Annotated in this window: 187 protein-coding genes, 5 tRNA genes, 9 pseudogenes and 1 riboswitch (2 of these 202 only partly in view); of the genes and pseudogenes, 119 read left to right on the forward strand and 82 right to left on the reverse strand. The window is 45.7% G+C overall.

Going from position 1 to position 230,686, the window contains the following annotated elements:
* Positions 1 to 83, forward strand: the 3' portion of a protein-coding gene (gene tkt, locus ACH19P_RS04685) for a transketolase (protein WP_462157351.1). 1,909 nt of this gene lie to the left of the window's left edge; only the last 83 of its 1,992 coding nucleotides appear in the window; the start codon falls outside the window, past its left edge; it ends in the stop codon at positions 81 to 83.
* Between the two features lie 81 nt (positions 84 to 164).
* Here tkt and ACH19P_RS04690 read toward each other — a convergent pair whose 3' ends face one another.
* From ACH19P_RS04690 to gpmM, 5 genes are all read right to left on the reverse strand, one after another.
* Positions 165 to 926, reverse strand: a complete 762-nt coding sequence (locus ACH19P_RS04690) for a divergent polysaccharide deacetylase family protein (protein ID WP_462157353.1) — start codon at positions 924 to 926, stop codon at positions 165 to 167.
* 64 nt (positions 927 to 990) lie between these two features.
* Positions 991 to 1,464 (reverse strand): S41 family peptidase, encoded by a 474-nt coding sequence (locus ACH19P_RS04695; RefSeq protein ID WP_462157355.1) that lies wholly within the window; start codon positions 1,462 to 1,464, stop codon positions 991 to 993.
* Positions 1,421 to 2,233 (reverse strand): S41 family peptidase, encoded by an 813-nt coding sequence (locus tag ACH19P_RS04700; protein ID WP_462157357.1) that lies wholly within the window; start codon positions 2,231 to 2,233, stop codon positions 1,421 to 1,423. The genes ACH19P_RS04695 and ACH19P_RS04700 overlap by 44 nt, the downstream gene beginning before the upstream one ends.
* A 31-nt stretch (positions 2,234 to 2,264) precedes the next feature.
* Positions 2,265 to 3,422, reverse strand: a complete 1,158-nt coding sequence (locus ACH19P_RS04705) for a murein hydrolase activator EnvC family protein (protein WP_462157358.1) — start codon at positions 3,420 to 3,422, stop codon at positions 2,265 to 2,267.
* 15 nt (positions 3,423 to 3,437) lie between these two features.
* A complete protein-coding gene (gene gpmM, locus ACH19P_RS04710) occupies positions 3,438 to 4,973 on the reverse strand; it encodes a 2,3-bisphosphoglycerate-independent phosphoglycerate mutase (protein WP_462157360.1) in 1,536 nt (511 codons plus the stop codon).
* Between the two features lie 201 nt (positions 4,974 to 5,174).
* On the opposite strand from gpmM, the gene ACH19P_RS04715 reads away from it, so the two are divergent.
* From ACH19P_RS04715 to ACH19P_RS04775, 13 genes and pseudogenes are all read left to right on the forward strand, one after another.
* Positions 5,175 to 5,606, forward strand: coding sequence for a rhodanese-like domain-containing protein (locus tag ACH19P_RS04715; protein WP_462157361.1), 432 nt, complete (start codon positions 5,175 to 5,177; stop codon positions 5,604 to 5,606).
* Positions 5,607 to 5,625: 19 nt separating this feature from the next.
* Positions 5,626 to 5,883, forward strand: coding sequence for a glutaredoxin 3 (gene grxC / locus ACH19P_RS04720; protein WP_347390362.1), 258 nt, complete (start codon positions 5,626 to 5,628; stop codon positions 5,881 to 5,883).
* A 68-nt stretch (positions 5,884 to 5,951) separates the two neighbouring features.
* Positions 5,952 to 6,431 carry a protein-export chaperone SecB gene (gene secB / locus ACH19P_RS04725; RefSeq protein ID WP_462157362.1) on the forward strand — a complete coding sequence of 160 codons (480 nt, stop codon included), beginning with the start codon at positions 5,952 to 5,954 and terminating at the stop codon, positions 6,429 to 6,431.
* Positions 6,432 to 6,434: 3 nt separating this feature from the next.
* Positions 6,435 to 7,445, forward strand: a complete 1,011-nt coding sequence (gene gpsA / locus ACH19P_RS04730) for an NAD(P)H-dependent glycerol-3-phosphate dehydrogenase (RefSeq protein WP_462157363.1) — start codon at positions 6,435 to 6,437, stop codon at positions 7,443 to 7,445.
* Positions 7,446 to 7,557: 112 nt separating this feature from the next.
* On the forward strand, positions 7,558 to 7,815 hold the full coding sequence (locus ACH19P_RS04735) for a hypothetical protein (protein ID WP_347390365.1): 258 nt from the start codon (positions 7,558 to 7,560) through the stop codon (positions 7,813 to 7,815).
* Between the two features lie 40 nt (positions 7,816 to 7,855).
* Positions 7,856 to 8,428 carry a 1,6-anhydro-N-acetylmuramyl-L-alanine amidase AmpD gene (ampD, locus tag ACH19P_RS04740; RefSeq protein WP_462157364.1) on the forward strand — a complete coding sequence of 191 codons (573 nt, stop codon included), beginning with the start codon at positions 7,856 to 7,858 and terminating at the stop codon, positions 8,426 to 8,428.
* Between the two features lie 18 nt (positions 8,429 to 8,446).
* Positions 8,447 to 9,295, forward strand: coding sequence for a beta-lactamase regulator AmpE (gene ampE, locus ACH19P_RS04745; protein ID WP_462157365.1), 849 nt, complete (start codon positions 8,447 to 8,449; stop codon positions 9,293 to 9,295).
* Between the two features lie 201 nt (positions 9,296 to 9,496).
* The gene (gene epd / locus ACH19P_RS04750) at positions 9,497 to 10,525 is read left to right on the forward strand and encodes an erythrose-4-phosphate dehydrogenase (protein WP_462157366.1); all 1,029 of its coding nucleotides are present in this window, start codon (positions 9,497 to 9,499) and stop codon (positions 10,523 to 10,525) included.
* 23 nt (positions 10,526 to 10,548) lie between these two features.
* The gene (locus ACH19P_RS04755) at positions 10,549 to 11,724 is read left to right on the forward strand and encodes a phosphoglycerate kinase (protein ID WP_462157367.1); all 1,176 of its coding nucleotides are present in this window, start codon (positions 10,549 to 10,551) and stop codon (positions 11,722 to 11,724) included.
* Positions 11,725 to 11,867: 143 nt separating this feature from the next.
* Positions 11,868 to 12,932 carry a class II fructose-bisphosphate aldolase gene (gene fba, locus ACH19P_RS04760; RefSeq protein WP_462157368.1) on the forward strand — a complete coding sequence of 355 codons (1,065 nt, stop codon included), beginning with the start codon at positions 11,868 to 11,870 and terminating at the stop codon, positions 12,930 to 12,932.
* Positions 12,933 to 13,628: 696 nt separating this feature from the next.
* Entirely contained in the window at positions 13,629 to 14,318 is a 690-nt protein-coding gene (gene phoB, locus ACH19P_RS04765) for a phosphate regulon transcriptional regulator PhoB (RefSeq protein ID WP_347390371.1), read from the forward strand.
* 92 nt (positions 14,319 to 14,410) lie between these two features.
* Positions 14,411 to 15,742: pseudogene (gene phoR / locus ACH19P_RS04770) on the forward strand (phosphate regulon sensor histidine kinase PhoR).
* Positions 15,743 to 15,830: 88 nt separating this feature from the next.
* Positions 15,831 to 16,799 (forward strand): PstS family phosphate ABC transporter substrate-binding protein, encoded by a 969-nt coding sequence (locus ACH19P_RS04775; protein ID WP_462157369.1) that lies wholly within the window; start codon positions 15,831 to 15,833, stop codon positions 16,797 to 16,799.
* A gap of 68 nt (positions 16,800 to 16,867) precedes the next feature.
* Here the strand turns inward: ACH19P_RS04775 and argE are convergent, their stop codons facing one another.
* On the reverse strand, positions 16,868 to 18,013 hold the full coding sequence (gene argE, locus ACH19P_RS04780) for an acetylornithine deacetylase (protein WP_462157370.1): 1,146 nt from the start codon (positions 18,011 to 18,013) through the stop codon (positions 16,868 to 16,870).
* Positions 18,014 to 18,242: 229 nt separating this feature from the next.
* Here argE and argC point away from each other — a divergent pair, with 229 nt between their 5' ends.
* From argC to ACH19P_RS04815, 7 genes are all read left to right on the forward strand, one after another.
* A complete protein-coding gene (gene argC, locus ACH19P_RS04785; RefSeq protein ID WP_462157371.1) occupies positions 18,243 to 19,250 on the forward strand; it encodes an N-acetyl-gamma-glutamyl-phosphate reductase in 1,008 nt (335 codons plus the stop codon).
* A 7-nt stretch (positions 19,251 to 19,257) separates the two neighbouring features.
* Complete coding sequence (gene argB / locus ACH19P_RS04790; protein ID WP_462157372.1) at positions 19,258 to 20,031, forward strand: acetylglutamate kinase; 774 nt, start codon at positions 19,258 to 19,260, stop codon at positions 20,029 to 20,031.
* A gap of 8 nt (positions 20,032 to 20,039) precedes the next feature.
* Complete coding sequence (locus ACH19P_RS04795; RefSeq protein ID WP_462157373.1) at positions 20,040 to 20,957, forward strand: ornithine carbamoyltransferase; 918 nt, start codon at positions 20,040 to 20,042, stop codon at positions 20,955 to 20,957.
* 9 nt (positions 20,958 to 20,966) lie between these two features.
* Positions 20,967 to 22,166 carry an argininosuccinate synthase gene (locus ACH19P_RS04800; protein ID WP_462157374.1) on the forward strand — a complete coding sequence of 400 codons (1,200 nt, stop codon included), beginning with the start codon at positions 20,967 to 20,969 and terminating at the stop codon, positions 22,164 to 22,166.
* A gap of 14 nt (positions 22,167 to 22,180) precedes the next feature.
* A complete protein-coding gene (gene argH, locus ACH19P_RS04805; protein ID WP_462157375.1) occupies positions 22,181 to 24,046 on the forward strand; it encodes an argininosuccinate lyase in 1,866 nt (621 codons plus the stop codon).
* 152 nt (positions 24,047 to 24,198) lie between these two features.
* On the forward strand, positions 24,199 to 24,435 hold the full coding sequence (locus tag ACH19P_RS04810) for a hypothetical protein (RefSeq protein ID WP_462157376.1): 237 nt from the start codon (positions 24,199 to 24,201) through the stop codon (positions 24,433 to 24,435).
* Positions 24,425 to 24,979 carry a hypothetical protein gene (locus tag ACH19P_RS04815; RefSeq protein ID WP_462157377.1) on the forward strand — a complete coding sequence of 185 codons (555 nt, stop codon included), beginning with the start codon at positions 24,425 to 24,427 and terminating at the stop codon, positions 24,977 to 24,979. The genes ACH19P_RS04810 and ACH19P_RS04815 overlap by 11 nt, the downstream gene beginning before the upstream one ends.
* A gap of 25 nt (positions 24,980 to 25,004) precedes the next feature.
* Here ACH19P_RS04815 and ACH19P_RS04820 read toward each other — a convergent pair whose 3' ends face one another.
* Positions 25,005 to 25,286, reverse strand: a complete 282-nt coding sequence (locus ACH19P_RS04820; protein WP_462157378.1) for a hypothetical protein — start codon at positions 25,284 to 25,286, stop codon at positions 25,005 to 25,007.
* A gap of 831 nt (positions 25,287 to 26,117) precedes the next feature.
* Between ACH19P_RS04820 and ACH19P_RS04825 the strand changes: the two genes are divergently transcribed.
* Both ACH19P_RS04825 and ACH19P_RS04830 read left to right on the forward strand, forming a co-directional pair.
* Positions 26,118 to 26,600, forward strand: a complete 483-nt coding sequence (locus ACH19P_RS04825) for a hypothetical protein (RefSeq protein ID WP_462157379.1) — start codon at positions 26,118 to 26,120, stop codon at positions 26,598 to 26,600.
* A gap of 39 nt (positions 26,601 to 26,639) precedes the next feature.
* On the forward strand, positions 26,640 to 27,143 hold the full coding sequence (locus tag ACH19P_RS04830; RefSeq protein WP_462157380.1) for a hypothetical protein: 504 nt from the start codon (positions 26,640 to 26,642) through the stop codon (positions 27,141 to 27,143).
* Here ACH19P_RS04830 and ACH19P_RS04835 read toward each other — a convergent pair.
* The gene (locus ACH19P_RS04835; protein ID WP_462157381.1) at positions 27,114 to 28,499 is read right to left on the reverse strand and encodes a capsule assembly Wzi family protein; all 1,386 of its coding nucleotides are present in this window, start codon (positions 28,497 to 28,499) and stop codon (positions 27,114 to 27,116) included. The two genes, ACH19P_RS04830 and ACH19P_RS04835, sit on opposite strands and share 30 nt — an antisense overlap.
* Positions 28,499 to 28,978 carry a pantetheine-phosphate adenylyltransferase gene (gene coaD, locus ACH19P_RS04840; protein WP_462157383.1) on the reverse strand — a complete coding sequence of 160 codons (480 nt, stop codon included), beginning with the start codon at positions 28,976 to 28,978 and terminating at the stop codon, positions 28,499 to 28,501. The genes ACH19P_RS04835 and coaD overlap by 1 nt, the downstream gene beginning before the upstream one ends.
* 182 nt (positions 28,979 to 29,160) lie before the next feature.
* On the opposite strand from coaD, the gene ACH19P_RS04845 reads away from it, so the two are divergent.
* Complete coding sequence (locus ACH19P_RS04845) at positions 29,161 to 29,802, forward strand: TetR/AcrR family transcriptional regulator (protein WP_462157384.1); 642 nt, start codon at positions 29,161 to 29,163, stop codon at positions 29,800 to 29,802.
* Between the two features lie 126 nt (positions 29,803 to 29,928).
* A pseudogene (gene thiI / locus ACH19P_RS04850) lies at positions 29,929 to 31,387 on the forward strand (tRNA uracil 4-sulfurtransferase ThiI).
* Here thiI and ACH19P_RS04855 read toward each other — a convergent pair.
* Together ACH19P_RS04855 and ACH19P_RS04860 are read right to left on the reverse strand one after the other, a co-directional pair.
* Entirely contained in the window at positions 31,368 to 32,267 is a 900-nt protein-coding gene (locus tag ACH19P_RS04855; protein WP_462157385.1) for a ketopantoate reductase family protein, read from the reverse strand. The pseudogene thiI and the gene ACH19P_RS04855 sit on opposite strands and share 20 nt — an antisense overlap.
* Entirely contained in the window at positions 32,249 to 32,599 is a 351-nt protein-coding gene (locus tag ACH19P_RS04860) for a VanZ family protein (protein WP_462157386.1), read from the reverse strand. The genes ACH19P_RS04855 and ACH19P_RS04860 overlap by 19 nt, the downstream gene beginning before the upstream one ends.
* A gap of 130 nt (positions 32,600 to 32,729) precedes the next feature.
* Between ACH19P_RS04860 and ACH19P_RS04865 the strand changes: the two genes are divergently transcribed.
* Positions 32,730 to 33,212 carry a YajQ family cyclic di-GMP-binding protein gene (locus ACH19P_RS04865; RefSeq protein ID WP_462157387.1) on the forward strand — a complete coding sequence of 161 codons (483 nt, stop codon included), beginning with the start codon at positions 32,730 to 32,732 and terminating at the stop codon, positions 33,210 to 33,212.
* A gap of 268 nt (positions 33,213 to 33,480) precedes the next feature.
* A riboswitch (cobalamin riboswitch) is annotated at positions 33,481 to 33,624 on the forward strand.
* A gap of 38 nt (positions 33,625 to 33,662) precedes the next feature.
* Complete coding sequence (locus ACH19P_RS04870; protein WP_462157388.1) at positions 33,663 to 35,507, forward strand: TonB-dependent receptor domain-containing protein; 1,845 nt, start codon at positions 33,663 to 33,665, stop codon at positions 35,505 to 35,507.
* 117 nt (positions 35,508 to 35,624) lie between these two features.
* Here ACH19P_RS04870 and msrA read toward each other — a convergent pair whose 3' ends face one another.
* From msrA to ACH19P_RS04885, 3 genes are all read right to left on the reverse strand, one after another.
* On the reverse strand, positions 35,625 to 36,158 hold the full coding sequence (msrA, locus tag ACH19P_RS04875) for a peptide-methionine (S)-S-oxide reductase MsrA (RefSeq protein WP_462157389.1): 534 nt from the start codon (positions 36,156 to 36,158) through the stop codon (positions 35,625 to 35,627).
* A 108-nt stretch (positions 36,159 to 36,266) separates the two neighbouring features.
* On the reverse strand, positions 36,267 to 39,365 hold the full coding sequence (locus tag ACH19P_RS04880) for an efflux RND transporter permease subunit (protein WP_462157391.1): 3,099 nt from the start codon (positions 39,363 to 39,365) through the stop codon (positions 36,267 to 36,269).
* Positions 39,362 to 40,426, reverse strand: a complete 1,065-nt coding sequence (locus ACH19P_RS04885; protein ID WP_462157393.1) for an efflux RND transporter periplasmic adaptor subunit — start codon at positions 40,424 to 40,426, stop codon at positions 39,362 to 39,364. Before ACH19P_RS04885 ends, ACH19P_RS04880 begins: the two co-directional genes overlap by 4 nt.
* A gap of 203 nt (positions 40,427 to 40,629) precedes the next feature.
* Between ACH19P_RS04885 and ACH19P_RS04890 the strand changes: the two genes are divergently transcribed.
* The 5 genes from ACH19P_RS04890 (at position 40,630) to ACH19P_RS04910 (ending at position 44,232) form a co-directional block, all read left to right on the forward strand.
* The gene (locus tag ACH19P_RS04890; RefSeq protein WP_462157394.1) at positions 40,630 to 41,397 is read left to right on the forward strand and encodes a DUF2982 domain-containing protein; all 768 of its coding nucleotides are present in this window, start codon (positions 40,630 to 40,632) and stop codon (positions 41,395 to 41,397) included.
* A gap of 14 nt (positions 41,398 to 41,411) precedes the next feature.
* Positions 41,412 to 41,744 (forward strand): hypothetical protein, encoded by a 333-nt coding sequence (locus ACH19P_RS04895; protein ID WP_462157395.1) that lies wholly within the window; start codon positions 41,412 to 41,414, stop codon positions 41,742 to 41,744.
* 61 nt (positions 41,745 to 41,805) lie between these two features.
* Complete coding sequence (locus ACH19P_RS04900) at positions 41,806 to 43,467, forward strand: Lcl C-terminal domain-containing protein (protein WP_462157396.1); 1,662 nt, start codon at positions 41,806 to 41,808, stop codon at positions 43,465 to 43,467.
* Positions 43,468 to 43,478: 11 nt separating this feature from the next.
* Positions 43,479 to 43,985, forward strand: a complete 507-nt coding sequence (locus ACH19P_RS04905; protein WP_462157397.1) for an Lcl C-terminal domain-containing protein — start codon at positions 43,479 to 43,481, stop codon at positions 43,983 to 43,985.
* Positions 43,986 to 44,070: 85 nt separating this feature from the next.
* Positions 44,071 to 44,232 carry a hypothetical protein gene (locus ACH19P_RS04910; RefSeq protein ID WP_462157398.1) on the forward strand — a complete coding sequence of 54 codons (162 nt, stop codon included), beginning with the start codon at positions 44,071 to 44,073 and terminating at the stop codon, positions 44,230 to 44,232.
* A gap of 6 nt (positions 44,233 to 44,238) precedes the next feature.
* Here the strand turns inward: ACH19P_RS04910 and ACH19P_RS04915 are convergent, their stop codons facing one another.
* Complete coding sequence (locus ACH19P_RS04915; RefSeq protein ID WP_462157399.1) at positions 44,239 to 45,591, reverse strand: hypothetical protein; 1,353 nt, start codon at positions 45,589 to 45,591, stop codon at positions 44,239 to 44,241.
* 176 nt (positions 45,592 to 45,767) lie between these two features.
* Between ACH19P_RS04915 and dinB the strand changes: the two genes are divergently transcribed.
* The 3 genes from dinB to ACH19P_RS04930 all read left to right on the forward strand — a co-directional run bounded on the left by dinB (position 45,768) and on the right by ACH19P_RS04930 (position 50,321).
* A complete protein-coding gene (dinB, locus tag ACH19P_RS04920; RefSeq protein WP_462157400.1) occupies positions 45,768 to 46,820 on the forward strand; it encodes a DNA polymerase IV in 1,053 nt (350 codons plus the stop codon).
* Positions 46,821 to 46,969: 149 nt separating this feature from the next.
* A complete protein-coding gene (locus tag ACH19P_RS04925; protein ID WP_462157402.1) occupies positions 46,970 to 48,664 on the forward strand; it encodes a carbon starvation CstA family protein in 1,695 nt (564 codons plus the stop codon).
* A gap of 115 nt (positions 48,665 to 48,779) precedes the next feature.
* The gene (locus ACH19P_RS04930; RefSeq protein WP_462157404.1) at positions 48,780 to 50,321 is read left to right on the forward strand and encodes a M17 family metallopeptidase; all 1,542 of its coding nucleotides are present in this window, start codon (positions 48,780 to 48,782) and stop codon (positions 50,319 to 50,321) included.
* Positions 50,322 to 50,367: 46 nt separating this feature from the next.
* Here the strand turns inward: ACH19P_RS04930 and ACH19P_RS04935 are convergent, their stop codons facing one another.
* A complete protein-coding gene (locus ACH19P_RS04935; protein ID WP_462157405.1) occupies positions 50,368 to 52,002 on the reverse strand; it encodes a methyl-accepting chemotaxis protein in 1,635 nt (544 codons plus the stop codon).
* Positions 52,003 to 52,131: 129 nt separating this feature from the next.
* Positions 52,132 to 54,363: a S9 family peptidase gene (locus ACH19P_RS04940; RefSeq protein ID WP_462157406.1), complete on the reverse strand. Its 2,232-nt coding sequence runs from the start codon at positions 54,361 to 54,363 to the stop codon at positions 52,132 to 52,134.
* 90 nt (positions 54,364 to 54,453) lie between these two features.
* Between ACH19P_RS04940 and ACH19P_RS04945 the strand changes: the two genes are divergently transcribed.
* Positions 54,454 to 54,846: an HIT domain-containing protein gene (locus ACH19P_RS04945; RefSeq protein WP_462157407.1), complete on the forward strand. Its 393-nt coding sequence runs from the start codon at positions 54,454 to 54,456 to the stop codon at positions 54,844 to 54,846.
* Between the two features lie 44 nt (positions 54,847 to 54,890).
* Here the strand turns inward: ACH19P_RS04945 and ACH19P_RS04950 are convergent, their stop codons facing one another.
* The 8 genes from ACH19P_RS04950 to ACH19P_RS04985 form a co-directional block, all read right to left on the reverse strand.
* On the reverse strand, positions 54,891 to 55,121 hold the full coding sequence (locus ACH19P_RS04950) for a hypothetical protein (protein WP_462157408.1): 231 nt from the start codon (positions 55,119 to 55,121) through the stop codon (positions 54,891 to 54,893).
* Positions 55,122 to 55,147: 26 nt separating this feature from the next.
* Positions 55,148 to 55,999 carry a pantoate--beta-alanine ligase gene (gene panC, locus ACH19P_RS04955; protein WP_462157409.1) on the reverse strand — a complete coding sequence of 284 codons (852 nt, stop codon included), beginning with the start codon at positions 55,997 to 55,999 and terminating at the stop codon, positions 55,148 to 55,150.
* Between the two features lie 13 nt (positions 56,000 to 56,012).
* A complete protein-coding gene (gene panB, locus ACH19P_RS04960) occupies positions 56,013 to 56,807 on the reverse strand; it encodes a 3-methyl-2-oxobutanoate hydroxymethyltransferase (RefSeq protein ID WP_462157410.1) in 795 nt (264 codons plus the stop codon).
* A 9-nt stretch (positions 56,808 to 56,816) separates the two neighbouring features.
* Entirely contained in the window at positions 56,817 to 57,305 is a 489-nt protein-coding gene (folK, locus tag ACH19P_RS04965; protein WP_462157411.1) for a 2-amino-4-hydroxy-6-hydroxymethyldihydropteridine diphosphokinase, read from the reverse strand.
* Between the two features lie 4 nt (positions 57,306 to 57,309).
* Complete coding sequence (gene pcnB, locus ACH19P_RS04970; protein ID WP_462159311.1) at positions 57,310 to 58,692, reverse strand: polynucleotide adenylyltransferase PcnB; 1,383 nt, start codon at positions 58,690 to 58,692, stop codon at positions 57,310 to 57,312.
* Between the two features lie 176 nt (positions 58,693 to 58,868).
* A complete protein-coding gene (gene gluQRS / locus ACH19P_RS04975; protein WP_462157412.1) occupies positions 58,869 to 59,828 on the reverse strand; it encodes a tRNA glutamyl-Q(34) synthetase GluQRS in 960 nt (319 codons plus the stop codon).
* Between the two features lie 6 nt (positions 59,829 to 59,834).
* The gene (gene dksA, locus ACH19P_RS04980) at positions 59,835 to 60,278 is read right to left on the reverse strand and encodes an RNA polymerase-binding protein DksA (RefSeq protein ID WP_347390411.1); all 444 of its coding nucleotides are present in this window, start codon (positions 60,276 to 60,278) and stop codon (positions 59,835 to 59,837) included.
* Between the two features lie 169 nt (positions 60,279 to 60,447).
* Positions 60,448 to 61,476 (reverse strand): AraC family transcriptional regulator, encoded by a 1,029-nt coding sequence (locus tag ACH19P_RS04985; RefSeq protein ID WP_462157413.1) that lies wholly within the window; start codon positions 61,474 to 61,476, stop codon positions 60,448 to 60,450.
* Positions 61,477 to 61,621: 145 nt separating this feature from the next.
* Here ACH19P_RS04985 and ACH19P_RS04990 point away from each other — a divergent pair, with 145 nt between their 5' ends.
* Both ACH19P_RS04990 and speB read left to right on the forward strand, forming a co-directional pair.
* Entirely contained in the window at positions 61,622 to 64,171 is a 2,550-nt protein-coding gene (locus ACH19P_RS04990) for a penicillin acylase family protein (protein WP_462157414.1), read from the forward strand.
* 318 nt (positions 64,172 to 64,489) lie between these two features.
* A complete protein-coding gene (speB, locus tag ACH19P_RS04995) occupies positions 64,490 to 65,446 on the forward strand; it encodes an agmatinase (RefSeq protein WP_462157415.1) in 957 nt (318 codons plus the stop codon).
* A gap of 234 nt (positions 65,447 to 65,680) precedes the next feature.
* Here the strand turns inward: speB and ACH19P_RS05000 are convergent, their stop codons facing one another.
* Both ACH19P_RS05000 and ACH19P_RS05005 read right to left on the reverse strand, forming a co-directional pair.
* Positions 65,681 to 65,836, reverse strand: coding sequence for a hypothetical protein (locus ACH19P_RS05000; protein WP_462157416.1), 156 nt, complete (start codon positions 65,834 to 65,836; stop codon positions 65,681 to 65,683).
* A 137-nt stretch (positions 65,837 to 65,973) separates the two neighbouring features.
* A complete protein-coding gene (locus ACH19P_RS05005) occupies positions 65,974 to 66,903 on the reverse strand; it encodes a LysR family transcriptional regulator (protein ID WP_462157417.1) in 930 nt (309 codons plus the stop codon).
* Positions 66,904 to 67,016: 113 nt separating this feature from the next.
* Between ACH19P_RS05005 and ACH19P_RS05010 the strand changes: the two genes are divergently transcribed.
* From ACH19P_RS05010 to ACH19P_RS05045, 8 genes are all read left to right on the forward strand, one after another.
* Entirely contained in the window at positions 67,017 to 68,489 is a 1,473-nt protein-coding gene (locus tag ACH19P_RS05010; protein ID WP_462157418.1) for an NAD-dependent succinate-semialdehyde dehydrogenase, read from the forward strand.
* Positions 68,490 to 68,531: 42 nt separating this feature from the next.
* Entirely contained in the window at positions 68,532 to 69,812 is a 1,281-nt protein-coding gene (gene gabT, locus ACH19P_RS05015; RefSeq protein ID WP_462157419.1) for a 4-aminobutyrate--2-oxoglutarate transaminase, read from the forward strand.
* A gap of 139 nt (positions 69,813 to 69,951) precedes the next feature.
* Positions 69,952 to 71,298, forward strand: a complete 1,347-nt coding sequence (locus tag ACH19P_RS05020; protein ID WP_462157420.1) for a DUF3422 family protein — start codon at positions 69,952 to 69,954, stop codon at positions 71,296 to 71,298.
* A gap of 161 nt (positions 71,299 to 71,459) precedes the next feature.
* Positions 71,460 to 72,881 (forward strand): aldehyde dehydrogenase family protein, encoded by a 1,422-nt coding sequence (locus tag ACH19P_RS05025; protein ID WP_462157421.1) that lies wholly within the window; start codon positions 71,460 to 71,462, stop codon positions 72,879 to 72,881.
* 10 nt (positions 72,882 to 72,891) lie between these two features.
* Positions 72,892 to 74,286 (forward strand): APC family permease, encoded by a 1,395-nt coding sequence (locus ACH19P_RS05030; RefSeq protein WP_462157422.1) that lies wholly within the window; start codon positions 72,892 to 72,894, stop codon positions 74,284 to 74,286.
* A 101-nt stretch (positions 74,287 to 74,387) separates the two neighbouring features.
* Positions 74,388 to 75,221: a helix-turn-helix transcriptional regulator gene (locus ACH19P_RS05035; protein ID WP_462157423.1), complete on the forward strand. Its 834-nt coding sequence runs from the start codon at positions 74,388 to 74,390 to the stop codon at positions 75,219 to 75,221.
* Between the two features lie 170 nt (positions 75,222 to 75,391).
* Positions 75,392 to 76,789 (forward strand): NAD(P)/FAD-dependent oxidoreductase, encoded by a 1,398-nt coding sequence (locus ACH19P_RS05040; protein ID WP_462157424.1) that lies wholly within the window; start codon positions 75,392 to 75,394, stop codon positions 76,787 to 76,789.
* Positions 76,790 to 76,943: 154 nt separating this feature from the next.
* Entirely contained in the window at positions 76,944 to 77,609 is a 666-nt protein-coding gene (locus ACH19P_RS05045) for a TorF family putative porin (protein ID WP_462157426.1), read from the forward strand.
* 100 nt (positions 77,610 to 77,709) lie between these two features.
* Here the strand turns inward: ACH19P_RS05045 and sfsA are convergent, their stop codons facing one another.
* Positions 77,710 to 78,423, reverse strand: coding sequence for a DNA/RNA nuclease SfsA (gene sfsA / locus ACH19P_RS05050; RefSeq protein WP_462157427.1), 714 nt, complete (start codon positions 78,421 to 78,423; stop codon positions 77,710 to 77,712).
* Positions 78,424 to 78,501: 78 nt separating this feature from the next.
* On the opposite strand from sfsA, the gene pepB reads away from it, so the two are divergent.
* Positions 78,502 to 79,797: an aminopeptidase PepB gene (pepB, locus tag ACH19P_RS05055; RefSeq protein WP_462157428.1), complete on the forward strand. Its 1,296-nt coding sequence runs from the start codon at positions 78,502 to 78,504 to the stop codon at positions 79,795 to 79,797.
* 39 nt (positions 79,798 to 79,836) lie between these two features.
* On the opposite strand, the gene ACH19P_RS05060 is transcribed toward pepB, so the two are convergent.
* Positions 79,837 to 80,073 (reverse strand): hypothetical protein, encoded by a 237-nt coding sequence (locus tag ACH19P_RS05060; RefSeq protein WP_462157429.1) that lies wholly within the window; start codon positions 80,071 to 80,073, stop codon positions 79,837 to 79,839.
* 138 nt (positions 80,074 to 80,211) lie between these two features.
* Here ACH19P_RS05060 and ACH19P_RS05065 point away from each other — a divergent pair, with 138 nt between their 5' ends.
* The 5 genes from ACH19P_RS05065 (at position 80,212) to ACH19P_RS05085 (ending at position 88,437) form a co-directional block, all read left to right on the forward strand.
* Complete coding sequence (locus tag ACH19P_RS05065) at positions 80,212 to 81,648, forward strand: GGDEF domain-containing protein (protein WP_462157430.1); 1,437 nt, start codon at positions 80,212 to 80,214, stop codon at positions 81,646 to 81,648.
* Between the two features lie 65 nt (positions 81,649 to 81,713).
* On the forward strand, positions 81,714 to 82,307 hold the full coding sequence (locus ACH19P_RS05070; protein WP_462157431.1) for a fumarylacetoacetate hydrolase family protein: 594 nt from the start codon (positions 81,714 to 81,716) through the stop codon (positions 82,305 to 82,307).
* Positions 82,308 to 82,376: 69 nt separating this feature from the next.
* Positions 82,377 to 84,521, forward strand: coding sequence for an exonuclease domain-containing protein (locus tag ACH19P_RS05075; RefSeq protein ID WP_462157432.1), 2,145 nt, complete (start codon positions 82,377 to 82,379; stop codon positions 84,519 to 84,521).
* Positions 84,518 to 85,138, forward strand: a complete 621-nt coding sequence (locus ACH19P_RS05080) for a LysE family translocator (protein ID WP_462157434.1) — start codon at positions 84,518 to 84,520, stop codon at positions 85,136 to 85,138. The genes ACH19P_RS05075 and ACH19P_RS05080 overlap by 4 nt, the downstream gene beginning before the upstream one ends.
* 215 nt (positions 85,139 to 85,353) lie before the next feature.
* Positions 85,354 to 88,437 carry an ATP-binding protein gene (locus ACH19P_RS05085; RefSeq protein WP_462157436.1) on the forward strand — a complete coding sequence of 1,028 codons (3,084 nt, stop codon included), beginning with the start codon at positions 85,354 to 85,356 and terminating at the stop codon, positions 88,435 to 88,437.
* Positions 88,438 to 88,475: 38 nt separating this feature from the next.
* Here ACH19P_RS05085 and ACH19P_RS05090 read toward each other — a convergent pair whose 3' ends face one another.
* Entirely contained in the window at positions 88,476 to 89,528 is a 1,053-nt protein-coding gene (locus ACH19P_RS05090) for an aldo/keto reductase (RefSeq protein ID WP_462157437.1), read from the reverse strand.
* 3 nt (positions 89,529 to 89,531) lie between these two features.
* Positions 89,532 to 89,999: an acyl-CoA thioesterase gene (locus tag ACH19P_RS05095; RefSeq protein WP_462157438.1), complete on the reverse strand. Its 468-nt coding sequence runs from the start codon at positions 89,997 to 89,999 to the stop codon at positions 89,532 to 89,534.
* Between the two features lie 220 nt (positions 90,000 to 90,219).
* Here ACH19P_RS05095 and ACH19P_RS05100 point away from each other — a divergent pair, with 220 nt between their 5' ends.
* A complete protein-coding gene (locus ACH19P_RS05100; protein WP_462157439.1) occupies positions 90,220 to 91,713 on the forward strand; it encodes a methyl-accepting chemotaxis protein in 1,494 nt (497 codons plus the stop codon).
* Positions 91,714 to 91,850: 137 nt separating this feature from the next.
* On the opposite strand, the gene ACH19P_RS05105 is transcribed toward ACH19P_RS05100, so the two are convergent.
* The 3 genes from ACH19P_RS05105 to gorA all read right to left on the reverse strand — a co-directional run bounded on the left by ACH19P_RS05105 (position 91,851) and on the right by gorA (position 96,306).
* Positions 91,851 to 93,647, reverse strand: coding sequence for a TPR end-of-group domain-containing protein (locus ACH19P_RS05105; RefSeq protein WP_462157440.1), 1,797 nt, complete (start codon positions 93,645 to 93,647; stop codon positions 91,851 to 91,853).
* Positions 93,648 to 93,736: 89 nt separating this feature from the next.
* Positions 93,737 to 94,717, reverse strand: coding sequence for a helix-turn-helix domain-containing protein (locus ACH19P_RS05110; protein WP_462157441.1), 981 nt, complete (start codon positions 94,715 to 94,717; stop codon positions 93,737 to 93,739).
* 227 nt (positions 94,718 to 94,944) lie between these two features.
* Complete coding sequence (gorA, locus tag ACH19P_RS05115; protein WP_462157442.1) at positions 94,945 to 96,306, reverse strand: glutathione-disulfide reductase; 1,362 nt, start codon at positions 96,304 to 96,306, stop codon at positions 94,945 to 94,947.
* A gap of 136 nt (positions 96,307 to 96,442) precedes the next feature.
* Here gorA and prlC point away from each other — a divergent pair.
* The 5 genes and pseudogenes from prlC to ACH19P_RS05140 all read left to right on the forward strand — a co-directional run bounded on the left by prlC (position 96,443) and on the right by ACH19P_RS05140 (position 103,048).
* Positions 96,443 to 98,483 (forward strand): annotated as a pseudogene (gene prlC / locus ACH19P_RS05120) (oligopeptidase A).
* A 141-nt stretch (positions 98,484 to 98,624) separates the two neighbouring features.
* Entirely contained in the window at positions 98,625 to 99,671 is a 1,047-nt protein-coding gene (locus ACH19P_RS05125; protein ID WP_462157443.1) for a response regulator, read from the forward strand.
* Between the two features lie 62 nt (positions 99,672 to 99,733).
* On the forward strand, positions 99,734 to 100,495 hold the full coding sequence (locus ACH19P_RS05130; RefSeq protein ID WP_462157444.1) for a class I SAM-dependent methyltransferase: 762 nt from the start codon (positions 99,734 to 99,736) through the stop codon (positions 100,493 to 100,495).
* A 105-nt stretch (positions 100,496 to 100,600) separates the two neighbouring features.
* Positions 100,601 to 102,529, forward strand: coding sequence for a methyl-accepting chemotaxis protein (locus ACH19P_RS05135; protein WP_462157445.1), 1,929 nt, complete (start codon positions 100,601 to 100,603; stop codon positions 102,527 to 102,529).
* A gap of 45 nt (positions 102,530 to 102,574) precedes the next feature.
* Entirely contained in the window at positions 102,575 to 103,048 is a 474-nt protein-coding gene (locus tag ACH19P_RS05140; RefSeq protein WP_462157446.1) for a redoxin family protein, read from the forward strand.
* Positions 103,049 to 103,132: 84 nt separating this feature from the next.
* On the opposite strand, the gene ACH19P_RS05145 is transcribed toward ACH19P_RS05140, so the two are convergent.
* The 7 genes from ACH19P_RS05145 to ACH19P_RS05175 form a co-directional block, all read right to left on the reverse strand.
* Positions 103,133 to 105,241 carry a S8 family serine peptidase gene (locus ACH19P_RS05145; protein WP_462157447.1) on the reverse strand — a complete coding sequence of 703 codons (2,109 nt, stop codon included), beginning with the start codon at positions 105,239 to 105,241 and terminating at the stop codon, positions 103,133 to 103,135.
* Between the two features lie 302 nt (positions 105,242 to 105,543).
* Complete coding sequence (locus ACH19P_RS05150; protein WP_462157448.1) at positions 105,544 to 107,871, reverse strand: TonB-dependent receptor; 2,328 nt, start codon at positions 107,869 to 107,871, stop codon at positions 105,544 to 105,546.
* A gap of 22 nt (positions 107,872 to 107,893) precedes the next feature.
* On the reverse strand, positions 107,894 to 108,628 hold the full coding sequence (locus ACH19P_RS05155; RefSeq protein ID WP_462157449.1) for a TSUP family transporter: 735 nt from the start codon (positions 108,626 to 108,628) through the stop codon (positions 107,894 to 107,896).
* Entirely contained in the window at positions 108,625 to 109,428 is an 804-nt protein-coding gene (locus ACH19P_RS05160; RefSeq protein ID WP_462157450.1) for an SDR family NAD(P)-dependent oxidoreductase, read from the reverse strand. The genes ACH19P_RS05155 and ACH19P_RS05160 overlap by 4 nt, the downstream gene beginning before the upstream one ends.
* A complete protein-coding gene (locus tag ACH19P_RS05165) occupies positions 109,425 to 110,360 on the reverse strand; it encodes an SDR family oxidoreductase (protein ID WP_462157451.1) in 936 nt (311 codons plus the stop codon). Before ACH19P_RS05165 ends, ACH19P_RS05160 begins: the two co-directional genes overlap by 4 nt.
* On the reverse strand, positions 110,350 to 111,267 hold the full coding sequence (locus tag ACH19P_RS05170; RefSeq protein WP_462157452.1) for a bile acid:sodium symporter family protein: 918 nt from the start codon (positions 111,265 to 111,267) through the stop codon (positions 110,350 to 110,352). The genes ACH19P_RS05165 and ACH19P_RS05170 overlap by 11 nt, the downstream gene beginning before the upstream one ends.
* Positions 111,268 to 112,563 (reverse strand): flavin-containing monooxygenase, encoded by a 1,296-nt coding sequence (locus ACH19P_RS05175; protein WP_462157453.1) that lies wholly within the window; start codon positions 112,561 to 112,563, stop codon positions 111,268 to 111,270.
* Between the two features lie 150 nt (positions 112,564 to 112,713).
* Here ACH19P_RS05175 and ACH19P_RS05180 point away from each other — a divergent pair, with 150 nt between their 5' ends.
* From ACH19P_RS05180 to ACH19P_RS05190, 3 genes are all read left to right on the forward strand, one after another.
* Positions 112,714 to 113,691, forward strand: coding sequence for an AraC family transcriptional regulator (locus ACH19P_RS05180; RefSeq protein WP_462157454.1), 978 nt, complete (start codon positions 112,714 to 112,716; stop codon positions 113,689 to 113,691).
* 69 nt (positions 113,692 to 113,760) lie between these two features.
* Positions 113,761 to 114,945 (forward strand): BaiN/RdsA family NAD(P)/FAD-dependent oxidoreductase, encoded by a 1,185-nt coding sequence (locus ACH19P_RS05185; RefSeq protein WP_462157455.1) that lies wholly within the window; start codon positions 113,761 to 113,763, stop codon positions 114,943 to 114,945.
* Positions 114,946 to 115,096: 151 nt separating this feature from the next.
* Positions 115,097 to 115,930, forward strand: coding sequence for an OST-HTH/LOTUS domain-containing protein (locus tag ACH19P_RS05190; protein ID WP_462157456.1), 834 nt, complete (start codon positions 115,097 to 115,099; stop codon positions 115,928 to 115,930).
* Between the two features lie 153 nt (positions 115,931 to 116,083).
* Here ACH19P_RS05190 and ACH19P_RS05195 read toward each other — a convergent pair whose 3' ends face one another.
* The 6 genes from ACH19P_RS05195 to ACH19P_RS05220 all read right to left on the reverse strand — a co-directional run bounded on the left by ACH19P_RS05195 (position 116,084) and on the right by ACH19P_RS05220 (position 122,001).
* On the reverse strand, positions 116,084 to 117,118 hold the full coding sequence (locus tag ACH19P_RS05195) for an extracellular solute-binding protein (protein WP_462157457.1): 1,035 nt from the start codon (positions 117,116 to 117,118) through the stop codon (positions 116,084 to 116,086).
* A complete protein-coding gene (potC, locus tag ACH19P_RS05200) occupies positions 117,115 to 117,888 on the reverse strand; it encodes a spermidine/putrescine ABC transporter permease PotC (protein ID WP_462157458.1) in 774 nt (257 codons plus the stop codon). Before potC ends, ACH19P_RS05195 begins: the two co-directional genes overlap by 4 nt.
* A complete protein-coding gene (gene potB, locus ACH19P_RS05205; RefSeq protein ID WP_462157459.1) occupies positions 117,872 to 118,732 on the reverse strand; it encodes a spermidine/putrescine ABC transporter permease PotB in 861 nt (286 codons plus the stop codon). Before potB ends, potC begins: the two co-directional genes overlap by 17 nt.
* Positions 118,732 to 119,838 carry a spermidine/putrescine ABC transporter ATP-binding protein PotA gene (gene potA / locus ACH19P_RS05210; RefSeq protein ID WP_462157460.1) on the reverse strand — a complete coding sequence of 369 codons (1,107 nt, stop codon included), beginning with the start codon at positions 119,836 to 119,838 and terminating at the stop codon, positions 118,732 to 118,734. Before potA ends, potB begins: the two co-directional genes overlap by 1 nt.
* Positions 119,839 to 120,168: 330 nt before the next feature.
* A complete protein-coding gene (locus ACH19P_RS05215) occupies positions 120,169 to 120,978 on the reverse strand; it encodes a hypothetical protein (RefSeq protein WP_462157462.1) in 810 nt (269 codons plus the stop codon).
* A 120-nt stretch (positions 120,979 to 121,098) separates the two neighbouring features.
* The gene (locus ACH19P_RS05220; protein WP_462157463.1) at positions 121,099 to 122,001 is read right to left on the reverse strand and encodes a LysR family transcriptional regulator; all 903 of its coding nucleotides are present in this window, start codon (positions 121,999 to 122,001) and stop codon (positions 121,099 to 121,101) included.
* Positions 122,002 to 122,312: 311 nt separating this feature from the next.
* Between ACH19P_RS05220 and ACH19P_RS05225 the strand changes: the two genes are divergently transcribed.
* Positions 122,313 to 123,329: a GGDEF domain-containing protein gene (locus ACH19P_RS05225; protein WP_462157464.1), complete on the forward strand. Its 1,017-nt coding sequence runs from the start codon at positions 122,313 to 122,315 to the stop codon at positions 123,327 to 123,329.
* A 34-nt stretch (positions 123,330 to 123,363) separates the two neighbouring features.
* On the opposite strand, the gene ACH19P_RS05230 is transcribed toward ACH19P_RS05225, so the two are convergent.
* The 4 genes from ACH19P_RS05230 to ACH19P_RS05245 all read right to left on the reverse strand — a co-directional run bounded on the left by ACH19P_RS05230 (position 123,364) and on the right by ACH19P_RS05245 (position 129,701).
* Positions 123,364 to 125,187, reverse strand: a complete 1,824-nt coding sequence (locus ACH19P_RS05230; protein WP_462157465.1) for a DUF3604 domain-containing protein — start codon at positions 125,185 to 125,187, stop codon at positions 123,364 to 123,366.
* Positions 125,184 to 126,185: a HupE/UreJ family protein gene (locus ACH19P_RS05235; protein ID WP_462157466.1), complete on the reverse strand. Its 1,002-nt coding sequence runs from the start codon at positions 126,183 to 126,185 to the stop codon at positions 125,184 to 125,186. The genes ACH19P_RS05230 and ACH19P_RS05235 overlap by 4 nt, the downstream gene beginning before the upstream one ends.
* On the reverse strand, positions 126,182 to 127,078 hold the full coding sequence (locus ACH19P_RS05240) for a peptidyl-prolyl cis-trans isomerase (RefSeq protein WP_462157467.1): 897 nt from the start codon (positions 127,076 to 127,078) through the stop codon (positions 126,182 to 126,184). The genes ACH19P_RS05235 and ACH19P_RS05240 overlap by 4 nt, the downstream gene beginning before the upstream one ends.
* Before the next feature lie 70 nt (positions 127,079 to 127,148).
* Entirely contained in the window at positions 127,149 to 129,701 is a 2,553-nt protein-coding gene (locus ACH19P_RS05245) for a TonB-dependent receptor (RefSeq protein ID WP_462157468.1), read from the reverse strand.
* Positions 129,702 to 130,121: 420 nt separating this feature from the next.
* Between ACH19P_RS05245 and ACH19P_RS05250 the strand changes: the two genes are divergently transcribed.
* Positions 130,122 to 131,111, forward strand: coding sequence for a substrate-binding domain-containing protein (locus tag ACH19P_RS05250; RefSeq protein WP_462157469.1), 990 nt, complete (start codon positions 130,122 to 130,124; stop codon positions 131,109 to 131,111).
* 13 nt (positions 131,112 to 131,124) lie between these two features.
* On the opposite strand, the gene ACH19P_RS05255 is transcribed toward ACH19P_RS05250, so the two are convergent.
* Genes ACH19P_RS05255 through ACH19P_RS05265 form a run of 3 tightly spaced genes read right to left on the reverse strand, consistent with a single transcriptional unit; the run spans position 131,125 to position 133,759 of the window.
* Positions 131,125 to 132,090, reverse strand: a complete 966-nt coding sequence (locus tag ACH19P_RS05255) for a GGDEF domain-containing protein (protein WP_462157470.1) — start codon at positions 132,088 to 132,090, stop codon at positions 131,125 to 131,127.
* A gap of 27 nt (positions 132,091 to 132,117) precedes the next feature.
* Positions 132,118 to 133,536, reverse strand: a complete 1,419-nt coding sequence (locus tag ACH19P_RS05260; protein WP_462157471.1) for a methyl-accepting chemotaxis protein — start codon at positions 133,534 to 133,536, stop codon at positions 132,118 to 132,120.
* The gene (locus ACH19P_RS05265) at positions 133,526 to 133,759 is read right to left on the reverse strand and encodes a hypothetical protein (RefSeq protein WP_462157472.1); all 234 of its coding nucleotides are present in this window, start codon (positions 133,757 to 133,759) and stop codon (positions 133,526 to 133,528) included. Before ACH19P_RS05265 ends, ACH19P_RS05260 begins: the two co-directional genes overlap by 11 nt.
* 261 nt (positions 133,760 to 134,020) lie before the next feature.
* On the opposite strand from ACH19P_RS05265, the gene ACH19P_RS05270 reads away from it, so the two are divergent.
* From ACH19P_RS05270 to ACH19P_RS05290, 5 genes are all read left to right on the forward strand, one after another.
* Positions 134,021 to 136,897 (forward strand): M14 family metallopeptidase, encoded by a 2,877-nt coding sequence (locus ACH19P_RS05270; protein ID WP_462157473.1) that lies wholly within the window; start codon positions 134,021 to 134,023, stop codon positions 136,895 to 136,897.
* A 128-nt stretch (positions 136,898 to 137,025) separates the two neighbouring features.
* Complete coding sequence (gene murI / locus ACH19P_RS05275; protein ID WP_462157474.1) at positions 137,026 to 137,820, forward strand: glutamate racemase; 795 nt, start codon at positions 137,026 to 137,028, stop codon at positions 137,818 to 137,820.
* Between the two features lie 204 nt (positions 137,821 to 138,024).
* Complete coding sequence (gene pdsO / locus ACH19P_RS05280) at positions 138,025 to 138,741, forward strand: sortase-associated OmpA-like protein PdsO (RefSeq protein ID WP_462157475.1); 717 nt, start codon at positions 138,025 to 138,027, stop codon at positions 138,739 to 138,741.
* Between the two features lie 27 nt (positions 138,742 to 138,768).
* Entirely contained in the window at positions 138,769 to 140,799 is a 2,031-nt protein-coding gene (locus ACH19P_RS05285; protein ID WP_462157476.1) for a marine proteobacterial sortase target protein, read from the forward strand.
* Positions 140,792 to 141,400 (forward strand): class GN sortase, encoded by a 609-nt coding sequence (locus ACH19P_RS05290; RefSeq protein ID WP_462157477.1) that lies wholly within the window; start codon positions 140,792 to 140,794, stop codon positions 141,398 to 141,400. The genes ACH19P_RS05285 and ACH19P_RS05290 overlap by 8 nt, the downstream gene beginning before the upstream one ends.
* Here ACH19P_RS05290 and ACH19P_RS05295 read toward each other — a convergent pair.
* On the reverse strand, positions 141,301 to 142,248 hold the full coding sequence (locus tag ACH19P_RS05295) for a DMT family transporter (protein ID WP_462157478.1): 948 nt from the start codon (positions 142,246 to 142,248) through the stop codon (positions 141,301 to 141,303). The genes ACH19P_RS05290 and ACH19P_RS05295 overlap by 100 nt on opposite strands.
* 122 nt (positions 142,249 to 142,370) lie before the next feature.
* On the opposite strand from ACH19P_RS05295, the pseudogene proB reads away from it, so the two are divergent.
* From proB to ACH19P_RS05320, 5 genes and pseudogenes are all read left to right on the forward strand, one after another.
* Positions 142,371 to 143,484, forward strand: a pseudogene (proB, locus tag ACH19P_RS05300) (glutamate 5-kinase).
* Positions 143,485 to 143,528: 44 nt separating this feature from the next.
* Complete coding sequence (locus ACH19P_RS05305) at positions 143,529 to 144,509, forward strand: GGDEF domain-containing protein (RefSeq protein ID WP_462157479.1); 981 nt, start codon at positions 143,529 to 143,531, stop codon at positions 144,507 to 144,509.
* A gap of 49 nt (positions 144,510 to 144,558) precedes the next feature.
* Positions 144,559 to 144,918 carry a glutaredoxin family protein gene (locus ACH19P_RS05310; RefSeq protein ID WP_462157480.1) on the forward strand — a complete coding sequence of 120 codons (360 nt, stop codon included), beginning with the start codon at positions 144,559 to 144,561 and terminating at the stop codon, positions 144,916 to 144,918.
* 145 nt (positions 144,919 to 145,063) lie between these two features.
* Positions 145,064 to 146,554, forward strand: a complete 1,491-nt coding sequence (gltX, locus tag ACH19P_RS05315; protein ID WP_347393033.1) for a glutamate--tRNA ligase — start codon at positions 145,064 to 145,066, stop codon at positions 146,552 to 146,554.
* A 143-nt stretch (positions 146,555 to 146,697) separates the two neighbouring features.
* Entirely contained in the window at positions 146,698 to 147,399 is a 702-nt protein-coding gene (locus tag ACH19P_RS05320; RefSeq protein ID WP_462157481.1) for a DUF3581 family protein, read from the forward strand.
* 491 nt (positions 147,400 to 147,890) lie between these two features.
* On the opposite strand, the gene ACH19P_RS05325 is transcribed toward ACH19P_RS05320, so the two are convergent.
* Together ACH19P_RS05325 and ACH19P_RS05330 are read right to left on the reverse strand one after the other, a co-directional pair.
* On the reverse strand, positions 147,891 to 148,778 hold the full coding sequence (locus tag ACH19P_RS05325; protein WP_462157482.1) for a DUF3604 domain-containing protein: 888 nt from the start codon (positions 148,776 to 148,778) through the stop codon (positions 147,891 to 147,893).
* Positions 148,708 to 149,214, reverse strand: a pseudogene (locus ACH19P_RS05330) (DUF3604 domain-containing protein); the annotation flags it as partial. The gene ACH19P_RS05325 and the pseudogene ACH19P_RS05330, both read right to left, overlap by 71 nt.
* Before the next feature lie 370 nt (positions 149,215 to 149,584).
* On the opposite strand from ACH19P_RS05330, the gene ACH19P_RS05335 reads away from it, so the two are divergent.
* From ACH19P_RS05335 to ACH19P_RS05375, 9 genes are all read left to right on the forward strand, one after another.
* Complete coding sequence (locus ACH19P_RS05335) at positions 149,585 to 150,052, forward strand: hypothetical protein (protein WP_462157483.1); 468 nt, start codon at positions 149,585 to 149,587, stop codon at positions 150,050 to 150,052.
* Positions 150,042 to 151,088 carry a TIGR03032 family protein gene (locus ACH19P_RS05340; RefSeq protein WP_462157484.1) on the forward strand — a complete coding sequence of 349 codons (1,047 nt, stop codon included), beginning with the start codon at positions 150,042 to 150,044 and terminating at the stop codon, positions 151,086 to 151,088. Before ACH19P_RS05335 ends, ACH19P_RS05340 begins: the two co-directional genes overlap by 11 nt.
* Positions 151,089 to 151,113: 25 nt before the next feature.
* Positions 151,114 to 157,323: a DUF4347 domain-containing protein gene (locus ACH19P_RS05345; RefSeq protein ID WP_462157485.1), complete on the forward strand. Its 6,210-nt coding sequence runs from the start codon at positions 151,114 to 151,116 to the stop codon at positions 157,321 to 157,323.
* 11 nt (positions 157,324 to 157,334) lie between these two features.
* On the forward strand, positions 157,335 to 159,857 hold the full coding sequence (locus ACH19P_RS05350; RefSeq protein ID WP_462157486.1) for an Ig-like domain-containing protein: 2,523 nt from the start codon (positions 157,335 to 157,337) through the stop codon (positions 159,855 to 159,857).
* Positions 159,858 to 160,131: 274 nt separating this feature from the next.
* Positions 160,132 to 160,431 (forward strand): hypothetical protein, encoded by a 300-nt coding sequence (locus tag ACH19P_RS05355; protein WP_462157487.1) that lies wholly within the window; start codon positions 160,132 to 160,134, stop codon positions 160,429 to 160,431.
* A gap of 95 nt (positions 160,432 to 160,526) precedes the next feature.
* Positions 160,527 to 160,736 (forward strand): hypothetical protein, encoded by a 210-nt coding sequence (locus ACH19P_RS05360; RefSeq protein WP_462157488.1) that lies wholly within the window; start codon positions 160,527 to 160,529, stop codon positions 160,734 to 160,736.
* A gap of 494 nt (positions 160,737 to 161,230) precedes the next feature.
* Positions 161,231 to 163,255 carry an AIPR family protein gene (locus ACH19P_RS05365; RefSeq protein ID WP_462157489.1) on the forward strand — a complete coding sequence of 675 codons (2,025 nt, stop codon included), beginning with the start codon at positions 161,231 to 161,233 and terminating at the stop codon, positions 163,253 to 163,255.
* Positions 163,256 to 163,476: 221 nt separating this feature from the next.
* Positions 163,477 to 164,007: a DUF4145 domain-containing protein gene (locus tag ACH19P_RS05370; protein ID WP_462157490.1), complete on the forward strand. Its 531-nt coding sequence runs from the start codon at positions 163,477 to 163,479 to the stop codon at positions 164,005 to 164,007.
* Positions 164,008 to 164,086: 79 nt separating this feature from the next.
* Complete coding sequence (locus tag ACH19P_RS05375; protein WP_462157491.1) at positions 164,087 to 164,755, forward strand: hypothetical protein; 669 nt, start codon at positions 164,087 to 164,089, stop codon at positions 164,753 to 164,755.
* Positions 164,756 to 165,649: 894 nt separating this feature from the next.
* On the opposite strand, the gene ACH19P_RS05380 is transcribed toward ACH19P_RS05375, so the two are convergent.
* Genes ACH19P_RS05380 through waaA form a run of 4 tightly spaced genes read right to left on the reverse strand, consistent with a single transcriptional unit; the run spans position 165,650 to position 168,594 of the window.
* Positions 165,650 to 165,868, reverse strand: coding sequence for a hypothetical protein (locus ACH19P_RS05380; RefSeq protein WP_462157492.1), 219 nt, complete (start codon positions 165,866 to 165,868; stop codon positions 165,650 to 165,652).
* 3 nt (positions 165,869 to 165,871) lie between these two features.
* Entirely contained in the window at positions 165,872 to 166,744 is an 873-nt protein-coding gene (locus tag ACH19P_RS05385; protein ID WP_462157493.1) for an NAD-dependent epimerase/dehydratase family protein, read from the reverse strand.
* Positions 166,745 to 166,771: 27 nt separating this feature from the next.
* Positions 166,772 to 167,320: a DUF1415 domain-containing protein gene (locus ACH19P_RS05390; protein ID WP_462157494.1), complete on the reverse strand. Its 549-nt coding sequence runs from the start codon at positions 167,318 to 167,320 to the stop codon at positions 166,772 to 166,774.
* Positions 167,317 to 168,594 carry a lipid IV(A) 3-deoxy-D-manno-octulosonic acid transferase gene (waaA, locus tag ACH19P_RS05395; RefSeq protein WP_462159312.1) on the reverse strand — a complete coding sequence of 426 codons (1,278 nt, stop codon included), beginning with the start codon at positions 168,592 to 168,594 and terminating at the stop codon, positions 167,317 to 167,319. The genes ACH19P_RS05390 and waaA overlap by 4 nt, the downstream gene beginning before the upstream one ends.
* A 141-nt stretch (positions 168,595 to 168,735) precedes the next feature.
* On the opposite strand from waaA, the gene ACH19P_RS05400 reads away from it, so the two are divergent.
* The gene (locus tag ACH19P_RS05400; RefSeq protein WP_462157496.1) at positions 168,736 to 170,157 is read left to right on the forward strand and encodes a capsule assembly Wzi family protein; all 1,422 of its coding nucleotides are present in this window, start codon (positions 168,736 to 168,738) and stop codon (positions 170,155 to 170,157) included.
* 18 nt (positions 170,158 to 170,175) lie between these two features.
* On the opposite strand, the gene ACH19P_RS05405 is transcribed toward ACH19P_RS05400, so the two are convergent.
* Positions 170,176 to 171,357, reverse strand: coding sequence for a glycosyltransferase family 9 protein (locus ACH19P_RS05405; RefSeq protein WP_462157497.1), 1,182 nt, complete (start codon positions 171,355 to 171,357; stop codon positions 170,176 to 170,178).
* Positions 171,358 to 171,485: 128 nt separating this feature from the next.
* On the opposite strand from ACH19P_RS05405, the gene ACH19P_RS05410 reads away from it, so the two are divergent.
* Both ACH19P_RS05410 and hldE read left to right on the forward strand, forming a co-directional pair.
* Entirely contained in the window at positions 171,486 to 172,070 is a 585-nt protein-coding gene (locus ACH19P_RS05410; RefSeq protein WP_462157498.1) for a D-sedoheptulose-7-phosphate isomerase, read from the forward strand.
* Positions 172,071 to 172,073: 3 nt separating this feature from the next.
* Positions 172,074 to 173,513, forward strand: a complete 1,440-nt coding sequence (hldE, locus tag ACH19P_RS05415) for a bifunctional D-glycero-beta-D-manno-heptose-7-phosphate kinase/D-glycero-beta-D-manno-heptose 1-phosphate adenylyltransferase HldE (protein ID WP_462157499.1) — start codon at positions 172,074 to 172,076, stop codon at positions 173,511 to 173,513.
* Positions 173,514 to 173,529: 16 nt separating this feature from the next.
* Here the strand turns inward: hldE and ACH19P_RS05420 are convergent, their stop codons facing one another.
* A complete protein-coding gene (locus ACH19P_RS05420) occupies positions 173,530 to 174,282 on the reverse strand; it encodes a 3-deoxy-D-manno-octulosonic acid kinase (protein WP_462157501.1) in 753 nt (250 codons plus the stop codon).
* Positions 174,283 to 174,422: 140 nt separating this feature from the next.
* On the opposite strand from ACH19P_RS05420, the gene ACH19P_RS05425 reads away from it, so the two are divergent.
* The 6 genes and pseudogenes from ACH19P_RS05425 (at position 174,423) to glpG (ending at position 179,619) form a co-directional block, all read left to right on the forward strand.
* Positions 174,423 to 175,469, forward strand: coding sequence for a glycosyltransferase family 9 protein (locus tag ACH19P_RS05425; RefSeq protein WP_462157502.1), 1,047 nt, complete (start codon positions 174,423 to 174,425; stop codon positions 175,467 to 175,469).
* A complete protein-coding gene (gene gmhB / locus ACH19P_RS05430) occupies positions 175,466 to 176,017 on the forward strand; it encodes a D-glycero-beta-D-manno-heptose 1,7-bisphosphate 7-phosphatase (RefSeq protein ID WP_462157503.1) in 552 nt (183 codons plus the stop codon). Before ACH19P_RS05425 ends, gmhB begins: the two co-directional genes overlap by 4 nt.
* 163 nt (positions 176,018 to 176,180) lie before the next feature.
* Complete coding sequence (locus tag ACH19P_RS05435) at positions 176,181 to 177,377, forward strand: glycine C-acetyltransferase (RefSeq protein WP_462157504.1); 1,197 nt, start codon at positions 176,181 to 176,183, stop codon at positions 177,375 to 177,377.
* Positions 177,378 to 177,388: 11 nt separating this feature from the next.
* A pseudogene (gene tdh / locus ACH19P_RS05440) lies at positions 177,389 to 178,415 on the forward strand (L-threonine 3-dehydrogenase).
* A gap of 68 nt (positions 178,416 to 178,483) precedes the next feature.
* Positions 178,484 to 178,801 (forward strand): thiosulfate sulfurtransferase GlpE, encoded by a 318-nt coding sequence (glpE, locus tag ACH19P_RS05445; protein WP_462157505.1) that lies wholly within the window; start codon positions 178,484 to 178,486, stop codon positions 178,799 to 178,801.
* Positions 178,798 to 179,619, forward strand: a complete 822-nt coding sequence (gene glpG, locus ACH19P_RS05450) for a rhomboid family intramembrane serine protease GlpG (protein ID WP_462157506.1) — start codon at positions 178,798 to 178,800, stop codon at positions 179,617 to 179,619. The genes glpE and glpG overlap by 4 nt, the downstream gene beginning before the upstream one ends.
* A 34-nt stretch (positions 179,620 to 179,653) precedes the next feature.
* Here the strand turns inward: glpG and ACH19P_RS05455 are convergent, their stop codons facing one another.
* Both ACH19P_RS05455 and ACH19P_RS05460 read right to left on the reverse strand, forming a co-directional pair.
* Positions 179,654 to 181,780, reverse strand: a complete 2,127-nt coding sequence (locus ACH19P_RS05455; protein ID WP_462157507.1) for a TonB-dependent siderophore receptor — start codon at positions 181,778 to 181,780, stop codon at positions 179,654 to 179,656.
* A 160-nt stretch (positions 181,781 to 181,940) separates the two neighbouring features.
* A complete protein-coding gene (locus ACH19P_RS05460) occupies positions 181,941 to 183,098 on the reverse strand; it encodes a DcaP family trimeric outer membrane transporter (protein WP_462157508.1) in 1,158 nt (385 codons plus the stop codon).
* A 263-nt stretch (positions 183,099 to 183,361) separates the two neighbouring features.
* Between ACH19P_RS05460 and acs the strand changes: the two genes are divergently transcribed.
* Positions 183,362 to 185,302 carry an acetate--CoA ligase gene (gene acs, locus ACH19P_RS05465; protein ID WP_462157509.1) on the forward strand — a complete coding sequence of 647 codons (1,941 nt, stop codon included), beginning with the start codon at positions 183,362 to 183,364 and terminating at the stop codon, positions 185,300 to 185,302.
* Between the two features lie 92 nt (positions 185,303 to 185,394).
* Positions 185,395 to 186,051 (forward strand): response regulator transcription factor, encoded by a 657-nt coding sequence (locus tag ACH19P_RS05470; protein WP_462157510.1) that lies wholly within the window; start codon positions 185,395 to 185,397, stop codon positions 186,049 to 186,051.
* Between the two features lie 66 nt (positions 186,052 to 186,117).
* Here ACH19P_RS05470 and purU read toward each other — a convergent pair whose 3' ends face one another.
* Together purU and ACH19P_RS05480 are read right to left on the reverse strand one after the other, a co-directional pair.
* A complete protein-coding gene (gene purU / locus ACH19P_RS05475) occupies positions 186,118 to 186,951 on the reverse strand; it encodes a formyltetrahydrofolate deformylase (RefSeq protein ID WP_462157511.1) in 834 nt (277 codons plus the stop codon).
* Between the two features lie 175 nt (positions 186,952 to 187,126).
* Positions 187,127 to 190,558 carry a PAS domain-containing hybrid sensor histidine kinase/response regulator gene (locus ACH19P_RS05480; RefSeq protein ID WP_462157512.1) on the reverse strand — a complete coding sequence of 1,144 codons (3,432 nt, stop codon included), beginning with the start codon at positions 190,556 to 190,558 and terminating at the stop codon, positions 187,127 to 187,129.
* A 333-nt stretch (positions 190,559 to 190,891) separates the two neighbouring features.
* Here ACH19P_RS05480 and ACH19P_RS05485 point away from each other — a divergent pair, with 333 nt between their 5' ends.
* The 4 genes from ACH19P_RS05485 to ACH19P_RS05500 all read left to right on the forward strand — a co-directional run bounded on the left by ACH19P_RS05485 (position 190,892) and on the right by ACH19P_RS05500 (position 195,559).
* Entirely contained in the window at positions 190,892 to 191,155 is a 264-nt protein-coding gene (locus ACH19P_RS05485) for a DUF4212 domain-containing protein (protein ID WP_347391741.1), read from the forward strand.
* A gap of 11 nt (positions 191,156 to 191,166) precedes the next feature.
* Positions 191,167 to 192,891 (forward strand): sodium:solute symporter family protein, encoded by a 1,725-nt coding sequence (locus ACH19P_RS05490; RefSeq protein WP_462157513.1) that lies wholly within the window; start codon positions 191,167 to 191,169, stop codon positions 192,889 to 192,891.
* Positions 192,892 to 193,061: 170 nt separating this feature from the next.
* Positions 193,062 to 194,912: a DUF294 nucleotidyltransferase-like domain-containing protein gene (locus tag ACH19P_RS05495; protein ID WP_462157514.1), complete on the forward strand. Its 1,851-nt coding sequence runs from the start codon at positions 193,062 to 193,064 to the stop codon at positions 194,910 to 194,912.
* Positions 194,913 to 194,914: 2 nt separating this feature from the next.
* Entirely contained in the window at positions 194,915 to 195,559 is a 645-nt protein-coding gene (locus ACH19P_RS05500; RefSeq protein ID WP_462157515.1) for a 3'-5' exonuclease, read from the forward strand.
* Here the strand turns inward: ACH19P_RS05500 and ACH19P_RS05505 are convergent.
* On the reverse strand, positions 195,546 to 195,941 hold the full coding sequence (locus ACH19P_RS05505) for a rhodanese-like domain-containing protein (protein WP_462157516.1): 396 nt from the start codon (positions 195,939 to 195,941) through the stop codon (positions 195,546 to 195,548). The genes ACH19P_RS05500 and ACH19P_RS05505 overlap by 14 nt on opposite strands.
* Positions 195,942 to 196,199: 258 nt before the next feature.
* Here ACH19P_RS05505 and ACH19P_RS05510 point away from each other — a divergent pair, with 258 nt between their 5' ends.
* The 6 genes and pseudogenes from ACH19P_RS05510 (at position 196,200) to csrA (ending at position 202,316) form a co-directional block, all read left to right on the forward strand.
* Entirely contained in the window at positions 196,200 to 196,820 is a 621-nt protein-coding gene (locus ACH19P_RS05510; protein WP_462157517.1) for a GTP cyclohydrolase II, read from the forward strand.
* Between the two features lie 34 nt (positions 196,821 to 196,854).
* Positions 196,855 to 197,697, forward strand: coding sequence for a BPSS1780 family membrane protein (locus tag ACH19P_RS05515; protein ID WP_462157518.1), 843 nt, complete (start codon positions 196,855 to 196,857; stop codon positions 197,695 to 197,697).
* The gene (locus ACH19P_RS05520; RefSeq protein ID WP_462157519.1) at positions 197,697 to 198,155 is read left to right on the forward strand and encodes a regulatory protein RecX; all 459 of its coding nucleotides are present in this window, start codon (positions 197,697 to 197,699) and stop codon (positions 198,153 to 198,155) included. The genes ACH19P_RS05515 and ACH19P_RS05520 overlap by 1 nt, the downstream gene beginning before the upstream one ends.
* 10 nt (positions 198,156 to 198,165) lie before the next feature.
* Positions 198,166 to 200,765: pseudogene (alaS, locus tag ACH19P_RS05525) on the forward strand (alanine--tRNA ligase).
* Positions 200,766 to 200,814: 49 nt separating this feature from the next.
* The gene (locus tag ACH19P_RS05530; protein ID WP_462157521.1) at positions 200,815 to 202,032 is read left to right on the forward strand and encodes an aspartate kinase; all 1,218 of its coding nucleotides are present in this window, start codon (positions 200,815 to 200,817) and stop codon (positions 202,030 to 202,032) included.
* Positions 202,033 to 202,124: 92 nt separating this feature from the next.
* On the forward strand, positions 202,125 to 202,316 hold the full coding sequence (csrA, locus tag ACH19P_RS05535; RefSeq protein ID WP_347391751.1) for a carbon storage regulator CsrA: 192 nt from the start codon (positions 202,125 to 202,127) through the stop codon (positions 202,314 to 202,316).
* Positions 202,317 to 202,342: 26 nt separating this feature from the next.
* On the opposite strand, the gene ACH19P_RS05540 is transcribed toward csrA, so the two are convergent.
* Complete coding sequence (locus ACH19P_RS05540) at positions 202,343 to 202,822, reverse strand: YcxB family protein (protein WP_462157522.1); 480 nt, start codon at positions 202,820 to 202,822, stop codon at positions 202,343 to 202,345.
* 39 nt (positions 202,823 to 202,861) lie between these two features.
* Here ACH19P_RS05540 and ACH19P_RS05545 point away from each other — a divergent pair, with 39 nt between their 5' ends.
* Positions 202,862 to 203,821 carry a hypothetical protein gene (locus ACH19P_RS05545; RefSeq protein WP_462157523.1) on the forward strand — a complete coding sequence of 320 codons (960 nt, stop codon included), beginning with the start codon at positions 202,862 to 202,864 and terminating at the stop codon, positions 203,819 to 203,821.
* A 51-nt stretch (positions 203,822 to 203,872) separates the two neighbouring features.
* Here the strand turns inward: ACH19P_RS05545 and ACH19P_RS05550 are convergent, their stop codons facing one another.
* Positions 203,873 to 206,839 carry a TonB-dependent receptor domain-containing protein gene (locus ACH19P_RS05550; protein WP_462157524.1) on the reverse strand — a complete coding sequence of 989 codons (2,967 nt, stop codon included), beginning with the start codon at positions 206,837 to 206,839 and terminating at the stop codon, positions 203,873 to 203,875.
* 424 nt (positions 206,840 to 207,263) lie between these two features.
* Between ACH19P_RS05550 and ACH19P_RS05555 the strand changes: the two genes are divergently transcribed.
* From ACH19P_RS05555 to ACH19P_RS05570, 4 genes are all read left to right on the forward strand, one after another.
* On the forward strand, positions 207,264 to 207,497 hold the full coding sequence (locus ACH19P_RS05555) for an OadG family protein (RefSeq protein WP_462157525.1): 234 nt from the start codon (positions 207,264 to 207,266) through the stop codon (positions 207,495 to 207,497).
* A 15-nt stretch (positions 207,498 to 207,512) separates the two neighbouring features.
* Complete coding sequence (gene oadA / locus ACH19P_RS05560) at positions 207,513 to 209,297, forward strand: sodium-extruding oxaloacetate decarboxylase subunit alpha (RefSeq protein ID WP_462157526.1); 1,785 nt, start codon at positions 207,513 to 207,515, stop codon at positions 209,295 to 209,297.
* A gap of 8 nt (positions 209,298 to 209,305) precedes the next feature.
* Entirely contained in the window at positions 209,306 to 210,436 is a 1,131-nt protein-coding gene (locus ACH19P_RS05565; protein ID WP_462157527.1) for a sodium ion-translocating decarboxylase subunit beta, read from the forward strand.
* Between the two features lie 133 nt (positions 210,437 to 210,569).
* On the forward strand, positions 210,570 to 210,749 hold the full coding sequence (locus tag ACH19P_RS05570; RefSeq protein WP_462157528.1) for a hypothetical protein: 180 nt from the start codon (positions 210,570 to 210,572) through the stop codon (positions 210,747 to 210,749).
* Between the two features lie 77 nt (positions 210,750 to 210,826).
* On the opposite strand, the gene ACH19P_RS05575 is transcribed toward ACH19P_RS05570, so the two are convergent.
* Entirely contained in the window at positions 210,827 to 212,143 is a 1,317-nt protein-coding gene (locus ACH19P_RS05575; protein ID WP_462157529.1) for a peptidoglycan DD-metalloendopeptidase family protein, read from the reverse strand.
* A 152-nt stretch (positions 212,144 to 212,295) separates the two neighbouring features.
* Here ACH19P_RS05575 and tyrS point away from each other — a divergent pair.
* Positions 212,296 to 213,498, forward strand: a pseudogene (gene tyrS, locus ACH19P_RS05580) (tyrosine--tRNA ligase).
* A 52-nt stretch (positions 213,499 to 213,550) separates the two neighbouring features.
* Here tyrS and ACH19P_RS05585 read toward each other — a convergent pair.
* The 4 genes from ACH19P_RS05585 to folE2 form a co-directional block, all read right to left on the reverse strand.
* Complete coding sequence (locus ACH19P_RS05585) at positions 213,551 to 214,492, reverse strand: cobalamin biosynthesis protein (protein ID WP_462157530.1); 942 nt, start codon at positions 214,490 to 214,492, stop codon at positions 213,551 to 213,553.
* The gene (gene mtnN / locus ACH19P_RS05590) at positions 214,493 to 215,200 is read right to left on the reverse strand and encodes a 5'-methylthioadenosine/S-adenosylhomocysteine nucleosidase (RefSeq protein WP_462157531.1); all 708 of its coding nucleotides are present in this window, start codon (positions 215,198 to 215,200) and stop codon (positions 214,493 to 214,495) included.
* A 71-nt stretch (positions 215,201 to 215,271) separates the two neighbouring features.
* Entirely contained in the window at positions 215,272 to 215,871 is a 600-nt protein-coding gene (locus ACH19P_RS05595; protein WP_462157532.1) for a DUF2726 domain-containing protein, read from the reverse strand.
* 75 nt (positions 215,872 to 215,946) lie between these two features.
* Positions 215,947 to 216,870, reverse strand: coding sequence for a GTP cyclohydrolase FolE2 (gene folE2, locus ACH19P_RS05600; RefSeq protein WP_462157533.1), 924 nt, complete (start codon positions 216,868 to 216,870; stop codon positions 215,947 to 215,949).
* Positions 216,871 to 217,095: 225 nt separating this feature from the next.
* Between folE2 and ACH19P_RS05605 the strand changes: the two genes are divergently transcribed.
* Together ACH19P_RS05605 and arcB are read left to right on the forward strand one after the other, a co-directional pair.
* Entirely contained in the window at positions 217,096 to 218,889 is a 1,794-nt protein-coding gene (locus ACH19P_RS05605) for a type 1 glutamine amidotransferase family protein (RefSeq protein ID WP_462157534.1), read from the forward strand.
* A gap of 42 nt (positions 218,890 to 218,931) precedes the next feature.
* Positions 218,932 to 221,264 (forward strand): annotated as a pseudogene (gene arcB / locus ACH19P_RS05610) (aerobic respiration two-component sensor histidine kinase ArcB).
* Here the strand turns inward: arcB and arcA are convergent.
* The 3 genes from arcA to ACH19P_RS05625 form a co-directional block, all read right to left on the reverse strand.
* A complete protein-coding gene (arcA, locus tag ACH19P_RS05615; RefSeq protein ID WP_462157535.1) occupies positions 221,261 to 221,983 on the reverse strand; it encodes a two-component system response regulator ArcA in 723 nt (240 codons plus the stop codon). The pseudogene arcB and the gene arcA overlap by 4 nt on opposite strands.
* Before the next feature lie 105 nt (positions 221,984 to 222,088).
* A complete protein-coding gene (locus ACH19P_RS05620) occupies positions 222,089 to 222,604 on the reverse strand; it encodes a YfiR family protein (RefSeq protein ID WP_462157537.1) in 516 nt (171 codons plus the stop codon).
* Between the two features lie 2 nt (positions 222,605 to 222,606).
* The gene (locus tag ACH19P_RS05625) at positions 222,607 to 224,226 is read right to left on the reverse strand and encodes a sensor histidine kinase (protein ID WP_462157538.1); all 1,620 of its coding nucleotides are present in this window, start codon (positions 224,224 to 224,226) and stop codon (positions 222,607 to 222,609) included.
* Between the two features lie 95 nt (positions 224,227 to 224,321).
* On the opposite strand from ACH19P_RS05625, the gene ACH19P_RS05630 reads away from it, so the two are divergent.
* Entirely contained in the window at positions 224,322 to 224,717 is a 396-nt protein-coding gene (locus tag ACH19P_RS05630; RefSeq protein WP_462157539.1) for a DUF3293 domain-containing protein, read from the forward strand.
* 39 nt (positions 224,718 to 224,756) lie between these two features.
* Here ACH19P_RS05630 and ACH19P_RS05635 read toward each other — a convergent pair whose 3' ends face one another.
* Both ACH19P_RS05635 and trmB read right to left on the reverse strand, forming a co-directional pair.
* Positions 224,757 to 225,803: a methyltransferase gene (locus ACH19P_RS05635; protein WP_462157540.1), complete on the reverse strand. Its 1,047-nt coding sequence runs from the start codon at positions 225,801 to 225,803 to the stop codon at positions 224,757 to 224,759.
* 1 nt (position 225,804) lies between these two features.
* Positions 225,805 to 226,530, reverse strand: a complete 726-nt coding sequence (gene trmB, locus ACH19P_RS05640; RefSeq protein WP_462157541.1) for a tRNA (guanosine(46)-N7)-methyltransferase TrmB — start codon at positions 226,528 to 226,530, stop codon at positions 225,805 to 225,807.
* A 133-nt stretch (positions 226,531 to 226,663) separates the two neighbouring features.
* Between trmB and mutY the strand changes: the two genes are divergently transcribed.
* From mutY to ACH19P_RS05675, 7 genes are all read left to right on the forward strand, one after another.
* On the forward strand, positions 226,664 to 227,737 hold the full coding sequence (gene mutY / locus ACH19P_RS05645) for an A/G-specific adenine glycosylase (protein ID WP_462157543.1): 1,074 nt from the start codon (positions 226,664 to 226,666) through the stop codon (positions 227,735 to 227,737).
* Positions 227,738 to 227,794: 57 nt separating this feature from the next.
* Positions 227,795 to 228,067, forward strand: coding sequence for an oxidative damage protection protein (locus ACH19P_RS05650; protein ID WP_462157544.1), 273 nt, complete (start codon positions 227,795 to 227,797; stop codon positions 228,065 to 228,067).
* Positions 228,068 to 228,184: 117 nt separating this feature from the next.
* Positions 228,185 to 228,260 (forward strand) — tRNA-Phe (locus ACH19P_RS05655).
* 61 nt (positions 228,261 to 228,321) lie between these two features.
* Positions 228,322 to 228,397, forward strand: a tRNA-Thr gene (locus tag ACH19P_RS05660).
* 7 nt (positions 228,398 to 228,404) lie between these two features.
* Positions 228,405 to 228,480, forward strand: a tRNA-Phe gene (locus tag ACH19P_RS05665).
* 36 nt (positions 228,481 to 228,516) lie between these two features.
* Positions 228,517 to 228,592 (forward strand) — tRNA-Phe (locus tag ACH19P_RS05670).
* Between the two features lie 61 nt (positions 228,593 to 228,653).
* Positions 228,654 to 228,729, forward strand: a tRNA-Thr gene (locus tag ACH19P_RS05675).
* A gap of 147 nt (positions 228,730 to 228,876) precedes the next feature.
* Here ACH19P_RS05675 and ACH19P_RS05680 read toward each other — a convergent pair.
* Together ACH19P_RS05680 and ACH19P_RS05685 are read right to left on the reverse strand one after the other, a co-directional pair.
* A complete protein-coding gene (locus ACH19P_RS05680) occupies positions 228,877 to 230,229 on the reverse strand; it encodes a M28 family metallopeptidase (protein WP_462157545.1) in 1,353 nt (450 codons plus the stop codon).
* 184 nt (positions 230,230 to 230,413) lie between these two features.
* A protein-coding gene (locus ACH19P_RS05685; RefSeq protein ID WP_462157546.1) for an LrgB family protein crosses the window boundary here: on the reverse strand, positions 230,414 to 230,686 show its 3' portion. It continues 486 nt past the right edge of the window; 273 of the gene's 759 nt are visible here — the last part of the coding sequence; its start codon lies off the right edge, out of view; the stop codon is at positions 230,414 to 230,416.

The raw sequence follows: 230,686 nt of genomic DNA on the forward strand, positions 1-230,686 counted from the left end.
AATCAGCGCCAGCAGACGAGCTATTTAAGATGTTCGGCTTTACTGTTGAAAATGTAGTTGAAGCGGCAAATAGCCAGTTCTAATCTGCATTATTGAGACGATAAAAAAACCCGCTTAAAAGCGGGTTTTTTTATTTGTGGGCACACTCAGCAGGAAATAGGAATCTACTCACCATTTAATGTGGTCGTTTTTGCTTGTGCTAAGCGTAAAGTGCGCGCCTCAACCAACTCTGACAAAGGCACAAGTTGGATGCCTTCTTGTTCAAGTTCAGCAAGTGAGTGTTGTAAAAATTCAAATGTTTCAGGGTAGGGGTGAGCAATTGCAACCGCATAGTCGTATCGCTGGGCAATTCGCTTGAGTTGATCGAAACGAAAGCGCATTTGTTTTTCGGTCGTTATGTTATCGAGAAACACGTGACGAGCGACGTTGTCTACACCATACAAGCTCGCAATGGTCTGCGCTTTAGATTTGGGCGTCGTTTTACTGTCTAGGAAGTATAAATCATGCTCTTTGAGTACTTCCATGGTCCAGCTCATGGGCGCATTTTGTTGTGTTAGCAACGATCCCATGTGGTTATTTACCCCTTTGATATTGGGCAAACTGTCCACAGCGTCTCGCAACATGGTTTGAAAGTCATCCTTTTGCATGTCCATGGTGAGCGCACCAGGCCCAAGAGTTTTGTCGTCCAAAGCCTGCATCGGGGCGTGAAGCATGATTTCTTTATTCTTTGCCTTTGCTTGTGCCGCAAAGCGCTGAGCATAAGGAGTAAATGGGAGAATAGAAAAAGTCAGTTGGCCTTGAATGTTCAAAGCCGACAAGTCGTTACGTTGATAACCAATATCGTCGATGACGATAGCTACCTGTTTTGCATGTGCTGATACACAAGATACCAAAGCACATGCCGCAATCCATTTTATAATGCGCACAGTTTTCGTTGTTCTTCTGTTGATGTTGTTAGTGCTCCAAGGGTGCCGACAAGAAACCGACCCCTCAGATTGATTTTGTTATTATTATTTTTAGTACTGTTCTAATAACTGCTGAGCTTTTGATCAATTGCTTATCCAGCGACGCTGTTAAGTTTTTATCAGCATTTCGTCCCTCAGCTAAATTTATTATAACCTCTTTATTTGATTGAGAAAGTGCTGGTTGTAATATAGGGACGTCAGGTGTGATGCCCGTTCCTTCGATGGATACGCCCGCTGGGGTAAAGTATTTTGCTGTTGTTAATTTCAGCGCGCTTCTACCATCACCTAATGGAATTAGTGACTGCACTGAGCCTTTTCCATAAGAGCGCGTTCCAACCACAGTAGCACGATGATTGTCTTTTAAAGCCCCAGCAACAATTTCTGCCGCCGAGGCAGAACCTTGATTGATTAAAACAACAATCGGGGCTCCTTCCAAAATATCCCCTGGTTGCGCTTCAAAGCGCTGATTCGCTTCGATGAAGCGACCTTGTGTTGACACTATCACGCCGTTTGACAGAAAAAGAATCGGCGATTGCCACAGCGCTGTCGAACGTACCTCCAGGATTGTCTCGTAAATCAAGCAATAAACCTCTGAGAGCCAAGCCGCTTTGTTGCTGCATTTGCGCAATATGGCGGGCTACATCATGGTAGCTATGATTGTTGAAACTGTTGATTCGCAGGTAGCCAATGTGGTTGTCCTGTAATCTACTGGCCACACTCTCTATGTGAATGGGTTGGCGAGTTAAGTGATATATCAAGCGTTGAGAATGCCCAGCCCGCGCAATTGCCAAGGTTACTTCACCGTCTTCTCTAGCGTTAATGAGTGCGGATACTTCATCCAGTGATTTATCTAGTGCTGCTGTGTCATTAATGGCAAGCACAATATCGCCGCTTTGTAAGCCCGCGGCGTATGCCGGAGAGTTAGGTAATGCAGAGACAATCACCACATGGTCTTGACGTTTTTCTACCTCGATACCCAAGCCTTTGTACTCACCATTGGTGACGTCAAACAATCTTTTTAGCTCGTTTTCATCAAGGAACTCGCTGTAGGGGTCAAGTTCGTCGAGCAGGCTGGAAAGTACATGATGATCAAGCTTATTGCGATCGACTTCTTCGACATAAAAATGATTAATGTGAAACAGCACTTCTTCGAGTTGACTGTCCTTGGCCAAGCTTGGAAGTGGCGCAGACGCGCACAAAAAGCACAGTGAAATAGCCAAACACCGTGTTATAAACTGCCTGAAAATGAAAGCTGAAGATGCGAACATTGGCTGCCCCTTAGGCGCAGCCACTATTCAATTATGAGGACTTGCACCATGTAGTTGGGTTAACGGCACGTCCTTTGTGACGTATTTCGAAGTATAGACCAGGATCAACTTGACCGCCGCTCTGACCGACTAATGCAATAGTCTCACCTTGGTACACTTGCTCTCCTACTTCTTTTAACAGTGCTTGAGCATGGCCATACAGACTCATGTAGCCTTCACCATGATCAACTACCATGACCCAGCCGAAGCCTTTAAGCCAGTCTGCAAACACGACTTGACCATCTTGGATACTATTGATGTTGCTCCCTTCACTGGCATCAATGACCACACCTTTCCAGTTAAAGCCTGGGCGTTTGCGTGTACCAAATTTGTGTTTCAGTGCTCCGCGAGTGGGCCAAGATAATTTCCCTTTACTTGATCCTAGGCCGAGCATAGCAATTTGACGACCTTTGCTTTGCTCTAACTCTTCAATCGTTGAAATCAGTGTTTGCTCGTTGTCTTTGAGGTAGTTAATCGAGCTCTGAAGTTGGTTTAATTGATTCTGCAATGCATCAACTTTCGATTTACGTTGTTCTTTCGCGGCTATAAGTTGTGCATGTTGTTGTTCTTCTTGGCTGCGTAGTTGTTCGAGTTGTGCGCGGTTTTGGGCTAAGGCTGCTTGGTTTTTTTCTATCTCTGCAAGCGTCTCTTTAAGCGCATCTAATTGCTTTAGTCGCGCTTTATTTAGGTAGTCGTAATAACTGATGGTACGTTCTAATTTGGCAGTATTTCGTTGGTTGAGAAGCAATTTAGAATAATCATGACCACCGACCATGTAGGCACTTTTTAGCTGTGCAGCAAGCGCTGAATCGAGCGTTTTGCGCGTGTCTTCTAATGTGTCAGCTTCACGTTCAAGTTTTTGGTTTTGTTCGCGATTATTAGCAATCTTGGTGTCGATGGCGCGCAACTCTTTGGCGTTGTCAGCGATGGCCTTTTCGGATTGCTGTAACTCCTTTTGCAATGACCCGAGTGAGCCTTTTTGATTCTTGAGGTTTTGTTGACTCTTTTTTAGCTCTTTTTGTACTTCGGTTAAATCTTGCTTAGTACGATCTTCGTTTGCCACCGTGCCAAGCGGGGTGAACATCAACAAAAGCGCCGCGATAAGCAGCGACGCCTTGCAAGATGCGAATAGGCTATTGAACCTAATCATGGGCCTTAAAATCCGTTATTTAAGGCGCATGATTGGTGAACCAGTCATTTCTGCTGGTTGCTCCATACCCATGAGGTGCAGCATTGTAGGGGCCACATCGCTGAGTGTTTTACCCGCTGCGGGTTCAGCATCGCGACCAACATAAATAAAGGGCACTGGTTCGCTTGTGTGGGCAGTGTGAGCCTGACCAGAGTTTGGATCTTGCATTTGCTCTGCGTTACCGTGGTCAGCTGTAATAAGCGCTTCACCACCAACTTGTTCAAGTGCTTCAACAACGCGACCGATACACGCATCAACAGCTTCACAGGCTTTAACCGCAGCTGCAAATACACCAGAGTGACCAACCATGTCGCCATTAGGGTAGTTACAGATGATCACATCATATTTACCGCTATGAATGGCTTCAACAAGTTTGTCTGTTAACAAGGCTGAGTTCATCTCTGGTTGTAGGTCATAAGTCGCTACATCAGGAGAGGGGATCAACTCGCGACTTTCACCGTCAAACTCTTGCTCGCGACCACCGCTGAAGAAGAACGTTACGTGTGCGTATTTTTCTGTTTCAGAGATACGTAGTTGAGTTTTACCATGTTTTGCTAGCCACTCACCCAGTACATTGTTCAATGGCTCTGGTGGGAAGGCCACAGGTGCTTGGATATCAGCTGCGTATTCAGTCAACATGACAAAGGCTGCGAGATCAGGCGTTTTCTTCTTAGTAAAGCCATTAAAACCAGCATCTACGAAAGTGCGAGTCATTTGACGTGCACGGTCAGCACGAAAGTTCATGAATAACACGGCGTCACCATCATTAATGGTCGCAGGTGTATCACCAATGACTGTCGCTTTTACAAATTCATCATTTTCTTCACGTTCGTAGGCGGCGTGTAATCCACTCACTGCGTCAGGTGCAGTGAATTGTGATTCACCTAACACCATTAGGTCATAGGCACTTTCTACACGGTCCCAACGGTTGTCTCGGTCCATCGCATAATAACGGCCAACAATTGACGCGATACGACCTTTACCTAGGCGCGCAAATGTTGCATCAATTTTTTGTAATGAGGCTTCTGCGCTGCGTGGTGGGGTGTCGCGACCGTCTAAAAATGCGTGGACATAAATCTCTTGTGCGCCGCGCTCGGCAGCCAACTCAATCGCTGCAACAATGTGGTCTTCATGGCTGTGAACACCACCTGGACTCATCAGGCCCATTAAGTGCACGGCTTTGCCGGCAGCTACTGCTTTGTCGATTGCGTCAACCAAAGCGTGGTTTTGGGCGAACGTTCCATCGTCGATGGCTTTAGTAATACGAGTGAAGTCTTGATAAACGACGCGGCCAGCCCCTAGGTTGACGTGGCCGACTTCCGAATTACCCATTTGCCCATCAGGAAGACCGACATCCATGCCTGAGCCTGAAATTAAAGTGTGAGGACGCGCTTGCCACAAGTTGTCTAAAACAGGTGTGTTGGCTGCTAAAATAGCATTACTTTCACTTTCTTCACGGTAACCCCACCCATCGAGAATCATAAGTACGAGTGGTTTTTTCGGCTGAGTCATTGTCGCTCCTGAGATATGTGCACGTCGATTGATACCTAACTCCTTGCAATAACTGTATATCTGTCATCTACAAGTGGTTTAGCTAATATCCTACCGTTTTTTGTTCAACATCGCAGTAGAAAATATTTCATCAATTGGTAACTTCAAGGCAAGTGTGTATACTTGTGCCGCCCTCTAGGTTTGAACAATAAAGTATCACGTATGGAACAATACATTGAATTTATCGGCAATCACCCGATTCTAAGCATTATCTGGCTGGTAATAGTGTTTATGCTTGTCACGGGGTGGTTCAAAAGTAAGTTTTCTGCAATCAAGCAGATTAATCCGCAACAACTCACTTTGTTAGTGAATCGTGAAAACGCGGTCGTTGCAGATATTCGTCCTCAGAAGGACTTCAACACGGGTCGTATTGCGAATTCGGTGCACCTGAGTGTCGAAAAAGCTAAACAAAGTGACTTTGCAGAGCTTGAAAAGCACAAAAGCAATCCCATTATACTGGTATGTGCAACAGGTATGACGGCTTCAGGTATCGCTAATAACCTTGCTAAAGCAGGTTTTGAAAGTGTCTTTATCCTCTCTGGTGGCATTCAATCGTGGCAAAGCGCAGGCTTACCACAAGTTTCTGGCCGCTAACTAGCGTTGAGAGAAATAGATGACTGATGTAGTTTTATATACCAAAGATTACTGTCCTTTTTGTCAGCGTGCAAAAGCGCTGCTAGACAAAAAAGGCGTTGCTTATACCGAGCATGATATTGGCCGTAAGCCGGAGCTACGCGAAGAAATGATCGCAAAAGCGAATGGCGGTTATACGGTGCCGCAAATTTTTATCGGCGAACACCATGTTGGTGGTTGCGATGATATGATGGCATTAGAAGCCAAAGGCGAATTAAATACGCTTTTAGGCGCTTAATAATAATTTCAGTACCGAGCCGCACTTTTTTGCGGCTTATTACTAAAGACAGATTGATAGGAATTACAATGGAAGAGCAAAACCAAGGCGCAGCACAAGAACAACAAGCGCAATTTTCAATTCAACGTATCTACACAAAAGACGTATCTTTTGAAACACCAAATTCTCCTACTATTTTCCAAAAAGAATGGAAGCCTGAGGTTAAATTAGACATCGATACGCGCTCAAATAAGCTTGAGAACGGCATCTTCGAAGTTGTTCTTGCATTGACTGTTACTGCAAGTATTGGTGAAGAAACAGCGTTCCTATGTGAAATCCAGCAAGCGGGTATCTTCGCAATCGGTGAATTGGAAGAGCTACAAACTGCTCATATGCTTGGTGCATTCTGCCCGAACGTACTATTCCCTTACGCTCGTGAAGCAGTATCTAACCTAGTTAACCGTGGTACATTCCCACAGTTGAATCTTGCACCAGTAAACTTTGACGCGCTATTCGCTCAATACATGCAGCAACGTGTTGCTGAGCAAGCGCAACAAGCTGACGCATAAATTATGAGTGCTGCAGCACAATCAGCTGTAACTGTTTTAGGGGCGGGGTCGTATGGCACCGCCCTTGCTATTTGCTTTGCACGCAATGGTCATCAAGTAACCCTGTGGGGACGCGATGCTGCGCACGTAGAAAAGCTGGCAAATGAGCGTAAAAACGAACAGTACCTCGGCGATATTCCATTTCCAGAAACCTTAGAACTTCAGAGCGATTTAGAACTGGCAGTAAAAAGCAGTGATATCGTGCTCGTGGTGGTGCCAAGTCACGCCTTTTCGGGTCTGCTAAAAACGATTCAACCTATGTTGCTTGATGGCGCTAAAGTCGCGTGGGCAACCAAAGGCTTAGAGCCAGATACGGGTCGTTTGTTGCAAGACGTGGCAAAGCAAGAGTTGGGTGATGACGTCGAATTAGCAGTGTTGTCTGGCCCTACGTTTGCAAAAGAAATGGCGGCAGGTTTACCAACAGCGATTTCAGTATCGGCAACTAGTGATGAGCTGTGTGAGCGGTTATCGAGCTTGTTGCACTGCGGGCGTTCGTTCCGTGTGTATCGCAACAATGACTTTATCGGCATCCAGCTTGGCGGCGCAGTGAAAAATGTCATTGCTATCGGCGCGGGTATCGCAGATGGCTTTGGTTTTGGCGCGAATGCCAGAACAGCGCTTATCACTCGTGGGTTAGCAGAGTTATGTCGTCTTGGTTGTGCATTAGGGGCTAAATCAGAAACCTTTATGGGGATGGCTGGCTTGGGCGATCTGATTCTTACCTGTACCGACAACCAATCGCGCAATCGCCGTTTTGGTTTAGCGCTAGGGCAGGGTCTAGACGTAGACTCAGCACAGCAACAAATCGGACAGGTGGTTGAAGGTTATCGCAACACCAAAGAAGTGTATATGTTAGCGAAGCGTACTGGTATTGAAATGCCTATCACTGAGCAGATATACCAAGTGCTGTACGAAAACAAAGACGTGAAGCAAGCTGCCATGGCCTTATTAGGGCGAGAGCAAAAAGCTGAATAATGTACCTTTAATGGTACAAGTTATTGATAAGGCACTGCATTTTGAATGCGGTGCTTTTTTTTTACCCCGTATACGCTATATTTATTGGATATGTTTTGCAGGGTAAGCAACCATGGCACACGCGAGAAAGATAGATAACGAGCGCCGTAGCGGACAAAGGACATTCCGTGAGCATTACGCTAATTTAACAGGCGAGCAAATAGATAAAGTCTACACGCTCACCAAGATGGGGTTTGAATTAGATTTTGTGCGCTCAGACTCAGACGAAAATCACGTTGCAATTCTACGTCGCGACGAAGAGTTGGTGAGTGTAAATCGTTACGGTGAATGTAATTTTTCCCCCGAGGTTGCCTTGCGCACTGACTCCTAGCGCTTTACCATGGCAGGCAATATGTTGATGGTAAGATGCTATGGATATTTCACACAACGGTCTTTGTACAGACGCTTCCCAGCTTCCATGTACTCACTTCGATGAACGCCCGCAACAAGAAGTTTCCTTGTTAGTTATCCATTGTATTTCTTTACCTGAAGGGCACTTTGGCACCCCCTACATCGATGACTTATTTTGCGGCCGTTTGAACTGTGATGCGCATCCCAGTTTTGCATCGCTTGACGGGGTGAGAGTGTCTGCCCATTGCTTGATCGATAGACAAGGCAAAGTTAGGCAATACGTACCATTTGATAAGCGTGCATGGCATGCTGGTGTATCAAACTTTATGGGGCGAGAGCGTTGCAACGATTTCAGCATAGGCATCGAGTTAGAAGGTACCGACAAGTCAGATTACACAGATAAACAATATCGAGCGTTGGCACATCTCACACAAGCGCTGATTAAAAAGTACCCACAGATAAACCAACAACGCATCGTTGGCCACAGCGATATTGCCCCTGGGCGTAAAACCGATCCCGGCGAAGGCTTTGATTGGGGGCGTTTTTTTGACCTTACTTTTACCAAAAATTGCGATAGACTAAAGGGAGTTTAGGCTGGACGTTTATCTACTATGACTCTGATTTCAATCATTTTTGCCTTGATCGCTGAACGCCTTGGGGCTCGTTCTAAACCTTGGCAGATTGCCACTTACGCAACGTGGTACATGAGCAAAAGCCAACACATTCTGTCTCGCCTCAGTACTAGTTCAAAAGAAGTGGGCATCATCATTTGGTTGCTCATTCCAACGCTCATCGTAGCCTTTATCGCCAATCTCAGTGATTTTGTGTTGTGGCAATTATTAGTGAATACCACTGTCGTACTGGTTTGTTTTGGATGTGCGGCCATGAGAGCGCATTACAAGGGCTACCTGAATGCGTTAACTCGTGATGATAATGAAGCTGCCACACTTTATGCCTTACAAATGGGGCAAATCCGCACTGAAGAGGAAGAGCAAGGGGAAACGTTTGCACAGACGCTGGCGTGGGTGAACTTCCGTTTTTACTGCGCGGTGATTTTTTGGTTTGTGATTTTGGGAGCGCCTGGCGCGTTATTTTATTCACTGGCGCGTACCTATTTAGACTTGAGCGCAGACCAAGAGCACCTTATGGCTGGCTGGCATAATGCCTTGCATAAACTGGTGTTTTGGCTTGATTGGCCAGCGGCACGAGTCGCAAGCTTTGGTTATCTAGTGATTGGCAATTTCTCTAAAGGGACGCAAACTTGGTTGCAGCATGTGCTTAACTTCACGGTACCAAATAGGGAAGTGATCACCCAAACGGCGCTTGCGGCGGAGCAGATTGAACTCGAACACTATGGTTGCACCATTGAAGCCCAATGTATGATGCGCTTAGTAAAGCGTAACATTCTGTTCTTCTTAGCACTTATCGCTATTTTGACGCTTTTTGGTGGTCTGTCTTAAGTATAAATAATCGGGAGTTGTTGCCAGCCAATAATTCTTTAAACCGCTTCGTGATTACATTTTAGTGTGTACTAGCACAGCCTATTAACGCTTTTTATTTGTACTTGCCCCTTACACTCAAGGCGCGAGTCGATTACAATAGCGGCCATTATTCTTAGACCTGCGTCTGTTCATCTTTCTTCATGGCGGTAGTCTGTACATATGGCAATTAAGCTAGCAATAAATGGCTTTGGGCGTATTGGGCGTAATATTTTACGTGCTCTATACGAAAGTGATCGCCGTAGTGAATTCAAAATTGTCGCAATTAATGAACTTGCAAAGCCTGAGGGCATTGCACATCTCCTCAAATATGACACGGCACATGGTCGTTTCGCTTTCCCTGTTGAGCTGGGCGAAAAATCACTGATCGTCGATGGCGATGAAATTGCGCTGTACAGCGAAAAAGATGCAGGTGGGCTTCCTTGGCAACATCACGATGTGGATGTTGTGCTCGAATGTACAGGTGTTTATCACTCGCGAGAGCACGCCCAATTACATTTAAATGCAGGCGCCAAAAAAGTTCTTTTTTCCCAACCGGCTGATGCTGATGTTGATGCCACTATTGTATTTGGTATCAACGACCATGAGCTTAGAGCTGAGCACACCATTGTCTCTAATGGCTCGTGTACGACCAACTGTATTGTGCCTGTTATTCAAGTACTTGATGATGCCTTTGGCATTGAATCTGGTGCGATTACGACTATCCATGCGTCAATGCACGATCAACAAGTGATTGATGCCTATCACGACGATCTGCGTCGTACCCGTGCAGCAAGCCAGTCTATTATTCCGGTTGATACTAAGCTTGCGCGTGGTATTGAGCGCATACTGCCAAAATTTCATAGTCGCTTTGAAGCAATCGCAGTGCGCGTGCCGACAATCAATGTGACGGCCATGGACTTGAGTGTGACGGTTAACACCGATGTGTCTCTTGGTGATGTAAATAAGGCGATAGCTAAAGCCGTACATGGGCGTCTTGCGGGTATTTTGGATTACACAGAAGAACCACTCGTGTCAGTAGATTTTAACCATGATGCACATTCTTGTATCATTGATGGAACCCAGACACGAGTTAGTCATAAACGTTTGATAAAACTATTAGTATGGTGTGATAACGAGTGGGGGTTCGCGCATCGAATGCTGGACACCTCTGCAGCGTGGATGCATGCAACTGCATCACCCATTGAATAAAACGTATAACTAAGGAGAAGAGAATGTCGGTCATTAAGATGGCGGATTTGGATTTAGCTGGAAAGCGCGTTTTGATCCGTGAAGACCTAAACGTACCAGTCAAAGATGGCAAAGTTAGCTCAGACGCACGTCTTCGTGCAGCGCTGCCTACCATCGAACTAGCGCTAGAAAAAGGCGCTAAAGTGATGATCATGTCGCACTTAGGTCGTCCAACCGAAGGCCAATATGACGCAGAATTCTCTCTTGCTCCTGTTGTCGATTACCTTAACGAAAAGCTGTCTCAGCAAGTTCGCCTAGCAACTGATTACCTAGACGGTGTTGAAGTTGCAGACAACGAAGTGGTTGTATTTGAAAACGTACGCTTCAACAAAGGCGAAAAAGCCAATGACGAAGCCTTGTCAAAGCAACTAGCCGCGTTGTGTGACGTGTACGTGATGGATGCATTTGGTACGGCGCACCGTGCACAAGCATCTACGCACGGTGTAGGTATGCATGCACCTGTTGCCTGTGCGGGCCCGCTTCTTGCGGCTGAGCTTGATGCACTAGGTAAAGCGCTTGATAACCCTAAACGTCCTTTAGTGGCTATCGTGGGTGGCTCAAAAGTATCGACGAAACTAACGGTATTGGATTCACTATCAAATGTGGTTGACCAACTGGTAACGGGTGGCGGTATTGCCAACACCTTTATCGCAGCAGCGGGCCACTCAGTAGGTAAGTCTCTTTATGAGAAAGACCTTATAGCTGAAGCACAAAAACTCACAGACACAGCACGTGCAAACGGTGGCGATATTCCAGTACCGGTTGATGTTGTTGTGGGTAACGAATTCTCTGAGTCAGCGGTTGCCGAGCTTAAAGATGTGCAAGACGTTACTGATGAAGACATGATCTTTGACATTGGTCCAAGCACAGCAAAACAACTTAGCGACATCATCGCGAAGGCTGGCACAATTGTGTGGAATGGCCCAGTAGGCGTATTCGAATTTGACCAATTCGGTAATGGTACACAAAGTATCGCAAAAGCGATTGCTAATTCGGACGCGTTCTCAATTGCGGGTGGTGGTGATACGCTGGCTGCGATTGATAAATACAATGTGGCTGATAAGATCTCATATATTTCCACTGGTGGTGGTGCCTTCTTAGAATTCTTAGAAGGGAAAAAATTACCAGCGGTTGCTATGCTTGAAGAGCGAGCAAAATAAAGAAATAACGTTTAGGCCGGCCTCTCTCAAATTTGCCGGCCTAATGTTATGAGCCAAAGTGGCTCCTGTTTGACATTATTCAAACATTAAACCCGTTCAAAAACCCGATAGTCTGGTGCTATCAAAAATTGGAGATAAGCGAAATGGCTTTGATCAGTATGCGTCAACTTCTCGACCATGCGGCGGAATTTGGTTACGGCGTACCTGCCTTCAATGTAAATAACCAAGAGCAAATGCGTGCCATCATGGAAGCGGCCGACAAAACAAACAGCCCGGTTATTGTACAAGGCTCAGCTGGTGCTCGTGCATACGCAGGTGCCCCTTTCATTCGCCACATGATTTTGGCAGCAATTGAAGAGTGGCCACACATCCCTGTCGTTATGCACCAAGACCACGGTACTTCACCGGCAGTGTGTCAGCGTTCAATCCAACTAGGCTTCTCATCAGTCATGATGGATGGTTCACTTCTTGATGATGGTAAAACTCCTTCTAGCTATGAATACAATGTGGACGTAACTCGTCGCACAGTAGAAATGGCGCATGCGTGCGGTGTTTCAGTTGAGGGTGAGCTAGGTGTACTTGGTTCACTTGAAACAGGCGAAGCTGGTGAAGAAGATGGTATCGGTGCGGTAGGTAAACTATCTCACGACCAACTACTGACAGATCCAGAAGAAGCGGCAGACTTCGTATCTAAGACTGGTGTAGACGCGCTAGCGATTGCCTGTGGTACGTCACACGGTGCTTACAAGTTTACTCGTCCACCAACGGGCGACATTCTTGCTATCGACCGCATCAAAGAAATCCACAGCCGTATTCCTGACACACACCTTGTAATGCACGGTTCTTCATCTGTACCACAAGAGTGGTTAGCAGTAATTAACGAGTACGGTGGTGAGATCCCTGAAACTTACGGTGTGCCAGTTGAGCAGATCGTTGAAGGTATCAAGCACGGTGTGCGTAAAGTAAACATTGACACAGACTTACGTTTAGCGTCAACAGGCGCTATTCGCCGTCATTTAGCGCATAACCCTGCTAACTTTGACCCACGTAAGTTCTTAGCTGAAGCAACTAAAGCTATGACTGAAATCTGTGTAGCGCGTTATGAAGCGTTTGGCACAGCGGGTCAAGCAGCTAAGATCAAACCAATTTCACTGGATGACATGCACATGCGTTATCTAAGTGGTCAGCTGGATCCTAGAATCAAGTAATCAGCTGATTAAAGCCAAAAAGCCTCGCCTTATGCGGGGCTTTTTTAGATCAGGATTTTACTAATTCATTGCCATATTGATCCAATGTCGTCTGGCTCTAAAGTTGGAGTAATACCAATCCGACTAAATAGCCAATCATTCTAGCGGGCTAAATATCGTGTTCACGGCGTTAAATTTTTTCTATGTAGAATAACTACATAAGAAAAAATTTGCCTTGCGATCACATCATTTATCCAGCGCAAACTCTGATCGCATATTTAAAAGGATTGGTATGTTCACGGAATTGAATTCTATCTATATGAAAAATAGATGATTAGCCGTGCAGATTGGCCGATCTGTAGGGATCAGTATTTTATCAACCTGTGCTATTTGGGATCAAAATTATACTAGCTTGAAGAAGTTTGACTGTGACTTTGTTTAATTAGTAATCAGAAATCATAAAGTTATTGGCGCTGTTTAGATTGAACTTGGTATAAATCTGATCCAAAAGGCGATCAATTAGTAAAATACTGATCTCAACCGGCCTGAATTAGTACAAATCTGATCCATAACTTGCTCCTTAGTAAGAAGTTGATCTGCGCTGATCTACAAGGGGTTTTTGCGTGTTTTAGTTATAGCGTGTACGCTTTCATAAAATTGTCACAAAAAGTCATAATAATGACATCAGTTCAATAAAGCTAATTAGAGATAAACGGAATGTCACGTAAAGTTCTTGTTGTTGATGATGAAGCGCCAATACGCGAGATGCTGGTGTTTGTATTAGAACAAAATGGTTTTCAAGCGATTGAAGCTGAGGATTACGACTCTGCGATAGCTTCTATGGTAGAACCCTACCCAGATATGGTGCTATTAGATTGGATGCTACCAGGTGGTAGCGGTATTCAGATCGCAAAGAAATTTAAACAGAGCGAGCACACTCGCCAGATCCCTATCATCATGTTGACTGCACGTGGCGAAGAAGAAGATAAAGTTCGTGGCTTGGAAGTAGGCGCTGATGATTATGTGACTAAGCCGTTTTCTCCTAAAGAATTAATGGCACGGATCAAAGCGGTGATTCGTCGAGTGGCACCAACGTCATTGGAAGAAGCGATTGAAGTTCACGGTCTTCGTTTAGATCCTATCTCGCACCGCGTGACATCACAGGGCAGTGAATTGGACATGGGTCCAACAGAGTTCCGTTTATTGCATTTCTTCATGACACACCCAGAGCGCGTATACAGCCGTGAACAGTTGCTGGATCATGTTTGGGGAACTAATGTGTATGTGGAAGATAGAACAGTAGACGTACACATTCGACGTCTGCGTAAGGCGATTTCACCAATGGGTCACGACCGTTTAGTACAAACCGTACGCGGCGCAGGTTACCGTTTCTCAAGCAAAGTATAAGCACTGTGAAATCGTGTGTTGGCTAGTTTAGGGTTTACCTCTTTGGTAAACATACTTATTCTAGCTAAGCACGTATGAAATAGAGATATTCTATGTATCGAGTAGTTAATAAACGAACCTTAACTAAGCGTTTGTTTATGTATTTCTTACCGCTAGTGTTAATAGGCGTGCTTGTTGGCGCGCCTTTTTTGCTTTTGTTTCTGGGTGCTTTCACCTTGCTCCTTTGGCACTATCGGCAACTTTATCGCCTCAGCGATTGGCTTATTAACCAACGTAGTTTCAACCCGCCAGAGGGGGAAGGTGCGTGGGAGCAAGTCTTTGAAGGCATTTATCATCTCCAACAGCGTAATAGAAAAAAGCGTAACGAATTGGCAGATCTTATTCGTCGTTTTCGAGAAGGTGCAGAAGCGGTTCCTGATGCTGTTATTGTTTTACAAAAAGACTTTAGTATCGTTTGGTGTAACCAATTAGCACTGCGCTTATTGGGTTTACAGTGGCCAACCGATCATGGTCAACGCATTGATAACTTGATTCGCCATCCAAAATTTAGCCGTTATATGCTCAAAGGCGACTATGACGATGCACTTGAGTTGGATTTAGCACATAACGGTGAGCAAGTGCTTGAGTTTCGTGTCATGCCCTATGCGCAATCTCAAATCATGATGGTGGTGCGCGACATTACGCGTCTAAAACAACTTGAGCAAATGCGCAAAGACTTCGTTGCCAATGTGTCGCACGAACTGCGTACCCCCCTGACTGTGGTAACGGGTTATCTGGAAATGATGGATGCGGATAACATGCCACCTCCGGCAATGTGGGACAAAGCCCATGGTACTATGATCGATTAATGCCAGCGAATGGACAGTTTAGTCAATCAACTCTTGTCCTTATCTCGTATTGAAGGGGCGCGCAAACACGATAATGACAAACCCGTGCATGTACCGAGTATGCTTGAACTTATTCATACAGAAGCGCAGTCCCTTAACGCGGATAAAGGTCATACCCTGAACTTCGAGATAGATCATGGTTTAGACGTGCTAGGTGCCCCTGAAGAATTAAGAAGTGCATTTTCTAATTTGGTATTTAATGCGGTGCATTACACTCCAGAGCATGGCGAAATTACAGTCCGTTGGCAGTTAAAAGATGGCTATGCGCATTTTAGCGTCACCGATAATGGTGATGGTATCGCGCCGGAACATTTGAACCGTTTAACTGAGCGTTTTTATCGTGTTGATAAGGCGCGAAGCAGAAAAACAGGTGGTTCAGGGCTGGGTTTAGCGATTACCAAACACGTACTAACACGCCACGACTCTACCTTACATATCGACAGTAAAGTTGGAGAGGGCAGCTGTTTTTGGTTTGCCTTTGCCCCGAGCTGGATCGTTGCCAATCAACAAGACACGCTTATTTCGTCAAAGTCATAAAAGTGTCATTTTTAAGTAATCTAACTGTCATTTAATCACTGCACAATGGCTGCAGTTGAAACACGGGAAGAACTAATTGGAGAACCCAATGAAATTTAAAAACTTAGTTGCTGCAATGGGCGTTGCTATCAGTGCTCTGACTGCAGGTCAAGCAATGGCTACTGACAAAGCAATCCCTGAGTACGAAAAAACAAGCGGCATCTCAGGCAACTTTTCATCTGTTGGTTCAGATACTTTAGCCAACATGATGACTTTCTGGGCAGAAGAGTACAAACGTATCTACCCTAACGTAAACATTCAGATTCAAGCAGCAGGTTCTTCAACAGCTCCTCCTGCATTGACTGAAGGTACTGCGAACTTCGGTCCAATGAGCCGTAAGATGAAGTCTAAAGAAATCGAAGCTTTCGAAAAACGTTATGGCTACAAGCCAACTGAAATTCGTGTAGCAATCGATGCGCTAGCCGTATTTGTACACAAAGATAACCCAATTGAAGGTCTACGTATCGACCAAGTTGATGCAATCTTCTCATCTACACGTAAGTGTGGCGCATCAGAAGAAGTGAACCGTTGGGGTGAAGTAGGTCTTGAAGGTGATTGGGCTGCGAAAGACATCCAACTTTACGGTCGTAACTCAGTATCTGGTACTTACGGTTACTTCAAAAAGAAAGCACTGTGTAAAGGTGACTTCCGTAATAACGTAAACGAGCAACCTGGTTCAGCATCAGTTGTGCAATCAATCTCTTCTTCAGTGAATGCGATTGGTTACTCAGGTATCGGTTACAAAACATCAGGTGTTCGCACCGTTCCGCTAGCGAAGAAAGGCGACAAGTTTGTTGACGCGACGCTTGAGAATGTAGCAACGGGTAAATACCCATTATCACGTTTCCTATACGTTTACGTTAACAAGCACCCGAACAAACCACTAGCACCAATTGATGCTGAATTCATCAAGATGGTTCTATCACAGACTGGCCAGAAAATTGTTGAAAAAGATGGTTATGTGCCACTTTCTGCAAAAATGGTTGAAGCTGAGCTACAAAAGCTAGGTCTTAACTAATCTTTGAATCTTGTTGATTAGATACGAAAGCCCCTCAAATGAGGGGCTTTTTTTGTGTTAGTTCATGACTACCAACAACTTTTATGAATCATTTCTTTGATGATGTGCTGAGAAGGCACGATTTTCTCGAGTGCTAAAAACTCATCTGGCTGGTGGGCTTGATTAATAGAACCTGGCCCCATTACGATTGTTTCACAGCCCAGTTGGGCAATAAAAGGGGCTTCGGTACAATAGTTTACCGCTACAGCTGATTGCTGTGATACCGACTCTGCAAGTTTTACTAAAGCACTGTCAGTGGTGCCGGCAAATGCTGGAATGGGTTCATGCATATCCCATACTTCAACGCATCCAGGGTAGCGAGCATTAATTTCTTTGGTTGCATCTAATAGCATCGCCTGCAATTGCGCAATGCTGAGCCCTGGCAATGGACGCATATCAAGCTGCAACTCGCAACAGCCACAAATACGATTGGCACTGTCGCCGCCATGGATGTGACCCAAGTTGAGGGTAGGGTATGGAATGGCAAAATGCTCAATTGAATATTTATTCTTAAGTTCCTCTTTTAACACAAGCAACTTTTGAATCACTAAATTCATTACCTCTATGGCGTTAACACCACGGTCTGGATCCGAGCTGTGACCACTTTTTCCAATGATACGGATAGCCGAGGTCATATGTCCTTTGTGCGTAAATACAGGCACCATGTCTGTAGGCTCGCCGATAATGCATCGAGCAGGCTTTAAATCTGGGTATTTTGCGACTTCCTGTGCACCCGCCATCGTGGTTTCTTCATCCGCAGTGGCGAGAATTAATAACGGTTGTTGCTGCTTGGTGCTATCAAGCTCAGAAATAGCGTTAAGTACAAAGGCAAAAAATCCCTTCATATCAATGCTTCCTAAGCCAAAAAGTTTGTTGTCACGCTCAGTCAAAGTGAAGGGATCCATTTGCCAGCGGCCTTCGTCAAACGGCACTGTGTCGGTATGACCTGCTAGCATCAAACCACCTGCGCCTTCACCGCGTTTTGCGAGGAGGTTAAATTTTCCCGGCGCGCTCTCTAATTCAATGACTTGGCAGGTAAATCCGAGTGATTCACACCAACTTGCTAATAGCTCAATTACCCCTTTATTACTCTGGCTTTGGCGTGGGTCGAGCGAACTGATGGAAGGCGAAGCAATGAGCTGCTTATAAAGCTCGAGAAAATCAGGGGTTTGCATATTAATTCCAAATAATTATTCACAACTGTTGCATAACAATATAAATGCCTTTATAGTGAATATCAATTCACTTTTTAAGCATAAATATTGGTTTTTTTGATGGCGTTTCACCTTCTTAGCATATCGCATCGACGATAGTTCGAGTACGCACCGGTCTCCCGGGTGCGTGCTCCCTTTTTTCGTCGGGCTTCCCGCCTGTTATTTATTTCTGAAATTGAGCGTGTTGTAAATGAATATTGTAATAATTGGTGCGAGTGGCTACAGCGGTGCTGAGCTGGCAAAGTTAGTTGCTTCACACCCCTATTTTAATCTTGTTGGTTGTTATGTATCAGAAGGAAGCGTTGATCTAAACAAACCATTAAGCCAGTTATACCCAGAACACAGAGGCATTGTTGATTTACCGCTTACCGGTTTAGACAATTTGGCGATGGACTTCATCATCAAAGAAGCGGATGCCGTGTGCTTGTGTACTGACCACAAAGTGAGTGTAGAACTGGCACCGACTTTTTTAGAGCATGGTCTTAAAGTATTTGATTTATCTGGTGGTTTCCGTCTTTCACAGCCTGAACTGTATGATCAGTATTATGGCTTTACACACCAGCATCCTGAGCTACTTGAGCAAGCGGTATACGGCCTAGCTGAATGGTACGGTGACAAAATTAAAGATGCACAGCTAGTCGCTGTTGCGGGTTGTTACCCTACGGCCAGCCTTAACGCTCTAAAACCTCTCAAAGACGCAGGTATTTTAGCTGATGATAGCCAAATCATTATAAATGCCGTCTCAGGAGTGACTGGCGCAGGTAGAAAAGCAAATATTGGTACGCATTTCTGCGAAGTCTCACTCGCGCCTTATGGGTTATTCAATCACAGACACACACCGGAAATTTCACAATATCTCAGCGCGCCTGTGTTGTTCACTCCTCACCTAGGTAACTTCAAACGCGGTATTTTGGCGACTATTTACGCGCAGGTTAACAGTGATATTGCCATTGACGATGTCAGCAAGGCTTACCAAGTGTTAGCTGATGAGCCTTTGATCCGTTTATTGGGGGCAGGACAAGTGGCATCAATTAAGGGCATCGATGGACAGCCATTTGTAGACATCGGTTGGAACTTGCAAGGTCAGCAACTCATTATCAGCGTAGCGATTGACAACTTATTGAAAGGCGCATCAGGGCAAGCATTGCAGTGCATGAACCTTAATGCAGGATTAGCTATTAACACAGGTTTAATTTGAGGCAGTAATGAATTCAACGAAGAAAACATGGGTCATTAAACTCGGCGGTGCGGTGCTTAATAACCTCGGTGCACTCAATGCGTTGTTTGCTGCTTTAGCGACTAAGCAGGACGCTCACTATGTCGTTGTGCATGGTGGCGGCGCGCTGGTTGACAGATGGTTACAGGATGCTGGATTTGCTACAGCAAAGCATCAAGGTTTGCGTATCAGTCCTGCTGAACAAATGCCGTATATCGTCGGTGCATTGGCTGGATGCGCAAATAAGCAACTACTTGGTTGTGCCTTGAAAAACCAGTTAAAGCCTGTGGGACTAAGCCTATATGAAGCTGGAGTGTTGGCGAAACAGAAGCTAAAAGCGTTAGGGTGCGTGGGTGAATGCTTAGAAGCGACGGATTCAATTGTACCAATGTTACTTGAACAAGGTCGTTTGCCGCTAGTGAGCTCGATTAGTTTTGATGAGCAAGGTCAGTGGTACAACGTTAATGCGGATGAAGCCGCAGCGGCAATTGCAAAAGCATTGGCAGCGGAACTTATTTTTATGACGGATGTTGAAGCCGTTTTGGACCAAAATGGCCAAGCTTTGCATCAGCTTAATGCGCAACAGATTGCGCAATTAATTGAGGAAGGAGTGATTTCGGGCGGGATGGAGGTCAAAGTGAAGACCAGCCTTCTTGCTGCCCAGCACTTACGAAGAGGTGTCTATATCTCCAGTTGGCAAAAGCCAGAAAACTTAATTGCGTTGCTCGATGGTGAGCACGTAGGTACTCAAATTTCGATGTAGACATAATTATGAAACAAGACTTTATTACTGGCCTTGAGCTAGACGAAAAACACATTCTTTCACTGCTTTCTTTAGCGCAAAAGATTAAAGCGCACCCGAGTGATTATTCACAGGCTCTGGCGGGCAAATCAATCGTTACTTTATTCGAAAAGCAGAGCCTTCGTACTCGTTTAACCTTTGATATTGGTATTCATAAGTTAGGCGGACACGCAGTGTATTTAGATCAGCAAAATGGGGCAATGGGCTCACGTGAGTCGGTGAAAGATTTTGCTCTGAACATCAGCGCGTGGGCGGATGCTATCGTAGCCCGTGTAAATCAACACAAAACCTTGCAGGAACTTAGCGAGTTCTCAGCAAAACCTGTGGTGAATTCTCTGTGTGATTTATACCACCCATGTCAGGCACTAGCCGATTTCTTGACGCTACAAGAAGTGCATGGCGATGTGAGCCAGTTAAAGCTCGCTTACTTAGGCGAGGGAAACAACGTTACTCATTCATTGATGCTACTCGCGGCGACCCTTGGTACTGATTTTGTGGCTGTATGCCCCAAAGGCAGTGGCCCTGACGCACAGATAGTTAAACAAGCTGAGCAAATTGCGGCGAGTAAAGGAGCGTCTATCCTTGTCAGTGACCGTGTTGAAGCTGCGGCAGGTGCGAATGCACTTTATGCCGATACTTGGGTATCTATGGGGGATAACACGCCACTTGAACAGGTAAAAGAAAAGTACATGCCATATCAGCTTAATAAACAGCTGGTAGATATGACTGGCGCCCAAACAATTTTACATTGCCAACCCGCACACCGTGAGTTTGAAATTACTTCGGAAGTGATGGATGGCGAGCAATCAAAGATTATTCAGCAGGCAGAAAACCGCATGCACGCGCAAAACGCTTTGCTAGTTACATTATTAAACCCAAATTTTTAAGGACTTGAGATGAGCACTATTAAAAAAGTTGTATTGGCCTACTCGGGTGGACTGGATACATCAGCCATTGTTCCATGGTTAAAGGAAAACTATGGCTGTGAAGTAATCGCGTTCGTGGCTGATGTTGGCCAAGGTGAAGAAGAGCTTGAAGGTGTAGAAGCAAAAGCAATCGCATCGGGTGCTTCTGAATGCCATATCGTTGACCTAAAAGAAGAGATGGTTGCCAACTACATTTACCCAACCCTTAAAACGGGTTCAATTTACGAAGGCACTTACCTACTTGGCACCTCAATGGCGCGTCCAATCATCGCCAAAGCGCAGGTTGAAATTGCGCGCAAAGTGGGCGCAGATGCACTGTCACATGGTTGTACGGGTAAGGGTAACGACCAAGTTCGCTTTGAGTCATGTTTTGCAGCCCTAGCGCCTGATTTAAAAGTGATTGCTCCGTGGCGCGAGTGGGACCTATCAAGTCGTGAGTCTTTACTGGATTACTTAGCGCAGCGTGATATTCCGTGCGCAGCGTCAGCGACTAAAATTTACAGTCGTGATGCGAATGCATGGCATATTTCTCATGAAGGTGGTGAGCTTGAAGATCCATGGTGCCAGCCAAGTGATCAGGTTTGGACTTGGACTAACTCGCCAGAGCAAGCGCCAGACCAACCTGAGTTCGTCACAGTAAGTGTTGAAAAAGGTGAAATTGTTGCCGTAAATGGTGAGCAACTAAGTCCTTATCAGTGTTTGGTTAAGCTCAATGAACTTGCTGCGCCGCATGGTGTGGGTCGCGTTGACATCGTAGAGAACCGTCTTGTTGGTATGAAGTCGCGCGGTTGTTATGAAACACCGGGAGGCACGGTAATGATGGCGGCATTGCAAGCAATTGATGAGCTAGTGCTGGACAAAGCAAGCCGTAAATGGAAAGAGACGCTCGGCGGTGAATTCGCACACCTAGTGTATGACGGTCGTTGGTTTACACCTTTAAAAGAAAGCATTTTGGCTGCGGCAGAAGCGTTCGCGCAGTATGCAACAGGTGAAGTTGTGTTAAAGATGTATAAAGGCCAGGTTGTTGCAGTACAGAAGCAATCTGTAAACAGCCTATATAGTGAAGATTTCGCCACCTTTGGCGAAGACGATGTATATGACCAGTCGCATGCGGAAGGTTTTATCCGTTTATTCTCACTTTCAAGCAGAATCGCGGCACTTAAGAAGTAAGGCAGGAGAAGGGTATGGCACTATGGGGTGGACGGTTCTCAGCAGGACCGGATGAAGCTTTTAAGCAGTTTAACGACTCGCTGCCGTTTGATTATGTAATGGCGGAGCAGGATATTATTGGCTCTGTCGCGTGGGCGGGTGCTTTAAATCGTGTGGGCGTTTTAAATGACAACGAGCACATCGCGTTGGTCAACGCACTGTATGAATTGCTTGATGAAGTGAAAGAAAATCCACAAAGCGTTGCTGTGAGTGGAGATGAAGATATTCATTCATACGTTGAAGCAGCCTTGATTGGCAAAGTCGGTGATCTCGGCAAGAAATTGCATACAGGGCGCAGTCGAAATGACCAAGTGGCGACAGATTTCCGCCTCTGGTGTAAACAGACAGCAAGCACCATCGCTGAAGCGATTACTGCAACCAAAACAGCGCTCATTGCATTGGCTGAACGTGAGTTTGGCACTGTATTACCAGGCTATACCCATCTACAACGCGCACAACCAGTACTTTTTAGTCATTGGTGTATGGCGTATGTTGAAATGTTTGAACGTGATGCCAGTCGTCTAGAAGATGCAGTAAAACGCATGGATCAGTGTCCACTAGGCAGTGGCGCACTGGCGGGCACAGCATACGCTATCGACCGTCAACTTTTGGCTCATGATTTGGGTTTTGCCAATGCCACCCGCAATAGTCTTGATGCCGTATCTGACAGAGATTTTGTTGTTGAACTGCTCAGTACAGCGTCGATTTCAATGCTGCATTTATCGCGCTTTGCTGAAGATTTGATCTTTTATAATTCAGGAGAGGCAGGATTCGTTGAATTGGCCGACAACGTTACGTCAGGCTCTTCGCTGATGCCGCAGAAGAAAAATCCAGACGCGTTAGAGCTTATCCGTGGCAAAACGGGTCGTGTTTTTGGCTCAATGAGTGCGATGATGATGACTTTGAAGTCATTACCATTGGCTTACAACAAAGACATGCAAGAGGATAAAGAAGGGCTTTTTGATGCGCTTCCTACATGGCTTGCGTGTTTACATATGGCCCAATCATGCATCAATGGCATCAAAGTGAATGGTGACAGAACTAAAGAAGCGGCGCAGGGAGGCCATGCCAATGCCACTGAGCTCGCTGATTATTTGGTTGCTAAAGGGATCCCATTCCGTGAAGGGCATCATATCGTAGGTCAATTGGTGCAAATTGCGATTGGCGAAGGTAAAAATCTTGAACAGCTAACGTTGGAACAATTCCAAGCAGTAAGCCCAGTTATAGAATCTGATGTCTATCCGGTGCTAGAACTTGATGCTTGCCTTGCGGCGCGCAAAGCGTTAGGTGGTACATCACCTGAACAAGTTAGCTTAGCGATAAAGCAAGCTAAGCAAAACCATCATATTACTGTGCGCGATGCGAACTTAAATGATGTTGAAGCGATCAGCGAACTTATTCAGTATTGGGCGCGTGAAGGAGAAAATCTACCCAGAGCAAAAAGTGACATGGTGCACTCAATAAACGAGTTCGCGGTCACTGAAGTCGACGGTAAAGTAACAGGCTGCGCGTCGCTTTATATTTACGACACCGGTTTGGCTGAGATCCGATCGTTAGGTGTGGATCCCAGTAGTGGAGTGAAAGGACAAGGGCGCTTTTTAGTGGATCATTTACTTGTGAAAGCCAAAAAATTGGCACTCAAAAGAGTGATCGTTTTAACTCGAGTGCCCGAATTCTTTGCTAAACTTGGATTTGCAGATAGCAGTAAGGCCAGTTTGCCAGAAAAGGTCATGAAAGACTGTGAGCTTTGCTTGCGTAAAGAGAACTGTGATGAGGTAGCGATGGATTATTACCTACAGCATGTTCAGGTTGGTGAAATTCCTTGTAAGCAAATTGCTTAGTATTAAACGTGTCAATGAATATTGGCACGTGATCTGCATTAGTTGTTGTAGTCGCTAAGATTTTTCTTTGATGTGTGACACAAACACTTATTGTGTTAAATTTGACATAAGTGTTAATAGATAGTTAACTTAATTTTTAAAGGAGATTAACAATGCAAGTTAATACCAATACACAAGTTCAAGCGCAAACTTATACAACACTACAACAACAAACGCAGCAACCTACAGCGCAAAGTACTAGCACTCAGACACTACAATCTGATACAGTGACTTTATCTAGTGATGCACTAGCTGCTAGCGAAGCTGAATTACAGCGTGGTGGTGGTGAGGTTTCTGAGCCTAAGAAAAAGAGAACTAGAGAGTTCTGTAGGATGACGGATGTATTTTGAGAAAAGCTTTGCGATATTTATGGGGGCCTTCGTAGTTTGGGGCTTCCTTATGGCGATGTTTTTCAATTTGATGCTTATTGGCTTTAAAGCTAAACGGGATATGAAACTTCTGTTTGTAAGTGTCGTGATGTTTCTGTCATATTTTGCTAGTGATTATTTTTATGATGTATTTGCAGGCCATGAAATATACAAAACTTGGTTTTTGTACGATATGGCCACTTTACTTCTTCTTACTCCCATTTTTTTCGTAACAAAGTCTAGAGTTTCCCCCGGTGTAGTCTATGTGTTTATTGGCCTAACAGTGAATTCATTATTGTTTTTATTAATGCACATTGACAGAGTTGTTGTTGGTAATGAAAATCCTTGGTGGTATTGGAGCTTATACTCAATAGGAGTTAATACAGCTGATTTGCTTATGATAGTTGTATTGATAGTGGATAGGGATGTTCTTGGCTTTATCAGGTTAGGAAATTATCTCAAACGGAACATCGTCAAGTTCATAAAACGAACTGAAGCTCACAATTTCACTATTCTCAATGCATAATACTGCAGTTACCGAAGTGTGCCTCTTATACTTCTATGTAACCCACAAACATGCCCCTAGACTCCTCAGAAATATTTGAATTGTTTTCATATATAGAAGTTACAACGTTAACCTCTGCTTTTATAAGTTGGGGATTAATGATGGCCCTGCTGTTTAATCTAGTAGCATATTCAGAACCAAGCAGGCGACCTAGATCACCTCTTAAATTATGTTTCATTATAAATATTTCGTATCTAGCAACTTCGTTTTTTGATGTGAGCATGCAGCAATATGTAATTTGGGCTGCTGCAGATATTGTTACTGTCATTACATTGTTAGCCTTACAACGCAAGACACTAGTGTACCCTGCTTTATATTACTGTGTAGGAGTGTTGGTTTGTAATGCGGTATTACATCTAACATTATTTTATGACTTAAGTATTCTTGGTAACTACGAACCTTGGTGGCTATGGAATTTTTATCCCATTGCGATTAATGTAAATGACATTATTTTGATTTTTGCATTGATTTTTAATAAGGACTTTATGGGGTTAGGGTACGTAATTCGATTTTTCCGCAGTTGTACTAACTTACAGAGAGTTCGGAGTGTTGATTAATCCTTTCGAGTTGTATGAGCTTTTTTTATCTGGAGAGGTGGGCGCACTTTTGTCTGCCTTTGTAAATTGGGGGCTGTTAATGGCTCTCCTTGTAAACATAGTTAACTATTCAGAGCCCAAAAATCGGCCACAATCAGCATTGTGGGTTTGTTTGGTAGTCTGCCTTTCTTATGCTTCGACATCATTTGTAGGTCGTGAACTGAGTAAGTATCTTATTTGGATGACTGCGGATCTGATCACAATTTCATTATTAGTGATTTTCCAATTAAAGCGCCCAAAAGTAGCTTCATTTTACTATAGCGTTTTGGTGTTATCGGCTAATGCACTACTCCACGTGTCCATATATATAGATGTGGCTTTTTTCAACAATTATGAACCTTGGTGGCTATGGAGCTTTTATTCTATTGGAGTTAACGTCAATGACCTCGTTCTTATAATCGCACTTACTGTAAACAGGGACTTTTTGGGATTGTGCAGGCTAGGTCGATATGTGCGAAGCCAATTTGATGCAACCTTTAAGGCCGCATAGGGACATTTCTTAGATGTTTTTTATTTATGGAAGTTTGGCGGAGTTGCTAGCTGTTTTTGTTAACTGGGGTTTCATGATGGCCTTGTTGTTTAACTTAGTCAGCTACTCGGACGCCAAAGCCCGTAAGCGTTCTCCAGTATTAATTTCTTTAACTATAAGTATCTCTTATCTCAGCACTTCATTCTTAGATATCGGTTATTATGTTTATGCTGTTTACCCAATAGCAGATGTTTTAACCATCTTTATCATTTATTGGATACAGAAAAGGCGTGAGATTACTGCTGCATTGTATTACTGTATTTTTGGTTTGGCGCTCAATGCGATACTGCATAGCGCAATGTATTTAGATATTGTGATTCATGGGAATAGAGAACCGTGGTGGTTATGGAGTGTTTACTCAATCGGCATTAATATCAATGACGTTATGATGATATTAGCACTGATAGTGAACAGGGACTTCTTGGGATTAAGATTGCTAGCCAAACATATAAAGTGAAGGAGCGAGAGAGTTAAGAAATTAGCTAGGAAGTTGTAGATGTTTATTGTTTCAGAAGATCTTAGCAAGCTAATCGAAGCATTCGTTAGTTGGGGCTTTATGATGGCGCTCCTGTTTAATTTAGTTAGTTACTCAGACCCTTCTATGAGAAGCCGTTCTCCTTTATGGATAACGGTTATTATCAATATTTCATACGCATGCACATCACCTATTTCACCCAATTACTTCTTATATCCTAGCTATATACTCGCTGATTTATTGACTATAGCCTGCATATTTTGGGTTCAAAAATATCGTTATAGAACAGCAGCATTTTACTATTGCTGCTTCTTCCTTTGTTGCAATTCATTGTTACATACAGCTATTTTCATCGACTTTGATGTATTAGGAAACACAGACGCTTGGTGGTTGTGGACTCTTTATTCAACAGGCATCAACTTCAATGATGCCATGATGATTATCGTGCTAATTATAAATCGCGATTTTCTGGGGTTGTGCCGCGCTGGTAACTGTTTAAAAACGATATTCCAGCGCGAGGCTTAGCGCGGTATGCGTATCTGAATCAACATTATTGGATTCGCGCCATACATGACCCGTTATTTTGGCTAATGCTCCAAACACACCTTGCTGGTAGCCTAATTCAAGGCGTGAGATATCTGTGTCATTTCGCTCGATTCGCCCAAGCTTCATATGACCTGCATAACCCCCCATGGTGTGATAGCTTGCTCCCCATGTTATCGCTTCGGCATTTGCACCAATCGTTGGCCCTAAGTTTTGCTCACGATGTTGGTAACCTTGTCCAATACTGATGTCACCATAATTACAATTGTAATCAGGCGCAGCATTAAAACACTGGCTTTGTGTGTCGGTGTATTCTAAGTAGCTACTTAGCAGCGATGTGCTCGTGCCATAATGAGTTTGCAAGCCAACTGTGAAGGCTCCATCCTCGGCTACAAGCGCAGATTCAGCATGGCCTGCATATTCGGCGTATACAGAAAGGGGGAACTCACCCAATAAGGTTGAGTATTTAAAGTCAACAGAGCTAAGCGTTTGCTCGTGTGCCACTTCAGTCGTAAAGCTATCAACAGGGTAGTGTAACCAATCAGTATTGGTTTGGCTCACGCCAATCTCTAATCCATTAATGGGGGTTGCGCTAAAGCGCCAACCCCAAAAGTCGCCGTCTTCAATTTTTATGTCGTCAATTTTATTCACTTGGCTTTGTTGCTTTGCCGCAATCGCTGTGAAATTCCATGAGCCGATAAAAGACAACCATTGAGGACCGACATAATTGCTATTGTGGCGAGATAAACGCACACCTTTCATGGCTTGGGCGTTATTTGAAAGCACCAGTGGGTTTTCTTGGCTTGGGCCCCACCAATGGTTAACCATTTCACCACTGACAGACCAATTGCCTAACAATACAGCTAGGTAACTACCGTCATAGTTAACATATTTGCCGTCGAGGCTTTCATCTCGGTAGTTAACGCTTAGTTTCGCGCTTACTACTTTTCCTGTGATTTGCCCGCTCGTTTCAATGCCACTTTTAGCCTGATTTCGGGGTGCAAACCCTTGCCATGTTTGCGGCTCAGAATTGGTGAAAGCACGCACACTTGAGCTCGATTTTTGTTGAGCGAACTTCAGTGCATGTTGCAGATGGTGATAAGCAAATTGCGCTTGTGGTGATAGCTGATTTACTGAAACGCCATGTAAATCCTGCGCAATACCTTGCCACATCAGTGGGTAAGTATTCACAGGTCGTTTTATTACCCCTTGATTAACAAGCATTTCTACCGAGCTGCGTAGCAATGGAGCATCTGTATCTATCCAAGGCGATGCATGTACATGTGCTGATAGGAATAATGTGCTTAAAACAAATGAACTGCGTGCTGCAAATGCCATTATGATAATTTGTCCTTTAATGCTTGTGCCACTTCAGGAGCGACAAACTCTGACACGTTACCGCCATGTAACGCGACTTCCTTTACTAAGGTGGAAGAGATAAATGAATTCTCTTCTGCGGGAGTAAGAAATACACTTTCCAAATCTGGGTTTAGCCTGCGGTTCATGTTGGCAAGCTGGAATTCATACTCAAAATCGGATACCGCACGAATGCCACGAACGAGCACGTTGGCTTTTTGTGTTCTTGCTAAATCTGCAAGCAAACCACTAAATCCTATCACCGTAACATTGTCTAAGTGTGTGACAATTCTTTTTGCCAGCTCAACGCGCTCATCCAAAGTGAAGCAGGGCTTCTTACTTGGATTATGAGCAATCGCCACAATGACTTGATCGAACATTTTCGCTGCACGCTCAATTAGATCAAGGTGCCCATTAGTCAGTGGATCAAAGGTGCCTGGATAAAGTGCGGTTACCTTCATGAGGTTTCTCATTTTTTATACTTTTATGAGCGCATTTTAACAATCTTTCTCTCAGTTGCCAGCCCTAAACAAGAGATCCTAAATACACAGAGGTACACCATTGTGGATGCGCGCAAACATTGTTTATACTGGCTAACAATCTAAGGCGGTAGAACCAGTAAACTAGGCAGTAGAAGTTAAGTATGAGTACCAAGGAACGTATTATTCAGGCGAGCATTGAGTTGTTCAATCTTCATGGTGAACGAGCGATCACAACAAACCATATAGCTGCCCACCTCGGGATAAGCCCAGGCAATCTTTATTATCACTTTAAGAATAAAGAAGACATCCTTAGGCATATTTTTATGTTGTATCGTCAGCACTTAGATACTCAATTTAAGCCATTGCAAGATGATTTGGATGTCCTTCCTCAATTAACTCATTACTTTGACGCCTTGTTTGAACTGATGTGGAACTTCCATTTCTTCTATGACAACATGACAGATATTCTGGCCCGTGATGCCACCTTAAAAGCGGATTACATCGCGTTTCAACAGCGTTTGTTTGAGCAAGTGCGCGACATAGTTATCGCGTTAGACAAAAAAGACATCATTAAAATTGAAGAGCAAGATGCAGCTGAACTGACGCACATGTTAAAGCTCACAGTAAGCTTTTGGACGCCATACATCAAAGCGCGCCGCCAAAGTGGCGAGCTTAAGCGTTCAGACATCTTCCAAGGTCTATTAAAAATTATCACCCTGTTCGCTGCGTTCGCGACTGATAAAGGGCGAGTACAGCTCGTCAAACTCAAAGAAAGTTACGCCCAGCGCCAAGAAAACGATTAAGCAAAGCTCCGACCTATTCGCTATTATTTCCGTAAGCGTGCGGTTTTGATATAATCGCGCGCTTCGAATCTATGGGTCGCATTTTTATTGTGATTAGCGACCAAATTGAGCTGCTGCGAGTAAGTCATGATCAAGTTTATTGTTAAATTACACCCTGAAATTGCGATAAAGAGTAAATCTGTTCGCAAGCGTTTCACCAAAGTGTTGGAAAACAACATCAAGATCATGATGCGTCGCATCGATGAGCACGTTAAAGTGCGCAACAACTGGGATAACCTAACCGTTGAATCGGTCGCTGAAGATACGAACGTGGGCGTGCAAATGGCCGATGCGCTTGGTCGTATTCCTGGTATCGTGCTGTTCAATGAAGTGACGGAAGTTGAATTCACCACCCTTGATGACATTTATCAGCAAGCTCAGCGTCTACTGGCACATGAAATTGCCGGTAAGACTTTCTGTGTACGCTGTAAGCGCCAAGGTGACCATGACTTTACCTCTACAGATGTTGAGCGTTACGTTGGTGGTGGTTTAAATCAACACGTTGAAGGCGCGCGCGTAAAACTAAGCCGCCCTGAAGTCACCGTAAAAATCGAGATTAAAGACCAACGCGCTTATATCGTCACGCATGCACACCGTGGTATGGGTGGCTTCCCATTGCCAACACAAGAAGACGTGCTGTCTCTCATGTCAGGTGGCTTTGACTCGGGTGTGGCGAGCTATCAGATGATCCGCAAAGGCGCGCGCACGCATTTCTTGTTCTTCAATCTTGGTGGCGCTGCCCATGAGAATCGGTGTGAAGCAAGCGAGTCATTACTTGTGGTCACAATACAGCTCAACACACAAAGTAAAATTCATCACTGTAGATTTTGAACCCGTCGTAGCTGAGATCTTAGAGAACATTGAAGATTCCCAGATGGGCGTGGTACTTAAACGTATGATGATGCGTGCGGGTAGTAAAGTGGCTGAGAAGCTGAACATTGCTGCATTGGTAACAGGTGAAAGTATCGGCCAAGTATCAAGTCAAACACTGGCAAACTTGAGCGTGATTGACCGAGTAACAGATACCCTGATCTTACGCCCACTTATTCAATACGATAAGCAAGATATCATTGATATTGCGCGTGCTATTGGCACTTCGGAAATGGCCGAAGCTATGCCTGAATACTGCGGTGTAATTTCGCGCAAGCCAACCGTGAAAGCCAAGTTGAGCGTTATTGAAAAGCAAGAGCAAAACTTCGACTTTGATATTCTCGATACGGTTGTTGAAAACGCGACAGTGATTGATGTGCGTGAAATAGACACGGCCGCAAAAGAAGAAGTGAAAGAAGCTGAGTCGGTGTCTCAGTTGCCTGCAGGCTCAGTGGTTGTCGATATTCGCTCACCTGAGGAAGAAGACGCGAACCCACTTGAGCTCGATGGTGTGGAAGTGATTCATTTACCGTTTTTCCGCTTAGCAACCAAGTTTGGTGATTTACCGCAAGACAAAGAATACTATTTGTATTGTGCTAAGGGCGTGATGAGCCAACTCCAAGCGTTGATCCTACATGAGAATGGCTTTAAGACGGTTAAGGTTTACCGACCTTAATTCGTTGATAATAAAGTTCATTAACTGGCGTTGCTAGCCCGTGCTGGCGCGCCAGAGTCACCACATATCCACACATAGCATCAATTTCCGTTTCCCTGCCTCCTAGCTTGTCTTGCAGCATAGAACAGCGATTCCCTGCGGTATTTGCCATCACTTTATAAGCCTGAGCCAAGGCGTCACTCAAGTGCAACTCAACGCCCTCTTTGCCCCCGACATTGATAGCTTCATTCAGCAATGCAAATACATCACTTGCATAACGGGGTGATGTTAACGCGCCATTGAGCTCGTTATAGTAGGTAGCGATTGGGTTGATAGCTAAATTTATTAGCAGTTTTTGCCAGCGAGCTAGGAAGATGTCATTGCTTTTACTCAACAGAGGAATAGCACATTGCCAATCACACAACAGAGAATCAAGGCGGGTTTTTGCTATGTGATTCACTGCGCCAATAGTACTTGGTCCTTGACTGACATGAATGACATCATCGGTTTTGTTTTTATATGCCGCTTGTTGGGTGAGCATAAAGTACAAGCCTTGTGTCGGGCTCAATAAGTCAGCGAGTTCTGCGACATCAGTCATACCATTGTGGCTGAGTATGATATTGGCGTTAGGGTGTAAATGTTCAAGCACTCTGAACAATGCTGATTTGCACTGATGCGCTTTGGTAAAAAGCCAAAGTTCAGTGATAGGTTCTTTCACAGCACTGGCAACATCAACACGCAAAGGTGTGGTGTGCTGTGCAAAGGTGTAGGAATAGGCTGTTGGATGCGTTGGCTTGGTGACGAGGGTAACACGGTGGCGGGCGCTTAATTGATGGGAGAACACCAAGCCAAGCGCGCCAGGGCCAAGAACATGAACCGGCTTTATGCGTGTTTTTGACATCGTTTTTGCCACAAGTAATGCAACACAAAGTAACTTGCTGCACCGCTTGCATCCGCAATAAAATCTCCCATTGACGCTTGGCGATACGGCAACATATCTTGCATCCACTCAATGGCCGCACCATATGCACACAACAAGATAATTTGCGCCACAAGTGGGATTTTGAACGCCTTGTCCATAATAAAAGCGAGGATGAAAAAGATACCGAAATGGGCCACTTTATCCACATGCGGGAACAGGTTTAAGGCCGCTCCTTTAATTTCTTTCGCAAAGAGCGCAGTACATACGATAAGACTGACTAAAAACAAACCTTGGTAAACCCGACGTGTCACTATCTCTGCCTTATGAAAATGGAAAAAACGCTGGCAGTATAACAAACTAAAAACTGAATTCACTGTGTACTAATGCACAAAATTGCAATTCTCAGGGTATAATCTGAAAAAATATATTTAGGAGAGGCCCATGCCTTCATTTGATATCGTCTCTGAAATTGAAATGAGCGAAGCAAAAAACGCAGTGGAAAATGCCAAACGTGAACTAGAAACGCGTTACGATTTTCGTGGTGTTGATGCAAAAATTGAATTAAATAATGAGCATATCGAACTAACAGCTGAAGCTGAGCAGCAAGTGATGCAGTTATTCGATATCTTTGCGAGTAAAGCGTCTAAGCGCGGTTTAGATGTTAACAGTTTTGAGATTCAAAAAGCCGATCTGCATGGCAAATATGTGACTCGTAAAGTGACTATCAAGCAGGGCATCGATAAAGATGTAGCTAAGAAAGTTGTGAAAGCAATTAAAGACAGTAAAATCAAAGTGCAAGCTGCAATTCAAGGTGAAGAAGTGCGTGTAACGGGCAAAAAGCGTGATGACCTACAAGAGGTGATGCAACTGATCCGTGGTGCCGAGTTGGGTCAGCCTTTCCAGTTCAAGAACTTCCGCGACTAATCTCACCTAGCTTAGTTGTTTAAGTTCTAAGTATTTAGTCGATGGATGTATAGACGTCCATTGACTTTCCCCTCCTTACTGCGCACAATAACGCCGCCTTGTTATGGTGCCTTGTAGTATCAATCGCTTATACCAATTAACTTAAATAGCTAATCATCCTAGCGGGCTAAATATCATGCTCACGGCGTTAAACTTTTTCTAAGTAGAGTAACTACATATGAAAAAATTTGTCTTGTTATCATGTAATTTGTCCTGCGCTATATCTGATCACATATTTAAGAGAACTGGTATTAAGCAAATGAATACTCAGGGATAATCGGGAAGTAGGTGAGAATCCTACGCTGCCCCCGCAACGGTGATTTTGGTGTGTACGCCAATCAGTCCGGAGACCGGCCATAGCATTTTATTAACCATTCTTCCTGTGCGGTGGGCTCAGGCTAAGGAAAATACATGCTAATCAAAACTCCAGTGGCGTTGTCATTAACGGCACTTTTTTCTGCGTCTGTGGCAGCACAGTCACAATCAATCGAACACATCACAGTCACTGCTAACAAATTTGAGCAGTCTATTGAAAATGTTCTCGCCAGTGTTGACGTAATCACGCGTGACGACATCGAGCGCGCGGGCGTTCGCGACTTACCGGCTTTACTGTCTAACTACGCGGGCATTGATATTGTTCGTACGGGCGGTCAAGGGCAAACAACCAGCCTATTTATTCGTGGTGCGGCAAGCCGACACTCTTTAGTCGTCGTTGATGGTGTGCGCATTGGCTCAGCAAGCCTTGGCTACAAATCGCTTGAAACCATCTCGCTAAACAGCATTGAACGCGTTGAAATTATCCGCGGTGCACGCGCTGCTTGGTATGGTTCTGATGCCTTGGCAGGGGTCATCAACATTATTACTCGAACCGGCGATAGTCGCAGTGTGTCTTTGTCCAGCGGCAGTGACAACTATGTGAATGCGCAAGGTGCATATGCGTTCACACAAGGCGATTTTAAAGCTGCATTCAACTTAGGGTTTGAAAAGACTGATGGATACAATGTCACTACAAACCAAGACCCAGACCGTGATGGTTATGAAAATACCAATATTGGCGCGCGTTTAGGGTATGACCTTAATCGCTTTGGGGCAGTTGAGTTTATTGGCCAATACAGTGATGCGGAAGTTGAATATGACGGCGGCAGCAGTGACATCAGTGATTATAAAACCTACCACCTTTCTCTCGGTTGGCAAAAATCACACGGTGCTTTTGCACATACGTTGAAAACAGCCTTGGTCAAAGACGATAACCTCAATAGTTTGCAAAATCCGTATGAAGGCTACATCGCGAATCATTACATCACTGAGCGTGACGAAGTAAGTTACCAACTTAATTATGTGTTCAATAATGCGCTAACGGTTAGCTCAGGTCTTGATTATTACTATGAAGACGTCGGCGATTCAATTAACGCCTATGCTTCTGGGGACCAACCAACATCGGGTTTCACCCAACAAACTCGCAGCAACAAAGGCGTTTATGTAGGGGCCTATTTTGACAATAATGCGATTCAAACCAACCTTGTTGTGCGTAATGACGATCACAGCGCGTTTGGTGGTGAGGCGACGTACAATCTATCTGTGGGTGTGCCACTGGCCGATATCGCAACGTTGCGCGCCAGCTATGGCACTGGGTTTAAAGCGCCGACATTTAATGACGCCAGTTCTATTTGGGGCACTAACCCAAACTTGAAAGCGGAAGAGTCTACAAACGCGGAACTTGGCTTACGCATCGCGACGAGTGTTGCTCAATATGATGTAGCTGTGTATCAAAACAAGTTTGATAACTTAATTGCGTGGGGAATGAATGGCCCTGAAAATGTTGACCAAGCCAGATTCGAAGGGATTGAAGTAAGTGCACAGTTGGAAGATATTTTTGGTCTGCAGCACAGCGCAAACTTTAGCTATGTGGATGCTCAGGATGATACCACAGGCCAAGACTTAGTCTTACGTGCCAAGCGCAGCGTCAACTGGGGAGTAGGTAAGCAATTTGATAAGTGGTTTGTTGGTGCGCAATTGCAATATCGCTCGAGCCGCGAAAGCTATTACCGCACCCATTTACCAAGCTACACCTTGGTGAATCTAAACGCTCAATATCAGCTGGTGGATAATCTACGCTTTGATTTCTCAGTTGAGAATCTTACAGACAAACAATATATGACTAACGTAGCGGGCACGGATTGGTCAACCGGTGCGATTACTTCTGAGTATATTGGCTCAGAGCGTAAAGTGGTTGCTGGTCTAACCTTTACGCTTTAGGGGGCATTAATACCGGCTCATTCGAGTCGGTATGCCATTCGCAAGAGACGCTCTTATGTGGGGGAGCTTATTGCCAGCTTCCCCTTATACGCCCTAGGTATAACTCTGCGCAAAAAGCTAATCTAAATATGGGTCAAATTGTTTTTCAAACTCTGCGAGTTTCGGTGCAATAAGTACGCTGCAATACTGCTGATGCGGGTTTTTATTGTAGTAACCCTGGTGTACTTCCTCTGCGGGGTAAAAGGTTCCAGCTGGTGACAGCTCAGTAACAACAATATCGTAATCAAACTTCTCTTGCTCGTGCTCAATGGCATGTTCGGCCAACAGTTTTTGTTGATCATCATGATAGAATATGACGCTGCGGTATTGCGTACCCACATCATTCCCTTGGCGATTGAGTGTAGTCGAGTCATGCAGTGCAAAAAACATTTTGAGTAACTCTGAGAACTCAATAAGAAGTTCATCATAAGTAATTTTTACCACTTCGGCGTGGCCGGTGTCTCCGCGACAGACTTGTTCATAGGTTGGGTTTTCAATATGGCCACCACAGTACCCTGATTCCACATTTGTCACACCACGAACACGCCTAAAAGCGGCATCAATACACCAAAAGCATCCTGCACCTAAAATGGCCGTTCTCATATCGCTCATTGTTCTAATTACCTGTTTTGAGAGGTTTATATAGAAAGTGTAGCCTGTTCTTTAGAATAATAAAAAAGGCGGGTATCATCCCGCTTTCATTAATCCAGTGACGACACATTACTCTTTGTGCAAGGGGTGTTGCTGCGTCAGTTGCTCTAATTTGTGTTGTAAAAACTCCGGTGATTGCGTCTTTCTTGCAAGCGCATAGTAGGCACTCGGTACAACGAACAGCGTTAGCAAGGTGGCAACCGTTACGCCGGTAAATATAACGACACCAATTACCATGCGACTCTCAGCTCCCGGACCACTCGCCAGTACAAGAGGGACCGAACTCATCACGGTTGTTAGTGAGGTCATGATAATTGGACGCAATCGTTGTTTAGCTGCTTGCACTAAGGCCTCGGTAAACTCCATGCCTTTGTCTCGTAGCTGGTTAGCAAATTCAACGATAAGGATACCGTTTTTGGCGCTGAGGCCTATCAGCATAACGATACCAATTTGGCTGTAGATGTTGAGTGTTAAACCGGTTGCCCACAATCCAAATAATGAACCTGCAATACCTAGTGGCACAGTAAGCATGATCACAAATGGGTGTACAAAGCTTTCAAACTGCGCCGCAAGTACTAAGAATGTAACGGTCAGAGCAAGAATAAATACATATACCATGGCTGACGCACCTTCATAGAAAAGCTGCGACTCACCCTTATAATCAACGGCACCATCGATGTCGTTTTCTTCTGCGGCAACTTGATTCAAGAAGTTAAGTGCCTCTTCTAACGTGTAGCCGTCAGCGAGGTTGGCACTGAGTGTGATTGCGCGCATACGGTTGTAACGATTTAAGCGTGAAGCGGTTGCTTCCTCGCTCACTGTGATCAGGCTATCCAAAGGTACCAGTTCGCCTGAGCGTGAGTTTACATAGATATTCGATACATCACGTGGGCTGGCAAAGTCCTGTTTTTCACCTTTGAGAATGACATCATACTCTTCGCCGCGATCGATAAAGGTAGTCACACGACGCTGGCCCAGCATGGTTTCTAACGTGCGCCCAATGTCAGAAACTGAGACACCTAAATCAGCCGCTTTGTTTTTATCTATGCTGACGAGAAACTGAGGAAATGTTTCTTTATAGTCATGGTCGATACGTACGAGTCCAGGGTTTTGTTCTGCACGTTTGATGATACGGTCGCGCCAATCAGCGAGCTCGTCATAATCATTGCCTTGGAGCACAAATTCAATCGGGCGCGATGAACCACCACCTCCGATACCACGGCGCATAATCGCAAAGGCGCGAACGTCTGTGACTTCTTGCATCTTGCCACTGATTTCACCCATTACAGACCACGTGTCGCGTTTGCGCTCGTCCCAATCAGCCATACCGATGATTGCAACCCCCCCTTGGCCACCCCAACCCGGTACACGAACTAAAACGCGATTAAGTTCACCTGACTCCACGTAGGGTAGTAAGCGGTCCTCAATCTTGGCCATGTTCTGTGCATTGTTCTCATAACTTGCTCCCTCCGGACCATTCATCATCACGAAGAATGTCCCTCGGTCTTCTTTTGGCGTCAGCTCAGACGGAATCTGTTGGAACAACGAATAGCTGGTGAAGCCGGCGAGCACAAGCAAGATAGCGAGCATGCCGGAACGTTGGATGTTGCCACGCAGGGTGCGTTCGTAAGTACCTTCAAGACGAGTGAATTGACGGTCCATCCATTGACTAAAACGACCTTCGCTTTCACTTTGTTTGAGTACCTTTGAGCACAACGCCGGCGAGAGTGTCAGTGCCGTAATGCTTGAGAAGAAAACGGCGGCACTGACTGCCATTGCGAATTCGGTGAACAGTGCACCGATACGACCATCCATGAATACTAGGGGCACGAACACCGCAATCAACACCAGCGTCGTGGCCACAATTGCAAAACCCACTTCACGGGCTCCGCGGTATGCAGCCAGTAGTCTTGGTTCACCTAATTCGATACGGCGGTGGATATTCTCGAGCATCACGATGGCGTCATCCACCACCAAACCAATTGCGAGTACTAATGCAAGCAAGGTGAGGAGGTTGATGGAGTAGCCCATTGCCAGCAGAAACATGAAGCTACCTACTAATGCCACAGGCACGGTGACAGCAGGGATTAATGTCGCACGAACGTTACCCAAGAATAGATAAATAACTAATACAACTAATGCCATGGAAATAGCCAGCGTGCGGTATACCTCGTCAATGGACTCTTTGATGAAAATTGACGAGTCGTAGCTGTCTTCGATGGTTGTACCCGGTGGTAAGTTGCGTTTGATGTTTTCAAGCTCTTTACGAGCATTTTCTACAACAGTCAGAGTATTGGCTTTGGCCTGCTTTACAACGCCTAGGCCAATCATATTGCGGCCATTACCACGGAACAGGCTTTCTTCATCGGCTGCTTCGAGTTGAACATCTGCCACTTCGTTCAAACGTACAAGATAACCACTATCACCTCGCGCGATCACAAGATTGCGAAAGTCTGTCGGAGTAAGGTAGCTGCGTGCAGTACGCACTGAAAAATCGCGGTCTTTCGATTCAATTTCACCTGCTGGCAGTTCTACGTTTTCAGCACGTAGTACCTGTTCTATGTCGCTGGCGGTGATACCGCGTGCTGCCATCGCTTGGCGGTTTAACCAAATTTTCATCGCGTATTGGCGTTGGCCACCGACACGCACGTTTGAGACACCGTCAACCACTGCAAGGCGGTCAACAATATAACGTTGAGCGTAGTCTGATAACTGCAATGAATCCATGGTCGTACTGTTCAACACAAACCAGGCGATAGGGCTTTCATCCGAATCCGATTTTGATACTTCCGGCGGCCTAACTTGGTCTGGAAGGCTATCCAAGGCACGAGATACACGCTCGCGGACGTCATTGGCCGCGGCATCAATATCACGGTCGATATTGAATTCTATGGTGATATTAGAGCGACCATTGCGGCTTGATGAAGTAATACTTTTGATCCCTTCAATGCCGGAGATTCGGTTTTCGATAACCTGTGTAATTTTCGTTTCAATGATTTCTGCCGAAGCCCCAGTATAGTTGGTACTGATACTCACAATCGGACTATCTATATCGGGGTATTCGCGTAATGGCAGCATTGAAAAAGCCACCAAACCGAAGGTTAACAGCAGTAGATTTATTACGATTGCAAATACGGGGCGTTTTACAGAGGTATCGGTTATTTTCACTGTGCATTCTCCACAGTGTTAACCGGTGAACCGGAACGAATTTTAATGATTCCTTCGGTCACGACGTGATCGCCAGCAGCCAAACCTGACTTGATACCGACCCAGCCGTCATAACGTTTGTCCACTTGTACTTCGACTTCCTGTGCAACACCATCCACAATCTTGAATACAAAGTGTTTGTTTTGACGAGGGATAATCGCTTTTTCCGGCACCAATAAAGCTTGATACGTTTTCAGTTCTAATGCCGTGTTGAGCAACATGCCTGGGCGCAATAAGCCGTCATTGTTCTCAAAGCTAGCGCTGATGGGTACGCTGCGCGTTGCCATATCGATACGTGAACTGACATGAGTGACTTTTCCGCTAAAAGTTTGACCCGGATAGGCATCACTGTGCGCTATTACCTTCATGCCTAATTTTAGCTGCGCTAAGTATTTTTCTGGTACGTTAAAGTCTACTTTGATGATGCTCACATCATCCAATGTCGTGATTTCTGTGCTTGTTGATACAAATGCCCCTTTGGACACCATGCGTTTACCTAGCGTACCTGTGAAAGGCGCGGTCACTTTCATTTCAGCTAGCTTGGTCTTTGCTGCTTCCAGCTGCGCTTGCGTCGCTTCGTATTTGGCGCGCTGTTCTTCCAATAGCGACTTTGCTGTAGCTTGTGAGCGAGCAAGTTCAGTTAAACGGTTGAGTTGTCGTTCGACTTCTGACAGATTTGCTTCAAGCTCAGTGACTTCTAAGCGTTCTTCTTTGTCGCGTAATTGCACCAATAATTGTCCAGCTTTTACTTGGTCACCGTCGTCGAAGTAAATATTTTCAATATAGTCGCTTTGCGCGCTCATGATGTAGATAGCTTGATTCGCTCGGCTACTCCCGATGCCTTCAACATTTACCGAACGTTGTTCATTACTCACCGTATGTGCTTGCACGCGCGTTGATTGCATGGCACCACCATTTTGCTGTGACTGTCCTTTGGGTAAATACAGGTAGATACACAAGCCGAGAAAGATGATGATAAAGACAGGGAAGAGCGCTTTGCCTGAATGCCTGCTGTGATTCATTGGAGGTGCCTTTAGTTAAATAAAGCTCAAAAAGGTGTGAGCTTAGTGTACGACTTTGTTGCGCAACACACAGACCACCAGTCCTGTATTTTTGTGCATTAACCGAAAATCCTGCATTTTGTTCTTAAATTGAACCCAATTGTTCAAATTAGTTCGTAATTTAATACACTGACTACATAGTATTGGATCATCTTTAAATTGCCATGACATCAGCAAATGAGCGCCCACCTCAACAACAGCCTAGTTCAGGACCCTTCAAAGGTGCCAAAATTAGAGCGCAAGGAGCCCGATTTGGCACGCAAACGTTACTCATAAGTGGTGTGTGTTTGGTCGTGCTGGTTGCTGTTATCCAGTTTCGGCCTGGGGAAATATGGTTAGCAGAGATTTTTTTATTAAGTGCTGCCTTAGTTGGTATGCTGGTTGGGTACTTAAAACTGCGTGAGCCTTTTTATAGTCTATTTCTCGATAATCATAAACTTAGCTATAATCACAAGTACGGATGGTGGCAACTAAACGCGAAAAACCTTGAGCGGTCAGGTGTGCCTAATATTCATCAATTCGAGCAAACGATTGACCTTAATGTTGTAGGTATTCGGTTGCGAGACGAAGATGAGTTTTTACAGCGCTTATCGCCGAGATTAGCTGGGCGCCTGCTGGTTGAGCAACGTCACTATCTAATGCAAGCAATAAAAGCCTATTGTCACGATGGTAAGGAATGTCCGCCGCAGTGGCTGGTCGAGGATACTGAGTACACCAGTAAAAATGGGTACAAATATACTGGATTATTGGCCATGTTTGCTAATAGAATGAATAACTTAAATTTTTTAACCGGATATGACATCTTGATACCTGCATCGGTGTTGGATCGAGATGTCTGGGAATTTAGCTATTTATTGCACCGTTGGCAGCAAGATCCAGAATTCACGGTGCGTAAACTGAATGAAGAGCTCAATTCCCAAAGTGGTAAGTGAAATAGGAATCTCTCATGAGCGATGAAAGAGCATTTATAAAAAGTGGTCGCAATACCATTATTCATAAAGTGAAAAAGTTAGACTTAGTCATCGTAAATGGAGAAGACGACCCGCGTATTAAAGTTACTCAAAACGGCCTTGAGCCTTTTAAAGAGCCTTTACCGAGAAATCGTCGCGAGGCGCGCGAGCGCTATTTGGAAATGGTCTACGTCGCAAGTCCTGATGTTTTCGCGGAGGAAAGACGTTTATTGTTCATCCAAGCGCTTGATGGTAAAGAATACAAAGTAGATTACTCAAAAGTCGGCACCAAAATGTTTGTGCGCATTCATCAGGATAGTTATTTATAGTGCACTCGCGCTGGCACCTAATTTGCTTTGAAAAAAACACTGTTCTTATTTGGACTAAATAATGACTAACAAAGCAATTTATAGCGTGGCCACAGTCTTGTGCATCGCGTTATGTGGGTGTGGTGGTGGCTCGAGCGAGAGCCCGACAGAAAACGCAAGTGTTAACGCGGGCCAAGATATCAACGCGGTTGAAAAATCTGACATTACCCTCAGCGCCTTAGTTTCGCCGACAGGTGGCACGTTTCGGTGGCAACAGTTAACCGGTCCGGCAATCACAGGTTTACCCTCGACCGAAGCCGAAGTTGCTTTGACCTTGCCCGATATTAAGGCTGATGCGCAAGTGCAGGTAGAAGTGCAGTATCGAGCACCCGACACCACTTTAGTTACCGACACTGTGGTAATCAATATCGCTTCAGACAACCAACTGCCGCAAATCATAATCTCGCAAACCGCCCCAGAACAATTACCCTCGCAATATGGTGACACCATCGTGATCAGTGCCGCTGCAACCAGCGATCCTGATGAAAATGGACACATCGCTAGCTTTACTTGGCAACAAACTGCCGGAGTAAATGTGAATGCCAGCGGCACCAATACCTCAGATATCAGTTTCACCCACCCCTTGCTGGATGAGCACACCACGTTGTCTTGGCACCTAGCTGTCATTGATGATGAAGGGGGCGAGGCAAGCAGTGAATTTTCTCTATCGTTGGCAAAAACAGCGCAAGTGGTCATTGCTAACGCAGGTAATGACCAACAGGTCACCGAGTTTGAAATAGTCACTTTGGATGCTCAGCAAAGCCAAACTGTGAGCGGGCAGTTCTCCTGCTTTTGGGAGCAAATCAGTGGCACCGCGGTGACTTTAGCTAATAGCAATCAATGTACAACCAGTTTTATTGCACCCGATATAGAACGGACACAGGAGTTGACTTTCAATGTAACGGTCACTGACGAGAAAAGTCGCAGTGATACCGACTCGTTGATGATAGTCGTTGATAAAAAGCCTCTAGGTTTACTCAATGACACGGGGATGAGTACCTGTTTCAACAATAGCCAAGCGATTAGTTGTGATAGTGCTGATTTTCAAGGGCAAGACGCGCAACTAGGCCGCGATAGCGTCGCAGATCGCCTTGATAAAGTAGGACGCGGGGACATGGCGTTTGATTTTACCAAGCTTAATGAATTTGCCGATGAACTACCCGATGATGCAACATCCTTCAGCTGTGTGCGTGACAATATCACCGGATTAATCTGGGAAGTTAAACAAGCGAGCACTAATACACTGCCAAATACCTCATTACGTGAGGCACACAATCATTACACATGGGCATTCGATGATGGCTCTGGAGACCTGGTTGGGAGTGTGCGAGGTGCTGCTAATAGTACATGTCCAAGTGATGTCGATTGTTCGGCACAGACCTATGTAAACGAAGTTAATGCCACGAACTATTGCGGTGGCTCTAACTGGCGACTGCCAAACTATATCGAATTACAGAGCATCTTGGATTATCAACGCCATGGTCAATTACAAATGCTCAGCCCTGACTTGTTTATCAATTTGCCAGATTATGCACAGCTGGGACATCTTAACTATTGGACGTCACGCACCAGTGTGGATGGGCAGTCCTTATCTCAGGCGTTCATACTCGATATGCGTTCGGGTAATGATTTGGCTTACCCCAAATCGAACACTGCTTACGTTCGCTTAGTGCGCAATCCATAGGAGAGTTAGCTGTGAAACACTTGATTATCGTTAGCGCATGTTTTTTCAGTAGCTGTGCTTTGGCACAGACCTGTTATTCATTGCCTCAAAGCACTCCATTAGAACGTTTTGAAATTAATCTTGATGGTACGGTCGTGGACACTCAAACAGGATTGATGTGGCAGCGTTGTAGTTATGGGCAAAGTTTCGATGCAGATACACAGTCTTGTACTGGTTCTGCACAACAACTGACATGGCAGCAAGCATTGCAAAGTGCCCAAGATGATAGCTTTGCACAATATGATGATTGGCTCTTACCGAACGCGAAGGAACTTGCGTCGATAGTCGAGCACAACTGCGTTGAACCCAGCGTCAATCTTAGTGTGTTCTTGAGTGCCAGTAATGACAATTATTGGAGTAGTACCTCGGCCATTACGCCAGCCGATCATGCGTGGGTGCAAGAGTTCTATAGTGGCAAAAATAGCCTTCATGACAAGACTACAGATGTGTATGTGCGACTCGTTCGCTATCAGCAATAACTGCTTACATTTTAGTTTCGCCTATTTATTGTCCGACTTGATTGGGTTAGGTACTCTGAAGCATCAGTAGGTAGGGAGATGAACTATGACGGTTCGTAAGTATTTGTGGCTTTGGGCATTGCCACTGGCTCTGATTTGCTACGCCATTGGAGCGGAAAAAGGGCTGATTATATTGTTTGTGTTGGGCGCCGTGCTTGAAGGTGCATTCTGGCTTGGGTTGTTCAGCCGCGCCAAGAAAAAGGGTTAGGTGTGTTCATTTTTCAAGACTCTCGGGTTTGGTTGCTTTCATCAATTCACTGGGGGTGAACCCAGCTAGGTTTGCAGTAATAGCCCGGTGTAGTTCTGGGATCAGCGGATCGAATTTGTTATTGATCACGTGATTTAAACGAAAAGAGCGCAAAGTAAGTACATTAAACTCCTCACGATAGTGTCGACTTTCACCTTTGACAATGGAAATAATGGCATATTCTACGTCCCGTCTTTTTAACAATTGGGGCGCACGATCAAGTTGTTCATTGATAATGATCTTGGCTTGAATATCAAACTGCGCCAATGATTCGAGCGTGCCTCGTGCGGTTAATATCGACGCATTGGTATTACTCAAAACGGATAACTCGCACGGCACGCCTTTGTCGCACAGCAGCACATGTTCACCGGATGCCAAATTAGGCTCTACCACAGTCACATTGCCAAACTGTGCCATATTGGCACCTAACCTCACCACATCAAGATCAGTCAGTCCGGCATTGAGTAAGACCAATCCACGCCGTGCAGGAACGGGCTCTAACTTTACGTCTATTCCAATATCGGCATAGGATTTTTTTATCAACTTAATGAAGGGGTCAATCCCTGGCGTTTGGATATATGTACCGGTGAGGTATTGCGGTTTTTTAAAGCCGTCGAGGTGTGTGCTTGGACCCTGAATTAAATCGTTTAGTTTTACTAAGTTAGCTTGATTGATGTCCGTGTTTTTCAGTGCGAGTACAAGCGGAACATCAGCAAACTGCGTGATCATTCGTAATTGTTTGGATTGCTGCTTTGTTGCAACATGATTGACAACGGCCGGGGTGGCCAAAATCAAATCCACGCTACCTCTGTTTAGCATTGCCACGAGTGCTTGTTCTGTGGGGGCGTACAAAATGGTGCTGTGGTATTCATTTAACACTGATTGGATGCTATCGGGATAAACGTAGCTTGATACTACGCCAATTTTGTATTGCTCGAACAAGTGGACTAAGTTGCGATATTCGATGGTGTTTTTTTGTAAGGTAATAAGTCCAAGTGGAGAAAAACTCAGGGGTTGAGAAGCAATGAAACCAGGTTTTATTTCCGAGGGCCATGCTGGATAGTACCCCATATATTCGCCCATAGCTGCCAAGCTTTGTGCTTGCTCCCATGGCAAGTAATTAACTTCAAGCGCGATGCCTTTTGTTTCGAGTAATGCACGCAGCTGGGCAATGGCTTCGCCGCCATTTTCCATTTTTTCACTGGCGTAAGGTGGCCATTCTAAAGAAGCAATTTTCCAAACCGATGAGCTAGCCCAAGCGGGCATAAAAAGAAGCAGAATGAGCGACAATGCGAAAGCGCGAAGGTGTCCTTTACCCATGAATAACATGCCTATTCAACGATAAAATGCCGACTTGGCCGTAGTGGTTACTCTTGAGTATAACAGCTGAACTCAAACATGCTTTTATATCTTTATACAGTGTTTTGTACAGTATTTGTGGCGAAGTGCTTTTGAATTTGCGATGATATGGCAAATTACTTGGTTTGCTTCGAGCGATGAAAAAATTTATCCATATTGATATGGATTGCTTTTATGCCGCAGTGGAAATGCGAGACAACCCCAAATTAGCCAATGTGCCGTTGGCGATAGGGGGCAATAGCCGCCGAGGCGTGTTATCAACAGCGAATTATGTGGCTCGCCAATATGGTGTGCGCTCTGCTATGTCAAACTACCATGCCAAGCAATTGTGCCCAAACTTAGTGATTGTGCCCGGACGCATGCAGGTTTATAAAGAAGTGTCGCAGCAGATACGAGCTATCTTCCGTCGCTACACCGATCTCATAGAGCCTTTGTCTTTGGATGAAGCTTATTTGGATGTCACAGATGTTGATGCGTGCAAAGGCAGTGCAACTTTAATCGCTCAGCAGATCCGCCAAGAAATTTTTGCTGAAACTGGCCTCACCGCGTCTGCAGGGATAGCACCCGTCAAATTCATTGCCAAAATCGCCAGTGATGAGAATAAACCCAACGGGCAATGCGTAATCACCCCGCAACAGGTTCCAACTTTTTTGGCCGAGCTCGATCTTAAAAAGATCCCCGGTGTGGGCAAGGTGACGATTGAAAAGCTCCATGCACAAGGTCTGTATAAAGGTCAGGATGTCCTCAATAAAGGCATGAGCTGGATGCAGCAGCATTTTAGTAACTTTGGGGCTTCCCTGTATCAAAAGTGCGCAGGCCAAGTCATTGGTGCTGTGCGTACGGAGCGGGTGCGCAAATCACTGAGTGTTGAACATACCTATGAATACAACAAAACCTCGCTGGAGCAGTGTCAGTCTGCATTACCCGCTCTCCTTGACGAACTCACCCATCGCCTTGAAAAACAACAGCTCATGGGCCGTATCAATAAGTTATCAGTGAAGGTCAAATTCGCAGATTTCCATGTTACGACCGCAGACCAAGTGGCGCAAAGTTTAAATATGGACGTGTTTGATGCCTTGTTAGCAAAAGCCTACGAACGTGGAGTTACCAATGAAGTGCGGTTGCTTGGGCTGGGTGTAGGAATAGATAATTCAGAAACAGAAGTATTGCAGTTGAGCATCTTAGACTAAAGCGGTAGTGAATTTTTACACTATGCTGATAAGGTAAATCTGAGTTTTTGCGCTCATGCGCTCGTGCTACAGGGTCTGAAAATAATCAGCCTCTAGGTTGGTGTTTCGGCGCCAAACCATTGTGACAACAAAAACAAAGAGAGAAGACTATGCAATCAGTTGTTATCGTCTTGCTTGGAATCGTCGGCATGCTATTTGGCTGGTTCGTGTATTCTAAGTTCATAGCAGAAAAAATATTTCAAATGGACGACAAGTTCGTTACTCCCGCCCACGAATTGCAAGATGGTGTGGACTACATTCCCACTAACAAGGTCGTTCTATGGGGCCATCACTTTACTTCAGTTGCTGGTGCTGCCCCGATCGTTGGGCCAGCCATAGCCGTGTATTGGGGCTGGGTGCCCGCGGTACTCTGGGTTGTATTCGGAACGATATTCTTTGCGGGTGTGCATGACATGGGCGCCTTGTGGGCCAGTGCCCGACACAAGGGGAAATCAATGGGTGCGCTGTCAGAGAGTGTCATTGGCAAGCGCACGCGCTCACTATTTATGATTGTTGTGTTCCTTGTACTGCTGATGGTGAATGCGGTTTTTGGTGTGGTTATTGCCAATTCATTCGTGTCTCAGCCTAATGCGGTATTCCCAGCGTGGGCAGCCATAGTGGTCGCCTTGATCATCGGTCAGTTATTACATCGTAAAATGCCACTTATCCCACTTTGCGCAATCGGTGTTGGGGTGTTGTATGCCACCATTTATATGGGCAGTTCGATGCCAATCTCATTACCGACCGAGATGTTTGGCCTTTCTGACAAAGCAAATTGGATCATCATTTTGTTCATCTACGCGGCGATAGCCTCATTGCTTCCCGTTTGGATGCTCCTACAACCTCGTGATTTTATCAACGGAATGCAGTTGCTCGTTGGCTTGGTCCTACTCTATGGTGCTGTGTTTATTTCTATGCCGGATATCACGGCCCCGGCGTTTAACACACAAACGGCGGTCGATACGCCGAGCATCATCCCCTTATTATTTGTAACTATTGCTTGTGGTGCCGTGTCGGGATTCCATGGCATCGTGTCTTCAGGTACCAGTTCTAAGCAGTTAGACAAAGAAACCGATGGTCGCTTTGTAGGTTACTTAGGTGCTGTGGGGGAGGGCTGTTTGGCATTGATCACCCTTGTTGCAGTCAGTGGCGTTGCGCTCGCTGTGTCTCCCGAAGAATGGCATGAGATTTACAGTCATTTAGGTGCCGGTAGTGTCGGCGCGTTTATTACTGGCGGTGCCAATCTCATCGAAAACGGTTGGGGTATCTCCACCGAAGTCGCATCCACCTTACTCGCGGTCATGGTGGTGTTGTTTGCCGGTACGACCATGGACTCTGGAGTACGCCTGCAGCGCTACATCATTCAAGAATGGGGTGAAATATACAACATCGGTGCGCTTAAAAATGGCATTCTGGCAACACTTGTTGCTGTCGGCTGCTGCTTATTATTGGCATTTGGGGCGGGCGGCTCGTCGGGCAGCGGTGGTATGATCATTTGGCCGTTGTTTGGTTCTACCAACCAAATTCTTGCCAGCCTCACCTTACTCGTTATTTCTGTGATGCTGATAAAAGCCGGTCGTCCAGCTAAATTCACTTTGATCCCCATGGTGTTTGTACTCACCATGGCATTCTTCGCAGGGGTGATTAAACTGGCAGAATACTATCAACAAGGTAACTGGTTGCTAGTAACATTGGATGCCGTTGTACTCATTGTAAGTGTGTTGGTTATGCTTGAAGCTTGGTCAGTGATTGTTGCCCATAAACAAGGAGGCAACAAAGATGAGCAAGATTCTTCGCAGGCGTAAGCTCTCCTTGCCAGAGTTAATTTACAGGGCTTAGGGGACTCCTTAAGCCTAGCTAGTAAAGGCGCTGTAAATCACCGATAATAAAGGTCCTTTGTATTAGATTAGGACCTTTTTTATGTCTTTCGCCCACGCACTTTCTTGCGCAAATTTAGAGGCCGTCACCACAAGTGGTCAATTTGATGCGTTGATCATTATTGGCAGCAGTATTGATTCTTTGCCTCAGCCTTTCATGGATGTGTTGCAGCAAAGCAGCGCAGTCGACAGTCGTATTGGTCAGCAGTGTGCTTTGGTGGTTTCAGAATCTGCACCTGCACAGCGTCTTATTTATTCGCCAACAGGCCCATTGAATCGTGATTACGATGATGTACGCCGCGTGTTCAGCGCCGCCAAAGCAGCAATTGAGGTAGCTAAGCAAGCAGGTAGTGTGAAACCTGCGCTTTATGTTCATGGTATTAGCGAATTATCGGGTTATGAGTTTGCTTCAGAAGTGGCTTTTCTTGGTGCAAACCAAGCTCTGTGGCAACCATTAGAAGCACGTGAGTTTCACGGCCTAACCATTTCGCCTATTCAAGAAATCGGTGTTGTGGGCGCTGACGACACGCAAATCAAACACATGAATGCTATTGCTGCTGGGCAATATGCCGCGCGTGATTTGTGTGGTACTGAGCCTGAGCGTATGGCACCACCGCGTTTCGCCGATTACTGTGTTGAGCTGTTTGCAGGCAGTACAGTGAAGGTTGATGTGATAAGCGACATCGCAACTATCGATAAAGACTATCCACTTTTAAGCACAGTTGCACGTGCATCTTATGTCGTTGAGCGCCATCACCCGCGTGTTGTAAAACTTGAATATGTACCACAAGGCGATGTTGAGCGTACGCTTATCTTTGTGGGTAAAGGCTTAGTGTATGATACAGGTGGCGCCGACCTTAAAGTAGGTGGCTTCATGGCGGGTATGAGCCGTGACAAAGGGGGAGCAGCGTCCGTGGCTGGTTTCCTCAAAGCGGTAGCTGATGCGCAGCCACAAGGCGTTAAAGTTATCGCCTATCTGGCCGTTGTACGTAACTCAATCGGTTCAGACTGCTTCGTGCCAGATGAAATCATCACCAGCCGTGAAGGTGTGCGTGTACGTATCGGTAACACCGATGCAGAAGGTCGCCTTGCGATGGGTGACTTACTAAGCGAAGCGAAAGATTTAGCGAAGGGCGAAGTAAACCCAGAAATTTTTACGGTAGCAACACTTACAGGCCATGCCGCTCGTGCGGTTGGTCCTTACAGCGCCTATGTTGAAAATGGTCCAGCGCGTGCAGCGAAAGTGTCGCAGCAACTCGTTGACCATGGTGACCTGTGGGCAGACTGCGCAGAAGTGTCACGTTCTCGCCGTGAAGACTATGACTTTGTGAAGCCTCGCACTTTGGCTGATGACTTATTATCGAGCAATAACGCGCCTTCGGCAGTAACTGCGCGTGGCCACCAATTCCCAATGGCATTCTTGGCGATTGTTTCGGGTCTTGATAAGCACGGTTTAGACAGTGAGCAACCATTGCCATATGTGCACATGGATATTGCCGGTAGTGGCGTGGAAGGCGGTGATTGGCAACATGGTAAGCCAACGGCACCAACGGTTGCAGCATTGTTTGCAAAATACTGCCGCTAACGTATTTTAGCGAAGAAAAAAGCCACAGCGCATGCTGTGGCTTTTTTTATACTTTAAAGCGCTTCACGATTGCGTCCAATGCGGTACTTGCCTTCTCGAGATTATCACTGGCTTGTGTGGAAGTATGCATGCTAGCTAGTGACTCGCTGGTGGAACGAGCGAGATCGTTTAAGCGCTGTGACACCTCGCTGGAAGCTTCATTTTGCTGCTCAGTTGCGCGAGCAATGTGGGCATTCATATCGCCAATGCTATCCACAAGTCGACTGATCTCATCCAAAGCTTGGGTGGTCGTTGTGGTGCTCGATACGGTACTTTGCGAGATTGCTTGGCTGTTTTGTACTGCCTGAACAGCTTTGGACGCACCTTGTTGAAGTTGCTCAATCATGGCCTGAATTTCATCGGTGCTTTGCCCGGTGCGACTCGCAAGAGTGCGTACTTCATCAGCGACAACCGCAAACCCACGACCTTGCTCACCAGCGCGTGCTGCCTCTATAGCGGCATTGAGAGCGAGAAGGTTAGTCTGCTCAGAAATACCACGAATGACATCCAGTACACTGCCGATATTGTTACTTTGATTTGCCAATTGCTCTACCACAGTCGCTACTTGTTCGATTTGCATACTCAGGCGTTTAAACGCTTCGATGGTGTCATCAACGGCAGATTTAACTTGCCCTGTATATTCGTTGGCTTGGCTACTGGCATGTTCAGCGTTGCTGGCGTAATCGCTAATGTCCTTAACTTGATGGCTGATCTCTTCCATAGCGGTGGCGACTTGCGCTGAGCTGTCGCTTTGTAACTCGATACTTTGTCGATTTTGCGACACGGTGTTTTGCAGTGATGCTACTTGCTCACTAACCGTTAAAGATTGCTCATTCACTGCACTGATAGAGCTGCGCATCTTCTGCGTATAATTATTGAAGTATCTCGCTAAATCAGCCACCTCATCCTTGCCGTCCTCGTTGAGTGACTGGGTTAAGTCGCCTTCGCCTTGGGCGATATTTTTCATCATTTGTGCAGCGGTACTGATGGGAGTAACTATGCTTTTAGCAATCAGGTAACTGAGTGCAATCAATACAACTGCGATAACTAAAGAGACAAAGATAAGGGTGTTGCGGCTTGATGCATGCTCCGCATTGATGTTGTCCATATAGACACCCGAACCGATAATCCAGCCCCAAGGTTGAAACCCCTTCACGTATGCAATTTTGTCGACGGGATCGTCATGTCCAGGTTTTGGCCATTGGTAGGGTACAAATCCATCACCTTTGCTTTTAACCAAATTTGCCATTTCTACAAACAATTTAACGCCATTGGGGTCTTGCGTGTTGGCTAAAGACTTTCCATCCAATTCAGGCTTGAACGGGTGCATCACCATGGTCGGTGAGTCGTCATTGATCCAAAAATAATTCTCACCGTCATAGCGAAGGGAGCGAATCGTTGACAGGGCACTTTGCTTTGCCTGCTCAGCACTGATTGCACCTTCACGAGATTGTTCATGAAAGTGCTGGGCGATACTGTGTGCAGTTTCAACCAAATTCTGAGTCTTCTCGTATTGCCCCTTTAGTAGTGAGTCATAGCTGTTACTTAAGGATGTGATCATCAGTGCGAGTAAGCCTAATAAGGCCACACAGATCACTATGATGAGTCGTTGGTAAATACTAAATTGACGAAGTTGCTGCATGGCCTCGCTCCTATACTCACAGTGAATAAAGTGTAGTTTAGGGGCGGGGAATTGCGAAAGGTATTGTCGTTAAGTCTATGATAGGTATTAAAAAGGCCAGTTGGACCGGCCTTTTTAAGTGGGGTGTACCTACTTCTTGTCCATCTCAAAATGACGATTGAAGAAGTCGGTAATGGTTTGGTGCAAGTGTGTTTGCACTTTTTTACCACGTAAGCTGTGTTTTGAGCCTGGGTAGGTCATCATTTCAAACGGCAAAGCTTTGTCTTGCAGCTGTTTGAACAGCTTAGTAGCGTGCGTGAATAGCACGTTATCATCCGCCATACCGTGATAAATCATCAATGGGCCTTGTAAGCCATCCACGTATGGGAACACGGCACTTTGCTCATAGCCTTTAGCATTGGTTTGTGGGTGACCAAGGTAGCGCTCAGTGTAGTGCGTGTCATATAAAGCCCAGTCAGTCACTGGCGCACCTGACACACCCGCTTTGAAGTAATCGCCCGCTTTGAACATCGTCATCAGCGCCATGTAGCCACCATAGCTGTGACCATAGATGCCAATGCGTTCTGGGTCTATGTAATCAAGTGTGCGCAGGAATTCAACGCCTTTAATTTGGTCGCGTACCTCTGCTTCACCTAGGTGTTTGTAGATCACGTCTTCAAAGCGCTTGCCGCGGTTGTATGAGCCTCGGTTATCAAGTTGGAATACAACGTAACCTTGTTGCACCATGTATTGGAAATACAAGTTCTTACCACGCCAGCTGTTGGTTACGCGCTGAGCATGAGGGCCACCGTATACATTCACCATCACAGGGTGCTTTGCTTTTTTGTTTAACTTACGCGGTTTAAACAAACGATAATGCATCACTTGGCCATCTTCAGCCTCAATAGTGCCGTATTCTGGCTCAACAAGGTCACTTAAGAAGGGGGTAAGTGGGTGAGCGTCGTTCAGCTCGTTTTGTTCCAACCAAGTGATGAAGTCACCATTGGCTTTACGTAGCGCCACATAAGGAGGGCGATTAACCGATGATGCACTGTCGATAAAGGTTTGTTGATCGTCAGCCATTACTACGCTGTGGTACTCACCGTCTTGCGTGATGCGAGTAATGTCGCCTTGCTCGAACAATGGTGTGCTGTAAAGATGGCTTTCAAGCGGTGTGTCTTTGCGACCAGCAAAGTAAATCACGCCTTTATCTTCATCTACGCCTTTAATTGACTCTACAATCCACTCACCAGAGGTAATTTGGCGAACTAAAGTTCCGTCAGTTTTGTAGAGGTAAAGGTGTTTAAAGCCATCGCGCTCGGAAGCCCAAACGAAATGCTTTTTGTCTTTTAGGAATTTCAGGTCGAAATGCAGATTGATCCACGTGTCACTGGTTTCTTTAAGCGCCACTTTTTGTGATTTTGTTTCGCTGTTGTAAAAACGCAGCTCTAGGTTGTGCTGGGCACGGTCTTGCCATTGATAGGCAAGCGTTTTGCTGTCTTGTAACCAGTCAGCTCGGGCGATATAGATATCTTTGTCTTCACCTAAATCAACCCAATCTACTTTTTGGTCGTTAAGTGTCACGACACCGAGTTCAATCTCTACATTGTCGGTTCCGGTAAATGGGTAGCGTTGATTGAATAACTTTACTTCTTCGGCATAAATTTCATTACGAATGGCTTCTTCAACCGGGCTTTCATCAATACGGGTGAACGCGATTTTGCTTTCATCACCTGACCACCAATAACCCGTCATTCGGCCCATTTCTTCCTGCGCTACGAACTCAGCCATACCGTTTTTGATTACGCCGCCACCGTCTTTGGTGAGTTGGATTTCTTTGCCGCTGTCTAACGCGAGCGCAAATAAGTTTTGCTCACGAATAAACGACACAAAGTTACCTTTTGGCGAGAAACGTGCGTCTGTTTCAAACGCTTCTGTGTCGGTTAGCTTGCGGCTTTTACCAGTTGCGAGTTGGTAGTAGTACAAGTCGCCATTAAGTGGGAACAACAAGGCTTGCCCATCTTTAGACCAGGTGTACTCTAAAATACCGCGACCAAAGATACGTTGGCGCTCTCGGCGCGCTTTTTCTTCATCAGAGAGCGTTTCAGGGCCAGAGAATAGCGCTTGCGAGTCAACTAAAAGGCGGTTGGTATTGTCTTTTAGGTTGTATTCCCACAAGTCGTAGCGGTTGTAGTCTTCTTTTTTACCTTGGAGGTAAGTGACGCGGCTGCCATCGGGAGAAAACTTCAACTTCACCGGCGCAGAACCAGCCAGGCTTGGGTCATCAAAGATACGCTCAAGCGTTAGCTCTTTTGCATTTGCAGCTGTGCACACTAGGCCAGATGCAAGGGCAATTGATAAGTATTTGGTTGTTTTAGACACGGGTAAACCTTATTGTTGTATGCATGTGCCCGATGGTACTCATGGACCAGCGCCAGCGCAACTTTATGCCACCAAACCACAGGAGTAGAGATGTTTACTTTGGCACCGCAATTACAAAATGACTGCATTGAATTGGCTGATTGGCCTTTGTGTAAAGTGTTATTAATGAATGACAGTCAATATCCATGGTTTATCTTAGTTCCGCGCAAAGAGGGACTACAGGAAATTATTGATTTGAGTGAGCAAGAACAAATCGTGTTAACGCAAGAGTCAGCAAAGTTAAGCTGTATGCTTAAGACTATTTTCACGCCAGACAAGTTGAATGTAGCAGCGCTTGGTAACATGGTGCCACAATTACACATTCATCATATTGCCCGCTTTAAAGAAGATGCTGCGTGGCCAAAGCCGGTGTGGGGAGTGTTGCCGAGTAAGCCATACTCGGATGAGCAGATAGCACAGATTATTGAGGCGATGAACTTTTAAGTGGAAAAGTTGCGACGCAGTGAGGAAACTGCGTCGCGCTGACATTAGTTAATGTTCTCGAGCTTTTGTGCTTGCTCTTTACAGCGATTGTAGACTTCTTGACACTGAGCAACGCACACTTGGTTGGTCATGCTTTCGTCCACTGTGCTGTTGTTGCAGCTATTTTCACATTGGAAATTTTGTTGTGCACACTGGTTGAGTTCAGGGCTGTTCACCGAGTTTTGACAACCACCGAGTAGTAGACCGAGTGTTAGTGCTAGCACAGCTTTGTTCATCACATCACCTTGTTTTTATTGGGTTCCTAATTCCAGTCTAACGTCAAATTATCGATAAGTCTCACTTTATCCAAAAATGCCGCCGCTAAAATCACCAGTTGTTGATCGCAAGCGGTAGGTGCTTGCAAGGTGTTGCGCTCAGCTAGGCTAAGATAATCCACTTTCAAGCCTTGTTCTTCAATCAGCGCGATAGCCTGTGTTTCAAGCGTAGCGTAATCACGTTGACCCATTTGAATTTGTTCTTTCATCCAGTTCAGGGTTTTGAACAAGATGGTGGCTTGCTGCTTTTGCTCTTCACTGAGGTAACCATTGCGAGAACTTAACGCAAGACCGTTAACGTCGCGCTGTGTTGGCACACCAATGATTTCAACTGGCATGGCTAAGTCGCGCACCATGGTTTTTATGACTTGTAACTGTTGGAAGTCTTTCTCACCAAAACAGGCAAAATCAGGCTGTACAAGGTTAAACAGTTTTGTGACAACTGTTGCTACACCACGGAAATGGCCGGGGCGAGAACCGCCACAATAACCCATTGACACACCCGGTACATCAACAAAGCTTTGGGCATCAAGCCCATTCGGGTAAATGGTCTCGACTGTCGGAGTGAAAAGATAATCTGCACCACGCTCGCTCAAACCTTGTTGGTCTTGCACGAGAGTACGTGGGTACGCATCTAAATCCTCGTTGGCACCAAATTGCATAGGATTAACGAAAATACTGACGACGACTTTGTCTGCAAGCGTCTTCGCTTTATCAACTAAAGAGAAGTGGCCTTCGTGTAAATTGCCCATGGTCGGCACGAACGCAACGCTCAGGCCTGCTTGACGCCAAGCCTTAATTTGACTTCTTAAAGAACGGATTTCACTCGTTGTTTGCATCTACTAACTTCGCTTAATTGAACTCGTGATCAGGGCCTGGGAATGCGCCTGATTTAACATCTTCACAATACTTCTTCACGGCATCCGGCATATTGCCCGTTTCCAGTAGGAAGTTCTTTGAGAATTTAGGAATGTAGCCCGCAGAAATACCCACTAGGTCATGCATTACTAGGATTTGACCGTCGGTGTCTTTGCCCGCGCCAATGCCAATGGTAGGAATGCTAACAGCGCCTGTAATGGCTTTAGCCAACACGCTTGGAATGCATTCAAGCACTAATAATTGTGCGCCCGCAGCTTCTAATGCTTTGGCGTCTGCAATCATTTTATCAGCTTGCTCTTTGTCTCGACCTTGAATTTTAAAACCACCAAATACGTGCACAGATTGTGGTGTAAGGCCGAGGTGACCACACACAGGCACCCCTTGTTGCGTTAAGGCACGAATACTGTCGTACAGCCATTCGCCGCCTTCAAGTTTGACCATATTGGCGCCTGCGCGCATCAACTTGGCTGCGTTTTCACAGCTTTGCGTGACATTCGCGTAGGTCATAAAAGGCATGTCTGCGATCACAAATAAATCACGGCTACCACCACGCACACACTTAGTGTGATAGGCAATATCGTCGATGGTTACAGCCAAGGTATCATCACCGCCTTGAAGCACCATGCCCAAAGAATCACCCACCAACACGGCATCAACGCCATTGTCTGCGAACAGTTGTGCGAAACTTGCATCGTAAGCCGTTAAAGAAGTGATTTTTTCACCGTTTTGCTTCTTTTTAAGCAAGGTAGAAACTGAGATCTTCGCCATTAGCTTTCCTTATTGGATTTGTTCTAGGCCATTGCGAGGCACGTTCGTTGTCAAAGAACTCACTGAAGTGCCATCCGGCAGGGCAAGTTCTGGAGCAAGTTCGAGTAATGGATAGAGCACAAACTCTCGTTCTTTCATACCATAGTGAGGCACAGTCAAACGCTCATCATCGAGTTGCTTGTCACCGAAAAGAATAATATCGATATCTAACGTGCGCGGGCCCCAACGCTCTTCTTTACGCACGCGGCCAAGCTGTAGCTCAATAGCCTGTGTGGCATCGAGTAGCGCGTGCGGCGGCAACTCACATTCAAGCTCCATCACTGCATTGACGTAATCGGGTTGGTCTTGTGGACCCATAGGTTTACTTGCATACAAAGCAGAGCAGCGGTGAGCACGTGTGCCTACAAGCTGCTCTAGAGCAGTAATTGCTTGTTTTAACTGCGAAATCGGGTTGTTAAGATTTGCACCTAAGCCCAAATATACTTTTTCGAACGCCACGTTGTTATTCGTCCGCTGCTTTGTTGCTGCTGCGACGTTTAGAGCCACCGCTGCGACGACGGCGTGGGCGGTTATTCCCACCTAATGATTTCACCATCATTTTTTGACCGTTCACATCGGCATTAAGGTAAGCGCCCCACCAATCGCATAATTCTTTTAAGTCGTCTTGGCCACTTTCGACCAATAGCAACATAAAGTCATAAGCAGCTTTGAAGCGAGGTTGCTGACTCAAACGATAAGCACGTTGGCCGCCACGTTTATCAAAGCGATGATGGATATGCCAAATATCGCGGGCACCCAAGGTAAATCGTTTCGGCACAGCAACTTGTTGTGCACTTTCACTGAGAATTTGATTCATTGCCGCGCCTAGCGCTTCAAAATGAGGTAACTGCTCGCGCTGCATCAATTCTTCAGTGCGCTTTAGTAGTGGGAACCACAAGAGTGCCGCAAAGATAAATGCAGGTGTTACTTTCTTATCATTGTTGATGCGTACATCGGTATTCACGAACATCTGGGTGATAAAACGTTCTTCAAGACCACCCGGGTTGGCATCAAGGATCTTATCCAAGCTAGGGAACAAATATTTGAATAAGCCATAGTCACGTAACGCTTTGAAGTTTGCCTCTGCTTTGCCGCCTAGGAACAGCTTTAGGCACTCTTCAAACAAGCGTGCAGGTGGAATATTGGCAAGTAAATCAGCAAGTTGACCAATAGGCTTCGCAGTAGCCGGCGAAATACTCATGTCTAACTTAGTTGCAAAGCGAATGGCGCGTAGCATGCGCACGGGGTCTTCGCGGTAGCGAGTCTCAGGGTCGCCAATCAGCTCAACACGGCGCTTTTTAATCGCTTTTACACCATCAGCGTAATCGTAGATACAGAAATCTTTGATTGAATAGTATAGGGCGTTAATGGTGAAGTCACGACGCTGCGCATCTTCGTCAATCGTACCGTAGACATTGTCACGCAGTAGTTGACCATGTTCGGATGCTTGGCTGATATTGCACTTTGCACCTTTTTTCGGCTCGGTACTTTCGTGGTGACCACGCATAGTCGCCACTTCGATGATTTCGCGCCCAAAGACAATGTGCGCCAAACGAAAACGGCGCCCGATTAAACGGCAATTGCGGAATAATTTCTTTACTTGCTCTGGTGTTGCATTGGTTACAACGTCAAAGTCTTTTGGCTGTAGGCCCAGTAATAAATCGCGTACGCAACCACCCACTAAGTACGCCTCATAGCCTCCGTCTTTCAGACGGTAAAGGACTTTTAGCGCATTCGGGCTAAATTGGCCACGCGAAATACCATGCTCACTACGAGGAATAATAACCGGTTCGTGTAAGGTCGTGATATGGCCGTCATCGGCATCACTTTGCTCTTTGGTAGACAACACCTGTCTACACAGCTGAAACAGTTTAGAAATGATAATCGCTCTCCTAGGCTACAGTTATGGCGATTTTGAAAGTGGCTTATGATATACCAGCGTGGCGGAAAAATTAAGCGAAGGGGTATAAAAATAAGCGCTTTGTTGTACAACAAGTCCTACTTTCAGGGTTCGACCAGCGCTTATAATGTTAGCAGTTGAGTTTGTCCGTTGCTGCCTTGGCTGACTTGCACTTCCAATGCTCGCGTCAGCGCCTCACAACGATAGTGCTCAACGCCCCATTTGATGATGTTTTCAACGGGAGCGTGCACAAGCTCATCGTCAGGTTTAAATCCTAAAAAGCGCAGCGCATCGAGTAATGCGGGCTGTGGACTTTTTTGGTCAATGGCAGGGGCATAATTTTGCTTGGATAGTTTAAAACCTGGGCTTGCTACTGCTAATGGCAAATGTAAATAGCGCGGCGCGTCAGAACCGAGTTGCGCGAATAAACCGATTTGACGCGCTGTGGGAATGAGTAAATCTGCGCCACGGACGATATCGGTAATACCTTGATCTATGTCGTCGATAACGACCACAAGCTGATAGGCGAACAAGCCGTCACGACGTTTAATTATGTAATCTTCTTGCGCTTCACTTGGGTTGATGTCGATATGGCCTTGCAACCTATCTTGGTAGTTAAAAACCGCGTGCTGCTGGCGTATGCGCAGGACTAGGTCATCCCCATGCAAGCCCAAATCGCGGCAATGCCCATTGTATACGCCGCCTAGCGCTTTTATTTCTTTGCGCGTACATCGGCACTGATATACAAGACCTTGATTGGCTAACTGTGTGGTGATTTCTTTATAGCGTTCAAGACGTTGGCTTTGCCATATGACGTCGCCATGCCAATGCAAACCGTAGGCTTCAAGAGTGCGTAAAATGTCTGTGTCGGCGCCAGTACGGACGCGAGGTGTGTCTATGTCTTCAATACGGACGAGCCATTGCCCCTGATGGGCGTGGGCGTCGAGATAGCTGCCGAGTGCGGCAACCAGTGAACCAAAATGCAGTGGTCCAGAAGGGGATGGGGCAAAGCGACCAATATATTGTCCGCCATTTGGCGCGCCTTCAGGCTTGCCAATGCTGCCCCAATCCAATCGGGTCATGGTGTATTAACCGCGACCTGATTGCTTCTCTTTGATTTCAGCTAGCGCTTTACAGTCAACACATAGGTCAGCTGTAGGGCGAGCTTCGAGGCGACGAATACCAATTTCGATGCCACAAGACTCACAATAACCAAAATCGTCTTCGTCAATTAACGTTAGCGTCTTTTCAATTTTCTTAATTAGTTTACGTTCGCGGTCACGGGTGCGCAGTTCGAGTGAAAACTCTTCTTCTTGCGCTGCGCGGTCAACCGGATCTGGGAAGTTCGCCGCTTCATCTTGCATGTGCGTCTTGGTGCGATCAACTTCGTTTCTCAGATCGTTACGCCACGTTTCCAGAATTTTGCGAAAGTGAGCACGTTGCTTTTCATTCATGTACTCTTCGCCTGGTTGTTCCTGATACGGCTCTAAACCCGCCTGAGCGATTAAACCTAATTTACGCTGCTCTGGCATAACTATCTCCTAAATCCTTAATACCTAGTCCCCGGAAAATACCGGCGGCTATAAATAGCAAAATACCACCCCCTTAGCAAACACTTTTTCTTTCTCTTATTTCGTGCAGTAGGGCTCAATTTCAAACGCTACAAGGACGCTAGAGGTAGGTTGTGATGTTAATCTGGCTTTATATTGGGTTGATTCCCTCTAATTCAAGACTCCTTTTGTTTAAAAAGTATTGTTTGGGTGAGGCACTAAACCAGCGCTTGAATGCGCGTTGCAATGCGCTTTGTTCTGAAAACCCCAACTTATTAGCCACTTCTATGGCACTGTAATCTGATTCAAAGAGCTGTAATGCCAGTGTTTGTCGGCATTCATCTAGTAGTTGCGAGTAACTCGTTTGTTGCTTGGCTAACTGGCGCTGCATTGTTCTGGGTGAGCAATCACATAGCGTGGCAATATCATTGATGTTTAACACCTCGGGTAAGTGTGCAGTGATATGTAGTTTCACCGCTTCGCAAATAGAGTAACTCGTGTTGAGCTGCTGCTGAGCCTGTTGTAATAGCAATTGCTCCAATACCTTGTCTGGCTGCTTTAAGGTGAGATTGATCACTTCTCGTGGCATCACTAGCGCGTTGCTTGAAGCGCCAAAAGTAACTGGACAACGGAACATATTCTCATACAAGCGCACCTCTTTGCTGTTTTGTGGCGCGCTGCGAGTGAGGTAAATATGCAGTGGCGCAAGTTGCTCTACATCGAGTACATGAGCCTGAGCGAAGCTCAGCCAGCTAGCAAAGAGTTCATCAATAACATAGTAGCAATCATTGTTGCTTGGTCCGAGGTCTATGGTGAGTGTTTTTGCTTGCTGGTGAATGGTAAGACTTTGGGTATGACGTACTAATGAATGAAAGCGCCGGCCGTATTCAACTACGCGGCGAATATCCGCGCTGACACTCGCTAGATGCCCTAACACTCCCCAACGTTCCAAATCTAAATGCGCACCGAACAATAACCCTATATGAGGGCAGTTTAATTGCTGGTGTGCCCAGCGCATTAAGCGGGCGTAATGAGTCAGAGAAAAGCGACTCTCGACACTGTGTAAGTCTTGTTCTTGGCATTGCAGTATGTCTAAGCATGCTTGTCTCGCTAAGCCTTTGCTTTGCAAAAAAAGCACTAAAGAGCGCAGCACTTGATAACTGACGTAAGAAACTTGCATCGTTATTGTAATTATTATTATGCGATGACTTAAAAGTGAGCCATATGGCGCGCAAAGTCAATTTTTGTCGCTCAGCGTCAAGATTTCACTAGCTTGTTCGGGCAAGGTTGATTGTTAACAACACATAATAAGAAAAGGATGCACTATGAGCACACATCTGAAACCTTTGGCCGCCGCCGTGCTTGCAGCACTGCTATTAAGTGCGTGTGGTTCAGACGACAAAGATGAAGTCGTGGTAACGACGCCCGACCCAGTCCAACCAGACCCTGAACCTAAGCCACTCGTGTTATTTGACGAGGACGGCGTACTTGAGGCTGATATTCGTTGGACCACATACGGTGTACCACACATTAAAGCAGACAATATAGAAAGCTTAGCGTTTGGTAGCGGATATGCGTATGCCAAAGACAATGCCTGTGTGATGATGGATCAAGTTGTTAAAGTTCGCGGTCATCGCAGCATGTACTTTGGCCCTGACAAAGTGCTAGGCAGTGGTGACAGCGAACACCTTATTTCTGACTTTGGTTATAAAGCACTGGGAGTGAATGACTACGCTGCTGAACATTATATGGAACTCGACGAACAAAGCCGTGCGCACTACGAAGGATTCGTCGCTGGTTTCAATAAGTATGTCAATGATACCGGCGTAGCCAACTTGGCCCCAGAATGTGCGGGTCAGCCATGGGCAATTACCATTACTAAAGAAGACATGCTGGCGTATGCGATGGCCACCGTGCAACTTGCCAGTTCTGCCAACTTCCTCGATTTAGCTTTCTTCGCTAATCCAGGTGACGGTAACGAATATCTACCTGTGATGACCCAAGCTGGCGCGCAATCCAAAGCGTTCGCCCATGAGCTCAACAGCAAAACCAGTACCCTTAAACTAGAAAAAAAATATGAACACTTGGGGTCGAATGGGTGGGGCCTAGGTAAAGATAAAATGGAAAATGGCATGGGTGGCTTACTCGCGAACCCCCATTTCCCTCATCAAGGTAATTTACGTTTCTGGCAATCGCATCTGACAATCCCTGATTCATTGAATGTGATGGGGGGCAGTTTGCAGGGCATGCCGGGGGTTGTGAACATTGGTTTTAATGAAAACGTAGCGTGGACGCATACCTTTTCTACCGCGCGTCACTTCATTATTTATCAACTGGCGCTCAAAGACGGCGACCGCATGACTTACACCCTTGATGGTGCCGAAATGCCTATCACCAGTAAGAACATCAGTGTGGATGTTGCGGTAGGTCCAGGTCAGGTGATCACGTTAAATAAAGACTACTACTATTCTCACCAAGGTCTGATGATTGAAACACCTGCCGCGTTTGGTCTGGGTTGGAGTGACGGTAATGCCTTCACAATTAAAGATGCGAATGAATTTAATATGGATGTAGTGGGCTTTTGGTCACGCATGAATGCGGCGCATTCACTCGATGATATGAAAGCGGCATTTAAAGAATTCGATGGCGTGTCGTTTAACAACACCATGGCTTCTGATAAAGAGGGCAATGTGTTCTACATCGACGATTCAACGGTACTGCAAGTGGGTGACACAGCTAACCTTGCAATGCGTTTAGAACCGCAATTGGTGGCGTTGCGCGAGCAAACAGGTTTTGATCTCGTGCCTGGTGATACCTCATTGTTTGAATCAAGTGGCGTAGTGCCTTTTGAAGATGCACCACAACTACAACGTACAGACTATGTGCAAAATTCCAATGACAGTTACTGGTTAACTAACCTAGAGCAGCCGCTTATTGGTTATGCGGCGCAATACGGTAATGTGCAGTATCCACAATCATTACGTACGCGTATGGGCTTAAAGCTCTTGCGAGAAGGCGGTGGCGCGGACGGTAAATTCTCATTCGAAGAGCTTGAGCAAGCGCTGATTGGTAATGATATTTATCTGTATGACTTAGTTATTCCAGCACTGGTCGAACAATGCCAAGCACAAGGTACGACACCTGTTTCAGTGGGCGGTCGCGATGTTGATTTGAGCGCAGCCTGTGCACTGCTCGCACAGTTCGATGGCAAGATGAATCTTGATACCAAAGGCGCAGGCCTCATTCGTGAATTTGCGCACTTATTTAACCCAGAAGTCCATCTGTTCGACAACTTCTCTGTCACGGATGCTGCGAACACACCGAATACACTTAAGTTAGATGGCTCAGCGCTGCAAGCCCTAGCTCATGCGGTACTGAATGTGACCGATAATGGTTTTGCTTTGGATGCGACGCTAGGAGAGTTGCAATTTGTTGAGAAAACCCTAGCTGGTGGCATGGGCTCGGGTGAAAAATTGCCATGGGCTGGCCCGATGCATGTTGAAGGTGGTTTTAATGTGTTTCGGTTCGACCGCCGCGCACTGTCAAACTCCACGGTTATCCCTTACAAAATCTTTGACCGACTGCCTGATGCCATCACAGGCCAACCTTTGGCGTCGGGATTAAATGCACAAGGTTATCCGGTTAACTATGGTTCGAGCTGGATGTTTGTGATGAATTTTACCGACAATGGTCCGGTGGCTAAAGGCTTACTGACAATGTCGCAAAGTTCACACTCAGATTCTGAGCACTTCGACGACCAAAGTCGTTATTACTCACAAAATGCGGCGCTGCGCCCGCTGTATTTCAGTGAAGGCGATATTACCAATAACCTGATTGGTGAAATGAGTGTGAGTTACACCAAACCCACTGAGTAATTATTTTTGCGTAGTTCCTACCGAGTAGTTCCTACCGAGTAGTTCCTACCAGAAAGTCATAGAAACCTCAGAGTGGGGCCCAGAGCATGCACTGCGCGCCCCACATTTCCCAACTAAAACGGTTTGCTATTTGGCCGCCGTTTTTTTGTTCTCTCAAGAACGCGTTTCTACTGCCAAGCTATTTATCTTTGTAAGTAGTGTGGGTATTTCCTACTAATACCCCCCAATAGGGGATCTCCGTCGTTGTAAGCTTTGCTAGATTGCTTTATTTAGGCGCAAAAGGCGCTGCAAAAATTCTGTATTCATAAGGCTTACACTATGAAAGATAATAACTTCAATCAGCCGCTGGGCGGCAACCAAATGCCTCGCTTTGGTGGCCCAGGCACCATGTTCCGTTTACCGCAAAGTGAATTATCAGATGAGTTAGATATCGGCATCGTGGGTGTGCCATTGGATATCGGTGCGAGTAACCGCAGTGGAACGCGTTACGGCCCACGTTCAGTAAGAAGTGAGTCTGTGCTGGTTCGCCCTTATGGCATGTATACCAAAGCAGCGCCGTTTGATAGCTTTCAAATTGCGGATATTGGTGATGTAGCCATCAATACCTTTAACCTTCAAGACTCTATTCGCATCATCGAAGCGCATTACGACAACATCATGGCGCACAATATTAAACCGATGACCGTGGGCGGCGACCACACGATCAGTTTGCCAATCTTACGTGCGCTATATAAAAAGCACGGCACCATGGCGTTAGTGCACGTTGATGCCCATGCAGATATCAACGACTCAATGTTTGGTGAACGTGAGTGTCATGGCACCATTTTCAGACGTGCAATTGAAGAAGGTTTGGTAGATCCGAACAAGATGATCCAAATCGGTCAACGTGCAACAGGGTACAGCTCTGAAGATTTCCAATGGGCCATTGACCGTGGTGTGAAGGTTGTTCAAGCAGAAGAATGTTGGTTGAAATCATTAACGCCGTTGATGGAGCAGGTGCGTGAAATCATTGGTGAAGACATGCCAACTTACCTGACGTTCGACATCGATGGCATTGACCCATCATACGCGCCGGGCACGGGAACGCCAGAACCTGCCGGTTTAACAACACCACAAGCGCTTGAGATTATTCGTGGCATGCATGGTACCAACCTAATCGGAGCCGACCTAGTTGAAGTGTCGCCACCTTACGACACATCAGGTAACACAGCATTGCTCGCTGCCAACCTTGTATTTGAAATGTTGTGTAGCTTTCCTGGGTGTATTCGCCGCTAAGAAGGTGAGAGGGGGGGGCCTACTCAGGCCAACTCCTTATTCTAGTTAACCTGAGCTTTGGATAAGGTATTCTCTATCCGAAGCTCAGATTAGTTATAAAAAAGGCCGCCTATCCTGTGATAGGCGGCCTTTTTGGCGCTAAATAAAACTGGTTGGGTTGGTGCAGGGCGATGCATTATCGCCACGCGGATAACACATGTATTCAATTCAAAAAGTGGGTTGCACTAGCAGAAATTAGTTATAACCCAGCACATAACTTTTATTGGTATCACTATCGCTTGGGTGTCTTGGTTGTAACCCCTTTGGCGTTTGTTGATGGTCTTGCTGTTGTTGCTCATCGGTGCAATTTTTAGTGCGAGCACCTTGAACGGGAGCGCTGTTTATATTCATAGTAATAGCCTTGCGTGAGAGTCATACCATTGCTGTTATGCACACACTATTTCATTTCATCGTTGGCTATAGAATCCCCGAATGGGGGGAAGAGGAAACCAGTGCCGAAAATTGAATGCCGCATCCTACCCTTAAGGTTAGTTGTCTAACTCAAATACACTCGAAAAGGTGCTAAGCAATAAATCTATCTTGCTGCGCTCGGTGGGATTTTTCTTATGTACAAGAGAAAGGTTAAACGGGTAGGTACGTGTACTTGGCTGAATGAGGCGCATCTCACCGTCATTAAGTTCTTGCTGGATAAAGCTTTGTGGCAAATAGCCAATGTATTTACCCGATAGAATCATCGCTTTTCGGGTATCAAACTGATACGCCCGCGCGCACAAGTTCAATTGTGAAAGTTGCATGCGCCCAGCACTGTCGATATCAATCCCAGGGTGAATTGCAGGCACTGAAGCTAAGTCGCTTTCACTGATATTGCTGTCGACTATGTCGAAAAATGGATGCTTCCTAGAGCAACACAAAAAGATGGGCTCACTCGAGAGGGGAAGATAATTGAGCCCTTCGATTTGCTGGTAGCCAGGAAAAATGCCCAAATGCGCTTTACCTTTGAGCAACTGTTTTTCAATGCTGGGAATAGACTCGCCATCTAGAGTGATGTGCAAGTTCGGTGAATTGTCCGTCAAACGTTCAATCACCTCAGCGAGTTTCAATCGTTTTTTATCATCAAGCTGATCGGCACATAGAATGACCAGCTCACCACTGAGCTCCTTGCCGAGTGAGCCCACAATTAAAGAAAAATCATTGAGTGAGTCAAACAAGTTAATCACCGCGCGATACACAGCTTGGCCATCTTCGGTTAGCGAAAAACCACCGCGACCACGTAGGCACAGCTTCAACTTCATGCGCGTTTCAAGGTTCGACATATGCACACTAATGGTTGAACGCGTGATCCCCAGTGCATTTTCAGCCGCAGCGAAACCACCGTGCTCAACGACTGAGACAAAGATGCGCAGCAACCGCAAATCATATTCAGTAATGGGTTTAGGAATGATTGAATTAAGTGCCATCGCATCTGCCTAATGTTTTATGATGTTAAAACTTAACGTTTAAAGTTTGTTATTTAACCCAGTTTACTATTGTTATTCAATACCCCTAACGCGATGTTCAATGGAGAACAACAATGCAAGATACAATCGAATTAGGTCTACAAGACAATCAACTGCTGAAAAACTTCTCATATATCAACGGTAGTTGGCACAGCAGTGAGTCACAAGTTGCCATTATTAACCCAGCTAACGGCGAAGAAGTCACAAAAGTAAGTAATGCCGGCATTGCAGAAACTGAGCTAGCTGTTAAAGCGGCTAAATCTGCCCTTAAAGCATGGTCGGCAAAGCCAGCCCATGAGCGTGCCAAGCTAATGCGCAACTGGTTTGATTTGATGATGGCAAACCAAGATGACTTAGGCCGTATTTTGACCCTTGAGCAAGGCAAACCATTGGCGGAAGCCAAGGGTGAAATTGCCTACGGTGCTGCTTTTATTGAATGGTTTGCAGAAGAAGGTAAACGCGTTTATGGCGACACCATTGCCGCGCCTTCGAGCGACAAACGCATTGTTGTGATCAAACAGCCAGTTGGGGTTGTTGCAGCGATTACGCCATGGAATTTCCCCAATGCCATGATTGCCCGTAAAGCGGCAGCCGCCTTGGCAGCTGGCTGTACTTTTGTAGTGCGCCCAGCAACGCAAACACCTTTATCTGCATTGGCTATGGCCGAGCTGGCAGAGCGCGCGGGAATTCCTGCGGGTGTTTTCAACGTGGTTGTGGGTGAAGACGCTCGCGGCATGGGCCAAGTGCTTACGCAACATCCAGATGTCGCTAAGTTCACCTTCACAGGGTCAACACCTGTAGGTAAGGCACTTATTAGCCAGTGCGCAACGACGGTTAAAAAAGTATCGATGGAACTGGGCGGTAACGCACCATTTATCGTTTTTGATGATGCTGATATCGATGCTGCAGTCCAAGGCGCAATCGCATCTAAATACCGCAACGCAGGGCAAACTTGTGTGTGCACCAACCGTATTTTTGTACAACAAGGCGTGTTAGCCGAGTTTACAGACAAATTCGCCGCTGCTGTGTCTCAGCTGAGCATAGGTAATGGCCTCGAAGCAGGCGTCACCATCGGGCCGATGATTTCAACAAAAGCGGTAAGTGATGTGGAGTCCTTAGTGCAGCAGTCATTGGCTCAAGGTGCAAAAGTTGCGCTAGGTGGTCAGCGCGATGCAGCGGGCGAAAACTTCTATCAACCAACGATTCTCACAGGCGTGACTAACGACATGGCCATCGCCCGTAACGAAATCTTTGGCCCGGTATCGCCTATTATCGCCTTCTCCGAAGAAGCGGATGTGATTGCCCAAGCGAATGACACTGAATACGGCCTTGCGGCGTATTTTTACACCCGTGACATTGGTCGTATTTGGCGCGTTGCTGAAGGCCTTGAATACGGCATGGTCGGCATCAACGAAGGGTTGATCTCAAATGCAGCTGCACCCTTTGGTGGCGTGAAGCAATCAGGTAACGGTCGCGAAGGCTCTAAGTACGGCTTAGACGACTATCTAGAAATTAAATACTTGTGCATGGGCGGCTTAGATAAATAACGCCCTAACAAAGCAGTAATCAACGAATTAGGTAGAATTGAAATGACAAACGCAAGTTTACAACAAAGAAAGACGCAAGTTATCGCGCGCGGCCAAGGCAACGTGTACCCAGTGTATGTAGAGCGTGCACAAAACGCGGAATTATGGGATGTAGAAGGCAAGCGTTACATCGACTTCGGTACAGGTATCGCAGTGTGTAACACAGGTCACAGCCACCCAAAAGTGGTTGAGGCGGTAAAAGCACAAATCGATAAGTTCAGCCACACCTGTGTGATGGTTAACCCATACGAAGTTGCGGTTGAGTTGGCTGAAAAGCTCACGCAAATCGCCCCAGGTGAGAGCGAAAAGAAAGCGATTTTTGTATCAACGGGTGCAGAAGCGGTGGAAAACTGCGTAAAGATAGCGCGTGCTTACACAGGTCGTCGCGGTGTAATTGCCTTCAATGGTGGCTTCCACGGTCGTACCAACTTAGCTATGGCGCTCACGGGTAAAATTACACCCTACAAAAACCTATTTGGCCCATTCCCTGGCGATATCTTCCACGCACCGTTCCCAACTGCGTGTCACGATATCACGGTGAAGCAGTCACTTAAGGCGCTAGAGAATCTATTCAAGGTCGATATTGCGCCAAGTGATGTTGCAGCAATTATTGTTGAGCCAGTGCAAGGTGAAGGCGGTTTCTACGCAGCGCCAAAAGAGTTCCTTGAGGCGCTTCGCAAGCTGTGTGATGAGCACGGTATCTTATTGATTGCCGATGAAATTCAAACAGGCTTTGCGCGCACCGGCAAGATGTTCTCAATGGAGCACTCAGGTGTTGAAGCTGACCTAATGACAATGGCAAAAGGCATCGCTGGTGGCTTCCCTATCGCTGCGGTTGTGGGCAAATCAGAAGTTATGGACGCGCCATTACCAGGTGGTTTAGGTGGTACTTACGGCGGTTCACCTGTGGCATGTGCTGCAGCCCTTGCGGTACTTGAAATCATCGAAGAAGAAAACCTGATTCAACGTGCAAACGAAATCGGTGCCGCTTTCAACGAGAGCCTAAGTGCCCTTAAGCGCCAACATCCAAATCTAATTTTGGATGTGCGTAACCAAGGCGCGATGATTGCTATGGAGCTCGTCAAAGAGGGCGACGCTGAGCAGCCAAACACAGAGCTTACACAAGCTATCATTGCCAATGCCGCGAAGCATGGCCTGGTGCTATTGGCATGTGGCTTCTACGGCAACGTCATTCGTTTCTTACCCGCATTGACTGCCAGCGATGAAATCGTTAGCGAAGGACTTACTCAGTTTGCCGTGTTATTTAACGAACTCGCAAACTAAACGGTTTTGCCCAGTCCGCACGCATTTTTAGATCCCCCATCTATTTGATCCTAACGCGGGCTGGGTATTTTTAAACAAGCCTCTGATAGCAAGACGTTGTTCTTGCTATTTTTTTGTCTTGAACACGGGTGAGGGTGCGATGAGCCAGCAAAATACCGCCAGTATTGAATTTAGATACGCCACACAAAAGGAGTATCATTACACGCAGGTGAATAAGCATGCACGTTTTGAATATCACTATGCGGAACTGCATGCTCGGCCATTTTCGCGATCTAAAGTGCCGTTGCGTATTTCACAATTATGCTTCTTACACGATGAACACAGTTGTGCTGCACGCGAATTAACGCATCTGGCGCGCATCTGTGAGCGCTATGGTATTAACCCACCCAAAGCAGGTGCGTCGTGCTTTTATCAGCGCTTAGGGGATTTTGAAATTCGCTATGAGCGTCATACTGAATTCAGCAGTTACAGCTTTATTTTGCATGATGTGGAGGCGCAACCTTTTGCGCACCCGCCAATCGCTTTGGTTCCTGCCGATTGGTTACAGCAGATCTCTGGCCAGGTTATTTCAGCGGTGCATATTGAAGCGCTGGCAGAGGGCGCGATTAATTTGGAGCGTGAAAACCTGCGTCAGTGCTTTGAAGGCCATCGTTTAATTGGTTCGCAGTTGCACCAAGGTGAAGCGTCTGTGTATACGGCACTGCGCCTGCACAGCGACGAGTTTAACCGTATTTTGGTGGTGAATAAGTCGCTGAATGATTGCCAAAGTGGTCGTGTTTTGCGGGCACTTTTGGAAGTGGAAGCCTATCGCAATATGACCTTGCTGGCGTTCCCTTTGGCGCAAGAAGTCAGTGCGAAAGTCAGTGATATGGAGTCGAAACTCGCTGATCTATTGAAAAGTCAGCATGATGTTCGCACCGGTGAACAAGACAAACATTTGCTCTCTCAGTTGTCACATATGGCCGGTGAAGTGGCGAGGCTTATCGCCGATTCGCGCTACCGTTTTGATGCTGCTACTGCTTATTATCAGATGGTGATAAGCCGGTTGAATGAGCTCGAAGAGCAAGAAATTAATGATTTACAAACCTTATGTGCGTTTATTGAGCGGCGTTTATCACCCGCCAATCGCACTGTGATAGCAGCCCAAAGACGTTTGGATGACCTTGCCAGTCGAGTTGACAGAGCAAGCGAGTTTTTGCGCACCCGTGTGGATATGGCTATAGAGGTGCAGAACCAAGCACTGCTAAAATCGATGGAACGACGGGCGCGTTTGCAATTTAATTTGCAGCAAACCGTAGAAGGTTTGTCGGTGGTGGTGATGACCTATTACGTATTGCAGTTAAGCGAATATGTGTTGCAAGCTGCTAACGATTTAGGAACAAGCGTTAATAAAACACTCATTATTGTGCTGTTAATGCCAATTATTTTCACCTTAACTTGGTTGTTAAATAGACGGATAAGGAAAAAGTTTAACCGTATGAAATAAAAAATAAAAAAGCGTTAAACCCATGTCAACGGAGTGCCAAAGATGTATAGGGTATCCCACATAAAGGTGTGGAGATAATACTTCCACCTCCCCCTAAGGGGGTACTTTACTTTGAGTTGCTAACTTAGTCTTAACATTCGACTAAATGGCAGGGTAAGAAAATGTATAGATATAACCAGTTCTACATTGATGGGACGTGGCAAGCGCCAAGCTGTGCCGAAACCATTGATGTGTTGAATCCAGCAAATGGTGAACTGTGCGCACAAACCGCCAGTGCACAGCACGCTGATGTGGACGCCGCTATTAGCGCCGCAAAGAACGCGTTTGTTACTTGGTCTAGGACGACTGCTACGCAGCGCAGCCAATTTATCAATGCGATTGCCGATGAGATGCAAGCACGAATTGATGAGTTGACTGATGCCATCTCTACCACCATGGGGTGCCCGCGACATTTGTCTTTGGATATCCAAGTGCAAGGTTCTATCGATGCATTTCGTCAGTTCGCTGACATGACCTCATACCTTGATGAATCACACACTGAAAACGGCATTATGCAAATTAACGCCCCTGTGGGTGTCTGTGTGCTTATCAATCCGTGGAACTACCCATTATCACAGCTTGTAGGCAAGTTAGGCCCCGCATTGGCAACCGGTTGTACCGTGGTATTAAAGCCTGCCGAGCAAACTCCATTACAAGATTTAATCCTCGCTGACATCGCCGACAAGGTCGGGTTACCTGCGGGGGTAATGAACGTTATTACCGGCGTGGGCCACAACATTGGTGAGCACTTATGTTCACACCCAGATGTGGACATGGTGTCATTCACCGGTTCCACTGGCGCCGGCATCAAAGTGGCGCAAGCAGCGTCGACAACCGTTAAACGTGTGTGCCAAGAGCTCGGTGGTAAATCACCTTATATCATTACAGAAGATGCTGATTTAGAAGCGGCTGTGCGCTACGGCGTTGAAGACGTAATGATTAACTCTGGACAAACCTGCTGTGCGTTAACGCGCATGTTGGTGCCACAGAGCAAATACGATGACGCTGTGGCGATTGCTAAAGCGGTCGCACTGGAAAACGTAGTGGGCGACCCTCGCTCAGATGAAGTGACGATGGGCCCTCTAAGTTCTCATTTGCAGCAACAACGCGTGCGTGAATACATCCAAGCGGGTATTGATGAAGGCGCTACTCTCGTGACGGGCGGATTAGACGTACCAGAGCACCTGCAACAGGGCGCGTACGTGTTGCCTACTATTTTCGCTGATGTGCGCAACGATATGAAGATTGCTCGTGAGGAAATTTTTGGTCCGGTGCTGTGCATGATCCCTTATCAGGATGAGCAGCAGGCTATCAGGATTGCCAACGACACGGTATTTGGTCTTTCTTCTGGTGTGTATGCCAAAGATCATGCATCTGCCATCGCCATCGCGCGTCAAATTCGCGCGGGCCAGTGTTATATCCAAGGTTCTTATTTCAACACGAATGCACCATTTGGTGGCTTTAAACAGTCAGGCAATGGGCGTGAGTGGGGACGTGAAGGGTTACGAGAGTTCGTAGAAGTGCAAACTTTCGTTATTGAGTGAGGAAAAAGGTATGAGTGAACAACAAATAAATATAAAAACACTCGGCATCAGAGATATCTTTCTCTATTGTGTTTCTGCCGTTTTATTACTGGATACATTAGCTGCTGGGGCAGTAATGGGACCGACCGTGATCTTTTGGTGGGTACTATTAACCATTTTGTTCTTGATCCCCTTTGGTGCGATTAGTACAGAGCTGGGCAGTGCGTATCCTGAACAAGGGGGTATCTATGCGTGGGTGAAACGTGCGTACGGGCAGCGCATGGCATCGCGTATTAGTTGGTACTACTGGGCTAACGTTGCCGTGTGGATCCCTGCAATTTTTATACTTTTTGCAGGTGTTTTTTCGCAGCTATTCTTCCCAGATATGTCATTGACCAGCCAGATAGTTCTCGGTGTTGCATTGATTTGGGTGGTGGTCATTGCCAACATCGTGGCATTGAATATTGGTAAGTGGGTACCGAATATTGGCGCCGCTATCAAACTAGCCATCTTTGCTATTCTCATTATTGGCGGTATTACTTACGGCTTAGAAAATGGCATCGCCAATGAGTTTTCTTTGGCGACGATGATCCCAAGCACTGAAAATGGTGGCCTAAGCTTGCAGTACTTACCTGCAGTAGTTTACGGCATGCTGGGTTTTGAGCTTGCCAGTGCCAGTAGCGCAGAGATGAAGAATCCGAAACGCGATTTACCTAAAGCGGTATTCTCATCAATCGCCGTCGTGGTTGTAGCTTACCTGTTGGCAACATCAGCGATTCTTGTGGCTCAACCTGCTGAAAACGTCGACGTCGTGGACGGTCTTATCGATACGCTGTCTACGTTCTTTGGTGGTTCTCCTCTGGGTGATGCTTTCGTGGTGTTCTTGGGTGTGGGTGCTTTATATACCTTCTTCTCAAATGCAGCAACATGGGCGATGGGTGCAAACCGCGCAGCGGCAGAAGCAGCAATTGATAAAGAACTGCCGCAAGCATTTGCAATTGAAACTAAGCATGGTACGCCACTGGGTGCCTCTATCTTGCTAGGTGTTGTCGCATCTGTGTTGCTTACTTTGTATGGTTTCTTGGCGGGTAATAACGAAGATCTATTCTGGTCGCTGTTTGCCTTCAGTGGTGTAATCTTCATGCTGCCTTATGTGGCGATGTGTACAGCGTTTGTAAAAATTCGCTCGCAAGATGCGCATAAAGAACGCGATGAAGAAGTCTTTCGCTTTCCTGGCAAACCGGGTTTCGTAAAAGTATGTGCATACTTGTGCGCAACCATTCTTGCTGTGACCATTACACTGTTCATTTATGTTCCGGGTGAAGGCGTGGCGTGGGAAGTACTCTGGGGTGCACTGGCTACAATCGTGATTGGTGAAATCCTGACTTTTCGCAGCTCAAAAAGTCCAGAACTAGCGCAGGCGTAATTTCTGGATTTATAGCGTGATATAAACAGCGGCTTATTATGGTCGCTGTTTATTATTTTTGTTTTAAATGTTGATTATTTTTTTTGTGGACTTGTCAATATATGAAATACGACAAATTTAGTTTAGCCTTGATTGAGCTTTCTCAAAATGTGGGGCAAGAATGCTTCTACTCCAAGCTCAAGGAGTTCTTTAAGTCTAATTTCGACTTTGACGAATTACTGGTTCTGCAACTTAATAAAATTGCCGACGCAAAACTGTGTTACCGCTATGGCGTGGATGGCATTAAGAATCGTCTGCAAGGTGAAGATGCATGGAAATACCTTACACGTTTGTACGTGCTTGACCCTTATTATCGGGTGTTCGCAGATAAAGAGCGTTTCGGATTTTTCGCTTTGGAAGATATCGCACCGGACGAATTTGCCAATATTTATAACAGTTATTTCAACTTCTTAAAGCTCAGTGATGAGGTTGGTTATCTCTTCCCTATTGATGACGATAACTGCTTACATATTGATTTATCTCGCTTTGGTAATGAGCGCGTGTTTTCTGAAGAAGACAAAGAAATCTTCAGGCAGCTCTACGAGCCACTTAAATTACTGTGCGGTCAACATCTGGAATTAATGGGCAAATGCGCTGACAAAGACGAGCAAAGTCAGTCCAACGTGGAAGATGTGTTGGTGAATTTCGGTAAAGAAATTCTCACTAATAAAGAGTACCAGGTGTGTCAGTTGTTGCTGCAAGGCCACTCCACTAAGGCCATCGGCACCATCATGGAAATTAGCTACGAAACGGTTAAGATGCACAAGAAAAACATCTACGGTAAAACCTTTTTGTCGAGCCAGTCTGAGTTACTCGCTTTATTCATCGATATTTTGCAGCAAGATACCCTAACCCAAGGGGTGGATCACTTAGCAAAATATGTTGAACAACAATAACTAAAAAATTTTATTTTGTTGCTACCTGTTAGGGGGTATCGAAAAAATCTAGTAAAGCTAATTTAGTACCATACTTTAGGTGTGAGTTATAACCCGATGAATGTGTCTTTTATTCTAGGGTTTTATAGCGGTGCTTTATTCACACCAATACTTTATACGGAGTTGGTACTATGCAAGATAAAGCAAAGCTAGCATTAGAAAATACGAAGTTCTTCCCTTTCTGGCTTGATAACCCGGCGCGTCCTCGCCCAGAAAACAAGCTTGAATTTCATATCAAAACTGATCTGCTCATCGTTGGCAGTGGTTTCACCGGGTTATGGACAGCCATTCAAGCAAAGGAACAAAATCCACAACGTGAGGTGGTGGTGATTGAGGCGAACACGGCTGCGATTGGCGCATCGGGACGCCCAGGCGCGATTCTTTCAACCTCGCTTATGCACGGCATGGAAAACTCAAACCGACTATTCGAAAAAGAAATGGATGAGTTAGAGCGCCTTGGCAAAGAGAACATGGATCAATTCCGTGCCACCATCGAAAAATACAACATTGACTGTGATGTAGAGTGGACGGGCGAATTAACAGTTGCTGTGGGTAAGCACGGTATTTCAGACATCAAAACAGAGCACGAGCTGTATGTTAAATTCGGCCATGATGCGCATTTGCTTAGCAAAGAAGAAGTTAATAAAGAAATCAACTCGCCAATGTTTGAAGGCGGGCTTTGGTCTAAAAAGCGCTCTGGGACTATTCACCCAGCAAAATTAGCGTGGGGTTTGAAGCGTGTGGCTAAAGAGTTGGGGGTTATTTTCTATGAAAATACGCCAATGATTAAGAGCACCAGCAAGGGCCAGCGCGTACTCGTGAAAACGCCGCAGGGCAGTGTGTTGGCTAACAAGGTTATTCTTGCAACCAATGCGTTCACTAAGCACAACCGAAAAATCAGTAAAAAGGTTGCGGCTATTCGGGATCGTATCGTGATGACAGAGCCGTTGACTCAAGCGCAGCTTGATGAGCTTGGGTGGCATAACCGCCAAGGTATTTACGATACACGTACGCAATTGAATTACATGCGTCTTACCAAGGACAACCGTGTGTTATTCGGTGGCCGATTAGGTTACTTCTTCGATAACAACACCGACCCTGAGCATGATAAAACACCTGAGCCTTACTTACGTTTGGTTCAGTCTATGTACAAAACCCTGCCAGCACTTCGCGATGTGAAAATTTCCCATGCCTGGAGTGGCCCAATTGCACTGACTACACGCATGGCCGTGCATTATCAGACATATCATGGTGGCAAGATGATTTATGCCGGTGGTTACTCTGGTTTTGGTGTGACGGCGAGCCGCTTCGCAGCACGCGTGGCTCTGGCGATCGTAGACAATGTGGATATTCCTGAACGCCATCTTGATTTTGCCCGAACCACACCAGCTTGGATCCCGCCTGAACCTTTCCGTTGGTTGGGTGCGATGATCACCATGTATGCATTGGATACGTGTGATGAGAAGCGTGGTTGGCGTGTGCCTTGGTTGCGCATGGTCGACAAGATTGGTTTCCCGCTTAAACCGTAAATATCTTAACGGGCGGCACATTTTTGTGGCGCACTGTGCACCCAACTCCTAAAATGCAGTGTAATCGCGATACCCCCCCTGTTTAGGGGTATCCCCCCGAGCGAGGGCACATTATGTTAGTGAGCGATAACAAAGATAATAACAGGGTAAATATATGAAACTAAAAACTCTCGCAGTCGCACTCGTATTAGCAAGTGCAGCACCTATGGTTAATGCGCAAATCAGCGTAACGGGTACATTAACATCAGACTATGTATTCCGTGGTGTAAGTCAAACAGATAGCTCACCAGCAATTCAAGCAAGCGTAGATTACGAGCACGATAACGGCTTCTTCGCGGGTGCATGGGCGTCGAATGTCGATTTTGACGATGACGCTAATGCTGAAATCGATTATTACGTGGGGTACTACGGTGAATTGTCAGACGCACTCGCGTACGACGCATCGTATACTTACTACACCTACTTAGGTTACGGCAGTGACGAAGATTATGATTATGGCGAGCTGATCTTAAATGCTTACTACAATGCCTTTACCTTCACCTATGGTTACGCTAACGATTATGCAAACTTGGGTGATGCGGCGCACTACCTAAGCGCAGCGTATGAGTTTGCATTACCAGAAGATTATGCGCTAACCATCCAATCAGGTTACACCTTCGGCGATGCTTACGATGATTACGAGTACATCGATTACAGCGCGACCCTAGCAAAAACATTCAATGGTTTTGACCTATCAGCAGCCATCATCAATACCGATATCGACGATGCTGACGATAACTCAGATTTTCGCTTTGTGTTAAGTGTGTCTCGTACCTTCTAACGAGCACTTTAGATGAGGCAAAACATTCGCTCTGTGCGCACTCAGAGCGAATGCGCCATCCTCACCATGTTCTCCCTTATTCGGCCATCTCAAATTGCGTTTAAGAGGCGTGAATAAATTCCAGTGCATGGGTGAGGGTGACTCCCTGTTCATTCACTTTGGCTTTATACGCCAAGACTTCCACACCCGCTTGCACGGCTTCGCTAAGTAATTGCGCATATTTGGGGTCAATGTGATCCGCCGCAGCCACATTTTCTATGCCCGTATGCAACACCGCAAACAACAGCACAGCACGATGTCCTAGCGCCTTCATTGCCATGAGTTCCCGCAAGTGTTTTTGCCCGCGCAGGGTTTGTGCATCAGGAAAATACCCTCGCCCGTTTTCTTCTAGCAAGGTCACTGACTTCACTTCGATGTAGCAATTAGCTTTGTTGGAATCTTGGAGCAGTATATCAATGCGGCTGTTTTCGTCGCCGTACTTCACCTCGCTCAACAGCGTGTCATAGCCCGCTAATTCGCTTATCACCCCTTGTTCAATGGCTTCTATGGCGACTTTGTTGGCAAGCGCGGTGTTAACGCAGATAAGATCTCCTGCGGTGTTACTGGAAAGCTCCAATGAGTGTGGGTATTTACGTTTAGCGTTATCACTGGTGGAGTAATAGGCTATGACGCCCGGATCGGCACAGCCCGTCATTTTGCCTGTGTTGGCGCAGTGCACAGTAAATTCATGGCCATCGGGGTGGCGTAAATCCACCAAGAAACGCTTGTAACGTTTGAGTAAGGTGGCACGTTGAAGGGGCGGTGAAAATAACATTAATCGTACTTCGCTTTAGAACTGCATGTCCCTAGTGTAAACTGCTGGTAATTGTAATCACAGTCCAAGAGGACCCACATGAGTCAACAATTTTTAGTACAACTAAGCGAACAAGCCGCACCTGCACATTGGGGTGAAACGGCATCAGTTTCTTTCAATGAGAGTGGTGCAACAGTGCACCTGAGTGAAACAGACACCTTGAAAAATGTGCAAAAGGCCGGCCGTGCCATTGCCAATCAAGGTGTAAAAGCAGTCACACTTGTAGGAGATACGTGGTGCACTGAGAGCCAGTGGGCTTTCTATCAAGGTTTTGTAAGCCCGAAAGTACTAGATGGCGTTGAGTTTGTTGAAAACGCACAAAGCGACATGAAAGAACTGGCGGCATTAAAGCAATCAGCCATTTGGATGCGTCAGATGATCAACGGCACTGCTGAAGACATCTTCCCAGAGAGCCTAGCTGAAAAGGCTGGTGAGTTCATTCAATCACTCGCACCAGAGCACGTTAGCTATCAAATCATTAAAGGTGAAGCACTAAAAGAGCAACAGTGGATTGGTATTTACGAAGTGGGTCGTGGTAGTGAGCGTCCACCGGTACTACTAGAGCTTGATTTCAACCCCACAGGTGATGAGAACGCGCCAGTAGCATCTGCACTAGTAGGTAAGGGAATTACCTTCGATTCAGGCGGCTATTCAATTAAGCCAAGCGAAGGCATGTTAACGATGAAATGTGACATGGGTGGTGCGGCAACCGTAACCGCAGGCCTGGCTCTGGCAATTAACCGTGGCTTAGATAAGCGTGTGAAGATGTACTTGTGCTGTGCAGAAAACCTCATCTCGGGTCATGCTTACAAGCTGGGTGACATTCTTACTTACAAAAACGGCACGACTGTTGAAATCGTTAACACCGATGCGGAAGGTCGCTTAGTGCTTGCAGACGGTTTAATGGCTGCGAGTGAGTCAGGTGCGAAAACAATAATCAATGCAGCAACGTTAACGGGTGCAGCCCTTGTCGCTGTTGGCCAAGAATACAACGCGTTATTCGGTCTTGATAAAGAAATGGTACGTGACGTTGAAAGCTTCGCCAACGATGAATTTGAAGGTGCATGGCCACTGCCACTTGAGAAGTTCCACCAAAATAACTGTCCGTCACCTTATGCTGATACAGCAAACAGTCGCCCACAAAAAGGCGGTGGCTTTGGTGGCGCGTCGAATGCAGCAGGCTTCCTATCTCGCTTTGTACGCGATGAAGGTCAAGGTTGGGTGCACATGGACTTGGCCGCAGCATTCCAAAACACGCCAACGAGCATGTGGTCTGCGGGTGCAACAACGCAAGGTATGCGCACAGTCGCACGTACATTGCAGGAAAAGTCGTAATTAGCGACGCATTGAATGAGGTAGCGCGAAGGTGCTGCCTCATTTAAATTTTGTTTCTTTCCCTTCGTTTTGCATTAATAAAATCGTCAGATAAATTTTGGTCGGTAACGACATAATTAGACCGAGCGCAATACACATAGCCCCAATCATAAAACTGTGCACACCAAAGTAGTTGCGAAAAGAATCCACTACCAACATCGAATGCCCCGCAATGATCAACAATATGCCACAAACGATAACGAGTTTGAGTAGGGTGAGTGTGGAAGGTAATCGCATAATTTCCTCCAAAGAGCTGACTCTAGTATCTAATCACGGTTTTTTTCAATCGCTGTTGATCTAGCTCATTAATGCAACTTTTTTCCGATTTTGAAAACATAGGTTATACTGAGCGAAAATAAGAACAGGAGCCTAACTTTGCGTTTAATTAAACCGGCTCAATTATTATCGCTATCAACAAAAGCGTCACTTCTTGAACAAGTAAGCATCGCAGCACAACTGCTGGTGTATGCTTTGCTGTACGTGGGATTCGCGAAATTTGGTATGGCCTACATGGCGACTCAGCCCACCAATATCACACTTATTTGGCTCAGTGTTGGTGTCGCCATTGTGATGTTTGTACGTTATGGATTATGGGCAGCTCCTTTTGTTTTTAGCGCCAGTTTTGTAGCCAATTACCCGGGTATGGCCCAACAGCAGTACGTGCTGGGTATTGCACACACTGCAATAGCTGCGGGGATCGATGTGTTGGGTCCTTGGGTTATTTCGACACTGATAAATCGCCACCTGAAACATGGCTTGAGATATATCGGTGACCTTATAAACCTCATCCTAAGAGCGTGTTTAATACCTATACTAATCACGGCGATTGCCTTGACCACCAACTTAATTGTGGGTGGTTACATAGGTCTGGATAGCTTTTTAATTTACGTCAACAAGCTCGTGCTTTCGGACATGCTTGGAGCCGTGCTGGTGTATGCGGTTTTTGATGCTTATCGACACAACGAAAATGATACGAAAACAGACCAAGTGAGTGCAGCGTTGGTGGCATTAAGTGCTTCGTTGCTTATGATGGTCGTGGCCAAGTTTTGGTTGGCAGGCGTCATTTTTTTAATCATTCCTGTGTTTATCGTCTTGGCATTCATGTGTGTGAGTCGATATGTGTATGTCGTTTTAACTATCGCTAACGCTGCCTTAATCATTATCTTCAGTAACGACTTCGGACCATTTAGTCAGCCTATAGAGCTGCAGTCGCAAATCATGTTGCAGGCGTTTATTTTCACCTTGAGCTTGTTGACGATTGGCGTATGTGTAGTTAAAGCTCAGCTAACTTATATCAATGATTCTCGCCAGTATTGGCGAGAGTTAGCGCGTTTTGATGACCTCACGGGTCTGTTACAACGAAATGCTTTTATGGAGATTTTAAGTAAGCGCTTACAAACAAGTGAATTTGAAAATGTAAAAAGCTGTATTGTCATTGCCGATTTGGATTTGTTCAAAGGTATCAATGACCAGTTTGGCCATGAGGCGGGTGATGCCGTTTTAGCGGCTGTTGCAGATAGCTTTAGAGGGCAACTCAGAGACCATGACTTAGCCGCTCGTTTTGGTGGTGAAGAGTTTGTGTTACTGCTCAGTGGAGTTGGATTAGATCAGGGCCGAAGAATCGCGGAGCGAATTCGGGTCGCAGTGAGCGCGCTTAATTTTGCTCAATACCCCGAGTTACATGTAACCATCAGTATGGGGGTGGCGGCTGTCGATTATGATCTAAATGAACCTTTTAAAGAGGCATTTAGCCAAGCAGATGGACTTTTATATGACGCCAAACGCGAAGGCCGAAATCGCATTGTCTCATAACCTGCTTGCAGCGAGAGATTGAGCGCAATACACTGATTAAAATGAATTAATTTAAGTCAGATTGAATGTCTTTGTTCCCTAAAAAAATCACCTGTATCGGTCGCAATTATGCCGAGCATATTCAAGAGCTGGGCAATGCTATGCCCGATGAAATGGTGATCTTCAATAAGCCACCTTCATGTATTAGCGATACGCTCTTGTCTTCACATCAAGGAGAAGTTTTGCACTATGAAGGCGAATTGTGTTTTATCGTCCACAAAAATCGTCCCACGGCCGTAGCGTTTGCCTTGGATTTGACCAAAAGGGGCATGCAAAGCAAGTTAAAAGAAAAAGGCTTGCCCTGGGAAAGGGCTAAGAGCTTTGATGGTGCGATTGTTGCCAGTGACTTTGTTGCAATTGAACAGAAGGATATCGGGAGTCTCAGCCTTAAGCTATTGATCGATGGTGAACTCATCCAGCATGGCACGACTACACATATGCTTTACCCTGTGCAGGTGGCTATCGATGAATTGGCGCAGTGGCAACAATTGCAAGACGGTGACTGGTTGTTGTCGGGTACGCCAAAGGGGGTTGGCGAGGTTAAGTCGGGACAAGTGTTTGAAGGTCAGGTTTTGCTAAACGATACTGTGATCGTGTCGGCAAAATGGCAGGCACAATAAAGGTCAATATTTACTGTATAAATAAACAGTGTTAAGCTCATTGTCTGTTTTACCTATCAGTGTGTATGCATGGATAAAAAGGTCCTACCGCCACGCTACTATTTGGCGCATTTCAAAGAATTTATAAGCTACCATCAACAGTATGCTTGGCACCTTTGCGATGATGCCGAGCGTAATTACATTAATCAATTTCTTGGATTGCCTGAGCATGCCCAATGCGTGCTCGTGCGCATGTACAACCGCAAGTCTGATTTCGTTGAACAAAGTAGTTTGAACTATGAAGAAATCAACGACGTGCCTTTGGCCCTAGCTCTGCTCAAACGCAAGCAATGGGTGCGCCATATCCAAGAACATGAATTTGCCGATTGGTTGGTCGCTTTAACCAAGATTGAAATGGTGAATCTGTGTAAAGAATTGGCACTGCCAGGTATTGCTATGTCGGCTAAAAAGCCACTCTGGCTGGCATACTGTAAACAAACGCTGAGCTACGCTCATGTGCGCCATTGCCAGTTGTTTTTGAGCTACCTAGTACACAGCTACAATGACGTATTACAGTACTTACTTTTTCTATTTTTCGGTCAAATTAATGGTTCTATGACGCAATTTTCGTTGCGTGATTTAGGCGTAAGACGCACCTCTAAAAATGATTTAGCGGCCCGATTTAATGCAATAGAACATGCTAAAAGTGCCTACTTTTATGGTCGCTTGCGCCGCAGTGCAAAAGAGTTTGACAAGGGGCATCATTTATTAGCACTTGCACAACGAGGCAAAGATGCAGGCGACGCACAAGGCCCTTTAGCGCTTCGTTACAGCCATGAATTAGACTATGTGCTAGGTAAAAAGTTATTAGCGCTGGGCGATGAATACGTAAACCAAGCGCTCACCTTGTTGGCACGCAGCGAACATCCCAACGCCGTCGAATTACTCGTCCGGCACCGCTTCAAATTGGGCGATAAAGACTGGGTGCGAGCCAAGCTTGAAGCTATCATCGAAGACCCAAGTTGTGAGCAGGTACTGTTTTTTGCAGAGGATTTTTACGCCCTGAAGTTCGCCGGTAAACGAACCAGCGTACTAACTGATTTACTGCGTGACAGCGAGCCGCTATCAATCGATGAAGCCTATACCAACAGCGTTGAGGGTGGCGTGATTGATCTATACAAGCAACGCCAAATTCGCGCGGTGCATTATGAGAACGAGCTATGGCTCAGCTTGTTTGCGTTGTGCTTTTGGGCTGAACTATATGAAAGTACCGAGGGCGGTGTGTGCACTGAGTTCGACGTATTTCCAACCAGCCTCAGAGAGGGGCGATTTTATGCCATATTCCAAACCAATGTGGACGCATTATTTTCGCGGTGTGACACGCCATCAAAACTAATTCACCACCTGACAGCGAATGCGACCCGTCACTACAATGAACCTAATGCATTTATTCGCTGGCACGATGGCTTACTTGAACCATTAATTATGCTGATTGAGCATGCGCCGCTGAAGGCGGTTTATGCTCAGTTAGAGACGATGGCGAAAGATTTTTTTAATGCCAAAGATGGCTATCCAGATCTAATGGTTCTTGAGGGAGAACAACTTCGCTTTGAGGAAATTAAGGCCCCAGGGGATAGCTTGCGACGTAATCAGCTCATTGCGATAAGACAATTACAACGCGCCGGTTTTGAGGTGCGAGTGCAAAGCGTCCAATGGCAAGTAAATCCGGAACAGGCCTACGTGGTGGTCGATATTGAAACCACTGGTGGTCAAAAAAATACGCATCGAGTCACTGAAATAGCGGCGGTGAAAGTTGTGAATGGCAAAGAAGTCGCGCGTTGGCACTCTTTGATTAATCCGCAGCGTCATATTCCGCGCTATATCACTGAACTCACGGGGATTGATAATACGATGGTGGCGCAAGCGCCTGTATTCGAACAGCAAGCTCAGTCTTTGTGGCAATTTTTGCAAGGCGCTATTTTTGTCGCTCATAATGTTAATTTTGACTATGGCTTTTTGCGTGCAGAATTTGCGCGCACTGATCGCACGTTAAGTTTACCCAAGCTATGTACAGTGAGATTGGCTCGCAAGTATTTGCCAGGCCATGAGTCTTACTCGTTAGGGAAGTTGTGCGCAGCCCTAGATATTGACTTGCAAGGCCATCACCGTGCTATGAATGATACGCTTGCCACTGTACACTTATTTGAATTAATTCAACAACAAAGGCAGGCATGATGGAGTTTACAAATTGGCTCGCGCTCGTGGGAATTTGCTTTATGGGAGCCATGTCTCCAGGGCCCAGTGTGGCTGTCGTACTTAAACACAGTTTACATTCGGGCCGCGCAGGAGGGATAACCTGTGCGGTGAGCCACGGCTTTGGTGTCGGTTTATACGCGTTATTAGCCATACTCGGATTGGGTAGCTTACAGCAACAGTTGCCTCTGGTGTTTAATGTATTGATCTACGCTGGAGCGGCCTATTTGTTATATTTGGCCTACGGCAGCTGGCGCAGTAGTGCCTCGAAATTGGATATAGAAGAAGCGGGCAGCAGTCGTCGTGGGGCGATTCTCGATGGCTTCGCCATTGCATTTTTGAACCCTAAGTTGGCTATTTTCTTCGTGGCTCTGTTTTCTCAATTCATTCCTGCGGGTGATATGCCTTTGCAGCAACAAGTGGTCATGGTGGCGACTCCCACAGTGATAGATACCTTGTGGTATGTATTTGTGGCACTCATGTGCAGTCACCGTAAGTTTTATCCTTGGTTGGTCAGTAACCAACTCTTTATTAATAAGTTGCTTGCAGTGGCATTTGTCATTCTTGCGTCGACGGTAATTATCAGACAGCTGACTTGAGTCATATAAATCCGTCGAAATAACGCCATATAAGGCCGTTTGTATGCTTCACTTGACGGCCTTTTTGCTGCTTATTGCCCCTTTGAACCGCGGCTTGTTTTTGTTACTAAAAAGTATCTGTTTCGAGAATAGGCAATTTTCAGCAGATACACTTATAGTTATATATCGGATGGTATTGATGCTGAGACGATGTACTACACCTTTAGGGGCTTTAAGTGACTTGGTTTGAACGTTATGGACTCATTTGTATCGTAATTGTGCTGAGCACCTTGTTTGTCGGCGCGGGTTTTTATAGCTATTCCATTGTTTCGCAAAGCCATGTCCAAGAAATCCACGATGAGTTAGATGAGGCGTTGACCAACCGTTACGGGATGTTACGCACACGCATTGACTATGGTCGCCGAGAAGTTAAATTTCTGGCCAACACACCTCCCAATTCAGGCATTATCAGAGCAATCGATAATCAGGGCTTTGACAGTGTTGATAACACCAGCCTTCAACAGTGGCGTGATCGACTCGCGACTATCTACACCTCTTACCTTCTTGAGCACAATGACATTATTCAAATTCGTTATCTGCTGGTCAACGAGCGCTTTGAAGAACTCGTCCGCGTCGATCGTGTAGCCAACGGTGTTCGTCGTGTACCTGAAGATAAACTGCAAACCAAACGTGGTCGCGATTACATTATCCACACTATGGATTTAGAGCCGCAAAGCACCTATGTTTCGGACATTAATCTTAACCGCGAATTTGGGCGCTTGGCAGAGCCATTGCAGCCAACGTATCGAATTAGCCAGCTACTATTTGACGATAAAGAACTCCCTCGGGCCATTGTGGTGATCAACTATGATGCCGGTGCGCTGCTACATGAGCTGGCAACGGATATGCCGAGTAACACCGGGCTTTATGCGGTAGGTGGTGAAGGCCAATTTATTATTCACCCTGATGCGCGTTGGTTATTCGCAAATGAGTACAGTGCTGCATTTACGCCCGCGCAGCAGCAAGTGGTCAACACAGGTGAGACCTTTTTGGGGTTGCCACTGTATCGCGATAAACTTTCAGCGATGAATGTGTTGCTCAAGACTCAACTTTTAGACATTGGTAACACCGCCCATCCTTCACACATCACGCTAATGAGCTATATGAAGCAGTCTGATGTTCATACATTAATAGAAAAGGAGTGGCATGTATGGCTAGGCGCTTTGATTCTACTGTATTTCATCATGTTGATTGTGCTTGTTACGTATCACCACTTGGCTTCTCGCCAACTCAAAATGTCGCATGAAATATCAGAGTTTAAAGCCATTATTCAAAGTATGGACATGCCCGTATTTGGCTTAGACGGTGACTTGATGGTGCGCAGTTTTAACACGGCTGCGCGACGGTTTTTTAATGTCCCAGACGTAGAGGTCATCGGCCAAAAATATTCGGCGGTGCTGAAAATACCTAACAAAGAAGCAAAGCAAATTGCCAAAAGTGCAAAACAGGCTCAGTACCTCTCCATGGAGATTGAACTAGACGACGCGCAAGGAGATGTGCGTCAGGTGCAGTTTAATGTGGTGCCCGTCAAAGATGAACATCAGGGTAAACGCGGAACGGCGCTTATTCTAAACGACCGCACGCAAGAATGGCAGTTGCGAGAGCAGTTACAAGACATCAATAATTCTCTTGAAAAGAAAGTGTTAGCAAGAACTAAACAATTAGAGCTAGCACGCCAAGAAGCAGAAAAGGCCAATGAGGCGAAGAGCTTATTCGTAGCCAATATGAGCCATGAATTGCGTACACCGATGAATGGTGTCTTTGGTATGCTCAACCTTATTAAAAAGGAGCCGTTAAGCGAGCAGCAACAGCATTATTTACACTTAGCACAAACGAGTGCATCCAACCTGACAAGTCTTATCAACAGTGTGCTCGATATTTCGAAAATTGAAGCGGGTAAAATGGAATTGGAAGTACACCCAGTGAATATAGAAGTCGTATTGAACGAACTGATCCAGTCGAATTCAATAAGGCCTCTCGAAAAAGGTGTGTTTTTACTGCTCGATACCAGCGAGTTGAAGCATAAGTATTTCTCTGGAGATATCACTCGTATTCGTCAAATATTCACTAACTTATTGAGCAACTCGATTAAATTCACGGAATCTGGCTATGTGTGTGTGACCGTTGCGGCCAAGTATGAGCAAGGCATGTGCCGCCTAGATTTTTGTGTTGAAGACTCTGGAGTAGGTATAGAGCCAGGGAAAATTGGTGATTTATTTCAATCTTTCACTCAAGCTGACAACAGCATTACGAGAAAATACGGTGGCACGGGTCTTGGCCTGGCAATAACCAAACAATTAGTCGAATTGATGGGCGGCGAGATCCATGTTGAGAGTAAACCTGCCCACGGGTCGCGTTTTTTTGGCCACATTATGCTGCATTCCCTCGAGCGTGATGAGCCCATTAAGCGTTTACTGCAAGACAATACGGCCGTGATCTTCGATGATTTACCAAAACGCAAAGAAGTCGTCAGTCACGTGCTGCAATCATGGGGCGCCGATGTTAAATCGACAGATTGGGAATCTTTACCTGCACTCATTGAGCGTAATGAACAGCGGGATGGCCCCTTATACGTCTTTGTCGCTATAAATAAAGACATTACTCAAACGCATACTCAGCTCAAGCGCATATTTAAACACACTCATGAAGACGCTTTACGCGTGGTAATGATGACTGGCGTGCAATCAGACAGTGAATTTGTCGACAGTTTTGATAATGTGCAAAGCATTGGCTCACCTATATCTTCTATGCTTATCGCGCACATCTTATTTGATGAGACTGATGAGTACAGCCAAGTCTGTGAATCGGGCACGCCAAGTCGATATGACTTTGAGAGTGTTTCGGGATCGCGCATTTTAATTGTTGATGACAATGCCATTAACCAAGCCGTTGTAAAAGGCGTATTTAAAGACTTACCGTTAGCGCTTAAAACATGTACCGATGGCCAGCAGGCGTTGGACATTTTGGCCAAAGACCGCGATATTGACGTAGTGCTTATGGATTGCCAAATGCCTGTATTAGACGGCTACAGTGCAAGTTCAGCGATACGTCGTGGCGAAGCGTCAGATGTTCATACTTCGGTGCCGATTGTGGCCATGACAGCGAATGCGATGGCAGGAGACAGAGAACGCTGTTTGCAAGCGGGTATGAGTGATTACATTACAAAACCAATTGATGCTGAGCACTTACTCGAAAAAACTTACTATTGGCTCAGCGTAGCGCGGGTGAAAAAGCGTAGTAGTTTGAAGCTGAAGGGGTAGTAAAGGTGAGCGCACAGTCATGGCCCACCTGCGAAAGATTAGAAAGGGACAGGGTACTCTTTAAGCACGGTGTCGATTTGTGCCAACACCTCGTCTTCTAAATGCATTGAAAAGGCATCAATGTTCTCTTCTAACTGCGCCATGTTTGTCGCGCCGATGATGGTGGAAGTGACCCCTTGGATTTGATTACACCATGCCAACGCTAGCTGGGCGGTAGTTATGCCGCGAGCATGCGCGATTTCTTGATATTTAGCTACTGCTTGTTGCGCTAGTTCGGTATCACGAAACAGACCATTTCGTTGCGATATGGTCCAACGGGAACCATCCGGACGAGCGCCACCTAGGTATTTACCACTGAGCATGCCGCCAGCAAGCGGTGACCAAGGTAAGTACGCGATGTCTTCATGGTGACATTGTTCAAGTAAATAAGGCCAATCTTTAGCGTGTACTAAGCTGAATTCGTTCTGGATAGAGACAACAGAAGGCAAGGAGTATTGTTTAGCCAAGTCTAAATACTGACTTATACCCCAAGGCGTTTCATTCGACAGGCCACAATGGCGAATTTTACCTGCGCGAACACAGTGATCTAAGCCCTCTAAAATACCGTGCATTTGCGCGCGTTGCTGACTTTTATCGACGCTTTGAATGTCTATCATGTCAGGCCAATGTTTGGCGAAATGCGGTGACGTCCTGTTTGGCCAATGAAGTTGAAATAAATCGATGTAATCCGTTTGCAGTCGCGCCAAAGAATTGTCGACGGCATCAATCACCGCTTCTTTAGTAATGTCACCGCCATCTCGCACCCAACTTAGGCCGTTGCCGGCAATCTTAGTAGCGATAATAACATCATGGCGTTTTTGACTGTTTCGGCTGAGCCAATCACCGATGATACTTTCGGTTTTACCATAAGTTTCAGGCGTCGGCGGCACAGCGTACATTTCTGCGGTGTCGATAAAATTTACACCTTGCGCGAGCGCATAGTCGAGTTGCGCATCTGCATCAGCTTGGGTGTTTTGCCGACCCCATGTCATGGAGCCTAAGCAGACGCGAGATACTTTTAAGCCGCTGCGGCCCAACTTTGAATATTCCATGATTTACCTCTGTTCGTTGGTATGCAGAAAGTCTAATAAGGTAGCATCCAGAGGCGATTTTTGCATGGTCTTGAAGTTATACATGACAACTTTTGCTTGGCCCTGAGTCACAATTGCTTGTTGAGCATTAGAGAAGACGGTGTAGTGAGTCATAAAGTGAGTATCACCGATATCACTGATACTGACGCCAATAAAAAGCGTATCAGGGAAAGTCACTGGGCGTTTATATTTTGCGAAGTTATCCGCAAGGACTGGGCCGATTTGCTCTTTCTCGAGTCGGTCAAAAAGCCCAGCTTGAGTAAAAAAGTCGATACGGGCAATCTCAAAATACTTGAAGTACATAGTGTTATTTACGTGCTGTAGTGCATCCATATCACCCCAAGCCACCTTGATTTCACAGGCTCTTGGAAATACTTCTAAAAATTCTTTTTCTGTCACTTGAATGTCCTTCGTCGCAATTAACTCGTTCACATTAGCACTGCGGCGTTTGTGAACACAATACACAATCAGTGAAGCGTAAAAATCATTTATTTCACAGCTAGATGCGATGAATTATGGGAACTATGCCATCGTCTGTTGACAAAGTACCTTTTATAGGTATTTTAGGGTGTGTTGTACCTTTTTTGGCATGGAGGCCTGAACCTTTAGGTCACATCAACGCTAAGAATAATTACAACAGGTGATAATAGATATGAAAGTAGGCCCTCACTCAGAGTCTGAAGTCACGTACTCAGAACAGGACACACTTCTTTCAACTACGGATTTAGATAGCCGTATTACGTACTCAAATGACAAGTTTTGTGACGTTGCTGGATTCTCATTGAATGAAATGCTGGGCCAGCCACACAACTTAGTCAGGCATCCGGATATGCCAAAGGAGGCATTTGCAGACCTGTGGCGAACTATTAAAGCCGGTGATTCATGGATGGCCCCGGTAAAGAATCGCTGTAAAAATGGCGACTATTATTGGGTTAACGCTTTCGTGACACCTATTTGTGATGACAACGGCAAAGTATACGAATACCAATCCGTCAGGACTAAGCCAAAAGCTGATGTTGTGGCTAGAGCGAAATTGGAATACAAGAAAATCAAGGAGGGTAAAAAAAGTAAGTGCGATAACAGTGAATATGACACGACCACCTTGATAATGGTGGGGCTTATTGTCTTATCTTTGCTTGCTATCACTCACACTATTGCAACTGACTTTTTTTGGCTCAGCTCAGTGATGTCGATGGTTACTCTGGTACTGAGTTGGGTCTTTTTTCAATGGCGCCAGCGTTACAGGAAAGTGGTTTCCAAGGCCAAGCAAGTATATCCAAATAGTATGATGCTCTATCTTTACAGCGGCCATAAAGACACGCTTGGGTATCTTGATTTGGCGATGGAAATGCAGCAAGCGAAACTGCGTGCTGTTGTTGGTCGAGTAAATGATGTCACTAAACAAGTATATTGTAATGTGCAGCTCACCTCGTTTAATGGTGAGAAAGTTGCACAATTACTGTCACAACAGTCAAATGAAGTGCATCAGATTTCTGATGCTATGGGCGAATTCTCAACAACCATTCGCGAACTAGCAGCATCCATTCATCAAGCTGCGCAAAGTGCCGATAAGTTAGAGCAGCATACTTCCTCAGGTAAACAGTCTCTTGATTGTACGTTAGAAGATATTGAGCGTTTAGATGAGCAGCTGCAATCTGCCGCGACAGAGTTGCAAAGTTTGGTTCAAGGCAATGTATTAATCGGCAGTATTCTTAATGAAATCAATGCTATTGCAGAACAAACCAACTTACTTGCTCTGAACGCAGCGATAGAAGCTGCGCGTGCCGGGGAGCAGGGCCGTGGTTTTGCGGTGGTCGCTGGGGAAGTGCGATTGTTGGCACACAGAACGCAACAATCAACCAAAGAAATCAGCCAGCAGATGGAAGCAATAAACCGTGCTTCTGAGAATGCGCAATCGGCCATGGAGCGCGGCATCGAATTATCAAAACAGACGGTTGAAAATGCCAATTTTAGTGGCCAAAGCCTCAATGTTATTCAAGAGCAAGTGAGTGTTTTGGCTGATTTGAATCGCTGTGTTGCAACAGCAATAGAGCAACAGTCAGTGGTGGCAGAACAAGTTTCTAAAAACGTGGAGTCTGTTCGTGATTCTCGCTTATACCAGTGGCGAACACGGCAAAGAATCTGAAACATTGAACCACAGCTTACTGCATCAAGTTGACCAGCAATCTTCGCTAGTCTCGCAATTCAGCTAAGAACAAGTTGACCCTAACTAAAAAGGCTTAACCATTCTGGTAAGCCTTTTTATTCTTATCCTTTGAGCAATTACTCGTCGATTTTCTTTGGCATTGTAATCGCTAAAATTGCCTCTAATGCGGGGTCTTTACCTGAGAAATATTGATCCGAAGTCAATGACACAGGAATGTCAGGTGATATCCAAATTCGGTGATCTTCAGCGCGACTTTGCTGGTGGAATTGACTGGAAATTAGTCCAGTTTGTTTACTATAAGGTAAGTTAAACCAGCCTGCTTCACCTATCACGTTCGGGCGTGTGCCTGAGGGTTCACCAACAAAGGTGGTCGGTACGACATTCGCGAATTTAACCGCGACGTCATGCCCCGCGGAGTAGGTATTTCGCCCAACCAGCACAAATAACTTGCCGTTGGGTTTAAACACTTTGAAAAACGCTGCGGTTGCAACTAATGGTGGGGTGAGCGAACCATTTCCCCCGCTATTGTGACGCAGATCCAATACCATGTGTTCAATATCGCCCGTTTTAAGCTGGGCCTGCAGCTGCTCAGCAAACTGCGCCAGTGATTGCTCTTTGGCGTTACGCACATCGTTAAATTGCACATATAACAGCATGTTGTTATCTATCACTTCGCTCCAGTAAGGCGTGGTGTTCTTTGAGAGGTAACGTTGCTCTGGGTATTGCGCTAGTTTAGGTAGCTTCGGAAATCCCGAAAACTGCATGGGAAGTGATGCTGGAGAAATTGTCACTATCTCGCCTTGTGGAGACTTGAGAGTGAGCGAGGGCGTTTTATCATTGGTCAGTCCCAAACCGTGTAACACCTCGACGAGACTTAAATAATAAGGCTCCAACCACAGCGTTTGCATGCCATTGTCACTGGCGTTCACTTTTTGCGTCAGTGCCAACGCCTCACTCGCGGGTGTGTCGGCAAAGGCGATTACTTCATAGCCAATGTAGCATTGGTAGTCGGAATTGGCTGCAATGATAAATAGGCCATCATTAAATTGGTAAAATTGAAACGGGAGTTGCTTAAAATTGCCCGATTCTCCCCACGCAGGTATCAATAAATTGTGGCCATTGCCTAACATGGCGATGAGTTCCATAAACTGAAATACGATTTGTTGGTCGCTCAGTTTGGGGATTGATTGCTCAATGTCATGCACTTTTTTACGAAATTGTACCGGCGTAATCTTGTGATACATAGCAACATGCAGGCGCTTTATTTCAGCGACCAAAAAGGCGAGGTCATATCGCCATTTTTCATCTCTGCTTAAGCCGTCCGCAAGGTTATTCCCTGCCAATTTTTTGAATGCAGGTAGATGCGCATAACGCTGAAAGTGGGGATTAACGCCTGACGAAAATAAGCTTCTACCAGCAAGCGTAGGGCGGTCATCCCACCTAGCATCCAGTGCTTTTTTAAGCCATAGCTGCGCATTGGCTTGATCACCTTGTTCTGCAAACGCCTCTGCAATTTTAATCATTAAATCATTAGGGTTACTTGCGCCGTTTGGTATGCCTTTGAGGTTTACGCCCAGTGTAAGCGCTTGCTCTAATGGGGCAATTGCTGCGTGGTAATTGGCCTGTGCAAAGTCACTTAAACCTAGCAGGTACCATGTGTCGCCATCATATTGAAATTCATTAGTCAGGCGCTTGGTTAATGTGTTTACTTCAGACCATTGTTGTTGTTTGGCCAGCTTGATAGCGCGATTCTTTGTTTGAAAATAAGCAACGGGGTCAGCAACGTTGACAAGCCTTGGTATCAGGTTTGTGGCTTGGTTAGATGTTTCTAATACGCGGTTGTTTTCAAAGGCAGGCGTATTCGCGCAGTAACTTGCCAACAACGTCATCGATAAGATAATGAGCTTTTTCATAGATGTTCTCGCAATAGGTTTTGCATCAGGCTATCGCTTTGGGCCTAAAAAACGTCCGAAAGTAAGATTTTGGACGTTTTTTGTTTGTTTTATGCACCGTTTTGAGTGGCTTTTTTCTTATATTGACTTGGGGTTAGCCCAGTTTCTTTTTTAAATACAGCATTGAATGTTGATTTAGAATTAAACCCCGCCTCAAACGCCAGCTCTATTAAACTGAGCTTTGTACCTAGGATATTAGCAGGGCTTTTGTCGAGCTGGGTTTGCACATGATGTACTCGGTGGCGATTAATGTATTCACAAAAGTTAAGCCCTGTAGAAGAGTTAATAGCCGATGAAATTTCTTTACTATTTATACCAAGGTGGTTGGCGAGATCGGTCAAGGTAAGGCGCGGCTGCTGGTATAGCAATTGCGTTGTGACAATGTGCTCAATATTGGAGAATATTTCTATGTTGAGTGCATCATTTGATGATGGTGCGATGGGTGTTTCAGGACTTTGCTCTTGAGTATCGTGGCTTTGATACGTTTTTTTCACGGTGTGAAACAGCAAAAAGCTAAACATGATTAGCAACAAAATTTCGTTCAGTAAGTACCAATGCATTTTTAAATCGATTGGCGTAATGGTTTGTACATTCATGCGTAGCAAATCAAAAACCACGATAACACCAAAAATAAGTAATGCTTTTAGCAACCATTTCATCTTTAACGTTTCTGCATCGGAGCGCTGTTGCATCAAGGAATTGTGGTAGGCGTTGAGATAACGGTATGAACAATAAAAATAGATGAGTTGACTCACTGTCCCGATGAAGATGATGGTTTGGGTGTAACGCGTAAAAAACACAGCACATATTGCAGGCAATGCATGGAGCAATAATGTGTTAATCTTTTGCTCGGTCTGGGTGGTAATGGACAAAGTGTAAAAATACACGAGGGGCCCGTAGAGAAGCGTGAATACAGGTGTGATTAAATAGCCGCTTGGATACAGTCCTTCCAACAAATTAAACCCACACACAACACCTTGAAACACAAACAGCAACACAAGCGAGCGACTGTGCTGTTGACTGTTAATCAATAAAGCGCCAAAAAGCATTTGAAATAGAAAAATAAATTGCACAAGGTGCACTGGGTATAAGGTGATAGACTGCAAAATTGACTAGTCGCTATTGTTTTATTGAAGTTTATCAACTCATTACCCATTTTGTCATTCAGGCATAAAAAAACCTTGCGACAATAGCGCAAGGTCTTTATTCGCTGGATGTCGAGCCGGGCGTCCCACCATGGAGACTCGCCCAAGCTGCTTTATCTCATGGTCACAAATTCTTCAGACCCAGTTGGGTGTATCGCCACAACCGCGTCAAAATCTGCTTTGGTTGCTCCCATCTTCATTGCTACTGCAAAACCTTGAATCATTTCATCTACCGCGAAACCAATGCCGTGCAGGCCAATGATCTTCTCTTCTTCGCCAAGGCAAACAAGCTTCATTGAACATGGTTGACGGTGTTGTGTAACCGCAGTGTACATCGCGGCAAAGCTTGAAGTGTATACCTTAATGTTTTCTTCGCCGTGCTGTGCAATCGCTTCGTGCTCACTGAGGCCAATTGTGCCGATAGGCGGGTGGCTGAATACGACCGTTGGCACTAAGTTGTAATCCATTTTAAGGTCATCAGGCAGGTCTTTATTGAATAAGCGCTCTGATAAAATACGACCTGCTTTTACCGCCACAGGCGTGAGTTCAATGCCGCCTTCGATGATATCGCCCACTGCATACACGCCTTGCGCTGTGGTGTTCTGATATTCATCGACTTTCACGTAACCGCCGTCGGTCAATTCAACGCCCGCAGCGCTGATATTAATTGCATCGGTGGTAGGTGTGCGGCCAATAGCCCAGATGACTTGGTCCACGTTCTGGCTGTGACCACTTTCGAAGTGAATGGTTAGGCTGCCATCGCTTTGTTTAACCACTTCTTTCGGTGAGCTTTCAGTGTGAAGAGTTGGGCCTTCTTTTTTCATCACCTCAACAAGGGTGTCTACTAACATGGAATCGAAGCTGCGCAGAGGCGCATGACGGCGCACAAATAAGTGGGTTTCTGTGCCGAGGCTGTGAAGTACACCGGCAATCTCGACGGCGATGTAACCGGCACCGATTACTGCGACGCGCTTAGGTTGTTCGTTTAACTCAAAAAAGCCATTTGAATCAATGCCATATTCTGCGCCAGGGATATTTGGAATCGTTGGACGACCACCAACCGCAACAAGAATATGATCTGCCGTGTAGTGCTCACCATTGACCTCAACCGTTTTATTATCAACAAACTTGGCAAAGCCATTAATGACGGTCACGCCATTGCTTGCTAGGTACTTGTTGTAACCTTGGTGAATACGACCAATGTAAGCCTCGCGGCTTTCAACTAGTTTTTGCCAACTAAAGTCTTTTAGTTCAACATCAAAGCCATAGTCAGGCGCATAGAGTTTAATTGCTTCGGCAATTTGCGCGCCATGCCACATCACTTTTTTCGGTACGCAGCCCACGTTTACACAGGTGCCACCCAAGTGAGTTGCTTCAATAAGTGCTACATTCGCACCGCGCATCGCTGCACGGTTTGCAGAAGCAATACCGCCACTGCCGCCGCCAATACAAATATAATCAAAGTGTTGAGACATTATTTATTCCTATGAACTTTCACTGTCGTCTTGAAGTTGTCATACCATATCAGAAATGAGGCCTGTGATTTGCACTTGTATTTTCCGTGATTGCCCCAAGAATGTAAGGTAATAAAAAAATTGAAGAGAATGTCTAATGAGTAACCCGCTTATCGCCTTGGAAGGTTTGCCGGTATTTTCAAAAATCCAACCAGAACATGTGCAACCCGCAGTAGAGCACGCGATTAAAGAGTGTAAAGACACCATAGAGCAAGTATTAGCTGCGCAAGACTTTACGTGGGATGGTCTGGTCATGCCGCTTGAAGAAGTGGATGACAAATTGAGCCGTTTGTTTTCACCTGTGTCGCACATGCATTCCGTTGTGAATTCCCAAGCATTGCGCGAGGCGTATGATGCAGTATTACCCTTGTTGAGTGAATACGGTACATTCGTGGGCCAACATCAAGGTCTTTTCGATGCTTACCAAGCGCTCGCCAATAGCGATGAATACGCGCAGTTATCAACAGCGCAGCAAAAGGTCATTGATAATGCATTGCGTGATTTTACCTTGTCAGGCATCGCGCTAAACGACGAAGACAAAAAGCGCTACGGCGAAATAGTCAGCCGCTTAAGTGAGCTGTCGAGCAAATTTGGTAACAATGTGATGGATGCAACCCTTGCGTGGCAAAAACACATCACAGATGAAGCGCAATTAGCGGGTTTACCTGAGTCTGCAAAAGCACTTGGGGCACATACGGCGCAGAGCAAGGACCTTGAAGGTTGGTTATTTACCCTCGATATTCCATCTTACTTACCGATTATGATGCATGCCGATAACCGCGAACTGCGCCAAGAAGCGTATACTGCATTCGTTACGCGAGCGTCGGATCAGGGCCCTAATGCAGGTGAATATGACAACAGCGCCATTATGGATGAAGAGCTAAAACTGCGCCACGAATTAGCGCAGCTACTTGGCTTTAAAAACTACGCTGAAAAGTCGCTGGCGACCAAAATGGCTGACACAACAGAGCAAGTCTTTAGTTTCTTGAACGATTCTTGCTGCCAAGTCAAAAACACAGGCTAAGCAAGAAGTTGAAGAGCTGCGCACCTATGCCCAGCAAATGCATGGTATCGACGCGCTAGAGGCTTGGGATTACGCGTATTACAGCGAAAAACTTAAGCAAGAAAAGTACTCAATTAGTGATGAACAATTGCGTCCTTATTTCCCTGAAGACCGCGTATTGAGTGGCTTGTTCAAAACCGTTGAGAAGCTATTCTCAATTCGTGTGCAAGAGCAAAAAGAATTTGATACTTATCATCCCGATGTGCGCTTCTTTGAGATTTATGACAGTAGCAACACCTTGCGTGGGCGTTTTTATCTAGACCTGTATGCACGTGAACACAAACGCGGCGGTGCGTGGATGGACGACTGCATGGGTCGCAAAGTACGTTTGGGCGGTCAATTGCAAACGCCAGTTGCTTACCTTGTGTGTAACTTCAACCGTCCTGTGGGTGACAAACCAGCCTTGTTCACACACGATGAAGTGGTGACCTTATTCCATGAATTTGGCCATGGTTTGCATCATATGTTAACCCAAGTTGACGCTGGTGCCGTTGCCGGAATCAACGGTGTAGCGTGGGATGCGGTAGAGCTACCAAGCCAATTCCTAGAAAATTGGTGTTACGAGAGTGAAGCATTAGCGTTCATTTCAGGTCACTACGAAACGCATGAGCCATTACCGAAAGAGTTACTGGACAAGTTGTTAGCAGCGAAGAACTACCAAAGCGCGATGCAGATGATCCGCCAGCTTGAATTCTCTTTATTCGACTTCCATATTCATGCGGATTATGACCCAAGTAAAGGCAGCGAAATCCAAGCTATTTTAAATCAAGTACGTGAGCAGGTATCGGTTATTCAAGCGCCCAGCTTTAACCGTTTCCAGCATAGCTTCAGTCATATATTTGCTGGTGGCTACAGCGCGGGTTACTACTCTTATAAGTGGGCGGAAGTGCTCTCAGCGGATGCGTTTTCGAAGTTTGAAGAAGAAGGAATTTTCAACCCACAAACAGGTCGCGAATTCTTGACTCACATCCTAGAGAAAGGCGGTTCAGAGGAACCCGCCGTGTTGTTTGAACGTTTCCGTGGCCGAGCGCCCAATGTGGATGCGCTATTACGCCACAGCGGTATTGCTGCTTAGTAATTCCAATACACGCTCAAGATTATTAAGAAAAAGCGCCTTTTTAGGCGCTTTTTGTCTGTATTAGGTACTGATTTCTCTAGCAAAATCAGTGTCTCATACTATGCTTTTAATAATTCAACTTATGTCTAGGGATGCCAAATGGCGAAACTGGTACTTACCATCGATGATAACAAGGTTATTCACCACCTTGTGGAAGAGGCCCTTAATGGGGTTGCACAAGTCATTCATGCGAAAGATGGTGAGCAGGGTATTCGTCAAGCCTTGAAGCACAACCCCGATATCATTTTACTTGATGTTGAAATGCCGAAAATGGACGGCTACGCGGTGTGCAAAGCGTTAAAGGACGATCCACAAACAAGCCATACCCCTATTTTGTTTTTATCTGGTCGTGGTGATTTAGAAGAGCGGATGCGCGGTTATAATGCCGGTGCTGATGACTACATTATCAAGCCGTTTAACAGTGCAGAGCTCAAGGCTCGCATCGATGTGCTTTATCAGTACAAGCAGCGCTCCAAAGAGTTGGAGCATGAAATCAGTCGAGCCCAAAGCACAGCTGAGTTGGCGATGTCAGACTCAGGTGATATGGGGCGCGTCATGCGCTACGTGAGCCAAACCTATAGCGCCCACGATGTACACACCTTATCTCAGCATTTTTTCGCCTTTTTCGAGCCAATGGAGCTCGATATAGTTGTGGCCTTTTGGCTTGATGAAGGGGAAATGTTTTTTGCCAACCACGGCGCGGAATGCCCGCTCGAGCAAGAATTACTTGAACAACATAGACACTCACAGCGATTTGTGGATTTTGACGATAACACCATAGTGAATTACCCCAAAGTCTCGTTGTTGGTTAAGAACATGCCTTTGGATGACCCTGCATTGTATGGCCGATATAAAGACTTGTTCCCACATTTACTTGAGGCAACGCACGCCAAAGTCCAAGATATGGAAAACAGCAACAGCGCACTGCGCCATGCTGCCTTATTCGGTGAAGCCTTTAATGCCTTTGAGCATCGCTTGGTTGAGAACGATGCGATAAAGCAAAACCCTGATTTGGTGCAATTCATTACGCTACAAAGTGCGCAGTTGCACAAGTTGCGTGGCGATTTGGTTGAAAGCATTGAGCAATTCGCTCGCCCAGAGGGGTGTGAAGATGTGAGCAGTCAAACAGACATAGAGCTGTTTTAACTCATTGCATTTATTCTTTTCTGATATCATAGGCGCTCCTTTGTTTTGCCTCGGAGAAAGTGGTGCAAATCTATTGCCGTATCGAACAAGCGCAAGCCTATTGCGACACCCTTGCTGCGCGCTTTAAGCTCGACCAATGCCAATTGGATGACGAATTTTACCTGCAATATGATGAACATGGCTTGTCACTCGCCAAGCGCGATGAACCTAAACTCAGTCCTATTCGTGTCGATTTCGTAACGGGTGCAACAGCGCATCGTCGTAAATTCGGTGGCGGTAAAGGGCAGGCAATTGCCAAAGCGGTTGGGCTTAACAAAGGCGCATTACCGCATGTACTTGATGCCACGGCGGGTCTTGGGCGAGACGGGTTTGTACTGGCGTCACTCGGTTGCAAGGTAACCTTATTCGAACGCCACCCAGTGGTTGCCGCACTGTTATTTGATGGTTTGGAAAGAGCATATTTAGACGCTGAAATTGGCCCATGGATGAAAGAACGTATGCACCTGCATCATGGTAGTAGCCATGTACTTCTTTCGCAGCTTCCTGATTTTGAAGGCGATATTGAAGTTGTATACCTCGACCCTATGTTCCCACATCGCGATAAATCGGCATTGGTGAAAAAGGAAATGCGGGTATTTCAAACCTTGGTAGGCGATGACGCTGATGCCGACGATTTACTCACCCCTGCACTGGCGATTGCGACTAAACGTGTAGTGGTGAAGCGCCCCGATTACGCCCCATTTTTAAATGACAAAACGCCGAGCACGCAAATCAAAACCAAGAAAAACCGTTTTGATGTGTACGTAAACGCAGCCATGAAATAGTCTTGGTTTTAAAGTGGGTACATCGTACTTTCGTGTGCCTTTTAATACAATTGTCATAAATACTTAATATTCTACGCGCATCTTCATTGATTCATCTGGATGATTATGCGCGTCTCGACCTTCACGCGGTTACTTGCTTTATTATTGTCTTTGGCCAGTGTTTTGTTGGTGATCACTCTATGGTGGGCATACAGCACACTGGTTACCTTAGAAAATCAAACCGCGCATTACGCTAAGCTCAAAGATGACATCATTATTCACTTGTCCGCAGAGATAGAAGATTATCTTGGCTCTGGTGACGCACAATTTTTACTGAATGCGCAGCAGCGTATTGAGACTATCCAACAACACACCCTCAATGAGCTCTCTGAACCATTGCAAAAACAATTGACTCCTATGTTTGCGCAGTTACTTGGGGGGATTCAGGGGGATTATCGTGCGCTTGGTAAACTCTCTGGTAATGATACCGCCTTGCTTGACAACGCGTTGCGCCAGATGGCGGGCTCGGCGACCTCTTTACTGGGCTATGCGCGTAAAGCCGACGACGACAAACGTGAATTAGCGGATAGGTACATCACGCTTGCGGGTGATTACTATCAAGGCGTGCTGACACTGACGCTTGCGACTCAGGCGTTAAATCAACAATACAGCAAAGATAAAGAAGAATCTGTTAATCAAGCACTTACGCAGTTAAATGCACTTGCTGTGCAAATTGAGCAGCTTGATAATTTAGGTGTAATGACTGAATTGGATGAGGATGAATTATTTTTTGGTGCAGAACCAGAAGATTTAGCCGATGAGATCAAGGCAGAGATCCGCACGTGGCCCAAGCGCTTCCCTCGGGATCTCCAAGGCACCATAGAGCAAGGACAAACACGCCAACAAGGTATGGCACAGTTGCGTTCAGAGCTAGCGCAAATAGTTGACGTGGTGATTACTGCTGAGCAGCAACTTTTGGACGAACAAAATGCGGTAAAAGCGCGCGTGCTGATGTCGTTTGGCACTGCAATTGGGGGCTTATTCTTGTTAGCGATCGCGGTGTATGTATTGCAACGCTCACAGGTGTTAAATCCACTGCGACAATTACGAGACGGCTTTGCTGCTTTGATAGAGAGTAATGAGCTTAAACCCATCGCTAGCAAAAACGACAAAACCGAAGTAGGTGAAATTGCTGCGTACTTCAATCAGCTTTTGCAAAGCCAGCAAGAGCAAGACAGTGCTCGCCAGCAAATGCTCAAAGTGATCAATGAATTTATGAGCGACATGAGCGATAACCTGCAAAACATCAGCCAAGGCGCAGAGCAAAGTGCTGCGTTGGCAGGACACAGCCGCACGCTGTTAGTCGAAGTGCAGCAACTGGGCGATGATGTGAACGCCGTGAACACGCAAGTGGCGCAAAACGCCCAGCACACCCTCGGCACCATGCAACAAAGTGTGCGCTACGCTGAAGACATGTTGCAGGCCTCTTCAACGACCGAGCAACGTATTGATGAAGGTATGCAAAGTTTGCAGCAGCTACTTGCAGGCGTCGAGGATGTCTCCAAAGTGCTGGATGTCATCAACACCATTGCTGAGCAAACCAATCTACTGGCGCTCAACGCGGCCATTGAATCTGCCCGTGCTGGCGAGCATGGTCGAGGCTTTGCTGTGGTCGCTGATGAAGTACGTAAGCTGGCGCAACAAACACAACAATCTCTGAGTGATATTCATGCACAGTTGAATGAACTCAGTGGCCATTCACAACGCGTATCAGACAACATCAATGGCTTAGCTGCACAGGCGCAATCGCAAACCGACAACGCACAAGAGCTAAAACGTAATGCTGAGTCAGTGTCTCAAAGTGCGGCGCAAGCAAGTGATGTGGCAGAGCAAGCAACTGATTATGCGGCGCGTCAGCAACAAATGCTTGAGCAGTTTGAATCGTCGATGTTGGATATGCAGGCGCAAATCGAAGGCTCGGATACTAAAGTCAAAGAAATTAATCACTCTTTGCAGCAACAAATGGTGACCATTAGAGAGAGTTTGGGTTTTTAACGTGCTAACCTCTTAGCACATTAGCAAATACTAAAGGACATACTCATGATTGCTCAAGGCCAACAACTTCCAGATGCTACACTGACTCAGTTAACAGAGCAGGGCATGAATACGCTTACCACTGACGAGCTCTTCAGCAATAAAAAAGTGGTGTTGTTCGCAGTACCGGGCGCTTTTACACCAACATGTTCAGCATCGCATCTACCGGGTTTTATCGCGCACGCAGCGCAATTCAAAGAACAAGGTGTGGATGCCATTATCTGTGTATCAGTGAACGATGCCTTTGTGATGAAAGCATGGGGCGACAGCCAAAACGCGGGTGACATTATGATGCTTGGGGACGGCGACGCTAGCTTTACCAAAGCATTGGGCTTGGATAAAGATACTGCTGGTTTTGGTGGTATTCGCTCAAAGCGTTATGCCATGGTAGTAAACAACGGTGTGGTCACTCAATTGTTCGTTGAACAAGACAAGCAATTTGAAGTCTCAAAAGCTGAGCACGTGCTTGCCAACTTGTAAGCTATAACACCAATAACTGACAAAAAAAGGCCGCTCTATGAGCGGCCTTTTGCATTAGTAGGAGTATTAATGTTAGCTAAACTTCTACGGGTTATATTGTGCGTTTAGTGTTACACCTGAGAATGTTTTGTAAGCATTCAGGCTGATGTGCCACGTACCCGCTTGTGGGTTTGTGAAGCTACAGCTTTCAGTGTTGCCGTTTTTATATGGACGACAGTCGTAGCTGCTAGTTGTAGGTTGTGAGCCGAAGCGTACAAATAGATCCGCGTCGCCCGTACCACCTGAAATATCAACATTCAACGTGCTCATGCCAGCAGGCACTTCTAACGTGTAGTGTTTCCACTGACCCGCAGATGCTGAAATGTCAGAAACTGAACCACCGCCACCAGTGCCAGTACCACCACCAGTCGTTGTTAGTTCACCAAGCAGTGACGCATTGCTGTATGCATCATAGCCACGTAACATCACGTAGTAAGTACCTGCCGCAGGACTATCGATACTACATGTTTCATTGTTGCCATTCTTATATGGGCGACAATCATAGCTTGAAGTTGTTGGTGCGCTACCCGCTTTCACGTACATGTCTAGGTCACCACTACCGCCACTGGTCGTGAAAGTAACATTTGACGTGCCAGATGGAACTGTCATGGTGTACGTCGTTTCTGAACCTGTTGCACCGCTAAGACCCGTAACCGCTTGACCAGGAGTTAGCTCGTTACCACCTGTTGGAGGAGGCGTTGTACCACCGCCAGCCAATGCGACTGCCGCAGCTGCATCAACAATACCCGTACCACAACTTGTACATGTTGCAGCGAAGCTCTTTGTTGTTTGCTTCAAGATGTTTTCGATTTCGTCAGGTGTTGCCGTTGGTTTTGCTTGCTTGATAAGCGCTGCTACACCGGCTACGTGTGGTGCGGCCATCGACGTACCTTGTGAGTAGTGGTAGCTATCGCTTGAAGGTGATGATGAACCTGAGTTGTGTGTAGATAAGATACCTTCAGGATCATTTGCGAAGCTCTGTGCACCGCCCGGAGCTGCAACGTCAATGTTCGAACCATAGTTTGAGTAGTATGCACGACCGCCGTTACGACCCACTGATGCTACGTTGATTACGCCGCTACAGTTACCTGGGTTGTAGTTTGCTGAGTTGTCGTTGTCATTACCAGCCGCGATAACAATAGCCGTGCCGTTAGCACGCGCTTGGTTAATCGCGTTTTGCGTTGTTGAGCTACATGAACCACTGCCACCTAAACTCATGTTGATGACGTCAGCTGGGTTTGCATTTGCTGGTACGCCCGATACAGAACCACCCGATGCCCACACGATTGCATCAGCGATATCAGACGTTAAACCACCACATTTACCAAGTACACGAACAGGAACCACTTTCGCGTCGTATGCAACACCTGTTACACCTTCGCCATTGTTTGCTACAGCAGCTACTGTGCCTGCTACGTGCGTACCATGCCAGCTTGAGCTTTGTGCACCGTGAGTATAGCCACACTCGTTTGCTGAGATTGCATCACCTGGGTCACGCGCATCGCTATCACGACCACCACCATCGTTTGCTACGAAGGTGTCAGAGATCATGTCGTAACCTTGAATGATGTTGGCATTGAGGTCAGCGTGTGGACGGTAACCAGTATCCAGTACCGCAACCGTTACACCTGCACCTGTTGCTGAATCCCACGCCGCAGGCGCATTGATACCCGCTGCAGCTTCATAGTAGTGCCACTGATCGCTATAACGTGGATCGTTAGGTGTAGCGAAAGGCTTCAACATTTGGTCGATTTCGATGTATTCAACTTCACCGCTGGCAACCATGTCCTGCATAAATTGTTGTGCTTCTTGTGCAGATAGTTTTTTGTCGGTGCGAATAACGTGGTGGTTTTGCAGTGCCATTTCGCGAACATATTGAGCACGCGCTTGACCGCGATTCTTAAAGCCGTCTACAAAGTTTTTTGCACGTGCTTTGCCGTTACCTGCTGCTGCGTTAACACCAAATTCAGCTGAGTCTTTGTATTTTATGATGAATCGCGTAGAAGCGGACGATTGACCTTCTAGTTTTGCTTCCATTTGCGCAAGACTCGCTTGCTGTGGTGCAGCCACTTCTTGAATTGAGTTAGCGAATACTGCTGATGAACTTAGCGCCATTGGTATCGCGAGCGCTAAAAGCGTTTTTCTTGTTGTCATAGGGACCCCCATTTATTTTTCTATTTTGTACCGAATTGATACAAATTGAGGTCGAATAGTAAATAAATTGTAAATAATGTTAAAAGATTATTTAATTATAATATGGGAACAAAAAGTTATATTCAGCCGTATAAATGGGTAAATTTGGTAACTTAAGCCATTAAGAAGGGCCTGTTTTAAGAATTTATGCTTACTTTTTAGGTAAAGGGGATAGCTTATATTTTTGCAGATTTAATCGCATAGTCCTTTATGGCAAGGTAATGGATAAAAGAAAACGGGCTCAAGGCCCGTTTTGTATTTTGCTAGAAGCGATAGCTTGCTTGTATCGCCAAGCTTCTGCCTGGTTCCACCCAGGTGGCATACATACCAGCAGGTGCGAACGACATATCCGTGCTGTAGGTGGTGGTGTATCTGTCGGTCAGGTTTTTGCCAATTAGGGCCACCGACCAACCATTGTTGTAATCGGCAAGCGCTAGACGCGCATTGAGTTTGCCGTAACCCGCTTGTTCCGTGAATGGATTTAAATCGTAGTTGGTGTAATAACTCGATTTAAATACTGCTTCAAGATTAAAGCTTAGCTCCAATGAATTTGTTAGCTCAGTAAGGTAATCAAGATTCACGCTGCCTGATAATTTCGGTGCGTAGGCACCTGATTTACCCGATAAGTCACAGGTCACGCCATTGCTCTCAAGGTTATCGGGTGCGTACAGGGTGCTATTAAAACACTTGGCGCCACTGAAGTTATCCCAGCTGAAATCAAGGTAAGCGATGTTACCGGATAGCTGCCAGTTGTCGCTCATTAACCAACGACCATCAACTTCCACACCTTGGCTGCTCGACTCGGCGCCATTTTCAACATAGAAACCGGCGACACCATCGAAGGTGGAAGTTTGCAAATCTTCAAACTGCATACTGAACAGTGCAAGGTTTAAGTCGGCGCTGCCATCGAGCAATGTGAGCTTGGTGCCTACTTCGTACGACGTTACTTTTTCAGGCTCAAACTCCCAATCTTTAGCGAGGTTTGCTCGTGCGTCATAACCACCTGATTTAGAACCGGTAGAGACGCTGGCGTATACCATGCCGTTGTCCAGCTTGCGGCTAATATTCAACGATGGATTGAATTCATTTTCACTGCGTGAGCCACTGATATCATGTTGCTCAAGCCCTAAATTGTTTTTCAGAATAGCCAAGTACATCGGTGTCGGCAGCATAGGCGGTAAGCCCATAGCTTGCAGTGTTGGCGGCACACTGATGACGTCCAGCTGGTTCACTGGCGTGCCGGTATTAAGCTCGACCATACTCAGCTGGCGGCGCGCGTCTTTGCCTTCTTTTGAATAACGCAAACCCAATGACGCTTGCCATAAAGGCGAGAACTGATAATCAAATTTGGCAAACGCTGCAAGCGTGTCACTGTCGCTGGTGAAGGCGCGTGGGCCAATGGCATTGAGTGGGTAAATAATGTATTGCTCAGTGAAATCCAGTTCTGAGCTTTGATAATACACACCCGCTATATAATTTAATTTGCCGTCTAAATCTGACGAAATGCGCAGCTCTTGACTGAACTGATTAAACTCTTCTAGGCTGTTAGCGCGGTAAGTCAGTGGCGCTGGACCGTGATCGCCGTCATTGGATTGCAGCATACTGTAATCTTGCCAGCCAGTGATACTGGTAAGCATATGACTGCCCAAATCCCACTCTGCGTTTAGGGTGACATAATCAGCGCTAAATTCACCAAACTCATTCTCACCTAGTGCCGCTAAGCCTTTATTAAGTTTGTCATTAACAACATACTCGCTCACATCGCCAAACACAGGAGGTAAAGGCGCGTTGTAGAGGGTCGGTTCAGCAACGGGTTGGCTTGGTGTGATCCCCACATTGTCTTCTTCATCATGTTGATATTTCAATGAAATGGAGACATCGTCACTCGGCTGCCAGGCTAAGCTAAGGCGTGCAAACATACCATCGCGGCCCACTTCATCGCGCTGGGCAAGGGTATTGTAATAAGGCCCGTCTTGGTCAATAACCTTGATAGCTGCACGACCTTGTAGATTGTCAGTTAACGCTGAGCTCACAGCGCCATCAAACGTATAACCATTATCGAATTCGTAGGCTGCACTGACATAACCACTGAGCTCTTCAGTGGGCGCAGCCGTGGTGATGTTCAGCGCACCCGCGGTGGTGTTTTTACCAAACAAAGTAGATTGCGGACCGCGTAACACTTCGAAACGTTCTAAGTCAACAAAGGCACTGCGCATTTGGTAGGCTCGACCTCGATATACGCCATCAACATACGTGCCCACTGTTTGTTCAAAACCTTGGTTTGGCCCTGAACCCAAACCGCGCATAGTGATGTTGTAGCCTTGACCAGACTGACTAACATTGAAGTTGGCGATACGGGTGGCCAGCTCTTCACTGTCGTTGATATTGTTGTTAACCAGATTATCACCGCTAACAGCTGTCACAGAAATAGGCACTTCTTTGACGCTTTGGCTGCGTTTTTGTGCGGTAACCATGATCACTTCTAGCTCTTTATTTTTAGCGCCATCCGTTGCCGCCATGGCATACGGAGCACTGAGTAATGCTGAGCTAAAGGCTAGGGTGATCGCATTGAGTTTTAGTGTGTTCTTCATTGCACGACATCCTACATTGTTATTATTGGTTTATTACTTGGATGAGTGACGCTGCGAGGAGCATGACACCGACCAGCAACAGCACCCCAAATACCAGCTTGGTAAATTGGTTTGCGTTGATTTTGTTGTGAAGTACATTGCCCAGCCAGGCACCAAAAATGGCGCAAGGAGCAAGGATTATCAGGGTGTTGGCTTGGGCTGTGAGTTTATCAGTAAACAAAAACCACAGCGTCAGCGATAAATTGAGTGTCAACCACACTGCTAGCAATGTGGCACGAAATTGCGCCTTTTCAAGTTGGCTTTTGGCCAGCGAATAAACGAGTAAAGGCCCACCTGAGGCAAATAAACCGTGGGTAACACCGGCACCCAGAATGACGGTTCTGCGCTGGGCATTACCCATGGCAGGGGCATTGAGCGACAGTAATGAGCGCAGCGCAAACCAACAAATTAGTGCGGCAAAGCCGAGCTTTCCCCAAATGGGTGGCAAATAAGGTGTTAGGAACAGCCCACCTAGGGTGCCAACGACCATCAGCGGTAGCACTTGGCGCACAAGGAATGACACTTCAATATGTTTACGATGACGCCAAGTCAAAGGTACGGTAAGCAGCAAGTTTAGTGGCACTAGCCAAGTCATCAATGTGGGGATATCCATCACCAAGGCGCCAATCGACAACGCCAAAACGATGCTACCAAAGCCGGTCATTGCCTCGATTGAAAATGCAAATACAATGGCTAATGCAACAACCACCAGACTCATGCTTCCACCTCCAGCTCAGACGCCAAACGTTTGCGCATAAGGTGTAAAAACACCCGAGGTGATAGGCGATACAGTAGTGCTGAAAAAGCACTGAAGCGGTCGCCAAAGAGGCGCTGTTTATCGGTTTTAATCGCCTTGACGATAGTGTGCGCCATCCATTGTGATGAGCGAATTTTTCCGACAACGGAGCGTTTATGACGGGTTTTACCACCGTCGCCTGCCAACGCATTTTGCTCAATGGGTGTATCTAAAAAGCTTGGATAGACCATTAATACAGAGACGTTCAAATCACGCATCTCTGCTCTAAAAGTTTCAAAGTATTGATGCAACGCTGATTTAGAGGCGCAATATCCGGCACGCCCAAGTACTGGCATCCACCCCGCCATAGAACTGACGTTTACTACTTTACCTGCACTGTGGGTGAGCAAACTAAGTAGGCCCTGTGTTAGGCGAACGGGCGCGAAGTAGTTTATCTGCATGACCCGCTCGATGACTTCAGATGCAGTGATACGCGCCAAAGAGCGGTGGGTAATACCCGCGTTATTAATCAATAAATCAAGACGAGGCGTCATGCTTTTTATGAGCGCAATAGTGCGCATTAAACCAGCGTTGTCGGTTAAGTCGCATTGCACACAATGGGCGTCTTCGAGTTCTTGAACCGCCCGTTGCAGGCCTTGTTCATCCATATCCAATAAAAGCAGTTGATGTGTGGGTGATAAAGCTCTTGCTAAATCCAATCCTAACCCTGAGGCAGCACCTGTAATTAACGCAACAGGGCGCGTTGCCGTTAACCTAATCATCCGCGCAGCTCCTCGTTGTGACTTAGGTAATATTCAAATACTTCGCGCGAACTTTTCTTTGGGGTGTAACCAAATTCGTGTTTCAGTGCGTGGTTATCCAGCACAGGGCGATAGCGTAAAAACTTTAATTGATCGGCGCTGTAGCGTGACAAACCAAGGCGATAGCCAATCCACAGCGCGCTTTGCAACAGCCAAGCTGGCAAGGTGAGCGTTGGTTTGTTCAGCAGTTCAGCAATTTGCGTTACAGTGAGCGCGCCGTCACCAGCGAGGTTATAAATACCACTGCGGTGTTCGAGCACGCCTTTAACCACGATATCAACCACGTCTTCATCCCAAATGAATACAAATGGTGAGTCGCTGCCTTTGATACTCAACACGTTTTTCTTGCGAAACAAATGTGTGATTTGATTAGCCGTTGTAACTCCCAGTACTGTGCCTGGGCGCAATATCAGTTGTTGCAGTTCAGGGTGGCGCTCTCGGTAACCTTGCAGTAGTTCTTCCACCAAGCGCTTATGTCGACTGTAGGCAAATGAATCATTGCCTCGCAGTGGGTGCGTTTCATTTAACCAACTTGGATTATCTTTGTGATAGCCATAGGCAGCGCCGCTACTCGTTACAGTGATGTGGGTGACATCTGATCCCACGCAGGCTTGCAGCAGGTTTTGCGTGCCGCCCACGTCAATGTCGTAGTCGCGCTCATGGTCGTCAGAGGCTTGCATCACACTGGCTAGGTGAACCACGTGGGTGATCCGGTGCTCGCGAATGAAGTTTGCTAGTTTTGGATCACGAATATCCATGTGCTGGTAGTGATAATGCGCCCCACCTTGCGTGCGAATATCAATGCCAAAGACATTATGCTCTGGTGCGAGCCGTTCAGTTAAACGCTGCCCCAAATAACCTTCGCTGCCAGTGATTAAAATATTAAGACTCATACACTGATGCTCCACGTTGGCATTGCGGCTGTTGCGCCTGAGCTTTATCTTTGAGGTGCCAAGTCAGGCACAATCCCAAGCCTGAGATCAAATGCCAAATTCCCCATGCCGCGGCAATCACGGCCATACCGGTTAAATCACTAAAGAAGGTAAAGATGATGCCAAGGCCGAGGCCTGAATTTTGCAGCCCAACTTCCAGAGTAATGGCTCTTACATCAGCTTTTGGTAATTGCATTAAGCGGGCAGATAACCAGCCTATTGTGAGAGCAAGCGCATTGTGTGCCACAACAGCCAAGATAAAGATGCTGGCGCCGAGCTTGAATTGCTCCCAGTTTTTAGTCAGTGCGATGGCCACAAATGCGAATAAGGTGACGAGCGACACAATGCGGAAAAAGGGTTCAACCTTGCGAGCTATCTCAGGGAATGTGCGCCCCGCAAGTAACCCTAAAATCAGGGGTAAACCCAATACCAACGCGACGATGGCAAAAATGCTGCTGCTGGGTACTTGAATGACTTGCAGCAGTTCGCGTGTAGTTGGGTTTAACGAACTATAAAGCATAAAGTTAAAGGGAGTGAGGAAGGCGGCCATTAAGCTGGCGACCCCCGTCATACTCACCGACATTGCGGTATTGCCGCGGGCCAAATAGGTGACAATATTGGAAAAACTGCCGCCGGGGCAACAGCTCACCAAAATGAGGCCTAATGCCACATCCGCAGGGAGCTCAACGAGGATGGTGAGCGCACACGTAAGTGCGGGCAGCAAAATAAACTGTGCGCCAAGCCCTACCAACGGACCTTTTGGGCGACGCACCACCGATTTGAAATCCTCGGCCTTGAGGCTCAGCGCAATGCCGAACATCATCAACGCAAGAATTGTATTAAGCACGAATAAACTAGCGTCAGACATTTAGGCTCCCGGTGCGAGTTCACGCATCTCGCCCTTAATGGCTGCTAAATAATCGGCCTTATGAACGTAATACGCCATACGTTCTAACTCCAAGTAATTAATGCCACCGTCAATACGCACTCCCGCTTTGGCTTTTACCTTATTGTGGAATTTTGCCGCCGCTTTGGGGTTGTCAATTTGCATACGGATCACCTTTGCGACTAACGCAGCTTGGTCATCACGGCCCTGCCAGCCAAGGCCCGCCGCTTCAACCATGCCCATCACAAATAAATTTTCATGTAATGGGTTGAATACATTGAGATAAAGCTGCGGTGCGCCGTTGTGCCAATTTAAATGCTCGTTGGCAATAAACGGGTAGTGCAACTTGTAGCCCGTGGCTTCCAAAATCAAGTCATACTCACCTGATTGGCCGTTGTTGAACTCTACACAATCTCCGTCAAGGCGTGTCACACTGGGGCGCACGGTAATATCACCGTGGCCAATGTGGTGTAAGAACATAGAATTTACAACGGGGTGAGATTCATACATTTTGTAATCGGGATCTGGCAAGCCATAGGCGCTCGGTTTTCCCGATATCAATCTAACCAAGGTGCCATCAACAATCTGCTTGAGCTTGTTCGGCAGGCGTACTTTACCACCTAAGGTATCGGTTGGGCGACCAGCGACAAATTTCGGTAAGAAGTAATACCCACGACGTACCACCATGTCCACTGACTTCGCCCGATGCACAGCATCCACGGCAATATCACAGCCACTGTTACCACAGCCAATAATCAACACGCGTTTGTCAGCAAAAATGTCAGCACTGCGGTAGTCACAACTGTGTATGTGCTCACCGTTAAATTCGCCTTTAAATTGCGGGCGGTTAGGGTGATGCAGCGTACCGTTGGCGAGCAGTACACCGCTGGCCAGTAACTCATGACGTTCACCCTCTTGGTTATAAACAACTAACCACTGGCCACCTTGCGGGGTGATGGACTCCACCGTGCTATTGAAGCGGTAGTCTTCATATAAGTTAAAGTGCTCGGCATAGTCTCTAAAGTACTGGCGCATTTGATCATGACGCGGATAGGTTGCTACCTCATCACGCATGGGGAAGTCTGCAAACTCAGTCATGCGTTTTGATGAAATAAGATGCGCTGAGTCATACATGGTGCTCGTTGCACTGTCTATATCCCACAGGCCACCCACATTGCTGTGTGCTTCTAGGCCAACAACAGGGATCGATTGTTCTTTTAAGCGTCGTAACGTACACAAACCCATTGGGCCTGCGCCAATGACTACATAAGGATGCATAACCAGTGACTCCTACAAAATGGTCGAACCAGATTAACGCTTTTTTTACAAAGGAAAATAGCACTCTTGGGACAAAAACTGGTTAATACGGGACATATGATTTAGGATAACGGTTCTACTCTCACAAATTATGCTCAAATGGGAACACGCATGAATCGCAGTGTGATGCCGAGTTTTAGTAAAACCATCATGCACTACCTCGACCAACTCGGGGTAGAGGTGGATAAAGCGTTGCAAGCGCAAATCAGCCAATACGGCAATGATCAACGCTTGCCTATGGCCTTACAAGACTCGCTGTGGCAAGCACTCGAAGCTCATGGTGATGCAGAGCTGGGCCTTAATATTGGTCTAGCGTTTAATCCGCAGAGTTTTGACACTCTTGGCTTTTTATTACTCAGCAGCCCCTCTATTGGTGCTGCAGTTGATAGTTTGATTGGTTATTCTCCGCTAATTGGCGAGGGCGGCACCTTCAGTAAAAGTCACTCATCACAGGGCTGGCATTTAAGTTACAAGCCGGACTTCTGTTGCGCCGCAGCCTTGCGGATGGAGGCGATTTTATCTTGTGTCACCACGGGCGCAGGTTGGGTAGCAGGGCAAAATATTCAGCCACTTGAAGTGGGCTTTGCGCACGCCGCGATGGCGGATGAACAAGCCTATCGTCGCGTATTTGGTGGGGCTAAATTGGTATTTAATGCCAGTCATTATTACCTGCTTTACAGTGATGAAGACTGGCATTGCAAGCAGCGGGAAGTGAGCCCCGCTTTGTTGGCACAAATGCAAGAATTGGCAAAGCAACAGCTGGCACAGCTCAAACCGCAGAGTGTAGTTGAACAAGTGAATTACTTATTGGCGCGCCAGCCGTGGTTATCACGCGCTCAGGTCGCAGGCAGTTTAGCCATGAGCGAACGCCACCTAAGCCGCAAACTAGCCGATGCTGACAGCACTTTCAAAGCGCTTTCCGAGCAAGTCAAAAAGCGCCGAGCGTTAGAACTAATTAGCGCCCAGAACATCTCCCAAAGCAGCATTGCCGACATGCTCGGCTATGCCGACGAAAACGCCTTTGCCAAAGCCTTTAAGCGCTGGACAGGTATGGGCTTTAGGGAATACAAACAACAATCGCCCCCCTAATTGCATTGTAAATATCTTTGCGCGCCCGAGCTTGGTAGAATAGCGCTGGTTTTGCGAAGGGGTATTACAGTGATTAAAAAAGATGTGGTGATTATTGGCGCGGGTGCCGCAGGTTTAATGTGTGCAGCACAAGCTGGGTATCGTGGCCGCGATGTTGTGGTTGTTGATATGGGCAAAAAGCCTGGTCGTAAAATCCTCATCAGTGGTGGCGGGCGTTGTAATTTCACTAATGAAAACGCCAGCCCTGAAAATTATCTGTGCACCAATCCGCATTTTGTAAAATCATGCTTAAGCCGTTATACCCAACGCGACTTTATCGACTTGGTTGACCGCCACGGCTTGCAATACCACCACAAAACCCTGGGCCAATTGTTCTGTGATAACAGCGCTCAGGATATCGTCGATATCCTTATGACCGAATGTGAATGGGCAGGCGTGAGCGTGCAATTGCGCAGCGAAGTCATCAGCGTTGAAAAAACTGAGCAAGGCTATATTGTCACCACAGGCACACACACCTACGAATGTGAGTCGCTGGTAGTGGCATCCGGTGGTCTCACTATGCCAAAACTCGGTGCGACACCCATAGGTTACAAAATTGCTGAACAATTCGGCTTAAAGGTGTTGCCAACCATGGCTGCCTTGGTGCCCTTTACTTTGCACCAACACGACAAAGACCGTTTCGATGGCCTCTCAGGTATCAGTGTTGATTGCTTAGTTTCAAGCGAATGCGGCACCCAATTTCGTGAGAATATTTTGTTTACTCACCGCGGCTTATCTGGCCCAGCTATTTTGCAAATCAGCTCATTTTGGCGAGCAGGGCAGGCAGTGAGTATTAACTTACTCCCCACGCTAAATATCACCGAGTGGTTAGAGCAACAACGTCAGCAAAGCGCGCAAAAGTCATTGAAAAATGCCTTGGCCACCATTTTGCCTAAACGCTTTGTGGAAATGCTGCACGACACCCAAGCCATCCCGGATGCCAACATTAATCAGCTCACGCACGGCCAAATCGCCGCGCTGCACGACTATTTGCACAACTGGCAAATCAAACCAAACGGCACCGAAGGTTATCGCACCGCAGAGGTGACATTGGGTGGGGTCGATACCGACGAGCTGAGTTCAAAAACCTTTGAAGCGAAGAAAGCACCTGGCTTGTACTTCATCGGTGAAGTCACTGACGTCACCGGCTGGCTCGGCGGGTATAACTTCCAATACGCATGGAGCTGCGGCTTCGCGTGCGGGCAGTATTGTTAAAAGTAATTGTATTCTTCGAAGAAGAGTGAGGATATTGTTATCTCAAGGCTTATTTGAAATCTCCTTTGCTGTTTTGTTAGATAATATGGATGTATTGTAGATATAAACGTGAAACCTTCGGCCTGAATTTAACAATAAGACAATATATTGAATGATTGAACATCAAGACTTGGTAAATGAAGTCCTTCAGAAAGTTGGCAGAAATTTACTCCTGTACCAACAGCTTGAACAGCTTTTAAAGTATTTAGTAGCTAGAGGTGAACTCGAAGGTAAGGTTAGTGAACTCGAGAATATCTTCTCAAAAAAACAAGAAGTGGTAGATAAACAGACATTGGGAACGTTGATTGGTCTGTTTATAGATAATACTAGCGGTTCAGAACCTGAAGAATCCGCCACTTCAGAAGAAGTTGAAGAGTCATATTTTGCGATTAGATTTAGTTTAAATTTAGACTCTCAAGAATACCTCAGCAGAAAAGCTTCACTTGCAAGGTTAGTCGAGCAAAGAAATATTCTCGCGCATCATTTCGCTGCAAATTTCGATGGTCGTTGTCCAAAAGATTGTAGGAGAAAAGCTCAGGAGTTAGATGAACAGTCGGAAGTAATTAGAGAAGAAATCAAATACTTCCGTAACTTAGTGACAAGATTTATTGATGGCTACAAGCGAATATGTGAATACTATTGCTCAGAGCATTTTGAAAAAGATCTCAAAATGGAGGAGTTGAGGCAAAGTCAAATTTCGAAATATTTAGGTATAATTTTGTCTGAAGTCGCTAGGGAGGATGGGTGGTTGCCTGTTAGCACTGCAGGACACATACTTAAACGAGATTTTCCCGACGAGTTCAATAAGCTAAAGGAAGAGTATGGTTTTAAGTCGCTGACCCAGTTTGTGGAGTTTATGGATGTTTTTGAATTAAAAAATGAAAAGACGGCTAAAGGAGGCGATAGGTTGGTATATAAGCTTAGCGATGGTTGGGAGTTAAATTAATGAGAAACAACCAGTTTTAGTTACTAGCTACTTACACCTTATTTGCAAAACGAATGTTGACTAGGATTCAAGTGGAAGTGTAAGTCCGACGAGCACAAAAAAGGCTTAACCCTTGCGAGTTAAGCCTCTTCAAAAAAACGTCTTAGTTATGCCTTATTGGCCCACTTTCAGTTTTTCCCAGTACTGGTTGTAAAGCTCCATCGCTTCACCTACATCAGTTTGGAATACACCTTGTTCGATGATTTCTGCTGGTGGGAAGATCACTGGGTTCGTGCGTGTTTCTTCGTCCAGTAGTGCCAATGCCGCTTTGTTAGCCGTGGCGTAGCCCACGTACTCAACACAGGCTTGAGCGATGTCTGGGCGCATCATAAAGTTGATGAATGCGTGTGCTTCATCAACGTTTTCAGCGCCTGCTGGGATAACAAAGTTATCAACCCAGAACACCGCGCCTTCTTTTGGGTATACGTATTTCAAGCTGTCGTCTTCTTCTTGCGCCAGCATGACTTCGCCGTTCCAAATCATGCCAAGTGCTACGTCACCGGCTAAATACGGTTCGCGTGGCGCATCTGAGTTAAATACCAATACATTTGGCATCAAGCTTTGCAGACGCTCATACGCTTGTTTGATTTCTTCTGGGTTGGTGGTGTTTGGCGAGTGGCCGTTTAACACCAACGCCATGTGGAATACTTCACGTACGTCGTCAGTCAGCAGCAGTTGCTTTTTGTATTTCGGGTCCCAAAGCTGTGCCCAGCTATCGATAGTCGCAACATCCATCTCTTCGCTGTTAACGCCAATGCCTGTTGAGCCCCAAAAATAAGGCATGCTGTATTGGTTATTTGGATCGTACTCTTTGTTAAGTAGCTGCGGGTCTAGGTTACTTTTGTTGCTTAGCTTGGCTGGGTCTAGCTTTTGTAGCATGCCTTCTTTAGCCATTTTAGCAACGTAGTAAGTTGATGGAACAACGACGTCGTAGCCCTTGTTCTTTTGCAGTTGCAATTTCGAGTACATCACCTCGTTGCTTTCGTAGGTCGAATACACCACTTCGATGCCCGTTTCTTCAGTGAACTGAGTTACCACATCTTCAGGAATGTATTCACTCCAGTTGTAAACAACGACTTTATTTGCCGCAAATGCGTTCGCTGCAGCAAGCGCAGCGGTGGCAGCAATCAGGGTGCGCAGAATCTTCATGCGTATTTTTTCCTTTTAGTTAAAACGCTGAACGCGATGAGCGACAACGCCGAGAAACCGAGTAACAAGGTGGCAAGTACGTTTACCTCTGGCGAAACGCCCACTTTCACCATTGAAAATACCCGTATGGGCAACACTTCATATTCAGGACCAGTCACGAACGAGCTGATGATCACATCGTCCAAGCTGAGCGTGAAACTTAATAACCAGCTAGCAGCGATCGCTGGTAGCAATAACGGTAGCATAATATGGGTAAAGAACTGGCGCTCACTCGCACCTAAGTCTTGTGCTGCTTCAACGAGGTTAGGATCAAAACCACGCAGTTGCGCATATATAGTGATCACCACAAACGGCAAACAAAAGGTGGTGTGGGCGATGAATAACGTCCAAAAACCAAGTTGTAATCCAAGCACCATAAATAAGACCAAGAAGGTAATGGCCAGCACGATATCAGGCGACATCATCACAATGAATAACGAGCTGCTGGCTGCTTGCTTAAATCTAAATTTATAGCGATACAACGCCAGCGCCATCAAGGTACCTAAAATCACCGATGCACTGGCAGCGAGCACCGCAATCGTCAATGAATTAGTGAAAGCGGTCAGTAGGGTGTCGTTTTCAAGGAGCTTTTCATACCATTTCCACGAGAACCCAGACCATTTATGGCCATATTTGGATTTATTGAACGAGTTCACCACCAACACGGCAATCGGTGCATACAGGAACATAAAAACCACCGCCAAGAAGGTGCCTTTAAAGAGCTTCGTCATCCAAACCTCCTTTGCGTTGCACCAGTTGGTTTGCTTTGTAATAGGCAAACAGCATCAATCCCATGATGACAATCAGGCTAATACTGAACGCCGAGCCAAATGGCCAATCACGCACCACTAAGAATTGGTTTTTAATCACGTTGCCAAGCAGTAAGTTGGTGGCACCACCGAGGATATCGGCAACATAGAACATGCCCATCGCTGGCAAGAATACAATTAAACAACCGGCGACTATGCCCGGTGACGTCAACGGCAAGTAGATATGCCAAAAGCGTTGCAGGGCATTGGCTGATAAGTCTTTGGCGGCTTCCACATAGTCGACAGAGAGCTTCTCAAAGCTGGAAATAAGTGGCAGCACCATAAATGGCAGCAAGATATACACTAAGCCAAAAATCACCGCAAATTCGGTGTACAGCATATTCAACGGTTCATCAATAATCCCCATGCCCAGCAAGGCGGTATTGATTAAGCCCTTTTTACCGAGAATGAGTTTGATGGCGTATGTGCGAATTAAACTGTTGGTCCAAAACGGCAGCATCATCAATACCAACAGCACATTGCGGGTCAGCGGCGATTGGCGCGAGAGAATAAACGCAAAGGGATAGCCAATGAGCAAGCAAATAAGGGTGGAGACGCCAGATAACCACAAGCTATTCAAAAATACATCAAAGTAGATAGGTTGAAATACTTTTTGATAGCCCTCAAGCGATGCTGGCCAAATCGCCAAATGCTGACTGTCAGGCGTTAAAAAGCTCGTCACCAACACCAGCAGATGAGGCACAACCACCATGATGGTTAACCAAGTGAAGGTGAGGGTGATCACCATACGACGAAAGGAAAACATTAAAGCACACTCTTTTTGATAACGTGTTCCCAACCATCTACCCAGTTGATCCACACTTTTTGGTCGATGCGGTAATCGAAATCTGGGTCATCTTCATTGAAGAATTCACTGGCGCGAATTTCTTGGTTGTCAGCCACTTCAATTAAGGAATCGAGTGTTTGCCCGGTGTAGCTGCGCTCTTTAATGTGACCAAAGAAGCCCACGGAATCGCGCGGTACATCTTCTACATATTCAATGCGCAAATCTTCTGGACGCAGAAGTATGTGTACTTCGTCACCGGCGATGAGTTTTTGATCGCAATGCACGCGCTTTTGCACGCCTTGGATCTCTGCGAGGTATTCATATTCACCTGTTTTTTCGAGGATCACAGCGTCGAATACGTTAATTTCGCCAATAAAGCGTGCGACGAATAAATTCACCGGTTGTTCGTAAATGTCGCGAGGGGTGCCAATTTGCTGTGCTTGACCGTTGTTCATGACCAAAATTCGGTCAGACATAGACAGTGCTTCTTCTTGGTCGTGGGTCACATACACAAAGGTCACACCAAGCTGGCGTTGAATTTGTTTGAGTTCCATCTGCATCTGTTGGCGTAGCTTGTAATCAAGCGCTGACAGTGATTCGTCTAACAACAGAAGCTTGGGGCGCATGACAATGGCACGCGCAATGGCCACGCGCTGCTTTTGGCCGCCCGAAAGCTGCGAAGGCATGCGTTTTTCAAAACCAGTGAGTTTAACCAACTCTAACGCTTCTTTTACTCGTTGTGCGCGCTCCGGTGCTGCCACACCCGACATCTTCAAACCAAAAGCGACGTTGTCGGCCACCGACATATGCGGGAACAGGGCATAGCTTTGGAATACGGTATTCACCGGACGCTGCTCAGCACTGACGGCATTAACGTTTTGGCCATCAATGGTAATTACACCTGCATCTGGCGATTCAAAGCCCGCAATTAAACGCAGTACTGTGGTTTTACCACACCCTGAAGGTCCTAGGATGGTGAAAAACTCACCATCGGAAATTTCTAGGTTGAAGTCATTCAAAATGTCTGACTGGTCGAAACTTTTAGACACTTTTTGAAATGACAGCAAAGTAGAAGAAGTGGCCATGTATGGCGCTCCGGCATATCAAAAAAAACGTTCGGCATTTTACACGCTAAATCACATAGAGAGGTAATTCAATTTTTTCATCAACGTGCCGACTAAGTTGCTAATTTTAGCAGAAATACCTGAATTAAAAGGCGTAATAGACACGCTCGAAAATTAATTTAATAAGGAATGAGTATGAACGAGAAGGGGCATAACAGTGTAAAACGCGAGAGGGTGTTTTGAAATGACGTCACTTAACGTCAATAACAGCGATTTAGGCCCTTTTTTCACTGTGTGGTTCAATGATGTGCTTCGCTGTTAAGTGGGTCCGATTGGACCCACTGCAAGCGTTTATTGTTTGGCTTTTTTAAGTAATTTTGGCTGCTCACTTGTGAAATCTATCCATGGATTGTCATCAAGCGTTTTTGCACCTTGTACACTTGGCTCTTGATAGCGCATTACAAAGTGTTGCGGTCCATGTGCGTAGGCGACAACTAGACCGTACTCTGCATCAAGATATCCACCGTGTGGCACAAGGCCTGGGTAGCTAATACGCCATGCTTCACCATTTAAGCTCACGTGGCCAAGTGTGAGTTTACCAACCACGTCGTTTGGAAGCACAAAGAACCATGTCCATGAGCCACCCGACACAATGGTCATAACCTCATCGATACCGACGCCAGAATCAGCACTGTTAACATGCAATTTGCCAAACTTACGCTGTAGGAAGTGTTTTACATCAGTGGAAAGGCCACGCATATCATACACTTTAGGGTAAGGCGCTACCCCGACTTCAGAGGTAGAGAGGTAACCTCCTCTGTGCGCTTCGGGTTGACGACCAGCTAGTTCAATTTGCTCTAATAATTGTGCTCGGTTAAGTGAAAACATCGATATTAACTGTTCACTCTCTTGAGTTGTAATGGCTCTTTGCGCTGACGCTTTAAGAATTGGCGCGGCTTGTTTTGGCAAGGGTACTTTGCTCACTCGCACACCCACTTGCAGTAGGTGTTTGTTCACACTTTCAATGCCATTTACATCTGCTCTGCCATCACTGAAAGAAAGAGTGAGCTGACCTTCGGTTGATGCTTGCCCTGCAAACGACATTGATATAGCCGCTATCAAAATGGCTGGGATAGCCACCCAGTTAATTAAACTTTTCATAATTAGTTACTCCACATTGAACACCCCTCTGGTGTTCACCTGCTAAGGAGTGTAGGAGTTATCTAAAAGTAGAAAAACAGCATTTTGGTTGACTGTTTGTTCACTGGTGGTGAACAAATATTAAAGAGTCTTGTCTGTGTCCAATCTTTCAATCATGAAATCAATAAACTTTCTCACCCTTAAAGAGCGCTCTTTGTGAAAAGGGTAAATAGCAAAGAGTGCGTGTTTTTCAGGGCGCCATTGTGTGAGTAATTCTATGAGTTCCCCGTTATCAAGAGATGACTGAACAATACTACGCGGGCTCAAGGTGATACCGAGCCCAGCAACAGCAGCCTGTTTGACAGCTAGGCCATTGTTAACAGCGTAAGCGCCCGCTTTTATATCAACATGTAGCGATTGATTGTCTTTGTAAAAGATCCATCGATGCGGTGACGAAGATAACGTGTAGATTAAGCAGTTATGAGCGTTTAAGTCCTGCGGAGAATCTAATTTTGGGGCACTTTCTACATAGCTTGGCGCCGCACACACGACGCGTTCAAGTTCAATTAGTTTTCGAGAGCGCAACGAAGAGTCTTTAAGCAAGCCTCCTCCTCTAATTGCAACATCAATTCCGTGGTCGACCAAATCGAGGTAGCTGTCACCCATGACGACTTCAATCGATAGTTCAGGATGTAGGGCCATGAATTCGCAGACAATGGGGTGCAGTAGCAAGAGTCCAAAAGACATAGGCAAACTGACTTTTATCGTACCATCGAGCGTCGTAGACGACTGCTGAATCGAAAGTTCGGCGTCGTTTAAGTTTTCTAAAATTGATTTTATTTGCTCAAAGTAGCGCTGTCCGTGTTCAGTAATGTGCAAGGTACGTGTGGTTCTATTGATTAAAGGCGTTCTAAGGAAGCCTTCTAGTTCAGCGATATTTTTGCTCACAGCGGCTTTGGAGAGGCTTAGATCTTGCGCTGCTGCCGTGAAACTGCCAAGTTCTACAACGCGCCTAAACACTTGTATCGCTCTGAGTTTATCCATTGCAAAGAGTCCCTTAGTTTCCTGGTGGTTTATTATGATAATACTTTATCGGTAATTGTTTACCAAAAGTGAACTCGATAGAAATGTGCCGACAGTGCATAGGCTTACAAATTGCAATCGCCCACATCAGCCGCTGTTAGTGTAATCTATTGCAGTATAAAAATGTCGTAAAACATGTGTATACTGATTCTAACAAACGTAAACGTGCAGCCAAATGATAGTTTGGGTCAAAAAAGTCCGCTTCTTTAAGACTGATGATCAGCGAATGGATAACGCGTGTATATAGCCACACTTAACTTACAAAAATAACTATGGCCTTATCAGTTAATACGACAAACGTTCGAATACAGAGAAATATTCTTATCGTCACGAGCATTTGCTTGGCGTTAGCCTGCTTTGCAACTGCGCTTTCTAATTCATTGAATTTTTCACCGAGTAAGCAGTTCGTCATTCTAGCCGAAGTGCTGTTTATGTTCGTTTTCACCGTCTGTGCATACAAGGCATACAAAGGCAGTCATAACCAATGGCACAAGTATGCGGTCGTCTATGGGTACGCGTTTTTAATTATCTTGGCCTACAGCCAACTTAAACCGGGTAACTCAGTCATTCAGTGGTGGTATTCAATTCCTGTGATGGCGTTCATGCTGCTGGATAAACGTCACAGTTTGGTATTTTGTAGCGCCATGTTATTGATTGGCGCCAGTATATTTGCCTACAACAATGTATTTATTTTGCACAAGTTGTGGCATCCGGGATTGATCAATCTTGTCTTTCCCTATGTGATAATTATGCTCATAGCGAATGCGTATGAGCGTGTAAGGATGCACAACGAGTACAGCCTGACTCAGCTAGCACTCACAGATACATTAACTGGATTACTCAATCGAGAAGCGTTGGCGCGAGACTTTGCAGCCAAAAAACTCACAAACGAAGCTTTTTGCCTCGCGGTCATCGATGTCGACCATTTCAAGGCAATCAACGATACTTATGGTCATGATGTGGGAGATTTCGCACTGGTCGAGTTAAGCAAACAGTTTCAATTTCAACTTGGAAACGACGAAGTCTATCGCCTCGGTGGTGAGGAATTTGTGTGTTTAATCAAAGGCCCACTCGACACATCTTTTGCCAAAATTGAATGCCTTCGCGAAGCCATAGCGGATCAGAAGTTCCAATTCGAAAACGCTGAGTTGAATATACATTTCAGTGCTGGGCTCGTTGATTGTATGCATAATGCTACGTTGTCCGAGGCGTTAAAAAATGCAGATATGTTGCTTTACCAAGCAAAAGATCAAGGTCGTAATTTGGTGCTTAGTGCTAACAGTGAGTAACTGTGGGGAGCCATGCCCCCACAGTCTGTCATCATTATTTTGGTGAATACCACACCGGTGAGCTGTATGCTCTTTCTTGAATCGTCGCTGGGTATTTAGCTGGGTTGTCCACATCCAGTGCCACTGCATCACGCAATGTGTGGCGCGGTGTTGGAATTTCCAAAACGCGCACATAATAGAAAGCACGCTCACTTGGATTGAAGTCTGGGTCTACCCAAGTCGTGGTGAGTTTGTCTTCGCCCACTGAGTTGTCCCATTTAAGCGTGGCAGTATCAACAGTATTGGTGATAGCTGCCAGTTGGCCATTTTCATCTAACGTGCGATCGCCCGCCCAAGCAACGTTATACACTTTCTCTTTTGCTTTACCGTCCTCACCGACAGTGCCTTTAATAACTTGAACTCTATCGAGTGAACCGGAACGAGGGTCACGCATCGCTTCAATGAGCAAGCTTACAGGCTTTGCATTGGCTGCTGCTGGTAAATCACCGCCCATGGGCACACCTTTTTTATAGCCAATGAGTGCTAAATCTGGTGCTTCGGCATCGGCAGCGGAAAAGTCATATCCTGCAAACAGGCGCACTGACATGCGAGGGCCTGTTGTTGCGTATACTTCTTTGCGTTTAAACGCGGCCATGATGGACTCGCGGGTGTTGTCTTCGGCCCATACTGCGGCTAGACCCGCAGCACTCATATCAGCGCCAATCGTATCGGGTGGTACGACGATTTTTGTTGGGTCCAGCGTTGCTGCAGGGGTTGAATCGATGGCCATTTTGCCCCAGAAATTCGCCTCTTCGTAAGTGGATAGTCCAGTGTGCGAATCCGTCGAACCTATCATGCCGAACTTATATGGGTTTGCACCTATTTTTTCTTCAAATTCAAGGCCGCGCTTAAGCGCTGAGCGTACGTAGTTAGCCTGTGCATCTTCTTTGCTGGCATCGCCTTTTTTGCCGCCTGTTTGCATGACTTTGTCGAATTTTTCATACCCGGCAAATTCGTCATCTGGCGATAAGGCAGGGTGAGTTTCGGAGTCGCCTTTCACCTGAGTCACTTCAACCACAGGCTCCCAACGCATGCGCGATTGTGCATAACTACGGTCAATTGGGTTTCCAAAACTATCAACCACTGGGAACATTAAACCCTTACTGATATTTGAGTTATGGGGAACAGCCACAAAGTCGACACCTGTTTCTTTGGCTGTTTTATCCAGCCATTTCCAAAGATTTTCCGGTTTGTCACTGTCAAACAAAGTGTAGGGTAGGAAAGTTTTTGCACTGTCTTTGTCGGCATCAGAAATCACCACGCGGTGTAAATTTGCACCGTCGGTGATTGAGCTCCATTCCCACCCCACAAATGCCGTAAAATGCCCTGGATCGTTGTGACGCTCTGCTGCACCGACGATCTCTGACCATACACTGGCGCGAATGTTATCTTGTTGTAGTTCGGGAGAGGGAATGCCTGTGTTGGCGTGACCAACGGCTTCAAAGTAAGCATCTCGGCCTTGGCCTTGTTTGGCCAACTCATTCCAGCGGCGGCCAATTTCGGTTTGCATTAACAATGGGTCGCCAGCAAAGATCTTCTGAATGATGCCAAGGTATTCACCATGATCAGACACCACCAAGAAATCCAATGGCTCATTCAGGCGTACCTTCACGCCTGAGGCTGGGTGCACAACTGGCAGTCCCTTCGCGAATCGGTATGCAGTATCAGGTGTGGCTGTTTTATTACCCATTAAATACGCATCAATCGAGTAAGACGTATGCAGGTGTGTGTCTCCCCACAATAGTTGTCTCTCGTTACTTAGGGTTTGAGTGCTCGTAAGCGCAATAACAGCTGCGCTGATAAGCGATAGTTTTTTCATAGTGTTAATCCCGGAATAAACATGTTGGCGCTGCGCTGTAAAAACCAAAACGCAGACAAGCCACCAATTACGTAAATAAAAGCGTTCATACTCAGCGCACTTGTTGCTACTGAAGGGGTGTGTTTTTTTGCGAGTTTTATCAGGGCAAGAGCTATGAGAACAAAAGCAACTTGTCCAAGTTCAATACCCAAATTGAAAGACACCAACGCATTGATGAGGTGCAATTGGGGTAAACCAATCTCACTCAATACGGAGGCAAAACCAAATCCATGCAATAAACCAAACAGAGCGGCTATGATCACGGGGTATTTAAAGGTCCAAGAACTCGGTTGTTGCTTTGCTATTTCTACAGCGAGAAAAAGTAAGCTCATTGCAATCAGGGTTTCAGCTAACGCTATGGGCATACTTACCCACTGCATTACCGTGGCGATGAGAGTGATGGAATGGCCTAGTGTAAACCCCGTGATGGTGTATATGAGGCGTTTTTTACTGTTGGCGATCAGCAATAAGCACAGCACAAACAGTAAGTGATCCCAGCCTAGCCAAATATGTAATACCCCCATTTTTACATAGCTGGTGGCTATCCTAGTTGCTTGCTCTCGTTGAGGAATAGTCCATGTCGTCTCATCAGGGCTAAGCAGCACACTGAATTGCTCGGAGCTTTGTAACTCAACCTTGATTAGCGTAGATAATGACGGGTTAGCCTCTGGAAAGTGAAGCTGTAAATTGGCACCGTTAATGGGTTTTGCACAGTCATAAATGTACGAAGCACGGAACTCTCCAGCATAACGTTGCATCCCAGAATGCACAGCGCTATTACAGTGGGCATCAATACTAACACCGGGAAAGCCAGCCAAGGTCATCGAAGCGGGCGCTTTCACATTAATACTGACTTGCTGAGCGCGCTCATACACTTCAATTACAATTGGGCGCGCATCGTGACTCAGTACCTGCAGACTCACCATCAGTAATCCGAGCAAGATGAAAACACGCATCATTGAACGACCTCGTTACCTTGCGCGTCTTCGCTTTGAATGATTTCGTACTGCAACACTATGTTGGCGATGAGTTCATCAGCACGGTGCTGACTCGTTGCAGCCAACGCATCTTGGGTCACGAGAGGACGTACATCGTCAAGCTCAGGGATATAGGCGTCATTAAATTCATTGAGGTACACAAGGTGCCAGCCATGTGCTGATTTGATAGGACCAATCCAGCTCCCGTGTTGCGTCTGTTGCTGTTTGATTGCGAGGACAAAGTCGTCGCCAAAATGCCCCGCAACATGATCGGCTGTTCTTTGTGTGTAGTGGCGGTTAAACACAAAAAGCTCGCCGATGTGTGCAGCGCTTGTTGGGTCAGTCATGTCTGCGTTTAGCGTATCTCGCAGTTTGGTGAGCGTATTTATTTGTGCGTTGTTATCTTTTGCCGGTGACCAATAGAGATGACTAAAGGTCAATACAGCAGGTTTGGCATAGTCAGCTTGGTGCGCATTAAAGTATTGCTCAAGCGCTAACTCATCAATCTTTTGGCTTTGATTGACAAAACCTTGGTTAAGAAAATGCATTTTCTGTAGTAGGCGTTGGCGAATCACGAAGTCATCGTTTGCGAGCCCCAAGTTGTTGGCTTCTTTTACGAGCACTTCTTCGGTGATGAAATCGTGAATTAAGGACTGTCGTTCTTCCTCGGTGAGTCCAGCGAGAGCTTGCTCTGCTTGATTCTTAGAGAAACGTTTGTTTCGAAACTGCAGATACACCGCAAGGCGATCATTATTGACGACTATCCGCTTGCCATCGTTTGTGGCCAACGGATCAGATAATAAGGTGTAAGCACCTAGTAAACAGGCACCAATGACTAAAAAGTGAATCAGTGGTTGGCGAAATATGTGTGACATAAAATCATAACTCAAAGTAAAAATAGGTATGCAGCACAGAGCACTGCATACCTATCGCGCAAAGGTTTGGTTATTCGCCGAACGCGTAGTCGAAGCGCAACGTGAAGTTGCGACCCGCTAACGGCATAAAGTTGTGCGCGCCGGGGAATAAGGGCACATCGTTGATGTAATCGAAGTGTTCAACATCGGTCAGGTTTTTACCGATCAGGGTAAGCGACCAACCATGCTCTAAAGAATTCAATCGCAGGCTCGCATTAACAAAGGTTTCAGCCGGCTCTTCGCCAATTGGATCCAGATCGTCAACGCGATAAACAGAACTGCGGTAGTTGAAGTCTAAATTGCTGATCAATTCATACTCATCAAAGTCGGTTATGTGGTTGAAAGCTAGGGATGCCGTAGTCTCTGGCGCATTGGATGCCGTTTTGCCGCTCATGTCATTGATGCCGGCGTTTGCACACGCTGCATTGTTGTATCCCATAGCAATACCAATTTTCTGAGCAATGTCATTAGTACCCGCATACAAGGCTTGGCGTGTAGATAAGAACTGGTCGCTCGTACACGCTTGATTCACAAAGTCATCGTACTCAAAATTAAGTAAGCCAAGAGCGCCTGTCACAGTGAGTGATTCAGTTGCGGCCCAGCGACCATCGATTTCTAGGCCATAAGATTTTGCTTTTGCGGCATTTTTCACTTCAAATGTGGTATTGCCACTGAATACAGCAACTTGAATGTCATCAAATGTTGAGTGGAATGCGGCAATGTTGATATCTGCGACACCCTCGAATAACGTAGTTTTTGTACCGACCTCAAATGCTAAAACATCTTCTTCCTCAAATGCCACATCATTGGAGTTTGCACCTTCTGGGCTGCGCATGTAGAAAGAGTTGAATCCGCCTGATTTGAAACCTGTGCCCACAGTCGCGTAGCTCATGGTATCGTCGTTAACGTCGTATTGCAGATTTACAGACCAATCTAATGAATTTTCGCTACGGCTCATACCCGGATCTGAAGAAGTAAAATTGTGGGTTTTAAACTCACCGACCTGCTCTGCAACAGCTATCACAAGTGCATTCGTACTTTGCTCTTTGTTGTTAGGAGTAAAATCAGTTGCGTAGCCCGCTTTATCAGCGGATTTGTCTTCTTTGGTGTAGCGCACACCTAATGTTGCACGGAAATCCTCATTCACATTCCATGTTCCTTGAGCAAAAATTCCATATGTGTCAGAGTCTTGCTCGAGTTTAGCATAGCGGCCAACACCTGTTGGAATACCTGCAAAAGCCGCAGCCGTACCGCACGCATTCAACAGGCTTGCAGGACCACCCAAGCTAATTACACCTACGCCAGTGCTGACTACATCGCCTGGTGCATAAACGCTATTGATGTCACCACCGAGTGCATTTACGCCCGCTGTACAGCCGCCAAGTAAGACTTGTTTCAGGGTAGGAATATTAAACAAAGATAAACCGTCAGTAGTAAGGTCTTGCTGCTGCCAATATAGGCCAGTCATGTATTCAAACTCGCCCCCAGTGTTAGATGCGAAACGCAGTTCTAAACTGTTTTGGCTAAAGTCTTCACTGTCATTAAAACGTAAACCATCCAGTGCTGAATAATCAGCATCGAGACTGCGATCAAATTCATAGGTTGAATGACCGGCTGTGATTGTCAGTGCGCCTGATTCAAACTCAGTTTCACTGGTGATTGAAAGCTCGTTCGACTTACCGTCCATACGCTGCGACGAACCAAAATTTAGAACCGGATGAGTATTCCCTATATTCGCTTCTGTATAACTTTCTATGGCCGCGAATGCAGCGATGGGACCTGCTTTGCGTGTACCATGTGGAAACGCACCCACCTCAAAATCACTCGATTCCAACATTACAGTCACAAGCGTGCTATCGCCCGCATCCCATTCAAGCGTAAAACGTCCCATCAGTTCTTCGCTTAATGGACCACCTTGGTCATAAAAGTTATTGTGCAGCCAACCTTCATCCATTTCTCTTGAGAGTATAAATGCACGAGCGCGTACGTCATCGCTAAGTGCACCCGTGACCATACCACTGAGCTCTGTCTGCTCATGGGTTGGGTTGTAACTGGCGCTCACACGGCCATTGAAAACATCATCCGGGCGAGCGGTTGTGATGTTCAATGCGCCAGCGACCGTGTTTTTCCCAAAGAGAATACTTTGTGGTCCACGCATGACTTCAACGCGTTCAACATCGACAAAAGAGAATCGTGATTGCACGCCTCGGCCACGGTATACGCCATTGACGAAGGTACCAACAGACTGCTCAAAGCCAGCTTGGTTGCCTGATTGCATACCGCGGATATTAATTCGGTCGGCAATCGAATCTTTGGCTATTTTAAAATTGGGAATATAACCAGACAAATCTTCCAAACGCTCAATACCAGAGTTCTCGAGCTTTTCAGCATTGACTGCAGAAACAGAAAGAGGAACTTCTTTGAGTGATTGAGAACGTTTTAAAGAGGTAACAGTGATGGTTTCGAGGGTTCTATCCTCGGGTTCACGTTGTTGTTCTTCTGCCGACGCCTGTCCTTGATGTAAAGCAGCATAAACAAGACTCGCTAATAATAATTTTTGTGTGCTAATCGCGTGTGCTTTCATAATCTCATACCATGTGTGTTGAACAGCTAGGGTTGCATAATGAAACCCAGTTTTTAACTGTGACTTTACAAGGTAGTTACAAAGTAATTTGAATTCTTGACATTATGCGACACTGTGATGACAACTCACGACATCCAAGGTGCGTTGACTTTCTAGAAACTTATTTTCAACACATTGATTTATAGCCGTAATTCATGTTTTCCCTGTTGTGGTACTAAAATTGATTGAGTAATGATTTAGTGTTGCATTTTAGTGGGTGTCGTGGGCTTTTCATCGGCCTTGTTGGCGATCTAAATAATGACTTATTCGTAATTTTTGCTAGCGTAAAAATCACTTTGTTTACATTTTTTAACGAATGATGAGATAATCGCCAAAGTGCTAGAGTAGGGCGTATTCGATAGTAGAGGATGTAGTAAATCTATGAGCTTTTTTGTGCGAGTTTTTACTTTTTCGCTATTAAATATGATGGCTTTGGTGAGTGTTGAAGCGACGGCTAAATTGACCCTTGCGGTGGTAGGTAAAACTAAAAATGACACGTTTTATCAGGCGTCTTTTTCTGGCTGTAAAGCGTTCACTGAATCCCACCCAGACGTTGAATGCATCTATGATGGTTCAGATGATTACCAAGATGTGCGCACACAAGTTCTTATCGTTGAAGAGTTGCTAAATCAAGACATAGACGGCTTGCTCGTATCCACCACCGATTCTGAGTTTCTCGCCGGTCGAGCGCTGACGTTGGCGCAGCGTAAAGGCATTCCCGTTGTCACCTTTGATTCCGATTTACTACCACAACACGCACACTTTCGCTTGGCGTATGTTGGCACCAACAACTTTGATTTTGGAGTTGCCCTTGGCGAAGCAGCTAAAAAATTCAGTAATCAAGAAAACCAATCTGTGTGCATTCAATCAGGTCATGAAACTACTCCTAACCTTAATGAACGTATAAAAGGCGTGCGCTATGCATTATCAGGTCGAGCGGATATACGCCTTGATGGTCGCTCTGGGTGGACCGAGCACCCTCGCTGCCCACTGTATACATTAGGCCGTCGTGATGAAGCTCTGGCGCAGCTGATGACGCTCATAAGCTATGATCCTAGACCAATGTTTATTGGTGTTGCTGGATTTGCACAGTTTAATTCAAAATACATAGAGCAATTAGCTCCTCACAAAGCGCTAATAGAAAATCAAGAGCTGGTGATTGTCTCCGCGGACACCGAACAGGAGCAATTGCTTGCTTTAGCTGATGGTTTATCAAGCATCAATATAGGGCAAGATCCGTTTGAGATGGGGCGCAAAGGGGCAGAACTGCTGTACGACTTCATTAAACATGGTAAGAAGCCAAGTCAAGAACATTACTATTTACCGTTTCATTATTGTACGCGTGATAATGCGATGAGTTGCACTCAGTAATGAAACAGCACAGTTAACGCAGTGCTTCACGCTTTATACTTTTGTGTTTGTACATGTGTGAGTCAGCCCAATCGACTAACTCAATAAGGCTTTGTTCACCTGTAAATTCTGCATGCCCAAGGCTGTATTCAAGCCGCAACGAGGATTTATTCGCCCGATTATAGGCCTCAATGCGCTGATTTAATCGACTCAGTAATCCTTCAAGTTCTGTTTCGCTCGTGTCGCTGAAAAGCACCACAAATTCATCACCACCCATGCGTGCAAAGATGTCTGAGGCGCGAAAAGACTCATTTAAATGCCGCGCAAAGTCACGTAATACTTCATCACCAACTTGGTGGCCGAGGGTGTCGTTTATGTTCTTAAAGTTATCTAAATCAATAAAGAGTAAACAAGCGTTTAGCTGTTCCCGTTTACAGTGTGCTAGGGCATGTTGTGCCAGCATTTCAAAGCCGCGACGGTTACTGATGCCGGTAAGCTCATCAAGAGTCACTAACGTGGTTACTTTAAATTCATGTTCTACCAACAGAGACAACTCTTTAAGCATGCTGATATCCTGCTCGGTCATGTGCTTGGGTTCATGATCGATCAAGCACAAGGTGCCTACGGGATAACCATTTGGGGAGTTTATTGGGCAGCCTGCATAGAACCGAACATGCGGAGGTCCTATCACTAAAGGGTTGTCAGCAAAGCGCTCATCACGCAACGCATCGTTTATAACCAAGGGTTCTTTCTGATTAATCGCATGACCACAAAACGACACGGAACGTGGAGTTTGAATATCGTCTAACCCTTGACGTGACTTGAACCATTGTCGATTAGTGTCAACTAAGGTGATTAACACTATCGGGACTGAAAACATATGCTTGGCGATACGGGTGATACGATCAAATCGCTCCTCAGCAGGGGTATCCAACAGCTTCAATAATTGCACAGCTTGGATACGTGCATCTTCGTTGTCTGAAAACGTTGGCTCAATCATCACGTATCCTGTTCAAATGGGGCGAATTCACAGTTTAAAGCTATTCACTGACTTCACTAAATCTGTCGATATGTTCGCTATATTACTGGACTGGGCACGCGTTTGCGATACTTGATCTAGCGCTTTTTGTGTCAGTGAATTTAGACCGTTTACGTTGCTGGTGACGTCATCAACGACAGAGCTTTGTTCTTCAGTCGCCGTGGCTATTTGGTAAATCATGTCATTAGCAACTTCTACGGCATGGCGCATCTCTTCAAGAACACTCTTAGTTTTGTCCGATAGCTCCTCGACGTCGAGTACCGCAGCGTTGCCACCATCAATGGCCTCAACCGCCTGTACAACTCCACGCTCTAAATCTTGCACCATTTTTTGGATATCTTCAGTGGAGTTCTGGGTACGACTTGCCAGCGTGCGCACTTCATCGGCGACTACAGCAAAGCCACGGCCCTGTTCGCCAGCGCGAGCGGCTTCAATTGCGGCGTTAAGCGCGAGTAAGTTGGTTTGTTCAGCGATTTCCCTGATGACATCGAGTACTCGAGCAATGTTTTTGGATTCATTCGCAAGAGTTTGAATGACCTCGCTGGCACTTTGCATCGATTGAGATAAGTGACTGACCTTGGCAAGTGACTCATCGACAACGAGTGTTGTTTGCTGGCAATGAACTTGTACTTGCTGCGTTTCAGTGGATGCTGTTTGAGTGTTTGCAGCGATTTCATGCACAGCGTGGGACATCTCGGTAATGGCAGTTGCGACTAGATCGAGCTTCTGATTTTGTTCATCAGATGTTTTTTCACTGGTTATTGATATGTCTTCTAGTGAATTAACCGCCTGATTTAATGCATCAGATTCCTTGCTGATGTCTTTTACTAAGCCATGAATGTTGTCAATTAACTTGTTAAACGCCTTGGATAGTGTGGTGATTTCGTCTTTTCCGCCCTCATCAAGGCGGTGTGTTAAGTCACCATCACCGTCACAGATATCGTTGATACGCTCGGTGACTTTGATAATGCGTGAGGTGATAAGCCTTGGTGCCACTAAAATACTGACAAGACACACCGCGAGAGTGATTAGCGCAATGATGACCAAGAACGCATTTTGTTCGCTATTTTCACTTTCTGCGGTCTGTGTTCGTTTATCGGTAAGTGCCAACAGTGTTTCACCTACCTTGTCGTAATAACCTCGCAGAGTCTCAAATGCAGGCATCACCTTCTGATTATTATGCGCGATTGCAGCGTCTACTCCTTGAGAGTCGATGATGCCGAATAGTTCAGTACTCAAGGTCTTCCAAGTATTGAAGTCGCGTTCAAAACCTGATGTAGCTGCGCGTATATCATCATTGTCTTTGAACAGTGCCATAACCTCAGTCATGCGCTGATGGGCTTGCTCTGCGTTTTCTTCATATTCATCACGGAATTGACTCTTTTTATTTGTGCCTTTATGCAGCATCAGATTCTTGTGTGGCTGTGAGTGCTTGATATAAATCTCTATCGGCATTGATGCTTTTAGAAATAGATTGCACATAACTGTTGGAAACTTGGGATAAGTCACCCATTAGCTTGTTTGCATTTTTGAAACTGAACAGACTAATGATGAGTAAAAGAAGTGTAATCGCCAAAAGTGGCACTGCCATTTTAATACGAATGGAGTAGTTATCTAAATTGATAGGCATTGGTTTACCTCAAAAAACGTTTTGGCTGAAAAGAACGCCAAAAATCGTGTCACTGCATTACAAAGAACTATAGTCGAGATTGTCTAAAAATCAGTAAATAAATCAGTGTTTTTGATGTTTTAATCGAGGCGTATTTTTTCGGTCATGGTGACGCAAAACATCCTGTCGCGCGATTTTGTTAATTGGTCTTAATTCCCCACATGGAAAATGCTGGCTGCTATATTTGAAGGTGCATAAAATTATAAAAATAAAGGAAAAATAATGACAATTAACAGGGTCCTCTCTAGTGCTGCTTGGTGTTGTGCATTGCTCAGTGCGAGCACCCAAGCCACCGTACTTATGAAGCCGACACCGCTAGCGGCTGCACAGTATCCAGCATTACATCAGGGTGAATACGATTCTGAGATTACGCCGGCGCAGGACATTTTAGGTTTTGATGTGGGGCAGCGCACTGCAACACCTGAGCAAATTAACGAGTTGGTTAACCTGTGGGCGCAGCAAAGCGACAAAGCGCAAATCATAGAATATGCACGTAGCTATGAAGGCAGGGCGCTGCACTATTTAGTGATCAGCTCGCCGAAGAATTTAGCGAATCTGGATAACATAAAAGCGAATATTGCCAAACTGAGTGAACCAGATTCGTTATCAAAAGCGCAAATCGACAAGCTGATAGACGAAACACCGGGCACCGCGTGGATGGCTTACAGCATTCATGGTAATGAATCTTCTGGCTCCGATGCGTCTTTGGCATTTATTTATCAACTATTAGCAGCGAAAGACCCCAAGGTTGCGTCCTTATTAGATAATTTGGTTATCTTAGTGGACCCGATGATGAACCCAGATGGACGTGCGCGCTTTACTAAGCGTTTGCAGGAAAATCGCGGCACGGCACCTAATTTTGACGTGCAATCTTTGCTGCACTCAGGCGCTTGGCCATTTGGTCGTACTAATCACTACTATTATGACCTTAACCGTGACTTCTATTTCGCTGTAAACCCTGAATCAAAGGGGCGCATTAAAGCGATTAATCAGTGGTTCCCGCAATTGATGATTGATGCTCACGAAATGGGCGCATTGGATACTTTCTTGATGGGCCCGCCGCGTGAGCCACTCAATGTCAATATTCCTAGCAGCACAAGGCAATGGAGCGAAGTATTTGCCGATGAGCAATCCGGCACATTCGACAACAAAAACTGGCCTTACTACACCGGCGAATGGTTCGAGAATTTGTATCCTGGCTATTCAAACTATGCAGAATATAAGGGCTCAGTGCATATTCTTTATGAGCAAGCGCGTACCGCGGAAGATGGCGTGAGGCTTCACAACGGCAATATTCGCACCTATAAAGAGTCCGTGGATTACCAATATGTGAGTTCATTGGCGAACTTAGAAACGTTGCAAAAGTATAGCAAGGCCATGTACAAGGACTTTGTAAAAAACCGCCTTGCGCACATTGACCCACAAGGAAAATACGGCCAGCGCAGCTTTGTGATATTGCCTACAGATAACACGTCACGATTACACAAACTATTGGATATCTTTGATTTACAGGGTATTGAATATGCAATCACCACGGCTGATATCCAAGTCAGCAAAGCCAAAAACCATCTTGGTCAGGTGAAAGCGACGACCATTCCCAAGGGCTCCATTGTTGTGCAAAACCGCCAATATGATGCGCCCTTGCTTGCCACCATTATGGAATTTGATGCTGAGCTAAAAGACTCTGTATTGCTCGAAGAGCGACAAAATACGCTGCGTGATGGCAGCTCAATTATGTACGATACCACCGCATGGAATGTCTCCATGATGTATGGTTTACCCGCATTGGAAGTACCACAGCATCTAGATAGAAGCCTCGGTGAGTATCAGCGTCCGAGCGAATTCGGTTTGGTGGACAAAGAAGGCGCGATTGCCTACATGGTCGATGGTGCAAGTGATGCCTCAGTTGCCTTCGCAGCGCGTCTACTTGAACAGGGTGTGAAGGTCCGTGTGCTTGATAAGGCGGGACTGTTTGACGAGCAAGCGTTTAATCGTGGCTCAGTGGTTGTGAATAAGTACGATAACGCCATGAGTGACGCGCAACTCAAAGAGTTACTCGATCAAGCTGCAAAAGATGTCAAAGTTCAGGCTATGGCAGTGACGCGTGGTTTAGGTAAAGGTGACTTGCCGGATATTGGTGGCGAAAACTTCAAACTGCTAACGGCACCAAAAATTGCCTTTATAAGCCAAAACGGTATCGCACCGGGTGATATTGGTTCGATGTGGCACTTACTTGATACCGAGTTGGGAATTCGCCACAGTCACCTCAATCAAGAGATGTTGTCGTATAGCGATTTGCGTTTGTACAACGTAATTATTGTGCCCAGTCGTTGGTATGGTGAACTCTCTAAAGCAAATATCGAGACCCTAGACAAATGGGTTGAAGCGGGCGGAACCTTAATAGTCAATGGAAATTCTGCGGCACAGTTAGCTGCGGCAGAAAAATTTTCAAACGTGTCTTTGTTAAAAGCGAGCTTTGAAAAGGCCGGCGAATACGACGTTGCGCTTATGCGTGAATGGCAAGCTAAGCAAGACACCATCGCCAACGCCGAATTGGTTAGTGCTAACACAGTCTCTGCCACGCTTTCTTTCCCATGGGATAAGGGGGAGAGCATCAAACCTATGTCGAAAGAACAACTTGAACAATGGCATGATTGGACGGCAGCTTTTATGCCTTCTGGCGCAATTTTAGCAGGGCGCACAGACCAAAAGCATTGGTTAAGTTATGGAGTGACTGAGCAATTACCTGTGCTCGCAGGCAACGTGCCTTTGTTTATGACCAAGCAAGGTGTGGATGCTGTTGTTCGCTATGGGGTGATGAGCGAAAACAAGCAAGCTGAGCAGCGTATGATTGGTTGGGCAACCGTGCCACAAGGACAAGATTTGTATGTGCGCATGAGTGGATTATTGTGGCCTGAGGCGGCGCAGCGTATGAGTAATACTGCTTATCTTACTCGAGAAGCCAAAGGCAATGGTCAAGTGATCATGTTTGCAAACATGCCTAACTTTAGGGGCGCAACCAAAGGCACTGCGAGGTTGCTACTGAATGCGATTGTGTATGGTCCAGGTCTGGGCACAGAAATGATGATCCACCTTTAAGCCTATGTTGTTGTCAAAAGCCGAGCCAAGTGCTCGGCTTTTTATTGCCATTTTCTCCATCGTGATGTTGGCAATGACAACTAAAATACTTAGAATTTGCTCCACTTTTCATCTCAGTGCGCAGTACTTTGCTTAATCAACCCATCGGCATTTTTGACTCAGGTATAGGTGGACTCACCGTTGCACAAGCGGTGCATCAGCTTATGCCAGCAGAGGATATTCTTTATGTCGCGGATGCGGGTTTTATGCCCTATGGCAGTAAAACTCCCATGCAAGTACAGCGGCGTTGTGAAGCCATCACATCACATTTAATTGAGCAAGGTGCAAAGGCGATAGTCGTTGCTTGCAATACCGCAACAATGGCAGCGATAGACGCTTTGCGCGAAGGTATTGATGTGCCCGTCATTGGTGTGGAACCGGGGGTTAAGCCCGCACTGGCATTGAGCCAAACAGGTGTGATTGGGGTGTTGGCAACGCCATCCACGATTGCCTCACCCAGCTTTCATAATTTGTGTGAACGTCAGCTACATGGGCGTGGCACCATTGTCTACCAGCCTTGCCCTGAGCTGGCGTCATCTATCGAAGCGTTGCGCCTTGAAGGTGATTACATGCAGGCATTGTTGTGGCAATACGTTGAGCCTTTGATGTCGAAAAATGTTGATACCCTAGTATTGGGTTGCACCCACTATGCCTTTGTATTGCCTACCTTGAAGCAGATTCTTCCTGCGCATATTCGCGTCGTCACGACTGAGCAAGCGGTGGCTGAGCAAGTTAAACGTCGTACCGCGCCTCACGCGCATGACACTATTGCAAAAGGTAGGGTGCAATTACTGACCTCGGCAGATGCAGCATCGTTGCGCCAGCAAGTGGCGGCTTTGTGGCCACAATTAACACCCACCGAGGTAGTCCAACACATTTTCTAAGTCTGCGATAACGTGCTGTTTTAACGCTTGTTAAGTTCGCGCTAAGGCTTGCCATTTTGTTGCCACAATTGCTCTGTAATTCTCCTTTTTTACACCCCTTTATTGCCACTGTGCCTTGTTTTAATTAGTTCCAAGCAAGGCGAGACACCAACCAATCACTTTCTCGCCCCACCTAGACCAACTGAGTAATAAAGGATGAAAACAATGAAAAAACAGCTTTTAGTAACCGCACTTGTATCTGTCATGGTTAGCGCGCCAGCAATGGCAAAAGAGAAAAAAGAAATGGCGCCTGAAACGGCATGGGGTTTAGGTGGCGGAGCCGCATTCGGCGCCATTGTCGGTGGTCCAGTGGGAGCCATTGCTGGGGCGTTCGTTGGCGCCCTTATTGGTGAAAAAGAGGCAGCGGAAAAGACCGTCGATGACCAAGCAATTATGCTTACCCAGTACAAGGATACTGACAAACAACTTCGTAAAACCTTAAAGAAAAATCGTGCTTTGATGGCGCAAATTAATAGCCTTGAAGATGAACAATACCGTTTGGAGCAAGCACGTGTTGATGACCTATTAGCAATGACGGTGCAGTTTCGCTCTGGCTCAGCAAACATTGAACCGCACTTTGCTGAACAGCTTGACCAACTGGCACTCATTTTAAAGCGTAAGCCTGATTTAACCTTGAACCTCAACGGTTATGCTGATGTGCAAGGGGATGAAAAAGCCAACCTAAGTCTGTCGCAGCGACGTGCTGATGCAGTAGCTCAACATTTAGTTAATCAAGGGGTGAATCAAAGTCAGTTATACGCGCAAGGCTTGGGCGAGCAACGCGTAGTCGCCAACGGTAATGAATATGAAACGAACTTCTTCGATCGCCGTGTAACGCTTACCGCGCGTGGTGCTGCGCAAAGTCAGATGGCAAAGAACTAAGCAGTCATCAAAGACGAGGACCAGATTATGTTGAGTAGTCCTAGCAAAGTGCTCACAGCGTTCGCTGTGAGCCTTTTATCCCTTCTGCACAGCGTCACATCACAGGCGCAGGAAGATGCGCAAGCGCGCCTTAATTTTCATGATGTGCAAGGTACCAGTGTTGCACCGGGGGTACTGTTACACACAAAGGCGTCGATGCAGATCACCGGGCTTATTAACCATGTTGAGATCACGCAAGTGTTTGAGAACCGCCATCCTTTCGCCGTTAATGCTCAGTATCTATTTCCACTGCCCAGTGAGAGTGCCGTGCATGGTATGGTGATGACGGTGGGTGAGCGAAAAGTTATTGGTAAAATCTCGGAAAAACAAGAAGCCGAGCGCCAGTACCAAGTTGCCAAGCGTGCAGGGAAGCGCGCTGCTATTGTCAAACAACAGCGCGCCAACATGTTTAGTTCGCGTCTAGCTAATGTAGGGCCAGGTGAAAGAGTAGAGATCACGCTGAATTACCAAGAGATGATTGCATTTCGCGGCGCGCAAATAAGTGTGCGTCTGCCGATGACCTTTACTCCACGTTATCACCCCAAACGTTATGAAATGGCCACCGAAGAAAGTGCACCATCACAACATACATCAGCCGCAGAACAAGGCTGGTTGAACCCTAAATTTGTGGCAAAACTAACACCACATCACGATGCCTATGCCCCGAATAAACCTTTATTGGAAGTGGATATCGATATCGACTTTGGTTTGGAATTAGAACACATCCAAACTCCCCAGTTTCACTCGGTGATTACTAATCCAAGTTTTGGTCATTATCGTGTGCAATTAACGGATAATGATATGAATCGGGACTTTGTATTACGCGCCAAAGTGGCGCCGAGCAACGAAGCCCAAGCGGCATTTTTCCGCCAAACTGCGAAATCAGGGGACTATGGTCTGATGATGTTGATGCCGCCAAGTGATGAGTTTATGACCACGCAACGGATGACCCGAGAAATCATTTTCGTGATTGATAGTTCTGGTTCGATGCATGGAGGTTCTATGGATGCGGCCAAACAAGCCGTGTTTTACGCCCTTGATAACCTCAACGATAATGACAGTTTCAACATTATTGATTTTGACAGCAACGCAAGTATGTTCAGACCTCAAGCTGTGGTTGCCAATGAGTTTAACCGCGCCGAAGCGGAGCGTTTTGTGTATAACTTGCAAGCTGATGGTGGAACGGAAATCGCCGATGCGCTCAATCATGCGCTGGATGGCAACATACACCCAGACTATGTACGCCAAGTGGTGTTCCTTACTGATGGCAGTGTGGGCAATGAACAAGCCTTATTTGAGCTCATTGGCCAGCAGTTAGGCGACAGTCGCTTATTCACCGTGGGCATCGGGAGTGCGCCGAACGCTTATTTCATGCGTCGTGCGGCGCATGTAGGTCGTGGTAGTTTCACCTTTATCAGCCATAGCAGTGACGTGAGCCGCCAGATGAAAAACTTATTTGAGCGCTTACAAAATCCAGCAATTCGCGATGTGCAGTTAAGCGGGTCATCTTCTCCTGAACTGGACTACTGGCCCAAGCCGTTGCCCGATTTGTACTTTGGTGAGCCCATTATGGTGGCAATTAAACTGACACCTGGGCAACAAGACATACTCATCGATGCGAACAGTCAATTTGGCCCACTGCAGATGCGCATGCCGATGCATGACAGCACCGCCAATTACCCGCACAGTGAAGCAATCGCTCGGTTGTGGGCGCGCCAGCAAATCTCCTCATTATTGTTGTATCACCAGCAAGATAAGGTGCGCCAACAGGTATTAGATTTAGCGCTTGAGCATCAGTTACTGAGCCCGTTTACCGCGTTTATTGCTATTGAAGACGTGCCAACATCAACGGTAGCAGAGCACGATGAACAAGTCGCGAATCCCGTGGCTAAAGACCAAAGCATGATGCGTTTTGCGCAAACGGATGGACAGTCAATGTGGCAGCTTCTGATTGGCGTTTTGTTGATGTTCATTACCGCAGCTTGGCGTTATAAAACGCGAGGTGTGCGTCATGGCTAGAACGTTGCGCCTTGTTTCGAGTCGATTGGCATTGATGGGCGTGTTTATCTTAGGGGCGAGTTTCTTCGCCCACGGCACTTATATGCAAGCCAAGGCATGGTTGGCACAAGCATTGATCGAGCACGCATGGCAACAAAGCCTTGAGCGCCAGGGGGCCGACGTGGCTCCTTGGTACTACGCAGATACCCATGTGGTTGCCAAATTGGCGGTGCCAACACTGGATATTGAACGGTTTGTTCTATCAGGAAGTAGTGGCAGAAACTTGGCCTTTGCGCCAGCTCATGACTTGGCATCAAGTCCACTAGGAGAAGAGGGAGGCAGTGTCATTGCCGCGCACAATGACACTCACTTTGCTTTTTTACGTCACGTGAAGGTGGGTGACGAAGTGTTGCTGACATTGCGAGATGGACACACCGAGCGCTACCGCATCACAGCCAAGCAGGTAGTTCATGAAAGTGAGACCGACTTGGCAATGAGTGATGGTTTGCACTTAGTGACGTGTTACCCCTTTAATTCACCGGTGTCAGGAACAGAGTTACGTTTGTTGGTGTCGGCAGTGAGTGTATCGTCATCTTCTTCTAAATCAACCACCACAGCTTGATGGCGTTGGCTCACCATCACGCCGACGAACACCACCGCGATGCTCAGCCATTGCCATAATGTGAGCACTTCACTGAGTACAATGGCACTGAGCAACAAGGTGAAAATCGGGATTAGATTAGAATAGGCAGCTGCAGTGAGCACCGATACTTTACTGATTGCATAGTTGTACATACCGTAACCGCCAAGAGTGACGAACGTGCCTAAATACAGAATATGGGCAAACGCGATAGGGTCGTGCTCTTGCGGCATTTCTACGAACAGCAAGAAGGGTGAAAAGAATAATGAGCCCGCAAGACCTTGCAGTGCAATCAGGGTTAGCGGTGCATAGCGAGCGCTCAGGTGTTTCACGCTCACGGTGTAAAACGCCGCACACACCATGGCCATAAATTCGAGCGTGTTACCCAGCAGTGGATTTGGCGCCTGCTCTGAACTTGGCGATACCGCCGTGAGTAAAATACTGCCGCCGATACAGAGGGTAAAGCCAACAATAATGGCACGGCTAATGTGCTCTTTGAGCATAAAAAAGGCCAGCAGCGCGACGATCAGCGGCAAGCAAGATACGATTACTCCAGCTTGTGAAGCTGACGTGTATTCCATCGCATGCCCTTCGAATAAGAAGTATAAGCATGGCTCTGCCAGACTCATTCCTAGCAGGTATTTCCAGTCGCCTTGTCGATATTCAAAACGTTTTACAAAACGCCATAAACACAAGCAAACTGCCAGTGTTGTAAGCATACGCAAGAAAATAACAATCGTTGGGTCGTACGCGCCGACCGCGTATTTCAATGAAATAAATGAACTCCCCCAAAGGAAGGTCGCGATTATTAAGCAGAGACTTGCAGGCATAAGGATAAACGAGGTCGAAAAAACGTGCCGCGATGCTAGCACACTTGAATTAAATTAACTTGTTTATTCGCCCTTGCATGGGGTAATAATGGGGCAATTTCGGGATTCGAGGACAGCAAGAAGTGCAAACATATGGGCAAACAATTGTCATTAAATTAGGCACCAGCGTACTGACCAATAATGGCCAAGGGTTAGACAGAGCGCACATGGTGGAATTGGTTCGTCAGTGCGTACAGCTACAAAAAGCAGGCAATCAAATTGTACTGGTATCCAGTGGCGCTGTGGCTGCGGGTCGCGAATTACTTGGACGTTCACCGAGTAATGAGACGTTGGCACAAAAACAAATGCTGGCTGCGATTGGGCAAAGCCAGTTACTGCACACCTGGCAGAGTTTATTCGCACTGTATGGCGTGCCCGTAGGGCAAATGTTGCTTACTCGTGCTGATTTGGATGACCGCGAACGCTATCTTAATGCCCGTGACACCATGCTTGCACTGTTAAAAGAAGGCGCAGTGCCTATTATCAATGAGAATGATGCGGTAGCCACTGCGCAAATAAAAGTGGGGGATAACGACAACCTCTCTGCACGCGTTGCTGTGCTTGCTGATGCAGATAAATTATTGCTTCTCACTGACCAACCAGGTTTGTTTAGCGCTGATCCTCGCTCCAATCCTGATGCCGAACTTATCCCAGAAATCCGTCATATCGATGACTCTGTCAAAGCGCTCGCTGGTGGCAGTGGCACGGCGGTGGGAACGGGCGGTATGGCAACCAAAGATCGAAGCTGCAAGTATTGCTCGTCATGCGGGCGTGGATGTCGTGATCAGTGCAGGTCATGGTGATGACGTTATTATCAAGTGCCTAGAGCAACAGTTAGGTACACGTTTTGTTAGCTTAACCGCACCAAAAAACACCCATAAACGCTGGCTTTTGGCTGGCCCATTAAGCAAGGCGAAAGTGGTTGTTGACGCCGGTGCGGCAAATGCGATCCGTAACCATGGTGCTAGCTTACTGATTGTCGGGATCACTGCATTTGAGGGTGAATTTAGCCGTGGCGAACTGGTGCATATTCTCGACTCTGATGGCGAAAGCGTCGGTAAAGGCGTAGCGCGATATCACAGTAAAGAACTCGCGCAACTTTTAGCGCGACCAGCAGAGCCCAAGGAAACGGTACTTGGTTATGATAATGGCGCGATGCTAATCCACCGTGATGATTTCGTTAGCTTTTTAGACTAGTCCAACTACACTTACTCTACTAAGTAGGTAATTGTTAAACGCGGATGAAAAGTAACTCTTGTGGTCACCAATGGATGATTACACTCACGCAAAAGTTGAGTGAGAATGAACTCGACTTGGAATTGAAAAACATCCTTGAACACTTGCTACATAACACATACTTTGCACTCTACATGGATAAGAGTGTGGCTGTAGAACCACAACCAATTTGTGTGTTCGCATCAGCTGGTTTTCCAGCATTTAACCAAAAACAGGTTACGAATGTGATGCGAACGTTAGACAGTGACTTGGTCCGCATATCTGGACAGGACGGCAAGCATTGTTATTTCCCGATGCATCGAAATAACAAGTTGATAGGCTTTGTCGTCTGTCAAAGCCGAGTTTTGAGCAGTTTAGAAAATGCGTTCGTCATCACCAACCTATTGAACATTTATGCTAATCAACAATACGTATTATACCGTTCTCGGCTTGACCCTCTGACCGAACTCCTCAACCGTCAATCATTTGATAGTCAAGTGATGGACATCTTGCAGCAAAACATACTGCTATCAGAACTAGGTGAAGCGCCGACTTGGTTCTTGGCTATGGCCGATATCGATCACTTCAAAGAAGTGAACGATAACTTTGGTCATGTAATAGGTGATGAAGTGATCATTCTTGTTGCACGCATGATTCAAGAAAACTTCAGCAACAAAGACTTTGTTTTTCGCTATGGAGGAGAGGAGTTTACCGTACTGTTTCGCGCCACTGATATGCAAACAGCACAGCTGTTGCTGGATACATGCCGTAGAGACATCGCAAAACGAGAATTTCCTCGGGTTAAGACGCTCACATTAAGTATGGGATTTTGCCAACTCATAGGCAGTGATATGGTGCCGCAACTCGTGCAAAAGGCGGATACCGCGCTGTACGCAGCAAAAAATGGCGGCCGTAATCAAGTTGTGAATTTTCATGAATTGCCAACCGTGAACCTCACAGGCGACTACGGTGAAGGCTTTGACGACGACATGTTGGAGCTATTTTAACCGACGTGATACACTCTGCGCCCCAAAATTGTTAGCGATAAGAGTGCTCATGAAGTTTGTACGTTGGTTTTTAGGCCGCATCATTTTGTTTTTCAATTTCATTTTTACCCCGCGCAGTAAAAAGCGTGAACCGCAAGCCCAGCAGCAGCTAGATGCGCAAACTGCGAACATGGCTTTGTATCAATTTCATGCATGCCCGTTTTGCGTAAAAGTACGTCGTTCAATCAAACGCAACGGTCTTAATATTGAAACTCGTGATGCTAAAAATGATGACAATTATCGTCAAGAATTAGCACAGCAAGGCGGCAAGGTTAAAGTGCCGTGCCTGCGTATTGAAGAAAATGGTCAAGTGCAGTGGATGTATGAATCATCAGATATCGTTGCTTACCTAGATAAGTTAGCGGCATAAATCCCTATTCCTTCCCCGCAATGAAACACGGCGCAAATTATCTCTAATCTGTGTGTTCATTGCGGCGTTTTGTGCTACGAAATTACCCGCCTTTGTGCTAGCATTTGCAGCAAATTTTTAGTTGCTATATGAAAGAGAAGCTAGCATGACTGAGAACAAGATTGTTCGTACCCGCGTTGCCCCGTCACCAACGGGTGATCCGCACCTAGGCACAGCCTACATTGCCCTATTTAACTATTGCTTTGCCAAGCAGCAGGGCGGTGAATTTGTATTACGTATCGAAGATACGGATCAGGTACGCAGCACGTCTGAGTCTGAACAAGCAATCATGGACAGCTTAAAGTGGTTAGGTTTGCAATGGGATCACGGTCCAGATGTGGGCGGTGAGTTTGGCCCTTATCGCCAGTCCGAGCGCTCTGATTTATACCGCAAATATGCGCATCAATTAGTAGAGCAAGGTAAGGCATTTTACTGTTTTGCTACCGCTGAAGAACTTGATGAAATGCGTGAGCAGCAAATGGCCGAAGGTCTGCGCCCTAAATACGATGGTCGTGGCTTAAACCTAAGCGAAGACGAAGTCAAAGCAAACCTTGAAGCGGGCAAACCATACGTTATTCGTATGAAAATCCCTGCTGAGGGCACCTTCACGTTCAACGACTACCTACGTGGCGACATTGAGATCCCGTGGGAAAACGTCGACATGCAGGTACTATTGAAGCAAGACGGCTTCCCGACTTACTTCCTAGCAAACGTTGTTGATGACCACCACATGCAAATCAGTCACATCTTCCGTGGTGAAGAGTGGATCAACTCAGCGCCTAAACTACTAAAACTATATGAAGATTTCGGTTGGCAGCCACCTGTGCTTGGTCACTTACCTCTGCTTCGTAACCCAGATAAGTCGAAGTTGTCTAAGCGTAAGAACCCGACCTCAATCAACTACTACAAAGAAATGGGCTTTTTACCAGAAGCGGTATTGAACTACCTAGGTCGTATGGGTTGGTCTATGCCTGATGAGCGTGAAAAGTTCACCTTGGAAGAGATGATCGAGCACTTCGATATGAAGCGTGTATCACTGGGCGGTCCGGTATTCGACGTTGAAAAACTGAAGTGGTTAAATGGTACGTGGTTACGTGAAGACTTCTCTGACGAGCAGCTTATTCAGCGATTTGTCGAGTGGAAATACAATGGTGCTATGCTACAGCGCATCTTGCCTGAAGCGAAAGCACGTATCGATACGCTATCTGATCTTGTGGACTTAGCGGGTCACTTTGTTGCTGGTATGCCGCATTACGATCCTGCATTGCTAACAGACGGCAAGGTAGAAGAAGATGTAGTACGCCAAGCGTTACAGTTCTTCATCTGGGAACTTGAAGTGCTGCGTACATGGGAAAAATCTGAAATCTTCGCCATTGCGAAGAAAGTAGCGACGTTCCACGAGCTTAAAATTAAAGATTTCCTAGAGCCAATCTTCGTTGCAATTACGGGCAAGAAATCATCGACTTCTGTTATTGATGCGATGGAAATCTTGGGTTCTGATATGTCTCGTGCCCGTCTGCGTGTTGCCCTTGAGCACTTAGGTGTTTCCAAGAAGCAAGCGAAGAAGCTAGAGAAAGCATACCGCGATTTTAACTAATAAAATTGTGAGAAATACCAGCCGTCTTGTCCACAAGACGGCTTTTTTTGTGCCAAATTGTGGTAAAACACAACAGATACGACCTCTCTTTGCGTATTTTTTGTTACACTGCCGCAGTTTTTTTGTACTCAAGTAGAGCAAATATGTTAGAGCAGTATTATCAAGATTTTGGCACCCACGTGTGTATTACCCGCGAACAGGGCAGCCGTTTTGCCAAAGGCGTTGCTGATGATTTCAATCCACTTCATGATGTTGAAGCGAAAAAATTCTGTGTGCCAGGTGACTTACTATTTTCTGTAGTACTTGATAAATACGGTATCAACGAGCAAATGCGCTTTACTTTTGCCAACATGGTTGATGAAGGCGTAAAGCTAGGTATGCCACAGGGCGCTGCACAGTTCGACATCAAAGATGGCGACAAGTGTTACCTCAGTGTGGCGCGTGAAGGTAACAATAATGCCTGCAAAACGCTAACAAATGCACTGATCAAAAACTACGTTGAGTTCTCGGGTAAAGCATTCCCACACGTAGTCATCCCGTTGATGGCGACGAAAGGGGTAATGATTAACCCTGCGCGCCCGATGATTATCTATGAATCAATGAGCATTCACCTTGATAAACTCGATGCGGTTGCGCCAGATTTGCGTGAAGCGGAGCATGAGTTTACGTACGAAGGTAAGCGCGGCAAAATCGTATTACGTTTTGATTTACTTGAAAACGGAGAAGTGATTGGTCGTGGTGAAAAGCACATGGTGGTATCGGGTCTTCGTGAGTATTGCCAAGACACGGTGGATGAATTAATCCGTGGTTACAATGAGAAAAAGGCAGCGTTGAAACCAGCATAATTGTGGTCGAGGCGTCGACAAGGCGCTTTTTTGTAGGTCGGTGCTTTGCGCCGACACCGGTTTTATCTACAAGATAGCTCTGTAACGCCATCAATCCGTTAGTTGAATATGCTGATCGCTGCGCTTTAAAGGGGCTGATGCTTTTGCATCGTCCCTTTTTGTTTGACCGACAGCAAATAGCCGAGATCGAAAGCGTGCATCTAAACGGGCAAGCAGATACCTGTGAGTTTGGATGAGTTCGCCAAGTGCCGATAACGGACCTTCATACGTAACTCGTTTCTGCCCCAAAAAGAGTTAACGTAAATGCTCTAAGTTTACCTATGAGAGAGGATTGAACATTCTCTATATTGGAAGCACTCATATAGTATCTCGAATGTTTATTTTTTTATTTAGCTGGCCAATGCACTATTAATATATTCAATACTTTCAGCTTTGAGCACGTTGACCGTTGATTAATAGGTCTCATTTATTGAAACGTAATAAACAGTCTCTCAAACACCCAAAAAGAAGCAATTGAGCCAATTAGGTACGATGCCGTTGTAATTCCCGCCCATTGGAACGCCCTTTGCGTACCCGTCTTTCACCAACTTTTCATAACTAGAGTAGCTTTTATCGAACCCCTTACCTGCAAAGAAACGAACTTTCATACGTGGGCCACTAGTGGCGTAAGTTTCTTTGGCAAGCATTGAATCCCAAATGGCAGAGCGAGTGTTGGACTCAGCCCATACAGCAGCGAGTGCTCCAGGATTTGCGTCTGCAATGAGCATCTCACCCTCAAGCATGTTCTTGGAGCGGCCTTCAGACTTTTGATCAGCAAGACCATGACTACCAACACTGTAATTGTCCTCTTCAACATTACTTGGTGTACCGTTGTGGCTATTGGTGCCACCGACAAAACCATATTTAAATGGGTTTACATCTAGTTGCTCTTGGTATTTAATGCCTCGCCCCAAGCCATAACGAACGTAGTTTTCTTTGATGAAAGCGCGGCCATTAAACTTCTGAATGGTGACTGCATTTTCAAAATCAGCAAATTCATCGTTAGGCCAGACGTTAGGAATAACTTCGGAGTTACCCTTTACTTGCATCATTTCAATGAGCGGTTCCATACTCGCTCTTGTTTGTGCATAGTCTTTATCAACGGGCTTGCCTGATAAAGATGCTTCAGCGAACAATAAGCCTTTACTCTCATTCGAGTTGTGCGGAATCGCAAACACTTTTCTACCTTCCTCACGTTGTGATTTCATCCATGCCCACAGTTGCTCAGGTCTACTGCCCTCATTAGAAGAAAATGGCACATCGGGAAGGTTAGTGTCTCGGAATAAAATATTGCTCCTGCTGGTTTGCCCCACCAGGAGCCGATGTCCATTCATAGGCATGAATGGTGGTAAACTTACCTGGCTCGTAATGCGCTTCTGTGGCCTCAATGTTTTTTTGCCATGTTGACTTAACCGCCTCTGTACCTTGATAAAAATCAGGGTGAGGACTCCCTCCTCCAGCTAGAGGAGTAAGTACATATTGATTGTAAAGTTTGAGAGCTGTGGTTAAATCCTCCGCTTCCCTAAATGCCTTGGCAATTTCATGGTCGTAACCCGGCGCACCTTCATTCATCAAACTGTATGCTTCACCCATGAATTTAGAATGGTCAGTGACAGCAACAAAATCTAAAGGACGTTTAATTTTGTGCATACTGCCGTTGACCATCATTTTTTCGCCTTTGGCAAATCGGTATGCGTCCTCAGGTGTTAATCTGTTGCTCGCAATAAATGCATCCATTGAGACGCCTGTATGAACATGCGTTTCACCAAAGTAAGCGTCTTTTAACGGATTTTACTTTACTTTGGCTTCAGCTTCTTCCCAAGAGTTAGCTGCCGCCGCACTGCTAGCACTATAAATTGCAGGCAACATAAGCACGTATATTAAAGAGCGCAAAGAGGTAGTCATAACGAGAATCCTTTTGACATGTGAGCAAAATACATCCAATACCTATTAAAGGTAATATCCTTAAAAGGTTAACGCAACAAATCGACAAGAAAAATGAAATGAAGGAGTTGATGGTAAACATACGCTCTCTCAATGAGAGGAGCGAATTAGTTCTGTGCAACTACCTAATAAATCGTATAAATATCCACGTCTAGCGATGAAAGTGCCTATAATGGTTCTAAGGATTTCTTGAGAAAGTATTATGAATTCGTTGTTGTATGGGTGTTATAAGCTTGTAGATGTTTGGAATACTGACTTTGATCAAAAAAGCGTAAAGGAATATTGGGTATCTAATGGCTTTCTAGGGGAGATTGAGGCAAATAAGCGCATACGGGAAGTGCTGTTGCTAATCTTTTGCAATGAAGTCGTTGTTGGCGTTATTACTGCCGCGCCATTTCAACGCGATAGTAAAAGCTACTTGTATGGGAGGATCTCTATTGCCAAACCTCATAGAGGTACACAGCTATTTTCAGTCGCTTGGAAGTTTATTTTGCATAACCTAAGTGCCCGTAAGAATAATGGTCAACTGGAGCAGTCTGGGTTGGTCGTCGAGCTAAGTAATCCAAAGTTAGCTACTTTAGCTGTTAGAAAACGGATTCTTCAGCCGCTCAAAGCGATACCTATGGGAGTAAGCAAGAATAACATGCAGGTGTGGCTATATGAGTTTTGAGTTTACTTATTCTAAAAATATTCCTGAACTTATGCGCCGCTTGAATATCAGTGTCATGTTTACAACTTATCAAGCAGACCGAGTTGTTCTGCTTAATAGTAGCGACAGCGGATTGAAGTGTTTAGTTAGATATTTTCCGCGCCCGATGGGGATTGCGCTAAATGACGACTTACTTGCGATAGCGATGAAGGATCAGGTAACTACTTTCAAACAAAGTTCAAAACTGGCATTTGAATACCCTAACAAGCCAGGTCAATATGATTCAATATTTTTCCCTTTGTCTGTTCACTTTACAGGGAAGATTGATGCCCACGACGTCAGTTTTAGCAATGAAGGACTTGTTGTCGTCAGCACCGCATATAATTGTATATCCAAAGTTGGTGGCACGTTTGGTTTTGAACCACTGTGGAAACCAGACTTTATAGATGAAGTATTCCCTACAGATAAATGCCATTTAAATGGTATGGCTATTGATGAAAATGGAGAGCTCGCTTTAGCAACAGCCTTCTCAGAAACGAATGTGTACTTCGGGTGGAAACAAACCAACCAAAATGGTCTATTATTTGATTTGAGAAATAACACTGTTGTGTGTCGTGATTTGCAAATGCCTCATTCTCCGAGGGTTTTTAATGGCGATATTTACCTGCTGGAATCGCTAGCGGAAACCTTGGTTAGGATAGACCGTGAAACCGGAATGAAAGAAGTCTTATATAAGTTTACTGGTTTTGCGCGTGGAATGAACTTGATTGGAAAATACGCTTTCATAGGTATATCCAAATTTAGAGAAGAGTCTTTGAGAAATCTCAGTATCAACATTGACAATAGTAATGTGGTCCCATCGATAGTCGTGTTTGATTTATCCAAAAATACTGTCATCGGTGAAATTCAATTTCATTCAGATATTGAAGAAATATATGACGTTGTGTGCGTAAAAGGAACGATAAGCACTAATATTCTCAATTCAAATGAAGTTGATGGGTACAACCCTATTAATACTCCGAGTCTAACAGGGTGGTTCAAGACAGAAGGTGATTAATTGGGACAGTTGATAGGGTATTCCTATGCAAAATGTTCGATTAGTTGGTCCTATACATACGCCAATTTCTGTTGCGGTAGCAATTGCGCTTTATAATTCACCAGCCGTAGCTTCTAATTTCCACTTCGATGAATATAGTAATCACTCTGCATCAGAAATTCTGTTTATAGATGAGCGTATTGAGCGCAGGGATGAACTTTTACAAAACCTTAACGACAACATTAAACCAGTTATTGTCAGCTCTGTAGAAGACGCCTTTAAAAAAATGGTCCTTGTTATTAAAGAGCAAGGACTCAATGACTTAACGAGAGTATCGATTCTATCCCATGGCTTAGCGGGTCAGATGAACATAGGTAACAACAAAATCGATTATCGTTACCTTACTACCAATGCAGATGTTAAAGAATTTCAGTCACTACTTTCAGGTAAAGAGCTAGTTTTATTGGGTTGTGACATCGCAAGTGGCGATATTGGTCAGAAATATTTGAATGAACTAAGTGCAGACTCCTCAATTCACATAGCTGCGTCAGATGATATCACAGGCCACTCAAGTCAAGGTGGTGACTGGGTTCTTGAATACAATCCAAATAACATAAGTGACTACATACCGTTTAAAGAAGACGTCATTAGAAACTACCCCAAAACGTTTGTTGCGCCTGACTTTGTCGAAGGAACGAGTATTTTCAATGGTCGTGCAAACAATACCCTCGGGCAAGTGGTGTTTGGCGACATTGACTCTGATGGTGATCAGGATGCAATTTTTTATGGCGATCAAATTCTCGATCGAATTTATAAAAACGATGGTGCGGGAAATTTCACATCATTTTCAACGATTTCAGTTACCGGTGAACGTAGCTTCCAATATGAACTGAGAGACATTGATGGTGATAACGATCTCGATGCGTTGATTAGAGCGTCAGGTGATCCGTTGGCTATCTATGTAAACGACGGCTCTGGTAATTTTTCTTTTTCTCAAGGGTTAGCTGGCAGGGCACAAGCATTTGCTGCTGAAGACTTTGACGGGGACGGCGATATTGATATTGCCGTCGCTAACTATGATTCGAGTAATAGTAGTCTTAACAAAATATACATTTTTGAAAATGATGGCGCGGGTGCTTTTTCGAATGTATCCGACATTACTGAGACTAGTTGCGCAGGGACAAATGGAAATTATTATTACGACATTGAAGCGCTTGATGCGGACAACGATGGCGACATGGATATTATTTCCGCAAATGAAGACTGTGGAAATACATACCTAAATAACGGTTCGAATTCGTTCACGGTGCAAGAGACATTTGGAACTGTTTTCCTCACAACGGTCCTTAAAGGTGATTTTGATAATGACGGTGACGAGGACTTTTATGTTCCCAAGGCTTTGTTTGACGGGGATCAAAGTAACCCAACTAACTACTATTCAGTGCTATTTACCAACAATGGCACAGGAACGTTTACTCGCACAAATTTAGACGACGATACCGTCGACGGCTCCAGAACAACCAACGAGAAATTGTACGGTGATTTTGATGATGATGGTGATATCGATTACATCAAAAATGACACCTTCTATTTAAACAACGGTTCAGGCTCTTTTACTGCTGGCCAACAAATAAACATTGAAGTGATTGCTTCGGATTCATACAACAATGGAGCATATCGTGGTACACGAGGAATGGGTGTAGGGGATGTGGATGGTGATGGGGACACTGATGCCATTTTTAAAGGAGAGGACAAGTATTACACGTCACCTAACTACGGGTATGAATATCAGGTAAAAAGCTTCATATCAGCAACGGCAAATAATGCACCGTCCATATCTGGTGCGCCAACATCAGTCACTATTACCGAGGACACGCAATCAAATGTTGATTTGTCTAGTGTAGTCTTCGCTGATGCTGATGGTGATGAACTAACAGTAACAATGACCTTGACCAATGCAACTTTTGCAGCACCAGCAGATGGCTCTGCGATCAGTGTTACAGAGTCGTTGATATCCCCAACGCAAATACAGCTACAGGGCTCAGCTGCTAACATAAACACATACTTAGATACCAGCAGCAATATTCAGATTACTGGTGCAGCTAACCTTAACGGAAGCAATGCAGCGACCTTAACAATTGCCGCAGTTGATACGTCGTCGGCTCCTTTAGCCAGCAACCCCAGTGTGAACATAAATATCACCGCAGTAAATGATCCTCCCTCTGGCAGTGTGACAATCAGCGGCACGCCCACGCAAGGTGAGACACTGACTGCCAGTAATTCACTTGCAGATGAAGATGGCCTCGGTGCGATTACTTATCAATGGTTACGCGATGGCGTGGCGATAAGTGGTGCGACAAACAGCACGTATGTGTTGACCCAAGATGATGTCGGCACACAAATTTCCGTAACGGCCAGCTACACAGATGGGGGCAGCACGCTTGAGAGTGTGACATCCGCAGCAACTGCGGCGGTCGCGAACATTAACGATGCACCATCGGGAAGTGTGACAATCAGTGGTACAGCGGAGCAAGGGCAAACACTGACAGCGAGCAACACGTTATCAGATGCAGATGGTATCGGTGTGATTAGTTATCAATGGTTACGTGATGGTGTGCCAATTAGTGGCGCAACGGGCAGTAGCCTTATGCTGACGCAAACCGATGTAGGCACGCAAATTTCAGTTACGGCCAGTTACACAGATGGTGGTGGTGCGAGTGAAAGTGCTACGTCGGCTCAAACCAGTGTGGTGAGTAATGTGAACGATTTACCGACGGGCAGCGTGATAATCAGTGGTACGGCAACAGAAGATGAGACGCTAACGGTCAGTAATACATTGGCTGATGAAGATGGTTTGGGTGTCATCAGTTACCAATGGTTCAGAGGAGGTGTCGCAATCGCTGGAGCCACAGGAACGAGTTACATGTTGACACAGGATGATGTGGGCTCCCAAATTACAGTCAGTGCCAGTTACACCGATGGTGGAAGCACTGCGGAGAGCGTGACCTCATCACCAACGAGCTCGGTGGCCAACGTGAATGATGCGCCAACAGGCAACGTGACAATCAGCGGCACGCCCACGCAAGGTGAGACGCTGACTGCCAGTAATTCACTTGCAGATGAAGATGGCCTCGGTGCGATTACTTATCAATGGTTACGCGATGGCGTGGCGATAAGTGGTGCAACAAACAGCGCGTATGTGCTGACGCAAGATGATGTAGGCACGCAAATTTCCGTAACGGCCAGCTACACAGACGGGGGTAGCACGCTTGAGAGTGTGACCTCAGCCCAAACTGCGGTAGTTGCAAACATAAATGACGCGCCCACGGGCACAGTCACAATTAATGGCACCCCAACGCAGGGTGAAACATTAACAGCAAGTCACGATCTCGCCGATGAAGACGGTTTAGGTACGATAACCTATCAGTGGTTGCGTGATGGCGTGCCCATTAACGGTGCCACAGGCGGAACGTATCTGCTCACCCAAACCGATGTAGGCACGCAAATTTCGGTAACGGCAAGTTACACAGATGGTGGTGGTGTGAATGAAAGTGTCACGTCGGCACAAACCAGTGTGGTCAGTAATGTGAATGATTTACCGACGGGCAGCGTGATAATCAGTGGCACGGCAACAGAGGATGAGACGCTAACGGTCAGTAATACACTGGCTGATGAAGATGGTTTAGGTGTCATCAGTTACCAATGGCTCAGAGGAGGTGTCGCAATTACTGGAGCTACTGGGACAAGTTACACGTTGACGCAAGATGATGTGGGCAGTCAAATTACAGTGAGTGCTAGTTACACCGATGGTGGAAGTACTGCAGAGAGTGTGACGTCGTCGCCGACGAGCTCTGTGGCCAACATTAATGATGCACCATCGGGAAGTGTGACAATCAGTGGTACAGCGGAGCAAGGGCAAACACTTACAGCGAGCAACACGTTATCAGATGCAGATGGTATCGGTGTGATTAGTTATCAATGGTTACGTGATGGCGTGCCCATTAGTGGTGCGACTGGCAATAGCCTTACGTTGACCCAAACCGATGTAGGCAAGCAAATTTCGGTAACGGCAAGTTACATAGATGGTGATGGTGCGGATGAAAGTGTCACGTCGGCACAAACCAGTGTGGTCAGTAATGTGAATGATTTACCGACGGGCAGCGTGATAATCAGTGGCACGGCAACAGAGGATGAGACGCTAACGGTCAGTAATACACTGGCTGATGAAGATGGTTTAGGTGTCATCAGTTACCAATGGCTCAGAGGAGGTGTCGCAATTACTGGAGCTACTGGGACAAGTTACACGTTGACGCAAGATGATGTGGGCAGTCAAATTACAGTGAGTGCTAGTTACACCGATGGTGGAAGTACTGCAGAGAGTGTGACGTCTTCGCCGACGAGCTCTGTGGCCAACATTAATGATGCACCAACAGGCAGCGTGACAATCAGTGGCACCTCAACGCAAGGTGAAACTCTGACTGCAAGTAATTCACTTGCAGATGAGGATGGCCTGGGTGCAATTACTTACCAATGGCTACGCGATGGCGTGCCCATCAATGGTGCCACTGGCGGAACGTATCTATTAACCCAAGCCGATGTAGGCACCCAAATCACAGTGAGTGCCAGTTACACAGATGGTGGCGGTACCGCAGAGAGTGTGACTTCAACGCCGACTGCGGTGATTACGGATACGAATGATGCCCCCACAGGCACCGTCACAATCAGTGGCACCCCAACGCAGGGTGAAACATTAATAGCAAGTAACGACCTCGCTGATGAAGACGGGTTAGGTACCATAACCTACCAATGGTTACGTGATGGCGTGCCCATCAATGGTGCCACTGGCGGAACGTATCTATTAACCCAAGCCGATGTAGGCACCCAAATCACAGTGAGTGCCAGTTACACTGATGGTGGTGGTACCGCAGAGAGCGTGACTTCAGCCCAAACAGCGGTAGTTGCAAATATCAATGACGCGCCCACAGGCACAGTCACAATTAATGGCACCCCAACGCAGGGTGAAACATTAACAGCAAGTAACGATCTCGCCGACGAAGACGGTTTAGGTACGATAACCTATCAGTGGTTGCGTGATGGTGTTCCCATCAATGGCGCGACAGGTGGCAGTTATTTACTAACCCAAGCCGATGTAGGGTCACAAGTCACGGTGAGCGCCAGTTACACAGATGGCGGTGGTAGCGAGGAGAGCATGACTTCAGCACCCACTGCGGTGATCACAGATACGAATGATGCACCCACAGGCACGGTGACCATCACTGGTACTCCAACCCAAGGGGAAACATTAACGGCGAGTAACGATCTCGCTGACGAAGACGGTTTGGGTATCATTACTTATCAGTGGTTACGTGATGGCGTGCCCATTAACGGAGCCACAGGTGGCATTTATCTACTAACCCAAGCCGATGTAGGGTCACAAATCACGGTGAGCGCCAGTTACACTGATGGCGGTGGTACAGTGGAGAGCGTGACTTCTGCCTCGACTACGGTGGTTACGGATACGAACGATGCACCCACAGGCACAGTTACAATTAATGGCACCCCAACGCAGGGTGAAACATTAACAGCAAGTAATGACCTCGCTGATGAAGATGGTTTGGGCACCATAACCTATCAGTGGTTGCGTGATGGCGTGCCCATCAACGGCGCTTCTGGAGCGACGTATTTGCTGACAGGGGATGATGTTGGTGCGCAAATATCAGTTGTTGCAAGTTACACCGATGGACAGGGTAATGACGAAAGCGTGACTTCGCTATCGACCAACGTTATTACCACTAGCAACAATCCACCTACTGGTACTGTGTCAATAAATGGTTCCGCGACGTTTGGCTCTACGTTGAGCGCTAGTAATGACCTAGACGACCCTGATGGAATAGGCACAATTACTTATCAATGGTTACGTGATGGGGTGCCGATAGTGGGAGCCATAGGTGACATTTACACTCTAGGTGAGTCCGATATAGGTAGCCAAATATCCGTAGTGGCGAGCTATGTAGATGGAAATGGCAATTCCGAATCAGTGACTTCATCAAGTACTGACATTGTCATGGCAAGAAATGTAGCGCCTGTCGCGATGGACTCTCAAGTGTCTGTAGATGAAGACGCTAGTGTGTCGTTTGAGCTCAATGCCTCTGATGAAAATGGTGATGAGCTGCAAGTAACAATTATTACCCAACCACAACAAGGAGTTCTCAGTCCTCAGGGGGGTTATGGCTGTTTACTCCAAATCAAGATGTGAATGGCGAAGATATGTTCACATTTTCTGTCAATGATGGTGAATTTGAATCAGAAACTGCAACTGTTTCCATAACAATTAACCCTATCAATGACGCGCCGCAAGCGATTGATGATCAATTCAGTGTCTCTGCAACAGAACCGCAGCCTCAAGTGCTTAATGTCCTAGAGAATGACGTCGATATCGACGGTGATATGCTGACACTTTATCAAGCGGCTGTTGATATTGGTGATGTTACGATTGTTGATAACATAATGCGTTACATACCCCCACAGGGGTTTAACGGCCACGCAACGCTCAACTATACAATACGTGACCCTGATGAAGAATCATCAAGCGCCGAAGTACTCCTTAGCATCAGCTCAGAAGGGGAAGAAATTGTCATCACGGCACCTGCTGATATTGCAGTTCCTGCAAAAGGCTTATTTACAAAAGTAGATTTAGGTACTGCAACTGCGGTAAATGCCAGAGGAGAAAATGTTGCTGTTACAGCCGACACAGACGGTTTCTTTGCGCCAGGAAAATACAGAGTAATCTGGAGTGCGAGTGACGGCGATAGTTCCGTATCTGCAGCCCAATCAGTAGACGTAATACCCCTAGTCAGTCTCAGTAAAGACCAAGCTTTAAGTGAAGGTAGTAATGGTCAGTTCAAAGTTATCTTAAATGGTAATGCGGCGGTTTATCCAGTTTCGATAGGATTGACTCTTAGCGGAACTGCGGATTTTTCTGATCACAGCGTTATTCAGGATACCGTTACATTGAGTGAAGGGGAGGTCGAGAAAGTTATCGCCTTCGATATATATGAGGATGGTATCAGTGAAGGAAATGAAGAAGTTATCGTTTCATTGAGTTCTGCTGAAAACGCAGTGTTTGGCCCCAAAGTCGTTCACAAAATCACGATAGTTGAAGGAAACGTTGCGCCCAACTTGTCGTTGTTTGCCTCTCAAGGCAGAATGAAGTCGAATACACGTCTGGTAAGTAAAACATTAGGAGATGTCACAATTACAGTGGATATTGATGATCCGAATCAATTCGATAACCACACGATTACTTGGTTGCCTAGTGATGGTTCAATTACAGACTTAGATTCTGAAGATGCTGCATTTACATTTGACCCAGCGGCACTTGCGACTGGTCTGTACACCTTTATCGTCAACGTCAACGATGGAACGGCAACAACGTCAGCAAGACTGAAACTAGTGGTAAATGAAGCGCCGCCTCAGCTGACGCAAGTTGACAGTGATGAGGACGGAGTTAACGATGACCAAGAGGGTATTGGAGATGATGATGGCGACGGTATACCAAATTACCTCGATTCAGGGTTAATTACCAACAACGTTGTTCAAGAGCGACTCCTGACAAATGGCTCTTTCCTCATCGAAACTGAACCTGGTTTAGACATTCGGTTAGGGGATATTGCACTTAGAGCGAGCAATTTTGCGACCGGTGTGTCGGGCTCAGATATCGTGCAATTTGGTAACAATGGCGATGGTGCGGACCAAGACAATGGCTATTCCTATACCAACGGTTTGTTTGATTTTAGCATCGAAGGACTTCCGTTAAGTGGCCAGTCTGTAAGTGTTGTTCTCGCACAGTTTGAGCCACTTTCAGCAAGTTCTATATACAGAAAGCTCATTGGCAACTCATGGGGCAATTTTGTCATTGACGATAATAATTTAGTCGCTTCCGCACCCGGTGTGCCGGGATATTGTCCTCCTCCAGGGTCAAGTGAGTACATTACTGGACTCGGAGAAGGTAATTGGTGTGTTCAACTCACTATTGAAGATGGTGGTCCTAATGATGCAGATGGACAGGCCAATAGGGTTATCGAAGACCCAAGTGGTGTTGCCATAGCACTAACAGGGAATCAATTACCAATCGCCGTGAAAGATAATATTGCCCTTAGAGGTGCTACAAACGTCACAGTCGATGTTATCGCAAACGATACGGATTCTGATGGTGATGAACTCATTATTACCAGTGCGAACGCAGATATTGGCCAAATCACCATTGTAGATAACAAACTTCACTATACTGTGACCGATGGATTCTATGGAATCGTCACTGTGAATTATGGAATCAGCGATGGCCGTGGTGGTTCAGCATCCGGCACATTGACAATTAATGTGTTGGCAAATTCATTCCCCACAGTGGAAGATGAAATGGTTGATACGGATGATAGAACTCAAATCACAATAAATGTATTGGCTAACGACAATGATGATGATGGAGATGCATTAACCGTAACCATTGCATCTGCTGAACAAGGTGAGGTTACCATTAACGCAGATAATACGCTAACGTACAAACCGTTAATTGGTTATCAAGGTAACGATATCATCACTTACACTGTTGATGACGGCTTTGGTGGAGTAACCCAAGGTAGTGTTACAGTTAGAGTGAAAGCGTATGTCGCTTCAACAGTGACTAACACCGCATCAGGGGGAGGGAGTACGTCATTATTCTTTATCACTTTACTACTCATAGGGCTCGTAGAGCGATTTGCTAAAACATTATCTAAGAGGGCTGACCAATGAAGTTTTCAATTTTTTCGATAACATTTTTGTTGTTCAGTGCTCACGTGAATGCAACACAACTTCAAATAGGTGTGTGGCTGGGGAAATCACAAACTGACGTTAGGGGTTATGACCCATCTATGACGTCTGTTGATGATTCAGATTCCAGCTATAGGATTGAAGGAAGTTACCTGTTTAGTGGTCGTTTTTCTATTGAGTTTGGTTATGTCGATCAAGGAGAGGGGCAGGTTATCCTGAAAAATGATTCTCTGATCCCGTCAGTTATCACCAAAAAGTGGGCGAAATCGCGCCATTATTGGGCAGCGGATTTACCGTTGGTGGTGATTATAAGTTTTGGCAAAATGACAGTTGGTCGGCTTCATTCGACTTCGGTATTTTCGAATGGGAAAGTGAGATTGTAAGTGTCAGTGACGTTGGTGTCCTTAAAAGTGAGTTTGATGGTACAGACCTGTATTTAGGTGGGCAGCTCTTTTATAGTATTTCATCGGGTTGGGATATTGGTCTAGGCTATCGAAACTACCACATGGAAGAAAGTGTGCATGCATACTCGGTAGGGGTGACGTATAAATTTTGAAATGTTTTAAAAACAAAAAAAAGGAAGCCTATGGCTTCCTTTTTTGCACCCGATCGTCAAAAAGTGATTACTTATCTTCGTCTGGCAATGTTCCGTTGAGCTCTGATACTGTTGAAAAGCATAAGTTTAAGTTAAATGGGAGCGCTGTAGAAAATTGTTCTGTTGAGGAAATAATTGAAACTATTAAGCAAGACAAAGCCGAACGAAAAATCAAAGAAAGAGTATTTGACGCATTTAGTTTGGGTCTCTTTTTAGGTGTATTTTTGCCTGAATTTCTGGCTGCTCTACTCAAATGGATATTTTAAGAATGGTACATAACAAAACGCTTAAGTCACTCACTTCGTTCGCTGGGACGCATACATGAGGGGCGGCTTCACCATTATGCGTCACGCACCTACGCCCCTTAGCTTAAAGTTACCGAATAAATACACTAACGTGTTTTGTCCATAGCTGTGCTTGTAGGAAGCTCACTGAAGCACCTATGCCCCAAAAAGAGTTAACGCAAATACTCTAAGAGTGGCTTTGAGCGGTTAACGGACGTTCATCCTTCCAGCTAAATTACTGTTTATATATTGATAATCATGGAGTTTCTTCCACAGTCAAGAAAACGATCCAGTAGGTCATTTTTGTCGTGTTCACATTTAGAGCAGCGTAACTTCAATGCTGGTATGTACTTCCTAAATTTGCTATCAATGGTCTAAGGACAAAAACGAGACTGATTGCGGCAGAAGAACGACTCAATCCCTCGATATTAAATTGTTAGGCTCACAAGCTAGAAATTTAGCTATAAGGAATTCCGATGGCAAAAAATGATGCCTTACTTTTGGATGGAATCGTTGACGATAGAATTGAAGAGAATCTGCCATCAAGCAGAAGAGACGAGGTATTCGAGTATTTGGCCTTTGAGCAACTTCTAAAAGACTACGATTTGTCGTCTGAAGAAATACTCTCCGGATCAGTAGATGGGCGCAATGATGGTGGAATTGACGGCTTTTTCACTTTTATAAATGGTCATTTATTAATCGATCCAGAGTCCTTCGTGTGGCCAAAGTCTGGCTCTAAGTTAGAAGTATGGATCATCACGTGTAAACACCATGATACTTTCAAGCAGGCTCCGCTGGATAGCTTGGTCGCTAGTATCTCTGAGTTATTTGATCTCAGTATCGATGCAAGCCAGATGAATGGGGATTACTCGGAATCAGTCATAAAAGCTCGTGAAAATTTAAAATATGCATATCGAAAGGTTTCCCCTCGGTTAAGTAGTTTTTCTGTCAGCTATTCATATGCGTCAAGAGGGGACACTAATAGTATTGGAGAGTCAATAAAATCACGCTCAAAGCAGATCGAATCGATAACCAAAGAATCTTTCGGCGCTTGCGCTGTGTCATTTGAGTTTCATGGCGCCACCGAGCTCGTGGAGCTTCATAGAAAAATGCCGAACTTTTGTTTGGAGCTTCCCTACTCAAAAGTGCTAACGAGTGGAGAGAGATATGTGTTGCTGTCTAGCTTAGAAGACTATTACAACTTTGTATCTGATAATGGCAAATTGAGACGATACCTATTCGACTCAAATGTCCGAGATTTCATGGGTTTAAATCGAGTCAATGAAGATATAAGAGACACCCTAAATAATGAGTCTTCACCTGACTTCTGGTGGCTTAACAATGGTGTCACAATGCTAGCAACATCAGCAAATGTAATCGGAGATTCAATTCAAATTCAGGATATCCAAATCGTTAACGGCCTACAAACAACTGAGTCTATCTTTAGGTATTTTGAGGCTGGTGGAGAAGATCCAAAGTCACGTCTTGTGCTGATTAAAGTTATCGTTTCTCAAGACGATGACATACGAGATACTATTATTCGCGCCACTAATAATCAAACTGATGTTGAGTTAGCATCTCTGCATGCTACAGATAAAATACAACGAGATATTGAAGATATTCTTGAGCGAGCTGATTTGTACTATGAGAGAAGAAAAAATTTCCATAACAATATGGGGCATCCATCTTCTAAAATTATAACACCTCTATATCTCGCTTCGGGCTACGTCAACCTTATCATCAAATCTCCACAAAAAGCCTCTACGCTTAGAACAAGATTTATGAGGTCAGACGAGTCTTATAATCGTGTTTTCTCTGAAAGAAATCCTATTGAAATATGGCCAAAGTTAGCGTCCATATTAAAAATTACTGATGGCGCTCTCGAAAAATACCGTCCAATTGGCTCTGCTGGAAACGAAAGATTTTTAAAAAAATGGAGACAAATAACAAGCTTGATTACTGTCTCAAGACTCATGGGCAGATTTGACTTTACTCCCAGCGACCTTGTTCAGTTCGATGTTGATACTTATACGCGTGAAGAAATCGATATCACGTGGGAGTTTATCTCAAAAATCAGACCCAACGATTTGACTGGAAGGAAGGTGAAAAGCAAGCGATATTTCAAAGACTTATGTCATGAAGCTGCCGAAGAATTTTTCATTGATAATGTCGATAGAATTGAAAGGGGTATTTTTAACGCAAATGGTCCGGCTAAAAAGAAAGAGTACAAGAAAAGCGAAATTGTTGTTGATATTGAGTTTGCGTTAAAAGTTAATGCCCTTCTCCCCGAGCAGCCCTGGAAGCCAGGGGTTCATCATGCTGTTACGAGAAAATTAAGCTGTTCGAACACAGTGTATTTTCAAGCAGTACAATTGTTGATCGAGGAAGGATACCGGAACCGACAGGTTGACGGCGTAGTATATGATCCTGACGGTAATGTAATCACCTTTGACCCGGAAAGAGTAAACCCAGAAACAATGAGTTTGTACGATGCTGAATAAGCCCAACAAAGCGCTGCTGTCGGACAATTTTTCCACTACGCTAGCGCGGCGTTAAGGTTCTTATGAAATACTGTCCATACTGCAATAGTGACAAAGGAATTGAGTTTCGATACTTGTCTGCTTATGAGGATGAATGCTATTCAATGAACCTGAATGACCCCTACATATATGAACATAAAGGCCACATGTTTGTATCGGAGTGTACCGCGTGCGGTCGTCTTATGTTGGCCGATGACTATGGTGGTCAATTGCCGCCTGATTTATTTGATAAAGCAGTAGTGCTTTACCCAAATACTTTACTATCTAGTGAGTCAGTTCCGCACGAAGTCCGAGTTACTTACGAAAGTGCAAGGCGTATACAAAATTTGAACTCGGAAGCTTTTTCTATGAGTATACGAAAATGCATCGAAATTATTTGTAAGCTCCATGGAATAGAAAAAGGCACTCTTGCCAATAAACTAAAGAAACTCTGTGAACAACAATCTTTGCCGAGTTTAATTGCTGAAGCTGCGGATAGTATAAGGCTTATAGGTAATCAAGCTGCTCATGATATTGAAGATATCCACCCAATCAATGCGCAACAGATAGACGATTTCTTTAGAGTTCTAGTGGAATACATATATATTCTACCGAACAAACTGAAGTGGTTTAAGCACATAAACGACCTTCCAGAAGGTAAAGAAATTCCGCCTATCACAAAAGACGGTCGTTGGACAATGCAAAAAGGGAAATATTGTGGATGGAAACCTTAACAAAGCGACCCATTTCTCGTTCCTCCTTTGAATCCACTCCAAATGGTCGCCTGTTGGCGGCGTTAGAACGCTATCTATAATGTATACAAAATTCAAACTGATATTCTCCCATAATCCCCCTGATATTGATTTTGATTTGTTCAATCAGTCGTTACCTGCACAAATGCAGGCTTATAAAGAGTCTGACGGTATATACATAAAGGTAAAGTCGGAAATACCGGAAGATATAAAGTGCCAGTATCTAGTTGACCGGGAATTAGATCGACATCGGTTCTTAACTGCTGTTGATATAAAAGCAGAAATGGTTACACGTACCATTATAAAAGATATAACTTTGATTTGGGGTATTCATTCTAAATTACCCAATGACATTTCTTCTCAAACTTGGAGTGCAGATTTAGCAACCCAGTTAAGGCTATGGAGCTTAGCCTCTGACGCAGATGATTACATGTTAAAAATAATTCTTTATTTTCAGATTATTGAGTTGTCACATCCATTTTCGAGCTCTTTCCCTCAATACTTGAATTCAAATATAGCGCCTAACCCACTTACTGAAGCCAAACTTATCAGACACCTAGTGGCACATTCTGGTGAAGTTAGTAGCTCGCAATTAAAAAAGTATTGTGATTACCTCGGAATACCAGAACTAATGTTTGATCCAACTGAAGTTGAACATATGGAAATTATTAAAAATAAAGTGCCTTTATTGAAAGCAGAGGCAAAAAAGGTTATCGAAACCGCACTCTAACAAGTTACTAAAAAAGGATGCAAAACGCTCGGCCAGCGCTCATTCTTCGCTAATTTTAGCCAAGTATTATCAGCATTTTATGCGGGCGTTTACCGTCCGCTTCTTTCACAAAACCTCTTTGGCTTATACGTATTTCTGTCCAACTTTTGCCTACGTGTATTTGCTCCAAAAAGAATTAACGTAAATGCTCTCTAGGCCTGCTTTGAGCGAAAACCAGATATTGAATATTTTCTTTTGATACAATTTTTATATTAGGAATTTACAACTGTCCCCTATATTCAGGAAAATGAGCAATTTGTGCAAATTTGTCGACAGACTACCTTACCAATTTAAGAATATTTTGTTAGCTAGCAAAAGCATAGCTAATTTGATAAAAACGTAATAGTCAGAAAAGTGAACTGTTGCGTGGTAGAAATGTGCGCGATTTGCGCACAATTAATTTCTTAGGTATTAGTATGGAGAATTTGCTGTGAATGGAGAAACGATTGTCAGCCTTGTCAGTTATGGTGAGGTCGGGTTAGGTGCCTTGCTAGCATTATTATGGATTTTGCATCAAAATCGACCCTAGTGTCAGCGGAATCAATATCGAACAAGGCGAATACGCTAATCATTCTTGGGCTTTTGTCTTGCTCAAAATGTTCAGAAGCTCATCCACTTTATGAAAACAGGCGAAATTCGCTTTTGATGATTTATTTGGAAAGCCGGCAGCCAGTCGAGAATGGGGCAAAACAGTCACATCAAATTTGCTCCTAACGTCGCGCCGTTTATGTGGACGTTACCGAATAAACACCCTAACTCATTTATGTCCAAAAACGAGTTTGTCTGACCGTCCGCTTTTGCATTTTTCGGAATTACAGATTTTTTAGACTTACTCTAGAACGTAGGTTGATCAGTCTAATCCCTCGCTGGGACTGTGAGCGAAAACATGCTTAGGGCAGGGATGGTCATGTGTACATCGGTTACGTCCATCTCTCCTAGCGCGTTGAGGAAATAATGCAATGTTGGTGCGACTCGGGCGGCTATAGAGGGGGCGTAAACCACCCCTAAGGCGTCGTCGCCACCGCGATAAAGATCTTGAACTAGCTTTAACTGTAAATCAAATTTCAACGCCAAGGATTAAATCACTGGCAGTACTTCCGATGACTCTTCATCCACCATTTTTAACACACTCTCAAACCCATATTTAGGCGTCCAACCTAGGGCTTGTTGGGCGGCACTTGAGTCGTATACACGGTCTAGTTGTGAGGGAAGTTGCCAACCTCTTTGTGCAAATGCCGCAGCTAGCGTTGGGCATTTTTCCGCGAGTAATACATCGGCTCCATTATGTAACCTTGTGAGATCGTGGCGTGTAAAGGGAGTGCTGCCCGAGATAATGAAACGGTGAAAGCCTTCTAAGCGCTTTTTTATCGCTGCTAAATGGGCGTTGGCAACATCTCGAGCATCGATACCGCGTGTCAGTCGGTAAACGGCCATTAAATCAGCGGGTTCAGGGAAACAGCGCGACATTTGTAGCACTGTGATAGGGAAGTTAAAGTGTTTAGACAAGGCTTCAAGCTTTTGCTCCGCCAATAACTTGGTGTGATGGTAGATGCTTTTGGGTTGTGGTGTTACGTCTTCATTCACCCATCCCGCAATCCCCTTCGGTGTTGAGGCATGACCGTAAAGCGCTGTAGTACTTGTAAAAACAAAGTGTTTCGCACCGAATTCGATACTCATTAGTGCAAGTTGCTCGGTTAGGTTAACATTCGTTTTATGAAAGGATTTGTTGCTTCTTAGGTTGACGTGAGGGGCGTGTAGCGCAGCAGTATGCACGACTACATCCACGCCGTTAAGCGCCTGCTTTAACAGCTTTTCATCACCAATGTCACCAACATAATCGGCCGTAGAGCATGGGGTTTTGTCGATGCCAACCACAGTGAATGAGCGCATGAGCTTAATATATATTGCGCGGCCAACTCGGCCCGCTGAGCCTGTCACCAGTATTTTCATCGTTTTCACTTTAGTGGCGTGATTGCATTATCGTTCAATTTTAGCTGCACACTTAACAAGTAACGCTTGCCAAAAATCTGCACCTTTACGTCTTGCTAGGCGCATATTGTTGTCGGGAATACTCTCTGGATCATCATAACTTTCCAGCGCTTGCTCCATACTCTCTTCACGGATAATGTGCAGCGTAGGGTAGGGCGCACGGTTAGTATAATTCGCCGCATCCTCATCGGTGCTGTCGGCAAACACGTAATCAGGGTGGAAGTGGGCAAGCTGGTAAGTGCCTTCAAAGCCTTGCGCGACTAACAGCGCGTTGGCTAAATCAATCAAGTCGAGAAAGTCTGCAAAGTCAGTGAAACCGTGTTCAAAGCACACCAATGTGGTTTCAATTTCTGGATGCTGATTGAGTGCTTGGCATTGCTCTAAGGTGTCCATCACCGCATCTTCTGCCGTGGTTGCACCGCTGATATGATAACGGATGGTGTTGTTTTCCATCTCCTTGCGGGCAAAGGGGCAAAAGTTATATTTTACGATAACCGCGCGAACCCACTCGCGCATCGCTTGTTCGCACTGAGTCATGATGCCGCTCCTGAATTCAATGTGGCTTTTATTAAGGTGATGGTGCGTGCTATCGCGCCTTGATTTTGTCGTACCACTTCGAGGCCGTGTTGGCCCATGCGGGTGCGTGCTTGGGTATTTTGTAATAAGTCGAGTAACTCAGTGGTCAACGTTTGCTCATCAACAAAACGGGCACCGCCTTGCTCTATTAGTGCGGGGTAAACATGATCAAAATTGAAGGTGTGTTTACCACTTAATACGGCAACGCCATGGGCACAGGCTTCAAGTGGATTGTGACCCCCTCGAGTGATTAAACTCCCGCCGATAAACGCCACATCGACTGCGCCATAAAGCATGGTCAGTTCACCCAAAGTGTCAGCCAGCAGCACAGCTTCACCTTGGTGAGCTCCTTGGCTTCTGCGGCTAAATGTCACGCCCTGTTCATCGAGTAATTGAGCGACTTTATCAAATTGCTCTGGGTGTCGCGGCGCAATAATGAGGACTGCATCAGGCATCGTCTCTCGCACCTTATTGTGGGCAGCGATAAGCAATTCTGGTTCACCTGGATGAGTGGAGCCTGCTATCCACACAGGTCTGTCACCTAAGCATTGTTTTTCAGTGAGCGCTTGCTCGCGCTGCATCTCACTTACACTGATGTCAAATTTGATAGAGCCCGTAAGCGTTAACTTTTCAGGAGCTAGGCCCAGTGCCACAAAGCGCTCGCCATCGTCGCTGTGGTGGCAGGCAAGCAAGTCGATATCATTCAAAATAGCGCGAGTAAGCGGTGCTACACGGGCATAACCTTGCGCAGATTTTTCGGATAAGCGAGCATTGATAACGAATGTGCTTAGACCTGCGGTTTTTGCACGGTGTAGCAAGTTAGGCCAAAGCTCGGTTTCAATAATAGCGAGCAGCTTTGCTTGGGTTCGGCGAATAAAGCGCCGTTGCGAAAGTGGTAGATCAAACGGCAAATAGGTTACATGAACACGCTGTGCGGCAATTTCTTTCGCAAAGAGTTGGTTAATTTGCTCTCGGCCTGTGGGTGTATTGGTGCTGATCACTAAAGCGTAATGACTCTCATCATTTAGCAGGGCTTTGATAAGTGGTGCAGTGGCGAGCACCTCGCCTACAGACGCACAATGTAAAATGACATCGCCTTTGGCTTGGGTAAAACCGAAACGTTCTTTAAAGTGTGCGCGATAACCTGGGTTTTTACGTCCACGAAGAACGTATAAATACAACCACACAAGTGGCATTAAAAGCGTAAGAATGAGGGAGTAGAAAAAGCGAGAAATCAAAGCAATTATTTGAATTAATGGCAAAGGGTAAGTGTAACCTGAGATGGGAGCGAAGCCAAAGCTTACAATTTAACTGCTGAGTATTGGCAATCAATTTGATAGTATTTGCGCCAGTATAATGAAGCGCTAGGAAAGCAAATGAAAGGATATAAACTAGCCAGCTCGCTTGTAGCTGGTGTTTTACTATGTGCGGCGTCAGGTTATGTGCATGCTAAGCCAACTGCGTATTTGCCTGTCGGCTACGATGTGAATTTGGAACAGCAAATCGACCGTATGTTTATCAAAACAACGGGCACGCCAATGGCTAAACCCTACCGTATGAGCGAAATTGACAAAGCCTTAGGTCAGCTCAAAACAAAAGATCCTGCTTTGCACCGCTCCATTACCACCAAATTAAAAGCCTATCGCAGCAGTGACTCTGTGACGCGAGCGGGTGTCACGCTGCGTTACGAGCATGATAAAACAACACCGATTGCCAACCAGCGTGGCCTCACCACGGACGAGTGGGGACAAGTGATGTTTGAGGGTATTTGGCGCCCAAATAATGCCATGCTGATGCAAGTAGGCTTGGAATATCGTGCCGAAGCGGGCGATCTTGTGCCTTACAATACCTTTGTAGCTATTGCTGGTGAAGATTTACAGTTGAATGTGGGCTACAAAGAACATTGGTTCTCGCCGTTTAAGACTTCAGCGCAAATGATTTCTACCAATGCGAAAACATCACCATCAATTTCACTGGGCATGGTTGCTCCAGCCCATAACTGGTGGAATTTCGATTTTGAGTTGTATTACACCGAATTAGAGTCAGTTAAAGAAGGCATTCAATATCAAGGTGAGTGGTACGACGGTAGCCCTCGCGTCGCTGGAACTCATATTAGTTTTGAACCCATTCAAGGGTGGAAGGTCGGCCTAAACCGCATTATGCAATTTGGCGGTGGTCCTCGCGAAGTGGACTTCAAAGATGTATTCGATGCTTTTTTTGACCCAGCTGGAAGCGACAACAGTTATTCCGAAGATGATACAGAGCTAGGTGATCAATTAGCGTCACTCACGTCAAGCTTCTATTTTGATTGGGGTATGCCTGCGGAGTTTTACTTTGAATATGGTGGCGAAGATACCCAAGGCGGCAGCAATTTTAGTTTGGGTAATCAGGTGACCTCATTGGGTGTGTATTTACCACAACTGAGTTCCAACTTGGCTGCTCGCTATGAATACAACAAATGGAAAACAAGCTGGTATAACAATCATTTGTACCGATTTGGTAACACGAATGATGGCTTTGTATTTGGTCATTATGCAGCAGATAGACGTATATTCGGTGATGGTGTGCCTGCAGAAGTGCATGCTTTAGTGCTTGATTATCAGCAGGATATGGACTCACTTTGGCAGCTTAAATTGACTATGCAGGACAATGACTCAGAGCAATACACTGGAGCTCAGGAGTTACAAATTCTCAATAGCCAAGTTATTGATGGATACCGTGTCGAAACTCAGCTTACTTACGGTCATGATGTGTTTGATGAAAGCTATGGACACGCGTCCGTTTCTTTCTACTGGTAGGTAAGTTACAGAGCCAAATTAGGCATTGTTCAACAAGTTCAATGCCTTATCTGCTACTTCTTGGGCACTGATACTGTCCACACGTTTGCCACCAAACAGCACTTGTCCAGGTCCAAGCGGTCGCCAATGTCTCGCTTTTTCACGTATTAAAGCAACAGCCGGAATATGTAAACTTGCCGCTAAATGCATGATTGCGGTTTCAACGCTTATTACTAAACGAGATTGGCTAATCATTGCGGGAAGCTCATAAAAATGAGTTTTCGCACTAAAAGTACTGACTTGGATGCCGTTTAAAGCATGATGGCTCAACTGTTTTTCGAGCGCAGCTATTTGCTCACTGGGTGCGTTGATAACGAACCTTAGTTGCGGTTCTCTCTCATGAATAGCTTGCATACACTCAATAACCTGCCCGAGTTGCCAATCTCGTTTGTCTGTTGTCGAGAGGTGATTGATAAACACGATATCTTTGCTGGCTTGCTGAGTGCGAAGTTCGGTGATGTATTGCTGCGGCACTTGGATGTGCTGATATGATTGCGCAGGTGCGGGCATATCGACAAGTTGAGTGAAGTAGTGGCGATAAAAATCACTGATATGATCGAACTGCTCACTGGGTCTTGCATTGATACTGCCGTTAAGCGCTTTGATGAGTTGACGATGACGCATTCTTTGCATTGCGTTTAGTGCGTATACACCCACAGCTAGGTTGTTGCCTGCTATAGCTCGTGCGTATTGGCAAAAACGCTCACTGCGCGCCGTAGCGATAAAAAATACAGCATCGTACTCTTTGCTTTTAGCGAGTTTTACCTGCTCTTGGCGGTGTTCTAAGGAGTGCGCATTGGGGTAAATGTTATTGATGCCAGATTCACTTTCTAGCCATTGGCCGAGAATCTTATTACGCCCTCCATGCCAAGTTTTGGCATGCTCCCGGCAGTCATCAAACCAAACATCAATTTCTAGATGTGGGTAGGTTGCAGCCAACTGCTGCAAAAATACTCCTTGATAAACATAATCTCCTATCGCCAAGTGGCTCATATACAAGACCCGTTTAGCTTTCTCTAGCTGGGTTTTGTTGATAAGAGGAATACTTCCTTGCACGTGTTCACTGCCTAATTGAGTCATTACGCGGCAATAATAGCAAAGCCCAGTCTCCTTTGGCAGTGAAGAATTGTGATTAACAATAGCAATTAAGGTAACACTCACCCATTTACTGCTACAGTGGAGGGGATTTGATTAAATTCCCTGTGCCACGATGGCAAACAGTACAAAAGCGTGCAATTCTAAAAACTCTTTGGAATAATGCCGTTAAAACTCGCGAATGAGGAAAGAACATGGTCAATACTGACACCGCAGCGGCTACATATTTCGATAGCCTTGCTCGCCACCGCGCTCTTTTTGAGACAATGGACACGTACCAAGAAGAAGCATCTCAATTATTAGCGCAATGCCACAGGGCGCTCCAAGCTGGTGGTAAGGTCATTTGGTTTGGTAACGGCGGCAGTGCTGCTGATGCGCAACACCTGGCGGCTGAGTTTGTTGTGCGCTACAAAAAAGAGCGTGGTCCGTTGGCATCCATTGCCCTGACGACGGATACATCCATCCTTACAGCTCATTCGAACGACTACCACTTTGATACGGTGTTTGAACGTCAGGTTCAGGCTTTGTGTAAGCCTGAGGACTTGGTGATTGGCTTAACCACATCAGGCACCAGTGCGAACATTAATTTAGCATTGGCAGCGGCTAATGAGATTGGCGCTTACACAGTGGCATTAACAGGTCGTGAAGGCGGTGAAGTCAAAAATATCGCGAAATTACCGATTATTATCGCTAACGATGAAACTGCGCGTATTCAAGAGGCACACATGTTCATCGGTCATTGGCTATGTGAAGCGCTTGACCTACTCGTTGCGGAGTAATTCATGGACTTAGCGTTACTTAAGAATTTAAATCAAGCTAAAGTGTTGGTGGTTGGCGATGTTATGCTAGACCGCTATTGGCATGGGGACTCAGGTCGTATTTCGCCAGAAGCGCCGGTGCCCGTGGTAAAGGTGAACCAACTGGAAGACAAAGCCGGTGGTGCTGCTAACGTGGCGAAAAACATCGCCCGCTTAGATGGACAGGTTGGTCTACTCGGCTTAATTGGCGAAGATGAAAGCGGACAAACGCTTGAGCGCATTTTAGCCAATGAACATATCGACTCTCAGTTAGTTCATGTTGTCGATTTACCGACTATCGCGAAAATGCGGGTGATCAGCCGTCATCAACAAGTCGTGCGTCTAGACCAAGAAGAGCAATTCTCCAAAGAACACTCCCAATTACTTCTTAACCGGCTAGAGCGCGTTGTTGGTGATTATGACTTCGTGTTGTTTTCTGACTATAACAAAGGCTCACTGACACTGATTGAAGCGATGATTCGCGTTGCTAAAGACGCAGGTAAGACAGTGCTTGTTGACCCTAAATCGCCGCAGCTCAGTCTATACCGTGGTGCCGATTACATTACGCCAAACCTGAATGAATTTAAGCTCGCGGGTGGTGATGCGAGCTCAGAGCAAGCATTGACTGACAGTGCACGCGCACTTATTAAAGAAGCAGGCATTGGTGCGATGCTCCTGACTCGTTCTGAACAAGGCATGTCACTTATTAGTGCATCTGAAAAGCATGACTTTGCGGCACAAGTTCGTGAAGTCAGTGATGTGACAGGGGCTGGCGACACCGTTATCGCTACGTTGACTGTGATGCTCGGAGCAGGAATGACACCAGCCGATGCCGTTGAACTGGCAAACATTGCGGCGGGCATTGCGGTAAGTAAACTCGGTGCCGCGACGGTATCGCCAGAGGAGCTCAGCCGTAAACTGGGTCAATACTTGCGTAAAAATGGCGAACACTACCAAACACCTTTTGAATCAGTGTTGCAACATATTGAATTTGCAAAGCAAAACGGTGAGAAGATCGTATTCACCAACGGCTGTTTTGATATTCTACATGCAGGGCATGTTCGCTATCTCGCGCAAGCAAAAGCGATGGGCGACCGCCTGGTTGTGGGCTTGAACACCGATGATTCAATCGCTCGATTAAAAGGACCTGAGCGTCCGATTAACCCACTTGACGAGCGCGCTATGGTGCTCAGCGCACTTGCTGCGGTTGACTGGGTGATCCCATTTGGTAAAGAAGAAGAGAACGACACGCCGGCTAAGTTAATTGAGCAAATCAGCCCAGATATTTTAGTTAAAGGCGGCGACTATAAAGTGGAAGACATAGCAGGTGCTGACCATGTGTTGCGCCACGGTGGTCAGGTTGAAGTGTTGGAGTTCCTTAATGGTTGCTCCACGTCGAATGTGATCAGTAAAATCCGCTCTTAATACTTCAAAAGGCTTATCAGCAGTTAAGAGCTCGCTGATAAGCTTCTTCTAATTTCTGCCAGTCACTTTCTTGCCAGTGAAAATTAGGCTGTCTGCCTGCTTCTTTCGCAAAGCTGCGTTGTAATCGTTGCATATTTTGTTGCTGCCATCGTGCATTTGGCGCACGAAACTCGCCTCGGTCAAAGTCAATAATGTGCACGTTATCTTGGTTATCAAACAGCACATTGTTGATATTTAAATCTGCGTGATACACACCTGCTTTATGAAAGCGGGCAATGGTTTCACCAATGGTTGTGATGAGGTTTTCAGCCAATGCACCTTCAACTAGGCGTTCACACAGGCTGTTTGCTCCCTCAAGCGCACGAGTAATGATATCGCCTCGGTAAATTAAACCTGAACGCGTTACTAAAGCTGCTATCGGCTCCACGACGGGCAGACCTTGCTGATACAATTCACACATCAGTGAAAACTCTTTGTATACGCGAGTTTGCTCCATGCCGGTATACATGTATTGGTCTTGTAAAACCTTACCAATAAGGCCCCCGCGCCAGTAATGGCGGAGCACTGCTTTTAACTCTTTTTCAGCAAAAAAATAGGCAGTAGCACGACCTGTTTTTTGCGCGAACACCTTGTCTTGCTCAAGCCAATGTTGAGGGTTGAACCAGTTGCCATCGACAGCAAGAGAGGCAAGAGAGTTAGTTTCTTGGGTAAACAAAGTTTGGTTGTTACTGAGGGACGTTAGTTGCATGGAAAACAGTGTGAGTCGCAAGGTGACTCCAGTGTAGCGTTTTTTATACTGGCAATAAACTTATATACTAAGGGCAACACGCCCTGGGCACTTGAACATAACTTGCAATGCGCTGAGGTTGCTTTAACATTTGCACAGTTTTTCACTTAAGGAAGCGCCCAGTGCAACTCAACTCTGTGCAATCGATTTGTATTCTTCGCCTTTCTGCAATTGGTGACGTGTGTCATGCAGTTGCTGCGGTTCAAGCTATTCAGCGTGTTCATCCAAATGCCAAAATTACCTGGGTAATAGGCAAGGTGGAAGCCATGTTACTCGATGGTTTGCCTGGCGTCGAATTTGTTATTTTTGATAAAAAGCAGGGTAAGCAAGCGTTTAAAAACTTACGCGTGCAGTTACAAGGGCAAAAATTCGATGTGCTGCTCAATATGCAGGTGGCATTTCGCGCAGGACTTGCGAGTCGTTGCATTAAAGCCAAGGTAAAAATGGGCTTTGATAAAGCGCGTTCCAAAGAATTGCACAGCTTGTTTATTAATAAACGCATCAATCCTAAATCTGAACCACATGTACTCGAAGGTTTTATGCAGTTTGCTGAGCAGTTGGGCGTGACCGACTTCACACCGCATTGGCAATTGCCTTTGAGCGACAGTGATCATCAAAAAGCGGCGCAGTTGGTCGGTGACGAAGGAGAGCCGTTGTTCGTAATAAGTCCCGCAGCGAGCAAAGCAGTGCGCAATTGGTTGCCAGAGCGCTATGCCCAAGTAGCCGAGCATGCCATAAAACAAGGGTTCAAGGTTGCTATTACCGGTGGCCCAACTGAGATGGAAAAAACACTGGCCGAGCAAATTAGTATGCATTGCCAAGGCGAGGTGTTGAACCTTGTTGGTAAGACGTCACTTAAAGAGCTGACCTGCGTATTAGGCTTAGCGACGGTGGTGCTAGCGCCTGATACGGGTCCTGCACATATGGCCGTGACACAAGGCACACCGGTGATTGGCTTGTACGCGCACTCTAACCCTAAGCGCACGGGCCCATATTTGTTTCAAGATTATGTGGTTGAGGTGTATAACCAAGCGGTTATTGAGCAACACGGTAAACCCGCTGATCAGTTGCCTTGGGGCGTGCGTGCCAAAGGTGAGTTGATGGACAGAATTAGCACAGAAGCCGTTATTGCCATGTTCGATAAAGTAGTAAGAGAACACAGACTATGAGCAACAAAGCCGTTTTCCTCGACCGTGATGGGGTGATCAACGTAGATCATGCCTATGTGTATAAACCACAAGATTTTCAGTTTATTGAAGGCGTATTCGACGCCTGCGCTGAGTTTGTTAAGCAAGGTTATCGCTTGATTGTGGTAACCAACCAATCAGGTATTGCCCGTGGCTATTACAGTGAGGAGCAATTTGCCGAGCTGAGCGAATGGATGACTGCGCAATTTGCAGCACATGATGTCAATATCGACGCTATTTATTACTGTCCACATCATCCGAAAAAAGGTCAGGGCGAGTACTTGCAAAACTGTGATTGTCGCAAACCTGAGCCAGGTATGTTGCAACGAGGTATCGATGCATTTGACTTGGACCCAAGCCAATGTGTCATGGTGGGCGACAAACACGGTGACATGGTGGCAGCTAAACGCTGTAACATTGGCACTAAAATTTTGGTACGCAGTGGCCAAGAATTCAGTGACGAAGCACTGCAAGATGCTGATTTTGTTTGCGACTCTCTCGCAGACGTGCCTAAGTCACTTACATTTTGAATTTTTATTCATATATTTCAATTTATTATGTGAATCTATTTCAACTATAAAAAATGCATTTCTAGCGCGAACCTTTTACAATAGCATTAATTTAGAAGATTACCCTTGGGGCCCGTCCGGTGGCATGTGCCCCTAAATACCTGTTCAAGTATCGGAGACATTTATGAGAGCTTCTGCGTTTTATACTCAGCTGCAAGCGCAAATCGAGCAAGTGAAGGCCGAAGGCCTTTACAAGAGCGAGCGCATTATCACTTCACAGCAACAAGCTGAAATTGAAGTGGCAAGTGGTGACAAAGTTATCAACTTCTGTGCAAACAATTACTTGGGCCTAGCAAATCACCCAGAGCTTATTAAAGCTGCGCAGCAAGGTTTAAGTGACCACGGTTTTGGTGTGGCGTCTGTGCGTTTCATCTGTGGCACACAAGACATTCATAAAACGCTTGAAGCTAAAATCAGTGACTTCTTAAAAACTGAAGACACCATTCTTTACTCATCATGCTTCGATGCCAATGCCGGTTTATTTGAAACTATTCTTGGTGCAGACGATGCAATTATCTCTGACTCATTGAACCACGCATCAATCATTGATGGTGTGCGTCTGTGTAAAGCAAAGCGTTTCCGTTACGCGAATAATGACATGGCGGATCTTGAGCAACAATTGATTGCGGCAACAGAAGCAGGTGCTAAAACAAAGCTAATCGCAACAGATGGCGTGTTCTCAATGGACGGCGTAATTTGTAACCTTGAAGCAGTATGTGACCTTGCCGATAAATACGATGCGTTGGTGATGGTCGATGACTCGCACGCTGTTGGTTTTGTGGGTGAAAATGGCCGTGGTACGCCTGAGTATTGTGGTGTGTTGGACCGTGTAGACATCATCACGGGTACGCTAGGTAAAGCATTGGGTGGCGCATCAGGTGGTTACACGTCAGGGAAAAAAGAAATCGTTGAGTGGTTACGTCAACGTTCACGTCCTTACTTGTTCTCAAACTCGCTTGCACCTTCAATCGTGACGGCATCAATTCGCGTGCTAGAGATGCTGGCTGATGGCAAAGAACTGCGCGACACCTTGTGGTCAAATGCGGCGTATTTCCGCGAGCAAATGGAAGCGGCAGGCTTCACCTGCGCGGGTAAAGACCACGCTATCATCCCAGTTATGCTAGGTGATGCTAAACTTGCAGGACAAATGGCTGACAAGCTACTTGCTGAAGGCATTTACGTGACTGGCTTCTCTTTCCCTGTGGTACCAAAAGGCCAAGCGCGTATTCGTACTCAGATTTCTGCTGCTCACACCAAAGAGCAGCTTGATAAAGCAATTGCAGCCTTTACCCGTATCGGTAAAGAGCTGGGCGTTATTTAAGGAGCGCATTGATGAAAGCATTATCAAAACTTAAGGCTGAAACGGGTATCTGGATGACGGATGCACCAAAGCCTGAAGTGGGTCACAACGATTTATTAATCAAGATCCGTAAAACGGCTATCTGTGGTACCGATGTACACATTTACAAATGGGATGAGTGGGCACAAAACACCATTCCTGTGCCTATGGTTGTTGGCCATGAGTACGTAGGTGAAGTCGTTGATATGGGCCAAGAAGTACGTGGCTTTGAAATTGGCGATCGTGTATCGGGTGAAGGCCATATTACCTGTGGTCACTGCCGTAACTGTCGCGCTGGTCGCGTACACTTGTGTCGCAACACCATAGGTGTGGGTGTTAACCGTGAAGGTAGCTTCGCGGAATACCTTGTTATTCCTGCATTCAACGCGTTTAAGATCGCCAGATAACATTCCTGATGAATTAGCATCAATCTTCGACCCGTTCGGTAACGCTGTGCACACTGCATTATCTTTCGATTTAGTGGGTGAAGATGTGCTGATTACAGGTGCTGGCCCAATCGGTATTATGGCCGCTGCGGTAGCTAAGCATGTGGGTGCACGCAACGTAGTGATCACCGATGTTAACGAGTATCGCTTAGACCTTGCTAAGAAAATGGGCGCAACGCGCGCTGTTAACGTAGCGCAAGAAAGCCTTGAAGATGTTATGAAAGAGCTGGGCATGACAGAAGGCTTTGACGTAGGTCTTGAAATGTCAGGTGTCCCAGTCGCGTTTAACTCAATGCTGAATAACATGAATCATGGCGGTAAAATCGCGATGCTAGGTATTCCTCCTTCAGACATGGCGGTTGATTGGAACCAAGTTATTTTCAAAGGGCTAATCATTAAAGGCATCTATGGCCGTGAAATGTTTGAGACGTGGTACAAAATGGCCAGCTTGATTCAATCAGGCTTAGACATTTCGCCAATCATCACTCATGAATTTAAAATCGATGACTTCCAAGAAGGCTTCGATACTATGCTGAGCGGTCAATCTGGTAAAGTCATTCTAGACTGGGCATAATTGCATTGGCTTAGCATTGTTAAGGCGGCTTAGGCCGCCTTTATTGTTTACACAAGATTCGGAGCATCATGGCTTACAAACATATTTCAGTCGCACAAACCCGTGAGTTATTAGATAACGACAATGTCGTGATTGCGGATATTCGCGACCCTAACTCGTTTGCTGCAGGGCACATACCAAGTGCAGAGCACCTAAGTAACAGCACTATTGGCGAGTTCATGCTGCATAAAGAGTATGACCAACCCATCATCGTAGTGTGTTATCACGGCATTAGTTCGCAAGGCGCCGCAGGCTATTTGGCTGAGCAAGGCTTTGACGATGTTTATTCCATGGACGGTGGTTTTAGTGCATGGGCTACGCAATTTCCTGAATTGGTAGAAAAATGATAGAACTCGGCAGCACCAATAATGTTCGCGCAGCACAAGGATTTGTTGATTACATTGGCACTCAAGGATACCACGGCGCATTAAAAGCGGGTGAAAATGGGCATGTGATCATTGGTGTTGCACCTGAGCACTTTCATCAAGTGCAACCACTGTGGCAAGAGTTCCAGCAACAACCCAATCATCCACGGTATGTGGATGCCGCTTGGGAAAGCGGGCGTACAGATTCAGGCTTGGTCTATGGCGGTCCTAAGCTCAACCTAGTGTCAAGATTTAACCAACTGAGTTTATTGGTTAAAAGTGTGAGTATTGCCAGTATCCTTATCTATGCCTTGTTCTTGTTAGGGCAATTCAGCGATATATTTCCTATTCTGCAATTCAAAGCTAACCAGCCACTTTCTTGGCTAACCCCTTCGATAGTGCACTTTTCCGCAATTCACCTGATTTTCAATGTGCTGTGGTGGGTCACGCTCGGGCCAGCCATTGAAAAACAAACATCTAAACTGACTTTGGTCAGCGTGTTTGTTCTGGGCTCTTTGGCCAGCAGTTGGGCGCAATTCATTATGGTAGGGCCAAATTTCGGCGGTCTTTCGGGCGTAGTTTATGCCTTGGTGGGTTTTTGTTGGATTTACCCAATTCTAGCCAAAACACCCGCGATGATGACCAAAGGTATGATTGGCTTCTTATTGCTGTGGTTAGCGTTTGGCTTTACCGATACTTTCTTTATTCCGATGGCCAATTGGGCTCATTTGGGCGGCCTGCTCAGCGGTATCGTCATTGCTGTGTTTATGGCATTTGGAATCACAAAAAAGGCGACCTAATGGTCGCCTTGTTGCTGGTCAGTATAGTAGGAGATTAAAGCTGCCAGTTCACAGAGAACGCGTAGTTACGTGGCGCACCATAATAGCCTTGCGCCCAGTATAGGCTGTGAATGTACTTTTCATCGGTGGCGTTGTTGACGTTGAAGGTTGCACTGACATTGTCAGTAAACTGATACGTGGCCACTAAATCAAGTAATCCATAAGCACTTTGTTTGGTTGTAGTGGGGATCGTACCGTTACTCTGGTCGCGAGTTGTTTCAGCCTGCCAGCGGTAGTTTGCACCTAAGCTCAAACCATCAAAGAAAGGTACTTGATAATTCAGCGCTACCTTCACTTGATCTTCGGGCGTGTAGTCGCGCACTAATTTACCGTCAGCGGCGTCATCACCCGCTTCAATATCTACGTGGCTGTAACTGAAGCTTGCACTTAAGTCTTGTGTTAAACGACCACTTAATTCAAGTTCATAGCCGTCGCTGTTGATCCCTTCTGCAGCGTAATAAACCGTGTTATCAGGTGTCGATAAGGCCGTGTCTGCCAGAGCAATGCCCACTTGTCGCGCGTCAAATAACGCAACTGTTGCAAACAGCTGACCGTCTAACAATTCAGCTTTGAAACCAATCTCTTTGCTTTCACCTGTGATTGGGTCGAGCGCTTTTCCTGTTTGGTCTTGCTCTGATTGAGGAGCGAAGGTTTCTGTGTAGCTTGCATACACTGAGTAGTTATCAGTAAAGTCATACACAGCACCAACGTAAGGTACAAACTCTTCTGCGCTGTTTACTTTCGAGGCGCCATAAGCGGAACCAACAGATTCCCAATCGGTATAGCGACCACCCACCAATACCGCGAGAGGGTCGATAATCTTAAAGCGCGCTTGCGCGTAGGCAGAGCGTTGGTCCGCTTCTACTACTGAGCCATTTAAGCCATCTTCCAAGGTTGGGATTGGTGCACTGCCGTCAAAGTCTTCTAATGGCGGCATCGCTGGGAAGCCGTTACCTGTGGTGAAGTCATACAATGACTTATCTTGGTAGTTTAAATCAGCACTGCTGACACCAAAGCTCAGGTTGTGCGTTTTCCCGAACAGAGAAAAGTCACCCGTTGCGTACACATCAAACAAGTTTTGTTGGTCTTTGTAATCATATTCACTGGCATAGCCCGTTAAGCCTAGGCCTGTTTCTGCACTCGGTGTGCCGTACACGTAGAACAGTTCAGAGTCTTGCTCGTTAGTCATGTAAGCGTAGCGAGCACGCACAAACCATGATGTGCCAAGGCTTTGTTCTAGCTCAACAAACACGTGTTCGTTGTCATTATTCCAGTAGGACCAATCCGCTGCGGTGCTGGTAGACACATCGAAGTCAGTTGCTGTGCCATCATCATAGAACAAGGGCAATGCACCCCATAACGGACTGTCAGCATCTTTTGCTTGGCGTACATAGTTTATTGATAGCTTAGTCGTATCTGTGAGTTGGCCCTCATAGGCGAGGTAGCCCAGAGTCAAATCAGTGGCGTAGCGGTCTAAGTATGAATCTGCCTTTTGCTTTGTAATAACTGCACGCACTGCATGCTTGTCGTTAATAGCCCCAGACACATCGGCTTCAATGCGTTTCTTGCCCCACGAACCCACAGATGCTGATGCACTTGCCTGCGTTGTGTAAGTCGGTTTTTTCAAAACCATGTTCACGGTTGCAGCAGGGTTGCCTGCGCCTGTCATGATGCCGTTTGCACCACGAACAATCTCTATACGGTCATAAATTGAAGTATCTAATGTGCCGTGTACATCGCCACGCTCTTGTGGAATGCCGAGTCCATCAATTTGGAAATTGGTGATATCGAACCCTCGGGCTTTGAAATAGGTGCGGTCTGTTTCGATTTGCTCAACTGTTACACCGGGGGTTGATTCGAGTACGGCGTTAATATCGTCCAGTGAGAAATCGTCCATCATGGCGCGTGACACAACCGAGATAGATTGAGGGGTTTCCTTGATGGTGATACCTAGCTTGCTTGCTGAAGCGGCTTGTTCAGTAATATAGTTTTTGTGGTGCTGACCGTATACAGCAACACGCTCAATTTCAGCGTCTTGTGACTCTTCAGCAAGAGCTTGTTGGCTCAATACCACACCACAAAGAATAGCAATTTTAGAAAGAGGGAAATGTTTGATAGACATTGATTTTACACACTGATTGAAAATTTCCTACATGCTAATCTAAATGATAATAGTTTTCAATAAGGTTTTATCTTAAAGGTGTTATTCCTTCCTCTTCACAAAAAAACCGCACCCAAGGTGCGGTTTTATATTGTTATTGGAATTAACTGCGTTGCTGTATTTAGAACGCGTATTTAGCTGAGAATTGCAGTCTGTCTAAATCACCGTCAGCGCCATTTTCCGCTTCACGTTCAGCGTGCTTGAATTCCACGCCAAAGGTCATTTTCTTCACCGGAGAGTACAACAAGTTCGCACTGTAACTCACGCTACTCTTTGTGGGGTTACCACTAAAAGCGAGTAGATCAGTGTTGTTGTCGGCTTCAAAGAATGAATACAAGAAGGTTGAACGGAATTGCTCACTCCAGTGATGCTGATAACCAATAAAGCCTGACGTCGAGTCAATCGCATCTAGGCTTGAGCCGTCGTATACAGCGCCGTGTGCTACGTTTAAGCCAACATAACGGCCAAGGCCTTTACCTTGAGTCAGCATGAATTTGATGTTGTCTTTGCCTAGGTTAACCTTACCGGAGACACTGACACCGAAAGAGGTTTCATCTTCGTCCGCGCCACCTTGCTTGTAAGTGAGCTGTCGAGCTAAACCTGTTACAACAATCTGACCCCAGTCAGCGCTGAAGTTATAGCGCGCGGTGAAGTCCGGCATGCTCGCATCATCGGTTTCTACACGCGCCCCGTTAACAGTGATTGTACTTTCTGGGTTTTCTACTGAAAACGCCCAGTTGCCTACGCTGTAGCGAGCCTGTGCCTGTCGAGCAAACACGGTGCCCTCAGCAGGGCCAACGAAGTCTAAGGTTTCCGGCAAAGCGCCCACGTTCTGGAAGTTTGACCAAGCTTGACCGAATAGCCAACCATCATAGGTGATGTAGGCTTGTCGAATACGTGGTGAGTAAGAGTTCGTAACGCGCTCGTTACCACCAATCGAAGCAATGAAGTCTAGTTCGATGTTGGTTTTGACTGTTTTGCCATTATCTAATTTTGTACTGGTGCCGAAGTTAAAGCGCGATTGACGAGCGTGCATGTCAAAAACTGCATCGCTGTCGGCATCATCACCGACAGGCGTTGTACTCGGTACGTAAAAGTCGCGGCCAATACTGTCCCCAGAAATAGTGCCGGCGGAGAAGTCACTCCACATAGCATCGAGTTTGACGTAACCGCCGTAGCTTACGTCTGTATTGCCGATAGTCGCAGCCTGTGCGCTGGCTGTCGCGGCACACACTGCTGTCGCCACTAATGTTTTTGTTATCAATTTGCGTGTTGTCATAATCTTGTCCTGTTCCAAGCTAGCTTTGAAAACATGGTCGTTGATGACTTTTTGGGCAATTATCTATTGGTCGTACGACTAAGGTATAGGAGGGTGCCAACAAGAGGATGAATAGAAGTAAAAATGAATGAAAATTGACCGTGTAAATGGCGACAAATACAGCGCAGAACACGGATTCTATACTAAGGTCTAATACTGTAAGACGTGCCCGTGAGTAATGCTGTGGGCAAGCCACTAGGCAACAAAAAAAGATGGAGACGCACATGTCACAGAGCATTTATCCGGTTTTTGAAAATATCAAAGACAACGCATTAGTCGATAACGAAAAATACAAAGCACTTTATGAGAAGTCGATTCAAGATCCTGAGGGTTTTTGGAAAGAACACGGACAACGTCTAGATTGGTACACGCCTTACACCAAAGTGAAAAATACCTCCTTCGATAAAGGCCACATCAGTATTAAATGGTTTGAAGATGGCAAACTCAATGCCTCTTACAACTGTATCGATCGCCACTTGAAAGACAAAGCGGATAAAACAGCGCTTATTTGGGAAGGCGATAATCCTGCACAGAGTGAGCACATCAGCTATCAACAGGTTCATGATGAAGTGTGTAAACTTGCCAATGGTCTGCGCAAACTGGGCGTTAAAAAAGGCGATCGTGTTGCTATTTATATGCCGATGACGCCGCAAGCTGTTTATGCGATGCAGGCATGTGCACGTATTGGCGCTGTTCATTCAGTGGTATTTGGTGGCTTCTCGCCTTCAGCGATTGCCGATCGTATTAACGACAGCGGTGCCAAAGTGGTGATCACCTCAGATGAAGGCCGCCGTGGCGGCAACTGTGTACCGCTCAAAGCGAATGTAGACGAAGCTGTGCGTCAAGACAGCGTAACAACGATTGAGCACGTTATTGTGCACCAACTCACCGGTGGCGACGTGGAGTGGAACGACCACGACGTATGGTGGCATGAATTAGTAGCTGATTTGCCTGCTCATTGTGAGCCAGAGGTGATGGATGCTGAGGATCCACTGTTTATTCTTTACACCTCGGGTTCGACGGGCAAGCCCAAGGGGGTCGTGCACTCCACCGGTGGTTATTTAGTTTACAGCTCTATGACGCATGAGTATGTATTTGATTTACATGACGATGATATATATTGGTGTAGTGCTGATGTGGGTTGGATCACGGGCCACAGCTACATCGCTTATGGACCAATGGTAAACGGTTGTACGCAAGTTATTTTTGAAGGTGTGCCGACCTACCCAAGTGCGGGGCGTATGGGCGAAATCGTTGATAAACACAAAGTCACCATTCTTTATACGGCACCGACTGCGATTCGTGCATTGATGGCCAAAGGTGATGAGCCAACTGCCACCTCTAAGCGTGAAACTCTTCGCGTGCTCGGTTCAGTGGGTGAGCCAATTAACCCAGAAGCATGGGCATGGTATTTCGAGCAAATCGGTAATAACAAGTGCCCAATCGTGGATACGTGGTGGCAAACGGAAACCGGCGGCATCATGATCACACCATTGCCGGGTGCAACGGACATGAAACCGGGTTCAGCAACGCGACCTTTCTTTGGTATAGCACCAGCGCTATTTGATGCTGAAGGTAACACCTTAGAAGGCGAAACAGATGGCAACCTCGTCATTCTTGATAGCTGGCCTTCGCAAGCACGCACTGTGTATGGCGACCATGACCGTTTCGAGCAAACTTATTTCTCTGCTTACCCTGGTGTTTACTTCACAGGTGACGGTTGTCGTCGCGATGAAGATGGCTACTACTGGATCACGGGTCGTGTAGACGATGTATTAAACGTTTCAGGTCACCGTTTGGGCACCGCTGAAATTGAAAGTGCTCTGGTTGCACACGAGGCGGTCGCTGAAGCGGCGGTTGTAGGTTATCCGCACGACATTAAAGGCCAAGGCATTTATGTTTACATCACACCAAACGATGGTGTGGTAGTGAGCGATGAGCTCACCAAGGAAGTGCGTAACTGGGTGCGCAAAGAGCTAAGCCCAATCGCATCGCCAGACATGATACAGTGGTCACCGGGTTTACCGAAAACGCGTTCGGGTAAAATCATGCGCCGTATTTTACGTAAGATCGCAGCAAATGAGCACCAACAACTTGGCGATACGTCTACCTTGGCCGATCCAAGCGTGGTTGATGAGCTTATTGAAAACCGCTTGAATCGTTAATTAGGCGTTAAGAGCTTGATTATCGAACGATTCTAAACGTAGACTATCGGCTATCATCTATAGGTGATGGCCGATTTTTTTAGGAGCGAAACATGAGTCAGTTTTTAATAGCGGACGACCACCCCCTGTTCAGAGAAGCGCTAAAAGGGGCACTGACTAAGCAGTTTCAGCCTTTGGAAGTATTAGAGTCTGATACCTTTGACAGCACGCTGGCTGTGCTAGAAAGTCATGAAGATTTAGATATTTTACTTCTCGATTTGCACATGCCAGGCAATGGCGACTTATACGGGCTTATTCGCATTCGCGAGGATTACCCTGAACTACCCATTGCTGTTGTCTCGGGCAGTGAAGATCTTCAGGTTGTCTCTAAAGTCATGGGTTACGGAGCGATGGGCTTTATTCCAAAGTCTTCCTCGGCGCAAGAAATTGCCGATGCCATCAATGAGATCCTTGAAGGCGACAGTTGGCTTCCAGCAAATATTAAAGACAAAGTGGAAGCGATCAGTGGCGAAGACAAAGAGCTTGCGGCGCAAGTGTCGTCGCTCACACCACAACAATATCGAGTACTCAGTTACTTGCACGAAGGCTTGTTAAACAAGCAAATAGCCTATGAACTCAATATTTCAGAGGCAACGGTAAAAGCGCATATTACTGCGATATTCCGTAAACTTGGCGTTTATAACCGCACACAAGCGGTATTGATCGCATCGAAATTACAACTTGAGAGCATGGAAAGCCAACAACAATAACTACCTTGGTGCTCTTTACATCCATCCGGCGTCTTATACCAGCCGGATGGACTCTTCACTGGCTACTTAATCAAATACCACAGTTCGATTGTCGTTAATAAAGAGCTTATGCTCGCTGGCAAGTTCCAGCGCCTGACAAAATACCTGCTTTTCAACATCACGGCCTTTTTTCGCCATAGCTTCTGCGGTATCCGCATGAGTCACCGGACGCACTTGTTGCATAATAATCGGCCCTTCATCGAGTTCGTTATTCACAAAGTGGGCGGTGGCGCCAATAATTTTTACACCGCGCTCAAAGGCCTGATGGTAGGGCTTTGCGCCAATAAAGGCGGGTAGAAACGAGTGGTGAATATTGATAATTCGCCCTTCGAATCGACTCACAAAGCCAGGGCTTAAAATACGCATGTACTTAGCGAGCCCGATTAAGTCAGGTTCATACGCTGCGATTTTTTCAGCGACTAAATGGTCATGCTCAGCGCGGCTTAACCCTTCGTGGCTAATGCAGTGAAAGGGCACACCAAAGCCTTTCGCCAGTGGTTCGAGATCAGGGTAATTAGCAATCACGGCAAGCACGTCGATATTTAACGCTTGCTCAAAACATTTCAGCAGTACGCCACCTAAGCAATGCGCCTCTTTAGTTGCAAGCAGCACCACTTTAGTCGGCTCAGTGCCATGCAGAGATAATTGCGAACCTGCAGGTAGGCTTTGTTGTAACTGCGCGACTAAGTCTAGGTTATCGAAATTGCCATCCAGTTCGGTGCGCATGAAAAAGCGACCATGTTGTTTATCAACAAATTCATTGTTGCGAGTAATGTTCAGCCCGTGCTCGAAACACAAGCTGGTGATTTTGGCTATCAGGCCTTCTTCATCTGGGCACTGTGCCAGTAAAACTTTTTTCATTTCCTCATTCCTATTACCAAGGTTTACCGCATCGCGCAGTAAAACTAACGCTTGGCTGTATGTGGGCATTTACACTCACATTACCAAGCGTCGGTCATTATGCGCAGGCTTTATGTCCGCTGGCAACGACTCGGTGTTTGAGCACTTGCTGTAGCGTGACCAAGGTGTATTGTGATTACAAAGAATGATTCAATAATGCTTTTAACTTCGCGGGTTTTACAGGTTTAGAGAGATAATGCACACCAGCGGCTTTAGCCGTGGCTTTTAAGGTGTCATCGCGTACCGCTGTGATCAGAATTGCTGGCAATTGCTGGCCACGAACTGCACGAATTTTATCAATAACACTCAGGCCATCATCTGATTCTCCAAGTTGATAATCCATGAGGATAACGTCAATTTGTGTGTCGCTTTGCGCTATTTCTAATGCTGCTTGAGCATTTTGGCAACTGTGGCACTGCGCTCCCCATTTATTCATTAGGTGAGTCATGGCTTCGATGTTAGCGCTTTCGTCATCGACCACTAAGACATGGTAATGTGATTGCGCTTTTACGGCACCGTGTGTTTCTTGTGTCGATTGAATGCGTTGCTCGCTACCATATGGCACTTCAACTTTAAAGCAGCTCCCTTTGCCTAGTACTGAGCGCATAGTCAGTCTATGTGACAACAAATCGACCATGCGTTTGACGACGCCTAGTCCAAGGCCTACGCCTTTGTTGTCGCCGGATTCAACGCGATAAAAGTCATCGAATATCTTTTGCTGTTCACGCTCTCCGATCCCCAAACCTGTATCCCACACTTCAATGCTTAAATGGTGTTTGCGACGACGACAGGCCACTAACACTTTGCCGCTTTGGGTGTATTTAACTGCGTTAGAAACGAGGTTTTGAATAATACGGCGCAGATAAGTGATGTCGCTGTGGACGATATCGTTGTTGGAGCGAAGCGTTAGTTTTAAGCCTTTATCGGCGCATAAGATGGCGTACTCATTCACTAAAGGCGTGAGAATATCGTCGATATGAAAATGCCTAGGCGTAGGCGACATCGCTCCTTGGTCGAGCTTGGCGATATCTAACAGTGCTGACATAAGGTGCACGGTGCTGTCTAGACTGTCACCGAGTTTTGCAAGGCTATTGCTGTTGTGTTGACTCAGTTCTTTTTCGTCCATTGAGGCCAAGTACAGACGTGCTGCGTTCAATGGTTGCAAAATGTCATGACTCGCCAGCGCCAAGAAACGGGTTTTACTGTCGTTTGCATGTTCGGCTTCGAGTTTGGCCGCTTTAAGGGCTTGTTCGGTTTGTTCGCGACTGGCAATTTGTGCTTTAAGGTCTTGGTTCATCGCGCGGACTTCTTGGGTGCGCGCTTCTATACGATTTTCCAAGTCCATATTGATTTCTTCCAACGCATTTTGCGTTTCCATGTGCGTGGTGATATCTGAGAAGCTGGTGACGAAACCGCCGTCGGGTAGGGGGTTTCCTATCATTTCAAAGACTTGGGCGTTGCGGCGATGGCGAATAAAGTGATGTGGTGAGCCATTGCGTAAGTGACGAACGCGCTTCTCTACATGCTGCTCGACTTCACCGGGGCCACATTCGCCGCGCACTGCGTTGTAACGGATCACCTCTTCAATCGGTTGCCCTTGTTGTAAGAATCCCTCAGGATAGTTGAACATCTCAGCATAGCGCCTGTTCCAGGCCACCAAGTTTAAATCTTTATCGACAACGGAAATGCCGTGACTGAGGTTTTCCAACGAGGTGAACAAGAGGTTTTGATTGAACCGCAGTGCCTGTGTCGTCTCATCAAAGAAGTTAACCACTTCTTCAAAGGCTAATTGTTTGCCACTGGCCACTGTTTGTATGAGTGCTTGTGCCGATGACGCACCCAATACACCCGTGAGCGCACGTTCGCAGTAGGCAATAAATTCATTGGTTGGCTGGCTGTTGTCTTCGCCCAAATCTTCACTGAGTTTGTAGTGAGCAAGTACCTGAGTGCTGCGCTGGGCCCCCAAGAAGGTTTGCAACAATACTTTGAAATCGTAAACAGTGGCGTCGACGTTCTTATTCAAGCGCTTGGCAAAGTTCAGCTGTTCCATCGGATTAACAAAAGCTGCGGCTTGAATTCGGTCAATCAAACGTTCTTGTGCACCCAAAGAGAAACTTACATAGCAACAAATGTTGGCAAACAACGCCATCAATGTGCCTTGGGTGATGAGATTCTGCTGTGCAGCACTATCTAAAGCCCCGTTGGCATTCATGATTGGCATGAGTAAGAACAGTGTCCAACACACTACACCTGCGGTTAAACCTGCGTACACGCCATACGCATGGCCTTTGCGCCAATACAAGCCGCCGACAATCGCAGGTAGTAGTTGTGTCACCAAAGAGAAAGCAACTAAGCCCATTGATGCCAGTGTTTCGCCGTGGCCAAATAGCTGCTGATAAAAGTAGGAGAGTAATAAAATAGCGCCTATGGTGAAGCGTCGAACCAGTAAAATTTTCGAGCGATAGCTGCTATTTAGCTGGTTGCGACGAAACTTACGCTTCAACAACAAGGGCAACACCACGTCATTTGAAATCATGGTGCTCAATGTCAGTGTTGCCACCACAATCATAGCCGTGGCCGCCGATAATCCGCCAATAAACACAAACGTGGTCATGATTGAATGGCCAGTTTGCAGTGGCAAAGCTAATACAAAACTGTCGGCGCTGTGGCCATGGCCAATTTGTGGAATGATAGCTGCACTGGCAATGGGGACTATCATTGCGGCGATGAGTAATAGATACAAGGGAAAAGCCCATCGCGCGGTACGCAAATGGCGAATGTCTTGGTTATCAACAACTGTTACGTGGAATTGCCGCGGTAAACAGATAATGGCGGTGGCCGCCATCAGTGTTTGGCCAATAAAGCCAAAACTAAACACTGGTGAGTCTTGCCAATGTTGCCAAACAGAGTCGAGTGAGACTTCATCAGGCAAAGAGTACAAGGTGTACAGTGCAAGCCCGGCAACGAATCCAAGTGCGATTAATTTCACTAATGACTCAAAGGCAACCGCCAGCATAAGACCGGAGCGATACTCAGTAACATCCACTTTACGGGTACCAAAGAATATCGCAAAAATGGCCATGATCAAGGCGCCACCTAAGGCCAATACTGGGCCGGAAACTTGTGACCCTCCGGGTAAAAGTAAGAAGCTGCTTGATAGCGCTTTAAGTTGCAGTGCGATATAAGGAATGGTTGCCATTAAGGCGATAAAGGTGACGAATATCGCAGTAAGCTGACGCTTACCGTAACGGGCGGAAATAAAATCGGCGATGGTGGTAATGTTTTGCTTCTTACTCACCAGCACAAGCTTGCGTAAAAAGCCTTGGAAAAACACAAACAACAGCACCGGCCCAAGTAAGATGGGCAGGTAACTCCAGCCGCTGCTTGCCGCAGTTCCTACCGAACCATAATAAGTCCACGACGTACAATAAATCCCCAAAGACAAGGCATACACAAATGGGTGGTGACTGATGTACTTTGCCCACGGTGTGGTTTTATCCCCCCAGTTTGCTAACCAGAAAAGTACACAGATGTAGGCCAGAGAAACCAGTATTAAAGCTAACGTCATGCTATCGGCTGTTATTTTTATTAGTGCATCTACCATAGCAAAAGCCATGTGCGATTAGCAGTCATTTTGTTTACATATCCCATGCGACTAAGGGCTATTAGACTAATGTATTAAGCCCGTGTTAATGCAGATTTTATTTATTTTAGTGCTGTTGGTTTTATATTTAACTATATGAAAAATAGCGTTTTTTGTGTTTTTGGCTGTATTTACTTATCTGCGTTAAATTTTTGTTACGACTAAGGTCTGAATTTCCTCTTGCAAAAGCATTGCTAGATTCAACAGTGACGATAACAACCTATCATGCCTCAGTGCATGATGTAAAGGGGATACAAAATGGCTTTTAAAGACGCAGAACATGCTAAGGCCTATTGGAGCGAAAACCTCAGCCTCGTGTTTAAATTACTCGCGGTGTGGTTTGTCATTTCATATGTCTGTGGCATTTTGTTAGTTGACGTACTAAACGAAGTACATTTCTTTGGGTTTAAACTCGGCTTCTGGATTTCTCAGCAAGGCGCAATTTACACCTTTGTTGCTCTTATTTTTGTCTACGCAATCAAAATGAACGCGTTAGATAAGAAATACGGCGTAGACGAATAAGGAGCACAATAATGGATGTCCAAACGCTTACTTTTATAATTGTTGGCTTGAGCTTCGCGATGTATATCGGCATCGCAATCTGGGCTCGTGCGGGTTCAACAAACGAATTCTATGTTGCTGGCGGCGGTGTACCACCCGTTGCTAACGGTATGGCAACCGCTGCTGACTGGATGAGTGCAGCATCGTTCATCTCGATGGCGGGTATTATCTCGTTCGCGGGTTACGACGGTGGTGTGTATCTTATGGGTTGGACGGGCGGTTACGTTCTTCTCGCTTTATGTTTAGCACCTTACCTACGTAAATTTGGTAAGTTCACGGTGCCGGATTTCATTGGTGACCGTTACTACTCTCAAGCGGCACGTGTTGTTGCTATCTTCTGTGCTATCTTCATCTGCTTTACCTATATCGCAGGTCAAATGCGTGGTGTAGGTGTGGTGTTCTCACGCTTCTTAGAAGTGGATATTGAAACCGGTGTTTACATCGGCATGGTGATTGTATTCTTCTATGCAGTGCTAGGCGGCATGAAAGGGATTACTTACACCCAAGTAGCGCAGTATTGTGTATTGGTATTTGCTTACCTAGTGCCTGCTATCTTCATCTCATTGATGATGACGGGTCACTTACTACCACAAACAGGCTTTGGTGCCACCTTGTCTGACGGCTCAGGCATGTATCTGCTTGATAAACTCGACGGACTCAGTACCGAACTCGGATTTGCCCAATACACCGAAGGCTCCAAGAGCATGATTGATGTATTCGCAATCACGGGCGCGCTCATGGTCGGTACAGCAGGTCTTCCACACGTAATCGTTCGTTTCTTCACCGTGCCTCGTGTTCGTGATACACGTATCTCGGCGGCATGGACTTTGGTATTCATCGCTATCGTATACACCACAGCACCTGCTGTTGCGTCATTCGCTCGTGTAAACATGATTGATACTATCAATGGCAAAGACGGCAGTGGAACGCTTTACGAAGAAGCACCGCAGTGGATCAAAAACTGGGAGAAAACAGGCTTAATCACATTCAACGATAAGAATGGTGACGGTCGTATGTTCTACTCAGCGGGTAAGATTGACGATCCTGCAAGTGCTAACGAAGTGAAAGTTGACCGTGACATCATGGTACTGGCTAACCCTGAAATTGCAGACTTACCAGCGTGGGTTATTGCATTAGTTGCGGCTGGTGGTATCGCTGCAGCGCTATCAACCACAGCGGGTCTGTTGCTGGTTATCTCAACTTCGGTGTCACATGACTTACTCAAGCGGACCTTGAAACCGGATATCAGTGATAAACAGGAGCTCTTGGCAGCGCGTTTAGCAGCTATGGTGGCAATCGGTATCTCAGCCTACTTTGGTATTAACCCGCCAGGCTTTGTGGCCTCGGTGGTAGCCTTTGCCTTCGGTCTTGCGGCAGCGAGTTTCTTCCCAGCAATTATCATGGGTATATTCTCAAAACGCATGAATAAAGAAGGTGCGATTGCCGGTATGGTAACGGGTATTGGTTTCACGGCGGCTTACATTATCTTCTTCAAGTTCGTAAGCCCTGAACTAAACAGCCCTGAGCATTGGTTACTGGGTATCTCACCTGAAGGTATCGGTCTACTTGGTATGATTGTGAACTTTGTTGTGGCCGCTGTTGTGCAACGTATGACTGCAGAAACACCGGATGAGATCAAAGAAATGGTTGAAAGTATTCGTAACCCGAAAGGTTCTTCAGCCGCTCATGCTCACTAATTCCGCCTAATACAGCGCGATAGTAGAGCCCGACCTTAGACCAAGGTCGGGCTTTTTTTGTCTGTGAATTAGACCTAGGCTGTAACTATCCACTGTGAGATGGCAACCCACGCGCAAGGAGCATGAAGGCATGTGGAACAACATCACTTTTCGGAATTAGGACGTGGACTATGAATGCCCAACACCAAGATATTTTGGATTTTGTGGCCCAGCAAGCGCCATTTAATGCTTTACCAGATTCAACCTCTGATTATTTTTGTCATCATCTCGAGGTGATTTACGTCACACGCGAAAACCAACACTTGTGGCTAGACTCTGCACACCCAAAACTTTTCCTCATCCGCAGTGGCGTTGTAGAGTTAGTATCGCCCGATGGTGATGCTATTGCTCGCTTAACCAGTGGTGATTATTTTGGTTACCCATCCTTGCTTAGCGGCGAGGCAATCAAAAACCGCATCGAGGTCAAGCAAGAAGCCTTAGTGTATGTGTTAAACCAACAAGATTTTGATTATCTGCGTCGCGAGTACAAAGCGTTTGAGCAGTATTTCGTGAGGGCGCATTCAAATCGCCTGTTATCAACGAAATTTCAGCATCATAGTGATTCATGGTCGGAACGTAAAATTGCCGATTTGATGACGCGTCAGCCAGTTACATTAACACCCGAAGCGACAATACACACCTGTGCGCAGACTATGAGTGATCATCGAGTCTCTTCTATTATGGTGGTGCAAGGACAACCGATGGAACAGCGTTTGATAGGCGTAGTGACAGACAGAGACTTGCGTTCGCGTGTGCTTGCAAAAGGGGTCGACCCACAGCAAAGTATTAGCGAGATCATGACCAAGAACCCCAAGTATATTTTCGAGAATAATCGGGTTTTTTCTGCCATGCACTTGATGCTAAAGCACAATATTCATCATCTCCCTGTGCTGAATGAGCATCATCAACCGATGGGCATGGTGACATCGACCGACTTGCTGCGTCAGCAAAAAAGCGACCCTGTACAGCTGATAGGCCGTATTTATAAAGCCAGTGGTATTGCGGATTTAAAACGCTATGCGCAAGAGGTTCCTGAGTTGCTGGACGGCTTTGCCTATCACATTGACGATATTAGTCTTATTGGCAAATTACTCAGTGGTATCAGTGATGCGCTCACCACCCGTTTGATTCAGTTGTTTCAGCAACAACATGGCGACGCGCCAACACGTTTCAGTTGGATTTGCTTTGGTTCTCAGGCGCGAGAGGAACAAACCCTGCATTCAGACCAAGACAACGGTCTATTGCTTCCCAATGACCTTACACCAGAGCAAATGGATTACTACAAGCGCATGGGAGAATTCGTCTGTGAGCAATTAGACGTGTGCGGTATTGTCAGGTGTCCTGGCAATATTATGGCCAGTAATGAGCAATGTCGATTGAGCTTACAAGGCTGGCTGGCGAAGTTTTCTAAATGGTTGGCAACGCCGACACCCGAGGCCATGCTTAATTGTAAGATTTTCTTTGATCTGCGCTTTATAACTGGGTCAAGCGATCTCTTTGCGGATTTCAGCGAGGCGCTTTCTGCTTTGAAACCAGACCAGCTGTTTTATCGCGCCCTTGCAAGTGAGCTCAATCTCAATTCAGTGCCCATAGGCCTGTTTAACCAATTAAAAACTGAAGCGGACGAGCAGCACCACAAGTTCATCGACTTAAAGCGCCGTGGCATTGTGATTATCAATGATATTGTGCGTTTGTATGCATTACAGGCCAATATTCGCTATGCCAGTACCTTGGAGCGTTTGGATGCGTTGACGAAAACGCAATTTTTATCGAAAAAAGATATTTTTGATTTGAAGGATTGCTGGCGCTATTTGACGCAACTACGACTTCACGCTCAGCTTGATAGCGAGCAGTTGCCTAGTAACTGTATAAATCCTGATAGGCTCACGTCGTTGGAGCGTCATCAGCTCAAAGAAGCATTTTATTTGGTACGCCAAGCGCAACAAGCCGCGAGCTTTAAGTTCGCTCGTGGGAGCTTATAACCATGACCTACTCGTGGTGGCAGCAGTTAATTGCAAAGCTCGGTTTTGATGCGCATGGGCTATCCAAACCCTGGTACGAACACCGTTTTGTGGTGGTGGATTTAGAGTTGACGGGTTTAAACCCCAAAGAACATGAAGTGGTATCTCTGGCATGGGTGGTGATTGAGCAGCAAAGTATCAAGTTACATCAGAGTGGTCACTTACTCCATGAAGGGGTGTTGGAGCTGGCGCAATCGCCGATTTATCATGGTATTACAGCGCAAAGATTAGCCAAAGAAGGGTTGCCCATGGAGGAAATTCTAGAGCATTTCGCGCGTATCTGTGATGACAGTATTTTGGTGTTTCATAACAGCTTACTCGATACGCGCTTTTTGAATGTGGCGTGCAAAGAGCACCATATCGAGTTACCTCGCATTGTCCTTGATACGCTCAAGATAGAACAGCGCAGATTAGCAAGGCAAGGCAATGATATTGCCTTTGATGCATTGTCTTTGGAAGCGTGCAGACAAAGGTATGGGCTTATGCCTCATACCTCTCATGATGCACTCAGTGATGCCCTCGCTACGGCGGAGTTGTTTTTGGCTCAAGCAAATCATGTTAGTAAGCAAGAGCCAGTAGCACTGAGAGAACTAATCACGGCTGGGTAATAACAGGTAAGTCTTTTTCGGTCCAACCCATCATGTCGCCTTCTAAATGGTAAAGTTTAGTGAAACCTAACTGTTGTAAGGTTTCAATAGCAATGCCTGCTCTGCGGCCACTGCGACAGTAGACAACGATAGGTTGGTCTTTATCTAACTTTGCTGCATGCTCACTAATTACATCAAAGCTAATATTTATTGCGCCTTTGATATGACCTTGTTGATATTCTTCGCTCGAGCGTACATCCAGAAGCTGCATAGGCTGCGCTTCAAAGCGGTCAACAAGCAGCTGTTGCTGAGCAATATCTTGCGGTTTAGATTGCGCTGCACTGGGAGTGGCTAAGACCAACAAAGTGAGCATGGTTATTACGCCGAGAGTAAGTTTATTCATTGTTTTTCCTTATGTTACCTACAGCCCTTTACTGTTGAACGGTACTGAAATCCGCATCGATCATCGACCATTTCAATTATCCGTTAGTGATCCTAACCATAGCACAACTTTGATGTTGGCTTAATCTTCTGATTGAGCGTCGCGAGTACCACTTGTTTCATGCTATCATTGCCCCCATTTACGAGCTTATACGAGCTGACCATAATGGTTGGTTTTGTTATACTGTAACAACTTTATATCCGTACAGAGTGAATAGCCGTGGCTGAAGTCAGAGCGAGAGTCCATCTAAACGTGGGCAAAAAAAGTGATATCCCTGCCGAGATCGTATCTTTTAGTGGTTTGAAAGACGGTCAAGAGCATGTAGCTTTAATTTTTAACGAAGCAGATCAGCAGACCACGCCACTCGTTCGTATGCACTCAGAGTGCTTAACGGGCGATGTATTTCATTCGAGCCGCTGCGACTGCGGTGAACAACTTAATGAAACCATTGAGATGATGCATGAGCAAGGTGGCGTTTTACTGTATCTTCGCCAAGAAGGTCGCGGTATTGGTTTGTATAACAAACTCGATGCTTATGTGTTGCAGTCGCAAGGTATGAACACTTATGAGGCGAACAATAAGCTTGGTTTCGCGGATGATTTACGAGAATTCTCTGATGCAGTGCTGATGCTAAAAGCATTGGGTATTTGCCAAGTAAAACTTGTAACTAACAACCCTAAAAAGCTCGATGCGTTGCGTGACAATGGCGTTGATGTGAAAAGTGTTGTAGGCACTGCGGCGCACTTGAAAGTAGGGCAAACGGGTAACCAAGCCTACTTAGAAACAAAAATAAAACATGGTGCGCACATGTTAGATATTAAGAAAATCAATAAGACATAATACGCTCACGAGCGATTAAGGAACATTCGTTACAATGTCTATAGAAATTAGAGTGTATAAGGCCAGTGCAGGTGCGCGTTGGTTCAAAGCTGGTTTGGATATATTTCAAACTCAGCCTTTCATCTTCATGTTCATGTATTTGTTTATTGGGGTTTTCGGGCTGGTGGGTTTAATTGCGCCCGTACTGAAAATTCCAGCAGCGCTGGCAACGCCATTTTTGATGGCGGGCCTCTATGGCGCAGCGTTAAGACGTCAACAAGGACAAAAAATCGTTTTCGCGGACATTCTTAATGTGTTTTCCCAAAAAGGGCGTCGCATGGGATTGTTCCGCGTGGGCTTGTACCAAATGGGTGCCGCTCTACTGTTAGGGATGCTGGCGAGTGTGCTGTTTGCCGATGTCATCGAACTGATGACGCAAACTGATCTAGACCCGCAAACAGCCTTGCAGCAGCTTGCGCAAAGTTTTTCATTTAGTTCGCTCGCCTTATTTATGATAGCCGTGAGTGTTTACTTATGTGCCTTTGCCTTCGCCGTACCGCTTGTTTACTTTGGTCGACACACATCAATTTTGGGTGTAATGAAAGCGAGCTTGATGGCCTTTTATCACAATATGGCGGCGCTGACCGTTTATGGTCTTATTGCCGGTGGATTGTTGCTTGTTTGTGCATTTTTATCGTTTATTCCACTTCTTGTTGTGATGCCGATTTGCTACATTAGCCTCTTCATTGCATTCCAAGCGATGTTTATGCCTCAGTTGCATGAACTTGGGCAAGATGATCATCAACAAGGCCAGCCTAACGAAGGTCAACATAGTGATGCACATAGCAGCACTAATGAGCAAGATTCAACAAGCTCTAATGGCCGGTTTGACGCTTAATGGATGACAGCGAAAAGCAAAAACAGAAAAACTATGTACTGTGGTTATTGGGCAGACAAGACTACAGCCGCAAGGAGCTTGAGCGTAAATTACAACAGCGTCAGGTTCCGATTGATTTTGCCACTGAACTACTAGATTGGTGTGAGCAACAACGGTATTTGGATAATGACCGTTATTGCACGAGCTTTATTCGCCGTGCGATAGATAAGCGCCATGGGCCGCGCAGAATTGTTGCAGATGCCCAAAGCAAAGGACTTGCCCGCGAGCAAGTTGAAATGGCGCTTAGCGAAATGGATGTCGATTGGTTCGAATTGGCCGATGAGGCTTACCGCCGTAAATATAAAGCGGTGGATGAGAAACTAGATTATAAAGAAAAAGCCAAGCGAATGCGTTATTTAACGGCGCGGGGCTTTGACTTTCAACATATTGAATTTGCACTTGAAGCGAAAGACGAGTGAGATAAACGCAATGCAGCATTTGACGACCGCACAGCTAAGACAGAAATTCTTAGACTTTTTTGCCAAGCACCAACACCAAGTTGTGCCTTCGGCTTCTTTGATTCCGGGTAATGACCCAACATTGTTATTCAACAATGCGGGTATGGTGCCTTTTAAAGACGTATTCCTTGGTGCCGAAACGCGCCCATACAATCGTGCAGCCAGTGCGCAGCGTTGTGTGCGTGCAGGTGGTAAACACAATGACCTTGAAAACGTAGGTTATACCGCTCGTCACCACACCTTCTTTGAAATGCTGGGTAACTTCAGCTTCGGTGATTATTTTAAGCAAGACGCCATCAAGTTTGCGTGGGAATTCTTAACTGACGTCGTTAAGCTACCGCAAGAAAAACTATTAGTGACGATTTATCACGACGATGAAGATGCGTTTAACATCTGGCACAAAGAAGTGGGTCTAAGTGAAGACCGCATTATTCGCATCGCGACCAGCGATAACTTCTGGTCTATGGGTGATACAGGCCCGTGTGGTCCTTGTTCTGAAATCTTCTACGACCACGGTGAAGAGATTTGGGGGGGCCTCCGGGTTCACCTGAAGAAGACGGTGACCGTTTTATTGAAATTTGGAACCTTGTATTTATGCAGTACAACCGTCATGCCGATGGCACGATGGAACCTCTTCCTAAGCAGTGTGTAGACACGGGTATGGGTCTTGAGCGTATTGCTGCGATTCTTCAAGGTGTGCACTCAAACTATGAAATCGACTTGTTCCAAGCACTGATCAGCGCCGCGGCAAAGGTGACAAACGCCCAAGACTTAGAAGATAAGTCGCTGCGTGTAATCGCTGACCACATTCGTTCATGTGCCTTCTTAGTACAAGACGGTGTTATGCCTTCAAATGAAGGTCGTGGTTATGTATTGCGCCGTATCATTCGCCGTGCGGTACGTCATGGTAACAAGCTCGGTGCGAAAGGTACCTTCTTCCACAAGATTGTTGCCGAGTTGGTAACACAAATGGGTGAGGCATACCCTGAGCTTGCGCAAAAACAAGCCGTCATTGAAAAAGTGTTACGAATTGAAGAAGAGCAATTTGGCAAGACACTAGAGCGCGGCCTTGCCATTCTTGAGGAACACTTAAGCACGCTTGAAGGCGATGTGATCCCGGGTGATGTAGTATTCAAACTTTATGATACTTATGGTTTCCCTGCTGATTTAACCGCGGATGTTGCGCGTGAGCGTTTCATGACAATTGATGAGCAAGGCTTCCAAGAATGCATGGACGTACAGCGTAAAACAGCACAACAAGCTGGTAAATTTGGCGCTGATTACAATACGCAATTACGCTCAGATAAGAGCACGGCATTTAAAGGCTATGAAGCTGATCATCACAGTGGCACTGTTGTTGAATTATTTGCTGCAGGCGAGAAGGTCAGTGTGCTTGAAGACGGTCAAGAAGGCATTGTTATTCTCGATCGCACACCTTTCTACGCTGAGTCAGGTGGTCAAGTTGGTGATACCGGTGTACTGAAAACCAGTAACGGTGAATTCGTTGTTACTGACACACAAAAGCTGGGTAATGCTTTTGCCCATCACGGTAAAGTTGTGGGTCACATTGGTGTAAACGACAAGGTCGACGCACGCATCGACACTGAGCGTCGTGACCGTATTAAGAAAAACCACACTGCAACGCACTTAATTCACGAAGCGTTGCGCCAAGAGTTGGGTGAGCACGTAAACCAAAAAGGTTCACTTGTGCAACCAGACCGCTTACGTTTCGACTTCTCACACTTTGAGGGTGTAACCGCAGAGCAATTGCAACGTATTGAGAAGAAAGTGAATGACGAAATTCGTCATAACTTCGCGCTCGAAACTGAATTGATGGCCATTGACGATGCCAAAGAAAAAGGCGCGATGGCGCTGTTCGGTGAAAAGTATGATGACGAAGTGCGTGTTGTTAGTATCGGCGATTACTCAATTGAACTGTGTGGTGGTACGCATGTAACCCGCACCGGTGATATCGGTTTATTCAAGATTGTATCCGAAGCAGGTATCGCAGCCGGCGTTCGTCGTATTGAAGCGGTAACAGGCGCAGATGCATTGGAATTCGTGGCAAAGCAAGAAGGTACCTTGTCACAAATCGCTTCGTTGTTAAAAGCAGACAGCGCAAGCGTATTAGACAAAGTGCAAGCTTTAATCGAGCGCTCTAAGGGCCTTGAAAAGCAAGTAACGCAACTAAATGACAAACTAGCTAGCGCGGCAGGTGCTTCGCTGCTAGACAGCGTCAAAGAAATCGCAGGAGTGAAGGTGTTGATTGCGAATGTTGCGGGCACCGAAAGCAAAGCGTTGCGTGGCATGATGGATGACCTTAAGAACAAGTTAGGGTCTGGTATCATCGCACTTGGTGTTGCTAACGATGACAAAGTAAGCTTAATTGCTGGTGTGACTAAAGACCTAACAGGTCAATTCAAAGCCGGTGAACTCGTTAACCACATGGCGTCGCAAGTGGGCGGTAAAGGTGGTGGTCGTCCTGACATGGCACAAGCAGGTGGATCGCAACCTGAAAACCTTGATGCTGCGCTAGCAAGCGTTGAAGCTTGGGTGAGTGAGCGTGGGTAAATCGTGGGCATCACTTTTGATGCTTACGTCTAAGGCTTGCAGATAAACAGTGGCCTTATTTGTACAAAAATTTGGTGGCACCTCAGTGGGCTCAATCGAGCGCATTGAGGCTGTTGCCGATATCATTATTCGCCAGCGCCAGCTTGGCCATCAGGTTGTTGCAGTCGTATCTGCGATGTCTGGTGAAACAAATCGTCTATTAGCGCTTGCACAGGAAGTAGATGATGTACCAAGTACTCGCGAGCTTGATGTGTTAGTCAGTACTGGCGAGCAAGTCAGCGCATCTCTTCTATCTATGGTTTTGATCCGCAAAGGCTACCCAGCAGTGAGCCTGTTAGGGGATCAGCTTGGTATGCATACCGACAACCTCTACACTAAAGCGCGTATTACCCATGTTGATGATAAACGTATTCGCCAAGAGCTTCGTCATGGTCGCATTGTCATCGCCGCTGGTTTTCAAGGCCGCGACAGCGAAGGTAACATTACCACATTAGGGCGTGGAGGCAGTGACACATCTGCTGTGGCGATTGCAGGTGCCATTAACGCGGATGAATGCCAAATTTTCACCGATGTAGATGGCGTATATAGTACTGATCCACGTGTAGAACCAAATGCACAGCGTTTAGATACTATAGGTGTGAAGGCCATGCTAGAAATGGCGAGTATGGGAGCAAAAGTGCTTCATATTCGCTCTGTAGAAGCAGCTGCGCACTATAAAGTGCCGCTGCGAGTTCTATCTAGTTTTAACCCCGATCAGGGAACATTAGTTTTAACTGACGAGGATGATTCCATGCAATCGCAAAATGTATCTGGTATTGCGTTCAAAAGAGAGCAGGCGCTTATTAGCATAAATGGCTGTGATGCAAATCCTGTTGTACTCGCTGATTTACTCGATATTCTTGCTCAAAAAGCAATAGAAGTTGATGTAATTAATCAAGTTTATCAAAACTTTGGCAAAGTAGACTATGCTATAAGTGTACCTAGCCTTGAATTACGACAGGCGCTTGCGGCATTATCAACTAACCGTGCAGTTAGTGGTGCGCAAATGACTAGTCGAGATGACTTGGCAATGCTTTCGCTGATAGGCACAGGTATTAAAACGAATGCATCGATAGTCAGCCAGTTTTTTCGTGTTTTTGCGGATGAGAATATTGATGTGTTCATTGCAAGCTCTTCAGAGATAAAGCTTTCAGTGTTAATTGAACGCCAATTTTTAGAGCTAGCAGTAAGAGCATTACATGCAACTTTTATCATGGCAGATGAATAATTAAACAAAGTTTTACTTACGTTTATACTAAAAATTCATTAAAATGCCGCTGACGGAATTTTTGACTAATTTGGAACAATGGGAGCAAGCGAATGCTAATTCTTACTCGTCGAGTTGGTGAAACCCTTATGATCGGTGACGAGGTAACTGTCACTGTGTTAGGTGTAAAGGGAAACCAAGTGCGCATTGGTGTTAATGCACCTAAAGACGTATCAGTTCACCGTGAAGAAATTTACATGCGAATTCAAGCTGAAAAATCAGGTTCAAATCCTGGTAACGCTTAATAAATAGATTCGAGGCGAAGCCACTTTTAAAGTGGCTTTTGTTTTTTCTGGGCGAGTATAAAGCTAATTGCTTCTTCATTGAGAATCGCCTTGCTCAAGTAGTGGCGATGCCCTTTGTTATTGACGACAATGAGACCGAGTTCTGTTTCTAGCAATTGCTCTATGTCATTCCAACTTTGACGCTTTTTAGTGCCGTTACACAGGGTGCTGATACCTTCTTCATCTATAGTTAAATGAATTTCATTACCTGCTGCGCGAGATAATCGCTGCCTTGCTACCCACCACGCTTGCTGATAGTTATAGGCAATGACTTCAAGGATAGCTAAGCCCAGTAAAAAGTATCCAAGGTAATTATTTTGCAGCATATATATGCTAACTAACGCTAATACGGTGAGGAATACGACTAAGCCATATTTTGGCTTTCTTCTGTCGCTAAATGGTAGCGATTGTTCATAACTTTCAATAAAGTATTCTTTGTTCAAAATATAGGATGTATTGTATTTCATCGATGCTCGCTAAACCTTCGAACCAACATAGGGATCATTATGCGTTTTTTTGTGTTACTGAGTGCGTTACTTGCTTTCTTTGCATCAGCTGCACCACAACAGTTTTTAGTATTTGGCGATATGCCATATACCCCAGTCGATGAAGCATTACTCAGTGCTCCAGATGGGCAATTATATCAAGCTGTGCAGCAAACCCCACACCTATTTATTGCACATGTTGGTGACATGAAATCTGGCGCAACACCCTGCACGGATGAACTATTACAACGCAGTTTCACGATGATTAATGCACTGACAGAGCAACCTTTCGTGTACACCCCCGGAGACAATGATTGGACTGACTGTGACCGACAAACGCTGACGCCAACGTTTGATGAGCTAGAACGCCTAGCATTTGTAAGAAGTCAATTTGCCACTTCGCAGTTACCATTAACAAACTTCTCCCGCCAAAGTGAGCAGCCGGAAAATCAAGCTTGGCGGATAGGCGATGTGCAGTATGTCACATTGCATGTAGTTGGCACTAATAATGGGCGCGCTCAGGTTTTTAGTTCGGACACGCAAGTGGCGCTCGCTTCGACACAACAAAGAGATGCGCTTAACAAACTATGGCTTGCTAAGCATACAACTCCTGCAGTCACGCAGGCAGGCTCAGCAACATCGGCAGCTAAAGCCGTTGTCGTATTTATTCAGGCCGATATATACCAACACAATGATTACGGCCCTGCGTGTAGCGAGCAGCAACAGACACACTGTGACGGGTTGAATCAGTATCAAGTACTCTTTGATGACCTCGCCAAATCAAGTAATGCTCCTGTGTTGTTGGTTCATGGAGATACCGCTGAGTTTTGCTTCTCCCAGCGTGAATCAGGTTTATGGCACTTAAATGCACCGGGTGATTTTCGAATTCTAGACATCGCTCAAGTAACCGTTGACACCCAAAGCGATGATGTTTTTGCGCTTACAACGCTGTTGAGCTCAGTGCCCAGTGAATGTGAATAAAAAAAACCGCGCAGTATTAAGTGCGCGGTTTTATATCGCTCGGGAAAACGATTAGAACTGGAAGCGAAGGCCCAATTTAAACTTACGTCCTAAGACGTCATAGTTACTTGGGAATGTGTTACCTGAATTCGAACTTGTATCACCTGCCTCGCCACCTACAACGGGCGCGTCTTTTTCGAATAGGTTATCAATACCTAAGCTTGCCGTGATGTTATCGGTGATATGATAATTTGCATATAAATCAAAGTAATCATATGAGTCGATACTTCTGAAGTCTTCGAAGTAGTCATCGATAACAATAGGCTCTACGTCGATACCATCAATATGGCGCCACTGTAAGGAAACAGTGAAGTCATCCATTGCCCAAGTCGTACGCTGAACCCACCTTAGCTCTGCAAGCGGATCACAACTGGTGCTGTAATAGCCTTTACAGTCAATCACGCGTGCAGTATCAGAGCTTTGTGATTCTTGAGTGAGGTATTTATTAATCGTTCCTGAGAACTGTAACTCACCCATGCTATCCAGCGGCCAGGCAAAGTTGAATCCAAGCTCGACACCTTCGGCGCGAAGATTTTTCAAGTTGGTAGTGTATTGCTCGATACCCGCGCCGGCGACAGTTAAGTCACCGCCAACACGTCGGATTTTCGCACACTCAGTAGTATCTCCGAGCTCATAACATGCATCTAAGATTTCCTGCGCTGAGAATTCTCCGATGATGTCGTCGATGTCGATATCATAGTAATCCAAGCTGATTGTAAAGTTTTGCAAGGTATCGAACTCAGGAGTCCATACGATACCCGCTGTGAAGGTCGACGCTTCTTCAGCATCAGGTGGATTGAGGGGATCGCTACCTGAAATGACTTGTACCTGACCTGAGATAACATCTTGCACGTTACCCACTTGTGCTTCACTCATGCCAGTTGATACACAAAGGGCACGCAGTGTTGCATCAATATTACCGGCATTACCTACAGAACAAGGATCACCGCCAGCATTATCTAGCCCAGTTACTACTGGTGAAGCAATTTCACCGACGTTTGGTGCGCGTGTTGCTTGTTGCTGCATTACGCGAACTAGAACACTGCTTACGGGACGCCAGTTAAAACCTAACTTCCAGGTTTCGTTCGAGCCCACCGTGTCATAATCCGCCCAGCGGAAACCAAATTCAACATCGAGAGTCTCAGCTAGCGCCATGCCATCTAGTACAGGTAAATAACCTTCCAAGAACAGTTCATCAACTGTGAATCCACCCTCGATAGGAAGTTGGTTACCGCCCGCACCACCTTGACAACTTGCAGGGGCTGTTTTCAAACACTCATCAGGTTCAAATAAGCCTTTCTCTTTACGGTACTCATAGCCGAAGCTCATCGCCAGCGGCGCACCCGCACCGGGGATTTCGATAAACTCGATAGGACCGTTGAGCGTTGCCGTGGCGATTCGTTGGCTGTATTTTTGTTGCTGCAATGCTATGGCAGTTGCATACCCAGCCATTTCATCAGTTATGGTACCAAAACCGCCAAAGAGGTTGATTGGCACACAGGTAGAGTCGCCATTTAAGCACGTGACCCCATCTGCCGTATCGAGCGCATTTTGGATGTTAGTTAGGTTGGTGTAACCACCGCGCACTGTTGTGCGGTTAGATTCACCATATTGGAAGCTCACATCATATTGCCAATCATCAAAGATGTAGCCATTTACGCCGGTAACGAACTGGAATAAGGAGGTATCGTAACGCTCAGTACGCGCGCCCAACTCTAGCGTTCGACGTCGTAACTGTACTGTGAGGTAATCCTCTTCATCAACCACACCATTGCCGTTGACATCGTCCCAGTTATTGGCGCCTAGTAAGTTATTCGCCAACGCAGTGTTACCCGCATCAATCATAAACTGGCGAGCTTGGTCGCCAATGAGTGGGTTAAACAGCGGTAAGTCAAACGAAGAACCAAATGTGCCAGATGGTGCCACTTGAGTATCCACTGAAATCGAACTGTAAGTGAGTGAAGAATAAACCTCATGCTCGTCGTTCAAGCTGTAGTGTGCTAACGCTGTACCCGAGTATCGCTCTGATGGAGTTTGGTAGAAGTTGTATGGGTTGAAGTTGAATACACTACAGGTATCAGCTGCGAGCGTACCATCGTTTCTGAATTGCCCAGATGAGCTCGCACCACCGCCAACAATAGCAAAACGTGTTGGAATGGCTGTGGTTGAACCACCGCTTTCTACTGAGTTTGGCGCTTCACATTCAGCAGGCGCTGGGATGGGGGGCTCGCCGTTGAGGAATTGCTCGTAGTTTGCACCGGAGTCGGTTTCAATGCCGAGCAGGCCGAGTGGGCGATCGCCAAGGCGGATCTCTTTACGTTTAGTCCAATCTAGTGACAGCACAACATTGCCACGATCATCTGCTAAGTTCGATCCTATTGTCAGTGAGATATTGTCTTTATCACCATCATTCTCATCTGTTTCCTGATGCGAAGTATTGATAGCAATGCCTTCAAAGTCGTCTTTGAGTACAAAGTTCACGGCACCAGCAATGGCATCTGAACCGTATACCGCTGATGCGCCACCAGTAACCACATCAATGCGCTCAACAAGTGCAGCAGGGATCACTGAGGTATCCACTGAACCATTGTAGTTGTATGGGATCATACGACGACCGTTCACGAGGATAAGTGAACGTTGTGAACCTAAACCGCGAAGGTTGACGGTTGCTGCACCTGCCGAACCATTGTTTACGTTACTACCGTCTCCAGGGATGGTTGATGGCAGAGTTCTCAGAACTTGTTCTACTTCTGGTTCTTGTTGGAAGGCGAGTTCTTGTTCGCCAATTGAAGTGATAGGACTCGCCGATACCGCACCGGGTTGGCGAATACGACTCCCTGTTACTGCAATGACTTCTATGTCTTTGTTAGCTTCTTCATCTTCTCCCGCAGCATATGCGGTTGGTGAGCTGATGGCTAATGAGGATATTCCGACGCTGAGGGCGAGTTGAAGCGCCAGGCTAAGTCTGGATTTTTGCATTGTCTTTCTCCCTATTTATTAGAGTTATCTAATACTGCAGGACAATCAAACTGCGGCTGTTCCTAATTAGTGCGCTAAAGCTTAGACCCAAGAATCCAGTATTGCCAAAGGCTTAAATGAAAATAAATATTTCATAGGAATTGGTATTACCAATTCCTCTTTGTTTCAATTGTTAGCATAATTGCTGTGTTTAGGATGATCTGTTGGAGTATAAATAATCGTTATATTGGATATTTTTATCGAATATACATATCTTCTAGTTTTTGTTTTCATCATTTCCGCGCGTACATTACGTGTTTCGTGGGTTTAGAGCTATCCTATATATTGGTATTACCAATTTACAAGGTGTAGACTTTTCATATTTATTTGATATGGTGTTGAACTGTTGTTTAATAAAATTTAACAAAATAACACTGGAGTGAGGATGAACATTGCAGATCTGATGCTGGAAGCAGCTGGGTTAATGGCAACGGGAATGCTGGTGGTTTTTGTGTTTCTGATGATTTTAATTGGTGCTCTAAGGCTCATGTCTTACTTTTTAGCCGATGATATTGATGCACCAACAGCGAGCTTATCTCCCAAGCAAAACCACAGTGGTGTCCCGAAAGCTCACATAGCAGCGATTGCTGCCGCAGTTCACCAGTATAAAAAGCAATAAATAGGGGGTAATACTATGTCAAAACTTAAATTAACCGAATTGGTACTGCGAGATGCGCATCAATCTTTGCTTGCTACGCGTATGCGCATCGAAGACATGCTCCCAATTGCAGAAAAACTCGACAAAGTGGGTTATTGGTCTGTTGAATCTTGGGGCGGCGCAACGTTTGATTCCTGTATTCGTTATCTTGGTGAAGATCCATGGGAGCGTATTCGCCTACTTAAGCAAGCGATGCCAAACACCAAACAACAGATGCTATTACGTGGCCAGAATCTGTTAGGTTATCGTCATTACAGTGACGATGTGGTGACTAAATTCGTTGAGCGCGCGCATACAAACGGCGTTGATGTATTTCGTATTTTCGATGCGATGAATGATGTGCGTAACCTCGAAACTGCCATAAAAGCAGCGGTGAACATTGGTGCCCACGCTCAAGGCACGATTTCTTACACAGTATCACCGGTTCACACGCTCGATATGTGGTTGACTCAAGCCAAGCAACTTGAAGATTTGGGTTGCCACTCAATCTGTATCAAAGATATGGCTGGTCTATTGAAGCCTTACGACTGTGAACAGCTGATCAGTGGATTAAAAGAAACGGTGTCAGTGCCTATTGCGATGCAATGTCACGCAACCACAGGTCTGAGTACGGCGACCTATCAAAAAGCCATTGATGCCGGAATCGACATGCTCGATACCGCCATTTCAAGTATGAGCCAAACATACGGTCACAGTGCGACTGAAACTATGGTGGCGATTGTAGAAGACACGCCGCGTGATACTGGGTTAGACCAAACGTTGTTAGAAGAGATTGCCGCTTACTTTCGCGATGTACGCAAAAAATATGCACAGTTTGAAGGTAGCCTAAAAGGCGTAGATGGCCGCATCTTACTCGCGCAAGTTCCTGGTGGCATGTTAACGAATATGGAAAATCAGTTAAAAGAGCAAGGTGCTGCAGATCGCTTGGATGAAGTACTTAAAGAAATTCCGAGTGTTCGTAAGGATTTAGGTTACTTGCCGTTAGTTACGCCAACATCACAGATCGTTGGCACTCAGGCTGTGCTAAATGTCTTAACGGGTGAACGTTATAAATCAATTACTAAAGAGACAGCGGGTGTTTTAAAAGGTGAGTATGGTGCCACACCTGCACCGGTTGATACTGAGTTACAGCAAAGAGTATTGGAGGGTGCACAAGCGATTACGTGCCGCCCTGCAGATTTAATTGATGCAGAGCTGGGTAAGCTAACCGCCGAGCTAAAAGAACATGCAAAGACAAGTCAACTTACGCTTGCACAAGAAGAAATTGATGATGTGTTAACTTATGCACTATTCCCGCAAATTGGTCTTAAGTTCCTTGCTAATCGCGGCAATCCGGACGCATTTGAACCTGCACCGCAAGCACAAGAACCTGTGGCTGTTGCTAAACCACTAACATCCATCGCGCCTAAATCGGGTCCGGAACGCTACAGCATCAGTGTTGATGGCAAAGCTTACGATGTCATTGTGGCTGCGGGTGGAGAGTTAGAGAGCGTTCGAGCAGTTCAAGGTGAAGGGGAAAATCCTCCTCAATCAGCATCTGTCAGCGGAGGTGAAACACTCAACGCGCCATTGACGGGGAATGTCTTTAAGGTAGTTGTTAAGCCTGGGCAACATGTCAACGAAGGCGATGTCGTTGTCATCATGGAAGCGATGAAGATGGAAACTGAAGTACGTGCTTTACATGGTGGTGAAGTGGCCGAAGTATTGGTGCGTGAAGGTGACTCAGTGAGTGCCGGTGATGCGCTAATTGCGTTGTCTTAGGAGGTTATATGGAAGGTGTACTTAACCTCTGGCATGCGACAGGTATTGCCAACTTTTCGGTCGCGCAGCTGATCATGATTGCGGTGGGGTGCTTGTTATTGTACCTCGCAATTGCTCGTAACTTTGAACCGCTATTGTTAGTCCCAATTGGCTTTGGTGCCTTGCTAACTAACATTCCCGTGGCGGGTATGGCAGACCCTGGCGGCATCTTGTACTACGTGTACCACATAGGGATCGACTCAGGCGTGTTTCCCTTGCTTATCTTTATGGGGGTGGGCGCACTGACCGACTTTAGCGCCTTGATTGCGAATCCACGTATGTTGCTATTGGGGGCTGCTGCTCAGTTTGGTATCTTCGCAACGTTGTTTGGTGCTATCGCGCTGAATTACATACCAGGTTTCGAATTCACCATGAAAGATGCATCAGCCATTGCCATCATCGGCGGTGCGGATGGTCCGACAGCTATTTTTCTAGCATCTAAGCTGGCACCTGATCTTCTTGGTGCGATTGCCGTGGCTGCTTATTCATATATGGCTTTGGTACCCATCATTCAGCCGCCGATTATGCGGGCGTTGACGTCAGAAGCTGAACGTAAGATTGAAATGCCGCAACTGCGTCCTGTGTCAAAGAAAGAAAAAATTATTTTTCCACTTATGGTACTGGCACTCACCGCCATGTTTTTACCAGCAGCAGCGCCTTTGGTAGGAATGTTCTGCTTAGGTAACTTGATGCGCGAAAGTGGTGTGGTGGATAGACTCAGCGGCACTGCCCAAAACGAGCTTATTAACATCACCACTATCTTTTTGGGACTTGCTGTAGGTTCTAAGCTCGCTGCAGACAAATTCCTGACAGTGGAGACGTTAGGTATCTTGGCATTGGGGGCGCTTGCTTTCTCAATTGGTACAGCTTCAGGTGTATTTATGGCCAAAGCCCTGAATCGCTTTTCTAAATCACCTATCAATCCTCTAGTCGGGGCTGCGGGGGTGTCGGCGGTGCCAATGGCTGCTAGGGTGGTAAATAAAGTGGGTTTGGAGAATAACCCACACAACTTCTTATTAATGCACGCCATGGGCCCTAACGTTGCAGGGGTACTGGGTAGTGCGGTTGCTGCGGGTATATTACTCGCGTTAGTAGGCTAATAGGCTCTTCCTAGCCTTTGGCGCATCTTGGTTTTGAACTCACCAAGATGCGCTTTTTTTTGCTCGATATTTGCCTAGTATTCAGTAATTTGACACCATAGTCATAAATGCAGCTGACAAGGAGTAAGCGCGAATGAACGCTATTATGATCATATTGGTACTGTTTGTTTGCTTGGCAATTTTGATCCCTTTGCTTGAACGTTATCAAAAGCAGATGGGGTTTGAAAAAATGGCCAAGTATAGTAAGTACATCCTGCCTTTAGTGTTTATAAGCTTGATAATTAAACTCGTTTATATGCTGCTAAACCAATAAGTTAGGCTATTTGTGAGGGCTGTCGGCCATAAAAAAAGCACCTTGACGGTGCTTTTTTTATTCTTAACCAGTTAACTTTAGTTATTCATCGCCAGTTGCATCTCTCGCTCGCGAGTAAGTTGCGCTAGTAATGTGTCAGCGATTGGTTTGAACTTGGCTAGTTCAGAAGCTGGTAAAGGCTCTGATTTCGGCAGTTTTACCGTGCGCGGATTACGATGTACACCGTTTACCAAGAATTCATAATGGAGGTGAGCACCCGTAACACGACCCGTAGCTCCCACAGTACCAATTAACTGGCCCTGCTTCACTTTCTCACCTTGCTTCACTTTACGCTTGTTTAGGTGCAAGTATTTAGTAACGTATGTGTTACCGTGTTGGATAAACACATAATTACCGTTGTATTGGTTGTAACCAGCTTTAATAACGCGACCATTACCTGCCGCAACAACTGGCGTACCGGTCTTCGCAGCGTAGTCAATGCCACGGTGTGGCTTAACTGTTTTAGTTACAGGATGCAAACGACGAGGATTGAAGCTTGAGCTGATGTACTTGAAGTTAACCGGTGCACGCAGGAACGCTTTCTTCATGCTACGACCTTGAGGCGTATAGAAGTTACCGTCCGTGTGAAGTACCGCAGCATAGTGCTCGCCCTGGTTGATAAATTCAGCGGCTAATATTTTACCTGTGCCAATGTACTCTCCATCAACATGGTGAGTTTCATAAATAAGACTGAACTGATCGCCTTTGCGCAGATCATTGGCAAAGTCCACATCCCAACCAAAAATAGTTGCGAAGTTCATAATCTGTTTTTCACTTAAACCAGCCGCGATACCTGCAGTCCAGAAACTGCCGTTAATAGAGCCCGATGCCGATTTGGTAAGTGTTTGAATTTCTTTTGAATCGATAGAAGTGTCGTAGCTGCCTTCATCATTCAAGGTAACAAATAAGGTATCTGTTTTGCTTAAAACATATTTAAGCTGCTGTAGCTCGCCTTGTTCATTTTTTGCAAAGCTTAAAACCTCACCTGGATGAATCTTGGTCAGTTTTTTGGTTTCTTCGTTGGTATTAACCAACTTATAGAGAGTTTGTGCTGAGAAACCTGCACGTTTAAAAATAATCGCGAGATTATCGCCGTTACGAACTTCGTGATCGGTGTGTTCATAGGTAGGTAAAGTAAGCGCTTCATCAGCTGAGTTCAACTCAGTGATTTTTTCGTCTTCGTCGAGTTTAACTTGTAACTCATAGCGCTTACCAACTTCAAGAGGTTTAACGTCGTTATCCCTTGAAGCTGTTGCTCTTTCCGTAGGTATAAGCATTAGGGTTACAATAGTTACGAGGAAACCCACAATGAGCAGTTTGTGTTTTTTGGGGAGTTTGTGTACCACGTTAACCATAACCTACCTTTTTCGCTGATAAGGAAAACCATATCTAACCAAAGGCTGAGCATATACCTAATAATCAGCAAATACCAGTGTTTTGTGCATTTAAACCTGCGCCAAAGTGCGCTAGAATCGCGCGGTTAGCACATTTTTTATCGGAGAAATAAATGACAGACTTGGACAAGGCATTTGCTGAAATAAAGCGCGGTGCTGAAGAAATTTTACTCGAAGATGAGTTGGTTGAACGACTTAAGTCGGGGAAAAAACTAAAGATTAAAGCGGGTTTCGATCCCACAGCTCCCGATTTGCATTTAGGGCATACAGTTTTAATCAACAAACTAAAAACGTTCCAAGACCTTGGCCATGAAGTTATCTTTTTGATTGGTGACTTTACCGGCATGATAGGCGATCCAACGGGTAAAAATGTAACCCGTAAGCCTTTAACCCGAGAAGATGTGCTAGCTAACGCAGAAACATATAAAGAGCAGGTTTTCAAAATCCTCGATCCAGCCAAAACAACGGTTGCATTTAACTCGCAGTGGATGGAAAAACTGGGTACTGCTGGAATGATTAAATTGGCGGCGCGCCAGACCGTAGCGCGCATGCTTGAGCGTGATGACTTCAAAAAACGCTATGCAAATGGCCAATCAATTGCGATTCACGAGTTTTTATATCCTCTTGTCCAAGGTTGGGACTCTGTGGCACTTGAAGCAGACGTAGAATTAGGCGGTACGGATTAGCGTTTCAACCTACTTATGGGTCGTGAGCTACAAAAAGATGAAGGTCAAAAGCCTCAAACGGTGCTTATGATGCCGTTGCTTGAAGGTACTGATGGTGTGCAAAAGATGTCTAAGTCTCTTGGTAACTACATTGGTATCACAGATGCGCCAAACGATATGTTTGGTAAAATGATGTCTATCTCTGATGACCTAATGTGGCGCTATTATGAATTGCTGAGTGCATTAAGCATTGAGCAAATCGAGGCACTGAAAGTTGATGTTGCTAACGGTACTAATCCACGCGACATTAAGATCCAGTTAGCGAAAGAAATCATTGCTCGCTTCCACAGTGAAGAAGCAGCACAACAGGCACATGATGACTTCACACAACGCTTTTCTAAAAATGCATTGCCAGACGATATCGAAGAGTTGTCGCTAAGCATTGAAGAACAAGAGGTGATGATCACAGCACTTCTGAAAGATGCGGGCTTAGTTGCGAGTACCTCAGAAGCGATACGTATGATTAAGCAAGGCGCTGTTAAAATTGACGGTGAAACGAAGGTCACTGACAGCAAACAGATGATTGCGAAAGGCACAACGGCCGTTTATCAAGTGGGTAAGCGCCGTTTTGCGAAAGTCACACTGAACTAACCATACACGTGTAATTACTAAAATTATAAAGCCACCTTCTAAGGTGGCTTTTCTATGCGCTCAATAGATACCCCGCACATATCAGCACTATCCACAGCCCGTTGACTTGTTCGATAGCTCGTAATGCAACTGAGATGTCATCGGCGTTCGGTTGACGATGCAGACTAACACGCATACGGTCATGGCGTACCTTGTTGTAATACGCAGGCCCGCCTAATTGCACTTGCAAACGAGCACTGAATACACACAACACTAAACCGCTGCTGCGATGATAAAAGTGCTGCCCGTATACTTTGATAAAGCGAAAAATTTCCATCACATGCTTGGTTACAAGCAAAGGCAGCAGGTAGAGCAGTAAAGCCGGCGCTTGGCAAAAAGCGAGTAACCATTTACTTGCGACTAAATACGCACTGTTTGGTGGAGCTACCTGTCGCATTGCCTGATGTAAGTGCCATAGCAAGGTGTAAGCAAATGCGGCTTGTGCGTCAAAGAGGCAAAATAGTAGTAACGGCGAGAAGTATTCTCTTAGCATACGTAATGCTAAAGATTCGATTGTCGCTTTCGCAACTCCTGCTTCAGTTAGTTTTGTCGTTTCGCGAACCGTTATGGTGTCCAAAATAGCACGCGCAAGAGATTTTCGATGTTGTTTTAATGCTTGGCGGATGCGTTTTGTTTTATTTAGTAGAGGATTGGCAGACAAAGACAAGTAGAGTAAGAAAGCACTCAGTAATTCAGGGTAATAGACTAGCTGAGAAAACAATGACACAAGAAGCAGTGGTAAAAGCACACAGATAGAAATACTAAGCACAGAAGCAAGTAGTAAATACGGCTTTGAGGAGTTGGCGCTATAGGTTCGCTTCGCAAGATTGCTGAACCCCAGTTTCACAAGGGTAAAGGGGTGATACCAAGAAAGTAAGGGCAGCCATCGCTCGAGTGCAATGACTGCTAACACTAGCAATAATTCAATGTGATTGCTCAGTAATTCGGGTGTCATTTATAGGCTGACATCCGATAGCTTTGCTAACATTGCCATAACCATTGCAGATGAGTTTTTCGATGCAACTTCTAAATACGCCTCGAATGAATCTGGTGATTCCTTGCCTGCGATATCAGACAATGAGCGAATTACTACAAATGGGGTATTCAACAAGTGACAAGCTTGAGCGATTGCTGCACCTTCCATTTCTACCGCTAACATGGTTGGGAATTGTGCGCGAGTCTGTTCAATGCGAACTGGGTCGCACATAAATGAGTCACCGGTACACACTAAACCGATTAGGGATTTACATTGTGCGAGCTCAGTAATTGATTTCTCAGCCACTTTAACGAGTTCAGGATGCGAAATATACGCAGCAGGCATTTGTGGTACCTGACCAAATTCATAGCCAAATGCAGTTACATCGACATCGTGATGACGTAGCTCACTGGCAATCGCTACATCGCCTACTTCTAGGCGTTGGTCGAAGCCGCCAGCTGAACCTGTGTTTACAACACAGTCAGGCTTAAAATGATCAATTAAGATAGTAGTGGCAACAGCTGATGCAACTTTTCCGATACCCGATTGCACCAACGTTACTTCTTGCGCGTTTAATTGCCCGTGATAGAAAGTGAACCCGCCTTTTTCCAGGACTTCTACATCACTCATGTGTTCACGCAAAATTGCAATTTCCGGCTCCATTGCGCCGATAATACCTACTTTCATAGCATCTCTAATTAAAATGGCAAAAACAGCCTTTAGTATATCAAAGGCTGTTCAAATATGGCATGTCGCTTTTAGATTTCAGCAAGTTGAGTCGAGGGAGACACTGCCACTGTTTGCACTTTAACTTGTGCAGGAGAGAGCACCGCAGGGCGAGTTGACCTACGTTTTACCGCTGGTTCAGGTTTACCTAACTTAAATAAAATTGCATTTCGAACATCTTCAACACGGTAGCCACTCTTTACTTTCATACGAATGTGAGGAATACCTGCAGTCTCTAGTGCGCCGCTTACAAACCAATCTTTTTGTGCTTTATGACCACCCTTATTGGCGTTGTTTACTAGGTCAACCGCGGCCACAATAGTTAGCTTATTCTTATCAAGGAGCACATAATCGAGTTGCTTGTTTTTTGATTTGCCAAGGGCAATACGTTTTGATTTGTTGCTCAAACCGGGTTTGCAATCGATTACGTCTGATAATTTAACACGGCTAACGATGCGGTAATTATCACCAACAGCGCGTTCTAGAAGTGAAAGAAAAGCGCTTTCTACCTGAGTGTACATCTCTTTTTTGCGCACAAATGGGTAGGGGTTTTCATTGTTGTCAGTGAACTTTGACGCGATCACTGAGGCAATTACAACTAATACTAGAATGGATAACAGCGCGAATTCCATTTTTTACTCCGAAACGAATAATTGACACGTTTAATTCAAAGCAATAAACGTGCCCGTTATTGTGGATTCGAGAGTTTATGGCTGGTAACCACCTTTAATGCCTTTGGTCGCAATCGCTACAGCATCATGGGCATGAAGTGATTCGTAGTGATTAATGCGCAACCAAAAATCCAGTACTGATTCTTGGGTATTAAGGCTTGCTTTGATTTTTCGTGCCGCATCTTCACAAAACATTAAATTTTCGCCGTTGAGGCGTGCAAATTCTTGCTCATCCTCTCGCTTAACAGCTGTTTGTACCGGCGTTTTTAAGGTGTTTTCGATACTGTTAATTAAACCAAGAAAATCGAAGTCACTTGTGGCACCACATAAACGTACCTTTACCTGTGCAACTGAGCGTTGCGAATGAGGTGTAGCGCTGACACCTTCAGTTGTGCCCAACCACGCGTGGACGTCATTGAACTGAATATTTTTATTTGCAAAATCACGTTCAAAGTTTGCTTGGATCAGCTGTCTTGCCAATGCTGCTGAGCATGGGCACGTTGACGAGTAAGTAACATCAACGCTTACTTCGAAATCAACGATACCATCGTTGATGCGCGCATCCACGGCGATAGGGTAGAATTTCCAGCCGCTGTTATCACTCAACAACGCAGGACGGCGCAGTGGTAGCTCAAAAGCCAGTGTAATGCGTGCTTGATCACTAATATCATGATGAGAGCTGATGAAGGCATCTAATGTAGATGAAATTTCTTTCGGCGTGACTTGCTCAGCATGCGAAAGTTGGTCCAACGCCAAAAACAACCGCGACATATGAATGCCTTTAGCATTCTTATCAACAAGGTTTACAAAGGCTTGCGCTTTAGCATTGACGACAACAGGAGCAAGGCCTTTTGAAGCAACCAACATTGGAAGCTCAATATCGCTCATACCAACCCATTCTAGAGTTTCTTGAACTGGAGCAGAGCTCGTGTTGGCAATGTCTGGCATAGCTTTTTGCATGGCCTTCCTCACGGGTAATACTGAAAAGCCCGCTATTCTACCTGAAAAAATTTAAATGTGGAGCGCGAGAGTGGGGAATCTGATTGAAGATGAATTTGCGCTGAAAATGTTAAGAACAAAAGGCTAACTATTCCAAAATCGTACAAACATTGTTAATATTCTGTGTTGCTCATTTGAGCCCATTAAACCCATAACTTGCAAAAAATAATAACAATGACCAGTCCCATGAAATCATTTCTATTAAGAGTTGCCTCGCTTGCGGTATTCGGGAGCTGTAGTATTTCTTCAGCTATCGCGTCACCTCAGTTGTTACTGATGTCTGACGACTTACAGGTATGTTCTAGCGAACACTTAAAATTTTGTAATACCCAATCTAGAGAAAGTTTGAGTAAGGATGCTTACAAACAGCAGCCAATCTTTAAAATTACTGATGAAGGGCTGGATTGTATTCGCGATATGGCTTGGACCGAGCAGCCTGAGATCCGAACTCAAGCTGCAGAAATTTTAAAAAAGGCACAAAGTCATTTTGGTGACGACGCTTTTGGGCAAACTGAATTTGAACGATATTTGCGTCGCAGTGAATTCACACTGAGTAATTCAGATGAAACAGCACGAGAATTTTGGTTTAGCTTGTTCGAATTTGAACAGCAAAACTTTTTTGACTTACTCGAGCAAAAGCAAGCGAACAGCAAAAAGCGTCTAACAGCACGCGTTGACCTCGAAGGTACACGCGATTGGGTGACAAAAGATGCATTTAAAGAATTGTTCAAAAACGCACAAGGTATTGCAGATTCAAAACGCAAACCACGTATCGCTTTTGTTACTGGCGGTAGCCGTGACCCATACCGCGATGTGGATTATTACCAAGCCTTGTTTGAACAACTTGGTTTTGAAGCGCACTGGCTGCCGATAGATGGCGCGATGCAAACGCTTATTGGCGCCAATGATCCGGCATTGTGTGATGATTTGGCTGAGTATCAGGTTTCACGATTAGCGAGTTTCCGTCGTGATAGCTTATATCCAGATCTCTTTGATAAACAACAAAAACTGTGTCGCGATCCTGAACAGTTATTTGATTTATTACGTCGTTCTGATGCGCTGTTCATCGCCGATTCGAGCCCATTGTTGCTCTATCATGCTTTCTACGAAGGTGCGAATAAACCAAGCGAATTGCTCACTAAAATCAAAGATATGGTCGCAAAGGAGCAACTCTTTATAGCGGCACAAGGTGAGTCAGTTAATGCGCTTGTGGGCGGGCAGCAAAACGCCACCATTCTTTCAGGTGAAGGGGTGCAAGTATTAGCTGAGAATCCAATTGTGTACTCAAATGGCTTCGAAGCATGCCGTTTAGGCGTAGACTGTATTTCAGTAGCAACAAGTCGTGAACTAAGCTACATCCAATCGGGTGTATTGGGGCTGTTCCCTTGGGGAACACTCGACACGGAAGTGGCGCGCTATGGTAAGCAGCCACGTCTAATTAAAGCAGGTGTGCAAAGTTCAAGTTCTCTTATCTTCGGCTTAGATAGCAATAGCTACGCTATCGTAAACAACCTTGATAAAGAAAAAGACGACATCGAACTGCAAGTTTTTGGTGAAGGTGGTATGTGGATTGGTGATTTGCGCCAAACAAATGACTCAATGTCTGTGGCCTCGCAATTTGGCCCATTCGACAGTTACTTCCTTACTCATGAAGACAGTATCAATTTACGTGGTGGGATTTTGAACGTTGATTTAGCTGCTTGGAAGCAAGCGGTGAATACGACAACGGTAGGGCCATTAGTAAACTCCTCTACACCGTTTAGTCGTTCAAATTATCATAAATTAGGGCAAATGCAGTGCAACACCGGTGCGGCGACAGCGGGCGGTACTAGCGATATAGATGCACAAAGCTACGAGCTTACACTCAATGCAAGCGGTGCCAGCAATATGCGCAAAGGCGTGCTTGTTAAAGGCGGTAAACGCATGGGTGTATGTTCTTTCGCAAGAATATCAACGCAGATACTGCCAAAGACACTCTAACTTGATTACAATAGAGGGGTTTGTAGCAAAACCCCTTTTTTTATGATTGACTCTTCCCTGAGCCCTTGGGTTCGTGTTCTCACCAATTTACTCGCTCGATTCGGGATTTGGTATGCAGCTGCCATTGTTTATGGTGTCTTCATTATTGCTGCCCTGATCTTAAGCTCGATGTATTACTATGTCGCGACAGGTGAAGTAATGCTGTTGGACGTTTTGGCAGTGGTGTTCTTCACCGCAGTGAGCTCACCGCTGGTCATTATGGTGGTCATGCAGTCAATCGCTCAATTACAAGACTCGCAAAAATTCCTCGAAACAGCGACTAAGCAAGAAAAGCTTCTAAACCAATCTCTAAAAGATAATATCCGACTCCTCAATACAGAAATTGACGAACGTAAAATGGCGCTAAACGCAAAGTATCGTGCGATTGATGAGTTACGTAAGGAGATTGCTGAACGTAAGAAAACACAGGCAGAATTAGCGCAGCAAGGCATGTTGTTACGATCAATCGTCGATTCTTCCCCTGACTTATTTTACTACCGCGATCAAAATGGGGTATTTGCTGGCTGTAACAAGATGTTCGAAAAGGTAATGAACCGCAACTCAGATGAGTTGATTGGTAAAAAAGCCGAAGAGATATATCCAGTTGAATACTTACCTGACGTATTGAAAACAGACCGGCAGGTAGAGTCGACTCATGAACCCCTCACTCTGGATGTTAAATACCCCGTCGATGGTGAGGAGCATTGGTTCGAAATGCGCAAGTTGCCATTTATTACCGATGATGGTGAATATATAGGTTTGCTTGCGTTTGGTCGTGATATTACTAGCCGTAAAGAAGCTGAGCAGGCATTAGAAACTGCTTACAAAGACAAAGGTAAGTTTATTGCCACTTTGTCTCATGAGCTTCGAACACCATTGAACGGTATTGTTGGTCTTACCCGTATGTTGCTTGATACCGACTTGGGTAAGCAACAACGAAGTTGGTGTAATACAGTATTCTCGAGCGCTGAAACGCTTGGTAATATTTTCAATGATATCATTGATTTAGATAAGATAGACCGCGAGCAGTTAGATATAGTCACTGAACCGGTGAGCGTGACTAACTTCATCGATGACGTGGTGAATTTTGGTGCGCTTATTGCCGAACAGAAATCGTTGTCATTCGATGTAACTCGCGTGGGTGATCTTGATGTTTATGCGCATATCGATCCTACTCGTCTTCGCCAAGTATTGTGGAACCTCATTAACAATGCCGTCAAGTTTACTCAGCAAGGCGGGGTTGAACTTGAGTGCCGTCACCAACAGCAGGGTGAACACAGTTGGTTGATTATGACGGTGACAGATTCAGGGATTGGAATACCAGAGGACCAGCTTACTCATATCTTCGACATGTACTACAAAGCGCCGGATGCAAGCGGGGCTAATGCGATTGGCTCTGGTATCGGTTTAGCGGTCACCAAAGCGCTCGTTAAAGCCATGGGAGGTGAGATTCAAGTCACTTCGAGCCAAGGCAAGGGGAGCTGTTTTATGGTGCTTATTCCACTGCAGCTGACTGAAGCGCCAGAGCAACAAAGTTTCAATTGTAAGAGCCTCAATATACTGCTTGTAGAAGATGTGCCATTAAATGCGGAAATTGCCACAAACCTTCTTGAACAAAGAGGGCATGAGGTTATCTGGGCAGAAACAGGAGAGGATGCTCTGGCATTTGTTGAAACCGAAGATGATCTCGACTTAGTACTGCTCGACATGCAGTTGCCAGATATTAATGGTGACGTCGTAGCTCGAGAGATTCGCCAAAATAGTGAGTTTGATTCTTTACCTATAGTTGCCTTGACCGCGAATGTGCGCAGTGCTGAGGAAGAACTGAAGGGGATAAGTATACAAGGTGCCTTAGCTAAACCGATCAATACCGCAAAACTGGATAGGATGCTAGCAAACTTATTCGGGTTGGAGCGTGAATGTGTGCAACAAGCGGCTGCGCATAAGTTGGTCGCTCAGCAATCGCCTGCCAATGTGGAAGTGAATGAAGCTATTCTCGAAAAGGAAATTATTACGGAATTCCTAGATTCTATGGGCGTTAAGGCATTCTCACGCAGTGCTGACTTGCTCGCAAAGTTGGCGCCAAAATATCAGCAAGAGCTGCTCGATAGCGTCGATGATGATGTTGAAGAATATAAATCAGTGGCGCATAAGCTAAAAGGTGCAGCGGGATCGGTTGGCCTTAAAGCAGTACAATTACACGCTAAGAAAATGGAAAATGGGTGTATGGATGTGACCGTTGCAGAGCGCAGCAGTGGTTAGATGAATTAGAGACACAAATAAAAGAAGGGCTCGAGGCCCTTCAGTCATTCTTATCTAAACTAGCTGTTGATTAAGCGTTGCTATCAATCTTACCAATGAAGCGATAACCTTCACCGTGGATTGTGCTGATCAACTCAGGCGTGCTCGCATCACTTTCGAAGTGCTTACGAATACGACGAATTGTCACATCAACAGTACGGTCATTGGCACGAAGCTCACGACCTGTCATGTGTTTGATTAATTGTTCACGGCTGAAAATACGGCCTGGAGAATCAAGCATTAGACGTAATGCGCGATACTCACCTTTCGGTAGACGCTTGGACTCACCTGCTGGTGACGTTAGGCAGCGACTATTCTCATCAAGTTCCCATCCATTGAAATTAACAACGCCATCTGAATCAAGCGCTTGCTCATCCTTACTCGCCGCTGTACGCGTAATTAGGTTGCGCGCACGAATAGTTAATTCGCGCGGGTTAAATGGCTTGGTGATGTAATCATCAGCGCCGATTTCTAGACCTAAAATACGATCGACATCGTTGTCACGACCGGTTAAGAAAATAAGGCCAACATTACGTTTTTGACGTAACTCGCGCGCGAGGATCAGGCCATTTTTACCTGGTAAGTTGATGTCCATAACAACCAGGTTAATATCGTCATTGGTGGTGAGTTTGTCATGCATATCATCACCATCAATGGCTTCAATCACTTTGTAGCCTTCAGCTTCGAATAAGCTAACGAGGTTTAGACGAGTAACATCTTCATCCTCAACGATCAGAATGACTGGCGTTTGCATTGTTTATTAACCTTTTCGGAATAAATTATTTACATAAAGACGGAAAACAGGAACTTCCCGAATACTTGCGATTATAGGAGTATATCTAAATGTTAACAAGTAAAATCAATTTGGATAAAATTTAGAAACACTCAACAACCTAGCTTGTATCTTAAAATTAACGTGTGCTAGGTGTTCTCTATAGACATACAATCGGATTTTCTCGCCTTCTTGGATGAGTGCTGCGACTCCACCGGCGGCAAGAAACTCAAAATTATCCCCGATAATTAATGTATTCAGGGGCTGAATTTTGAGCCAAGGAGATAGTATATCATTCTCTATTGTACCTTCAAAGTATGTGATATCGCATTGGTAAGAAAGTTCCTTATTTTTTAAACTTTTACTCAGATCTATGAGTTCAATGCGGCGCTTATTCACCCAAAGCTCCCCTTTACTCGCTAAAATAGCACCTGGACCTGTGGTTATGTCATTGAAACATATGTGCAATGCGGAAGCCTTTTTCTGTGGGAAATCGATGAAGTAGGTTATTTGATGTAAATACCCTGCGCGCAGTTCGTCTAAGCTTTGTGCTGCATAGAGCTTTGTCCCAAAGCATAAGGCTATGAGCAACAAAAGGCGCACGATTAGTTCACCTCAGAGTAGGGAAACTGCAATACAAAGTGACTACCATTGTCATCGGAGTGCGCTAAATAAACACTCCCGCCAAGAGCTTGAGTTGCAAGGTTATAAACCAGATGCAAGCCAAGGCCACTGCCACCAGAGCCGCGTGTTGTGGTGACGAAAGGATCAAATATGCGTGGTTGTAATGTTTGCGCAATGCCTTTTCCGTTGTCTTTAAAGTCAATTTGCATCTGCTTTGCAGATACTGTGACTTTAATTTCAATTTGCGCAGGGTTTTGCAAAGTAAAGGCATGCGTCATGGCATTGCTTATGAGTTGCTGCAATATTTGCTGAATAGGGCTTGCTTTGGCACTGATACGAAGATCTTTAGGGCAATCGACGACTACATTTGGATTCACTGTTTCCATCTCAGTGTGCATGCTCGTAAGTACATCAGCGATAAGGCTGTTCATATCGATATTGGTGACATGCTCATTATCTTGAGTAACCGCAAGCTTTTTAAAGCTGGTTACTAGCTCAGCAGCACGATTGAGATTACGGTATATCAAGGATAAATTTTCTTCACCGTCGACAATAAAGCGTCCCAGCTGTTGTGAAGTGAGCGTTTTGTTTTCGAACGCGCTGTGTATTTCCATGAGACGGTCACGCATCAAGGTCGATGCAGTAATACCTAAACCTAATGGGGTGTTTACTTCGTGGGCAACGCCAGCAACCATTTGTCCGAGTGACGCCATTTTTTCACTTTCTACTATTTGGCTCTGATATTGGTGCATTCGTTCAAGTGTACTGAGTAACTCTTGATTAGCCTCACGCAGTGCATCCGTTCGTTGACTTACTTTTTCTTCGAGGCTGTGATTTAACGCTTCAATTTCATGCTTGTCTGACTCGTGGCGCTCAATATGCTTTTCGGTGCGATGTAACATGGTATTGATACTCGTCGTTAACAAGTTCAATTCCGTTATTTTGCTATCTGGAGCTTGCACTTTATAGTTGCGATTTTTAGCAACATTTTGCAGTAATCGACTTAGTTTGTTGATGGGTTCACCGACGTGATAATGGAATAAGCGAGCGATAGCATAGGCCAAAATAAGAATGGCTAAACTCAAAACGAGATTGATTATTATTTTACGCTGTACATAATTATTGATATTTTCGAGACTGGCGCGAATATATACATAACCGATTATTTTCCCTTCATGGGGAATATCGGTGATGTATTCGTAGAAGTCGCTTGTTAACACACCTTCTTTGTATTTATCTATTTGAGTGACTTTGCGTTCATGCGAGACAGGTGGCGTATTTTCAGCGTTGTAACTGGCAAAAAACTTAACTTGAGAGCCTTCCACCTTATATACATGAACATTCTTAATTGAGTATTCAGTACCGAACGCTTTGAGGCGGTCTTCTTCTGTGTTGCTATCATCGAACATCACCGAAGTTTGCGCGTCAAAGGCAGTAAGCTCTGCAAATGTTTTCACGCGCTCTTTGAGCATGTTTTGTTGCTCTTGCATGTCGATGTAAGTTGATATGGTAATCGAGATTATGAGGGTGATGGTGGCAACGGACATAATCGCATAAATCAGCGCTTTTCTAATGCTAGTTGTCGAGCCGTTGTTTATCATTGTGAACAATCAATTTTGTAATGCTGAAGTAACAATAAACTAGTTTAGCAAATCATTGAATAGGCGAAGGTTAAATAAAGGCAAATCAGACCATCATGTTTCAAAACCCAGTTTCACACGCTATATTGGACGCCTATCTTGACCCTTATTTTTTGATGTCAAAACCGATTGCTAAATATACGGGGGGTTGCGTTATCACAGCCTGTAACCCCAACGGCATTGCCGTAGGTAAACGAAAAAATGCCGTTCGTACAGCGTTATTACATCACTCTCAAAGGCGTTGGCAGTTAATTACCGGTTATGGCGGTAATAAAGTGATGAGTTATAGAGAATTTAGTGTGTTTTTGAGGGTGAGTCGTGTTCAAGCAATAAGGCTCATGCGCCGCTTTAATCAAAACGGCGTTTATTACTTTAACAAAGGAAAAATTGAACTTTTGTTGTCAGATGGGCGAAGCTTTCAGCTTGTCGGAAGAGCCAAAGCCGAGTATTGAAGCGTAGACGCTTACCTCGGCTCAATAAGGCCCAATATTTTAGCGGTTTTGATAGACTGCAAAACGCTTAGTTTTAGCAATCGTTTCGTGATATTTGAATTGTGCTTCAAGTTGCGGTGTGTAGGCTAGGAAACTATTAGCGACTAACGTTAGTTCACCACCGCGATTTAAATGCTCTTTCGCTGCAGCAAAGAAGCGCTCCGTAATTTTGTAATCCGTTTTCAATCCTGTGTGAAACGGTGGGTTGCTGATAATTAAATCGAAACGCGATGTCACTTCACTTAGGCCATCGCTCAGCAGCACTTCACCTTGGATATCATTGGCGGCAAATGTTTGCGATGTGGCATATCCAGCAAGCGCACTCACATCTAGGCCAGTAACTTTCAACTTTGGATTTCGCTTGGCACAGAAACTGGCGATAATGCCGGCGCCGCAGCCAAAATCTAATAGCTTTTTAGCTTTTGGATACGCAGGTAAGCTATCAAGCAGCAGCGCAGTGCCATCATCAAGTTGCCCGTGATTGAAAACGCCAGGCAGACTCACCACTTTACAGCTGAACTTTTCACCCGCTACCTCACGCTCGAGTGTGAACGTTTTCTCGTAATCACTGATAGCAAACTCTGCAAGTGTGTCTATTTCAGAGTATTGGTACAACTGACAGTGCTTCGCTGAGTCGACTTTATGGCCGTGCGCTAACCCCTTGAGTTGTTTTTCAATAGACTTGACGCCACCTTTTTTCTCACCGACAACCAACAAGGTAGCGTCTTCATTTATGATGGCACGGATGTTATCCAGTGTCATCAAGGCTTCAGCCTTCGCTTTCGGGTAGAAGTAGATGACTAAATCAAACTTCTGCTGCGGTAGTTGGTGCGACACTGAAGTTTCAATTGTTGCAGCGCTAAGGTGCGATTTAGCAAATTCACCATCTGCAAAGTTATAACTGAAAAAACAAATTGTTGCGTCAGGATTGAGTGCTCTCAACTCATGAGCAAAGCCATCGCAATTAAAGTTAACTACTAAAATTGAGGCGCCAGTTAACAGCTCTTCGGAGCGCAGTAACAACTGCGATGGATTACTCAATTGCATCTTATTTCACACGCTCAAACATGAGATCCCAAACGCCATGGCCAAGACGATGGCCACGCTGTTCAAATTTAGTCAAAGGACGAGAGTCTGGGCGCGGCACATAGTCATTTGTAGATGACAAGTTGCTGAAGTTTTCTGCGCTTTGCATTACTTCAAGCATGTGTTCTGCATAGTTTTCCCAGTCAGTGGCCATATGGAAAACACCACCCATTTTTAACTTTGTACGCAGGCTTTCTACGAACTCGGGTTGTACAATACGGCGCTTATGATGACGCTTTTTATGCCAAGGATCTGGGAAAAACAGTTGTAACTTAGCGAGAGAACCATCTGCTATACAGTCAGCAAGCACTTCAACTGCATCGTGTTCGAAAACACGTAGGTTGGTGATCCCTTGAGCATCAGCGTCCATTAAACAGGCGCCAACACCCGGACGGTGAACTTCAATGCCGATGAAGTTGGAATTTGGGTCGTTTTTGGCCATTTCTACCAAAGATTTACCCATACCAAAGCCGATTTCTAAGACAACATCATTATCGTTGCCAAATACCTTAGTGAAATCAAGTAGACCATCTTTGTGCTCAAGCCCCATAGTTGGCCAGCATTTTTCTAAAGAAGCAGCTTGTCCTTTAGTTAAGCGGCCTTCACGTTTTACAAAGCTACGTACTTTGCGGATGTATTTTCCTTCGCGCTCGGCTTGCTCTAATGCTTGTTGTGTTGATTCACTCATGATGTCGACAGTCTCTCATAAAAATGGGTGCGTATTATCCCCACTTGCGTGCTTAAGTACAAGTAATGGACTATTGATATTTACCCAGACAATTATAGACTGAGCGCAATTTATAGAGTTAAAGAGTAAAAATGTGGAGTTATCGCAAGACATAACGCAGTGGTTTGCCAAACAAATCAAGGACTGGTACGAGCTATATGGCCGCAAGACCTTACCGTGGCAGTTAGCCAAAACGCCTTATAAAGTGTGGGTATCAGAGATTATGTTGCAACAAACACAGGTTGCGACAGTGATCCCTTATTTTCAGCGATTTATGGAGCGTTTCCCAACTATTGATAAACTAGCTAACGCGCCTGAAGATGAAGTCTTGCATTACTGGACGGGACTGGGTTATTACGCCCGAGCGAGAAATTTACACAAAACGGCAAAAGAGATCTGCGCCAAGTTCGATGGCGAGTTTCCTAATTCGCTTGAGCAGGTAATGGCATTGCCGGGGATTGGTCGCTCCACTGCGGGTGCTATATTGAGTTTATCCCGAGGTGAGCATCATCCAATACTCGATGGTAATGTGAAGCGTGTGCTTGCCCGTTTCTTCATGGTAGAAGGCTGGTACGGAGTAAAGAAAGTAGAAAACCAATTATGGCAACTCAGTGAGCAACTCACCCCTGAAGAGGGAGTGACACAGTTCAATCAAGCCATGATGGACTTGGGCTCAAGTCTGTGTTCTCGCAGCAAGTTTGATTGTGATCCTTGTCCTTTGCAGAGTCGCTGCCAAGCGTATAACACGAATAAGGTAAAAGAATTCCCGCACTCTAAACCTAAAAAGGAAGTACCGAAAAAGGTTTGTACCATGCTCATTCCACTATATAAGTCACAAACCTATATGGAAAAAAGGCCGAACAGCGGCATTTGGGGAGGCTTACACTGTTTCTTGGAGCACACGACTACCGACGATGCGATTGCCTTTGCGGCGCAACAAGCTTGGCATGGTGAGCAGCGTCAGTTAGAGCCTTTTACGCATGTGTTTTCTCATTTTCAGTTGACGATACAGCCTTTGCTAATTCATTTAGATAAAGATATAAGCGAGCAAGGCGAAACCGCATTAATTGAGTATGACTTAGTTAATGAACCGCAAGTTGGATTGGCTGCACCCACAAAGAAGTTATTAAAGCAGCTTAAAAAGTATGTGGCGGATGTCAGCGCGTAAGCATTAATGTAAACTACCCGCAAATGAGTATGACCAAACTGGTATGAGAGGAATGTTATGGCACGCACTGTATTTTGCCAAAAATTGCAAAAAGACGCCCCAGGTTTAGATTTTCAACTTTACCCAGGAGAAGTGGGTGAGAAAATCTTCAACAATATCTCCAAAGAAGCATGGTCGCAGTGGCAGCAAAAGCAAACGATGCTGATCAATGAAAAACATTTGAACATGATGGACCCTGAACATCGCACTTTTCTCGAAGAGCAGATGGTAGGCTTCTTGTTTGAAGGTAAAGACGTAGAAATTGAAGGTTATCGTCCGCAGGAAAAATAGGCTATTTGCTGGGATTTTCGGCAAAAAATCCCAGTTTGCATGAATTGTGTGCAAACGAATTGTTTATTTTAAAAAATGGTTGACTTGGTTTCCTAAAAACCGTTTAATACGCCGCACGCCCAGATAGCTCAGTCGGTAGAGCAGGGGATTGAAAATCCCCGTGTCGGTGGTTCGATTCCGCCTCTGGGCACCATTATTAAAGGTGTCTTTGATTTTCGAGGACACGTGCAATAAAAATGCACACAGCTTTGTGTGCCTGCTTAGCTCAGTTGGTAGAGCAACTGACTTGTAATCAGTAGGTCGCCAGTTCGACTCCGGCAGCAGGCACCATTTATTCGCCCAGATAGCTCAGTCGGTAGAGCAGGGGATTGAAAATCCCCGTGTCGGTGGTTCGATTCCGCCTCTGGGCACCATTATTAGATTATGGTGCTTACCAAACATCATATATCGCCCAGATAGCTCAGTCGGTAGAGCAGGGGATTGAAAATCCCCGTGTCGGTGGTTCGATTCCGCCTCTGGGCACCACTGTTTAAAGGTGTTCTCGATTTCGAGTTCACGTGCAAACGATTTGCACACAGCTTTGTGTGCCTGCTTAGCTCAGTTGGTAGAGCAACTGACTTGTAATCAGTAGGTCGCCAGTTCGACTCCGGCAGCAGGCACCATTTATAAATAAACCCCGATCAGCGATGGTCGGGGTTTTTTATTACCTGTAATTTGCTCCTTTGACCACGCTTCTATTCAATTCACCAAATTAGCTATAAAAAAAGCGGCATGTAGGCCGCTTCTTTAATTGAGCAGTCATGTAGGTATTAGTAAATCTTACCTTCGCTTTGGTCTTTCAGTGGTGCGACACGCGACGGTGTCAATTGCGCACTTGCCAGAGGAGCGCTGGCCTTTGCAAGTAGGGTGACTGATTTATAGATAGAATCGAAATCGAGGTTTGCTAATTCATCATCAGGGGTATGGTAATGGTCGTTGTTTTCCATATCTGTTGAGCTGAAGCTGTGAGCCGGTACGCCCATGCTTGCTAAAGATGCATTATCTGAGCGATAAAATAGGTTTAGCTTAGGATAAGGGTTTGCTTGAATATGATTTTCTTCAGGCAAGTTTTGGTTTAACACCGCTTGAAGGTCTGACTTGTCAGCACCTGTCATCCATAAATTGCCGCTTCCAAACGGTGAAGGTTTACCAATCATTTCTATATTGATCATCGCTGTAATGGCGTCTGGGTTTTGAGTCGTTGCGAAATGTTTTGAACCAATCAACCCCATTTCTTCCGCGGTGAACGCAGCAAACATCAAGGTACGTTCGTTGTCCGCTAAGTGAGCGTAGTGCTGTGCCAAATTCAACATCGCACCAGTACCTGAAGCGTTGTCATTTGCGCCATTGTATATGGTGTCTTGCTTGTCGCTGTCTTGCTTAGTGTGCGCGTGCTGCTCACTTTTGCTTTGCCCTAGATGGTCGTAATGGGCGCTGAATAAAACCACATCAGCATCTTTTTTCTTGCCAGGAAGGATACCAATTACGTTAGTCAGTCTTTGTGACTTAAGCTCATTTTCAACCTTAATGTTCAGTGCTGTTACGTTGTCGCTTTGGCCCAAGACTAAGACCATAGCGCCTTGATCTTTAAGCGCTAATTTAGATAGACCTGCATTGAAGTAATTCTTGTATCGGGTAAACATTTCTTCGTGAGTATTGTCGACAAGAACGAGGTGATTCCCTCCTTGTTGATTCAACTCGCGCAATGTAGTGCGTAAGTCCATATCTGCGGTAATGTTGGTGATAGTTGCATCGCTGGGCTGCAACCATGTAAACCCCGATGACTGAGAAACAACTGCTAATTTATCTGCGTCAACAACCTGATTGTTCAGAGAAACAGCAACATTTTTTGGTGTCACTGAATACAGTTCAAATTGCTGTTTGAAGCTGTTGGCACCAGCCATAGGTTGTAAGCCAATGCTCGTGAAACGATTAACTATGTAATCGGCGGCGATATCGATTTCAGGGCTAAAACTTTTACGGCCTTTGAGTTCGTCGCTTGCAAGATAACTAATGTCTTGCTCAAGTTGGCTGCGCTCTAGATGCAGTTCTGATTGTGTAGAGCTACAGGCACTGAGTGTTGCCGCAGCAATAAAAGAAAGAATTGGGAGGCTTTTTTTCATTATCTATTCCCTAAAAAGAGTGAAGTGGCGGCGACGACAATTGCGCCAGCGATTTTGTGACGCAGTGTAATAGAATAGTGAGGTGATCAGAAGGCGTTGGCGCGTTTTGTATACAAGGATTTGTATAAAAATGTTTCTATCGGATCAATTTAAGCGATAGGTTTATAAAATAAATTACTCTATATCAGCTTGTTAGCTGAACTAGGAAAGGGTAGTACACTGGGGTAATGATTGGCGTTAGGATGGCACTAATAGCCATAGCTGAGGAGGCATAGGCAGCACTCACTTCATTATCTGCAATAGCCGTAGCGGTGCCAATGCCGTGGCAAGCAGCACCCAGTGCCAGCCCTTGCGCCGATTTATTTTGCACCCCTACAAATCTTAGAACGCTAAAGCCAACTACTGCACCAACAACGCCAATAAGAATGACCATAGAAGCTGCAATACTGCCGATTCC

The sequence above is a fragment of the Pseudoalteromonas sp. GB56 genome, assembly GCF_054923835.1.

Bases quoted from the DNA above. Each gene is read 5' to 3' on its own strand.
- ACH19P_RS05365 (WP_462157489.1), top strand. From the start codon at position 161,231: ATGGCAAAAAATGATGCCTTACTTTTGGATGGAATCGTTGACGATAGA.
- ACH19P_RS05390 (WP_462157494.1), bottom strand. From the start codon at position 167,320: ATGACTCAGTGCGAACAAGCGATGCGCGAGTGGGTTCGCGCGGTTATC.
- ACH19P_RS05145 (WP_462157447.1), bottom strand. From the start codon at position 105,241: ATGACAACAAGAAAAACGCTTTTAGCGCTCGCGATACCAATGGCGCTA.
- panC (WP_462157409.1), bottom strand. From the start codon at position 55,999: ATGCAAACAACGAGTGAAATCCGTTCTTTAAGAAGTCAAATTAAGGCT.
- ACH19P_RS05630 (WP_462157539.1), top strand. From the start codon at position 224,322: ATGTTTCAAAACCCAGTTTCACACGCTATATTGGACGCCTATCTTGAC.
- gorA (WP_462157442.1), bottom strand. From the start codon at position 96,306: ATGTCTCAACACTTTGATTATATTTGTATTGGCGGCGGCAGTGGCGGT.
- potC (WP_462157458.1), bottom strand. From the start codon at position 117,888: ATGACGAAGCTCTTTAAAGGCACCTTCTTGGCGGTGGTTTTTATGTTC.
- ACH19P_RS05370 (WP_462157490.1), top strand. From the start codon at position 163,477: ATGTTGGCCGATGACTATGGTGGTCAATTGCCGCCTGATTTATTTGAT.
- ACH19P_RS05215 (WP_462157462.1), bottom strand. From the start codon at position 120,978: ATGAAAAGTTTAATTAACTGGGTGGCTATCCCAGCCATTTTGATAGCG.
- ACH19P_RS05345 (WP_462157485.1), top strand. From the start codon at position 151,114: ATGCAAAATGTTCGATTAGTTGGTCCTATACATACGCCAATTTCTGTT.
- ACH19P_RS05305 (WP_462157479.1), top strand. From the start codon at position 143,529: ATGAAAAGTAACTCTTGTGGTCACCAATGGATGATTACACTCACGCAA.
- ACH19P_RS04945 (WP_462157407.1), top strand. From the start codon at position 54,454: ATGTTTACTTTGGCACCGCAATTACAAAATGACTGCATTGAATTGGCT.
- ACH19P_RS05400 (WP_462157496.1), top strand. From the start codon at position 168,736: ATGAAAGGATATAAACTAGCCAGCTCGCTTGTAGCTGGTGTTTTACTA.
- ACH19P_RS04810 (WP_462157376.1), top strand. From the start codon at position 24,199: ATGCAAGTTAATACCAATACACAAGTTCAAGCGCAAACTTATACAACA.
- ACH19P_RS05375 (WP_462157491.1), top strand. From the start codon at position 164,087: ATGTATACAAAATTCAAACTGATATTCTCCCATAATCCCCCTGATATT.
- hldE (WP_462157499.1), top strand. From the start codon at position 172,074: ATGGACTTAGCGTTACTTAAGAATTTAAATCAAGCTAAAGTGTTGGTG.
- ACH19P_RS05100 (WP_462157439.1), top strand. From the start codon at position 90,220: ATGAAAGTAGGCCCTCACTCAGAGTCTGAAGTCACGTACTCAGAACAG.
- glpG (WP_462157506.1), top strand. From the start codon at position 178,798: ATGATAGAACTCGGCAGCACCAATAATGTTCGCGCAGCACAAGGATTT.
- argH (WP_462157375.1), top strand. From the start codon at position 22,181: ATGGCACTATGGGGTGGACGGTTCTCAGCAGGACCGGATGAAGCTTTT.
- ACH19P_RS05020 (WP_462157420.1), top strand. From the start codon at position 69,952: ATGAGCCAGCAAAATACCGCCAGTATTGAATTTAGATACGCCACACAA.
- ACH19P_RS05105 (WP_462157440.1), bottom strand. From the start codon at position 93,647: ATGAAAAAGCTCATTATCTTATCGATGACGTTGTTGGCAAGTTACTGC.
- oadA (WP_462157526.1), top strand. From the start codon at position 207,513: ATGTCAAAACTTAAATTAACCGAATTGGTACTGCGAGATGCGCATCAA.
- glpE (WP_462157505.1), top strand. From the start codon at position 178,484: ATGGCTTACAAACATATTTCAGTCGCACAAACCCGTGAGTTATTAGAT.
- ACH19P_RS05230 (WP_462157465.1), bottom strand. From the start codon at position 125,187: ATGAAAAAACTATCGCTTATCAGCGCAGCTGTTATTGCGCTTACGAGC.
- gpsA (WP_462157363.1), top strand. From the start codon at position 6,435: ATGAGTGCTGCAGCACAATCAGCTGTAACTGTTTTAGGGGCGGGGTCG.
- ACH19P_RS05550 (WP_462157524.1), bottom strand. From the start codon at position 206,839: ATGCAAAAATCCAGACTTAGCCTGGCGCTTCAACTCGCCCTCAGCGTC.
- ACH19P_RS05235 (WP_462157466.1), bottom strand. From the start codon at position 126,185: ATGATGCGTGTTTTCATCTTGCTCGGATTACTGATGGTGAGTCTGCAG.
- ACH19P_RS05225 (WP_462157464.1), top strand. From the start codon at position 122,313: ATGGCCTTATCAGTTAATACGACAAACGTTCGAATACAGAGAAATATT.
- ACH19P_RS05010 (WP_462157418.1), top strand. From the start codon at position 67,017: ATGCAAGATACAATCGAATTAGGTCTACAAGACAATCAACTGCTGAAA.
- ACH19P_RS04915 (WP_462157399.1), bottom strand. From the start codon at position 45,591: ATGGGTAAAGGACACCTTCGCGCTTTCGCATTGTCGCTCATTCTGCTT.
- ACH19P_RS05025 (WP_462157421.1), top strand. From the start codon at position 71,460: ATGTATAGATATAACCAGTTCTACATTGATGGGACGTGGCAAGCGCCA.
- ACH19P_RS05160 (WP_462157450.1), bottom strand. From the start codon at position 109,428: ATGATTAGGTTAACGGCAACGCGCCCTGTTGCGTTAATTACAGGTGCT.
- ACH19P_RS05190 (WP_462157456.1), top strand. From the start codon at position 115,097: ATGATTGAACATCAAGACTTGGTAAATGAAGTCCTTCAGAAAGTTGGC.
- ACH19P_RS04845 (WP_462157384.1), top strand. From the start codon at position 29,161: ATGAGTACCAAGGAACGTATTATTCAGGCGAGCATTGAGTTGTTCAAT.
- ACH19P_RS04890 (WP_462157394.1), top strand. From the start codon at position 40,630: ATGACATCAGCAAATGAGCGCCCACCTCAACAACAGCCTAGTTCAGGA.
- ACH19P_RS05680 (WP_462157545.1), bottom strand. From the start codon at position 230,229: ATGAAAAAAAGCCTCCCAATTCTTTCTTTTATTGCTGCGGCAACACTC.
- ACH19P_RS05090 (WP_462157437.1), bottom strand. From the start codon at position 89,528: ATGGAATATTCAAAGTTGGGCCGCAGCGGCTTAAAAGTATCTCGCGTC.
- ACH19P_RS05270 (WP_462157473.1), top strand. From the start codon at position 134,021: ATGACAATTAACAGGGTCCTCTCTAGTGCTGCTTGGTGTTGTGCATTG.
- speB (WP_462157415.1), top strand. From the start codon at position 64,490: ATGAAAGATAATAACTTCAATCAGCCGCTGGGCGGCAACCAAATGCCT.
- ACH19P_RS04865 (WP_462157387.1), top strand. From the start codon at position 32,730: ATGCCTTCATTTGATATCGTCTCTGAAATTGAAATGAGCGAAGCAAAA.
- ACH19P_RS04715 (WP_462157361.1), top strand. From the start codon at position 5,175: ATGGAACAATACATTGAATTTATCGGCAATCACCCGATTCTAAGCATT.
- ACH19P_RS05245 (WP_462157468.1), bottom strand. From the start codon at position 129,701: ATGAAAGCACACGCGATTAGCACACAAAAATTATTATTAGCGAGTCTT.
- gpmM (WP_462157360.1), bottom strand. From the start codon at position 4,973: ATGACTCAGCCGAAAAAACCACTCGTACTTATGATTCTCGATGGGTGG.
- ACH19P_RS05350 (WP_462157486.1), top strand. From the start codon at position 157,335: ATGTTCACATTTTCTGTCAATGATGGTGAATTTGAATCAGAAACTGCA.
- coaD (WP_462157383.1), bottom strand. From the start codon at position 28,978: ATGAAGGTAACCGCACTTTATCCAGGCACCTTTGATCCACTGACTAAT.
- ACH19P_RS05500 (WP_462157515.1), top strand. From the start codon at position 194,915: ATGACCTACTCGTGGTGGCAGCAGTTAATTGCAAAGCTCGGTTTTGAT.
- ACH19P_RS05650 (WP_462157544.1), top strand. From the start codon at position 227,795: ATGGCACGCACTGTATTTTGCCAAAAATTGCAAAAAGACGCCCCAGGT.
- argE (WP_462157370.1), bottom strand. From the start codon at position 18,013: ATGCAAACCCCTGATTTTCTCGAGCTTTATAAGCAGCTCATTGCTTCG.
- ACH19P_RS05165 (WP_462157451.1), bottom strand. From the start codon at position 110,360: ATGAGTCTTAATATTTTAATCACTGGCAGCGAAGGTTATTTGGGGCAG.
- ACH19P_RS05385 (WP_462157493.1), bottom strand. From the start codon at position 166,744: ATGAAAATACTGGTGACAGGCTCAGCGGGCCGAGTTGGCCGCGCAATA.
- ACH19P_RS05505 (WP_462157516.1), bottom strand. From the start codon at position 195,941: ATGAATAAACTTACTCTCGGCGTAATAACCATGCTCACTTTGTTGGTC.
- ACH19P_RS04900 (WP_462157396.1), top strand. From the start codon at position 41,806: ATGACTAACAAAGCAATTTATAGCGTGGCCACAGTCTTGTGCATCGCG.
- ACH19P_RS05575 (WP_462157529.1), bottom strand. From the start codon at position 212,143: ATGGTTAACGTGGTACACAAACTCCCCAAAAAACACAAACTGCTCATT.
- ACH19P_RS04755 (WP_462157367.1), top strand. From the start codon at position 10,549: ATGTCGGTCATTAAGATGGCGGATTTGGATTTAGCTGGAAAGCGCGTT.
- ACH19P_RS05075 (WP_462157432.1), top strand. From the start codon at position 82,377: ATGGATAAAAAGGTCCTACCGCCACGCTACTATTTGGCGCATTTCAAA.
- ACH19P_RS05555 (WP_462157525.1), top strand. From the start codon at position 207,264: ATGAACATTGCAGATCTGATGCTGGAAGCAGCTGGGTTAATGGCAACG.
- ACH19P_RS05460 (WP_462157508.1), bottom strand. From the start codon at position 183,098: ATGACAACACGCAAATTGATAACAAAAACATTAGTGGCGACAGCAGTG.
- ACH19P_RS04815 (WP_462157377.1), top strand. From the start codon at position 24,425: ATGTATTTTGAGAAAAGCTTTGCGATATTTATGGGGGCCTTCGTAGTT.
- ACH19P_RS05140 (WP_462157446.1), top strand. From the start codon at position 102,575: ATGATTGCTCAAGGCCAACAACTTCCAGATGCTACACTGACTCAGTTA.
- panB (WP_462157410.1), bottom strand. From the start codon at position 56,807: ATGGCGAAGATCTCAGTTTCTACCTTGCTTAAAAAGAAGCAAAACGGT.
- ACH19P_RS05490 (WP_462157513.1), top strand. From the start codon at position 191,167: ATGGATGTCCAAACGCTTACTTTTATAATTGTTGGCTTGAGCTTCGCG.
- csrA (WP_347391751.1), top strand. From the start codon at position 202,125: ATGCTAATTCTTACTCGTCGAGTTGGTGAAACCCTTATGATCGGTGAC.
- ACH19P_RS04775 (WP_462157369.1), top strand. From the start codon at position 15,831: ATGAAATTTAAAAACTTAGTTGCTGCAATGGGCGTTGCTATCAGTGCT.
- potB (WP_462157459.1), bottom strand. From the start codon at position 118,732: ATGTTTTCCTTTCGTCGTATGGTGATCACCCTCACCTTCACTTGGTTA.
- ACH19P_RS05260 (WP_462157471.1), bottom strand. From the start codon at position 133,536: ATGCTGCATAAAGGCACAAATAAAAAGAGTCAATTCCGTGATGAATAT.
- pepB (WP_462157428.1), top strand. From the start codon at position 78,502: ATGAGTCAACAATTTTTAGTACAACTAAGCGAACAAGCCGCACCTGCA.
- ACH19P_RS05290 (WP_462157477.1), top strand. From the start codon at position 140,792: ATGGCTAGAACGTTGCGCCTTGTTTCGAGTCGATTGGCATTGATGGGC.
- acs (WP_462157509.1), top strand. From the start codon at position 183,362: ATGTCACAGAGCATTTATCCGGTTTTTGAAAATATCAAAGACAACGCA.
- ACH19P_RS05240 (WP_462157467.1), bottom strand. From the start codon at position 127,078: ATGTCACACATATTTCGCCAACCACTGATTCACTTTTTAGTCATTGGT.
- sfsA (WP_462157427.1), bottom strand. From the start codon at position 78,423: ATGTTATTTTCACCGCCCCTTCAACGTGCCACCTTACTCAAACGTTAC.
- ACH19P_RS05295 (WP_462157478.1), bottom strand. From the start codon at position 142,248: ATGCCTGCAAGTCTCTGCTTAATAATCGCGACCTTCCTTTGGGGGAGT.
- ACH19P_RS05335 (WP_462157483.1), top strand. From the start codon at position 149,585: ATGAATTCGTTGTTGTATGGGTGTTATAAGCTTGTAGATGTTTGGAAT.
- ACH19P_RS05340 (WP_462157484.1), top strand. From the start codon at position 150,042: ATGAGTTTTGAGTTTACTTATTCTAAAAATATTCCTGAACTTATGCGC.
- ACH19P_RS04820 (WP_462157378.1), bottom strand. From the start codon at position 25,286: ATGACAGTAACAATATCTGCAGCAGCCCAAATTACATATTGCTGCATG.
- gltX (WP_347393033.1), top strand. From the start codon at position 145,064: ATGACTGAGAACAAGATTGTTCGTACCCGCGTTGCCCCGTCACCAACG.
- fba (WP_462157368.1), top strand. From the start codon at position 11,868: ATGGCTTTGATCAGTATGCGTCAACTTCTCGACCATGCGGCGGAATTT.
- ACH19P_RS04950 (WP_462157408.1), bottom strand. From the start codon at position 55,121: ATGAACAAAGCTGTGCTAGCACTAACACTCGGTCTACTACTCGGTGGT.
- grxC (WP_347390362.1), top strand. From the start codon at position 5,626: ATGACTGATGTAGTTTTATATACCAAAGATTACTGTCCTTTTTGTCAG.
- ampE (WP_462157365.1), top strand. From the start codon at position 8,447: ATGACTCTGATTTCAATCATTTTTGCCTTGATCGCTGAACGCCTTGGG.
- ACH19P_RS05060 (WP_462157429.1), bottom strand. From the start codon at position 80,073: ATGCGATTACCTTCCACACTCACCCTACTCAAACTCGTTATCGTTTGT.
- ACH19P_RS05030 (WP_462157422.1), top strand. From the start codon at position 72,892: ATGAGTGAACAACAAATAAATATAAAAACACTCGGCATCAGAGATATC.
- ACH19P_RS05170 (WP_462157452.1), bottom strand. From the start codon at position 111,267: ATGTCTGACGCTAGTTTATTCGTGCTTAATACAATTCTTGCGTTGATG.
- ACH19P_RS04985 (WP_462157413.1), bottom strand. From the start codon at position 61,476: ATGCAAGTTTCTTACGTCAGTTATCAAGTGCTGCGCTCTTTAGTGCTT.
- ACH19P_RS05080 (WP_462157434.1), top strand. From the start codon at position 84,518: ATGATGGAGTTTACAAATTGGCTCGCGCTCGTGGGAATTTGCTTTATG.
- ACH19P_RS04925 (WP_462157402.1), top strand. From the start codon at position 46,970: ATGCAATCAGTTGTTATCGTCTTGCTTGGAATCGTCGGCATGCTATTT.
- argB (WP_462157372.1), top strand. From the start codon at position 19,258: ATGAATTCAACGAAGAAAACATGGGTCATTAAACTCGGCGGTGCGGTG.
- ACH19P_RS04990 (WP_462157414.1), top strand. From the start codon at position 61,622: ATGAGCACACATCTGAAACCTTTGGCCGCCGCCGTGCTTGCAGCACTG.
- dksA (WP_347390411.1), bottom strand. From the start codon at position 60,278: ATGCCAGAGCAGCGTAAATTAGGTTTAATCGCTCAGGCGGGTTTAGAG.
- ACH19P_RS05000 (WP_462157416.1), bottom strand. From the start codon at position 65,836: ATGAATATAAACAGCGCTCCCGTTCAAGGTGCTCGCACTAAAAATTGC.
- msrA (WP_462157389.1), bottom strand. From the start codon at position 36,158: ATGAGCGATATGAGAACGGCCATTTTAGGTGCAGGATGCTTTTGGTGT.
- ACH19P_RS05155 (WP_462157449.1), bottom strand. From the start codon at position 108,628: ATGAGTCTGGTGGTTGTTGCATTAGCCATTGTATTTGCATTTTCAATC.
- ACH19P_RS04800 (WP_462157374.1), top strand. From the start codon at position 20,967: ATGAGCACTATTAAAAAAGTTGTATTGGCCTACTCGGGTGGACTGGAT.
- ACH19P_RS05585 (WP_462157530.1), bottom strand. From the start codon at position 214,492: ATGACACCCGAATTACTGAGCAATCACATTGAATTATTGCTAGTGTTA.
- ACH19P_RS05570 (WP_462157528.1), top strand. From the start codon at position 210,570: ATGAACGCTATTATGATCATATTGGTACTGTTTGTTTGCTTGGCAATT.
- dinB (WP_462157400.1), top strand. From the start codon at position 45,768: ATGAAAAAATTTATCCATATTGATATGGATTGCTTTTATGCCGCAGTG.
- ACH19P_RS04930 (WP_462157404.1), top strand. From the start codon at position 48,780: ATGTCTTTCGCCCACGCACTTTCTTGCGCAAATTTAGAGGCCGTCACC.
- ACH19P_RS05495 (WP_462157514.1), top strand. From the start codon at position 193,062: ATGAATGCCCAACACCAAGATATTTTGGATTTTGTGGCCCAGCAAGCG.
- ACH19P_RS05470 (WP_462157510.1), top strand. From the start codon at position 185,395: ATGAGTCAGTTTTTAATAGCGGACGACCACCCCCTGTTCAGAGAAGCG.
- ACH19P_RS05595 (WP_462157532.1), bottom strand. From the start codon at position 215,871: ATGGAATTCGCGCTGTTATCCATTCTAGTATTAGTTGTAATTGCCTCA.
- ACH19P_RS04870 (WP_462157388.1), top strand. From the start codon at position 33,663: ATGCTAATCAAAACTCCAGTGGCGTTGTCATTAACGGCACTTTTTTCT.
- arcA (WP_462157535.1), bottom strand. From the start codon at position 221,983: ATGCAAACGCCAGTCATTCTGATCGTTGAGGATGAAGATGTTACTCGT.
- ACH19P_RS04835 (WP_462157381.1), bottom strand. From the start codon at position 28,499: ATGGCATTTGCAGCACGCAGTTCATTTGTTTTAAGCACATTATTCCTA.
- ACH19P_RS05040 (WP_462157424.1), top strand. From the start codon at position 75,392: ATGCAAGATAAAGCAAAGCTAGCATTAGAAAATACGAAGTTCTTCCCT.
- ACH19P_RS04735 (WP_347390365.1), top strand. From the start codon at position 7,558: ATGGCACACGCGAGAAAGATAGATAACGAGCGCCGTAGCGGACAAAGG.
- ACH19P_RS05310 (WP_462157480.1), top strand. From the start codon at position 144,559: ATGAAGTTTGTACGTTGGTTTTTAGGCCGCATCATTTTGTTTTTCAAT.
- ACH19P_RS05565 (WP_462157527.1), top strand. From the start codon at position 209,306: ATGGAAGGTGTACTTAACCTCTGGCATGCGACAGGTATTGCCAACTTT.
- folE2 (WP_462157533.1), bottom strand. From the start codon at position 216,870: ATGCAAAAAGCTATGCCAGACATTGCCAACACGAGCTCTGCTCCAGTT.
- ACH19P_RS05325 (WP_462157482.1), bottom strand. From the start codon at position 148,778: ATGCCTATGAATGGACATCGGCTCCTGGTGGGGCAAACCAGCAGGAGC.
- argC (WP_462157371.1), top strand. From the start codon at position 18,243: ATGAATATTGTAATAATTGGTGCGAGTGGCTACAGCGGTGCTGAGCTG.
- ACH19P_RS05135 (WP_462157445.1), top strand. From the start codon at position 100,601: ATGCGCGTCTCGACCTTCACGCGGTTACTTGCTTTATTATTGTCTTTG.
- ACH19P_RS05070 (WP_462157431.1), top strand. From the start codon at position 81,714: ATGTCTTTGTTCCCTAAAAAAATCACCTGTATCGGTCGCAATTATGCC.
- gabT (WP_462157419.1), top strand. From the start codon at position 68,532: ATGACAAACGCAAGTTTACAACAAAGAAAGACGCAAGTTATCGCGCGC.
- ACH19P_RS05175 (WP_462157453.1), bottom strand. From the start codon at position 112,563: ATGCATCCTTATGTAGTCATTGGCGCAGGCCCAATGGGTTTGTGTACG.
- ACH19P_RS05265 (WP_462157472.1), bottom strand. From the start codon at position 133,759: ATGCCTATCAATTTAGATAACTACTCCATTCGTATTAAAATGGCAGTG.
- ACH19P_RS05035 (WP_462157423.1), top strand. From the start codon at position 74,388: ATGAAATACGACAAATTTAGTTTAGCCTTGATTGAGCTTTCTCAAAAT.
- ACH19P_RS04910 (WP_462157398.1), top strand. From the start codon at position 44,071: ATGACGGTTCGTAAGTATTTGTGGCTTTGGGCATTGCCACTGGCTCTG.
- ACH19P_RS05485 (WP_347391741.1), top strand. From the start codon at position 190,892: ATGGCTTTTAAAGACGCAGAACATGCTAAGGCCTATTGGAGCGAAAAC.
- ACH19P_RS05045 (WP_462157426.1), top strand. From the start codon at position 76,944: ATGAAACTAAAAACTCTCGCAGTCGCACTCGTATTAGCAAGTGCAGCA.
- ACH19P_RS05320 (WP_462157481.1), top strand. From the start codon at position 146,698: ATGTTAGAGCAGTATTATCAAGATTTTGGCACCCACGTGTGTATTACC.
- ACH19P_RS05605 (WP_462157534.1), top strand. From the start codon at position 217,096: ATGAAATCATTTCTATTAAGAGTTGCCTCGCTTGCGGTATTCGGGAGC.
- ampD (WP_462157364.1), top strand. From the start codon at position 7,856: ATGGATATTTCACACAACGGTCTTTGTACAGACGCTTCCCAGCTTCCA.
- ACH19P_RS04895 (WP_462157395.1), top strand. From the start codon at position 41,412: ATGAGCGATGAAAGAGCATTTATAAAAAGTGGTCGCAATACCATTATT.
- ACH19P_RS05540 (WP_462157522.1), bottom strand. From the start codon at position 202,822: ATGAAATACAATACATCCTATATTTTGAACAAAGAATACTTTATTGAA.
- ACH19P_RS04700 (WP_462157357.1), bottom strand. From the start codon at position 2,233: ATGTTCGCATCTTCAGCTTTCATTTTCAGGCAGTTTATAACACGGTGT.
- mtnN (WP_462157531.1), bottom strand. From the start codon at position 215,200: ATGAAAGTAGGTATTATCGGCGCAATGGAGCCGGAAATTGCAATTTTG.
- ACH19P_RS05635 (WP_462157540.1), bottom strand. From the start codon at position 225,803: ATGCAATTGAGTAATCCATCGCAGTTGTTACTGCGCTCCGAAGAGCTG.
- ACH19P_RS05005 (WP_462157417.1), bottom strand. From the start codon at position 66,903: ATGGCACTTAATTCAATCATTCCTAAACCCATTACTGAATATGATTTG.
- ACH19P_RS05195 (WP_462157457.1), bottom strand. From the start codon at position 117,118: ATGAAGATTCTGCGCACCCTGATTGCTGCCACCGCTGCGCTTGCTGCA.
- ACH19P_RS04795 (WP_462157373.1), top strand. From the start codon at position 20,040: ATGAAACAAGACTTTATTACTGGCCTTGAGCTAGACGAAAAACACATT.
- ACH19P_RS04935 (WP_462157405.1), bottom strand. From the start codon at position 52,002: ATGCAGCAACTTCGTCAATTTAGTATTTACCAACGACTCATCATAGTG.
- ACH19P_RS04705 (WP_462157358.1), bottom strand. From the start codon at position 3,422: ATGATTAGGTTCAATAGCCTATTCGCATCTTGCAAGGCGTCGCTGCTT.
- ACH19P_RS05250 (WP_462157469.1), top strand. From the start codon at position 130,122: ATGAGCTTTTTTGTGCGAGTTTTTACTTTTTCGCTATTAAATATGATG.
- ACH19P_RS05285 (WP_462157476.1), top strand. From the start codon at position 138,769: ATGTTGAGTAGTCCTAGCAAAGTGCTCACAGCGTTCGCTGTGAGCCTT.
- ACH19P_RS05625 (WP_462157538.1), bottom strand. From the start codon at position 224,226: ATGATAAACAACGGCTCGACAACTAGCATTAGAAAAGCGCTGATTTAT.
- ACH19P_RS05455 (WP_462157507.1), bottom strand. From the start codon at position 181,780: ATGTCTATCAAACATTTCCCTCTTTCTAAAATTGCTATTCTTTGTGGT.
- secB (WP_462157362.1), top strand. From the start codon at position 5,952: ATGGAAGAGCAAAACCAAGGCGCAGCACAAGAACAACAAGCGCAATTT.
- purU (WP_462157511.1), bottom strand. From the start codon at position 186,951: ATGAAAAAAGTTTTACTGGCACAGTGCCCAGATGAAGAAGGCCTGATA.
- ACH19P_RS04885 (WP_462157393.1), bottom strand. From the start codon at position 40,426: ATGAATCACAGCAGGCATTCAGGCAAAGCGCTCTTCCCTGTCTTTATC.
- ACH19P_RS05435 (WP_462157504.1), top strand. From the start codon at position 176,181: ATGAGAGCTTCTGCGTTTTATACTCAGCTGCAAGCGCAAATCGAGCAA.
- ACH19P_RS05410 (WP_462157498.1), top strand. From the start codon at position 171,486: ATGGTCAATACTGACACCGCAGCGGCTACATATTTCGATAGCCTTGCT.
- ACH19P_RS04830 (WP_462157380.1), top strand. From the start codon at position 26,640: ATGTTTATTGTTTCAGAAGATCTTAGCAAGCTAATCGAAGCATTCGTT.
- epd (WP_462157366.1), top strand. From the start codon at position 9,497: ATGGCAATTAAGCTAGCAATAAATGGCTTTGGGCGTATTGGGCGTAAT.
- pdsO (WP_462157475.1), top strand. From the start codon at position 138,025: ATGAAAAAACAGCTTTTAGTAACCGCACTTGTATCTGTCATGGTTAGC.
- gluQRS (WP_462157412.1), bottom strand. From the start codon at position 59,828: ATGACCCGATTGGATTGGGGCAGCATTGGCAAGCCTGAAGGCGCGCCA.
- potA (WP_462157460.1), bottom strand. From the start codon at position 119,838: ATGGCCACTTCTTCTACTTTGCTGTCATTTCAAAAAGTGTCTAAAAGT.
- ACH19P_RS04855 (WP_462157385.1), bottom strand. From the start codon at position 32,267: ATGTCAAAAACACGCATAAAGCCGGTTCATGTTCTTGGCCCTGGCGCG.
- ACH19P_RS05515 (WP_462157518.1), top strand. From the start codon at position 196,855: ATGTCTATAGAAATTAGAGTGTATAAGGCCAGTGCAGGTGCGCGTTGG.
- ACH19P_RS05220 (WP_462157463.1), bottom strand. From the start codon at position 122,001: ATGGATAAACTCAGAGCGATACAAGTGTTTAGGCGCGTTGTAGAACTT.
- ACH19P_RS05480 (WP_462157512.1), bottom strand. From the start codon at position 190,558: ATGACGTTAGCTTTAATACTGGTTTCTCTGGCCTACATCTGTGTACTT.
- ACH19P_RS05545 (WP_462157523.1), top strand. From the start codon at position 202,862: ATGCGTTTTTTTGTGTTACTGAGTGCGTTACTTGCTTTCTTTGCATCA.
- trmB (WP_462157541.1), bottom strand. From the start codon at position 226,530: ATGAGTGAATCAACACAACAAGCATTAGAGCAAGCCGAGCGCGAAGGA.
- ACH19P_RS05125 (WP_462157443.1), top strand. From the start codon at position 98,625: ATGGCGAAACTGGTACTTACCATCGATGATAACAAGGTTATTCACCAC.
- ACH19P_RS05255 (WP_462157470.1), bottom strand. From the start codon at position 132,090: ATGATTGAGCCAACGTTTTCAGACAACGAAGATGCACGTATCCAAGCT.
- gmhB (WP_462157503.1), top strand. From the start codon at position 175,466: ATGAGCAACAAAGCCGTTTTCCTCGACCGTGATGGGGTGATCAACGTA.
- ACH19P_RS05180 (WP_462157454.1), top strand. From the start codon at position 112,714: ATGAATCGCAGTGTGATGCCGAGTTTTAGTAAAACCATCATGCACTAC.
- ACH19P_RS05520 (WP_462157519.1), top strand. From the start codon at position 197,697: ATGGATGACAGCGAAAAGCAAAAACAGAAAAACTATGTACTGTGGTTA.
- phoB (WP_347390371.1), top strand. From the start codon at position 13,629: ATGTCACGTAAAGTTCTTGTTGTTGATGATGAAGCGCCAATACGCGAG.
- ACH19P_RS05150 (WP_462157448.1), bottom strand. From the start codon at position 107,871: ATGAAGAACACACTAAAACTCAATGCGATCACCCTAGCCTTTAGCTCA.
- ACH19P_RS04825 (WP_462157379.1), top strand. From the start codon at position 26,118: ATGTTTTTTATTTATGGAAGTTTGGCGGAGTTGCTAGCTGTTTTTGTT.